We start from the raw sequence: 230,686 nt of genomic DNA on the forward strand, positions 1-230,686 counted from the left end.
AGAAGCCATCGACTTGCCAAAATCAAATGTATTGAAATACTTCCTGGAAGACGGGTCTTGGTTCTGTCTCCGTCCTTCTGGAACTGAGCCGAAGGTTAAATTTTATTTCGCCGTAAAAGGGTCATCTTTGGAAGACAGTGAAAAGCGACTTGCCGTCCTTTCTGAAGATGTAATGAAGACGGTGGATGAAATTGTTGAGTCAACAGCAAAATAATTCAAGTATGAGCTGGGTCATTGTAAATGATCCGGCTTTTTCTTTTTCTCATCCAAAAGTCTGAAAGAAAATCATCCTACAAGTGAAGCAATGAAATACAAAAAACTGGTATAATCTTAAATACAAGATCAATGCCGGAGTGAGAAACGTGAGCAAAACGAGGATGGAAAAATTAAAAACGCTGAAAACGATTGCGGAAACCTTAAATCAAGGGCACGATATCAAAGCAACACTGGATGAGGTTTTAAAAGAGTTGCTGAGTCTGACAAACCTTCAATCCGGATGGATTTTTCTGATCGAAGAAGATGGGTCTTATACGTTAGCGGCCGACGCTTATCTGCCCCCGGCTTTAAGCCGCAAGGAAAAAGTGCTGATGTGCGAAGGGGAGTGTTACTGCCTGACGAAATTCAATAACGGAGGGCTTAGAAAAGCTGCAAATATCATGAACTGCAAACGCATCGAATCAGCAGAAAACCTGCATTGTTTTGACACAGAAGGGATTACGCATCATGCAACTGTGCCTTTAGAAGACGGGGACAGAAGATTCGGATTGTTAAATGTAGCGGCGGCCGGAAAAACCATGTTTGATGAGGAAGAGCTGCATTTACTCGAGTCTGTCGCCTTTCAGATCGGAACGGCAATCCAGCGTATGAGGCTTTCTGAATATCAACAAAAAAATGCTCTTTTAATGGAGCGTAACCGCCTCGCTCAGGAGCTTCACGATTCAGTCAATCAAATGCTGTTTTCCGTCAGTTTAACTGCCAAAGCTGCGAAGACACTAACAAAAGATGAAAATTTACAGCAGATGATTGATTTCATCCAAAACCTATCACAGGACGCGCTCGCAGAAATGAAAGCGTTAATTTGGCAGCTTCGCCCCGGAGGATTGGAAAAAGGGCTGGCTGAAGCCATTAAAAGCTATGGTGCGCTCATTGGATTGAAGATCATTTTTACACAAAAAGGCTGTCCTGTTCTGACTGATGAGCAGGAGCATATGCTATGGCGTGTCGTACAGGAAGCTTTAAATAACTGCAAAAAGCATGCCGGAACGGATACGGCGTATGTTAGTCTGACTGCTTCTTTGTGCCATGCGGAGCTGGATATCATCGATCATGGGGCAGGATTTCGCTATGAAGCGCATGCCGGTCTGCCTTCACTTGGCATAAAAGGTATGAAAGAGCGAGCGGAAAAAGCCGGAGCTAAGTTTTGGATTGAGTCAGCGCTTGGAACTGGAACAAAGCTGTCCATCAGGCTTCCGCTAAAAAGCCGAAAAGGAGGGGCGGTATGAAAATTGTCATTGCTGATGATCATCATGTTGTCAGAAAGGGTCTGCGTTTTTTCTTTGCCACCCAGGATGATATTGAAGTCGTCGGAGAAGCTGCAACTGGATTAGAAGCCCTCCGTGTCATCGAAGAGACAAAGCCGGATCTTGTGCTAATGGATTTGTCTATGCCCGAGATGGACGGCATTCAAGCCATTAAAAAAGCAATACAGCAATTTCCGGATACGAATATCATTGTGCTGACGAGCTACTCTGATCAGGAGCACGTCATCCCCGCGCTTCAGGCAGGCGCGAAGGCGTATCAATTAAAGGATACGGAGCCCGAGGAATTGGTGAAAACACGACAAGTGCATGGTGGCGAATACAAGCTTTCTACAGCTATTATGCCCCATGTGCTGACACATATGAAAAATCAGCACGACCCGGAAAAAGAAAAATACTATCAATTAACTAGAAGGGAAAAAGACGTTCTGACTGAAATAGCGAACGGGAAAAGCAATAAAGAAATCGCAGCAGCCTTGTTTATTTCAGAAAAAACAGTAAAAACCCATGTATCGAATCTTTTAGCAAAACTTGAAGTGGCCGATCGCACGCAAGCAGCGCTTTTCGCAGTGAAATATAACCTGAATGGAGAGATCTCAAAATGAACATGTTAGTCATAAATGGCACGCCAAGAAAACATGGCAGAACAAGAATTGCAGCATCCTATATTGCAGCTCTGTATCACACGGATTTGATTGATCTAAGCGAGTTTGTATTGCCCGTTTTTAACGGTGAAGCGGAACAATCTGAACTGTTGAAAGTACAGGAGCTTAAGCAACGCGTTACGAAAGCGGATGCGATTGTATTATTATCGCCTGAATATCACAGCGGCATGAGCGGCGCTTTAAAAAATGCCTTGGATTTTCTAAGCAGCGAACAATTCAAATATAAGCCCGTTGCATTATTGGCAGTAGCGGGAGGCGGAAAAGGCGGCATCAATGCGCTGAACAATATGAGAACTGTGATGCGGGGTGTCTACGCCAATGTCATTCCGAAGCAGCTGGTGCTTGATCCGGTGCATATTGATGTTGAAAATGCTACAGTGGCTGAAAACATTAAGGAAAGCATAAAAGAGCTTGTCGAAGAACTCAGCATGTTCGCAAAAGCAGGAAATCCCGGCGTCTAAACGCCGGGATTTGTTTATGTGAGAAGGGCTATTTGATCTTCATAAGTCAGCTCTGTGGCATGATCAATATATCGGAGAAGGGAATACAGCATCTTTTCTAAAACGGCGTAATCCTGTTCAAAATGATACGCATGCAGAAAATGCTCAATTCGTTTTGATAACAAATCGTCCTCTGTACGCACCATTAAAATTAATAAATTATCCCATTGAGAACGATGGGTGTAATAAAGCGCTTTATCGTAATCGGCATAATCCATGAATCGCTTCTCCTTTCTTGGGTGAGAAGTTCATGATTAGTTTATGCCGCATCCTCTGTTATTGACGGGGCAAAACTTGCCGTCTGCGTCAGTAAAGGGGTAGCAATATGAGGGAGACATAAAATCAAAATGCCTGAATGAAGATATCGCTTTTGGTAAACCTATGAGGGAATATATTCTGGGTACAGGAGACTGAAAAAATGAAATCCCTGCCGTATACCATCGCACTTCTTTTTTGCGGATTGATTATCGTGTCAATGGCTGCAAAAGGTCATTCAACGGACACAGACGAGTCCGTTCAAAAGTGGGAACAGCTTGCCTGGAGCAAAATTCAGGATGAATATAAGGGCGCTTCATTTTCTGATTATGCTTATATGGGGCGTACAGAGGTGAATGATCAGCAGACTAAAGATGTCTTTCGGGTGACAGTCAGACAGAAAGATGACACTTTTTCTGTTCGGGCCGAAGTCTATTTTCATCCGGTGACAAATCATATGATCAGCATCAACGTCTTTAGGCTCTAATAAAAAACTGTACAGCCGTTAAGGCCGCACAGTTTCTGTTTTTAGAAATATCGTTTTGCACCGAGATAGCGCTGTTTCCAGTAAGAGTTGTTCATATTGGAAATGACAACTCCGGAATCGTTGGCATTTATGAATTCCCCGTTGCCTAGGTAAATTCCGACGTGGGAAGGGCCGGCTTTATATGTTGAAAAGAAAACGAAATCTCCGACAGCAGGCTGGCTAACTGATTTCATTGTGTTCCAATATCCCGCTGCCGTTAATCTAGATACGGATGTGACTTTGTTCAGTACATAGTAAATGAATCCGCTGCAGTCAAACCCGGACGGTGTCGTGCCTCCCCAGCGATACGGAACCCCAAGCTGCGCTTTAGCGGCCGAAATCATTGTGTTAATCTTCGCACTCGTTGAGCTGGTGGTGTTTGAAGAACCGGATGAAGACGATGATGAAGCTTTTCCGGAAATGACCAGCTTTTGGCCAACCTGCAAGACATCCGTTTTTAAATTGTTTTTCTCACGAATCTGCTGAGCTGTTACATTAAATTTTTGAGCAATCACCCATAAGGAATCACCGCTTTTCACCGTGTATGTAGTCGTCGTGCCGGAGCTTGCATTTGACGAAGAAGACGACGATGATGAAGAGCCTGAAGATGCTTTACCTGTCAGCTTCAATACTTGTCCAACGTAAAGCACATCTGATTTCAGATTGTTGATATTTCGGATTTGCTGTACAGTCAGGTTATAGTTGTTTGCGATTTTCCAAAGTGAATCACCGCTTTTAACGGTATATTTAGTTGTTGCTGAAGTTTGGTTCGATTTGGATGAATTGTCTTTAGAAGACGTATCAGAGCCGCTTGATTTTGTTTTCAACACCTGATTCACGTAAATGGTGTCTGATTTTAAGTTGTTCAAGACCTTCAATTCAGCGATGGACATATTGACTTTGTTTGCAATTTTCCAAAGTGAATCTCCAAGCTGCACCTTATATGTTCCCGTAGAAGATGAAGAACTTGAACTCTTATTAGAACTGCTTTTTGAACTGGAGCTTGAACTCTTATTAGAGTTGCTTTTTTTACTGGAACTAGAGCTTGAAGAAACAGTACCGGACACCTTTAATTTCTGCCCAGCACGAATTAAATCGCTGCTTAGTCCGTTTAATTTTTTCAGTTCCTGCACCGTCATTTTAAACTCATTTGCGATCAGCCAAAGTGAATCTCCGCTTTTCACTGTGTAAACAGAACTTCCGCTCTTCTTGGTTGTTGAGCTTGAAGTAGATGAAGAAGTGCTGGATTTGCTGCCTGGAATAGTAAGCGTCTGGCCGATCGACAGAACAGTAGTCGAAAGATGATTGGCGGATGTGAGGGCCGCCACACTTGTGTTATAGGTTTGGGCCAGTTTCCATAAAGAATCTCCGCTTTTGACCTTAATCGTTGCTGCTTCAGCTGGTGTCACTACTAAAGTTGTGCCGACAATCGCAGATGCTGTCAGCCCTGCTGCTAATTTCTTTTTCATCTTAGCTCTCCTTTTTCCCCCAATGATTTTGCATTTGCTGTTTCTTTTTTATATCGGCACATTTGTCTCATCGTTTTGCCTTTTTATAAAAATAGCCAAATTATCTTAACAATAAGGGGGAAAAAGGGCATAAAAAAAGAAGGAATCTTAATCTATTCCTTCATTTTTAAAAGCTTCATGATATCTTCTTTGTTTTTGACGAGGTCGCGCAGTGTGTATTTGTCTAAAACTGCGAGGTAGGCTAAAAGCGCTTCATTCAGCACATGTTTTAAGCCGCAAACCGGGGAAATAACACAGAGATTCTTGTTCGCATCAAAACATTCAACAATATTAAAATCGTCCTCCGTTTTTCTGACAACCTCACCGATGTTGATGTCTTCAGGGTCCATGCCTAATCGTATGCCGCCGCCCCGTCCGCGTATCGTTTCTACGTAGCCGAGCTGGCCGAGCCTGTATATGACTTTCATGAGATGATTTTTTGAAATAGAATACGTTTCGGCAATCTGTTTTATATTTGAAAGTTCTCCGGGACGCTCTGCAGCCAGAAAAATCAACACTCTTAATGAATAATCTGTATAATTGGTTAACTTCATAATAAGACCTCAGAATAAGACATTTTCTATATCTTATCATAATCGATTGAAAAATGAAAAAAAAGGAATTAAAAAACATGCACCCAGCTGGGTGCATGTTTTTTGCTTACATGTCATTCGGCGGATTTTGGTTTTTACGGTTTTTTTCGATTTCTGTGTTTTGCATTTTGCGTTCAAATGTAGACAGATAACGTGATGCAAAATCCTTACCGCCAAGGCCGAAGGATAAACCAAAAGCAAGTGCGAAGCCGCTAAGAACGATGATGAACGCGGAATTGACGATTGTCGCAGCGACACCCAGCTGATCCAGGGCCATAAAGAAAGCAAGTGCGATAATCGTATATTTAGCAATAGGCGCTAAAGACTTGAATTCCTGACCTTTTATCATGCTTGCGAGCACTTTTCTCACCAATTCTCCTGCGTAAAGGCCGAGTCCGAGAATGAATACTGCGACAAGGACATTCGGCAGATACGCGATGATGCCGGTGGCAATTTCTACGAGGAAGTGCAGCCGAACAATTTGAAGCGCCTCAGCTGTAAAGAGCAGAATGACAATGATTTGCGCAATCATACCGACAACTTGAGACAAGGACAGCTTTGCAGGCGTTCCGGCTTCCATGCCCATTTTCCCTAAGACAGAATCAAAGCCTGCGCGATGGAGCAGTCCGGACACCATGGATTTCACCCATTTTCCTGCCCAGATACCCGCTAATACAAGCACGATGGCAATCATGATGTTCGGAAGCATGTTTAAAATCGTATTCAGCATAGAGACAGCTGGTTTTGAAATGCCGGCGACATCCAGCTGATCAAGCGCTGAAATGACCACCGGAATCATAATGAGCACATAAGCGATTGTTCCGATGACTGCTGAAAGGCTTGTGTCTTTTAAGTAAATTGATAAACCCATACGTGCCGCGAATCTTTCGGTGCCGATGCTTGCAAGGAAATTCGTAATGATATCACGGACAAGGCGGGCAACAAGCCATCCGATTAATACGATAAGCGCCGCTGCAAATAATTTCGGCAGAAAAGCGAGCACGCTTTCCATCATATTTGTAAAAGGACCTGAAATGCCGCTGATTTTCAAAGAAGATAAGACCCCTGGCAGAAAAACAAGCAGCACGAGATAAAAGACAATTTGTGAAGCGGTATTGACAGCCTGGTGAATATCTTTTCCTTCAGACACCAAATTCCACTTGCGCAGTTTGTCACTCGTGTTCAGCTTCATCCCGATTTTTTTGACAAGGAAGCTCAAAACAGAAGCTGCAGCCCATCCTAACAGCAGAATGAGTCCGGCTTTCAGCACGCTTGGGATCGCAGCTGCAATCGCCGAAAGCATACTGACAAACGGCGATGCCACTGTTGTCAGGTGCAAAATGTTAAAGAATAAAATAAAGACGATGATCAGTGCGATAAAATAAACGACCTTGCTTATGACTTTTTCCGAGGAATAGCGTGAAGGCTTTTTCCCAGCAAAGAGCTTGTCGTCGATTTTTGTTTTGCTGAGTCCTTTGTATACCGCTTTTTCAATGATTTTAGCAATAGCCCAGCCGATTAATAAGACGAGTAAAGCAATGATTACGTTTGGCAGCTTACTGAGATAAGAAGAAAACACGTCTGCTACATTCAATTGGTATCGCTCCTTTTTCGTAGTATGGTGTGTGTTTACCCACTTATCCAATAAGCAAACAGATGAATGTGCCGGGGGAATTTTTTCTTGCCCGAGTGAGACTATCATCTTTTGTCTGGCGGGCTCATACATTATAGATAAGTCCAAGTAGGGGGGATTCGGTTGAACGCGGAGGAGAAGAAGGGATTACAGCGGGCAATTGAGGAAATTACCGAAATTGCAAAAGGATTCGGCCTTGATTTCTACCCGATGAGATATGAAATCTGCCCGGCTGAAATTATTTATACATTTGGCGCGTACGGGATGCCGACAAGATTCAGCCACTGGAGCTTCGGCAAGCAGTTTCACAAGATGAAGCTGCACTATGATCTAGGGTTAAGTAAGATCTATGAGCTGGTCATTAACTCAGATCCATGCTACGCTTTTTTGCTGGACAGCAACTCACTGATCCAAAATAAATTGATTGTCGCACACGTTCTTGCTCATTGCGATTTCTTCAAAAACAACTGCCGTTTCCAAAACACGAAGCGCGATATGGTGGAAAGCATGGCGGCAACAGCTGAACGGATAAAACACTATGAACAGGTTCACGGGATAAAAGAAGTCGAATCTTTTTTAGATGCAATCCTTTCGATTCAGGAGCATATCGATCCGTCGTTGGTCCGACCAAAGCTCCAATGGAGTGTGGATGATGAGGAAGAGGAGATTGAAGAGGCAGCCACGCCTTACGATGATCTATGGTCTTTAGATGAAAAGAAACCGAAAAAACAAGTGAAAAAATCGAAAAAACCGTTCCCGCCGCGGCCTGAAAAAGATATCCTGCTTTTTATCGAGGAGCATTCCCGGGAGCTGGAGCCATGGCAGCGTGATATATTAACGATGATGAGAGAGGAAATGCTTTATTTCTGGCCTCAGCTGGAAACCAAGATTATGAATGAGGGCTGGGCTTCCTATTGGCACCAGAGAATTATACGTGAGCTTGATTTAACCTCTGATGAAGCGATCGAGTTCGCCAAGCTGAATGCAGGTGTCGTTCAGCCGTCCAAAACAGGCATTAATCCTTATTATTTAGGGCTGAAAATATTTGAAGACATTGAAAAGAGGTACAACAACCCGACGGAGGAAATGAAGAAAATGGGCGTGCAGCCTGACTCCGGCCGGGAGAAAATGTTTGAGGTCAGGGAGATTGAATCCGATATCTCTTTCATCCGCAATTATTTAACCAAAGAATTAGTCATGCGCGAGGATCTTTATTTGTTTCAAAAACAGGGCCGAGATTATAAAATCATCGATAAACAGTGGAAGTCGGTGCGCGACCAGCTCGTAAGCATGCGGGTAAATGGCGGTTTTCCATATTTGACAGTAAACGACGGCGATTATATGAAAAATAACGAACTCTATATTAAGCATTGGTATGAGGGCATAGAGTTGGATTTGAAATATTTGGAGAAAGTGCTTCCTTATTTATTCCAGCTTTGGGGAAGAAGCGTGCACATTGAGTCTGTGCTTGAGGATAAGGAAGTCATGTTTTCGTACGACGGAAAAGGTGTTCACCGCAGATATTTATAAAAAAGAGGATGCAGCGTTCTGCATCCTTTTTATTTTCCAGTTTTTAAAATCTTAAATATGATGTTTGCCTGGTCCGTATTGTTAATCAATCCGCGGAATTTTTCTTTTCCGGGGCCGTACGCGTATACCGGTACTTCTTCGCCGGTATGATCGGTACTCGTCCATCCGCTGTTGGAGCGGGTATTAAAAATCTTGATGATGGCTTTGGAGGCCCCTTTGCTTTTGTCAGCCTGTGCAGCTGCTTCAACGCTTTTGATTTCTTCAGATGTGACTTTCAGATTGGCATAGCGGGCGAGCACATCTTTAACCGGCTTGCCTTCACTGATTTTTTTGGCCATGAATTCAGGTGTTTTCTTAGCGGAGAGAATCGGTTCTGCGTGCCAATTCTTTTCCCCGTTTGCGCCAATGGTAAAGCCGCCGGTTGTATGGTCAGCAGTTGCAATCACAAGTGTATGTTTGTCTTTTTTCGCAAATTCAATCGCGGCTTTATAGGCCTGTTCAAAATCTTTAACCTCGCTCATGGCTCCTACTGTATCATTGTCATGGGCCGCCCAGTCAATCTGGCTCCCTTCGACCATCAAGAAAAATCCTTTTTTATTTTGGTTCAGGCGATCAATTGCTGAAACCGTCATGTCTTTGAGAGACGGTGTTTTACTGTCACGGTCGAGCGCTTTAGCAAGCCCTCCATCTGCGAAAAGCCCGAGCACCTGCTGATCTTTATTTTTTTTCAATGCTTGTTTAGTTGTCACATAGCTGTAGCCGGCTTGTTTGAATTCCTTTGTCAAGTTTCTGTCCTTGCGGTTAAAATAAGATTTTCCGCCGCCGAGCAGCACGTCTATTTTATGTTTGCCTTTTATCTTGTCATCCATATAGCTGTTGGCGATTTGGTCCATGTTTTTCCGTGATTCATTGTGGGCGCCATATGCGGCTGGAGTGGCGTGGTTAATTTCAGACGTGGCGACAAGCCCTGTTGACTTGCCTTGCTGTTTGGCCTCTTCAAGTACAGATTTCACTTTTTTTCCGTTTTTATCGACGCCAATTGCATTGTTATATGTCTTAACGCCTGTCGCTAATGCTGTTCCGGCTGCTGCTGAATCTGTAATATTATAGTCAGGGTCATCCGGATGCGTCATCATCATGCCTGTCAGGTTCCGGTCAAATTCTGTTAACTTCGGGTTATTCGGTGTGTCACCGTTATTTTTCATGGAACGGTAGGCTCTTATGTAAGGCGTCCCCATGCCGTCGCCTATCATCACAATGACATTTCTGATCTCAGCTTTGTCTTGTTTTTTGGCGCTGGCCTTTTCTGTTTGCTGAAGCTCAGCTCCGGCAAAGATTCCAGCTGTAAGGACAGAAACAGCGGCGATTGGCAGAAGTTTTGATTTCATATTTTGAAACAAACTCATTTTTTTCATGCCTCCTTTAATGTATTCCGTTTATCATGTTAGGGAAACTTTGTTAAATGCGGCTGTTGATCATGTAAACAATAAGTAAAGCCTTGTAAGGAAATGAAAAAACGCTTTTCGTTATCTTGCCTTATTTGATGTAAAGCATTCATTTTTCAGAAAAATCTTTACCTCTCTGTCTTTGCATGATATGTTTGTTTAAATAAAAAAACTGCGGATAACCACAGCTCTCCTCGAATATACTTTATCACTCATTTTTCCGATATATGAGCCGACCCCGAAAGTTTTTCATTTATTTCCTTTATGTTGAAAAACATCCCATAAAACATGACAAAAGCACTCGTTTTTTGTCACCTTTGCAATGAAAATGAAATATTTAATACCCTTAAAAACTTTTTTTTAGAACGAATAATTAAGAAATTTGTCACATGAAGTCAAGACTATTTCTGATGGGAATCTATCCTTATAATAGAAATCAATAAGATTAATTTAAAAAAAGAGATACATATATATAGAGTTAACATTTGGGGAGGAAAATATGAAAAAGCAAATCATTACAGCTACGACAGCAGTTGTTTTAGGATCGACGTTATTTGCAGGAGCGGCATCTGCACAAAGCATTAAGGTGAAAAAAGGCGACACGTTATGGGATCTTTCAAGAAAATACGACACAACGATCAGTAAAATTAAATCAGAGAACCACCTTCGTTCAGACATTATTTATGTGGGACAAACTTTATCGATTAACGGCAAATCTACAAGTTCAAAAAGCAGCAGTTCTTCTTCCTCTTCTTCTACATACAAAGTAAAGAGCGGGGACAGCCTTTGGAAAATTTCAAAAAAATACGGCATGACAATCAATGAACTGAAGAAGCTGAATGGCTTAAAATCAGATTTGCTTCGTGTTGGACAAGTCCTGAAACTGAAAGGTTCAACTAGTTCAAGCAGCTCCAGCTCATCAAAAGTGTCATCGTCTTCAACTTCTACTTATAAAGTGAAGAGCGGAGACAGCCTTTCTAAAATTGCGAGCAAATACGGCACTACGGTTAGCAAATTAAAAAGCTTAAACGGCTTAAAATCAGATGTAATCTATGTCAACCAAGTATTGAAGGTGAAAGGAACAAGCACAAGCAGCTCAAAACCTGCTTCATCTTCATCGTCTTCAAGCAGCAAAACGTCATCTACATCACTTAATGTGAGCAAGCTGGTTTCTGATGCAAAAGCGTTAGTCGGAACGCCATATAAATGGGGCGGAACGACAACTTCAGGCTTTGACTGCAGCGGATTCATTTGGTACGTACTGAATAAACAAACAAGTGTGGGCAGAACAAGCACTGCAGGATACTGGAGTTCTATGAAGAGCATTGCCAGCCCGTCTGTTGGTGATTTCGTCTTCTTCACAACATATAAATCCGGCCCTTCTCACATGGGGATTTACATTGGAAACAACAGTTTCATTCATGCAGGATCTGACGGCGTACAAATCAGCAGCCTGAACAACAGCTACTGGAAGCCTCGTTACCTCGGTGCGAAAAGATTCTAATTTTTAGAGAAAACCCGTTCATTGGAACGGGTTTTTTTCATTAGACGGAGCACAGGCGTTTTGGTTGCTCCTAAAAATGAAAATGTGATAAAAAATCCAAGAACTTTTTTTCTTTCTTATTTTCATAAAGGGCAATCGCGTAAGCGCCGGCATAGGGCAGCTGTACAGACTGATAAGGAATTCTGATCATCTGTTTCTCTGCTAACTCACGCTTTACTGTAGATAAAGGCAGAAATGAAACTCCGAGTCCTTCCTTGATAAACCGTTTCGTTATATGTGTTTGAGTGACCTTCATTGTTCTCACAAATGGAAATGTCATTCTGACTTGACGGAGCAAGTCGTCCCAGTAATCAGGATGATTGTGGGTCAAAAGCAGGTATTGTTCGAGCACCTCTTTGGCATCAATTTCGTTGTCTTCTATGAAACGCTTATCGGGCGGGGCAACAAGGACGACAGGGTCTTTGTATAAGCAGTGGCAGCTTAAAGAAGAAGACTGTACCTTTAAACAGCTTAGTCCGATATCTGCTTCCCCGGCTTTAATCAGTGACGCGATTTCCGCTGATTCGAAAATCGTAACCGCCATTTCTGTTTCCGTATTCATTGCTGTGTACCGCTTCATGACAGAAGGAAGCACTGTATCTGCAATAAGCGGAGAAACCGCGAGCTGTAAGGTTTGAGAGTAGCCTTGTCTCACTCTGTGAAGCTCTGCCATGCTGTTTTCATAATCATCAAGAAGCCTGAGCGCATACGGCAAATACGCCCTGCCTTCATCAGTCAGCTGGATTTGCCTGCCTTTACGCTCGAACAGCTTGCAGCTGATTTCTTTTTCTAATTGCTTGATATGTACGGTCACAGTAGGCTGAGATAAGAAAAGCGTTTCCGCCGTTTTTCGGAAGTTCTCATATTTTGCAGCGGTCACAAAGGTGTGAAGCCATTTGAAATCCATTTCTATTCTCCCTCTGATTAATATTTTTAATTAATTCCCTTTAAAATATTGATTATTTTTTAAATATTATATTTACTATAATAACAGAAAAGGATAGGGGGAATACAAATGGTACATTACGGATTAAAGGGAATTACATGTGTAGAAACATCCATCAGCCATATTGATGGTGAAAAAGGGCGTCTGATTTACAGAGGACATCATGCAAAAGACATCGCACTGAATCACAGCTTTGAAGAAGCGGCTTATTTGATTTTATTTGGAAAACTGCCTTCAACTGAAGAATTGCAGGTATTTAAAGATAAGCTGGCTGCGGAACGGAATCTTCCGGAACATATTGAGCGCTTGATTCAATCACTGCCAAACAACATGGACGATATGTCGGTGCTGAGAACGGTTGTTTCAGCATTGGGGGAAAATACGTACACATTCCATCCGAAAACAGAGGAAGCAATCCGGCTGATTGCAATCACGCCTTCTATCATTGCATACAGAAAAAGATGGACGCGCGGTGAACAAGCAATTGCACCTTCTTCCCAGTACGGACATGTCGAAAACTACTATTATATGCTCACAGGTGAACAGCCTTCAGAGGCAAAAAAGAAAGCGCTTGAAACCTATATGATTCTGGCCACGGAGCACGGCATGAACGCATCGACTTTTTCGGCACGAGTCACGTTATCTACAGAGAGTGATTTAGTGTCAGCCGTCACGGCTGCTCTCGGTACGATGAAAGGTCCGCTGCACGGAGGTGCTCCTTCTGCGGTGACAAAAATGCTTGAAGACATTGGAGAAAAGGAACATGCTGAAGCATATCTGAAAGAAAAACTCGAAAAAGGAGAGCGCTTGATGGGATTCGGCCACAGGGTGTACAAAACAAAAGACCCGCGGGCAGAAGCTTTGAGACAGAAAGCAGAAGAGGTGGCCGGCAATGACCGTGATCTTGATCTTGCGCTGCATGTAGAAGCAGAAGCGATTCGTTTGCTAGAAATCTACAAACCGGGACGAAAGCTGTACACAAATGTTGAATTTTACGCAGCTGCAGTGATGAGGGCCATCGATTTTGACGATGAATTGTTTACTCCGACCTTTTCAGCAAGCCGAATGGTAGGGTGGTGCGCCCATGTACTGGAACAGGCAGAAAACAACATGATTTTCCGCCCGTCAGCGCAATATACCGGTGCCATTCCCGAGGAAGTTCTTTCATAACATATTTTGGCGTTTATTCATTTCTGTCGTGTGGTAACGTTCAGTATCAACCACATGTCTAGGAGTGATGAATGTGAACCCAATGGACAGACAAACAGAAGGACAAGAACCGCAGCATCAGGACAGACAGCCGGGCATTGAGTCAAAAATGAATCCGCTGCCGCTGTCAGAGGACGAGGATTATCGAGGAAGCGGAAAACTGAAAGGAAAAGTTGCGATCATTACTGGAGGCGACAGCGGAATAGGGAGAGCAGCAGCTATTGCCTTTGCTAAAGAGGGGGCTGATATCTCCATTCTATACTTAGACGAGCATTCGGACGCAGAGGAAACACGCAAACGGATCGAAAAGGAGAATGTCCGCTGCCTGCTTATCCCGGGAGATGTTGGGGACGAGAACCATTGTGAACAAGCTGTGCAGCAAACAGTGGACCATTTTGGTAAACTCGATATCTTAGTGAACAACGCCGCTGAACAGCATCCCCAGGACAGCATTCTCAATATTTCAACAGAACAGCTGGAAAAAACCTTTCGCACAAATATTTTTTCCATGTTTCATATGACGAAGAAAGCTTTGCCTCACCTGCAAGAGGGGTGTGCCATTATTAATACGACATCGATTACCGCTTATGAAGGGGATACGGCGTTAATTGATTATTCCAGCACAAAGGGTGCGATTGTTTCCTTTACGCGTTCCATGGCGAAGTCGCTTGCAGATAAAGGCATCAGAGTGAATGCGGTGGCGCCCGGTCCGATTTGGACACCGCTTATTCCGGCGACATTCCCTGAGGAAAAAGTGAAACAGCACGGCTTGGATACCCCAATGGGAAGACCGGGACAGCCGGTTGAGCATGCAGGCGCCTATGTTCTGCTGGCGTCTGACGAATCTTCCTATATGACAGGGCAGACCATTCATGTGAATGGCGGCCGTTTTATTTCAACGTAATCAACGAAAAACCAGCTCAAGAGCTGGTTTTTTGTGTGGTGAAAAATTTCAAAATAAAAAATTTGTCGATTTTTCTAACAATTTTGTTTTCATTTTTGCAATTTTATATATAATATTGAGTAGGAGAAAGGAATGATTCGCGACCAGTACAAATATAGTAGAAAAAAAAGAATAATGACCATTGTTACTCATGAATTCAGAAAATTCAAATAAAATATATAAAAATAGATGATCGGGAGTTGAAGGGGAATGAAAGGGAGCGTTTTTAGGAAGAAAAGCATTCAGGATTTAATCGCTGCGACGAGCGGGGAAAAGTCTTTAAAAAGAGAATTAGGGGCATTTGATTTAACGTTGCTTGGAATCGGCGCCATTATTGGCACAGGGATTTTTGTTCTGACGGGAACAGGCGCAGTCACGGCCGGTCCCGGGCTGACGATTTCATTTGTTGTGGCGGCGTTGGCTTGTTTATTCGCCGCCCTGTCTTACGCGGAATTTGCGTCAAGTGTGCCTGTTTCAGGTTCGGTGTATACATTCACTTATGCGACATTGGGAGAGCTTATGGCCTTTATTATCGGGTGGGATTTAATTTTAGAATACATGCTGGCGGTAAGTGCAGTGTCGGTCGGCTGGTCTGGTTATTTCCAATCGTTTTTATCAGGGCTTGGCATTCATCTTCCGGTTGCTTTAACAGCGGCACCGGGCGCAGTGAAAGGCACCTTTACCCTGTTTAATCTTCCTGCATTCGTCATTGTAATGGCGATCACATATTTGCTTTATTTAGGCATCAAAGAATCAAAAAGAGTCAACAATATCATGGTTATCTTGAAGATACTGGTTGTTCTGCTGTTTATCGCGGTGGCAGCCGTTTACGTGAAGCCGCACAACTGGCAGCCGTTTATGCCAATGGGCTTTGGCGGCGTGTTCAGTGCAGCGGCGCTCGTATTCTTTGCTTTTATCGGATTTGACGCTGTATCCTCTGCTGCGGAAGAAACGAAAAATCCCGCGAAGGATCTGCCTAAAGGCATTATTTTCTCTTTACTGGTCTGCACGATTTTATATGTCACCGTATCAGCCATCATGACTGGGGTTATCCCGTTTGCTCAATTTGCGGGTGTGGATCATCCGGTTTCTCTTGTTCTTCAAAGCGCAGGGCAAAATTGGGTGGCAGGCATCATTGATATTGGCGCCGTGTTGGGAATGACAACAGTTATGCTCGTGATGCTTTACGGGCAGACCCGCGTCATGTTTGCCATGTCGCGTGACGGACTTGTGCCGGGTTCACTTTCTAAAGTGCATCCAAAGCACAAAACACCTTATGTAGCCACTTGGTTTTTCGGAACGATGTCGGCGCTTCTCGGCTCACTTGTTCCGCTGGATGAACTTGCAAAGCTGGTGAACATCGGGACGTTGTCGGCATTTGTCCTGATTTCTGTGGCAGTTATCGTTTTGAGAAAGAAACAGCCTGATCTTCCGAGAGCTTTTAAATGCCCGGGAGTTCCCGTGATCCCAGGCCTGGCGATTCTGTTCTGCCTGTTCTTGATTTTAAATCTGGGATGGGTGACGATTGTCCGCTTCCTAGTGTGGCTGTTAATCGGCTTGGTAATCTATTTCCTGTATTCAAGAAAGCATTCAAAATTAAATCAATAACCTTTTGATAAAGAGAGCGGCCATACAGGCCGCCTCTTTTCTGTTCTTGGCAAATGAATCTATAGAAATGAAGACAAAAATAAGAGATAATATAGGCTGGAAAGGAAGTGACGTTTATTGTCTGAGCAAAAACCAGTCCAATGGGCTTCGAAAATTGGTTTCGTCATGGCAGCGGCCGGCTCGGCTATCGGCTTGGGCGCGATTTGGAAGTTCCCTTACGTAGCGGGGACCAATGGGGGAGGAGCCTTTTTTCTTATCTTCGTGTTATTTACCATCCTCTTAGGCTATCCGCTTTTGGTGGGGGAATTTATTTTTGGAAGACGGAACCAGACGAATGCCATTGATGCATATAAAAAAGAAGCGCCGCGATCAGCTTGGTTTCTTACGGGGTGGATCGGCGTAGCGGCGTGTTTCTTAGTGCTGTCGTTTTACAGTGTAATCGGGGGATGGATTTTGCTGTATATCGTGAAAACAGCGTCAGGATCACTGTCCGGGCTTTCTCAAGCACAGTATGGCGCTCTTTTTGCTTCTATTATCCAAAATCCGGTGCAGACGCTCGCGGCTCAGCTTGTCTTTATGGCACTGACTGTACTCGTTGTCGCAAGAGGGGTTCAAAAAGGGATTGAACGGGTAAGCGCGGTGATGATGCCGATTTTGTTTTTATTGTTTATTCTGCTCGTTCTTCGGTCTCTTACGCTTAATGGTGCAATGGAAGGCGTAAAGTTTCTGCTTGTGCCTCATTTCGGCGATCTGACTCCGGAATCCATATTATTCGCGCTGGGACAGGCCTTCTTTACGTTAACACTGGGGGTTTCGGTGATGGTGACCTACAGCTCCTATTTGCCGAAAACACAAAATATCCCTCGTTCGGCAGCCTCCATTGTCTTGATGAATATCATTGTGACACTCTTGGCAGGTTTGGCTATTTTTCCGGCGGTTTTCTCATTCGGTTTTCAGCCAAATGAAGGACCGACATTGCTGTTTACAGTGCTTCCGGCCGTTTTTGAACAGCTTCCGTTCGGCACATTGTTTTTTATCGGCTTTCTCGTTGCATTTTTATTTGCAGCCTTAACCTCAGCATTTTCGATGGTTGAAATTATCGTTGCCACAATCGGAAAAGGGGACGAAAAGAAGAGAAAAAAACTGTCATGGACGAGCGGGCTTTTGATCTTTTTGGTCGGAATCCCATGCTGCTTGTCTTATGGCGTTTTGAGTGATGTGCACCTATTTGGCAAAACGTTTTTTGATATTGCCGATTTTACCGTCAGCAATGTTTTGATGCCTTCAGGCGCTCTGTTAATTTCTCTATTTATCCCGCTGAAAATTTCGAAAAGCGAACTCTTGGCTGAAATGCGAAATGGATCAAATGCAGGTAAAGCATTCTTTTACACATGGTTTTATTTGCTTCGTTTTATCGTGCCGCTTGCCATTATTATCGTGTTCTTAAATTTAATCGGAATTTTATCATTTTAAAAAACAGGCTCCGTTTCCGGGGCCTGTTTTTTATTTAATAAGATGATATCAACGGTGCCCATGCCGTTTTCAGTTTTTGGATGCCGAGCCTGATGTCCTCTTCTGACAAACCGCCATAACCGATTAAGACAGAAGTAAAAGGCGTCTGTTCTATATATGAGGGAGACACGGGATAGAGGGTTACACCGTGGTCAGCGGCTGCTTGTATTGCTTCTTCCTCACTTGCTGGAAACAAAAGGCGCAGCAGAATGTGAAGCCCCGAGTTCTTACCGAGAATCTCAACGGTGTTTCCCAGTTCAGAGCGAATGGCTTCTAACAGGACAGCGTGTTTTTTTCGGTATAAGCTTCTCATTCTATTTATGTGTTTTTGCCACTCTCCGGTTTCGATGAAGTCTGCCAGTGCCAATTGCGAGTGGGCAGAAACGGTCTGCTTCATTAACTGAACATTGTTTTGGATCGGTTCCATGAGTTCAGGGGGCACAATCATGAAGCTGAGCCGCAAGGAAGGCAGAAGTGACTTTGAAAAAGTGCCCAGATATATGACTCTGCCATTCGGATCAAGACCCTGTAAAGACGGAATGGGATGGCCGCTGTAGCGAAATTCTCCATCGTAATCATCTTCTATAATGAATGAATTTGTTTCTGCCGCCCATGCCAGCAGCTCCTGTCTGCGGGTAATCGTCATAATGGTCCCAATCGGAAACTGATGCGAAGGAGTCGTATACATGAGATAAGGATTCTGACGGTAGAGCTCATCCGGCAGGACGCCTTCTGCATCAGAACAAATCGGAGTGACATCCATGTGATTTGCTTCAAACATCCTTCTTGAACGGTGAAAGCCCGGTTCTTCAAAGCCGATTTTTGTACCTGGCTTTAGCGAAAGGCAAAGATTTTGCAGAAGCACGGTGGTTCCTGCGCCGATGATAATCTGGCCGGGTTCACAATTTACTCCCCGAGACAGCCTGACGAATCGGGCAATCATGTGCCTGAGTTCGTATTCTCCTTGAGGGTCGCCAGAGGTGTGAAACGATCCGGAATAGCGATCAAGACTTTTTACTATGCTTTTTCTCCATGCGTTAAAGGGAAAGAGGGTCGGATCAACGCTGCCCTGATGGAAGTCAATAGCAGGTGCGTTTTTTTGATGTAATCCCGGCTGTACAGACTGCTGAAAATGGTCAGGAGCTGTCGGGAATCCTGGTTCTACTTCCGCCGCGAACCAGCCGATTTTCGGCTTGCTTTTGACATAGCCCTCAGCAGTTAATTGCTCATAAGCTCGTTCTATAGTTGCCGTGCTGACATCGAGCAAGCTGGAGAGCCTGCGTTTTGACGGAAGTCTTGTTCCCTTTGTGATTCGCGCATGTGAAATTTCTTGTTTAAAAAAGGTATAAAGCTGTTCATACAGCGGTGTTTTGCTCTTTTTATCAAGAAACGGCGTAATATCCATCTCATGTCTCCTTTGTAGCTGGCATGGTCATTTTTTCTGATATTGGCTATTTGGCAAATGCCATTTATTAGCTATGATCATTGTAACGAAAGGAAAGGGGATTGAGAAGATGATCCATATGAAACAATTAACCTCGAAAGAAGAATGGGCTGAGTCGTATCCGATTATGAGTGAATTGAGAACAGAACTGGATATAGAGACGTATTTACAAAGGCTTGAAGCCTGTGTGCAGAAAGAATCGTATATGCTGTTTGCCTTATATGAAAATACAGCAATCAGAGCGCTGTGCGGGGCTCTGCCGAGAGTTTCCATTCATAAAGGAGAGCACTTGTGGATTGCGGATCTTGTTACAACGGCACCTTGCCGATCAAAGGGATACGGCAAAATGCTTTTGGATTATGCCTCAGACTGGGCGAGAAAAGCCGGACTCGGTTTTGTCAGTCTTTCATCTGGCCTTCAGCGTAAAGACGCACATCGATTTTATACAGATAAAATGGGTTTTACTATAGAAAGTTATTTGTTCCGAAAACCGGTATAACGAAAAAAGACGCCTGAAAAGGCGTCTTTTTTAAAAGCCAAACTGTAAATTCGTATCTACAGATACAATGGTATACACACAAATAATCACAAAGAGATTAAGGATGACGCCGAGCAGGCCTGGACCTGTGCGCCCTCTCTTGATGAAGAGTTCAACAACGCCGAACGGAACGGCAGCCATGGCGAACGGAAGCATTTGATAGGAATAAAACGTGACGTTGCTGATAATGGCCAAATTCAGCAACAGCAGGGACAGAACCGCTGTCCCGACAGAGATCCAGCCGAATACATTGTGTTCTTTAAAAATTCTTACCAGTTCCATAATTCCACCTCGCCGACATTCGCTGATTTTACAGATTTATTTTTCAGCATGCGCTGGATTTCCTTGGTTGGCCCTGTAACGACCGAACCGTATACATTGACACCGTTTTTCTCTACATAATCTAATCGGTTATCTACATTCAGGTCTTTCCGTTTTGAAATGACCTGAGCCCATTTTTCGTGTTTGGACATGAATTTCAGGGCGTTGATAAACTGATCGCCATTCGACTTGCCTTTTGTATTAAGGGCGGCCAAGAACTTTGAATCCTTTCCAGGATAGCCAAGAGGTTCTGTGGAAGCTGTCTTATTTGTGTTTTTCTCTGTTTCGATTGCGTTCCACAAAAAGCTCACATCATAGCCTTTGAATTTGTTATACACGTCTTTTGTCGGATATGCACGGTCATATGAAAGGTAGACCTCTGATACCGTTCCTTCAGGCAATGTGCTTAACGTTTTTTCTGCTTTTGCGGTCGTTTGTTCAGACTTGTTTGAAGGATGTGTAAAGTAATGGCCGGTTTTATTCACTTCTAAGTCATAGTAGTTTACTGCCGGCGCTTTTACTTTGTTATAAAACATTTCAACCCGTTCATTCCCTACGGCAGCCGTCTTCGTGCCAATCTGCTTTTGCAGCGGGAATTCCGTATTCATTCCAAATAGCTTCACTTGGCTTTTCAGTCCGGAAGTATCAACAAGAACATTCGGCATGGTCAGGGCTACAGTGACTGCGGCAGTTTCCATAAACTCATTGCCGGTGCTGTGTTTTCCACCCATTCCGTAATAGAGGTAGCTTCCCAGCGTACAAAGCGGCAAAATCATCAATGTCGAAATGACGGCAAGCACAGAAATTCGCAAATAAGACTTGCGTTTGCCGTAGGCTAAAATCGCTTTTTGTTTTTCAGGACTGATGCTGAGATCCCAATCGTTATCGTCCTCTAGTTCGCTGTCAATCAGTTCCTGATATACTTCAAGCTTCTCGAGTTCTTCCTCAAATGCAGTCATTTCCTGGTCGCTCATTTCCCCATTTTTATATTGATCAAAACGCTTTTTAAATTCTTCATTCATCATTAACACCTCTATTATAAAGTGCTTTCAGCCGCTGTCTGGCACGAAATAAAACACTTTTAAAATTCGCCTCTGAAATATTCATAATATGGGATGCTTCTTTGTAGTTTAACTCTTTTAAATAATATAGCGTTAAGGCCTCCCGATAATTATCGGGGAGCTCGGACATATAACCAGTCAGCACTTCCTTTATCTCTACCTGATGGGCAGGACTTTGAACAGCATTTTGAAAGAGGCTTCCGATTAAGTCATCAGAAATGGTTACTTCTTTCTTATGCTTTCTGACGTAATCAATGAAGGCGTTTCGCGCCACTTGAAAAAGCCAGGGCTTTACTTTGCTGTGATCATAGGAGTGAATGTGTATGTATGCCCGCATAAAGGTTTCCTGCAGTAAGTCTTCAGCAAGATGCTTGTCTTTTGTCATGGAGAGCAGGAACCTGTAAACATCATTCATGTACATTTGGTAAATTTCATCGATCGTCACTGCCTTTTCTCCCCTCTATGTTATACACGCATAAGAAAGGTTTAAAGTTGCACATTACATGCAAACGGCTTTTTTATACCTAATCAAACACCATTACTATATAGTACCCAAAAATGGCCGCAAAAGATAGTGCGGAGAAAGGTTTAACATTTTTTCCAGAGGGGAAAAGATAGTGAAAAAGTGAAGGAGTGGCACAATGGAATATACCAGTATAGCAGATACAGGAATAGAAGCCTCCAGAATCGGCCTCGGCACATGGGCCATTGGCGGAACGATGTGGGGAGGCACTGACGAAAAAACATCGATTGAAACAATCCGCGCCGCTCTTGATCAGGGGATTACACTGATTGACACCGCACCGGCTTACGGCTTCGGGCAGTCCGAGGAAATTGTCGGAAAGGCAATCAAAGAGTACGGCAAAAGAGACCAGGTGATTCTCGCAACGAAAACGGCTCTGGACTGGAAGAACAACCAGCTGTTCCGCCATGCGAACAGAGCGAGAATTGTAGAGGAAGTTGAGAATTCTTTGAAGCGGCTTCAAACAGACTATATTGATCTTTATCAGGTGCATTGGCCCGATCCGCTTGTGCCAATTGAAGAAACGGCTGAAGTCATGAAGGAATTATATGATGCGGGAAAAATCCGGGCGATTGGCGTCAGCAATTTTTCAATTGAGCAAATGGATACATTTCGCGCCGTCGCACCTCTCCATACGATTCAGCCTCCATATAATCTGTTTGAAAGAGAGATGGAAGAGAGTGTCCTTCCTTATGCGAAAGATAACAAGATAACAACATTATTATACGGCAGTTTATGCAGAGGGCTGTTAACAGGCAAAATGACTGAAGAATATACATTTGAGGGCGATGATCTGCGTAATCACGATCCAAAATTCCAGAAGCCCCGCTTTAAAGAGTATCTTTCTGCTGTGAATCAATTGGATAAGCTGGCGAAGACACGTTATGGAAAATCAGTGATTCACTTGGCTGTCAGATGGATCTTAGATCAGCCGGGAGCGGATATCGCTCTTTGGGGAGCAAGAAAGCCTGGGCAGCTTGAGGCCCTATCTGAGATTACAGGCTGGACGCTGAACAGTGAAGATCAGAAAGATATCAATACTATATTGGAAAATACGATATCAGACCCTGTCGGACCGGAGTTTATGGCCCCGCCGACCAGAGAGGAAATATAACAAAAGCTGAGGGCGAATCCTCAGCTTTTTGGCGTTTAAACGAGAGAAATCTTAAAAATTAGTACCAGGTAATAAAAAATATTGTTATAATAGATGACAGAAAGAATCATTGATTACGACAAAGGAAGTGCGATATGTATAAGTTTTGTGCAAATGCTTTAAAAGTTATTCTTTCTCTTCGCGGAGGAGTGAAGGTGTATAACAAAGAAAACCTTCCGGCCGATTCAGGTTTTGTCATCGCGTGTACACATTCCGGCTGGGTTGATGTGATTACACTCGGAGTCGGGATTCTTCCTTATCAAATACACTACATGGCGAAAAAAGAGCTTTTTCAAAATAAATGGATCGGTTCGTTTCTGAAGAAAATTCATGCCTTTCCGGTAGATCGGGAAAATCCCGGGCCAAGCAGTATTAAAACGCCGATTAAGCTGCTGAAAGAAGGAGAGATCGTCGGTATCTTCCCAAGCGGAACAAGAACCTCTGAGGATGTGCCTTTGAAAAGAGGTGCGGTGACGATTGCGCAAATGGGGAAAGCGCCGCTTGTCCCCGCTGCATATCAGGGCCCTTCAAGCGGAAAAGAATTATTCAAAAAAGGAAAAATGAAGCTGATTATCGGTGAGCCTCTTCACCAGGCTGATTTTGCCCACCTGCCTTCAAAGGAAAGACTTGCAGCAATGACAGAGGCTTTGAATCAGCGGATTAAAGAACTAGAGAATAAACTTGATCAGCTATAAGGCGTTCTGAGAGATTGTCCTGAAACTGTGAAAATAAGAAAAGCACCCTATACAAGGTGCTTTTCTTATTATGCTTCCTGCTGGTTAGCTGTCTCCAGAAGTTCTTCTTCTTGAAGCTTTTTCACTTCAATATATGCGACGTGGTGGCCGTCAATTTCATTAATGATGAATTCGCAGCCCTCTTCGATGATGGAATCATCTTTTTCAACATCGTATTTTTGAGTAAGGAACCAGCCGCCGATTGTATCGACTTCTTCGTTCTCTAAATGGATGCCTAGCAGGTCGTTTACTTGGTCAATTAACACTTTTCCGTCAAGAATATAATGGCCTTCGCCGATTTTGCGGATTTCGCTAATTTCATCAATATCAAATTCGTCGCGGATTTCACCGACAATTTCCTCAATGATGTCCTCAACCGTCACAAGCCCGGCAGTACCGCCGTATTCATCAGACAAAATGGCCATGTGGACCCTCTCTTTTTGCATTTTGACAAGCAGGTCTTGGATCGGCGCAGATTCAATGACATGAATGATAGGGTTGACGAATTGAGAAATGGTGGAATCAACAGATACCTCACCGCTGATGCAGGCGGTCAGCACTTCTTTAATGTTAATAACCCCGATAATGTTATCTTTATCGCCCTCTTCCACAGGGTAGCGGGTATATTTTTCAATCTGAATGATGTCCATCATTTCAGAAATCTTGATATCATGCGGAAGGCTGACAATTTCGGTCCGCGGAATCATAATTTCTTTCGCGAGCCTGTCGTCAAATTCAAAGATTTTATTCACATATTTAAACTCTGATTGGTTGATTTCACCGCTTTTATAGCTTTCAGACAAAATGATTCGCAGCTCTTCTTCTGAGTGAGCCAGTTCGTTTTCTGAAACGGTCTCCAGGCCAAATGCTTTGGTCAATAACCGTGCGGAATTGTTCAAAAGCCAAATGAATGGGAACGCGATGCGGTAAAACCAAATCAGCGGTTTCGCAAACAGCATAGACACTGCTTCCGCCTTTTGGATAGCGACTGTTTTAGGTGCAAGTTCTCCGACAACAACGTGTAAGAACGTGATAATGGCATACGCAAAAATAAACGATATGACATGTGAAAGGGAACCTGGAACGTTCATTTGGACGAAAAGCGGGTGAAGCAGCCTTTCGATCGTTGATTCACCTAAAACCCCTAATCCGATGGAAGTCAATGTAATTCCGAGCTGACACGCAGATAAATATTCATCAAGATGCGTGGTCACTTTTTTTACGGCTATTGCTGCTTTATTTCCTTCCGCGATCAGCTGATCGATCCGTGAGCCTCTGATTCTGATAATGGCAAACTCAGATGCCACGAAAAATGCCGTCAGGGCGATTAAAACAGCAACTAAAATCAAATTCACTATGTCCAATTAGAACCTTCACTCTAGCAATGAGAATGAAGGTAACACCTCCTGTTAGATAAAATGGTTTTAACTTAACAGCAGCATAAATGATTGGAACACGGCGAGCTTTTCAGGCGGGAGTTTGCTTTTCAGCTTGTCACGATCCTCGGGCTTCAGCCGTTCAAACCGATGCAAGATTCCGGAGATGTTTTGATTCATATGATCAATTTCTAATGCCAGATTTCCAATTTCATCATCAAGTTTAGCTGAAGAGGGAAACTGGTTCTCCAGTCGATCTTTAATATCGGACAGGGCCAATCGCTGCTTCTTGCAATCTACAATAAATATAAGTCGTTTGAGTGCATTTTCGTCGTAGTAACGGTAATTTGAACAGGATCTGGCCGGCGTAAGCAGACCGAGATTCGTATAATAATCAACTGTCCGTTTCGTTACTCCGGCGAGTGCCGCTAGTTCACTGATGCGATAAGTCTCAGCCCCATCTATATCCCTCCCAACCATCACGTTATAGTTATGAGAATAGTTTAATATATGAACGGTGTCTTGCACAAGTTTATTGTTTTTTTTAGACCGGAATTGGAAGTTGTGGAATTCATCATCTGATTGAAGTAACATAGGAAGATAGAATTTTCAAATTTTTATATGCGGAAGGGACAGATGAAATTGGCTGGGTTATCCCGGGAAGTTGAAGAAAACTTAAATAAAGGATCATGGATTCGCAAGCTGTTTGATGAAGGTGCAAGGCTGAAGAAGGAGTTCGGGGAAGACCAGGTATTTGATTTTTCACTCGGCAACCCGATTGTTGAACCGCCTGAAGCTTTTAAGAGAGCGTTAATAGAGGAAGCTGAAAAAGGCAGCCACGGATACATACAAAACCAAGGGCTTCTTGCAGCGAGAGAAAAAGTCGCGCAATTTCTGGGCTCGCGTTTTGAAGCTGATTTCTCAGCGGAGCGCATCGTCATGACGGTGGGCGCGGGAGGCGCTTTGAATGTTGCGTTAAAAAGCATCGTAAACCCTGGGGAAGAGGTCATTATTCTTGCACCTTATTTTGCCGAATATAAGTTGTATATTGAGAACTACGGGGGAAAAGCCGTCAGCTGCCCGTTGACAAGCCGGTTTGAGATCGACATTGAAGCGGTAAGGCAATCGATCACTCCACAGACGAAAGGGCTGATTCTCAATACACCGCATAACCCCACAGGCACTGTTCTCAGCCAGAAAAATATAGACGATTTAGGCGCTTTATTAAAAGAAATAGAAGAGAAGAGCGGCCAGACGATTTATGTGCTGTTTGATGAACCGTACAGTCAATTAATCTATGATGAAGAGCTGGCAAATCCGTTTCAATCGTACCATCGTGTGATATTGGCCAGCTCATTCAGTAAAGATCTCGGCATAGCCGGAGAGCGGCTCGGGTATATCGGATTGGACAGCCGAATGCCGGATGCGGACCTTTTGATCAACGCTTTTGTGTATTGTAATCGAACGCTTGGATTTGTGAATGCCCCTGTCATGATGCAGCGGGCTGTGGCACGAATGGATGATTTAAGAGTAGACGCGAGCGCTTATAAAGAGCGCCGGGATTTAATGGTAGACATTTTAAAAGAAGCCGGTTTTGAATTTGAAATGCCAAAGGGAGGTTTCTTTGTTTTTCCGAAATCGCCGATTGAAGATGAAGTTGCATTTTGCGTGCATGCCGCCCAAAAATACAAATTATTAATTGTGCCGAGCAGCGGTTTTGGAATGAGCGGGCATTTCCGATTATCCTTCAGTGTGCCGATCGAGCAGATTAAAAACTCACGGGACATTTTCATTTCTTTATATAAAGATTTTGCTTAAGAAGGCAAAGAAAAGAAAACAGTTTTCAAGGCTGTTTTCTTTTTATATCCGCAAAATCCTTCCTCTTCCAATCCAGACAGGCGCAGAATTGACAAGCAGGCATGCAGTTAAGGCTTTCTTCATGATAAAAGTCTAAAAATTAAAAATCATTTTTGGAATGAGTTGTGTTACAATAAAATATACAATTTATAATCAAACTTTGACTTTTGGAGGTGGTATGATGGGGCCCTCTGCTTAGGCAACAATACACCGCGTACCTCAATGTTAAGGAAAAATGATTATATCAGGAGGTGACTCCTTATCCTTTGTTGAGAGGATAGGGTTAAATGGACGATATTGACAGTCTGATTTTAATTGGCGTGCTCATTGCTTTAACCGCGTTTTTCGTTGCAAGCGAGTTTGCGATTGTTAGAGTGAGGAGATCCAGAATAGATCAGCTTATCACAGAAGGAAACAAACGGGCGATACTCGCAAGGCGTGTCATTACAGATTTGGATGAATATTTATCCGCATCCCAGCTAGGCATTACATTGACATCAATCGGGCTTGGCGTACTGGGTGAGCCGGCCTTTGAACGGCTGCTGCATCCACTGTTTGAACCGCTCGGCTTGCCGGACTCGGTTTCACATGCAGTCTCTTTTGCAGTCGCGTACGGCTTGATCACGTTCCTGCACGTTGTTGTAGGTGAACTGGCCCCGAAAACGGTCGCGATTCAAAAGGCAGAACAGCTGACTTTACTGATAGCGGGCCCTTTGCGTTTATTCTATTTGCTCCTGTTTCCGTTTATTTGGATCCTCAATGGATCGGCGCGGCTTTTATGCGGGATGTTCGGTTTGAAGCCTGCGTCAGAACATGATGGTTCCCATTCTGAGGAAGAACTCAGGATGCTGTTATCTGAGAGTTTAAAAAACGGAGAGATTAATCCGTCTGAATATAAATATGTGAATAAGATTTTTGAATTTGATAATCGGATCGCCAAAGAAATTATGATACCGCGGAAGGAAATGGCTGCTGTGTCAACTGAGATGACGATGGCCGAGATGCTTGAAGTCATGCTGAAGGAAAAATACACGCGCTGGCCAGTCACAGATGGAGACAAAGACAGTGTGCTCGGTTTGGTCAATACGAAGCATTTGTTTTCTGATTTGCTGTTTATGACAGAAGAAGAACGAATGAAGATGACGATCCATCCGTATGTGAGGCCGGTCATCGAAGTGATTGAAACGATCCCGGTTCATGACTTGCTGATTAAAATGCAGCGCGAGCGCATTCATATGGCTATATTGTCGGATGAATACGGAGGAACCTCGGGACTTGTGACGACAGAGGATATTCTTGAGGAAATTGTCGGAGAGATCCGAGATGAATTTGATGAAGATGAACAGCCGCTGATCCAAAAGCTTGGCGACGGCCATTATGTGATGGATGGAAAGGTTCGGATCGATCAGGTGAACAGCCTTCTTGGCGCATCGATTCAAGAAGACGTCGATACGATCGGCGGGCTGATATTAAAAGAAAACATCGATATTGAGGCTGGTGAATCCATTCGCATCGGTTCATATACGATAAAGGTGCTGAAGATGGACGGCCGATTAATCAAGCAAATCGATATAAAAGAAGAAGCCGGCAACACAACCGGGATTACGGCGCACCACAAGCTGCCGCTGCCCGAGCCTGTGATGCTGAACAGTGCAACCTTGAGCGAGAAATAAGCTCAAGGTTTTTTTATATTGTGATTGTCCAGCCGCACCAAAATGCAAAAAGCGACCCGCAAAGTGTCAGGACGATGTACAAGATGCTTTCTTTTACACGTTTGGCCATAAGGAGTTGAATAGTTTCAACGCTGAATGTGGAAAAGGTCGTAAAGGCGCCAAAAAACCCCGTGCCAATGATAAGCGAGACCGAAGCATTTGCAACGTGAAGTCCTGTAAATATTCCGAGCCCGAGAGCTCCGAGAATATTGACTGTCAGTATGCCAATGGGCAGGCTGAGACCTTTGGTTTTGGCGGTTATGACATTGCCAAGCCAGAAGCGAAGCATTGCGCCAAGTCCGCCCCCTATGAAAATACCCGCTAGTGTCATTTTTCCTGCAGCCCCTTTCTTTGCTGAATGCCTGCTATGCGCCGTCCCACAAAAACACCAATCAGTGCAAATATGATCCCTGATATCAATGAGGCTGCCACATATAAAAGAGCCAATGAGGGTTGTCCTTGCAAAAGCATCACTGTTTCCTTAGAAAACGTGGACATTGTTGTGAAGCCTCCGCAAAAGCCGGTGCCTAAAAAAGCCGACAGCAGAGGCCGTTTTGCCCCGATCATAAAAAATCCGGTCAAAATGCCTAATAGAAGGCTGCCTGCCGCATTTTCCAGCCAGGTTGCCGCCGGGAACTGACCGGTGTGTATCCATAAGTTTAATCCGTATCGGAGGCAGGCGCCAAGCGCGCCTCCGATAAAAACCGCGCTATATATTTTCATGTTTGCCATCCTTTATGATGAAATCCGGGTAATCTGTAACGATGCCGTCCACGCCCATGGCTTGTAATTTTGCCGCTGTCTTTTGATTGTTGACAGTCCATGCAAATATGTTTAAGCCATTTTTATTGATGGAGCCGATCATCAGACGGTTAAGCCGTGTGTGTTTTATATTGACATAGTTTGCAAAAGAGCGGAAGGCCTTCATCTGATTTCTGGACAGCATGCCAAAGTTGGGCCTTGTAATGACCGCTGTCGGAATCGAAGGATAAAGCTCGCGGAACCTTTGGACGGAGCGGAACTGAAAGGATTGAACAATATTATTGATAGAAAAAGAAAATTGCCCTAATAGCTGTCCCACCTCTTCTTCAATTCCGACTTGAGACGGATGGCCTTTTAGTTCAATTAAAAGGCCGATTTTTTTGTGGTAGCGCTTGAGCACCGCTTCCAGGGTTGGAATACGCTCTCCTTGAAAAGCGGGACCGTACCAGCTTCCTGCATCGAGTTTTTGCAATTCCTCCAAGGTAAAATCCTTAACAAAGCCCGATCCGTTTGTTGTTCGGTCAACCCTGTCATCGTGTATCACAACAATCTGCCTGTCTTTTGTAAGCTGGACATCCAGTTCGATCATATCTGCATTCATTTTCACCGCAAGGTCAAATGCGGCAATCGTATTTTCCGGAGCGTAGCCGGATGCTCCGCGATGGGCAATGATGTACAAGCTAAGTCAGCTCCTCGTATGGGCATTTCTGTTATTGTATCAAATCCATATATGCACCGCGATACAAACTGGTGAATTTTTTCTGCCATATCGGAATGGTCCGGGCTGAGGAATGCGTATAACTAAAAAAAGACACTCAGCGTATCAGAACACATTTCGTCAGAAAATTAGGTCTTTCGACATGTTCACAACAAAATATGATCCTTTATAATAGCAAAAAAGGAGGCGAGATCATGGGAAAAGGGAGAATCAGAGTGGAGGAAAGAATTAAAGCCGAAACGGATGCTGAAATGCAAAAAGCAACTCTCCTTGATCAGACACAAACGAAAAAAGGTAAGTGACTGTCCCTATTGAATCTGGCTGATAGATGAATTGAGAAATGACCCCGGCGTTTCGCCGGGGTTTTGTGCTGCATAAGACATTTAAATGAACATCCTTACGAATATTTTAGTATAATAAACAATTGATTGGGATAGAGGGGAGACAGTCATGCCGGATTATCTGCAGCAGTATTTTACGCTTGATAACATCATACAAATCGGCATCAGCTTGGCGATTTTGCTGGTGTTTCTTATACTTAGAAAATTATTCACAAGATATTTTTTTAACCTGCTTTTTAATTTGACAAACCGGCCGAAAACAGAAATTTTTAAACAGGTGGTTCTGGCGTTTGATAAGCCGGCCAGATGGTTTTTTGTTGCCCTTGGGCTGTTTTTAGCGATCCGGTATTCACCGTTTTTAGATGAGCAAATGCCGGTCATCAGCAAAATATACCGCTCACTGATTGTGGCGCTCTTGTGTTGGGGTCTTTGTAATTTGACCGCAACATCGTCGTTTATCTTCCATAAGGTGAACCAGCGCTTCGAGCTTGACATGGATGACATTCTGGCCCCGTTTTTATCCAAATTGCTCCGTTTTGTGATCATTGCGCTCAGTGTCAGTGTGATCGCTCAGGAATTCAATTATGATGTCAACGGATTTGTAGCGGGCCTTGGTCTTGGCGGACTGGCTTTTGCGCTTGCCGCGAAGGATACCATCAGCAACTTCTTCGGCGGTATTATCATTATTACTGAAAAGCCGTTTACAATTGGTGACTGGGTGGAGACGTCGACAGTAACAGGATCAGTCGAGGATATTACCTTTAGGAGCACGAGATTCAGAACAGCACAGGGGGCGCTTGTAACGGTGCCGAACTCTACGCTGTCGATGGAAGCGATCACGAACTGGACAAGAATGACCAAACGCCAGATTACGTTTTCCATCCATGTGTCCTACGCTACGCCGATTGAGAACCTTGAACGCTCCATTCATTCTCTCAGAACAATGCTCTTAGAGCATGAGGGCGTTGATAATGAAATAATCATGGTCAACTTTGATACGTTTGCCGACAGCTACTACAATTTATTTTTTAACTTCTATACAAAAACGACGGTTTGGGCTGAAAACCTTAATATTAGAGAGGATATCAACTATAAAATTATTGAGATTTTAGGTGCAGAAGGCGTTCAGTTTGCATATCCCGGCCAAATGGTTGTTGTCAAGCAAAAGCACGAAAGCGACCAATTCCAGGTGAATCTAAATAAAGAGGAAAAGGAACGGGCTTAAAAGAGAGACTTCGTCTGACAGAGGCGGAGTCTTTTTCATGGTAAAATAAGAGAAAAAGGCGGTGTTGAGTTGGAAACATTCAAAAGTATTCTACATGAAGCACAGAGAATTGTTGTGCTGACCGGAGCGGGAATGAGCACAGAATCAGGGATCCCCGACTTTCGTTCAGCAGGGGGCATTTGGACGGAGGATGCCTCAAGAATGGAAGCGATGAGCCTTGATTATTTTTTAAGTTATCCGCGTCTGTTTTGGCCCAAATTCAAAGAATTGTTCCAGATGAAAATGAGCGGCAGCTTTGAACCGAATGAAGGCCATTTGCTTTTAGCTGAGCTGGAGAAGCAAGGGAAGCAGGTCGATATTTTCACGCAAAACATTGACGGTCTTCATAAAAAAGCGGGGAGCAGGCATGTGTACGAACTGCATGGTTCTATCCAGACAGCAGCTTGTCCGGCATGCGGCGCCCGATATGATCTTCCCCATTTGCTGGAGCGGGAGGTGCCGGAGTGCACGGCGGCCGGAAACAATGGGGACATTTGCGGAACGGTATTAAAAACCGATGTTGTTCTCTTTGGCGATGCCGTCATGCACTTTGACACCCTTTATGAAAAGCTGGATCAAGCAGATCTTTTATTGGTTATCGGCACGTCTCTCGAAGTGGCTCCGGCTAGATTTGTGCCTGAGGATGCAAGCCTGATTCCCGGCATGAAGAAAGTCATCATAAACCTTGAACCAACGTATTGCGACAGCTTGTTTGACATGGTCATCCATCAAAAAATCGGCGAGTTTGCCCGAAGTTTGGGCATGAAAAAGTGAGCCGCTTTATGCGCCTCACTTTTTTATTCATGAACAGGAACCATTGTGTCCTCTAACACTCCGAAGGAATAGCCTTTTTCTTTTAATTTATTGATTAGTACCGGCAGCGCATTTACAGTAGCAGGAAGATCATGCATGAGAATTACATTTGGGCGGCTTGAAGAGCTGTGTTCCATATTCTCAAGCTGCTGTAATACGGCGGTCACATACTGTGAATTCCGGTATTTCCAGTCCATGCTGTCGATCGTCCAATCCCAGTACACAAACCCATCTTTCTCCAGATTGCGAATTTGTGAGGCGGTTAGTGACGGCTTGCTTCCGTATGGCGTTCTGACAAGATCGGTTTTATATCCTGTAATGTCCTGCAGCGTGTCACGCGCCTCCTGCATTTCTTTTAGCGGAGATGTCGGTGTTTGATAGAACAATCTGTTATTGTGGGTAACGCCATGTAAACCGAGTGCGTGGCCTTCCTTTTCTGCTCTTTTCACAGCCTGCTTGAATTCGTTCATCCGCGGTGACAGCATAAAAAACGTCGCTTTTACATCAGCGCTTTTCAGTACGTCGAGCAAGCGGGTTGTAACGGCTGAAGGGCCGTCGTCGAAGGTTAAGTAAACCGTTTTATCTCCCATGTTCTGCTTTGTCTGCAGATGTTTTATCAGGAGATCGGGGGAGTCGTTTTTCAGCTTAAGGCTTTCCTTCTCATCTCGAAGCTGGCCGTTTGTTGTGACAGTGACTTCCTTTGCTTTCGTTGAACTGTTGGAATAACCCAAAATCACCATAAGCAAAAGCAGCACACATAAAACTGCTAAACTTGCAAATTTAAAAGCAAGCGAAACTGCAGAAGGAGAAGCCTCTCCTCTCGTTTGTCGCATAACAATCTCTCCATTGGCATAAAATCTCTACATAATGCTGTACAGCAGGCAGCTTATGAAGATGCCTTATGTTTACAACCTATGTATTACCAGTCAAGTATACAGGAATAAAACTGGAAAGCACATAGAAAATTTGTCGAAATGTCAGATTTTAAGGAAAAAATAAACTCCTTTCCGCTATAGATCTCTTGATCTTTCTGTTTTTCAGCTTGTCCAATATGGTAGAATTAGTGATAATGACAGCTTGAATGACATCAGGGACATCTCGAAAAGGGAGGGCTTTTATGAAGGTTTTAGTCAATGGCCGGCTGATTGGGCGCAGTGAAGCATCAATCGATTTGGAAGATCGCGGTTATCAGTTTGGTGACGGCATCTATGAAGTGATCAGGGTGTACAAAGGAGTATTGTTCGGCTTACGTGAGCATGCAGAGCGTTTTTTCAGAAGTGCTGCTGAAATCGGAATTTCACTGCCATTCAGTATAGAAGATCTCGAGTGGGACCTGCAAAAGCTTGTACAGGAAAATGCGGTCAGTGAGGGAGCGGTATACATTCAGACAACAAGAGGTGTGGCCCCGCGAAAACACCAGTATGAAGCCGGCCTCGAGCCGCAGACTACTGCCTATACGTTTACGGTGAAAAAACCGGAGCAAGAGCAGGCATACGGAGTGGCGGCCATTACAGATGAGGATCTTCGCTGGTTAAGATGTGATATCAAAAGTCTGAATTTACTGTATAATGTCATGACGAAGCAAAGGGCCTATGAAGCCGGAGCATTTGAAGCCATTTTACTTAGGGACGGCGTTGTTACGGAGGGTACATCCTCTAACGTTTATGCCGTTATCAACGGCACAGTGCGAACACATCCGGCTAATCGGCTCATTCTCAATGGAATTACACGGATGAATATTTTAGGACTGATTGAGAAGAATGGGATCAAACTGGATGAGACTCCTGTCAGTGAAGAAGAGTTGAAACAGGCGGAAGAGATCTTTATTTCGTCAACGACGGCAGAAATTATTCCGGTCGTGACGCTCGATGGACAATCGATCGGAAGCGGGAAACCCGGACCGGTGACCAAACAGCTTCAGGCTGCTTTTCAAGAAAGCATTCAACAGGCTGCTAGCATTTCATAAATGAACGAAGAAAAGAGCCCGCTTTTTACAGCGGGGCTCTTTTTATTTTTTAACAAATCCAATCAAAATGGAGATCATTGGCGATATATAGAGGAAGAACGTAAATGGGATGTAGTCTATGACTGGAACACCAAGTGCGCTCGCCATAAATGCGCCGCTGACGCCCCAAGGAATCAATGGGTTAATTAATGTTCCGCCGTCCTCTAATGATCTTGTCAGAAATTTTCGCTGGATGTTTCGTTTGTCATATAAAGATTTAAATGATTGTCCCGGTATTAATATCGATAAATACTGTTCGCCCGTTGCCAAGTTGACGCCGATGCTTGAGCAGACAGTTGCTGCAACAAGACGGCCTTTTGAGCGGATGCCTTTCATGACGCCTTCCAATAGTGCAGAAATCAATCCGATTTTCTCCATCAATCCGCCGAGTGCAAAAGCAATCATAATGAGAGAGACAGAGCCCATCATGGATTGCAGTCCGCCTCTGTTAATAATTTTAGCGGCTGCCTCATTGTCAGTTTCGAAAGTTGTGCCATTTTGTAAAGCTGTCATAAACGCCTGCAGGCTGCTGTAGGGTACAAAAATAGCAGTCAAAATTCCCGAGGAAATAATTCCGGCAGTCAGAACGGGGATTACTGATACCCGTTTCATTGCCAGCAAAACGACTAAGAGCGGAGAAAGAAGGGCCCACGGTGTCACGTTTGCAGCATCTTTTATTCCGGTTATGACCTGCTGAATATTATCGGTTGAAGCAGCGTCCGCTGACACTGATGAACCGAGAAAGTAAAACAGAACGACAGTGATGAGCAAAGCTGGAATGGTTGTGCCCATCATATGGCGAATGTGTTCAAAGATTGGTATTTCGCCTATTCCGGCTGCAAAGTTGGTTGTGTCCGACATCGGCGACATTTTATCCCCAAAACAAGCGCCGCATATGACTGCGCCTGCTGTCCATTCAAGCGGAACGCCAGCCGCGCTCGCCACGCCGATCAGCGCTACTCCGATTGTGCTTACAGTTGTCAGACTTGAGCCAACAAGTGTGCTGATGATCATACATGAAAACAAAGCAGTCAACAGAAGGTGGCTTGGTTCAATAAAGGATAGGGCATAAACTGTCATAGTCGGTATTGCGCCGCTGTACATCCAGGCGCCGATTAAGATGCCGATCAGCGCTAGAACAATAATCGGCTGTACGCCGTTTTTGATCCCGTCTACAATCCCTTTTTCAATGCTCTTCCAGGGAAATCCAAACCATAAAGCTGCTGCTGAAAGCATGACAACACTTAAAAACAGCGGGATATGAGGTTCTACATGAAGCAAGAATAAGCAAGAAATAATAATGCACAACATGAATATAAATAAACCGACGGCTAACGGAAACGTCAGCTTTTTTTGAGAATCCAAAATAACACCCCATATTTATCTTTAATGCTTTTGTGCTTTTGGGCACGAAAGCATTATAACAGAAAAAAACGAAAATCTATGTTTTTTCACAATTATGAATATAAAAGAAGTGAGCACAGGGCGTGCTCACTTTACAATCAGGACGGGTATATCCGATTTCGCTGAAAGCTTTTCACTTACACTTCCGAATATTAGCTTTTTCAGCCTGTTTTGGTCTCTGCTTCCGGTTACGATCATATCGGCAGAAATGCGGTTTGCATGCTCGATAATTGATTCAGCCGGATCGCCTTCTAATATATCGATATCTCCATCTGCCTGCTGTTCATTCAGCATCATTCTGGCTTCGGCGATGACTTCTTCCGTACGGTCTTCATAGATCATTGGCTCAGGTGATGTTACATCCGATATCAGCGGATCAGGAACACTTGTCATGCCTCCGCTGATATAGCTTGCCTCAGCTGCGGGTCTGGGCGGGTCGATGACGGTCTGATTGTCTTTCATATCATGTGAATGGGCGACGGTAATAGCGGCATTTACGGTTTTAGCAAGATCAATGGCTGTCAGAAGCGCTTTCTTACTATTTTCACTTCCGTCAAACGCAACAATGATACGGTCAGCATGGAACATCCTTCTCACCCTTTCAAAGCGTCTTACAACACTACTACCCGAATTTGAGCACAATTAACCTTTTCCTATTCAAGTAATGATTGACAATAAAAGGTTTTGTTTATATGATGATAAAAAGATGAAATCAGAATGGAAGGAGGGTTTGCTATGCCAAGGAATTTGCGTGTTTATCAAACAGTTTCATATTGGCGCGGCAAACCTTTTGTTCTGTTTTCGTGAACGGTTTTTTAGGTCGGACCGCGCGCTGAAAAGCGCTGTGCGTAACATATCGGTTAAAAAAGGCATGGAGCTGACGCTTCATGCCTTTTTTATATACAAAATCTAAGGAAAGACAGGTGTATGGGATGTGAAGACAAATACAGAGGCGAGGGCAGTTCGTGCCAAACTGGATGAAAAAAGCTGCAAGGAAAAAATAGAAGGCGGCTGATGAGGAGATGGGGATAGATGTTTTCAGTTTTGAAAAAGCTTGGCTGGTTTTTTAAGGCGTACTGGCTGCGCTATACGATTGCGATTGTCCTTTTATTAGCAGTCAATGTCATTGAAATGTTTCCGCCTAAGCTCTTGGGGAACGCCATAGATGATATGAAAGCAGGGGCATTTACTGCGGAAGGGCTGCTGTTTTATATCGGTATCTTTTTTGTGCTGACGGCGGCCGTGTATATCATGTCTTATTTTTGGATGCATCAGCTGTTTGGCGGAGCGAATCTGATGGAGAAAATTCTTCGTACGAAGCTGATGGGGCATTTGCTGACTATGTCGCCGCCGTTTTATGAAAAAAACCGAACAGGCGATTTAATGGCACGAGGGACAAATGATCTTCAGGCCGTCAGTTTAACCACAGGGTTTGGCATCTTGACGTTAGTTGATTCTACGATGTTTATGATGACGATCTTTTTGACAATGGGGTTTTTGATCAGCTGGAAGCTGACCTTTGCCGCCATTATCCCGCTTCCAGTCATGGCGATTGCAATCAGTCTATATGGAAGTAAAATTCATGAGCGGTTTACTGAGGCCCAAAACGCGTTCGGGGCGCTGAATGACAGAGTGCTGGAATCTGTTTCAGGCGTGCGGGTGATTCGCGCGTATGTTCAGGAAACAAACGATGTTCGCCGGTTTAATGAAATGACCGCTGATGTTTATCAGAAAAATATGAAAGTGGCTTTTATTGATTCACTGTTTGAGCCGACGGTAAAACTGCTTGTCGGCGCAAGCTATCTGATTGGGCTCGGCTACGGAGCGTTTCTTGTATTCCGGAACGAGCTGACGCTTGGAGAGTTAGTGTCCTTTAACGTTTATCTCGGCATGATGATTTGGCCGATGTTTGCAATCGGTGAACTCATTAATGTGATGCAGCGCGGCAATGCGTCATTAGATCGGGTAAATGAAACTCTTTCTTATGAAACGGATGTGACAGATCCAAAACAGCCCGCTGATCTTAAAGAGCCTGGAGATATCGTTTTCAGTCATGTCAGCTTTACATATCCAAGCTCAACAAGTGACAATCTTCAGGATATTTCATTTACGGTGCGAAAAGGGCAGACTGTCGGGATTGCAGGTAAAACCGGGAGCGGAAAAACGACAATTATTAAGCAGCTTTTGCGCCAGTATCCTCCAGGTGAAGGGAGCATTACATTTTCAGGTGTACCGATTCAGCAAATCCCTCTTGACCGTCTCCGCGGATGGATCGGATATGTGCCTCAGGATCATTTACTGTTTTCACGGACTGTAAAAGAAAATATTTTATACGGAAAACAGGATGCAACTGATAAAGAGGTTCAGCAAGCCATTGCCGAAGCACATTTTGAAAAAGATTTGCACATGCTTCCGTCCGGTCTGGAGACAATGGTCGGTGAAAAAGGCGTGGCACTGTCAGGCGGGCAGAAACAAAGAATTTCGATCGCGAGAGCACTCATGGCGAATCCGGAAATCTTGATTCTGGATGATTCACTTTCCGCTGTAGATGCCAAAACAGAGGCTGCAATTATCAAGAACATCAGAGAAAACCGCAAAGGAAAAACGACATTTATTTTGACACACCGATTATCCGCGGTAGAGCACGCTGACCTGATCCTTGTGATGGACGGCGGCGTCATTGCTGAGAGAGGCACGCATCAAGAACTGCTGGCCAATAATGGGTGGTACCGGGAACAATATGAAAGACAGCAGCTGTTCACTGCGGAAGAAGGGGGAGCAGGGGCATGAAAATAGGAAAAACGTTATGGAGATACGCACTTCTTTATCGAAAATTGCTGATCACAGCCGTCCTTTTGCTAACTGTTGCCGTCGGTGCAGAACTGACTGGGCCCTTTATTGGCAAAAAAATGATAGACGACCATATCCTCGGCATTGAGAAAACATGGTATGAAGCTGCGGAAAAAGATAAAAATGCCGTTCAGTTTCACGGCGTCTCATATGTCAGAGAGGACCGATTGCAGGAGCCTGTTTCAAAAGCAAAAGAAGCGCATATTTATCAAGTGGGAATGGCGTTCTATTTTGTTGATCAGGCTGTCAGCTTCGACGGGAATAGAACGGTTTCTGACGGGAAGCTGACGATCACAAACGGAGACAAGAGCCGGGCATATGCTGCCGAAAAGCTGACTAAGCAGGAACTTTTCCAGTTCTATCAGCCGGAAATAAAGGGAATGGTGTTACTGATCTGCCTGTATGGGGGCTTGCTTGTGTTTTCGGTATTCTTTCAATACGGACAGCATTATCTGCTGCAGATGAGCGCCAATCGGATTATTCAAAAGATGAGGCAGGACGTGTTTTCGCACATACAGAAAATGCCGATTCGCTATTTTGACAACCTTCCGGCCGGAAAAGTCGTTGCGCGGATTACCAATGATACGGAGGCTATTAGGGATTTATATGTCACAGTGCTTTCAACATTTGTGACAAGCGGAATCTATATGTTCGGGATATTCACGGCTTTGTTTCTGCTTGATGTGAAGCTTGCGTTTGTATGTCTGGCAATTGTGCCGATTATCTGGCTGTGGTCGGTCATATACCGGAGATATGCGTCATATTACAACCAAAAAATCCGCTCGATCAACAGTGACATTAACGCAAAAATGAATGAGTCAATTCAAGGCATGACCATTATTCAGGCTTTCCGCCATCAAAAGGAAACAATGAGAGAATTTGAGGAATTAAATGAATCACATTTTTATTTCCAAAACAGGATGCTGAATTTAAACTCCTTAATGTCCCATAATCTGGTCAATGTCATCCGCAATCTTGCGTTCGTCTGTCTGATCTGGCATTTTGGCGGTGCGAGCCTGAATGCGGCGGGGATTGTTTCTATCGGTGTGCTGTACGCGTTTGTCGATTATTTGAACCGGTTATTTCAGCCGATCACAGGCATCGTCAATCAGTTTTCAAAGCTGGAGCTTGCAAGGGTCTCCGCCGGGCGTGTTTTTGAACTGCTTGAAGAAAAGAATACGGAAGAAGCGGGTGAACCGGCGAAGGAGCGCGCGCTGGGGCGGGTTGAATTTCGTGATGTGTCATTTGCGTATCAAGAAGGTGAAGAGGTATTAAAGCATATTTCCTTTACTGCGCAAAAAGGCGAAACCGTAGCGCTCGTCGGCCATACCGGATCAGGAAAAAGCTCGATTTTGAATCTTCTGTTTCGTTTTTATGATGCGCAAAAAGGTGATGTCTTAATTGATGGAAAAAGCATTTACAACATGTCAAGACAGGAACTCAGATCCCATATGGGTATTGTGCTTCAGGACCCGTACTTATTCTCGGGCACAATCGGATCTAACGTAAGTCTGGATGACGAAAGAATGACTGAAGAAGAAATAAAAAATGCACTGCGGCAAGTCGGTGCTGAGCCTCTTCTTAAGAAGCTTCCGAAGGGCATTAATGAGCCCGTGATTGAAAAAGGCAGCACGCTATCCTCTGGAGAGCGGCAGTTAATTTCTTTCGCTAGAGCTTTGGCGTTTGATCCCGCGATCTTGATTTTAGATGAGGCAACGGCGCATATTGATACAGAGACAGAGGCCGTGATCCAGAAGGCGCTTGATGTCGTCAAACAAGGACGCACCACCTTCGTCATCGCTCACCGGCTTTCAACAATCAGAAATGCTGATCAGATTTTGGTTCTTGATAAAGGAGAAATTGTTGAGAGAGGGAACCACGAGGAACTGATGGCATTAGAAGGCCAATATTATCAAATGTATGAACTGCAAAAGGGACAGAAACATTCCATTGCATAACGCTCAAAAACCCAAAACAATCGTGTTTTGGGTTTTTGGTTTATGTAGTCAATAAGCCAGTCCGACACGGTTTCCGACATACTCACCTGTAACGAGCTCACGATATAAAAAGTCCGCAGTATCGCCGACCGAAATGCTTGTGCCGCCCTCAGGCAAAACGTTACGCTCCGTACGATAAACGCCGGTTGCTGTTCCGTCCGGGAGGTAAGTGGGGCAGATGATTGTCCAGTCTAATGATGATTCTTTAAGCATTTCGTATACTTTTGCATGCTCCTTGGCTGCGCGGGTCTGCTTTCGTTTCGATTCATTTGTTTCAAACCGGTATTTTCCCGGTTCATATCGGGAATCTAGGATCCCTGCGGTGCCGATCGTAATAAGCCGTTTGATATGCTGTTCCTCCATAACGGAGAGAATGTGTGCCATAGCAGTTGACAAGGTATCATCACCATCTGTGCCTAGACAGCTGATCACGATTTCAGCATTCTCCATTATTTTTTTCACATCTTCTAAGCGGCGGGCGTTCCCCATGACAGTTCTGTCTTTTGAAAGGGGAAGATCAGCATGTTGAGATCTGATCAGAGCGAAAATATCAAATCTTTCATCTGCTGCAGCTTGTGTTAAAAAGGCTTGTCCGACGCGGCCGCTGGCTCCTAATAAAGCGATTTTCATTAAAAAACCTCCTCGCCTTTCATTATAAAAGGATGTTCTCAGTTTGAACAGCGCGGGAAAGAATACCTGTACAAATAAACAGAACGATGGGAAACATATTCATGAATCATGGATACACTTACGAATTGAACCAGCTCCCAATTCACAATGGTGATGAATGACACCCCGATTCCCTCCCTTTTTTTCTAGGATATGTGGAGCAGGAAAAAAGGGTGACAAAATAAAGAGAGCGCGGAAACCGCGCCCTCTATAGCCATATATTGAATTGTTATTGAACTCTGCCGCCCATTTGCTGCTGAGCGAAAGATACTAAACGTTTTGTGATTTCTCCTCCGACAGAACCGTTAGCGCGAGAAGTTGTGTCCGCTCCAAGGTTAACGCCGAATTCAGAAGCGATTTCAAGTTTCATTTGATCGATAGCCTGAGCTGCGCCAGGAACTAGTAAGTCATTTGAAGAGTTTTGGTTAGCCATGTGTAAAATCTCCTTTTTATTTAGTATGGTTGGGTTAACTGGAGTTGCACCAATCTGTGAACCCTTCTCGGGTGTCACTGCCGCCTCGGCGTAACCCAATGCTTTGCCGGCTTGTTACTACGTATTATGTTAAAATGGCCGGAAAATCATGCGGAGAATTGTGTGGTAAATCTTGAGAAATAAAAAAAGCTTAGCCGTTTAGGCTAAGCTAGTCATAAATATGAAAAAGCATCAGTTCATGTATCTCGTTTGTAAGAGCAGGCTCGTCAGCGCGGGCGGGAAACAAGTCTCCCCATTCAATCTCACCGCTCTTATGATAGATGCCTTCATAATGGGTCCCTTTATAATAAAATGAAATTTTCCATCCGGGCAGCTTTTCTTTTGGGAACAAAGGTTTCCAGCTGAAATGAGAAATCATTACGGCCACGCTCCTTACATTTGGTATCAATTGACCTAAATAAAAACGGCTTATGTTCATTGTATCATTGTTTCAGAACATCATTGAAGAGGCCTAAATATGCAGTTTGTCCCAGCTTTGGATAAAGATAAGCCCGCTTTATTAAAAAAGCGGACAGGTTACGAAGGCCACAATGCTTCCGGAGATGTGATTGCCTTCTCAGATAAATATGACGCGTATTCAAAACTTCTTCGTTTTGTAAGAGAATCAACATGATGCAAATTTGGATGAGAAAAAATGCTTCGGCCCGGGCGCGAATTCGCTTCAAACATCCATACTTTACCGTTCTGATCAATGCCAAAATCGAAACCAATCTCCCCGATAAATCCCTCGATATGATCATGAAGGACATGGCTTGCAGTCAGTGCCGCTGCAGAAAGCTTTTTAATGACCTCAACTCTTTCAGCGGGATCATCGTATACTTCCGCAAGTGTCTTTACAGTGCCGCCGTTAGAAAGATGTGTTGTAATGCTGTTCTTTCCGGAAATTTTTACGGCGATTGCTGTCACTGTCCATTTTCCTTTTCTGTTTTTATTGGTATGGACACGGAAATCCGCTGGTTTGCCTTGAAATTCGATGAGATCAACACCTTGCTGAATGAGAAAGTCGGACGGGTTGTGATGTTTTTGAAATTCTGCAAGGAATGAGGCGGCATCGGAATAATCAATTGATGTAAAAGTTTTGGCGTCATTCGTATGCTTTACCGTCAGGCCGCCATCTGTTCTTGTCAGCTGATAAATGCCGGTGCCGAGTGCTCCATTTGCCGGTTTGATATAGACTTTTTTGTATGCGCCACAGAGCTCATCTATCAGCTCCACAGACGGTGTCAGCTCGGATCTAGGCAAAAAGGGTGCCGTTCTTGGATCTTTTTCGAGCAATTGATGAACGTTCCATTTATTGAAAAACGTTTTATTAAACCATGGGATCTGATATTCATCGATCAGCCTCTTTTTTGTATGTTGCAAGAGAAGTGAATCTTCAATTTTTCGGTTCGGCAAACGGTCATAAACGACGTTCGGCAATGGAACGATTTTTTTCTCCCAGCCGTTTTCCCTGTAAAGGAGGCCTTCAATCGTGCCTTCCTCCCAATTGATTTGGTGCGCGCCAAAAACGAAGCAGTAGCCCCCGGCTTGCTCGTGTAACGTGACAAGTTTAGAAAAAAAGAGGGAACGATCCTTAAATGGGCGTTCAAGAGATACAGTAAACCCTGCCGTAAAGATGCCGACTAACGGCCCGATATGCACTGTATGATCATGAATCAGTATATCTGCCCTGCTTCGGTGGGGAAGCAAAAGCTCATGAAACAGATTTTCAGAGAGAAGCACGGTTTGTTCCAGATGCCGTCTGTAAGCAACGTGGCATCTGACAACCTTCGTTCCGAATGCGGCATGCAAAAGTCCGTCTTGCTTCAGCGAAGAGGGCAGAAACAGGGTGTTTTCACTGGTTTTGTCTATGCCGATCAAAAACCGTTTAGGATTCACGCGGAAGAACTCCTTTCTGGCTTTGCTCAGAAAACAGATATTGGCAGCGTTTTAGGGGACAAGTGTACAGCTGTTCTTTTTGCTCGGGAGAGACACGCAGGATTGACTTCCTGCCTGGTTTGGAATTGATATCTAAAATCCAAATTCTCCCGTCCTTTGCAAGACATATATCAAGACCGAGTTCAAACAACGGCCCATAGCGCTCGTCAAGATAATACGGAACCGATTGGGTAATTGAAAACACATCATCTAGTAAAACCACTTGCTGTTTTTTCGGTATATCTTCAAACCAGGAGTCAAATGTCAGCGCATCAGATCCGCCTGACAAATTGGCCAGCAGCCCGTGTTTGTATCCGCGTCTTACTGCCTTTCCGACTGTATTCCATTCACCTGCTTCGTTTTTTTCCATAAACAGACGAATATCACAAGGGTATTGTTCCTTATCTTGAATGTTTAAGTAAGGCTGAAGCAAATATTGATGCTGAAGCACTTTTTTGCACCATGTTTTAAAAGAAGTCTGGTTGGAAAACGTTTTTGTCTGCTTATCCTTTCCGATGTGATAAGTAGCAGTGATGTTTTTCTTGCCCAGCTTCAAAAGAATCACGCCTCTGCCTCCCGCGCCGAATGCCGGTTTAAGGATGCAGGCTTTTTCTTTGGATAAAAAGGAGTGAATTTGTTCGTAGCGGCTCACCTTTATCGTTTCGGGAATATAGGGATTGATTACAGAGTGCTGCTGCAAATCGTGAAGGACGGTCCACTTATCGGGAAGACCCCGCCCGATAAATTCCGTTTTCGGATATTTTTTGAGCCACTCAACGATTGGTTTTGCTTTTTGGGAATGTGAATCCTTGCCGTAAAAACAGCGATCATAAATATAATCTGGAATCGCCATTTCAGTTTCGTTCCATGTGCTGCTGGCCGAATGATAGACCGATGCTTTGACACGCAAAGTGTCAGGTGAAATATCAAATGGTGTAAACCGGATGAAACGTATGCCGAATTCGGGTGCTCTTTTGGCCAGTTCTGCGGAATAATCCGCTTCATGCTGGCGGGATAAGGACATAAAACCGAGTGTTATCATGGTGAGACTCCCCCTTTTATTCAAAAGCTGCCGGCGGGTGTCCGCAGCTTTACACTAAATACATGTAAGACGAACGCAGCTGACGGTATTCTACTTTACAGAATACGATTCTCCACCTTGCCCTATTCCAAAAGAACAAGCTGATTTTCTAAGAACAGGAATTTGTCTCCTCGTTTGCTAAGTGATTGCATGAGCCTCTATAATACGTATAGGTACATAATCTATATGAAAAAAGCTGAAGCACAGATGGAGGAAGATGAATAGGAATGGGTATTGCAGGAACCTTTATTTTTATGATCGTGATCGGCGCTGCCATTGGAGCGGTGACCAATCATTTAGCAATTCAAATGCTGTTTAGGCCGTATAAAGCGTACTATTTGTTTGGGAAACGAGTTCCTTTTACGCCCGGGCTGATTCCAAGACGGCGAGATGAACTTGCAAAACAAATGGGACTGATGGTAGTCAATCATCTCTTAACCCCTGAAGGCATTAAAAAGCGGCTCGTCTCTGATGCAGCCAAAACGCAGGCTCTTCGAGTGGGGGAACAGCTGATTCAAAAGCTGTCACTTTCTGAAGTGACAGTAAAAGAAGCGCTTGAAAAAGCCGGGATGAAGCGCCCCGAAAAAGCTGCTGATGCATGGATCAGCAGCTGGACCGATGATAAGCTGCATGAGCTTTTCCGCCAATACGGGGACCAATCGTTAAAAGAGCTGGTGCCTATAGAGGTGCAGGAAAAGCTTGAGGAAAAAATTCCGATGATTTCAGGATATATATTGTCACGGAGTGTCCGTTATTTTGAAAGTGATGAAGGAAAAATCCGTCTTGGCAATATGATTGATGACTTTTTAAAAGAGCGCGGCATGCTTGGAAGCATGGTGCAATTGTTTCTTGGCAATTCAAGCCTTGCGGATCGCGTGCTGCCGGAGCTGCTGAAATTCTTGCGCAATGAGGAAACAAATAAATTGCTTTCTGATCTCTTAAAAAACGAATGGGGCAAGCTGAGGGAGTATACGTTTAATGAAGCAGATGAAAAATGGAATGCAAAGGCGCTCATTTTCAGTTTGAAACGAAGAGTGCTGCAAGCATTTTCGACTGCCCCTTTCTTCAACAATACGATTGGCACGCTTACCGTCCGCTATGAATCTGAGCTGACCCAGCAAATGCTGCCGGCACTATTAGACAAATTGCTTGAAGGTATTTCGTCCAACCTTGAAAGTGTCTTAAAACGGTTGCGTCTTGAGGAAATCGTCAAGGAGCAGGTGGATCAGTTCCCGGTGGAGCGTCTTGAAGAAATGGTGCTGTCCATTTCAAAAAAAGAATTTAAAATGATTACCTATTTGGGGGGCCTTCTCGGCGGAATTATAGGCGCGATTCAAGCATTGTTTGTCATCCTTTTTTAAGAAGAAATGGTTTTTGATTAATGAAAGGAGCTCCATAGTCTGTTATAGTGGAGTGGTATGTCAAACGGCAATGATGAAAGGAGCTATTTACAATGGCTGTTAATTTTTATGATGTAGCGTATGATCTGGAAAATGCATTACGCGGGAGCGAAGAATTCACCCGTTTAAAAAACCTTTACGACGAAGTTAACGCAGATGAATCAGCGAAGCGCATGTTCGAAAACTTCCGTGATGTACAGCTTAGACTCCAGCAAAAACAAATGGCAGGAGAAGAGATTACACAAGAAGAAGTGACGCAGGCTCAAAAAACAGTTGCGCTTGTACAGCAGCACGAAAAAATTTCTCAGCTGATGGAAGCGGAGCAGCGCATGAGCATGCTGATTGGTGAATTGAACAAAATCATTATGAAGCCTTTAGAAGAGCTTTACGGCAGTGTTGAAGGCTAATAAGCAAAATCCCTTCTTGGATAAGAAGGGATTTTTTATTCACTCAGCAAACTTGGAAATCCAATGAATCTTTTACCTCTCCATTGATGATGACTGATAATGTATGAATTCCTTTGTAATGCTTTCTGGTGGTTAAATCCTTAAAGGATTGGATTCTTGTGTATGACTTCGTTTCGTTTTTTCGTATATTTGTTTCTGTTATTTTAAATACTTTCTGATGACGCTGGCCTCTTGCTTTTACAAAATCAATTGCGTACTCAATTCTTACTTTTTGATCCCTGTCTGAATGAATATAGAAAGAAAATTCAAGGCTTTCGCCAATAACTATACGTTTGGGCTGGCATGTTAAATCATGTAGTTGTATCGAATCAGCATTTTCATAACCAAAAAGCGCTAAGGCCTGTTTATCACCCTTTTTTAATAAGGTCCGATAGGCGTGTTTGATAATCCAGTCTGTATGGGGATGTGTTCCGTACCATTGATCTGCGACTTTTCTCAGTAAATGAGGATGCGTTTTTGATATATCATTAAGGTTGTTGGCCACGCTTTTTCTTACATATAAAGACTCGTCCTGCATCAGCTTCTCAAGGATCGGCAATACGGGGGAAGGGTCCGATTTCAAAGCCGGTATCGATTTTCCCCATGGCAGGCGGGGCCTGCTGCCTTCGCTCGCAAGTCTTCTCACGTGTTCATTTTTATGCTCAGACCATGCAAGCAATTGTGCAATCATCTTTTCTTGATCTAACAGCAAAAAAGGCCTTACAGCAAATTCTGAGGTCGAATATTGCGTAAAGGATTCCAATGCCTTTATTGATTCTTCCCAATGCGCTAACCCGTACTGTTCCACATAATCTGGAAATAAAATTCCGCTGAGTCCTTTAAAATGAGGGGCTGTATCCCGTAAAATTGTGAGCGCTTCAACGTATTGTTTTGGCAAAGTTTCGTATAAAGAAACTGTCACGCGGCGCATCCGCTCTTTTAAAGTGAGTTCAGGCCAGTCCTCCAGCCGTAATGTATCCAAGAATCTGTTTTTGTTAAAATCAGGATAGGATGACCTTACATGATGGATCAACTGAGATATCAGTTCTTCATTATATATTTCTTTTAAATCAGCCATATAAACACCGCTTTTTCGTTTATTATTTATATTGTATGGGAATGTACGTTCTGGATCAAGTGTATAGTCCTAAAAATTAACAACTGATCCTACCACGGATATACAAAAGTTGGTTACTTTTTTTAGTTAAAAAAACCCTTGTCATCGGAAAGGAAAACTGAGATAATAACATTGAAAGCGCCTACACTTACCTATTTCAAATGGATACGGTCGCATATCATGCCGTTATATAGAGGGGATAAGCAACAGAGAGTAAGTGTTCGGAGCGCATCATTGGTCAAACAAGGGGTTCCTGATACATGATTTTTCGTAAATCGAAATAACGATATTAGGGAGAATGGCTGCTTCGATCGTATCCTATCAACAAGCCATACATAAAGTCTGCTGAGCCAGGCTTTTTTTGCTTTAAGAAAAGGTTGTTCTAAACACAGAGACAGGGTCATATCCTATACACAAGTACAGTCATCAAGGAGGGGGACATCTCTGTGTCAAAACAATTGCTTGCCTTAAATATAGATGGAGCGCTGCTTCGGTCGAACGGGAAGATTCATCAGGCAACGAAAGACGCGATTGAATATGTAAAGAAAAAAGGGATTTACGTCACACTTGTGACCAACCGTCATTTTCGCTCAGCACAGAAAATAGCGAAATCGCTAAAGCTTGATGCCAAGCTGATCACCCATAGCGGGGCATATATCGCTGAGAAAATTGACGCCCCGTTTTTTGAAAAAAGAATTTCTGATGATCATACCTTTAACATTGTTCAAGTGCTGGAGAGCTATCAATGCAATATTCGGCTTCTTCACGAAAAGTATTCCATCGGAAACAAGAAAAAGGTGAATTCGAATTTATTAGGGAAAGCACTCATTCATCCGTCTGACCCGATCTTTTATCCAGTCCAGTTCGTTGAATCATTAAGCGATCTCCTCATGGATGAGCCGGTGAGTGCACCCGTCATCGAGGTGTACACGGAGCACGACATTCAGCATGACATTACAGAAACGATTACAAAAGCCTTCCCTGCGGTGGACGTGATTCGCGTAAACGATGAGAAACTGAATATCGTCCCGAAGGGTGTCTCGAAGGAAGCGGGTTTGGCCCTCGTCGCTTCAGAGCTGGGCCTGAGTATGGATGATGTCGTGGCCATTGGGCATCAGTATGACGATCTGCCGATGATCGAACTTGCCGGTCTTGGGGTAGCGATGGGGAATGCCGTTCCGGAAATTAAGAGAAAGGCAGATTGGGTTACAAGGTCCAATGACGAGCAAGGTGTCGCTTATATGATGAAGGAATATTTCCGAATGCAGCAGCGAAAAGGATTTCTTGATAAGTTCCACATGAAACGTGTGTAAAAAAGCCGCTCGCGCCCTGACAGGTGCGGCGGCTTTTTTGCCGGATTGATTTTAGCAGTTTATTTCTGTACACTAAAGAAAGTTTTGAATCTGATAAATTAGGTGATGAAGTTGCAAATTAAAATAGAAGGCATACATGATGACCGCCTGCATCGGCCTCTGCAAAATATTGCAAATTTGTTTTATGAAGAGTGCGAGCTTGCGTATGGCGGAGAGGAGCCCGCAGATTTTGTCATTTCTTTAGCGTTGTCACAAACGGATGAGCATGTGACGGTTTCTGGAGAAGTGAAGGGTACTGGCATAAAGGAACAGCATACAAAATTCTTTTCTCCAGACATGACTGAAAAAGAAGCTTTTAAGCAAGTGAAAAACACAATTTCTTATGTGTATCTCAATCTTCTTCAGGCGCATACGGGCATTACGCAGAAGTGGGGAATCCTCACAGGAATCCGGCCCACAAAGCTGCTTCATAAAAAACTGCAAAGCGGAATGTCCAAGGAGCAAGCGCATGCTGAGTTGAAAAAAGACTATTTAATTCATGATGAAAAAATCATGCTAATGCAGGAAATTGTTGACCGTCAGCTGGCGGCAGTGCCGGATTTGTACCGAGTAAAGGATGAAGTCAGCATTTATATCGGCATTCCGTTCTGCCCGACAAAATGCGCGTATTGCACATTCCCTGCGTACGCTATCCAAGGACAGGCGGGCAGAGTCGGCTCATTCCTATGGGGACTGCATTACGAAATGCAGAAAATCGGTGAATGGCTGAAGGAGCATGATGTTAAGGTTACAACCATTTACTTTGGCGGCGGGACGCCGACAAGCATTACAGCGGAGGAGATGGATCTGCTGTATGAAGAAATGGTCCGCTCCTTCCCGGATGTGAAAAACATTCGTGAGATTACGGTGGAGGCCGGTCGTCCTGACACGATTACAGAAGAAAAACTCGCCGTTTTAAACAAATATGACATTGATCGGATCAGCATCAATCCGCAATCCTACGAAAACGAAACGCTAAAGGCGATCGGGCGGCACCATACGGTTGAAGAGACCATTGAGAAATATCATCTGTCACGCCAGCACGGCATGAATAATATTAACATGGACTTGATTATTGGTTTGCCTGGGGAAGGCGTGAAGGAGTTCAGGCACAGTCTTTCAGAAACAGAAAAACTGATGCCGGAATCCCTTACCGTTCATACTCTTTCATTTAAACGGGCGTCAGAAATGACGAGAAACAAGCATAAGTACAAAGTTGCCGGCAGGGAAGAGGTTTCTCAAATGATGGAAGACGCGGTAGCCTGGACGAAAGAGCATGGGTACGTGCCTTATTATTTATACCGCCAGAAAAACATTCTTGGAAACCTTGAAAACGTCGGATACTCTTTGCCGGGACAAGAAAGCATCTACAACATTATGATTATGGAAGAGGTGCAGACGATTATTGGCATCGGCTGCGGCGCTGCTAGTAAATTTATTGATCGGGATACAGGGAAAATTACGCATTTTGCGAATCCGAAAGATCCGAAATCGTACAATGAGCGCTTCGAGCACTACACGGACGAAAAAATCAAATATTTAGAGCAGATTTTTGAAAAAACGACAAAGCAGCACTGATTACAGTGCTGCTTTTTTTATCCCTGTTTTTTTGCGGGCTGAACCTCAGGCTTCCATTTAAATACCTTGTTCAGCAAGCGGTAAATTCGTTTTGATTCCTTTGTGACAAGCGGTCCCAAAATCGCCAGAATGAGGACATATAATGCGGCAAACGGCTTTAATGTGGCCGACAGTCCGCCGGCTATCCCGAGATTCGCAACGATAATCGAAAATTCTCCCCGCGATACGATCGTCAGCCCGATATTCGATGAAGCCTTATGAGAAAGCCCTGCGCGTCGTCCTGCCACCATTCCGGCGATAAAATTTCCCAGAATGGTCAAAATCACTGCACCCAACGCAAGCCAAACCGCTTCACCAAGCGAAAACGGATCGATGCTGAGGCCGAAGCTGAAAAAGAACATCGCACCGAAGAAGTCGCGAAACGGAACAACGAGGTGTTCAATCCTATCGGAATGCTCTGTTTCTGAAAAGACCAAACCGAGCAGCAGCGCGCCGATTGCTTCTGCTACATGAATCGTCTCTGAAAAACCGGCGATAAAAAAGAGTGCTGCGAAAATGACGATAATAAACACTTCGTTTGAGCGAATGTCCAACAGTTTGTTCAACAGCGGCGGGAGTTTTCTTGCTGCGATAAAAAACAGCAGCATATAACCGAAGGCGATCAAAATGGACAAGAGTGCACTCCCTACGGATGTCGCATCACCTAGTATAAGGCCGGAAACAACGGACAGATATACGGCAAGGAAAATATCTTCAAACATGATGATGCCGAGAATCAATTCGGTTTCCGGGTTGGCGGTTCTTTTTAAATCAACGAGCACTTTTGCGACAATCGCACTTGACGAGATTGTGATGACGCCTGCGAGGATGAGGACTTCCAGAAAGGAAAATCCGGTGATAAACCCGTAAAGCAGTCCGAGGCTGAAGTTAATCAAAATATAAATCGTCCCGCCGACCGCGATTGATTTTCCTGATTTGATTAACTTCCCGACAGAGAATTCGAGTCCGAGATAGAAGAGGAGGAACAGTACGCCCATTCGCCCGAAAAACTCGATGATTTCACTGCTTTGAATAAATGTTAGATCAATAATCCCCATTTTCGGCGCGTGCGGTCCAACAAGCATTCCCAGCACAATCAGAAACGGAATAATCGAAAATTTAATTTTATTGGCGATCACACTGGCGATTGCCACAAGCACAAGTGCAGTTCCGACTTCAAATACAAGATGGTCCATCGGGGCTCACACGCCCTCTCCAGAAAGAAAATCGTGAATCAGTTTCTTCAGATGCTTTCTCTCACCTGAGAGGACAAGGGTGTCATTTTCTTCAATAATCGAATCCGCTCCGGGATTTAGGAGCTTTTCCTGGTTGTGTTTGATAATCGCAATAACAGTGACATCGTAATTCTGGCGAACATCAAGCTCACCGAGTGTGCGTCCGATCGATTTGGCGCCTTTTTCGACCTTAAACCATTCAATAATAAGATCGCTGAAGGCCATTTCGATGGACTCCAGAGCTTGCGGTTTATAGACCATGCCCCCGAGAATAGCTGCAATTTGCCTTGCTTCAGAATCATCCAATGAAATATTTGAAAGAAGCTCATCCGGGTCCCGGTCATTAAACCGGTAAATTTCCCTTCTTCCGTCATCATGAATGATAATCGTCATTTTTTCGTGGCTTCTTGTTTCGATTTCAAACTTTTTGCCGATGCCCGGCAGATCGTTTTCTTTAATATTCAATGAAAATCCCTCCGAATGTAGTGTTGGCAGTATGGGGTGAGTTACAAATAAAACTTGAGCAAATTATATTCGGAGGTAATTAGACTGGTATTTGACAGGGACGGCCAAAGCCTTTTCCAGCCTGTTTATCAGCGGTTCGTCAAGTGGTTTGACAGAGAGCTGCCTGACAGACTGCGCCAGCGGGCTGTACTCTTTGATCAGCTCAGCCGGGTGCATGCTGCCCGGCGATGGCGTTTTTGCCGATTGTGTTTCCTGCGGATATGAAGACATAGGCACATAGCTGTCAGTGCTTGCTTCAAACTGGGAAGGCAGAACCACGTCCGAAGGGGGAAAGTACACCATAAATAAACTTAACAGAAAACTGATCAGCAATTTATCCATGTTCCTTTCCTCCCTTCTCATCAAGATATCCCTTCTTTTTCACTATATAAAACTTTATGTTTCCATTCAAACAATATGCATTTTTCAGTATCTATTGACCTTGAAAAATAAAAAGGTTTATTTGGGGATGGCGGGGAATGTATAGGAGAAAGAAAAAAGTAAGCGCATACATGGAGGTGCTTTTAATGGAGTTTGTTCAATATGCATGTAATGGGGCCGTTGCAGAGATTATCCTGAATCGGCCTGATGCCCATCACGCCCTGAATGAACAGATGCTGTCTGAATTGAAGGAGGCAGTCGAAATGGCGGCTGCAAGCGAGGCGCTCATCGTTCTCCTGAGAGGAAGCGGGAAAGGCTTTTCGGCCGGCGGTGATATCAGGATGATGACGTCAGAGCATGACCCTGACCAATTTAAACGGCTGATGGATACGATTGAGGCTGTCACCCTGAATTTATATCAGATGAAGAAAGTGACAATTGCAGCCATTCATGGTGCTGCTGCGGGACTGGGCCTGAGTTTGGCGCTTTGTGCGGACATTGTGCTCGCTGAAAAAAACGCCGTTCTCGCGATGAATTTTATCGGCATTGGGCTTGTTCCGGACGGCGGAGGACATTATTTGCTGAAGAAAAGAATCGGTGAAGCAAAAGCGAAAAAACTGATTTGGAGCGGAAAAAAACTATCTGCCTCGGAAGCTGCCGATATGGGGCTTCTTGATGGGACATTTGCCGGAGACCCTGCCGAAGGCGCAAGACCCATTATCGAAACCCTGTTGGCCTCCCCTCTTTTGGCGATGATCGAAACGAAAGGTATTTTTCAAAGCCTCCAAATTGAAGAACTGAAAAAAGTGCTATCCCTTGAGCGCAGCGCCCAAGAGAGAATGAGAAGGACCAAGGATCACCAAGAAGGAATCCGTGCCTTTTTAGAAAAACGGGAGCCGAAGTTTCAAGCGTAACAGATCAGCCGGAAAGCTGATCATCTGTGAAACAAAATCAGCTTTCCGGCTGCATTGACTAAACGATGAGTATGACTATGAAGCTCTTTTTCTTTTAAGAGGGCTTCACCATGCGTTTTTGCCGCTTCTTCATGTTCTGCCTCGAATTGCTCGTTTACCAGCGTGTTCCCCGAAGGATCAAATACGGTAAGGAAATAATCAGCCATCAGGTTTCTCCTCCATTTTAAGGTTTATCAGTCTTTCTTCATTTATATTCTAAAAAGGAAATCAAAATCCTTTATTATGCTTTATCCAAAATTAGTATATAATGGGTCAGGGAAGGAGGAGATTCAGTGCTTACAATTGATCACGTAACGAAGACATTTGGAGATTATAAAGCCGTTGACGGATTGGACTTAGATATTCCGGAACAGCAAATGTTCGGTCTATTAGGCGCAAACGGAGCGGGAAAAACAACAACGTTTCGCATGATCCTAGGATTATTAAGCATTACGGAGGGCTCAATCAGCTGGAAGGGCCGTCCTGTGAATTATCATATCAGCAACAAAATCGGTTATTTGCCGGAAGAGCGGGGCCTTTATCCGAAAATGAAGGTAAGGGATCAGCTCGTCTATCTTGCCAGATTAAAAGGGATGGAGAAGCGAGAGGCTGTAAAAGAGCTCGGGACATGGCTTGAACGCTTCAATATTACAGATTACGAGAATAAGAAGGTGGAAGAGCTTTCGAAGGGGAATCAGCAGAAAATCCAATTCATTTCGGCAGTTTTGCATAAGCCGGAGCTCCTGATTCTTGATGAACCATTCAGCGGCTTGGACCCTGTCAATGTTGAGCTGCTAAAAGAGGCCGTGATCTCGCTGAAAAACAGCGGTGTTTCTATTTTATTTTCAAGCCATCGGATGGAACATGTGGAGGAGCTTTGTGAGAACCTTTGCATATTGCAGAAAGGAAAACCGGTTGTACAAGGCAAGCTGAAGGAGATCAAGCGTTCTTTCGGTAAAAAGAATGTTACCATTCACTCCGATGACGATCTGCGCTTTTTGCAGTCCCATGAAGGCATTCTTCAATGGAAGGAAACGGCAGACGGCGTCAAGCTGCAGATTGCCAATGAAGACATTTCTCAAGAGATTTTTGCGATGCTCCAAGGAAAAGGGTTTATCAGAAAGTTTGAGCTTGAAGAGCCGTCACTGCATGATATTTTTATAGAAAAGGTGGGGGCCGTCTATGAATAAATTTTGGATCATGCTTTCTCATACATACAAAAATAAGATTATGGCAAAATCCTTTATTATTTCGACTGTCATCACGGTGCTGCTTGTTTTAGTTGTAACGAATCTGGAGTCGATCATTTCTTTGTTTCAAGGTGACGATGCGAAAGAAAAAATCGCCGTTGTTGATGAAACAAACGAATTATATCCGGTTTTTTCTAAGCAGCTGAAAGCGGTGGATACAGACGGCGATCTTGATGTGAAGCTGTCGAAGCAATCGGAGGATGAGGTCACAAAGCAAGTCAAAGATGAATCACTCGATGGCATGCTCATCATCAAACGAGATGAAAAAGGGACCATTTCAGGAACATATAAAGCGTTAACGATTTCTGATGAAAGCACGTATCAAACACTGCAGCAGGCGCTGACGCAAACCAAAACAGCTGTCGGAACAGCGGAGCTCGGCGTGTCGCAGGAAACGATTAGCAGCCTTTATGCGCCTGTTACTGTGGGGCAGAAGGCGCTGAAAGAAGGGGCAAAGTCTGAGGAAGAGCTTGGCCAGACGGTAGGGCTTGTTTACATTATGCTGTTCGTCATTTATTTCTCGGTGATTATGTATGCCAGCATGATAGCGATGGAGGTCGCAACCGAAAAATCTTCGCGAGTTATGGAAATCCTGATCTCAAGTATGCCGCCGATCCAGCAAATGTTTGCAAAGCTGCTTGGTATCGGGCTTGTCGGGATCACACAGCTTGCTATTATTATAGGAGCCGGCTCTCTGTCGCTTAAGCTGAACCAAAAGAGCGAAACGGCTTCATCTGTCGGCGGATTCCTTAATTTGACCGACGTATCTGCAACCACTGTCATCTATGCTGTCATTTTCTTTTTGCTCGGATACTTTTTGTACGCGACACTTGCCGCGTTTCTCGGCAGTGTCGTCAGCAGAATAGAGGACGTGCAGCAAACGATCACGCCGATGACGCTTTTGGTTGTCGCCGGTTTTATGATCGCGATGTTCGGTTTGAATGCGCCTGACGCAGGATTTATTACGGTAACTTCGTTTATTCCGTTCTTTACGCCAATGATTATGTTCCTGCGCGTCGGCATGCTTGATATTCCGTTCTGGCAGGCGGCTGTCGGAATCGGAATCACACTGCTCACCATTGTCATACTGGCCGTTATCGGCGCCAGAATTTATAAAGGCGGTGTATTAATTTACGGCAATTCAAGCGCGTTCAAAGCGATCAAACAAGCGCTACGTTTAGCGAAAAACTGATTGGAAAACAGCCTGGGGATTCTCAGGCTGTTTCTTTATTGACAGAACGTGCATTCGCAAGAATTCGGTGCTAAAATAAGGGTACTTCATCCTGGAAAGGAGCAGAATGTTGACTGATCTAACCTTTATTCATGCGGCAGATCTTCATCTTGACAGCCCGTTTTACGGGATATCGCATCTGCCGGAGCCGATTTTTGCCCGGATTAAAGAAAGCACGTTTGCAAGCGTGAGACATATGATAGACGCCGCAGTGAGAGAGCACGTTGATTTCATTTTGCTTGCGGGAGATCTGTTTGATGAAGCCAATCGAAGCTTAAAGGCTCAGCTCTTTTTGAAAAAACAGTTTGAAAGACTCAGAGAGTGCGGAATTTCGGTATACGTCATCTTTGGGAATCACGATCATCTTGGCGGGGAGTGGACGCCGATTGAATGGCCTGAGAATGTCCATATTTTTTCGTCCGCTGTTCCAGAAGAAAAATCGTTTTTTAAAGAAGGCAGGCGCATAGCAAGCATTTACGGCTTCAGCTATCAAGCCAGAGCATTGATGGAAAACCAAGCCGCCCGCTATCGGAGATCAACTGACGCACCGTTTCATATCGGCATGCTCCACGGCACGCTGTCAGGATCTGAAGGACACGATCCGTATTGCCCGTTTACACATGACGACCTCGTGAAAAGCGGGATGGATTATTGGGCGCTTGGCCATATACATAAACGCCAGGTTCTATCTGCCGAGCATCCGGCAGTCATTTACCCGGGAAACACGCAAGCACGCCATATAAAGGAGACGGGAGATAAAGGCTATTATCTCGTTCATGTGACAAACGGAGATATATCTTATGAATTTCAGAGAGCGCATGATGTCCTGTGGGAAAAAGCGGCGGTTGATGTGACGGAGGCAAAGAATATGACAGCCCTCTTCCAAATGGTGGAGGACACGTTTTCGAAGCTGCGGAAAAAGGGGAGCCCTGTTTGTGTAAGGCTTGTTTTACAAGGGACGGCGCCGGAATGGCTGCTGGAGGCGCCAAAAGGCACCTTGGATGAGTTTCTTGAAGCTCTTCAGGAACAAGAAGCGGAAGAGGAACGTTTCGTTTGGCCTCTTAGATTGGACGATGAGACAGAAAACGAAGCAAACCTAACAAACCTTGATCCTTTTTTTGGCGGTTTATTTGAAGACATTGATCGCAGCGATCTGTCAGACGTGCTGGAAGGGCTTGAGCGGCATCCAGTGTATAGAAGGCACGCGGACCGGTTTAGCCAAGAGGAGGTAAAGGAAATAAAAGAGCAGGCACAGATAATATTGAAAAGACAGCTTAAGGTGCTTGATACATGAGGCGGTGACAGCTTTGCGAATTATATCTTTACATATCTACCAATACGGAAAATTTTCCAATCGGACCTTTGACTTTTCCGCCTCTCCTGTCCAAGTCATCTACGGATTAAATGAGGCAGGAAAAACGACGATGATGTCATTCATTGAAAGCATGCTGTTCGGTTTTCCGAAAACGAAAAAGTATGAACCGAAAACAGGCGGTGTCTACGGCGGTGTTCTTGAAGCTGAACATCCTGAGTATGGGGTGCTGAAGATCGAACGGACGAAAGGGACTGCCGAAAAACTAAGCGTGTACACAGAAAAGGGCGAAGTAAAGCAGGGAGATGTTTTAAAGCAGCTGTTCCAGGGCACAGACAGGTCGTTGTACAAAGCCATATATTCGTTCGACGTATTCGGGCTGCAGGAAATTCACGCCTTTAATCGGGACAAGATAGGGGAATTTTTGCTCTTTTCCAGCTTGTTTGGTGCTGAAGCCGTATCAAAGCTTGATTCAAGGCTGACGAAGGAAAGCGAAAGGCTCTATAAACCAAATGGGCGAAACCCTCAATTGAATCAGGAGCTGGAAACGCTTAAGCAGCTGGCAGTTAAGCTAAAACAGGCTGAAGCAGAGGAAGCGGGCTATCATCAGCTTCTCGAGGAAAAACGAACGCTTGAAGCCCGCCTTGCAGCCGCGGAAACCGAATTGAAAGAGACGGCGGGACATATCCGAATGATTGAGGGAGCGATTGAGCGAAAGCCGCTGCTAAATGAAAAAGCGACACTCGAACAGGTGATTGCAGAATTTCCGGAACACGCAGGACAATTTCCTGCTGACGGACTGCATCAGCTGGAAAAATATGAATCCCATCTTCACCCGAAATCAGCACAGCTTGAGGCGCTTCGGGTGAAGATGGCGGAGTTGGACAAACAGAGGCAAAAGCTTATCCCCGATAAAGAACTATTGGCGAAAGAAACGCTGATACAAGAGCTTTCGGCAGCGTTTCATATGTACCAATCCTGGGGAGAACAGCTGGCAGCCATTCAGGCACAGCTGCGCCAGACGTCTGCGCAGACAGCGGCAGGGCTGGAACAGCTCAATAAAACGGATGAAAATGAGCTCCTGAATATGAACACCTCATATGATTATGAATGGCAGCTTCAGCAAGCGGTGCAGCAATATGTACAGGCAAGAGACAGAAAACGGCAGCTTGACGAGACGTTTGAACTTGCCCGGCAAGAGCTGGAAGACGCGGAAAAGGCCGTTCGTGCCGCTTCGTCCGCGATTCTTGAAAACAGCCAAAGAAAAGATAAAGAAGCAGCTCTTAGAGCATATGATGAAACACAGGGGCAGCACCAAGAGCAAGCGAAGCTCAGAGAACAGCTAACGTTTTTTGAAAGACAGCAGGCTAAACAGAAAAAGACTGTCATTGCAGCTGGTATGTTGTTCATCGTTCTCTTTTCTCTGCTGCAGCAATGGATTCCCGCCATAAGTTTCGGCGCTGCACTTATTGTGTATTGGCTTGTTTCAGGAAAGTCGTCTTCTCGAAACAGCCGAGAGACAAGACAGCCCATGACGGATATTTCACCAGCAGAAGCTGAAATGCTTAGAGAAGCGTTATGGGAGGATGACCGCAATAAGCAGCACCTTCTCACACAGCGTGCAGCGCTCCAGCAAAAAGAGGCGGCGTATGAAAGGGTCATCCAGCAGTTTGAACAGTGGGAAGCCGAAATGGCGCCGTCCTTTACACAGGTTGAGCGTTTTATGAATGAGCTCGGATTTAAGGAAGATCCATCATTTTTGCTTGATGCATACAGCTTAATGAAGGATGTTAAAAAAGAAGTGAAGAAAAAGCATGAGCTGACCATAGAAGCAGGCAGGCTGAAAAAGCACCGGAGAACATTCGAAGAACGCGTCAGTATGCTTCTTCCCGTGAATCAGAGTCAGGATATCTCCATTTCGGACGCCCTTCACACATTGCGGAAAAACATTGAACGTGAAAAAGAAATTGAGAAGCAAAAAAAGGAAATTGAAACAGATATTCATTATACAAAGGAACAGATGCTTGAACTTGAGCAAGAAATACAGTATTTCCACGCACAGATTGAACAGTTATTTGCCGCGGCTGCTGCAAAAGACAGAGATGCGTTTTTTGCCATAGCCGCCATCAGCAGGCAATTGAAGGATACGGAGAACAAGCTTCATCACGTAAACGCACAGCTTCAAGGCGGGTACCCGGAGGAACTTGAACTGGCGGATTCCAATACGCTTTCTGAATTGAAAGATAAGCAATTTGTTGAGAATGAAAGAAAAGAGCGGCTGACTGAGGAGATCGAGCAGCTCCGCAGCCAAATCGCACTGCTCTCAGTCAAACAGGAACAATTAGAGGCTTCGGGAATGGTCTCAGACCTCAAGCTTCAAACCGAAATGCAAAAAGAACGTGTGAAAGAAACGGCTAAAAAATGGGCCTCCATACAAATGGTCAAACAGGTGATCAGAAACAAATTGGAGCGGCATAAAAAAATCGAGCTTCCGCGCCTTCTGGAGACGGCAGGAGAATTTTTCCGTCCTCTGACTGACGGAAACTACCAAACCATTTATTTTTCCGAAACGGATGATTCGATCATGGTTATGCATCGCGATGGCACTGTCTATCATGCGGAAGAGCTGTCACAAGGGACGTGTGAACAGCTGTATACAGCGATCCGCTTTGCTTTGGCCGTTACGCGCCAGGGTGAGTCAAAGCTTCCGTTCCAGCTTGACGACAGTTTTGTTCATTTTGATCAGGAAAGGCTGAAACGTGTATTACATGTTCTGTATGATTTATCTGAAGGCGGTAGGCAGATTTTGTATTTTACATGCCATGAGCACGTAAAAGATGCATTTCATAGCAGCCAAATCATCCATTTGGTGTCATAAAAGAGGTTCTATAGCTGAAAATCGGTATGTGATATACTGGTATTATGTAAGATACGGAGGGAGCTTTAATAGAATGGCTAAAGGGATTATGCTACATGAGGTTGGCGAACAGGTGGACCAGTATCTATTGATTAAATCCTCGACGAAAGGGATTGCAAGCAATGGAAAACCGTTTCTGACGCTGATGCTGCAAGACCAGTCAGGCGATATTGAAGCGAAGCTGTGGGATGCCAAGCAAAGTGATGAAGTGACCTATGCGCCGCAGACGATTGTCAAGGTCGTCGGCGATGTTCACCATTATCGCGGACGCACCCAGCTGAAGCTAAGAAATATCAGACCGGTAAGCGAGCAAGAAAACGTCAATATTGATGATTTTTTAGAAACCGCGCCGATTCCGAAAAATGAAATGATGGATACCATCACTCAATATATATTTGAAATGAAAAATCCGAATATCCAGCGAATCACAAGGTTTTTGGTTAAAAAACACGAAGCTGAGTTTATGGATTATCCGGCGGCTACGAAAAACCACCATGAGTTTGTCTCAGGTTTGGCGTATCATGTTGTCTCTATGCTGAACCTGGCGAAAGCAATAGCAGATTTATATCCTTCTCTTGATCGTGATCTGCTTTACGCCGGTGTTATCCTGCATGATCTTGGAAAAGTGAAGGAGCTGTCCGGCCCTGTTTCCACTTCATATACGGTTGAAGGCAATTTGCTCGGCCATATTTCCATCATGGTGACAGAGCTTTCAAAAGCGGCTGAGGAGCTTCAAATCGATTCTGAAGAGGTGTTAATTCTTCAGCATTTGATTTTGAGTCACCACGGCAAAGCAGAATGGGGCAGCCCGAAACCGCCTATGGTGAAAGAAGCGGAAATTCTTCACTATATAGACAATCTGGATGCAAAAATGAATATGATGGACAGAGCGCTTGAGCGCGTGAAGCCGGGCGAGTATACTGAACGTGTATTTGCACTGGAAAACCGTTCCTTTTATAAACCGACATTTCATAAATAACTTAAAAAGGACTGATGCTGACATATTCAGCTCAGTCCTTTTTGATGCGTCTTTCCCGCACATAACTCGTCTCATTCCCGCATATGGTTAAGAATAAAGAATCTATGCAAAGGGGGAGGAGCCCGTGTTATTTTTTCCGTGGTGGGTGTATCTTTGTATTGTAGGCATCATTTTCAGCGCATATAAACTTGTGGCGGCAGCCAAAGAGGAAGAAAAAGTAGACCAGGCTTTTATTGAAAAAGAAGGACAGATTTATATGGAGAGGATGGAAAAGGAGCGAGAACGCCGCAGTTCTCAGCAGCATGAAGAAGAAAATCAAAACCATTCCATCGCATAAAAAAAGCTGTGCGGCTCAATGAGCCGCACAGCTTTTTTTATTATTTAGAATTGCTTGAAGATGAAGAAGTGCTGTTGCTTGTTGAAGATGTATTAAATGTGTCTTTCAGATCTTTATCTTTTACTTCGATGTCAGCCTTCTTCATGACTTTTTGAACAGCTTCCTGAACAGCTGCGTTGTCATTTAATTTTTGTTCAAGCACTTCAGATTTCAGTTCTTTTTTCATATCATCATATTTGCCGCGTTCTTCTGTCTTTTTAATGATATGGTAGCCGTATTGCGTTTTGACAGGATCACTGACTTCACCTGTTTTTAATTTGAATGCAGCTTTGCTGAATGTTTCGTCCATTTGGCCTTCTTTTGCGAACCAGCCAAGATCCCCGCCTTTTGAAGCAGAGCTGTCTGTTGAGTATTCTTTCGCAAGGTCTTCAAACTTCTCGCCTTTTTTCAGCTTTTTCTCTACTTCTTCAGCTGTCTTTTTATCAGCAACAAGGATGTGGCTTGCACGGATTTTGCCTTTTAAGCCTTCCCAGTACTCTTTGATATCGGCGTCTGTTACTTTGATGTTATCTTTAGCCGCTTTTTGTGTCAGCAATTCATATTTTACTTGTTCTTTCAGGTAATCTTTGCCATATTGCTTTTCGAGGGCAGTATATTGATCGCCAAGCTGCGTTTTGTATTCTTTCAGCTTGTTGTCAATTTCTTTATCCGAAACTTTATACTTCTTGTCCAATACTTTTTCTTGCACTAGCTGTGTCAGTACGCTTGCGCCAGCTGTTTTCTTCATGTTTGTGTAAAGCTCGCCTTTTGTGACATCGCCTGCGTCTGTTTTTGCGATAACTTCTTTGTCGCCGCTGCTGCAAGCACTGAGAGCGAGGATGCTTGTAGCAGTGATAGCTGCTATTGCGATTTTCTTCATTGTTTTCAAACACTCCTAATCATTCCAAATTAAATTACCTATGCGTATCATAACATATTGTGGCTTTCTGTAAAAAGATTTTAAATAAAGGGCATTCGTCTAGTCAAACTTTTGCTGATGACATACTTATATATTGATCAAGAAAAGGAGGTATGTAACATGAGCGGAGGATACTCTAACGGATTCGCGTTGCTCGTAGTACTGTTCATTTTGCTTATCATCGTAGGTGCAGCTTACATCTACTAAGCAGCCCGAGGATCGCTTGCAACATAAGCGATCCTTTATTTTCACTAGCGCCTAATCGTTTCAAACATGAATTGCATAACATGTAATTGGTAAATAAAGCTTATTACAGGAGGTGCTATTTAAGATGGGTGAAGTATTTGCAGGCGGATTCGCTTTATTGGTTGTGTTATTTATTTTATTGATTATCATCGGCGCTTCTTGGCTGTACTAATCAACATAAAAAAGCATAGCTGCTTAATCAGCAGCTATGCTTTCTTTCGTATTTACACTGTAAAGGAGATCTCCACAAACGAAGAGATCAGTAAAATTAATATAGATACATTAATAAATCGGAATACCTTATCTTGCCGCTCTTCAGGAATCTCTCTGACAAGGCATAATGTATTGGTGAGCCTGTTTATGAAATATAAAATAAACACGGCAGCCACGATAAAATAGAATAAAATGATGGGAGATTCCCCCTCTCTCTGAACTGTCCCATATTACATTACCAAATATTTATTAAAAAAGATAGAATGCAAATTGAAAAATCGCCACCAGCACCAGGGTTTGACTACTTTTCAACAAGAATATCCAAGCCGTCAGCTTCCTGATCAATAAAAGCGGTTTTCGGTGCTTTTATCAGCTTGAGAGCCAGCAGGAAATCAGGCAGACAGTAGCCGGCGTGAATGCCCGAGATCATGCAAAAATAATGAGCGTGATTCGGAAATGCCAGTGCTGCGTAAAACAATACCGGTGTAATCAGCAAGAACGGGCTGACGAGTGAAATCAGCATTGTTGTTTTTGGTATACGTTTCCATGTGCGCATGCGCAATATGTAAAACTTTTTTTCTATTTTTCTTTTTTTGCAGATGATTGGCAGGACATGGATGACTTTATGTACAAATAAAATAACGACGAGCAAACCGCCGAATAAAGATACATATTCATCGCTTAAGCTTGTGCCAGGCCGCAGCAGCTCAAAAGCTAAAAAGGTAGATATAAAAACCAAAATCATAAAACATACAGCAGTTAATATTATGCGAACGGCGCCATAATCCTTCATGAGATTTATGGTCTTCCAGCAATTCATCAAAGTCATCCTTCCATACATCTTGAATAGAATCTCAAAATAATTTACTCCTCCCAAGAGAAAAAATCAATGCTTTTTTAAGAAAAAATATCATCCGGCAGGTATTTTTTTGAAACAAGCAAACAAACTGCGAAATATGGGGTTAGAACTTTCTTCTCAGTGAATTATCAGCTAAAATAAGATTAAAGATAGAAAGAAGTGGTGTGGATGGATTCGATGGATCATCGCATTGAGCGATTAGAATATTACATACAATTATTAGTGAAAACAGTAGATATGGACAGGTACCCCTTCTATGCGCTTCTCATTGATAAAGGGCTGAGCAAGGAAGAAGGGGAAGCGGTTATGAGGATATGCGACGAATTGTCGGAAGAGCTGGCAACACAAAAAGCGCAAGGATTTGTAACCTTTGATAAGCTCCTTGCGCTTTTTGCCGGACAGCTGAATGAAAAATTAGATGTTCATGAAACAATTTTTGCCCTGTATGAGCAGGGGCTTTATCAAGAGCTGATGGAAGTCTTTATCGACATCATGAAGCATTTTGATTAACTGTTTACAGGTTCGAGCTCTTCAGCCGGTTCATCCGCCGCACTGTCCTTTGCTTTTTTCTTCAATTTTCCGTTTACGCTTTCAAAGTCATTGTCAATATTGGTGAGTGACGTTTCGAAAATTTCCATAAAATCATCGCCGTAGATATGGCGTATCATACACATCATTTCTGCCACTTCAGGAAATTTTCCGAATAAATGATATAAAGGCTGTGACCCTTTAAAAACAGCGTTGCGTGTCGGATCAAATTCCTCAAGCAAGCTCCAGAATACCTCGGTACCTTCCTCAGTCAATTGGACATATGTGTTCCGTTTATCATTCAGCCGTTTGGAGAACCTTAAATATCCCCGTTCTTCCAGCTTTTTTGAAAAGTTGAATGCGGTTGATACGTGCATGACCCCGAATTTCGCGATTTCAGAAATGGAAGCTCCATTCAATTGATACGCAATCCATAAAATATGATGCTCATTAATATTCAGGTCATACGGTTTGAGCCATTGCTGCCAATCCTTCTCGATCGATTTCCAAAGAGCCTTGCTAAGCTGAGCCATTTTCTGGGTGAAAACCAGAGCTTCTTTCACATCATAGGGCGGTTCCACTCGATTCATTACGTCACCTGCTTCTCTTTTTCTTTTTCTCTATTATGCCAATAAAATAAAGATTAATAAAGATGAAAATGTAAGAATTTTTTAATAAATTCACAAACCATTGCGACGAAAGGGTTTTTCGGCCAAAAAAAATACGGGTCCAATTTTGGCCCGCATTTTTTTCTTTTGAATAGGATATTAGTTTTGTAAGGTTTTCTCCAGCTGTCTGATTTTCTCTTCGATATCGGCAATTTCTTTTTGCAGATCCTGCTGGTGAGGCTTGATCTCTTCCTGCCATTTTTTAATTGATGTTTGGAGCTCGCCGCCCACGTCTTTAATAACATCCGTGCTTTCTTTTGCCGCTTTGATCAGCTGGTCTTTTAATGCAAGCCCGTCTGACTTTAAGCGTTTGATTGTTTCTTCAAAAGAATCATAATTGGTTTTCATTTTTTCACGCAGCTGCTTTCCTGAGGAAGGTGCAGTAAGAAGAACCGCTGCTCCTCCGATGATGCCGCCTACGAATAGTCCTGTTAATAGAGAACGTCCGCTCGCCATTACAATCACCCCGTCTTTTTCTTCAAAATAGGATTCATTCAGCATTTTTCATTTTTGTTGAAAGCCTGAACTTCTATACATAGCTTGCTTTATTTTAGCATATTTTTTAAGTGAAAAGGAGGGAGAAGGTTGTCTGTCTTTTTGATTGTATTATCCTGCATCACCCTTGCCTTCGCTTCAGGCGCTGTTTACTATATCAAACTTCTCAGCCAGGCTGCTTCTTATCCGCCCAAGAGGGTTATCCGGCAGAAAGCGCTTGTTTGTTCAACCGGAACCGCCTTTACACTATGTCTTATCTTTTTCACAAAACTCCTCGCTTAAAACATGCTGACATGCTGCGGGCGCTCTGTTCAAAAAAACCTCTCCCGGAAGCGGAAGAGGTTTTGTGTGACAATTATTTAGCAGCTTCCATAAAGCTTGAACGCCTTAAAATGGTTTGCACAATCGGATAAATAATGATCATTGAGATTGTATTCAGCACAGCGGCCGGCAGAACAACAGCCGCGAACAATGCGGCGAAACCGCCCGGTAAACCGACGATCAATAAAGCTGACGATAGAAACACAATTCCTGATAAGATGGTCCCGATCACTGTCAGCACAGCGGCTGCACCTGTTTTCCGGCTCTTTCTGAACAAGAGAAACAGGGAGAAGAACAGAAACGCTGATACGGGTTTATCAATGATGTTAGGGATCTGTCCGGCTGGAAACGCGGTTGTAAGCGCGGAAATGATTCCGGTCACGATCCCGATGACGAGTACATTTTGCACCCGCGGGAACAGCAGAATGCCCATGAACATCATGATCAGCATCATATCTGGTTTCATGCCGCCTAAAAAGGGCGGAATAATGGAATGAAGCGCTGCGCCGATTGCGGCAAACAGAGCCATAATGACTAACTCTTTTGTTTTCATAACTATGCTCTCCTCTGCTAAGCTTTTTGCCCTCCAATAATATGCTCATCATTTATTGCGAAGGCTTTACAGAATGTGTTATGCAAACAGTATACCAAACGGACGGTTTGCATAGCCAGACTTTTTACTCATTTTCCTGCTGGAATTTCTTCATGAACGCAGCTAATTTTTCACAGTCTTCGAGAGAGACCGCGTTATAAATAGAAGCGCGGCAGCCTCCCACCGAACGGTGTCCGCCAAGGCCGATCATCTTCGCATCTTTTGCTTTCTGAACGAATGTTTTCGTTAATTCGTCATCCCGAAGCGTGAATGTGACATTCATGCGTGAGCGGCTGTCTTTTCTGGCATGTCCTTTATAGAAGCCGTTGCTTTCATCAATACAGCTGTAGAGAACCTGCGCTTTTTGTTCATTGCGCTGTTCAACAGCTTCCACACCGCCGTTTTCCTTGAGCCATTCCAGAACGAGGCTCAGCATATAAATCGCAAATGTCGGCGGAGTGTTGTAGAGTGAATCCGCTTTGACATGCGTGGAATATTTCAAGATTTTTGGGACGTTCGCATTTTCATTTTGCAGCCAGCTTTTTTTCATGATGACTACAGTCACGCCGGAAGGGCCGAGGTTCTTTTGGGCGCCTCCGTAGATCACATCAAATTTGGACACATCGATTTTTCTGCTTAAAATATCGCTGGACATGTCGGCTACGAGCGGAATTGGAGAATTCGGAAACTCCTGCCACTGAGTGCCGAAAATTGTATTGTTGGATGTGATATGTAAATATGCGCCGTCTTTTACATCCGTAAGGTCAACCTCTGGAATATAACTGTAATTGTCTGTTTCACTTGTAGCGGTGATAGACGTGTTCCCGAACAGTTTCGTTTCTGCCAGTGCTTTTTCAGACCAAGCGCCGGTCATCACAAAATGTGCGGTTTTTTCAGGTGTTAAAAAGTTCATCGGAAGCATTGAGAATTGAAGGCTTGCCCCGCCTTGAAGAAACAAGATATCGTAATCTTCCGGAATGCCCATCAGTTCGATTAAGAGGCTTTTCGCTTTTTGGTGCACCGCTTCATACTCTTTGCTGCGGTGGGAAAGCTCCATAACAGACATGCCGGATTCGTTAAAATCAATAAATTCTTTCTGTGCTTTTTGCAGAACTTCCAGTGGCAGCGCTGCAGGACCTGCGTTAAAATTCGTTGTACGTTCCATTATGATCTCTCCCTGTTTTCCACGTTAATGTATAAAATAATACAATTATCCTATCACAAAAATTCAGTTTTTTGATAAAAAATTAGAATTATCAAAAGAAATTGACGGATGTTTGCGAAATGTTCACAAAATAAAATAACCTCATCTTATGATGAGGCCAGGCGTTTTGCGATAGAGGAAGAGATGTTCTGCAGATCCTCCGGTTTATAATCATCAGCATGCGTTTTCCAAACCGCTCCGAATCCATCTCCTTTTCCGTAGCGAGGGATAATATGCATATGGTAGTGGAACACAGATTGTCCAGCTTTTTCGCCGTTATTGTTCAGCGTATTTAAGCCGATCGGTTCAAATTCATCCCGGATAGCGCGGGCGATTTTTGGAACAGCATGGAAATATTGTTTTGCTAATTCATCTGTAAATTCATATACATTCTCAATATGTGTTTTCGGAATGACAAGCGTATGGCCTTTTGTCACTTGGCTGATATCAAGAAAGGCAAGTACATGTTCATCTTCATACACCTTCGCTGATGGAATGTCGCCGGCAATAATTTTACAAAAGATACAATTCTCTGCACAATGCATGAGGGTTCCTCCTTATGAAATTGTTTAGTATGTATACATTCATCGTACCACAGAAATGCAGAAAATAGAAAACAGGATGAACGGCGAGCGTTCACCCTGAATGCAGAGGAAGAGCTTATATGAAGAAAATGTGTTATGCCTTTGGTAAGCACCTCATTTGTCAATAAAATGAAGACTTGTTTAATGCCTAACGATTCCTGCGATAAACACCTCATTTGACAATTTGCTTCATACATGAAGAATTCATCAATTCAGTGAAGAGAAATGGTTTGAGCATTGGACATGTTTATTTTCTATCCAACTGTTTCTAAGACGTCTTTGACAAACACCTCATTTTTCAGTTGATATGCTTTTCCTCTACAACTTTTATGATGTCCAGAACCCTGTCTCTTTATGACAGCAAATTCATCATTTGTTAAAAGGGAATTGTTTCAAATCAGGCCTTGTTTTTGGTACTATGAAGAAAAACACTATAAGGGGAGAAACTATGTCTCTGCTATCGGTAAAAGACTTGACCGGCGGATATACAAGGAATCCGGTTTTAAAAAACGTATCATTCACCCTTGAACCGAATCAAATTGTCGGCTTAATCGGGCTGAATGGTGCTGGTAAAAGTACAACAATCAGACACATCATCGGGCTGATGGACCCGCATAAAGGTTCAATCGAATTAAACGGTAAAACGTTTGCTGAGGATCCGGAAGGCTACCGTTCACAATTTACCTATATACCTGAAACACCTGTTTTATACGAAGAATTGACGCTGATGGAGCATCTTGAACTAACAGCCATGGCATATGGACTGTCAAAAGAAACGATGGAGAAAAGGCTGCCTCCGCTACTAAAGGAATTCCGAATGGAAAAGAGGCTGAAGTGGTTCCCGGCCCATTTTTCTAAAGGAATGAAGCAGAAGGTTATGATTATGTGCGCATTTTTGGCAGAGCCTGCGCTCTACATTATTGATGAGCCTTTTCTAGGGCTTGATCCGCTTGCCATTAACGCGCTGCTTGAACGGATGAATGAAGCGAAAAAAGGCGGGGCGAGCGTGCTGATGTCAACACACATTTTGGCAACGGCAGAACGCTATTGCGATTCGTTTATTATTTTACATAACGGCGAGGTGCGGGCGCGCGGCACGCTGTCAGAGCTCAGAGAGCAGTTTGGAATGAAGGACGCGGCGCTGGACGATTTGTATCTTGAGCTTACAAAGGAAGACGCTGGCCATGAATAATATGCTTGATATTTGGCAGTCGCGGCTGCAGGAGCATATCAAAGAAACAAGAACATACATGAAATATATGCTCAACGATCACCTCGTCATTGTTTTGATTTTTTTTCTAGCGGGCGCTGCAAGCTGGTACAGCAAATGGATACGGGACATTCCCGCTCACTTTCCGTCCTTTTGGGTGATGGCCGTGCTGTTTTCGCTCGTATTGACAAGCTCTTATGTGCGAACGCTTTTGAAGGAGGCTGACCTTGTTTTCTTATTGCCTCTTGAAGCAAAAATGGAGCCTTACTTGAAGCAGGCGTTTGTCTACAGCTATGTGTCTCAGCTGTTTCCGCTGATTGCGCTGAGCATCGTTGCGATGCCGCTTTATTTCGCAGTCACTCCGGGAGCTTCGCTCGTATCGTATGCCGCGGTCTTTGTCCAACTGTTGCTGCTGAAAGCGTGGAATCAGGTAATGGAATGGCGAACGACTTTCCAAAACGACCGCAGCATGAAACGGATGGACGTCATCATTCGCTTTGCGGCGAATACACTCGTTCTTTATTTTGTTTTCCAATCTGTTTATATGTATGCGCTTCTCGTCTATGTCATTATGGCTGTTCTTTATCTGTATATGTCTTCCGCAGCAAAACGGAAAACATTTAAATGGGAGAGCCATATTGAGTCCGAATTGAGACGAAAGCAGCGTTTCTATCGGATTGCCAACCTGTTTACTGATGTGCCGCATTTGCGAAAGCAAGCCAAACGCAGAGCTTATCTCGACTTTTTGCTGCGGCTTGTGCCGTTTGAACAGCGCAAAACATTTGCCTATATGTTCACCCGCGCCTTTTTGCGTTCGAGCGATTATTTGGGCATTCTTGTCAGATTAACGATCGTTTTCGCGCTGATCATTATGTATGTCTCAGCCAGCCCGCTGATTGCCGCGGTTTTGACTGTGTTTGCCATTTTCATTACGGGCATTCAGCTTCTGCCGCTCTTCGGTCACTTTGACCATCTGGCGCTTCAAGAGCTGTACCCTGTGCAAAAAGAAACAAAGCTGAAAAGCTATTTCTCTCTATTAAAAACTGCACTTAGTATTCAAGCGCTGCTGATGTCTGTTGCATCTGCCTATGCAGCCGGCTTGACCGGTTTTCTGTACGCGCTGATCGGTTCTGCCGTTCTGATTTTTGTTGTTTTGCCTGCTTATATGACGACCAGGCTGAAAAAGCACGGAAAGCTGTGAACTGAAAAGAGGTAATCAAATGACAGATAATCAGCTGCTGATGCAGGAAGCTTTGGAATGGAAAATGCATTTTTTGCGAAAGGATTCCATGTTTGAACGCTTTTCGAAGCGTGTCCAGACGAAGGTGAATGAACGGATTCCTGAAAAAATCCATACGGTCGTCACCGAGAGTGTGAAAAAAATGGTAGAAGCGACAATGGCCGGCTCTAATATCATCACCTATAAAAAGGATACAAGTGCACTGTCGCTCAGTGAAAAAAACGAATTGGCGAAAAAAACGATTGTTTCTTATCAAAAAGTGGCAGCTGCTGAGGGAGTCGGCACCGGAGCGGGCGGCATTTTTTTAAGCATTGCTGATTTTCCGCTGCTGCTTTCAATTAAGATGAAGTGTTTATTTACCTTGTCTTCCATTTACGGCTTTGATGTCAAGGATGCACAAGAAAGGATATTTTTGCTGCTCGTGTTTCAGCTTGCGTTTTCGAGTGATGATGGCCGTAAGTCGCTTTTTTCTGTCATCGAAAATTGGGAGACGGAGAAAAAGAGCATCGACTGGAGAGTGTTCCAGCAGGAATATCGCGATTATATCGACGTCGTGAAGCTTTTTCAGCTTTTGCCGGGCGTAGGAGCGGCAGTCGGCGGAATTGCCAATTATAAGCTGCTTGCTCAGCTTGGAGAAACGGCAAGACATGTTTTTCATCTGAGGATATTAAAGGAAACAGCCGGAGAATAAACACTCCGGCTGTTTTTTTATAGCTGATGATAGGTGATCGCAGCGCCGGCAAGGACCTTGGCCGCTGTCAGCATGGCTTTTTCGTTGATATCAAATTTCGGATGGTGGTGGGAATAGACTCGCTCTGGCTGTTCGGGAGCGGCGCCTGTAAAGAAAAAAGTGCCCTTCACGTTTTGTAAGTAATAAGCAAAATCCTCGCCGCCCATTTGTGGTTCACCGTCAATGACCTGCTGAACGCCCTCGGTATTCTTTGCGGTGCTCACCAAGTGGTTCGTTTCTGCAGGATGGTTCACAACCGCTGGATAACCCTGTTCATAGGTGTACTCATAGGACGCGCCGTGCATGCTGCATATTCCTTTTACAACCGCTTCAATTTCTTTCTCCAGAATGTCCCGGACATTTTCATCAAAAGAACGCGCTGTGCCGATGAGTACTGCTTGGTCTGCGATGACATTAAACGGATTGTCGGCGATGAAGGAGCCTGTCGAAATGACGGCGGATTGAATCGGATTGACTTTGCGGCTGACAATGTGCTGCAAAGAGGAAACGATTTGCGAACCGATTAGGACGGCGTCTTTAGTATCATGCGGATGAGCGCCGTGGCCGCCCTTTCCGAAGACTTTAATCGTAAATCGGTCTGCCGCCGCCATTACGGCGCCGGGGCGGCAGAGAATAGTTCCGAGCGGCTCAGTTGCCCAAAGATGAGTGCCGAATATCACATCCGTGTTTTCGAGACATCCGTCATCAATCATTGGCTTTGCGCCTCCAGGATAATATTCTTCTGCATGCTGGTGGATCATCACAAATGTTCCCTTCAGTTCATGTCTGTTTTGGTGAAGGACCTTGGCCACTGCGAGAAGAGCTGCGGTGTGGCCGTCGTGGCCGCATGCATGCATGACACCAGGCACTTTGGAGGCGTAAGGGACATCTTTTTCATCTTGAATGGGGAGAGCGTCAAAGTCGGCCCTCAAAGCGACTGTAGGGCCGGGTTCGCTTCCTTCTATATTTGCTAAAACCCCTCTACCGCCAACGTTTGTGCGGATTGGGACTCCTAACGATTCATAATAGGAAGCAATAAATGCGGCGGTTTTTTCTTCTTGAAATGAGAGCTCAGGATACATATGAAAATGGCGCCTGATCTCAACCATTTCTTCAAAACAGCCGTCGAGCTGTTTGTTTATCTCTTTCTGCAGTGTGGATATGGACAAAGCCGCTTCCCCCTTTTCTATGCTTTTCCATGATTGTATAGAAAAAGTCTGAATATTTCAACTCATGCTGTTTTAAAGCATCATCACAGCTGCGAGGGTTGTCACCAAAAGGCCAATCGCGACGGGAATGAAGTTTTTTCTGGCAAGCTCAAAAGGATCAACTTTGCAAATGGCCGCGGCGGGAATCAAAGCCCATGGGACCAGTGTTCCTCCGCCCACCCAGATGGCAGAGATTTGTCCGAGCGCGGTCAGAATAGCGGGATCGGCATGGAGAGCGGACGAAAAGAGCTTTGCGATGGAGCCGGCGAGAGAAATGCCAGAAAATCCTGAGCCGTCAAGGCCTGTTATGGCTCCAGCGGCAGTTAATGCAGTGGCGGCAAGCTCCTTTGACATAGGCATCATATGGGATAAAGCAATGCCAAGATCGTTGACAATGCCGTGGGAACCTTTAGGGAGTGAAGTGCCCAGTATGCTTTCATAGCCTGAGTCGCCAAGATAAAAGAAAGCGGCAATCGGGATGACGGGGCCGAAAACCTTAAAACCGAACTTAAATCCGTCAATAAAATAGCCGGTGATTTTTTCAAGCCCTTTATGCTTATACACGAAAAAATGAACGGTAAAGAGGATACAAATTGCAGACCCGCCAATTAACGCGGTTGCATCATTTCCTTGTAGGTTAAACAAGAGCATGCAGGCGATATCTGCAAGAAAGGCAAGCGGAATCAAAAAAGCCAGTATGGACCGCAGGCGTTTTGGCAAGTACAGCGAGTTGTCTTGTTCGCCGGAAAGAACGGGGGAAAAAGAAGTGGGATGCTCCTGTTTTTTGCGTTCGCGCTGAATCATGATAAAGGCAGCAGTTGTTGTTGTCACACCCATAATCAGCACAAGCGGAATACTGGCCGAGACGACATCACCGACTGGAATGCCTGCTGCATCCGCAGTCAGCTTTGGCGCCGCCTGAATGACAAAGTCTCCTGACAGGGCAAAACCGTGTCCGAATAAGTTCATGGCCATGGCCGCGGCAAGAGGCGTCAAACCGGCACGTGCGGCTGCGGGGAGCAGGACGGCGCCGATCAAAGCGACACCCGGAGAAGGCCAGAAGAATAGAGAAATGGCGAACATCAGGCCTCCAATCAGCCAATAGGCAGTCACAGGCCCTCTCACAAGGCTTGCAAAGGGAGAAATCATCGCTTCATTTATCCCTGTTTTTGTTAACAAATCACTCATTGAAACGATAAAGCAAATGATGAAAATCGTGGGCAGCAGTTCGCCGGCCGCATAGATAAAGCTGTGGAATAAACTGCTGACAGAAGCTGAAAGTGAATGGCTGGCCCATAGCGATATGATAAAAATGCCGAATAGAGAAATAAATGTCGTGTCTTTTCTCAGCAGCATAAATAGGATAATTGCACCGATAAAAAACACATACAGAACATGGACAGGCAAAATCCCGACTTCCATCATCGATCACTCCTTCCGCTTACAGATTATTCATAGGCGGGCGGAAGGTGCCGGGACAGAGGGGAGGGTTATGATGGAAGATGAACATTGATCTGTTTCAGCTGCTCAATCAGATGATGCCTTAATCCTCTATTCGCTTTTTGCAGATGTTTTGGGAAGCATTCAGGAGAAAAAATGACGCACCCTTCAGCAAGCCAGTTTTTTCTATAGGCGATGATGCTTTCCGATGGCTCTATATGAGTTATCCTCGTGCTGCATCTCGTACTCATCAAATCCGAACTGAAAACCGCAGCACGGGCAGATTTCATGAGAATGATTGCCTTCATGATCATATGGCGGTTCAGCCAATCCCTTAAACCCGCAGACTGGGCAAGTATGCTTCATTTTGCTTTCCTCCCAATAAAATAAGCTGCCGGACATGCCGGCAGCTATTCGACAGCGAAATATGTGGTGACATAGGAAGGCCGGGAGAAGATCGACGTTGTGTCAATTCCGGCAGATGTATCGCGTTTTTTGTGGGCTTCTTTGTAAGAACCGGACTGCTGCCAGTCTTGAAAGGCGCTTTCCGTTTCCCACAAGGTCAGAATGACATAGGTGTCACTGTCAAGCGGACGGAGCACTCGAATTGCTTCAAAGCCAGGCTCGTTTTCGACTTTTCCCGCTCTGTTTTTAAATCTGTTTTCAAACAGCGGACGCCCTTCCTGAGTAACGGCAATATTGTTCAATACTGCAAAACCGGGATGTTTGATCTCTCCGACTTGGTCAATGACTTCATAAGCGTGTGGTGCCTGGAAAACGGTATCTCCGTTTGTTTCATGAATTAAAATGGCGTTTTCCTGCCCCTGCATCAAAAGGATATTTTCTGAGGGATGCTTCTGTACGATCGTTTTTAAAAAATCGGCTGTCCCATATGTAATATAAACCTTCATATCAGCCACCTCCTGCTTGCTAGTATATCAAAACAATGGTATAAGTTTCTATTGGCGAGTGCTTCGAACATAATTCCAAACAATTTTTCCCATACTACCTTTAGAAAGGCGAGGTGAGTTCATGTTTAAGATAAAGAAAAAGAAACTTTTTATACCTATCATTATTTTAGTGTTAACTGCTTTTCTCGCTTTAATAGGATATATTTCAATTATTTTTCTCGGCCATTATGTCATAGATGAAAAAAAGCTTATTCTTCATGCTTCTTCAAAAATTGTTGATCAAAACGGAGATGAGGTTGCAAGCCTGTATACAGAAAATCGCGAGCCGGTCTCGATCAATGAGATTCCTAAGCAGGTCAGAGAAGCGTTTATCGCTGTTGAGGATAAAAGGTTCTATGAGCATCACGGCATTGATGCAAAATCCGTCGGAAGGGCAGTGTACCGCGATATATTAGCAGGCGGAAAGGTGGAAGGCGGAAGCACGATCACCCAGCAGCTTGCCAAAAATATTTTTCTGACACATGACAAAACATTTCTAAGAAAAACAAAAGAAGTGATCATTGCGATTAATCTTGAACGGGATTACAGCAAGGACAAGCTGCTTGAAATGTATTTAAACCAGCTTTACTTCGGACACGGGGTTTACGGCATACAAGCGGCGTCCCACTATTATTTTAATAAAGAAGTAAAAGATTTGACTGTATCTGAAGGCGCTGTTTTGGCCGCTATTCCGAAGGCGCCTTCTACGTACTCTCCAATTTTGCACCCTGATAAAAATAAGGAGCGGCGTGATACAATTCTAGGTATGATGAATGACCAAGGCTATATCAGTGCGAAAGAGGCTGTCACCGCACAGGGCCGGACGCTTGGACTGCATGTGAAGAAACAGTCGGAAACACCTTGGTTTGACAGCTACATTGACCTTGTGATCAAAGAGGCGGAAGACAAGTATTCCATTTCCGGAGAGCAGCTTCTTCAAGGCGGATACACGATCAAGGTGCCGCTCGATTCGAAGCTGCAGAAGACGGCTTACCAGGTGATGAAAGAGGGAAGCTATTATCCCGGAACAGATCAGAATGCCGAGGGAAGCGCGGTCTTTATTAATAACAAGACAGGCGGTGTAGAAGCGGCCATCGGCGGAAGGGATTACACATCCAAAGGATATAACCGTGTCACAGCTGTCCGCCAGCCGGGTTCCACATTTAAGCCGCTTGCTGTATACGGACCGGCGATGCAGGAAAAGAAATTTAAGCCATATTCTCTATTGAAGGATGAGTTGCAGTCCTACGGAGATTATACGCCGAAAAACTACGACAGCCGGTATGAGGGCGAAGTCACTATGTCTGACGCCATTACGTACAGCAAAAACGCGCCGGCTGTCTGGACGCTGAATGAGATCGGCGTCGAAACAGGGAAATCTTATTTGAAAGCAAACGGCATTGATATCCCTGATGAAGGCCTTGCTCTTGCTCTAGGCGGCTTGGAAAAAGGCGTTTCACCGCTCCAGCTTGCCGGCGCGTTTCATACATTTGCCGCGAATGGAACGTATACTGAACCCTTCTTTATCTCGAGCATAATAGATGAAGACGGAGAAACAATAGCCGATCATAAAGAAGAAGGAAAGCGGGTATTCAGCAAGCAGACGTCTTGGAATATGACGAGAATGCTGCAGCAGGTAGTCAAAAAGGGAACGGCCACGTCCGGCACCTATCACGGCGACCTGGCGGGAAAAACAGGTTCAACATCTTATACAGGCGTCTCCGGCGCGACAAAGGACGCCTGGTTTGCAGGCTATACGCCGAAAATAACCGGGGCAGTCTGGATGGGCTATGACAAAACGGATCAAAACCATTATTTGAAAGCCGGGAGCTCATACCCGACGCGGCTGTTTAAGGATATTTTGACACAGGCAGGAGAAACCGGTCATGTGTTCACAAAGCCTAAAAACGTTAAAGAACTGGAAAGCCCGATTGAGCTGAAGCCGGTCAAAACACTCACAGCCGATTACACATTTAAAGCAGCGGGGCTCTTTACTATTGAATTAAAGTGGGACGCTCAAGAGGATGATCGGGCCGTATACAGAATTTATGTAAACAAGGACGGCGAGGAGACGCTTCTTGATTCGGTTGAAGGGAAGGGAAGCTATGAAATTCCTTATGCCAACTTATTTTCGGGCGCGTCTTATAAAATTGTGCCTTATAATACACAGACAAAAAGAGAAGGGGAAGGAACCGATTACGTTCAGCCAAAATTGTTTTCCTCTTAATGGAATTCGGCGATTTTTTGAACTTTGAGCTACATTTCTATACCATTTGCCTAAAACAAGGTATAGTGTAATAAGTCAAGAAATACGAACGTATGGTTGCCGTATGAAAGGTGGAAATCAGATGAGTAAACGAGAAACGTTTAACGAGACGTTTTTAAAAGCTGCGCGGGGAGAAAAAGCGGATCACACGCCTGTGTGGTATATGAGGCAAGCAGGGCGCTCACAGCCGGAATACCGCAAGCTGAAGGAAAAGTACGGATTGTTTGAGATCACACATCAGCCCGAACTTTGTGCGTATGTCACAAGACTGCCGGTTGAGCAATACGGAGTCGATGCTGCAATCCTTTATAAAGATATCATGACGCCGCTGCCGTCAATCGGTGTGGATGTTGAAATCAAAAACGGGATCGGTCCTGTGATTGATCAGCCAATCCGGTCTCTGGCGGACATTGAAAAACTCGGCCAGATTGATCCGGAACAGGACGTGCCGTACGTGCTTGAGACGATTAAACTGCTTGTCAATGAGCAGCTGAACGTCCCGCTCATCGGTTTCTCAGGTGCGCCTTTTACGCTTGCAAGCTATATGATCGAAGGCGGCCCGTCGAAAAACTACAATAAAACAAAAGCCTTCATGTACAGCATGCCAGATGCATGGAATCTGCTGATGTCCAAGCTTGCCGACATGATCATCGTGTACGTGAAAGCGCAGATTGAGGCAGGCGCAAAAGCGATTCAAATCTTTGATTCGTGGGTCGGCGCATTGAATCAGGCAGATTACAGAACATACATCAAACCCGTGATGAACCGGATCTTTTCAGAGCTCGCAAAGGAGAATGTGCCGCTGATCATGTTTGGCGTTGGCGCAAGCCATCTTGCAGGTGATTGGCATGACCTTCCTCTCGATGTTGTCGGGCTTGACTGGAGACTCGGCATTGATGAAGCCAGATCAAAAGGAATTACTAAAACAGTGCAGGGCAACCTGGACCCGTCCATTTTGCTTGCGCCATGGGAAGTCATTGAGCAGAAAACGAAGGAAATACTTGATCAGGGTATGGAGTCAGACGGCTTCATTTTCAATCTTGGCCATGGGGTATTTCCTGATGTCAGTCCCGAGGTTTTGAAAAAACTGACAGCATTTGTCCATGAATATTCACAAAACAAAAAAATGGGTCAATATTCCTAAGCATATCTTTTGGTATCTTAATGATATCCTGTCAAAATGTTTGTATCAGATCATTAAAGAGGGTGTAAACAGTGAGTAGAAAGAAAATGGGGCTTCTCGTGATGGCGTACGGCACGCCTTATAAGGAAGAAGATATTGAACGTTATTATACACATATCAGAAGAGGCAGAAAGCCTGAACCTGAAATGCTTCAAGATTTGAAAGACAGATACGAAGCGATTGGCGGCATTTCACCGCTTGCCCAAATCACAGAACAGCAGGCGCATAATCTGGAACAGCACTTGAATGAAATTCAGGATGAGATTACGTTTAAAGCGTATATCGGACTGAAGCATATCGAGCCGTTTATTGAAGACGCCGTAGCAGAGATGCATAAGGATGGCATTACAGAAGCAGTCAGCATCGTGCTGGCGCCGCATTTCTCCACGTTCAGCGTTCAGTCCTACAACAAACGCGCCAAAGAAGAGGCTGAAAAACTCGGCGGCTTAACGATTACGTCAGTTGAAAGCTGGTACGATGAACCGAAGTTCGTGACATATTGGGTTGACCGAGTGAAGGAAACATATGCGTCAATGCCTGAGGATGAAAGAGAAAACGCAATGCTCATCGTATCCGCACACAGCCTGCCGGAAAAAATCAAAGAATTTGGAGACCCGTACCCGGACCAGCTTCATGAATCGGCGAAATTAATTGCTGAAGGCGCAGGCGTTTCCGAATATGCTGTCGGCTGGCAAAGTGAAGGGAACACGCCTGATCCTTGGCTCGGACCCGATGTTCAGGATTTAACACGTGATTTATTCGAACAAAAAGGCTATCAAGCATTTGTATATGTTCCTGTTGGGTTTGTCGCGGATCACTTAGAAGTGCTTTATGATAATGATTATGAATGCAAAGTGGTTACTGACGATATCGGCGCAAGCTATTACCGGCCGGAAATGCCAAATGCCAAGCCTGAATTTATTGATGCTTTGGCAACAGTCGTATTAAAAAAATTAGGACGTTAAAGAAGGCGATGAACATGAGTGACGGCAAAAAACATGTAGTCATCATCGGCGGCGGCATTACCGGTTTAGCCGCCGCCTTCTATATGGAAAAAGAAATCAAAGAAAAGAATCTGCCGCTTGAGCTGACACTTGTTGAGGCAAGTCCGAGAGTCGGCGGGAAAATCCAGACTGTCAAGAAAGACGGCTATATCATCGAAAGAGGGCCAGACTCATTTCTGGAACGAAAGAAAAGCGCCCCGCAGCTTGTTAAAGACTTAGGTCTTGAGCATTTGCTTGTCAACAATGCGACCGGGCAATCCTATGTGCTTGTAAACCGCACCCTGCATCCAATGCCGAAGGGCGCTGTAATGGGGATACCGACAAAAATTGCGCCGTTTGTTTCTACGGGTCTGTTTTCCTTGTCCGGGAAGGCGAGAGCTGCTATGGATTTCATCCTGCCTGCAAGCAAAACAAAGGATGATCAGTCATTGGGAGAATTCTTCCGCAGACGTGTCGGAGATGAAGTGGTCGAGAACTTAATCGAGCCGCTACTATCAGGGATCTACGCAGGCGACATTGACAAGCTCAGCCTGATGTCGACATTTCCGCAATTTTATCAGACGGAACAAAAGCATAGAAGCCTGATTCTCGGCATGAAAAAAACAAGGCCTCAAGGCTCAGGCCAGCAGCTGACGGCAAAAAAACAAGGGCAGTTCCAAACTCTGTCAACCGGTTTGCAGACCCTTGTAGAAGAGATCGAAAAGCAGTTAAAGCTGACGAAGGTGTATAAAGGCACAAAAGTGACCAAACTTAGCCATAGCGGCTCTTGCTATTCGCTCGAACTGGATAACGGCGTCACACTTGATGCTGATTCAGTAATTGTGACTGCTCCGCATAAAGCGGCTGCGGGAATGCTTTCTGAGCTTCCTGCCATTTCTCATTTGAAAAATATGCACTCCACATCCGTGGCAAACGTCGCTTTAGGTTTCCCTGAAGGCTCCGTCCAAATGGAGCATGAGGGCACGGGTTTTGTCATTTCAAGAAACAGTGACTTTGCGATCACAGCCTGTACGTGGACGAATAAAAAATGGCCGCACGCAGCGCCGGAAGGCAAAACGCTGCTTCGGGCATATGTCGGAAAAGCCGGAGACGAATCCATTGTCGATCTATCAGATAATGACATTATCAACATTGTGTTAGAAGACTTAAAGAAAGTCATGAACATAAACGGCGAGGCGGAAATGACATGTGTAACCCGATGGCATGAAAGCATGCCGCAGTACCATGTCGGCCATAAGCAGCGTATCAAGGAGCTGCGTGAAGCACTTGCATCTGCGTATCCGGGTGTTTATATGACAGGCGCTTCTTTCGAAGGTGTCGGCATTCCCGACTGCATTGATCAAGGAAAAGCTGCCGTGTCTGACGCGCTTACCTATTTATTCAGCTAAAACCTCCGCTTTATCGCGGAGGTTTTTTTGATGTGCAATGGCAATATTGTGTAAAAAATGATTGAATTGAACAGCAGGTTATGATACATTTGCATATGTACTTAATGACTAAAATGTTCAAACGGTCAGTTTCGAGGTGAATACAATGTCAATAGATCGAAAAAAGCTCATTTTGGAGGCGGCTACAAAGTCTTTCACGCAGTTCGGGTATAAAGCGACGACAATGGATCTTGTCGCAAAACTTGCGAACGTGGGGAAGGGAACCATTTATACTTTTTTCAAAAACAAAGAAGAGCTGTTTGACGAGATTTTCACTACTTTATTAAAGGAAATGAAGCAAAAAGCGGATGAAGCGATGGAGCCGAGCCTTCCGTTCCATGAAAATGTGCACAGAGCGCTGTTTGCCATTCTGGAGTTCAGGAAAACACATCAGCTGACGATTAAAATTTTCCAAGAGAATGCCGAGATTGGTACAATGGCAGTTCAGGAAGTGATCCAGAAAATGGAGCGATCCATCCTGTCTTATATCAAAAGCAAGATTGAAGACGGGATCAAAAGCGGCGCAATCAAGCCGTGCGACCCTGAGCTGACAGCCTTTGTGATGCTGAAGCTTTATATCGCGCTCATTTTTGACTGGGAAAAACAACACCCCCCGCTTGATAAAGAGACAATTGCGGGACTGCTTGAATTGTATGTTGTCAAAGGATTGTCAGCGAACTAGATAATCCTTTCTCTTTGCAAGAAAATGACCATTTTTTATGATGAGTCAGTTTTAGAATGGAGGCATCAGGATGAACACAATACGAAGTCAGTGGAAAGACATCGTAACAAGTAAAAAATTATTGATTCCCATCATCGCCATTTTGTTTGTCCCGCTTATTTACAGCGGCGTATTCTTAAAGGCTTATTGGGACCCGTACGGCACAGTTGACCAGCTGCCTGTCGTTGTCGTCAACCAAGACAAGGGAGCAACGTATGAAGGAGAAAAACTTCAAATCGGTGATGATCTGGTCAAAGAATTAAAGGATAATAACAACTTTGATTGGCATTTTTCCAATGATCTCGACCAATCGTTAAAGGACTTATTGAATCAAAAATATTATTTAGTTGTCGAGATTCCTGAGGATTTTTCTAAGAATGCCAGCACTGTATTAGACAAAAATCCGAAAAAATTGGATCTGAAATACCATACAAATGCAGGTTCTAACTATGTAGGGGCAACGATCGGCGAAAAAGCGATTGATAAACTGAAAGCCTCTGTTTCAAAAGAAGTGACCGAGCAATATACGAAAGTTATTTTTGATAACTTTAAAGATATCGCAAAAGGTTTGAGCGACGCGAGCAGCGGCGCGAAAAAAATTGATGACGGCACAAAGGATGCGAAAAACGGAAGCGCCCAGCTGAAAGAAAATCTGGCGAAGCTGAAGGAAAGCACCGCTACCATCAGTGACAAAACAGCGCAGCTTGCAGATGGAGCGGCTCAGGTGACGAGCGGCATCCAATCACTTGACAGCTCGCTCGGTAAATTCCAGGACAGCAGCAACCAGATTTATGATAAATCTAGTCAGCTTGCAGCAGGATCAGGCGAGCTGACAAGCAAGATGAATGAACTTCTTGCCGGACTTCAAAATGTGCAGAAGGGTACGCCTAATCTTACTAACGGGTTGGATCAGCTCAACAGTAAAGTCCAAGAAGGTTCTGAGAAAGCGGCAAAAGCGGAAAAGATCATTAATGCGCTCGATTTAACGAAGCTTGAAACTGCTGTAAACAATCTGGAAAAGTCAGAAACTGCGATGAAGGAATTCAAAAAACAGCTGACTGACTTTGAAAACAGTTTGAAAAACCGTGATCAGGCATTTAAAAATGTCATCAATTCGAGTGACTTCTTAACAGCGGAGCAAAAAAGCCAGCTGATTAATTCTGTTGAGAAAAAGCTTCCGCAAGTTGATGCGCCTGATTTTGATCAAATATTAAGCCAGCTACCTACAGCTGATCAGCTGCCTGACATCGCAACGATAAAAAGCTCTCTTGAAGACGTGAAAGCGCAGGTGGCGCAGGTGAAAGCCATGCCGGAAGCTACATCTAAGCTTTATAACGGCGCAAAAACAATCCAAGATGCGATTGACAGATTAACTGAGGGAGCTGATAAGATATACAACGGTTCTCAGAAGCTGACAGATGGCCAAACTAAACTGACAGCGGGCATCGGTGAATATAATAAGCAGTTCGCAAAAGCAAAAGCGGGCTCAGAGCAATTGGTGACAGGAAGCAGCCAAGTATCCGGCGGATTGTTTAAGCTGTTAGACGGGTCTAAACAGGTCCAAAGCGGATCATCAAAACTTGCAGACGGATCTGCATCACTTGATACAGGTTTAGGCAAGCTATTGGACGGCACAGGAGAGCTGTCTAGTAAGCTGAAGGATGCGGCTGACCAAACAGGAGATATCGATGCTGATGATCAAACATACGGCATGTTTGCGGATCCGGTTAAAACCAAAGATGATGCCATTCATTCCGTTCCTAACTATGGAACAGGGCTGACACCTTATATCCTGTCAATGGGCTTGTATGTCGGCGGCATCATGCTGACGGTTGTCTTCCCGCTGAAGGAAGCGTCAGGACGTCCGAGAAACGGTTTTGAGTGGTTCTTCAGCAAATTCAATGTCATGATGCTTGTAGGAATCATTCAATCATTGATTGTGGCGACGGTTCTTCTATTGGGAATTGGTCTTGAGGTAGAGAGCACGTGGAGATTTTACGTGTTTACGATCATTACGAGTCTCGCTTTCCTGGCGATAATTCAATTTTTGGCTACAACGATGGGCAACCCGGGGCGATTTATCGCAGTCATTATTTTAGTGCTGCAGCTGGGAGCGAGCGGAGGAACCTTCCCGCTGGAATTGCTTCCGAATTTCTATCAGGTCATCCACGGCGCATTGCCGATGACCTACAGCATTAACGGATTCAGAGCAGTCATTTCAAACGGTGACTTTGGCTACATGTGGCAGATGGCCGGCGTCTTAATCGGCATTGCCCTCGTCATGATTGCACTAAGCATTACTTACTTTACAATGTTAAGCCGGAAGGAAGAAACATCAGAAGAACAGCCGGCTTCATAAAGAAAAAGAACTTGTTTCCTTGGAAACAAGTTCTTTTTTTGTTACATCCCCCATTTAATAAGCAATCCTGTATAGGTTAATCCGCCGCCAAACCCGAAAAGCAAAACGATTTGATCTTTTTTCAGCTTCCCGGCTTTCACTGCGAGATCGAGCGCCAAAACAATTGAAACCGAAGACGTGTTTCCGTAGTGCTCAACACTAGTGAGCGTTTTTTCAATCGGGAACGGTGTTTTTTCACAAATTGACTCGATCATGCGCAAGTTGGCGCTGTGAGGAACAAACCAATCGAGATCATCGGAGCTGAGTCCTGCTTTATGTAAAAGCCGTTCAAATTCGCCAGGGACGGTTCTTGCGGCCCATTTATATACCTCGCGTCCGTTTTGCACCATTTTTCCGGAACCGACAAGCTGCACACCGTTTATTTCATTTCGCAGTCCGGCACGATACAAAATATCGCCGCCGTTCCCGCTTGTTCCTTGTACAGACGCAAGAAATCCCGGCGTCTCTTCATCTCGTTCTACTAACAGCGCACCCGCGGCATCGCCGAACAGTACGCATGTCGTTCGATCGGTATAATCGGTTACCTTTGATAACGTCTCTCCGGCGATGACGAGAATTTTTTGATGAAGGCCAGATGTGATCAATCCATTTGCCAAATGGAGGCCGTATGTCAGCCCGGCGCATGTCGCATTAATATCCAGCGCGCCGGTGCTTTCCCAGCCGAAATATTCCTGTACGCGGCATGCCGTACTCGGAAAGGCGTAATCGGATGTGGTTGTGGCAACGAGGATCATATCGACATCATCAAGCGTTCCTTTATAACGGCTCTTGAGATTCTTCACCGCTTCTATGCATAAATCAGAGGTAAATTGATGTTCATCCGCAATCCGGCGTTCTCTCATTCCTGTGCGCTGAACGATCCATTCATCAGAGGTATCAACGATCTTTTCTAAATCTGCATTGGTTAAACGTCTGCTCGGCGCATAGGTGCCGATAGCTGTAATTTTTGCTTTTGACATATGAATCACTCCTTATGGTCAGATTATAACACTAGATATTAGTATCTGGTACTAAAAAGAAGGTTTTTTTACAAAAAAAGAGAAGTGTAGATAGGAATCTATGAAAAAGAAAAAGGAGGCTGAAAAATGGTCAGTCAAGAAGCAGTAGTCTTTTTGGCATTATCCGGGGCTATTGCGTTTCTGTTGCCAATCGGGCTGATTGTATGGTTTAAGCGAAAGTATGGTGCCTCGCTTAAAGTGTTTTTTATTGGCGCTCTCACGTTTTTTGTCTTCGCTCAGCTGCTGGAAGGCGGCGTTCATGTTTATGTACTGCAAGTGAATGAAATGACGAAAGAAGCGATGCAGCATCCATTATGGTATGGCATTTACGGCTGCTTGATGGCCGGCATTTTTGAGGAGTGCGGAAGGTATTTGATGATGCGATTTTTTATGAAGCGCCATCATACTTGGGCAGATGGTCTGGCTTTCGGGGCAGGCCATGGCGGGCTTGAAGCCATCCTGATTACAGGCTTGTCCTCTATCTCACTTATTGTATACGCATTTGCAATCAATAGCGGGACGTTTGAACAGCTTTTGGTCAATGGCGACGTCAAACAGGCGCTTTTGCCGATACAGGAGCAGCTGCTGCATACTCCTTCGTATGAATGGATGCTGGGCGGAATAGAAAGAATCAGTGCCATTGCCGTCCAGATTGGTCTGTCTCTGCTTGTTTTGTACGCGGTTAAAAACCGCCGGCCGCTGTTTTTGCTGTATTCTATTCTTTTACATGCACTGTTTAATGTCCCGGCGGTTTTATATCAAAGAGGAATCATAGAGCATGCTGCAGCTGTTGAAATCATTGTTGCTCTTATAGCGGCTTTATCAGTTTATTGGATTGTAAAAGCAAAAAGGGTGTTTCAATAAAAGGTCCAAGCAGCAGCAATGCCCGCTTGGAAAAATGTGAATGGAAATATTCATTAAGCATGGGTCATCAGAATATTTCTGATTCAGTCTTTAGCAATGACAGCAAGAATGTCTGTGTTTTTTACAAGAGAAACAATGGTGTTTCTTTTTCTTCTTCTCGCAAGGGTCATGGCATTCTTTCTTTTTCTTGCAATGGTCGTGGAAATCTTTATCGAACCACTCGTCAAAGAACCAAAAATCATCGAACCAATCGTGACAACGACATTTCTGTTCATGTGAATGACGACAGCACATAGAAATCCCTCCTCTTCCCATGCTCTCTACAGCATATGAGAGATTGATAGGAAAAGATTGGACGGGTCCCTCGGGAAAAGAGTATATTTTAAGTAGAAAATAAAAGGAGGAATGCCCTATGACGTCCGTACGTAAAACGATGGAGCTCATTAAAGAACTTGTATCGATCCCAAGCCCGACAGGAAATACATATGAGGTGATCAATTATATTGAAAGCCTTTTAAAAGAATGGAAGGTAGAAACGGTTCGGAACCACAAGGGCGGCTTAATTGCAACGCTTCCAGGACGCGACACATCCCGGCATCGCATGCTGACAGCGCACGTTGACACCCTCGGCGCTATGGTGAAGGAAATTAAAGCGGACGGCCGGCTGAAAATCGACTTAATCGGCGGGTTCCGCTACAACTCGATTGAGGGGGAGTATTGCCAAATTGAAACCGCCTCGGGAAAAATGTACACAGGCACAATCTTAATGCATCAAACGTCTGTGCACGTATACAAAGACGCGGGAAAGGCTGAGCGGAATCAAGAGAATATGGAGATCCGCCTAGATGAACCTGTTCACTGCCGGAAAGATACGGAGGAGCTTGGCATTGGCGTCGGAGACTTTGTGTCGTTTGATCCACGTGTCGAGATCACATCAAGCGGATTTATTAAATCGCGCCATTTGGATGACAAAGCAAGCGTCGCCTTATTGCTCCGCTTAATTCATGAAATTCAAACAGAAGACATTGAGCTGCCGTATACAACCCATTTTCTTATTTCCAATAATGAAGAAATCGGTTACGGCGGGAATTCGAATATTCCTCCTGAAACAGTTGAATATTTGGCGGTTGATATGGGCGCTATCGGTGACGGGCAGGCGACGGATGAATATTCAGTATCAATCTGTGTGAAGGATGCGAGCGGGCCGTATCATTATCAGCTCAGAAAGCATTTAGTTCAATTAGCCGAGAAGCATCATATTGACTATAAGCTTGATATATATCCGTACTACGGGTCTGATGCGTCAGCAGCGATCAAATCCGGGCATGATATTGTGCATGGCCTCATAGGGCCGGGAATTGACGCTTCCCATGCATTTGAACGCACCCATAAATCATCTCTTCGCCATACCGCTAAGCTTCTGTATTACTATGTACAGTCACCAATGGTATAAGGGGGAGGACCAATGAAGATTTATAAGCTGAAAAGCACATTCGGTTGGGAAGGTGATGACGGGTTGGGAGAACAGCTGATTCAGCAGATCCTTGCCGGAGAAAAAAGCGCCACGTGCGCGCCGAAATCATTGTATTCAAAAGATGAATTGAGGGACGTTTATCAAACAGCGGGTCAGCTTGTTACCGTTTATGATAAACATGACAATCCAAGATGCAATATAAAAGTAACAGATGTCTTTGAAACCACCTTTGGTGCGCCTGATATGAGGTTAGTCAAAGGAGAGGGCAATGGAGACCGAATTGAGGAGTTTCAAGAGGATCATCGGATGGCATGGGCGGAACTGATCAAAAGCGGTGAACTGGAGCTGAATGAGGATACTGTTTTGATTACAGAGTTGTTTGTGCTTGTTAAAGATTAAAAAAGCCTGCGGGGCAAGAACCCCGCAGGCTTTTCATTAACCAGAAATGGTTGCGTTTTGTTCTGTTTTCGATTGGGACATAACAGTTTCTGCTTTCGCAGGATTAAACATGCCTTCCCATTTAGACATCACAACGGCAGCAAGCGCGTTACCAGTCAGGTTGACAACTGTACGTGCCATATCCATGATGCGGTCTACGCCGGCAATAAAGGCAAGTCCTTCAGCCGGAACGCCGATGGTGCCAAGCGTTGCAAGCAAGACAACAAAAGAAGTACCAGGTACGGCAGCCATCCCTTTGGATGTCACCATTAAGACGAGCACAAGCGTAATTTGGTGCCAAATCGTCAAATCAATGCCATATACCTGTGCTAAAAAGAGTGCGGCAATAGATTGATAGAGAACGGAACCGTCTAAGTTAAACGTGTAACCGATCGGAATGACAAATGAAACAATGCCTTTTGGACATCCGATTTTCTCCATTTTTTCCATGATACGCGGAAGAACCGTTTCAGAGCTGGACGTACTGAACGCCAGTAAGATTTCGTCCTTCATGTAAGCAAGGAACTTGAAGATGCTGATGCCGGCAATTTTTGCGACAATCCCGAAAATAACAATTAAGAAGAAAGCAAGCGCGACATAAACCAATCCGACGAGCTTTCCGAGAGAGATAAGAGAACCGAGTCCGAATTTAGACACAGTCACTCCGATAAGAGCGAAAACGCCGAATGGCGCCACTTTCATCACAAGGTTTACAACGTGGAACATGGCATGGGATACACCTTCAAAAAAGGCTAATACAGGCTTGCCTCTTTCACCGATCGCGGAAATACCCAATGCAAATAGTACTGTAAAGCAGATGATGGCTAGAAGATCCCCTTCGACCAATGACTGGAAGAAGTTTGTCGGCACAATATGGAGGAACGTTTCCGCCACTGATTTATTACTTTGTTCTTTTTCAGTTTCAACATATTGACTGATGTCCGATTTTTGAGCTTCGTGTATATTAACTCCTGTACCCGGATGGAAGATGTTTGCAAGGGCTAGTCCGAGAATAATGGCAAAAGTCGTGATGATCTCGAAGTACAGAATCGTTCTGAAGCCTAATTTACCGACTTGCTTTCCATTTCCTGCACCGGCTACACCGATGATTAAGCTGGAGACAACAATAGGAATCACTATCATTTTGATTAAGCGTAAAAAGAGATCCCCGATTGGCTGCAGGTAAGTAGGCAATGCTGGGTTGCCATACCAAATGACGCCAACAATGACACCTAGAATAAGTCCAACGAATATTTGTGTGGCTAATCCAAACTTAATTCTTTTCATAGATTACCTCCCAAAAAACAAAGTATCAACATATATCATGAATAGACATATATTTAATCTCACTATTAGATCAAATTATAATAGATAAGAAATCAATTCGTCTATAGTAAATTATATTTCGAAAATAAAGAATATTCAATGACATTATGATAATCACCAGAATTATCTAAAAACAGGTGAGCTTTGACCTAACCTGACTATTATTTCAAAATTAAGAGATATGTGAAAAAATAAGAAAATCCCACGCGTAAGGCGCGGGATTTTCGCTCATTACAAATCGTTTACTTTTATACAGTCATTGCAGATATTACCATAACACTCATGCTGCTCTTCTATCTTTTTTCCGCATTCCGCACACTTTTTCGAAGGCAGGTTTCTAAAAAATTCTGTGATTTTCCCCAGCATAACCAATCCCTCTTTCCCCTTTGTAGTGATTTCATTGTAATATAACAGATTACAAAAATCAATAACTGTTTTGATACAATGTTTAAAACATGCTTTTTTCAAGAAAAATGGGTATATTGAAGGAGGACCAATTTTTTTGAAAAGATAGGAGGACATTATGAAAGTTACAGTTATCGGATGCTATGGCGGTTTTCCGGCCGCAAATGAAGCGACGTCAGGCTATTTGTTTCAGTCAGGTGATTACTCTCTGCTTGTTGATTGCGGCAGTGCCGTATTGTCTAAGCTGTTCGGATATGTGCCGGCGGAAAAGCTGGATGCGGTCGTTCTGTCTCATTATCACCATGACCATATCGCTGATATCGGACCGCTGCAATTTGCCAAGCAAGTCGGTTCGTTTCTCGGCAAAGGAGAGCATACGCTTCCGATTTACGGACATGATGCTGATATAGAACAGTTTCAAAAGCTTACATATAAAACACATACAAAAGGGATCGCCTATCAGCCGGATCAGCCGCTGACTGCCGGTCCGTTTACGATCACCTTTTTAAAAACGATTCACCCGGTGACGTGCTATGCCATGCGGATTACTGACGGCAGCCACACTGTCGTTTATACTGCTGATTCCAGCTATCAGGATTCATTTATACCGTTTTCGAAAGATGCTGATTTATTGATCTCAGAATGCAATTTTTATGCCGATCAAGACGGAACAAGTGCAGGCCATATGAACAGCCTGGAAGCTGGGCGCATTGCAAAAGAAGCCGGAGCGGGAGAACTGCTGCTGACACATTTGCCGCATTTTGGCGTGCATGACAACCTTCGCAAAGAAGCGAAAACCGTTTTTAACGGAGAAGTGAATATTGCGAAATCAGGTTTTGTGTGGGAAGGATAAAGGAGGAGCACCATGTTATTTATAGACAATCAAAATATCAATGATCCGCGGATCAATCTTGCTATCGAGGAGTACTGTGTAAAGCATTTAGACCCTGAACAGCAATATTTGCTCTTTTATGTGAATCAACCGTCTATTATCATTGGGAAAAACCAAAATACAATAGAAGAAATCAATACAAAATATGTTGAGGAAAACGGGATTATCGTCGTCCGCCGTTTATCAGGCGGGGGCGCTGTGTACCATGATCTGGGGAACTTGAACTTCAGCTTTATTACCAAGGATGACGGGGACAGCTTTCATAACTTTAAAAAATTCACTGAGCCAGTGATTCAGGCGTTACATCAGCTTGGGGTTGAAGCCGAATTAAGCGGCCGGAACGACATTGTAGTAGATGGCCGGAAAATATCCGGAAACGCTCAGTTTGCAACGAAAGGCCGTATTTTCAGCCACGGCACCCTCATGTTTGATTCAGCCATTGATCATGTTGTATCAGCATTAAAGGTGAAAAAGGATAAAATTGAATCAAAAGGCATCAAATCGATCAGAAGCCGAGTGGCAAACATCAGTGAGTTTCTCGATGATAAAATGACCACCGAAGAATTCCGCAGCCATTTGCTTCGCCATATTTTTAACACAAACGACGTTGGAAACGTGCCGGAGTATAAGCTGACGGAAAAAGATTGGGAGACCATTCATCAAATTTCGAAAGAGCGCTATCAGAATTGGGATTGGAACTACGGCCGCTCACCAAAATTTAACCTTAATCATTCGAAGCGTTATCCGGTTGGATCGATCGATTTGCACCTGGAAGTCAAGAAAGGCAAAATCGAGGACTGCAAAATCTTCGGAGATTTCTTCGGTGTCGGTGATGTATCTGAAATTGAAAACCTGCTGGTCGGAAAACAATACGAACGCAGCGTCATCGCTGATGTGCTCGAAGGTGTGAATCTCAAGCATTACTTTGGGAACATTACGAAAGAGGATTTCCTTGATCTGATTTACTAAGGCAAAACACATCGTTTGAAAGAGCGGTTGTGTTTTTGAAATAATGGAGGCAGGAGGGATTCACATGAAAGTGTTTTTAATCGGAGCGAACGGACAAATCGGGCAAAGACTCGTCTCTTTATTCCAAGATAATCCTGATCATTCCATCAGAGCGATGGTCAGAAAAGAAGAACAGAAAGCGTCTCTTGAAGCTGCCGGTGCAGAAGCTGTGCTTGCGAATCTGGAGGGCAGCCCGGAAGAAATCGCCGCTGCGGCAAAAGGTTGTGACGCGATCATTTTCACAGCCGGTTCCGGCGGCAGCACAGGCTATGATAAAACGCTGCTGGTGGATCTTGATGGAGCGGCAAAAGCCATTGAAGCTGCGGCCATTGCCGGAATCAAACGGTTTATTATGGTCAGCGCCCTGCAAGCCCATAACCGTGAAAATTGGAATGAGGCACTCAAGCCTTATTATGTGGCCAAGCATTATGCTGATAAAATTCTGGAAGCGAGCGGTTTAACCTATACGATTATCCGTCCGGGAGGCCTTCGCAATGAGCCTGGAACGGGAACTGTTTCAGCAGCGAAGGATCTGGAGCGGGGATTTATTTCCCGTGATGACGTTGCAAAAACGGTCATTGCCTCTTTAGATGAGAAGAATACGGAAAATCGGGCCTTTGATCTGACAGAAGGAGATACGCCGATTGCCGAAGCATTGAAGAAACTATGACAGTACTGACACTCAGGGCTTTTTGCTCTTGAGTGTTTTTTTCTGTTTCTCTATAATGGAGAAGAAAGCTTGGCTTCAATAATGAATGACTATTCATTCACTTAAGGGGTGGGAGAATGAATCTTGTTTCAAAATTGGAAGAAACAGCATCTGAGAAGCCCGACAGCATCGCATGCAGGTTTAAAGATCACATGATGACGTATCAAGAGCTGAATGAATATATTCAGCGATTTGCGGACGGCCTTCAGGAAGCCGGTATGGAGAAAGGGGACCATTTAGCTTTGCTGCTTGGCAATTCGCCTGATTTTATCATCGCGTTTTTTGGCGCTTTAAAAGCTGGGATCGTAGTTGTTCCCATCAATCCGTTGTACACGCCGACAGAAATTGGTTATATGCTGACAAATGGCGATGTAAAGGCAATCGTGGGCGTTAGCCAGCTTTTGCCGCTTTATGAGAGCATGCATGAATCGCTGCCAAAGGTTGAGCTCGTCATTTTATGCCAGACGGGGGAGGCCGAGCCGGAAGCTGCGGACCCAGAGGTCAGGATGAAAATGACAACGTTTGCAAAAATATTGCGGCCGACATCTGCCGCTAAACAAAACCAAGAACCTGTACCTGATGATACCGCGGTTATTTTATATACGTCAGGAACGACTGGAAAACCGAAAGGCGCGATGCTGACACATCAGAATTTGTACAGCAATGCCAACGATGTCGCAGGCTATTTGGGAATGGATGAGAGGGACAATGTGGTCTGCGCTCTTCCCATGTTTCACGTGTTTTGTTTAACCGTCTGTATGAATGCACCGCTGATGAGCGGCGCAACTGTATTGATTGAGCCTCAATTCAGTCCGGCATCTGTTTTTAAGCTTGTTAAGCAGCAGCAGGCGACCATTTTTGCCGGTGTGCCTACAATGTATAACTACTTGTTTCAGCATGAAAACGGAAAGAAAGATGATTTTTCTTCGATCCGGCTGTGCATTTCGGGAGGCGCGTCCATGCCAGTCGCGTTGCTGACGGCGTTTGAAGAAAAATTCGGTGTTACCATTTTGGAAGGCTACGGGCTCTCGGAAGCATCACCCGTCACGTGCTTTAACCCGTTTGACAGGGGCAGAAAGCCGGGCTCCATCGGGACAAGTATCTTACATGTCGAAAACAAGGTCGTAGATCCGCTCGGACGCGAGCTGCCCGCTCACCAGGTCGGCGAATTGATCGTGAAAGGCCCCAATGTGATGAAGGGCTATTATAAAATGCCGATGGAAACAGAGCATGCATTAAAAGACGGGTGGCTTTATACGGGGGACTTGGCAAGACGGGATGAGGACGGCTATTTTTACATTGTTGACCGGAAAAAAGACATGATCATTGTAGGAGGATACAATGTGTATCCGCGGGAGGTGGAGGAGGTGCTGTACAGCCATCCGGACGTCAAGGAGGCGGTTGTCATCGGCGTGCCGGACCCCCAAAGCGGGGAAGCGGTAAAGGGATATGTGGTGCCGAAACGCTCTGGGGTAACAGAGGAGGACATCATGCAGCACTGCGAAAAGCATCTGGCAAAATACAAGCGGCCTGCCGCCATTACGTTTCTTGACGATATTCCGAAAAATGCGACGGGGAAAATGCTCAGACGGGCACTGAGAGATATTTTGCCCCAATAAAATGAAAAAGCGAAGCGGTTAGCTTCGCTTTTTCATTTTCAATCCTTTGCTTCTTTTTTAATAATATTTAGCAGCGCCTTTGTATCATTTTTGCTTAATTTGTAGTATGTGCCATCCTTCAAAAAAACGGCTTGCTGGCTGCCGTCAATCCATAGTCTGAATGAGTCATACCGGTCTTTATGAAACTTGATTGTCCCTTCGTAATCAGGGGCTGATGTTTTTTCTGTCTTCACCTGTTTTCCCTGATTCATAATATCCAGCATATCTTTGACGTGCTGTCTTTTTTCAATCTCGATATCTTCCTGGCCGCTTGAAGACAGTGTGATCAAATCCGCGTCTACCGATTGATACACATCGCCTGATCGGCTGTAAAGATAAAAAAATGCGATAAACACAAGACCGATTACCACGATGGCTGCCACTATTTTTTTCATTTGCATCACTCCAAACATTGTTAGTTTTCCCAGCGATCGGGGTTTCCATGCTTAAAAGGGTGGAAAAGTGCGGAACACAGCTTGGTTCTAAGAATTTGAATTTATGATTACAATAGAAGTAACGGGTTGATGTGAGGAGTGAGGCGTTATGCGCAAGTGGATTGCGGCAGCAGGACTTGCTTACGTGCTGTACGGGCTGTTTTTTTATTGGTATTTTTTCCTGTCGGGTGATTCCGCAATACCGGAAGCCGTGAAAGGGACGCAGGCTGATCCGGCTTCTTTCATGAAGCCGTCTGAGTTGGCAGTGGCCGAGCAGTATTCGAATGTCAAGAATTTTTTATTTTTTATCGGGGTACCACTTGATTGGTTTCTGTTTTTTGTTCTGCTTGTCAGCGGTGTTTCAAAGAAAATCAAGAAATGGATCGAAGCGGCCGTGCCTTTTCGGTTTTTGCAGACCGTTGGTTTTGTGTTTGTGCTTTCGCTGATTACAACATTGGTGACGCTGCCTTTAGATTGGATAGGCTATCAAGTATCGCTTGACTATAACATTTCCACACAGACAACGGCCAGCTGGGCTAAGGATCAGGTTATCAGCTTTTGGATCAGCTTTCCAATCTTTACGCTTTGCGTTCTCGTTTTTTATTGGCTGATCAAAAGGCATGAAAAAAAATGGTGGTTATACGCCTGGCTGTTAACAGTGCCGTTTTCGCTGTTTCTGTTTTTTATTCAGCCGGTCATTATCGATCCTTTATACAATGATTTTTATCCGCTGAAAAACAAAGAGCTTGAAAGCAAAATTTTAGAGCTGGCAGATGAAGCCAATATTCCGGCTGACCATGTATATGAAGTGAACATGTCAGAAAAAACAAATGCGCTGAATGCCTATGTTACAGGAATTGGGGCCAATAAACGGATTGTATTGTGGGATACGACGCTGAACAAACTTGACGATTCAGAAATTCTGTTTATTATGGGCCACGAAATGGGCCATTATGTCATGAAGCACGTTTACATCGGTCTGGCTGGCTATTTGCTCGTGTCGCTCGCCGGATTTTATGTCATTGATAAGCTTTACAAGCGGACGGTTCGCCTAACCCGCAGCATGTTTCATTTAGAAGGGCGGCATGATCTTGCGGCACTTCCGCTGTTATTGCTTTTGTTTTCTGTTTTGAGCTTTGCGGTTACGCCTTTTTCTAATGCTGTCTCGCGTTATCAGGAGAATAAGGCTGACCAGTATGGGATCGAGTTGACAGAGAACAGAGAAGCCGCTGTTAAAACGTTTCAGGATTTGGCCGTGACGGGGCTGAGCCAGGTTGATCCTCCGGTGCTTGTGAAGATTTTCAGAGGCAGCCATCCGTCGATCATGGAACGGATTCAACATGCGGAGAAAGAAGAGAATGCGCCGGAACATCAGGATGCTGACAAATAAAAAGAAGCAGGTATGGAGGAACCTGCTTCTTTTTACTATTATTGTGCAGCTGCTTGTACGTTGATTAACCCTTTTCCATAGTAGAAAGAGTTTCCAAGATATGTTGCAGTGCTTTCTAAACGATCACGGACTTGCGCGTTTGTCCAAGTCGGGTGCTTAGAAAGAATTAACGCTGCTGCTCCGGCAACGTGAGGAGTCGCCATGGACGTTCCGTTATAAGCGCCGTAAGTGCCTCCAGGAAGTGTGCTTTGGATGGACACGCCAGGAGCCATCACATCAAGCTCAGAACCTGCGCTGGAGAATGAAGCTCTTTGGTTGCTGCTGTTTACCGCACCTACTGCAATAGTAGAAGGATATTTTGCAGGGTAGCCGACTGTGCTTGTGCTTCCGGATGAACCTTCGTTTCCGGCTGCGGCAGCAACGACGATACCGCTGGAAACGGCTTTGTCAACGACTGTTTTCAGCGCTGTAGAACCAGTAGGTCCGCCAAGGCTCATGTTGATAACATCCATATTGTTGGAAATGGCCCACTCAATGCCGTTAATAATCCAGCTATATTGGCCGCTTCCTGTTGAATCAAGCACTTTTACTGCATATAATGATGCGCTTGGCGCTACGCCCAGAACACCGATTGAGTTATTAAGAGCGGCAATCGTACCGGCTACATGCGTACCGTGAGAACTGCCGTCCTGGTATGGGTTTGTTTCAGAAGGTACGAAGCTTGCTCCGCCTCTGACGTTTAAGTCAGGATGAGAAGAGTCAATTCCGCTGTCGATAACAGCTACTTTTACGTTAGAGCCTGTGTAGCCTTGAGAGTGAAGAGCCGGCGCTTTAATTTGAGAAATGCCATAAGGAACAGATTGCGCATATTCATGTGCAATATGATCTTCTTCCACATATGCAACGCTCGGATCTTTTTTCAATTCTTTTACAGCTTTTTCATCCAATGTTGCTGCGGCCGCGTTAACATACTTAAATTGCTTTTGAACCTTTCCGCCTTTTTCAGAAATAACATCCTTTTTCTTGGCGGAACTCATGGCACTCATTGTCTGTTTAAATCCGACAATGTATTTCTTTTCTGTACTGCTTTTTCCGGCAGCCTGCGCAGACATGTTGCTGAACGCCATCGTAAAGATTAACGTTAACGCAAACAACAAGCTGATCCACAATTTTTTGCTTCTCACTCTTTACCCTCTCCTTTTAAAAAAATTCAGAGTAGACTTACTTAAAAGACTATTCTGTGAATTTATTGTAATAGATGGAATAATATTTTAGTAGACCCATTTTTTTGAGATGATTTTATCTCTATTTAGGTATATCATCTCTCGCTATTTCCGTAGAGACTCGAAATAACTATTTTCATACAGAAAAGAACGAAAATAGACATGAGTAAATGTTCATTATGCTGAAATGTCATGCTTTTTTAGGTTAAATGCTCCTGAGTCCCGGCAAATTCCTGTCGAAAAAATTCGTTCAAATGACCTGCGTGTGCTTCCGTGAGAACAATGGATATTATCGTGATATTTTTTCAAAGCATGATGATAAAAGTATTCTGAAAAATAAACTTTACAGAAAAGGGATAGAATGAAAAAATTATTGAGAGGGAGGAAGAAATAAGATGAACATTCGCCAAGCAAAGACATCAGATGCGGCCGCCATTGCGCCGCTGTTTAACCAATATCGGGAATTTTATAGACAGGCATCCGATTTGCAAGGGGCAGAGGCTTTTTTGAAAGCTCGTTTGGAAAATCACGAGTCTGTTATTTTGATAGCAGAAGAAAATGGAGAATTCATAGGCTTTACCCAGCTCTATCCAACGTTTTCTTCTGTGTCAATGAAAAGGATATACATATTAAATGACTTATTTGTCGTTCCTCATGCGCGTACAAAGGGAGCCGGCGGCCGGCTGCTTTCTGCCGCAAAGGATTATGCAGGGCAAAACGGGGCAAAATGTTTAACACTTCAGACTGAGCACCACAACCGGAAGGCAAGAAGCTTGTATGAGCAAAACGGCTATGAAGAGGATACCGGATTTGTCCATTATTGTCTCAATGTGCCGGCGAAGTGAAAATGGCGGCTTGATGATTTGGTTTTTTGAACGTTCTTCGGTTACGATATAAATGAAAAGGAGTGTGCCGAATGTCAACGTTATTTCAAGCCTTGCAGGCAGAAAAAAATGCCGATGATGTTTCAGTCCATGTGAAAACCATATCAACAGAGGATTTGCCGAAGGATGGTGTCCTGATTAAAGTTGCTTATTCCGGCATTAATTACAAAGATGGTCTGGCCGGAAAAGCAGGAGGCAATATCGTCAGAGAGTATCCGCTTATTTTAGGCATTGATGCTGCGGGTACGGTCGTCTCTTCCAATGATCCGCGTTTTGCGGAGGGGGATGAGGTGATCGCGACAAGCTATGAGCTCGGTGTCTCACGTGATGGCGGATTAAGTGAATACGCTTCGGTGCCTGGTGACTGGCTGGTGCCTTTGCCACAGAATCTTTCGTTAAAAGAAGCGATGGTGTACGGAACGGCGGGATTTACTGCGGCGTTATCAGTGCATCGGCTTGAACAGAACGGTCTGTCTCCGGAAAAAGGCAGCGTGCTAGTCACAGGAGCAACCGGCGGTGTCGGCGGAATTGCGGTATCGATGCTGAACAAGCGGGGTTATGATGTGGTGGCAAGTACCGGAAACCGGGAGGCGGCTGATTATTTGAAACAGCTTGGTGCAAGCGAAGTAATCAGCAGGGAAGATGTCTATGACGGAACGCTTAAGGCGCTGTCCAAGCAGCAATGGCAGGGAGCGGTTGATCCAGTCGGCGGAAAACAGCTTGCCTCGCTTTTAAGCAAAATTCAATACGGCGGATCTGTCGCAGTGAGCGGCTTAACCGGCGGAGGAGAAGTTCCGGCAACCGTGTATCCTTTTATTCTTCGCGGAGTAAGCCTGCTCGGAATCGATTCAGTATATTGTCCGATGGACGTCAGAGCCGCTGTTTGGGAGCGCATGTCTTCTGATCTCAAGCCTGATCAGCTGCTGACCATCGTGGACAGGGAAGTATCATTGGAAGAAACGCCGGGTGCGTTAAAAGATATTTTGCAAAATCGCATTCAAGGAAGAGTGATTGTGAAGCTTTAACAGGATCAGCTTGCAGAGAATGTTATTTTTCTGCAAGCTTTTTTGTGGACAGGATGATCAGCTGCTGAACTGCTGTGTCGCGAAACAAGATTTTCCTGTAAGCCGAACTTTCTCTTCTCATTTTAAAAATAATTGGTGATAATGATTCTCATTCCGTGTTATACTACTCTTGGACATCTTAACCATAGAAACTACCAACAGGAGAGACTGGAACATATGAAAAAAACACTGATTATTCTTACAGTTTTACTTCTTTCTGTCTTAACGGCTGCTTGCTCGTCTTCAAGCGGCAATCAAAACAGTAAAGAACATAAAGTGGCGGTAACACATGATTTAGGGAAGACAAATGTGCCTGAGCATCCGAAGCGGGTTGTTGTTCTTGAGCTAGGTTTTATTGATACACTGCTTGATCTCGGCATTACGCCTGTCGGGGTTGCCGATGACAACAAAGCGAAGCAGCTGATCAACAAGGATGTGCTGAAGAAAATTGACGGCTACACATCTGTCGGCACTCGCTCACAGCCAAGCATGGAAAAAATCGCTTCATTAAAACCCGATTTAATTATTGCTGACACGACCCGGCATAAGAAGGTGTACGATCAGCTGAAAAAAATAGCGCCGACGATTGCACTTAATAATTTAAATGCTGATTATCAGGATACAATTGACGCTTCGCTTACGATTGCAAAAGCAGTCGGCAAGGAGAAGGAAATGGAGAAAAAGCTGACGGCGCATGAAGAAAAGCTTAGCGAGACAAAGCAGAAAATCAGCGCGAACAGCCAGTCCGTGCTTTTGATCGGAAATACAAATGATACCATTATGGCCAGGGATGAAAACTTCTTTACATCGAGACTTTTAACACAGGTCGGCTACCGATATGCAATCAGTACGTCAGGCAATAGCGATTCAAGCAATGGCGGCGACTCTGTGAATATGAAAATGACACTGGAGCAGCTGCTGAAAACAGATCCGGATGTGATCATCCTGATGACAGGAAAAACAGATGACCTCGACGCCGACGGTAAACGCCCGATCGAAAAGAATGTCCTTTGGAAAAAACTGAAGGCAGTGAAAAACGGGCATGTATACCACGTGGATCGTGCGGTGTGGTCTCTGCGCCGCAGTGTAGACGGGGCGAATGCCATTTTGGACGAGCTTCAAAAAGAGATGCCGGCTGCTAAGAAATAAAAGAAAAGACAGGCAAACGCCTGTCTTTTTCTTATTTGATAAAGCCGGATAAGTGGCTGTTGATATTATAGTCTTTTATCCGCCATTTTTCTTCTGCAAATTCAATGTTGCTGAGGCAGGCGTTGACGAGACGGGTGCTTTGAAGCTCCGGGTCACCGCCGGATATTTCTGTCAGCAGGGCGTGAATTGCCGCACCGTGCGCCACGATCAGCACCTTCTTGTTTGGATACGCCTGATTCACTTTTGCCAAACCGCCCATCAGCCTGTCAGTGAGTTCTTCTAAGGTTTCCATATTCGGATAGATGTTATCTGGATAGCGCTTTGTCCGTTCCTCCAGCGGCATGCCCTCCGCGTCGCCGTAATCGCGTTCCTTAAAATCATCCATCTCGACTATCGGAAGATGCAGATATTCATTAATAATTTCCGCGGTTCTTTTCGCTCTTTTCAGCGGGCTCGTCACAATAATATCCCAAGAAAAGTCCTTTACATATTCTCCGGTTTCTCTTGCTTGGCGTTCACCTGTTGCGTTTAGCGGGATATCGGTTTTGCCTTGGCATTTTTGCTGCAGGTTCCAATCGGTTTCTCCATGTCTTACTAAACAAACGGCTGTCATAAAATCCCCTTCCTGACTTTATTCATATCGCTATTATACTAAATCGAAAGCGTGTGTCCTATGAAAAAGCCTATGCAAGAACTTCAAATAATAAAGCCAGTCCGATTCCGCCGCCGCTTCCGATGGCTGCAACAGCATATTGACAGTCTGGCCGTCTTTTCGCTTCATAAAACAATCTGGTTACCAGAGCTGCACCTGATGCACCGTACGGATGGCCAAGAGCTAAGGCGCCGCCGCGCACATTGATTTTTGAAAAGGGAATGCCGAGTTCTTGCGAGCAGACACAAATTTTGACGGCAAAGGCTTCATTGATTTCAAATAAATCGATATCATCAGGTGTTACATCGTGTGTATGTAAGAGCTGACGAATCGCGACAACCGGTGCCGCGGGCGGAAAGTTGGGGTGAATGCCGCTGACAGCGCTGCCGATAAACCGAAGCACAGGCTTAAGTCCCAGGGCTGCTGCTTTTTCTTCTTCCATTACCAAAAGAGCGGCTGCTCCGTCTGCTATGCCACTGCTGTTGGCTGCTGTGACTGTTCCGGAGCTGGTGTCGAAAACCGGCTTTGCACGGGGAATAATCGCTTCTATTGGCCGCGTTTTCAAAAATGCTTCGTCCGTCTCCAATTCCCCGAGAGCAACAACTTCTTCACGGTAAAATCCTTCATCATGCGCGTTCCTGCTGCGTTGATGGCTGAGAAGCGCGTACTCATCCTGCATGCTTCTGCTGATGGAATAGCGTGCAGCCGTATATTCTGCCGCAATGCCCATGTCTGGATCGCCGATCGCATCTGGAGAAAAGCGAGCCCGTTCTGAAAAAGGGGATTGGCTGCTGCTTTCTGAGCCGCCCGCGATATACATCGTGCCGGCTCCCGCTTGAATAAGGCTGCAGGCATAGCGCACAGCTTCAAGGCCGGAGCCGCACTGTCTGTCAATTGTCATTCCGGGAACCGATAAAGGCAGTCCGGCTTGAAGGGCTGACAGTCTGGCCAGGTTGCCGCCTCTGCCAGTAGCGTTTCCGAGAATGACCTCGTCAACTTGATCCTCTAGCTTTCGGCTGAGACAGCGGATGATGGGAGCCGCCAAATCCTCCGGCAGGAAGGGCTTCAGCAGTCCGTTTTGATTTCCAAAGATCGTTCGTTTTGCATCAACAATAACCGCATTCATTTATACTGTACACTCTCTTCCAGCCATTTTTTCACTCTGGAACGGGCAATTTTTCCGCTGCTCGTTTCCGGCAAGCTGTCTGCAAACACCCATTTTTTCGGAATTTTATAGGAGGCTAATTTCTGTTTACACCAGGCTTTCAGTGTTCTGGCATTAGCGTTTCCAAGAATGACAGCTACAGCGATTTCTCCCCAATACTCGTCGGGAATGCCAACGACAGCCGCGCTTTCAACCTCTGGGCAGGCGAGAAGCACACGTTCAATTTCTTCTGGGAAAATATTTAATCCTCCGTACACGATCATCCCGTTTTCTCTTCCTGATATGTATAGAAAGCCCTCTTCATCAACGTAGCCCATATCATCTACTGTCATCCATTCATCTGGTGTGCTGCCGTTCACATAGCCGGAAAACCTCATCGGGCTTTTGACAAATATTTTTCCGATTTCTCCTGGCTGGCAGCGTTCTCCTCCAGCGTTGCGGATTTCGATCCGGACATTATGAAAAGGGCGGCCCGCTGAATGCGGCTTCCGTTTGCTGTCTTCCGGTGAAGAAAACGTCACAAAACTAAGCTCTGATGTGCCGTAAAAATCGTACAGCTTGAGATGAGGCCATGCAGCGGCAAGCTTCTTCTTGGATTCTGCCGGCCAGTCTGCGCCGGATGAAATGATTTTGACGGGACTGTCGGGAAAACCCTCAATCCTTGCGAGGGCGTCTGTCATCGTCGGTACGGTATAGAGAACACTGATGGATTCACGGCACAGCCATTCCTTCGCTTTGGCAGGAGAAAACTTTTTCAGCAAACAAACGGTTCCTCCGAGAAACAAAGTGCTGACAGCCCCATATAGGAAGTGAGAGGACATTAACGCTCCGGGAATCAGAACCTTATCATCTGATGAAATCGAAAAATCTGTTTCTGTACAGGTAAAGCTCTCCATCCATGAGCGGTGAGATCGCGTAAAGGCCTTCGGTTTTCCTGTCGAGCCCGACGTAAATCCCATATAAAAAGGGTGCTCCGGATCAATGGTAGGCAAGGGATCAGCGGCTGCCTCAGAAATATCTGCCATACAGTTATCCAGCAATACAACAGGTGTCTGGCTATCTGTCAGTTTGTTTTTGAAAAAGGCTAAAGTAACCACAAGATCCGCATTGCTTATGGACAGCCGCTCCTTACATTCAGCCGGGCTCCAGCGTGTGTCGATGGGAATGGCCGTACATCCAGCCGCTGCGGCTCCGGCAAACAGCTGTAAAAACGCGAGACTATTTGGGAGCAGGATCGCCACACGATTCGGCATGCTCGGCTGTGACCGCAGCCAATTTGCGGTTTGAGAGACAAGCCGATCCCAATCATGGTACGTGATTTGCTCCGATTCAGTCTGGATCGCTACACGGCCGGGCGATGTTTCGGCAGTAGATGAATAGGTATGAGTAATTGTCATGTATTGTCATCCTCCTTTTGTAAACATCGTATCAGAAAGAGACAAGGCTTGAGTGATTTTTATCGCTAGAAATGCAGATACAGCCGCTTTTATCAAATCACCAGGCACATATGCAAGGCTCATGAAGGCGGCCTGTGACAAATCAATATGCATGATAAAAGCTTGTACCGGTATACCAAGCAGATAAATAAAGATGATGCCGAATACGATATGAGTGAAAAAGAGACGCAATACTGTCACCTTCCGCAGCCTGTTAGCGGCTAAACTGATCAGCCATGAAGCGAGGGGATAAGCAATCAAAAAGCCTGCGCTCGGTCCGAAAAACACACCAAAACCGCCTCGTCCGCCGGGCAACAGCGGCGCTCCGAAGGCGACGAGCAGCAAAAAGACAAGCTGGCTTAAGAAAGCAGACTTTGGCCTGAGAATGCTGCCTGCCAACATGACACCAAGCGTTTGCAATGTAATCGGAACGGGTGTAAAGGATAAGAAGAGAGGGGGCATAAAGCCGAGCACTGCCATCAGCGCGGTGAAAATCGCAATATGCATCATGTCGATTAATTTCAGCATGTGAAATCCTCCAAAAAGTAATCAAATATGGTTATACAATAAATGCAGGTAATTATTATGTCAACTGATTTTTAATTTAAGTTTACATAATGAACGCAAAAAAACCGGCCGTATGGCAGACCGGTTTTTGATGGTTATTCTTCTGTCAGGATGACAAGCGAATCAACGGAAGCGGCCACATGGGAAACGGCGCGGCTGACTTCCTGAAGCCCTCCAAGAAAGGCTTGCAGATCGACGTCGATTTTGCCTGATTGCTCTTTGCTGATTTTCATGCTGTGGACGATTTCATCGAATAAGCGGTTAATTTGCGTCATTTTTTCTTTACTTTCGCTGACTAGCTCATTCACGTCTTTGATATGCTTGGATACAATGTTGATTTGTGTATTCGTATTGTTCACAAGCTCAGAAACAGTAGAGACGGTTTTTTTCGTATCCTCAGAAAGCTTCCGCACTTCATTTGCCACGACAGCAAAGCCTTTGCCGTGTTCTCCGGCGCGGGCGGATTCAATAGATGCATTGAGCGAGAGAAGGTTTGTTTGTTCAGCTATGCCTGTGACGATGCCGAAGATTTTTTCAATTTGCTGCGCGATTTCATCCAGCTTGACCATTTCTTTTTCGATTTGGACAAGGCTTGTGTCAATTTTGTTCATCTGTTTTTGCTGGACTTCTAGCTCTTTTTTTCCGCCGATCGACTTTTCTTCAACAGTGCTGGATGTTACAGTGCCGGCTTTGGATGCTTGAGAAATGCCTTCAGATTTGTCCACAAGCTCTTGAACTGATCTGCTTGTTTCTGAAAACAGATTGGCAATCGATCCAGAGGTTTCTTGAATTTTCTGATGAAGAAGGTTTTTCTTTTCTTCTTGTTCATCACGGGTCTGGTTGTACTCGCTTTGAAACGCTTCAAGGACAAGCTGCTGTTCTAAGTTCAAGATTTTTGTTGTTGCTTTAATGGCTTTTAGCAGTTCTTGCTGATTTGTAATGGACGCTTCATAAATGTCAATCATTGACAAAAGGAGCTCTTGAAACGCACCCATATACCATTTTGGCAAAAGGCCGATTCTTAAATGGATGGAGGCGATTCGGTTACGCTTTTCAATAAATTCATCATCGATAACGCCTGCAAACATTTCCTGAATATGCCGTTTTAACGTTTGTTTTAAGCGGTCAACTGAGCTGTGATCATTAATGATATCCATCAATGAGCTTTCATGGTCAAGGTTTTTATAAAACGCATCGACGATATTTACGATATTTTCTTGAATGAGTGGCTGAAGCTGCTCTAACACATAAAGCTCAGCATCTCCCAACCTGACCATTTTGAGCTGTTTTTTGACATCTGCATGTTTGTTTGTGAGCTGAATGCGGTTTTTTTGTTGTCCGTTTGAATCTGAAAAGTAAGCTGTTTCTTGTTTTCTGTCTTTTTTAAATAACAATACAATGATCCCCCTTGGGAAAAATATAATTTTTACTTTTTGGCTTTTTAAGCCTTTTTCTTTTTTATCGGCCAAGGGAAACATGAATGAAGCTGCAGATGAAAAATATTTGAAAAAACGTTCATTAAAATGAACGGTTTAATCGAGATCTATTTGTTTTAATGGTTTAATGGCCGGACCCTCTACAACTTCGCCAGATGGCTTAAAGCGTGATCCGTGGCACGGACAATCCCACGTATGCTCACTGTCGTTCCACTCGACCTCGCAGCCTAAATGGGTACAAGTCGTATCAACGAGATGGAGGCAGCCTGTCTCATCACGAAATGCTCCCGCTCGCCTGCCGTTTATGGTGACGGCTTTCCCTTCTCCTGGCGAAATGTCTTCAAATTGGACATCAGGCTTTTCAAGCTTTCCTTTTATCAAATGCTTGGCGACATCTGCATTGTAGGAAATCACTTTCTGCAACCCGGGATTCAGATGGAAACGGGACGGCGTGAAAATGCTTTCGTATGGGTTTTCTTTTTTCTCCACAAGGTCTGACAATAAAGTGGCTGCGACTGCTGAGGACGTCATGCCCCATTTTTTGAACCCGGTCGCTACTAGAATATTGTCCTCATTTTCCGACATCGGCCCGATAAACGGGATTTTGTCGATCGTCACTAGATCTTGGGTGGACCAATAATATGGAATGCTTTCGATGCCGATGGTGCTTTCGGCCAGTTGTCTCAGTGTTTCATAATGTGTAGACATGGCTTTTCCCTGGCCTGTTTTATGGCTTACTCCGCTGAAGAGAATCAGCTTTTCACCGTTTACAACCGTATAGCGGAGCGCCACTGACGGCTGATCGATACTCAAATACATGCCCTCGGGATACTCGATCTTCGGCTTGATGGCAAGGACATAAGATCTGTCGGAGTACATTCTCGCAGCATATAATCCGCCTCCGTCATAAAAAGGGAAGTGGGAACAGCATATGATAAAGCGGCTCTTAATGGCGTGCCGGCTTTTTGTTACCACTTCGGGCCTTTCGCCTTTTTTGATATCAAGCGCAACGGTCTCTTCATAAATTCGGCCGCCTTTTTGAACAATTTGCTCCAGAAGCGCTTTTAAGTATTGAAGCGGATGAAATTGAGCTTGATTCTTCATGACAAGCGCCAGCTTAGAACCTAAGGGAATTGGAAGATCCTTGATAAGGTCTCTTTCAATTCCGAGCTTTGTGTATGCCTCATGCTCGGTGTGGATTTTTTGAACAGCGTTTTCATTTGCCGTATAAAGATATGCGTCTTGCTCGATCCATTCACAATCAATTTGATGTTCATCCACAATGCCTTTTATGTAATCAATTGCGTTTTGGTTTGCTTCATAATAAAGCCTCGCATGGTTTAATCCGAAATGGCGGATAAATTCGTCGTATATCATGTCATGCTGTGCGGTAACTTTAGCAGTTGTATGCGCAGTGGTTCCGTTAAGAACCTGATTTGCTTCAATCAAAACGACACGGAAGCCTCTCTTCGTAAGTTCATATGCCGTTGTGATTCCCGTAATCCCGCCTCCGATAATGGTGACGTCACATTCAGTGTCCTCTTGAAGCGCAGGAAAAGAAGGCAGGTCAGTTGATGTTTTCCAGTATGTTTCAGGTGCTTCCTTTGCAAAATGTTGATTAGCCAAGCCGTTATACCTCCAATCAGATTTATTCTTAATTTTTCCATATTCTATCTTTTCATACATAGGAAGCAGGCATTGTTCATAACATAATAAGGTTGAAAAGGAGTGATTTCATTGGCGAATCAAAAAAAGAAAACATTACCGCCTCAGCACCAGAACCAGCAGCCTGGTTTTGAATATCTGATGGACCCGCGTCCGGTTTTTGATAAGCCGAAGAAAGCGAAAAAATTAGAGGGCAAAACCGCTATTATTACTGGAGGAGACAGCGGGATTGGACGCGCTGTCTCGGTGTTATTCGCAAAAGAAGGGGCTAATGTGGTCATTGTGTATTTGAATGAACATCAGGACGCCGAGGAAACAAAGCAGTATGTAGAAAAGGAAGGGGTAAAATGCCTGCTGATTGCAGGAGATGTCGGGGATGAAGCGTTTTGCAATGATGTGGTCGGGCAGGCAAGCCAAGTGTTTCCATCCATTGATATATTGGTTAACAATGCAGCTGAGCAGCATGTCCAGCCCAGCATTGAAAAAATCACCAGCCACCAGCTGATCAGAACCTTCCAAACAAACATTTTTTCCATGTTTTACTTAACAAAGGCAGTGCTGCCTCATTTAAAAAAAGGGAGCTCTATTATTAATACCGCTTCAATTACCGCCTATAAAGGCAATAAAACGCTGATCGATTATTCAGCGACAAAAGGCGCGATCGTTACGTTTACAAGGTCCCTTTCCCAGTCGCTTGTTCAGCAGGGCATACGGGTCAATGCAGTGGCACCGGGTCCCATTTGGACACCGCTTATCCCGGCCAGCTTTGCCGCAAAAGACGTGGAAGTGTTTGGTTCAGACGTGCCGATGGAACGCCCGGGGCAGCCGGTCGAAGTGGCGCCAAGCTATCTATACCTTGCCAGCGACGATTCCACATACGTCACAGGGCAGACGATTCACGTCAATGGCGGAACAATTGTGAACGGATAATAAAAAGCCAATCCTTGAAGGATTGGCTTATTCGCTCTGCTTGAGCGCTGCATATTCTTTAGAGAGCGTAAGAAACGCATCTTTATCTTTTTCGTCCAAGGCTTTGTTAATTTGGTCCGTCAGCATGGCAAGCCGACGGTTATACAAGGATTCATCGAGCACCATTTGAATGTAAATATCCGTCATTGTGACATCGAATTCTTTTGTTTTTTGCGTGTTGCGGGACTTCATGAGCTCAGTGTACGATTTTTTCTCTTTCATAAAGAATCCCCCCAATGCCTTTTTTATAGTATATGGATAACGGTCGAAAAAATCAATAAATTTTTATAATTTTTAGACAACTAATACTTGGCAATCTATCGACATATCCTGCAAAATGCCGTAAACCGGCAAGTCTTATGAAAGTAAAATCGGTTTATTACTAGTCATTTAGTACCATTAAATATCATTAAAAGATGATTTTATCTTAAATGTTAAAAAAACCTGTCGTTTTACAAAAACAGATGATAGATTATTAGTATAAATTTTGCAGAAAAAGGATGGAGGCCATAATATGAGTCAGAAAACAGACGCACCTTTAGAATCGTATGAAGTGAACGGCGCAACAATTGCCGTGCTGCCAGAAGAAATAGACGGCAAAATCTGTTCCAAAATTATTGAAAAAGATTGCGTGTTTTATGTAAACATGAAGCCGCTGCAAATTGTCGACAGAAGCTGCCGATTTTTTGGATCAAGCTATGCGGGAAGAAAAGCAGGAACTTATGAAGTGACAAAAATTTCACACAAGCCGCCGATCATGGTGGACCCTTCGAACCAAATCTTTTTATTCCCTACACTTTCTTCGACAAGACCCCAATGCGGCTGGATTTCCCATGTGCATGTAAAAGAATTCAAAGCGACTGAATTCGACGATACGGAAGTGACGTTTTCCAATGGGAAAACGATGGAGCTGCCGATCTCTTATAATTCGTTCGAGAACCAGGTATACCGAACAGCGTGGCTCAGAACCAAATTCCAAGACAGAATCGACCACCGCGTGCCGAAAAGACAGGAATTTATGCTGTACCCGAAAGAAGAGCGGACGAAGATGATTTATGATTTTATTTTGCGTGAGCTCGGGGAACGGTATTAGAAAAATAGGAAGGAGCTGACCGAACAGGGCAGCTCCTTTCATAAAGCTATGCCGTCGGAATTCCTCCGGTGATGCCATATACCTGAGATGTCACATAGCTTGAATTCTCTGAAGCTAGAAATACATAAACATCGGCCAATTCCACTGGCTGCCCAGCGCGATTTAATGGAGCTGGCGGCGTGCCTTGTCCGAATTTCGGGATGTTTTCCGTCGGCTGTCCGCCGGAAATTTGCAGCGGTGTCCAAATTGGTCCGGGCGCAACTGAATTTACTCTGATGCCTTTGGAAGCAAGCTGTTTTCCCAGTCCGACGGTAAAGCCGATAATGGCGTTTTTCGTTGCTGCGTAATCTAACAGCATCGGGCTTGGATTATAGCCTTCAACTGAGGTAGTTGTGATAATTGAAGCTCCCTCCGGCAAATACGGAAGCGCCGCTTTTACAACCCAGTAAAGGGAAAAGACGTTCACTTCAAATGTTTTATAGATTTGTTCAGTAGGCAGATCTTCGATGTTTTCGACCGCTTGCTGTTTGCCTGCAACGAGCGCTAGCACATCAAGTCCGCCGAGTTCGTGATGCGACTGTTTGACTAGATCTTGGCAAAAGGATTCGTCGCTCAAGTCTCCGGGGATCAGCACTGCTTTTCGGCCTTCTGCTTCAATCAGCTCTTTTACCTCTTCAGCATCTGGCTGTTCCTCGGGCAAGTAGTTAATAGCCACATCGGCACCTTCTCTGGCGTAAGCAATTGCGGCAGCGCGGCCGATACCGGAATCGCCGCCCGTGACAAGCGCTTTTCGACCCGTTAGTTTACCTGATCCTTTGTAGCTTTTTTCTCCGCAATCAGGGACAGGCTTCATGTTCTTTTGCAGGCCTGGCGGTTCTTGATATTGTTCGGGAAATTCATCATGAAAAAATGCTTTTATAGGATTCGTAAGATTTGAATCAGACATCAGCAACGCTCCTTTTCTGTTTGGTGTACATTCGTATGTGTACCCCTGAGCATAAGCAGAAAAACATGTTTTGGCAGTTTGAATAGTGAAGGAAAAAGAAAACAAGAAAAAACAAAGCCTTCTTCCATATTTATCTTGTCAAATAAGACTATATGAATTATGATAAATTCGAGCTATAAATCAACTAAATATTGGGTGTTGGGAGAGTGAATCGTCATGAAAAAAGCGGCGGCGGTTTTGCTGTCACTCGGTCTCGTTTTCGGTTTTTCATACGGAGCTGGCCATGTGGCGGAAGCCAAAACAAAGGTGAAGGTCTATAAGAACTGCAAGGAGCTAAACAAAGTATACAAAGGCGGAGTGGCCCGCACATCGAAGGTGAAAAACAAAGGCGGAAAAACGAAGTACAAGCCTTACGTTTCTAAGGCACTTTACGATGCCAATAAAAACAAAGACCGCGATAAAGATCTTATCGCCTGTGAACGGTAAATAAGAAAAAGCAATCTGGTGTCCAGATTGCTTTTTTTATGCTTAGGCCGCCTGATCGGCCGCAGCGCTTTTCGCCTTCCTTGTCATAAGGCTGACTGCCATCATGACCGTGATATTCAAAAGCAGGGCGACGATGCCGACATTCAAGTCTTTTGCGGCTTGCGGCAGAGCCGGAAATAAAGTGCCGATCGTCGTTTCCGTCATTGTAATATAAGTAACTGCTCCGACACCTGCAATAATGCCGGCGAAAGCTCCTTGCTTTGTCACCATATTATGCTTGAGCAGGCTGAACAAAAGGGCGGGGAATAGCTGTGTGACAAGGCTGTAGCCCATCAAAAGCAGCGTAACGATGGTATTCCCGCCTTTGAAGGTAAAATACACCGAAATCAGCGCAATCACCGGCACTAAAAACTTAGCAAGCGCCGATACTTGCTGTTCTGTCGTGCGGGGCGCGATTACCTTGTACACATTTTTTGCAAACAGTGTGGAGGCGGACATTAAGATCATAGACCCTGGCACAAGTGCTGTCAGCAGTCCGGCAGCACCGATAATTCCGACAAACCAAGGGTCAAATGCTTGCAGAGACAGTCTCAAAAGCGACAAATCCCCGTCTGCGCCATTCAGATCTGGAACTTGCAGGATAGCCGCAAAGCCGACGAAAAGGACGAAGAGCAGGACCAGCTGGTACAAAGGCATGATGATGGCGTTTTTACGAAACACTTTTGGGTTTTCGGCTGAATACGAAGCGGAAAACGTGTGAGGCCACATGTAAAAACCAAGCGCTGTCAAGAGTACGGTTGAACTGAACCAGGCCACACTTTGTCCCGATTCGGGGAGCGTAAGAAAGCCAGGCTTTGCCGTTTCAATCTGCTGAAACATGTCTTGAAATCCGCCGTAGTAATGAATTGGCAAATACACACCTAAAAACAGAACGACAACCAGAATCATGATGTCCTTCACAACCGATATCCAGGCAGACCCGTGAATGCCTGAAACCATAACATAAACCGTGATGGAAACAGCGCCGATCCAGATGGCAGCGGTCGGGGTGATTTTGCCGTACGAGGTTTCCGATACAATCAGCCCGAGGCCTTTCAGCTGCAGTACAAGATAGGGAATGAGTGCGGCGATGCCGACCAGTGAAACGAGAATGCCAAGCAGCGGACTGTTGTATTTTTTTGTGAAAAAATCAGACTGCGACATCAGTTTATGCTGTTTCGCGTACGTCCAAACTGCTGGAAGAAGCCAGTAAGAAAGGATGTAGGCCAGACATCCGTAGGCGATGATATAAAAGGCTGGACCGCCTTTTCCGTAGGCCCAGCCGCTGCCGCCGAGAAACGTAAAAGTAGTATAAATTTCGCCTGCCATCAAAAGGAAGACGAAAACAGTTCCGAAGCCGCGCCCTCCGACCGTCCACTGCTCCAGGTTCATGTCTTTTCCTTTTTGGGCGCGTATACCGAGAAAAATACTCAAGAGCAGGACACCGAAGATGATGATGAGAGCTGCATTCATTCTGCTTCCTCCTTTTTATTTTCCTTGTCGAGGACATACACAATCGCCATCAGCGCAGAGGTCAAAAGAGCCCACATCACAATATAGGCAAGAATAAACGGCATGCCGAACACATAGGGGGTCACCTTATTTGCAAAAGGGATGCCGAGTAAGATTCCGATAAAGGGTAAAGCGGCAAGAACGTGAATCAGTTTCATAGAATCCTCCTTCTATTTAGGATTGAGGTGTACAAGCCTAAGCGTACTGAAAATGATGTCGCAGATATCGCAGCACATGTCATTTTTTGGAGTGAAAGGCTGTGGTTCGAATTATAAATAAATTTATTTTGTTTGTATAGTGTGAATTGTCTGAAATTAATGCTCTGAATCGCCCGAAGAGGGAACGGGCAGTATGATTCAAAAGGCTCAGAGTCTGTCTGGGGCAAATAGATAGTATGTTAATAATTCGCTGACCTGCTCACGGATTCGCGGATTAAAATAGCGATGGTTTTCTTCATAACCGTCGATGACAAATGTATAGAGTGTAAAGGCCTCATCGCGTTCCGTCTCGCGGATTGCAATTTTTCTTTTCCTCAGTTCTTTTCTGACCTCCATCAAATCCTTTTGTGCTATTTTTAATGATTCGCTGATAAGCTGTTTATAAGGATGCTTCAATTTTAATGTGCTTTCTTCAATTCCGGCGAGATCACGGTTAAAAATCGTAATGGCCATGGGCAAAAAGAGAGCCCGTTCAATTAAATCGTATATTTCCTCCTGCAGATTTGGCATATTGACTCCTTCTTTCTAAGGGAACGTTTGTTCTATTTGTATTCTATATCGGCTGGTGAAATGTTTCAAGACAGAAAAAATCACCAAAACTTTTTAGTTTTCTGCTGATAATGTGTAGAATAAGGATAGACAAACCCGGTAAGGAGTATAAATGTTGGAGCATTTTTTATCCTATTTGACACAAGAACATTTAACTGAATTATTTCAAAGCTATAGGGCTTTCGGTCCGCTCATTGCTGTGCTGCTGCCTTTAATTGAAGCATTTCTCCCGTTTTTGCCGCTGATCGTGTTTGTGGTGGCGAATACGAACTCGTTTGGCTTGTGGGAAGGATTCATCCTATCCTGGGCGGGATCAACTGCTGGTTCCATTCTCGTCTTTTTGATTGTCCGTCAATACGGACAGAGAAAATTGCTTGGATTTATCCGCAGTCATCCGTCTGTCAGAAAGCTGATGTTATGGGTGGAAAGACACGGCTTCGGTCCCATGTTTCTTCTGCTTTGTTTTCCATTTACACCGTCAGCCGCGGTGAATGTTGTTGCCGGTTTGTCAAGGATCGGAACGCGGCCGTTTATTTTGGCGGCAGCCTCGGGGAAGCTTGTCATGATTTTTATGATCAGCTTCATCGGATATGATCTGCACGCGCTGATTACACAGCCGATTCGAACGGTCATCGCCGTATTGGTGATCACTGTCTTATGGTATGTCGGCAAAAAGGTGGAGCGGTATCTGCATGTAAGAGCCAGTCAGCGTGAGCATGATGGAGGGAGACAGTAACATGAAAAAACGGTTTTGGTTTCTTGCCGGTGTAGTGTCCGTTGTTCTCGCCATTCAGGTTAAAAATGCTGTCTTTATTGATTACAAGGTAGAAGGCGTCAGTATGAACCCGACCTTCCAGGAAGGAAACGAATTGTTGGTCAATAAATTTTCGCATCGATTTAAAACCATCCATCGTTTTGACATCGTCCTTTTTAAAGGCCCTGATCATAAAGTGCTGATTAAACGGGTAATCGGCTTGCCCGGTGAAACGATCAAATATAAAGATGATCAGCTGTATGTGAACGGAAAGCAGGTTGCTGAGCCATTTTTGAAGCATTTGAAATCTGTTTCTGCCGGCAGCCATGTAACGGGTGATTTTTCTTTGAAAGATGTGACGGGAACAAGCAAGGTGCCGAAAGGAAAATATTTTGTCGTTGGAGATAATCGCATATACAGCTTCGACAGCCGGCATTTTGGTCCGATAAGAGAAAAAAATATTGTCGGTGTGATTTCTGATGCCGAATAAAAAGACGCTAATTGAAGAGGCGTCTTTTTGTATGCCGTTTGGAAAAATGTGTTGAAGAAAAATTTGTAAGGAGCTATAATCAAAATTGTTACCTGTGTAACAAAATTTATATATTTTTTTGACTGGAGGGCCGTTTTTATTGGTTTTTGTTCGTTTTTCATGAAACAAAAGGAGTGGTGAATGATGATGAAATATGAAGCAGTGATTATAGGAGGAGGGCCGGTTGGATTTATGCTGGCTTCTGAGCTTGCAATAGCCGGAGTGGGAACATGTGTGATTGAACGGCTTGAAAAACCTGTTCCGCATTCCAAGGCGTTGACGCTGCACCCCCGAACGCTGGAGCTTCTTGAGATGAGAGGGATTTTAGAGCGGTTCGTATCCAAGGGAAGCAAGATACCTACCGGACATTTTTCAATGCTGGATACCCGTCTGGATTTTTCAGGCTTGGATACGAGCTGTCCTTACACGCTTTTGCTCCCGCAGTCCAAAACAGAAAAGCTTCTTGAAGATCATGCACGAAGCCTGGGAACAGAGGTGTTTCGGGGTGCCGAGGCGCTGGCGGTTACGCAAAACGGGGAAGCGGTCCAAACAATTTTTAAGGATCGGGACGGCAGTGTACGGACGATCACAAGCAAGTTTGCCGTTGGGGCAGATGGCGCCGGGAGTACCGTCCGGAAACAGGCGAAAATTGAGTTTCCGGGAACAGACAGCACTGTCACCGCTGCGCTTGGGGATGTGGTGCTCCTTTCTCCGCCGCCGTCAGGTGTGCTGTCCCTTTGCACAAAAGAGGGCGGTGTTATGATTGTTCCGTTATCTCCAGACCGATACCGTGTCGTTGTGATCAGCCCTTATCGCACACAAACGCCGAAAGATGTGCCTGTGACTGAGGAAGAGCTGAAAGCTGACCTCCTGCGAATTTGCGGAACTGACTTCGGTTTAACCGACCCTTCGTGGATGTCGCGGTTTGGGAACGCCGCGCGCCAAGCGAAACGGTATCGGGACGGCAGAATCTTTCTTGCGGGTGATGCCGCGCATATTCATTTTCCGGCGGGCGGGCAAGGACTGAATGTCGGCCTTCAGGATGCAATGAACCTCGGGTGGAAACTGGCGGCGGCCATCAAAGGCTCTGCGCCTTCTTGGCTTTTGGACAGCTACCATGATGAGCGGCATCCGGCAGCGGAAGGGCTCCTCAGAAACACGGAGGCACAGACAAAGCTGATCGATTTCACTCAAGCAGGCCTCCATTTGCGAAGCATGATGTCGGAGCTGCTGGCCTTCCCTGATGTGAATCGATATGTAGCGGGGCAAATTTCTGCGCTCGATGTCAGATATGAAGCTGATCGTACCATGCCGCCGAATCGTTTGAACGGGGCAAGGCTCCCTGACATGAAGCTGATTCTTTCCGACGGCAATTCGGAACGGCTGTACAGCTTTCTCCAAAACGGGACATTCGTTTTGCTGTCATTGAGGCAGGAAGCTGATGATCATATCGAAGTAAAAGGCTTACGTACGGTAACCGCCTCGCTTGCAGAACCGAATGAAAAGTTGCGGAATGTGCATACCATATTGATTCGTCCCGATGGACATGTAGCCTGGGCGGTGGATGCATCAGCGCCCGATTGTTCCGAGGTGATTCAAAAAGGGATCAGCCGCTGGTTTTCCGTCACCAGCCGAGTATAATTCAATTCGATTGTTTCATCTGTAACAAAACGGTATGATAGAAGAAACAATCGAATGAAAAAGGATGGAAAACCCGATGAACACAGATCATACGAAACGCAATCTTTTTGAATTGTATGCGGAGCTCATTCATCAGCAGGAGAAATGGGAGGGGCTTATTAAAGCCTTTTTATCTGACGAATTGAGGAAGCTGGATGTAGAGCACGGGAGTAAATCTCAATTGACGATGACAGAAATTCATGTTCTATCCTGTGTCGGGGACAATGAACCAATTAATGTCACGTCGATAGCAGAAAAAATGAATACGACAAAAGCGACTGTATCACGCATCAGCACAAAATTGCTCGGCGCAGGCTTCCTTCACAGAACACAGCTCAGCGATAATAAAAAGGAGGTCTACTTCCGATTGACGCCTGCTGGAAAAAAGCTGCACAGTTTGCACAAATATTATCATCAGAAGGCTGAACAGCGTTTTCTGTCATTTTTTGACCGCTATACCGAGGAAGAGATTCTTTTTGCGGAACGGCTGTTTCGGGATCTGGTGACAAAATGGTATCCGTCGTCAGAAGAAATTGAAGGGGGGCTTCCTAGCATTTTTAAATAAAAAACACGCACTGCGGTGCGTGTTTTTCGCTTTGTTTCTATCTTTTTCAAGGCTGTAACGTAAATCAGATTTCCTCTTGAAGAATGAAATTCAAGATGTTCAGGAATTTGCACTGCTTATACGATATGTCTATTAGTATCTTTATTTTATACGTTTTCTACTGTGTTTTTGATGCTTTGTTTTCAAGTGAAATAGGGTCTTCTGTTTTAGTTCTCCTAATCTTTACAGAAATACCTACTAGAATGACCGCCATAGTTGTAAATATTCCCATGGTTAATAAGATCGTATCCTGGTTTAAACTCCATCCAATTAAGAAAGAGATGATCGCTCCTCCGAAACTTGCCGAGGCAATAAATAAACTTGTAACTTCGTCAACGTACTTCTGAATAATGATTGATGCTAGTGTTAAAGCAATGGGAAATATCCCCGCTATACTTAGGCCAATCAAAAATGTACCACTCAATTGAAGTATTGGGTTACTTATATAAGAGAAGGCAATCAACAAAACAATTAAACAACTACAGCTAAAAAGAAGGTATTTGGAAAAATCAAGCCTTCTACTTACGAAACCAATCAATATTCTTCCTATGATGATCCCTACCCAGAAAAAGGAGACACTTATAAGACTAATTTGTTCATTGTCTTGGTTTATCATGATTGAAGGTAAAAAGTTGGCAAAATTTGTTTCAATTCCAGCATATAGGAAAGCGAAAAATACAAAAAAGCCTAATTGCTTTGATTTTTTTCTATCTCCTATAAAGTATTGAAATGCTCCTCCATCTGGAAAGGTCACTTGTTGGTTAGCATTCTTAGCGTACTCTCGGTTCTTAGACAAGAAAATTAACCACCCTACGAATAGGACGAATAAAAAGGTGAATATACAGTAATATGGTAAAAACCAGTTATTGATATCTATGAAGGAATTAATTAATAATGGGAAAGATAAAGCGCCTAATCCAAAGAGAACTTCCAGCTTACTCATTTTTTCTGCATTACTTTCGAAATTAGCAATAACAAATGAACCAACTGTCGTTTCTAATGTGCCTGCTCCATATCCTAAGAGAAAAGCCATTACAATAATATAATACCAATCCTTGGTTAGAAAAAAGATACTTAACGCTACAAGCATTATTGTCAAAGCTAAAGTAAGTGTCCTAAAATGACTGTATTTCTTAATCATTAAAGGTGCGATTAATACTCCGCTTAGAAATCCGGTAAACTGGAAGAAGATTATGACCGAAATATCATCTGTTGTCTTGTTAAAAGCCTCTAATAAAAATGGTGTCAAACTCCCTGTTGATATATGGATAATACCTACTGTAAAAAAGAAAGCATATCCAAATAAATATGTCCCTCTTAACATTCATTACACCCCTATATGAAAAAGCAGGAAAGTAAATTCCTGCTTTTTTAGTAACTTCTCTCTTTGAAATACTAGTTGACTGCTGAAACAGACATGGGTTGAGAGTTGCTGTCTTTCTCAAAGAACATTTCTAATACTTCCTGAGATCTAAAACCATCACTAAAAGAAGGGATCTCAACCCAATCATTCTGAGTTGATGCAATCCAATTGATTAACTCGCTTCTAAAAGAATCAGCCCATCCATAAAACTCGTTTGGCGGATCGTTTAATAGGCTTTGCGGTACTGGGCAGTCTACCACGTTCAAGCCATCTATGAGCTTGTAAACGTGAGGATTACCTGTGTGGTATTTAAACTCTTTTTTGTGTCCAACTACCTCAATGCTAAAACCACAGTCTTCAGGTACAGAACACTTTGATGTGATGATATTTACAAATACCTTGTTCTTCAGCTGGCCATAAATTTCTGCATAGTCATCTACAAGTACCTGTTTATCCTCTTTTGTTTTTACATTTGTGTTCATCTTTGCCCTTACTGATTCTGTGATGAAATCACTCTCGAACAAATACCATACCATGTCAATAAGGTGAATACCCAGATCCCCCAATGATCCACTCGTCTTCTTACTATTAGCGTCATCTCTCCAAGTAAACTTCTTACGTCTAAGTGCACTATTTTTCTTGAAGTGTACTTTTATGGACAGTATGTTACCTAGTTCATTATTGATAATTAAGCTTTTTAAGATATTTACGTAAGATAAATATCTATAATTAAATCCCATACTGGCTCTTACGCTCAACCTTTCAGCAGTATCTTTCATTATGCTTGCTTCTTCAAGAGAAATAGCCATAGGCTTTTCACATAATACATGCTTATGTTTTCCTAATGCTTGCAAAGCATGTTCTTTATGGCAAAAGTTTGGTGATGCTACAATTAAACCTTCTGAGGCATCAATTAGTTCATCTACGTTTTCAAATGACTTCCCGCCGAAAGTTTTCACAAAGCTTTCCGCATTTTGTTGATTTATGTCATATACCCCTACTAACTCTGCATTTTTTATTGTAGATAAAGCAGTTGCATGCGCTCTTGCAATACCACCTGCACCTATGATGCCTATCTTCTTCATTTTTATTTCCTCCTCATGATCCAATTAATTTTTTTAAGGTATTAGTAATTCCTTTTGAGTACTCACTATCAGTTATAAGGTTGTGCAAGTTTTTGGCTTCCTGTGTTGCATTTTTTAGCAGATATCCATTCCCTACTGTCTGTAACATACGAACATCATTTCCACTATCCCCAAATGCGATAGCTCTTTCGGTATTTAGGTTGTATTTCTCTAACATAAACGTTACAATTTCATTCTTTCCTGTCCCTATGGGGATAAAATCTACATCATAGCTGTCTTCTGGATCGCCTGCTAAGGGATTACACCGATTTATATTTACTGAAACGCCGTATTCTTCGCAGATTTTTTCAATAGCTAATAGGTTTTTCTTGTCGTTTATTTCATCTTGTTCCTGATAGTAGAAGTTATGCTTATACCGTGACTTTCCTAATTGGGTTTGAGGATTCAAAAGAATGTTATGATTTTCATGCAGCTGTTTCACAAGTTTTTCAACCTTTTCTTTACTAAACCCTTCATTTATGCGACTGTTCCACTTGTTATCTTGCTGACCGAAGTTATGCTCTGAAAAGTACGTAATTTCAGTTCCAAGATCACTAGCTATAAAATGCGGAAAATATCTAAATTTTCCTCGTCCCATTTTATCGAGAATAGATTCTATACTGCTCCCAGTAACCCATCCGATTATTAGCTCCCCATCTTTACTTTTTTGTTCTAGATAGTCTTCGAGTTCATAGATGTCTTGTTGCTTTTGTTCGTCGATTGTATGCGGAAAATACGTTTCATCAAAATCACAAAAAACAATATATTGAGGATGTTCAACCGTGGATAACGTTTTATACTCCGATTTCTTGCTTAATAACATGAAACAGTCCCTCCATTACTCTGTCTTGTTCTTCTAAAGTAAATGACGGATATAAAGGCAAATGCAGTACCTGACTATGAGCCTTTTCCGTATGAACCAATTGGAGTCCTGCATACTTGTCCTGTACTAAAGGAGTTTTTTGCATATGAGAAAGTATTGGATAATATACATCTGTTTGAACACCAAAATCTTCATTTAATTTAGTCATGATATCTGCCCTATCTTCTGTTCTTACCTTAATAGGAAACAGATGCCATACATGATCTTCACTTAATTCTGGTAATTCAATATAGCCTTTATTCTGCAACTCTGCTAATTGGGTAATGTATCTATCCGCCAAGAACAATCTTTTGAAGTTGTTTAATGAAAGGTACTTCATTCTCTCTAAACCAATTGCTGCCTGTAAATTGTCCATTTTTGAATTAAATCCAAAATTGATGACTTTCTTATTTTTTACATTTACTTCAAAACCGTGATAACTAAATTGAATGCATTTTTTAGCGAGTTCTTCATTATCAGTTGCTATTGCCCCAGCCTTGCCACATACACCAAAATTCTTATAGGGATTAAAACTTAATGTAGTGATGTCTGCATACTTTCCTAAGTCTGTCAGTCCAATTCCTTGGCAGGCATCTTCAATTACTTTTAATTTATAACGATTTGCGATTTGACGGATATGCTGCATGTCTGAATGTTTTCCGTATAAATGCACAGGTAGAATAAACTTTGTATAAGGAGTTATTGCTTCTTCAATTTTGTCAGGATCGATGCAGAATGTTTGTGGGTTAATATCTACATAGATAGGAACGCCTCCCGAAGCTAACACAGCATTTTCAGTAGCTGAAAAGCTATTAGCCGGCATGATAACTTCATCCCCTGGGTTTAACCCTAAAGCCAATAAACCTATCATAATAGCATCGGTTCCACTGCTGGTTGCAATTACATACCTTTTATGTAAATATGTAGATAAAACTTTTTCGAATTGCTCTAAATAGGGACCACTCGTAAATTTTCCAGTTGGCAAAACTTCAGTTAATGTATTTAAGATATCTTCCACTTCATCATTGGTTATTAATCTGTCTACAGGCAAAAAAGGGACTTTACTGATTTCACGATTTTTTTGATAGTTGAAAAGGTCATGTTCAATATCTATCTTTTCTTTTAATACTTGTTTCCACCGCTCGTTTACAATACTGTCTTCAATAACAAGTTCTTTTCCTTGTACGTCACCTTTTAAGTGTTTTAATAGTGACATGTTTTCTTTGCTTTTACCTGAAATCTTAACCTGTTTTTGCATGAACAGTACCTCCAATGATTTTATAATCTAAAAATTTATTACAAATTTATCCTAGTTTCTGAAATCGGTAACATGTCAACAACTTTTTTAAGGAAGGGAAAATATGCCTACAATTGATGAAATAGCAAAATTATGCAATGTGTCTAAAACCACAGTGTCAAGAGTATTGAATAATCATCCTTATGTGTCGAAAGAAAAAAGAGATATGATCTTAAAGGCTATTAACGAACTTGACTACACTCCCAATTATTTAGCTCGGAATTTTAGGAGAAATAAGACACAAACGATAGCTTTATCGGTTCCGAGTATCGACCATCCATTTTTTGCTCAATTAATAAAAGGGGTCTCTCATGAAGCACTGTTTAAGAATTACAAGGTAATTGTATTTCAGACCTTTTATGACAAACAGACGGAGCTAGAATTACTAGAGTTATTGAAGCATAAAGAAGTGGATGGCATTATTCTTGGGACTTTAGAAAATGAATGGGATCAGATATCCCCTTTCTTAAAGTATGGTCCTATCTTATTATGTAATGAATATCATCACTCAGCGGACATCACGATAATTGGGTATGATGAATTTGAAGCCGCATACATGGGGGTAGTACATTTAATTGAAAGAGGGCATAAAAAAATTGGGTTTTGTTTTGATACTCCATATAGCGAAGCTCAATGTCAGAGGAAAGAGGGTTATTTGAAAGCTTTACAAGATTACAATTTACATCATAGAAGCGAATGGATATTCGGCGAAATGTTTAATATCGAGGATGGCTTTCGTGTTTTTCATAAGATAAAGGATCTAAAGGACAGACCCTCAGCAATATTTACAGGAAATGATCAAGTCGCCGCAGGGATTATTAAACAGGCGATGAAAAATGGCTTTAAAGTTCCAGAAGACTTAGCTGTAATTGGTTTTGACAACCAATTGATTTGCCAAGTCGTTACTCCGACCATAACAACAATTGATATCCCCGTAATAGAATTAGGCCAACAGGCTGTGTTGAAAATCATCGAGTCCATTTCGGGTAATGCCTCTTTAAACAGAAGAATTATTAAACTGCCAACAAAGCTTATTATAAGAGAATCAACGTAACGATAGATTTCCCTTTAACATTTTATATCTTTATATAAGAAAAAGAGGTTATTCATTTTAACCTCTTTTTCAATCGTAAGTCGTCAATTATTTCTTTCATTTCACCCTCTGGCAGCACTCACTTCAAATCTGATCCATTAACAACGAAATATCCGCTTATATTTCCTCATCTCGATGGTTTGCGAATTAAAAGTTCTTGAACCCTTTTTTCAACTAGGCACTACTGCCGCTGATTGAGCTCTTTTTGTCTTTTTTTTCACCATGAAGATGGTGAAGCAGGCGATAAAACGGCGGCAGCAGGGCAATAACCAGAATGACGCGAATGACCTGAACCGCAACGACAAAGGTGGAATCAGCATGTAAGGTAACTGACGTCGTCGCCATCTCTGCAATCCCGCCGGGCGCAAATGCCAGAACAGAAGTGATGAGCGAAATTCCTGTCAGCTCGGAAACGATCACGGCGCTCAAAAACATTGCTGCGATTAAACCGACGGACGAGACAAACCCGACGATGATAATACGGGTGACGCCGGCAAACATGCTTTTGTACATCTTAGAGCCGATCGTTGCCCCGAGAAATACTTGTGATACATGGTTAGCTTGTGACAACCACCATGCCGTCATGTCGTGCCCTGTCACCGCAGCTCCGCCAACATGTACAATTGCTACACCGAGCATGCTGCCGAGCAGCCATGGAGCTGGAAATTTTAAAAATTTCGCAGCTTTGCAAGCTCCCCAGGCAGCGAGAATAAGAATGACGGTCCACAAAACGGGAGCGAGCCTAAAATCTGTCGTTGCAGAAGAAATCGTCTCTGCTGCGGCACTTGCGGTACGATCTTGTTTTGTATAGATCAGAATGACTAAAAACGGAATGGAAAGCACCACGAGCAGCACACGCATCATTTGAACGAGGCTGACTATAGCGGTATTGGCGCCTACTTCCTGTGCGATGCTCGGCATGGCGGAAAGTCCGCCGGGAGCGGTGCCGACAAAGCTAGTCATCATATCCGTTTTGCTGAAACGCCAAAGCACATATCCTGACAGCATGGCCAGCAGGATAGACAATATCAGCATAACGCCGACTGAAAACCAATGGTCTTTGAGAACAGAGAGAACGGATAAATTCAGCTTTTGGCCCAATTCGATGCCGAGGATCATCTGCCCGAGGGCGAGCCATCGTCGGTTAATTCCTTTTTGGTCTGGTGCCATCATCAGCCATGCCGGCCGTATCATGGCGAGGCAGCAGGCGACAATCAGTGTTCCGATCATCCATCCAATTGATATTCCGGTTAATGAAAGAATAAACCCCCCGGCTGCACTGATTGCGATAAACCATAGATCTTTGAGGAGATTTTCGTCTTTCTTCAATGTAAAACCCTTCTTCCTTTTTCACGTAACACTCCAATTGTTCACGTAGTGAATGTATTTATTACTATAGTATATTTTTGTTGATAAAGAAATTATGAATTATTTTCTATAAGCGATTCACTTTTCTTATGACCTTGTGTTCGAGCTTTTCTATTGTGTAAGTCAGAGATAAACCCGCTGTCAGCAGACACACGGCAAGAGCGTAAAAAATCACTTCTCCGCCAAATGATGTCAGGATCAGCCCGCCTGCCAGCGGTCCGATTGAGCGGGATATATCCCAATGCAGACCATAGACAGCATAAAACCGGCCCAGCAAATGAGGCGGCGCCAATTTCGATATGAAGGTCTGGATGTGGGTTAGCCCGATGCTTTCACCAACCGTCATCACCGCTGCCGTCACTAAAAGCATTGTCAGAGAGGTTGAGCATGCAAAGCCGGCTGCCGCAAGGGAGTAGCAAATATAAGTAATGAAGAGGATCGTTTTCATTGAAAGCTTTTCGGTCCCTTTGACAAGAGGTACTTGGAGAACACAGCTGAATAAAGCTTTTGCTGCTGAATAGATGGTCAGCATGGACAGATAATCAGAAAACATGTTTTTGCTGAACAGCCTGTATGTTGTTTCTGTTTGTGCATATAACATGCTGATGGGGAGAGAAAGCAGCAAAAGAAGCAGGACAGGCCTGTATATTGTAAAGCTCGCGGACATTTTCGGGGTAACAGCTGGGTGTAGCGGCTTTGTCTCAGGCAGTTTCAGTGCAGCGATCAGAAAGTAGATAAACAATGCTGCAGCATCTAATGCGAATATCCACACGGGGTTATGATTGTACAGCAGCATCCCCACTAGCGGTCCTGCCGTCAGACCCGTCGAATAGATCGCATTGATGACCGCAAACACTTCCGAACGTCTGCTTTCCGGCGTGCTTTCAGCGATTTGGGCGCGGGAAGCGGGAATGTACAACGATCTTCCGATGCCATTCATGACATAGAGAATAGCGAAAACATACGCATGCTCAGCAAATACAAACCCTGTCATTGCCGCTGATTGAAGAAGCAATGCGGTCAAAATCGCTGTGCGCCGCCCAAGCCGATCCGTCACCCGTCCTGCAGCGAGCGTCAGGAAAATATCAGCAAATGGCTGAAGGCTGATGATCAGCATTGGCATCATGATACTGCCGTTTAATTGTTCATGCAGATACAGCACCATAAAAGGTCCCATCATTGCACCTGTCAGGCTTGTCAGCAATTCGCCGAAAAAGCGGAGCCGAACGGGAGCGGTATATCTCGATTTTATAGAGTGAAAACTGGTCAACATGTGATCGCCGCCTTTCGCTGTTTGATATAGTAGTAGTGTATAGAAGGGGCGGCGGCCCAAAAAGTGAAGAAAAGAAGAGATAAAAGTTCCCCTTTTGTCGGGAGGTGCGGGGATTGAAGCTGATAGAGCACTACGTGGCGCTTGTAAAAACAGGCTGCGCCGAGTATGGGCAAATGAACGAAATGACGCTCACTGAGATTGCCGACTGTTTATTTTGTACAGAAAGAAATGCAAAGCTCATTTTACATAAGCTGGAGAACAGCAATTGGATTATCCGGGAAAGCGGGGCGGGGCGCGGCCGCAAATCTAAAATCGCGTTTCTTCGGAGGCCTGAGGAACTGCTTCTTCAAACTGCAAAGGAATATACCATGTCAGGAAAGCTTAAAAAGGCAAAGGAGCTGCTTCAGCAGTATCAGTCCGCGTTTCCAGGGCTTCAAAACGAATATAACATGTGGCTATCAGAGGTATTCGGATTTGTGACGGAGACAGGCGAGAATGGGGCGAAGGATGTCCTGCGGCTGTTCATCACGCCTGAATCTGTCAGCAGTTTGGATCCATGCCAAATATTTTTGCGGTCTGAGGGCCATTTCGTCAAACAGATATTTGATACACTCTTCACGTTTGATTCGGATATGCAGGAGCCGAAGCCTCATTTGGTTCATGGATGGGAAGAGGTCGGAAAAAAACAATGGAGATTTTTTCTTCGAAAAGGTGTGTTATTTCATAATGGACAGCCGCTGACATCGCGGGACGTTGCGTTTACATTTCAGCGCTTTTTGGAACTGGCTGACAACCCGTATAAATGGCTTCTGCACGGAGTGAAACAAGTCTTAGAAAAGGGCCCTTATTGTGTGGAGCTCATACTCGATAAGCCGAATGCGCTTTTGCCGTATGCTCTTTGTGATGAACGGCTGTCCATACTGCCGGCAGAACAGGGCGGCGGGAAAAATGGAACAGGGCCTTTTCAGATGAATCAGCAACATAGCGGGATGCTTGTGCTTGAAGCCAATGAGCGCTACTTCAAGGGACGCCCCTATTTGGATCGCGTTGAGTTTGTGTTTTCTGAGCAAGCCGGAGAGATGAACGGTTTTACCATTCAAGAAAAACAAACATGTCCTGAGCAGCAAACTGTCTTTGATGAGCGGCATGTTCAGTATTTGTCGCTTAATCTGAAAAAGAAGGGGCCTCTTCAGCACCGAAGCTTTAGAAAAGCGCTCCGGCTGCTGATTTCCTCTGAACGGCTCGTTCGTGAAGCGGGAGGGCACCGAAGAATTCCGGTTACGTCCTTTTTGCATCCGAGTCCTTTTGAGTGGGAGGGCGTTTCGCCATCTGAATTGTTGAAAAAAAGCGGATACGAGGGCGAAACAATCGTGCTTTATACCTTTTCGGAAACGGATCATCGTGAGGACGCCGAATGGATTCAAAATATTTGCGCCCAGCACGGTATCAGGCTTACACTTCAATTCTGTGATGCTGCTGATCTGCGACGGCCGGAAATCGTGCAGATGGCGGATATCATTCATGACAGTGCGACGTTTTATCAAGACAGCGAGTTTGGTTTTCTGCATTTGCTGCTGTCGGAGAACAGTTTCTTGTATCAGCATCTATCTGAAAAGCTGACACAGATTTGCTCAGGAATGACAGAGCGGATGTTTTCCATGCCTGACCGCTGTTCGAGAATCAACATCCTGCGTGACATTGACCGGCAGATGATACAGGAGCTGAACGCGATCCCGCTGTATCAAAATGTGCTCCAGGTGACATCAAGTAAAAATGTAAAAGGCCTGGTGCTTGATGAAGAGGGATGGATTGATTTGTACTCCGTATGGCTGTCCAAATAAAAAGAGGGTTCTTTTTTGAACCCTCTTTTTTACGCTGCCATGCTGCGGCATTGTTCAGCACAGGTGAAGCAGGCTTTCGCACATGCTTGGCAATGATCATGATCGTGCTTTCCGCATTCAGTGCCGCATGCTTCACAAATATCGGCGCAAAGTGCACAAATTTCTTTCATAAACGGGCTGTCCGTTTGCATGGCTTTGACCGCCAGCGCGCAAATATCCGCGCATTCCCTGTCAAGCCGGATGCATCCGCTGAGATGATGCTGCACGCTTTCTTCCAAGCATTTAGTGAAACAATGATTGCAAGCCTTCATGCAATCGATGCAAGCCTCAATACAAGCCTCAGAATATTGCTCCATGGTTGATTCCCCCTGTATGACAGTATATGGTTTTATGTTTCACGGCTGCATTTGAAAAAAACAGGGGAGTGTGTTTTTAGCTAAGGGGATATGTACATATACCCTGAATGGGTATATCTAACGTTCCATCAGATAGTATAGGAACCAGACAGCGTGATTTTGTTCATCACGTGCTGCGCGCGTAAAGACGCCTTTCGCTTTTAAGTTTGACGTTTCCTCGGCCGCACGCAAGTAAAAGTCGACGGTTTCTTGTTCATCTTTAAAAGCGGCGTCCAGTCCTCTTGTGAAATTGTCCGGGCATTCTTCCGTTTGTTTCGGCATGATGTGTTTGCCGGTAATTGAACCATACAGTGTGGAAAATTCACGGAGGTGGCGAATCTCGTCACGCCTGATTTCTTCAATCTGTTTTCTGACCTCATCGCTGTGGGCGAGTTCGGCAAGCTTGCGGTAGCATTGAATAGCACTGAATTCTCCGTTGATGGCCTTCTGCAAATTCCGAATCAAAACAGGATCTTCCCGGTATGGCACCGGATAGGGATAGTAGCTGTAATGCAAGGGGATTCAACTCCATTCTTAGGAATTGGGCTTCTGTAAAAGTATATGTTGGGCAGGGAGAGATGTGCGGAGATAATCAGCTTTTTATATGTGAAAAGGCCGTTTTTACCAATAGATCAGATTGGTCATTTTCGTCAACATTCGATAAAATATAGAGAGATAAAAAGAGAGGGGTCTTCTAATTTGGGAGCAGAGTTTTTAGTAGGCAGGTCCGGGAGTGGAAAAACGAAGCTGATCATCAACAGCATTCAGGATGAATTGCGCCGGGCTCCATTCGGGAAGCCGATCATTTTTCTAGTCCCGGATCAAATGACGTTTTTAATGGAATACGAGCTTGCTAAAACGCCAGATATGGGCGGGATGATACGCGCTCAAGTGTTCAGTTTTTCACGATTGGCCTGGCGCGTCCTCCAGCATACGGGAGGAATGAGCAGGCCGTTTCTGACGAGCACCGGCGTACAAATGCTCCTGCGGAAGCTCATTGAGGAGCATAAACAGGAGTTCAAAGTCTATCAAAAAGCGAGTGACAAAAGCGGGTTTACCGCACAGGTTGAGCGGATGCTGACAGAGTTTAAGCGCTATTGTCTGGAACCGGAGGATATCCGCCGGATGGCGGAAAGCGGAACGGCTTCCGAGTATCGCGGAGAACGTGTTTTATCTGAAAAGCTCCATGACTTATCAATTCTGTATCAGCAAATGGAAAAAAGCCTCGCAGATCAATATCTTCACTCTGAGGATTATTTGACATTGCTGGCAGAGCATATCCCGCTTGCGGAAGATATAAAAGGCGCCCATATCTATGTGGATGGCTTTTATCAGTTTACCCCGCAGGAATTCAGGGTGTTGGAGCAGCTTATGGTTCATGCGGAGCATATCACGTTTTCGCTCACAGCGGACAAGCCGTCATATGAGCGGGAGCCGCATGAACTGGAATTGTTCAGAATGACGGGGAAAACCTATTACCGCCTGCATCAGAAGGCGAAGGAACTGAATTTGGACATTACGTATAAAGAGCTGAGCGGGACTGAGCGGCATACAAAGACGCCGGAATTGGCGCATCTAGAGGCACAGTATGAAGCGCGTCCGGCCATTCCATACGCAGAAAAACAAGAAGCCCTTACTGTGATGCAGGCCGCAAACAGACGAGCTGAGCTGGAAGGCATTGCTCGGGAAATTCACGCCCTAGTCAGAGAGAAGGGATATCGCTATAAGGATGTAGCAATTCTTGCGCGCCAGCCGGAAGACTACAAGGATATGGTGAAGGAAGTTTTCGCAGATTACGAGATTCCTTATTTCATTGACGGAAAAGCATCTATGCTGAACCATCCGTTAATTGAATTTATCCGGTCGAGCCTTGATGTTCTGAAAGGGAATTGGCGTTATGAAGCGGTGTTTCGCTGCGTGAAAACCGAACTGCTATTCCCGCTCAATGAACCGAAGGCCAAAGTGAGAGAACAGGTCGATCAGCTCGAAAATTACTGTATCGCCTATGGTATTAAAGGCGACCGCTGGACAAAGGGCGATCGGTTCCAATACAGGCGTTTTGTGTCATTGGATGATGATTTTGCGCAGACTGATCAGGAAATCGAAATGGAAAACATGTTGAATGACACCCGCGATTGGATTGTTCCGCCGCTTTTTCAGCTTCAAAAACGCATGAAAAAAGCGAAGACGGTTCAAGAGAAGGCGGAGGCGCTCTATCGTTATTTAGAAGAGACGGATGTGCCGCTGAAGCTGGATCAGGAAAGGCAGCGTGCTGAGGATGACGGCAGAATCATTGAAGCGCAGCAGCATCAGCAGGCGTGGGACGCAGTCATTCAGCTGCTTGAGGAGTTTGTTGAAATGATGGGAGATGATGAGATTTCTCTTGATTTGTTTCAGCAAATGATAGAAGCCGGCGCGGAGTCGCTTACATTTTCTCTAATTCCGCCTGCGCTTGACCAGGTGTTTGTCGGCAATATGGATTTGTCCAGAATGTATGGCACCTCCTGCACCTTTGTGCTCGGGGCAAACGACGGCGTTCTGCCGGCACGCCCTGATGAAAACGGGGTCCTGTCGGATGATGACCGGGAATGGCTGAAAACGATTGGGGTTGAGCTATCCTCAGGCGGACGAGAGCGTTTGCTTGATGAGCACTTCCTCATCTACATGGCGTTTTCAAGTCCGTCTGACCGGCTTTACGTATCGTATCCGATTGCTGATGCGGAAGGAAAAACGCTTTTGCCGTCGATGATCGTTAAGCGGCTGGAAGAACTGTTTCCGCATCATAAGGAGCGCCTGTTAACAAATGAACCTGAACAGGTCAGCGATGAGGAACAGCTGATGTATGTTGTGAATAAAAGCGTGGCACAGTCCTTTACCGCGAGCCAGCTCAGGTTATGGACTCGGGAATACGACATCAGCGACGTCTGGTGGAGCACGTACAATGTGCTGATGAGTGAGCAGGACAGGCTGCAATCGAAAAAGCTGTTCTCAAGCCTGTTTTTCCGGAATGAAGTGAAGCAGCTTGAACGCAGCGTGTCGAGACAGCTCTATGGTGAACGTATTCAGGGCAGTGTATCGAGAATGGAAACCTTTAACGCATGCCCGTTTTCCCATTTTGCGTCACACGGGCTGCATTTGAAGGAACGGCAATTCTTCAAGCTTGAAGCACCGGATATCGGCCAGCTGTTTCATTCCAGCTTAAAGCTGATTTCGGACAGGCTGCGTGAGCAAAAGCTGGATTGGCGCGATTTAACGAAGGAGCAGTGCGAGCTGTTTTCCTATGATGCGGTAGAGCGGCTGGCACCGAAACTGCAAAAGGAAATTCTGCTCAGCTCAAACCGGCATTATTATGTGAAGGAAAAACTGCAAAAAATTGTGACACGTGTGTCCGGCATTTTAAGCGAGCATGCGAAAGCGAGCGGATTCGTACCGATCGGGCTTGAACTGGGCTTTGGAGGAAAAGGGCCGCTTCCGCCGCTGACCTTTCAACTGAAAAACGGCTGTACGATGGAACTCGTCGGGCGAATTGACCGTGTTGATAAGGCTGAAAGCTCAAAAGGCCTGCTCCTCAGGATTGTCGATTATAAATCAAGCGACAAAGGCCTTGACTTAGCGGAAGTATATTACGGATTGGCACTGCAAATGCTGACGTACCTTGATTTATCGATTACACATTCAGCTGACTGGCTCGGGATGAGGGCGACGCCTGCCGGAGTGCTGTATTTCCATATTCATGACCCGATGATTCAATCTAATCTCCCGCTTGGGCTTGACGAGATTGAACAGGAGATCTTTAAGAAATTTAAAATGAAGGGCTTGCTCCTCGGTGATCAGGAAGTGGTTCGCCTCATGGATACAACCCTTCAAGAGGGACGTTCAAATATCATAAACGCCGGCTTGAAAAAAGACGGCTCTCTCAGATCAGACTCAGCAGCAGTCGGTGAAAAGGAATTTGATCTTTTGACAAAGCATGTGCGCCGCACCTTCCAAGAAGCGGGCGAACAAATCACCGACGGGCGCGTATCCATTGAGCCGTACAAAATGAAGAACAAGACGCCGTGCACATACTGTGCGTTCAAATCAGTATGCCAATTTGATGAATCACTGGAAGAAAACGAGTATCGCCCATTAAAGGCTGAAAAGGACAAGACAATACTTGAGTGGATAAAAAAGGAGGCGGATGGCAATGAACATTCCTAAACCGGCAGACAGCACATGGACAGATGACCAATGGAATGCCATTGTTTCAACCGGCCAGGATATTCTTGTGGCAGCGGCTGCGGGCTCTGGTAAAACCGCTGTGCTCGTTGAACGAATGATTCGGAAAATCACCGCGGAGGAAAACCCAATAGATGTAGACCGTCTTCTCGTTGTGACATTTACAAACGCCTCAGCGGCAGAGATGAAGCACCGAATCGCAGAAGCCTTGGAAAAAGAGCTTGTACAGCGCCCCGGCTCGCTGCATATTAGACGCCAGCTGTCTCTTTTAAACCGGGCCAGCATTTCGACGCTCCATTCCTTTTGCCTGCAAGTGCTGAAGAAATATTACTACTTGATCGATCTTGATCCGGGCTTTCGGATAGCTGATCAGACGGAAGGCGAGCTGATCGGGGATGAAGTGCTTGACGAGCTGTTTGAAGACGAATACGCAAAGGGCGAAAAGGCGTTTTTTGAGCTTGTTGACCGCTATACGACAGACCGGCATGATCTGGATCTGCAATTTCTCGTTAAACAGGTGTACGAGTATTCCCGATCCCATCCCAACCCGGAGGCGTGGCTGGAAAGCTTTGTTCATTTGTATGATGTATCAGAAAAGAGCGCCATCGAGGAGCTGCCGTTTTATCAATATGTCAAAGAAGATATTGCAATGGTGCTTAACGGGGCGAAGGAAAAGCTCTTGCGCGCGCTTGAGCTGACGAAAGCGCCGGGCGGCCCGGCGCCGCGTGCTGACAATTTTCTTGATGATCTTGCTCAGATTGATGAACTGATTCAGCATCAGGACGATTTCAGTGAACTATATAAGCGGGTGCCCGCCGTCTCTTTTAAGCGTGCCAAAGCAGTAAAAGGGGATGAGTTCGATCCAGCGCTCCTTGATGAGGCGACAGATTTGAGGAACGGCGCAAAAAAACTGCTTGAAAAGCTCAAAACCGACTACTTCACGCGAAGTCCTGAACAGCACTTGAAAAGCCTAGCCGAGATGAAGCCTGTCATTGAAACGCTCGTACAGCTTGTCATCAGCTATGGAAAACGATTCGAAGCTGCGAAACAGGAAAAATCAATCATCGATTTTTCGGATTTGGAGCATTACTGTTTAGCGATTTTGACAGCTGAGAATGACAAAGGTGAACGTGAGCCGAGCGAGGCTGCAAGGTTTTATCAGGAACAGTTTCATGAGGTGCTCGTTGACGAATATCAGGATACCAACCTCGTGCAGGAATCGATTCTGCAGCTCGTCACAAGCGGTCCGGAGGAGACTGGTAACCTGTTTATGGTAGGAGATGTCAAACAGTCGATTTATCGATTCAGGCTTGCGGAGCCGCTTCTTTTCCTCTCTAAATACAAACGGTTTACAGAGAGCGGAGAAGGCACGGGGCGGAAAATCGATTTAAATAAAAATTTCCGAAGCCGGGCTGATATTTTAGACAGCACAAACTTTTTATTTAAACAGCTGATGGGCGGCAAAATCGGTGAGGTCGATTATGACGAGCAGGCTGAGCTGAAGCTTGGTGCAGCGTATCCGGACAATGACGAGACGGAAACAGAGCTGCTGCTGATCGACAACGCAGAAGATACGGATGCAAGCGAGGAAGCAGAAGAGCTTGAAACGGTGCAGTTTGAGGCAAAAGCCATCGCTAAGGAAATTCGTAAGCTGATTTCATCGCCGTTTAAGGTGTATGACGGAAAAAAGAAAACACATCGCAATATTCAATACCGAGATATCGTGATTTTGCTCCGTTCGATGCCGTGGGCTCCGCAAATCATGGAGGAGCTGAGAGCACAGGGCATACCGGTTTACGCCAATTTAACGTCAGGCTATTTTGAAGCGGTCGAAGTCGCCGTCGCGCTTTCTGTGCTGAAGGTGATTGATAATCCGTATCAGGATATACCGCTTGCCTCTGTGCTGCGCTCACCGATTGTCGGAGCAGATGAAAACGAGCTGTCTTTGATCCGGCTTGAAAATAAAAAAGCGCCGTACTATGAGGCGATGAAAGACTACCTGGCTGCTGGTGACCGGAGCGATGAGCTTTATCAAAAGTTAAATACGTTTTACGGACATCTGCAAAAATGGCGCGCGTTTTCGAAAAACCACTCAGTATCTGAGCTGATTTGGGAAGTGTACCGCGACACCAAATATATGGATTATGTCGGCGGCATGCCGGGCGGAAAACAGCGCCAGGCCAATTTGCGTGTTCTTTATGACAGGGCGCGTCAATATGAATCAACGGCATTTCGCGGCTTGTTCCGTTTCCTGCGGTTTATCGAACGCATGCAGGAGCGGGGCGATGATCTTGGTACGGCGAGAGCGCTCAGCGAGCAGGAGGATGTTGTCCGCTTAATGACGATCCACAGCAGCAAAGGGCTCGAATTTCCAGTCGTGTTTGTAGCAGGTCTCGGCCGGAATTTCAACATGATGGATTTGAACAAATCGTACCTGCTGGATAAGGAGCTCGGATTTGGCACGAAGTATATTCATCCGCAATTACGCATCAGCTATCCGACACTTCCGCTCATTGCGATGAAGAAAAAAATGCGCAGGGAGCTGCTGTCAGAGGAATTGCGTGTGCTCTATGTTGCATTAACGAGAGCGAAGGAAAAGCTGTTTCTGATTGGCTCATGTAAGGATCATCAGAAACAGCTTGCAAAATGGCAGGCATCCGCGTCCCAAACTGATTGGCTTCTGCCGGAATTTGACCGCTATCAGGCGAGAACGTATCTAGATTTCATTGGGCCGGCTCTTGCCAGGCACAGAGACTTGGGGGATTTGGCTGGTGTGCCAGCACACGCTGACATCTCAGGTCACCCGGCTCGTTTTGCCGTTCAAATGATCCATTCCTATGATTTGCTTGATGATGATCTGGAAGAAAGAATGGAAGAAAAAAGCGAGCGCCTAGAAGCGATCCGCCGAGGTGAACCAGTTCCCGGCTCGTTTGCGTTTGATGAAAAAGCCCGCGAGCAGCTGAGCTGGACCTACCCGCATCAAGAAGTGACGCAAATTCGGACAAAGCAATCAGTTTCTGAGATCAAGAGAAAAAGAGAGTACGAGGATGAATACAGCGGCAGGGCCCCTGTAAAACCGGCTGATGGAAGCATTCTGTACAGACGTCCCGCTTTTATGATGAAAAAAGGCCTGACAGCGGCAGAGAAAGGGACTGCCATGCATACGGTTATGCAGCATATCCCGCTGTCACATGTGCCGTCGATAGAAGAAGCTGAGCAGACGGTTCACAGGCTTTATGAAAAAGAGCTTCTCACTGAAGAACAAAAAGACGCTATTGATATAGAAGAAATCGTGCAATTTTTCCATACAGAAATCGGCGGACAGCTGATCGGTGCTAAGTGGAAGGACCGGGAAATACCATTCAGCTTAGCGCTTCCGGCCAAGGAGATCTATCCTGATGCACACGAGGCAGATGAGCCGCTTTTAGTGCAGGGTATTATTGACTGTCTCTATGAAACTGAGGACGGATTATATCTATTGGATTATAAGTCGGACCGGATTGAGGGCAAATTCCAGCATGGATTTGAAGGAGCGGCCCCGATCTTGAAGAAACGATATGAAACGCAAATTCAGCTGTACACGAAGGCAGTGGAGCAAATTGCAAAAACAAAGGTAAAGGGATGTGCGCTTTATTTCTTTGACGGAGGGCACATTCTGACATTATAGCGAGATCCATAAGCTCCGGAATTTCAGGCGGAGCGGGTCTCGTTTTCTATATAAAAGAGAGGTGAAAGCATTTGCGGATTTTACATACGGCTGACTGGCATCTTGGAAAAACGCTTGAAGGAAGAAGCAGGCTGAGTGAACAGGCCGATGTGCTGGATGAACTGAATACGATTGTAAAGGATGAGCAGATCGATGCCATTGTAATGGCGGGGGATGCATTTGACACCGTAAACCCGCCAGCTTTAGCCGAGCAGCTGTTTTATGAAAGCCTGTCTGCGCTTAGCGACAGAGGAAAGCGCCCCATCGTCGTCATTGCCGGAAATCACGATAATCCTGACCGTTTGTCCGCCGCTTCACCGCTGACACATGAAAACGGCATTCATTTAATCGGTTATCCGACAACAGAGCCGATTCATATTGAAGTGCCTTCAGCAGGAGAGCTTTTGGCGGTTGGAGCGCTGGCGTACCCATCTGAAGCGCGGTTAAATGAAGTGCTATCCGATACGTTTGATGAAAAGCTGCTCCGTGATCACTATGATGTGAAAATCAGGCAGGCGTTTGAGCATATGACAAGCCGGTTCCGGACCGATGCAGTGAAGATTGCCGCCAGCCATATTTATGTGGCAGGCGGAAACCAAACCGATTCAGAGCGGCCGATTGAAGTCGGCGGTGCATACACGGTGGCTGCTGAAAGCCTGCCGGCAGATGCCGCTTACGTTGCGCTCGGCCATTTGCATCGCCCGCAAACGATCAAGCGGGCGCGGACGCTTGCGCGTTATTCAGGATCTCCGCTCGCCTACAGCTTTTCTGAAGCGGGCTACGCTAAATCAGTGACGATTGTGGACGCAAAGCCTGGGGAAGAGGCCACTTGGCAAGAGGTGTTATTATCAAGCGGCAAGCCACTTGTGAAGTGGAAAGCGGCAAATGGATTAAGTGAGGTGTACAGCTGGCTGGATGAAGGCAGAGATCAGAATGCTTGGATTGACTTGGAAATCCGTGTCGCGGACCAGCTGTCACTTGAAGAGATTCACAGGCTGCGGAAGGCGCACCCGGGCTTTATCCATATCAGGCCGGTTTTTGAAGAACAGAACAAAGACCGGGAACGGATCGAGGTTAAACATGTCTCAATCGAGGACCGCTTTAAGAAATTTTATGAAAAACAAACTGGCGGTGCGGTGCCGGATGAAGAAATGGTGAAGCTGTTTTTAGAGCTTGCATCAGGCGTTGAAGAGGAGGATGCGAAATGAAGCCGATCGCCTTAAGCATTAAGGGGCTCCACAGCTTTAGAGAGGAGCAGACGATAGATTTTGAAGGCCTTTCCGGTGCCGGTGTTTTCGGCATTTTCGGCCCGACAGGAAGCGGTAAATCCTCTATACTCGACGCAATGACGCTTGCTTTATACGGAAAGGTGGAACGGGCGGCGAATAATACGCACGGAATCTTAAATCACGCCGAAGATACGCTGTCTGTGTCCTTTACCTTTGCGCTTCAGACGAATCACCAAATCTCATACAAAGTCGAGCGTGTGTTTAAGAGAACGGATGAAATGAAGGTAAAAACGGCACTTTGCCGCTTCATCGAAATCAAGGACGAGCATACGGTGCTGGCTGATAAAGCCAGCGAAGTGAATAAAAGAGTGGAGGAGCTCTTAGGGCTGACGATCGACGATTTTACGAGAGCGGTGGTGCTGCCCCAAGGGAAATTTGCTGAATTTCTGTCTTTAAAAGGGGCAGAGCGCAGGCATATGCTTCAGCGTTTATTTAATTTGGAGCAATATGGAGACAGGCTTGTGAAAAAGCTGAGACGGCAGGCGCAGGAAGCCAATGCGAGAAAAAATGAAATGCTTGCTGAACAGTCCGGTCTCGGTGAGGCGAGCTCAGAGGCAGTGGAGCAGGCTGAAAAGGTTCTCGAACAAGCTGAAGCCCGGCTGGAAGCGATGAGGAAGAACCGTGATCAGGCGAAGGAGCGGTTTACAGAGCATCAGGAGATATGGAATGTCCAAAAGGAAAAATCCACTTATGAAGAAGAGGAAAAACGTCTCGCAGAAGAACAGCCGCATATAGACAGCATGCAAAAACGCCTGCTGGAAGCAGAAACAGCAGCAGCCCTTAAGCCCTATGCGGACCGGTACGCAGAAGCGATCCAGCATGAGGAGCAAGCTGAAAAGGAACAAACGCTAGCCCAAAAGGATTTAGCAGACCGGACAGCTTTCTTTCAGCAAAAACATGAAGAGTATGAAGCGTGGCGCCAGCATAAAAGCGAGAAAGAGCCTGAGCTTTTAGCCAAACAGGAACAGCTTTCACGCTTGCAGGAAATCGAAATCAAACTGAGTGAGGCCAAGCAAGAGGAAGAGCGCAAAAAGGCTGACCTCCGGCAGAAAGAAGAGGCTCTTCAATCTGTCATGAATGAATTAGAGACCGTAACAGACCGCCTGACACGAGGGCAAAACAGACAGACAGAATTGAAGCAGCAGCTCAAATCCCTGCAGGTGACATCCGATGAGCGAAAAAGCTGCCAGCAGGCCGCAGAGATGGCATTGCGCATCAGACAAACCGAGGAACAAATCAAAAAAGAGAAAAAACGAAGTGAAGAATTGAACCTCGTGCTGCAGAAGATGAATGAAGAGAAGAATACACTCGTTCAAAAGACGGAAGCGGAAGAAAACAACATCATTCAGGCATATGAGGCAGTTCAAACTGTGTACCATTTGGTGTGCGAAACGGAACGCTCATTAACACGTATGACGGAAGAGGCTAGAAAGAGTCAACACACGCTTCACTTACAGCGTGAAAAAGCAAGGGTGGCACTGCTGACAAAAGAGTTAGCCCAAAAGCTGACTGCCGGAAAGCCTTGCCCGGTATGCGGTTCAACCGATCATGATCCATCTGCCTCGGTACATGAAACGTATGAAGCCGACAGCCATCTTGAAGAGGACATCAAACGGACAGATGTGTTATTGACGGAAGCTGCAGCTCTCAGCCAGGAGATTCTTTCAGCCAAAATTATGCTTGAAGAACAGTCCGCGCGCTTTATTGAACAGTGTCCGTTTTTGCAGACAATTCAAGCACAGAACCTTGAAGCGGCAGCTTCCTTCGAACATCAGCCGGTGTATGAAGCATTTGAAACTGCCAAATTTGAATGGAAACGAATCAAGCAGGACATTCTTTCTGTTAAGACACGAATGGCACAAATGATTGGCGCCTATCAGGAGTCTTTAAAAAAGGCCGAGCAGCTTAATGAAAAAATCGGTTTTGAAAAAAGAGAAGCCGACCGTATTGAAAGCATCATCAGTGAGCTTCAATCCTCAATGGACAGCAGTCTGAACATGTTTAAAGAAGCATTTCAGAATCAATCTGTGGACGAAGCAGAAAAATGGCAGCAAGCCATTGAAGAAAAGGACCGGGCTGCAGAAGAATGTGAAAAACGAATTGAGAAGAGTATCGCGTTTCTTGCTGAGCATGAAGCACAAAAGGAAAAACTGCGGGAATCGGGACACCGGCTTGAGCGGGAAAAGCTGGAGCTTCATTATGCGGCTGAACGCATCAAGAGCGTGATAGCTGATTATGAGCACGAACTCGGAGATTATGCAAAAGGAGATTCGATTCAAATCAAACTCCGCTCTGTCCAGCAGGATCTAAAGCTGTTAAAGGAAAAAGAACAATCTTTATATGAAGAACTGCAAAGCGCCCAAATGAAGCTCAACCAAGCGAAAAGCCGCGCTTCTGCAAGCGAGCTCACTCTTCAAGAGGCGAAGGGCAGATTGGAAAAAGCAAAAGCTGCTTGGCTTGAGCATACAAAAAACACCTCCATTACCCGGACTGAGGAGGTTGAACAAAGTCTCATCCCAGCTGATGAACTTGAAAAGATGAAAACCGGCATAGACCAGTTTATGGATAAACTGAAGCAAAATGCTGCAAACTTAAAACGAGTAGCAGAGATACTTGCCGGCAGAGCATTATCAGAGAGCGAATGGAACGAAACCGTTGCAGCATTACAAGAAGCTGAGGACGCATTTGGCGCTGCTATAGAGGAAAAAGGCGCGGCCGCAAAAGCACTGGCTGTCATTCGCGACCATCATAAACGGTTTAATGAAATTGAAGCTGAACTGAAAAAATGGCAGATGCATATCGACAGGCTGGACAAGCTGCAAGCTGTGTTTAAAGGCAATACCTTCGTCGAATTTTTAGCTGAGGAGCAGCTTGAAAGCGTTGCGAGGGACGCCTCAGCAAGACTCAGTATGCTGACAAGACAGCGCTATGCCATCGAAGTAGATTCTGAGGGCGGCTTCGTGATGCGGGATGACGCGAATGGAGGCGTACGACGCCCGGTTTCCAGTTTGTCTGGAGGAGAGACCTTCCTCACCTCGCTTTCACTTGCTCTTGCGCTGTCTGCGCAGATTCAGCTTCGGGGGGAATACCCGCTGCAGTTCTTTTTCTTAGATGAAGGCTTCGGCACACTGGATCAAGATCTGCTTGATACGGTTGTAACGGCCTTGGAAAAACTTCAGTCAGACAACCTGGCTGTCGGTGTCATCAGCCATGTGCAGGAACTGCGTGCACGGCTTCCGAAAAAGCTGATCGTCCATCCGGCTGAACCGAGCGGCCGCGGTACGCGGGTATCACTTGAGTTGATGTAAGGGAGGAGCGGATATGGCAAAGCAGATTGCCGGAATATGTGAGCTGTGCGGCCGGAGCGATGTCCAGCTGACAGAGCATCATCTTACACCGAAAGAGGAAGGCGGAACGTTTTTGCCGACAGCGATGCTCTGTATTCCTTGTCATAAACAGATTCATGCCTTATATACCAATCAAGAGCTCGCTGTACGTTTAAATGGAATGGCTGAACTCAGAAGCGATCCAGAGCTTGCCCGGTTTGTCAAATGGATCAGAAAACAGCCGCCTGAGAAGCTGATCAAAACTAAGAAATCAAATGAACGAAAAAAGAAAAAATGACTAAAAAGCAGCCCTCTCTTTGCAGAGCGGCTGCTTTTATCCGTTTCCAACCATATCCTGATCGTTGACATCGGGGTCTATATAATTTGTCGCGTTGACTGCATTATTTAATAGAAGGAAATCTCCCGTGTTTCCTGCTCCCGAACCGAGCGCAGATTTTGAAGAGCTTTTCGGAGAAAGGTAAAAGGAATCACCAAAGTTTACGACTCCGCCCGATATGGAATTGATAGCTATAGGCCCGACAATTGCTGGCATAAACGACACCCTTTATCGAAGTCTCTGTTTATTATATGTTCTTGGCGGGCGATTGTGAGCGCGGAGACTGAATCTGTCTGATATGTTTGAGTCTCGCATCACCGCGAATAAGCGAAGCTGATCCGGCATGTAAAACAGAAGAGGCTGAGACCCCTTGAATTTTGATGCTGCGAACATAAATAGCCGGCACCTCGTGGCAAAACGCGCTTTGTACACCTGTTTCGGGGAGCGGCTTCACGGCCTGCTGCTGAAAGATCTGATACTCCTTTTTGTTAAATGAGCCTTCATTATGGTAAAACGTGGACAGAGAACGCTGCACAGCAAATACTTTTACACTCATATCGATTTCATTTGTGTCGCCAACTTGAAACACACTTGCGATCCCGAGAGAATTAAACTTAACTAGTCTGATGCGCGATATGCGTTTAAGCATTATTCTGGCGCAAGCGGAGCAAACGGCCCAATAATAAGAGATTCAGGCGGTGTATCAAAAATAGAAGACAGGTAGATGGATTCAGTGTCTCCGATGTGGAAAACGGAGGAACTGGACACACCGTTCATCCGAATATCCCCGACTTCCAAGCTGCGGTTGATGACTGTAAAGATCATGCTTGCTCATCTCCTTTCATTTCTGATGGAATATGCTCCAGAAAGTGTTCTACAGCGCGGATGACATCACGCTTCACATGCTCAGCGATATGTTCTGCATATTGTGCAGGCGGTGTATTTTCTTCTTTTTTGATATGGGACATATAATAGTGAATCCTGCTGTCCATTTGTTTTCTGATGTCTTCAATAACATGATGTCTGTTTGTATCGTCAAGTCTGCTGTCATATTGATTTTCAAGCTGTTCCAAAATATCTGGGATTTCCTCGGTTAAGTACATGTCGACATTCTGGCGGATCTGCTGCATGAGCTGAGCGCTCTCTTCCTGCTGCATCATCCCGATTTGCGGTGTCGACTGGCTGACGTCAAAGTTTTGGACGCTGTTCGGGTCAGTCGGATTTAAACCGATATTCAAAGTCCCGTCGAGCCTTTCGATTTTCAGCTGATCAAATTTATACTCCACACGCTCAATGGTAGTGGCCGGCCGCTGTTTCATCGTATTCATTTCAGTTTGAATCTCTTTCAGCTGACGTTCGAGCTGCTGAATGTGAATCGCCTGCTGCTGAACGAAGGAATTCAAGTTTTGCAGGTAAGAGGAAACAGATTGATCATACATGTTCTTCACCTCTTTCATATGATTAACGGCCAGGAGGCTGGAGCGGGACCAATGAACCTGTGTCGGGCTCCTGCAGCTGGAGCGGTTGCCCTGAGCCAGAAACTTCTGGTGCCGGCTCTACATAGCTTCCTGTATTATACAAATTTGACAGTGACTTGATTGATCCGGCGCTCCCGATTTGCAGAATGGAGGAGTTGCTGATTGATTCCAGCCGGAGATAGTTGATTTGAATGGTTTGATTAATATAGAAGTTCATGAGCCTCACTCCTTTTACGCATTGGCCACGATCGGCTGATCAACCGCATCATTGTCATACACATTCGTCGCGTTTTGATAATTCATCACCTTGAGGCTGTCGCCGGTATTAAAGCTGCCAGCACCGGCAAACGTTCTGACCTGAGCCTGAGGAGAAATCGTAATGCAGTCCCCGATGTGAACGACTCCGCTCGTACCAATCGCATTAATTTTAAACGCTCCGACAATGGCCGGCATACGAGCACATCCTTTGTTGAAAAATTAAAAAAAGACAGGTAAAGTGAAATGACAATTCCGATTTCAATTGGGCTATTCACGATAGCTTATGACAAACGCACATATGTGTGAGAGAAATTTTAAGGGGACATATCGGCTCTTTGTGAAAGCGTTTTATTTTTTCGGGCCGTTATGTTTAAACATGGCAAAAGAGGATGTTGGGTATAAATTGAGCGGAAATGCGGCGAAGGATGCCGCTATCCGCCTATGGTGATTTTTGTTTATTTCTTTGGTGTTTTTGCGTGTAGAATGCTTTTTGGAGTATGTCGTGCTGCGGTATTCGATTTTTGGGCGGGCACATTCTCGCCCTGAGGTATATCTCAGAAGTGCTGAGCAAAAATCGGAGTTAAATGTGGTGTATTCTAATTGTTATAGAAAATGATTTACATACGGGAGTTTTCAAGATATCTCCCAAAAATCATTTCTTCTTTAATCCGGGTATTCAGCAGGATATCCAGCTCTTGGCTGCATTGAATCGTTTCTTTTGAATTCATGCCGTATTTTTGTGCGGTTTCAATTAGTGTGATCCTCATTTCTTCAATTTTACTGTTCATTACGCTATCTCCAATTCTAGATTTTATTTTGATATAAATACAGGATATCGTTAGTATAACCTATTTTGGCTCAAAAGGTTGCCTTTCGTCAATTTGACTAAAAAAGCGACAATTTTTGCTGCGGCCTTTTTTAATGGAGAAAGGACTAAAGTCTTGCTAAGTGTGCTTGCAAAAAGTCCTGCCGTTCCTCAATTTCTCTAAGTATGTTGGTCTGCTCCTTTTCGATTTGAAAGGGGCTTTTTTTGATAAAAGGATCATCAGCAGCACTTTGACAAATGTCAAGGTGCCATTCGTTGATGAGAGGAGATAATCGTTCAATAGTAAACGACCGCTTCAGCACGTTTTTCATTAAGGTGTGATATTGCGACCTGAAGGCGGGAATGGATAGAAGCCTTGACGAAAGCGTCTTTCCTTTTGTCAGAAGCGGGTCTTCTTCATACCATTCTTGTACGGCAAGCGATCTTGTCTCCATCGGGGAAACGTAAAGCCGACCGGATTCGTTTAAACAAAATGTGTAGTAAAAGCCTTGATTGGTGCAGGTGTTGCCGATCAGCCACAAAAAAAACAGCTTGACATCCAGATACAATTTAATCCTTTCAGCCAATTCGTCATCTCCGGCTGTGCGGATCAGTATGAAAAATTCATGTAAGAATGCCGAGGAATCATTGTTAAAAAGGGACAATGGAACCCTTGGATCGGCCGTCTTCACTCCGTAACTCCTTTTACCGGCTGGCTGATGGTTCTTGATGTTCAAATAAATGCCTTCAGGCTGGCCATTGATGGTCAGAAAGCTGTACGAGGCAACGGGAGCAGGTACGCCGATCTGGTCAAAAAAACAATAGGCGAGTCTGCGCCGCATCAGGGACGGATCATCCTGTTCTGCATTCAAAAAAAGTGTCCTTTCACCAAGCAGAGACTTTTCCCAGCTGATTTCATAGGATGCCTTTTCCGCTCTGTCACGCTGTGTGAGAAGAATGGGAGAAACAGATCGATCTGTTACGAAAAGCCCCTTGGCTGTACCTTTCCTTTTCAGCTGCTCCCGATGAAAAAATAAATGCACGCGCTCCATATTCTTTCCTCCTTCTCAAAACGACATTTGTATGATATGTAGAGCAAGCCCGTCCTGAAACGAAATGAAAACGGAATTGAGAAAAAGGGATTTCAGCATTCGACAGAGAATACATGAAGGAGCATTCTGATTTAAAAGATGATGGAGGAATAACATGAAATTTGCGACAGGGGAACTTTACAACCGAATGTTTGTCGGCCTGATCATTGACGATGAGAAAATTATGGATTTGCAGAAGGCTGAAAAAAAACTGTTTGAACTTGAGACGATTCCGGGATCGCTGATTGAATGTATCGCAGAAGGGGATAAATTCGTTGCGCATGCAAGGCAGCTGGCCGAGTGGGCAAAGAAACCGAATGATGAGCTGGGATCATTTATGTATTCATTATCTGAGGTGAAGCTCCATGCACCCATTCCGAAGCCATCAAAAAATATCATCTGCATCGGCAAAAACTACCGGGATCACGCGATTGAAATGGGGAGCGAGGCTGATATTCCGGAGCATCCGATGGTATTTACAAAATCGCCGGTAACGGTTACGGGGCATGGTGATATCGTAAAGAGCCATGAAGAGGTTACCTCTCAGCTTGATTATGAGGGAGAACTTGCTGTCGTGATCGGAAAAAGCGGGACTCGCATTTCAAAAGAAGATGCATATGACCATGTTTTCGGATATACGATTGTGAATGATATCACGGCGCGTGATCTGCAAAAAAGGCATAAGCAGTTTTTTATCGGAAAAAGCTTGGATACGACATGTCCGATGGGGCCCGTGCTTGTACATAAATCATCTATTCAGGAGCCAGAGCGCCTCAAGGTTGAAACAAGAGTCAACGGCGAGCTGCGCCAATCCGGTTCGGCAAGCGATATGATCTTTTCCATTCCGGAATTAATTGAAACCCTCTCAAAGGGGATGACGCTTGAAGCGGGCGACATTATTGCCACCGGTACGCCGTCTGGTGTCGGCAAGGGGTTTACGCCTCCAAAATTCTTGCGGTCAGGTGACAAAATTGATATTACAATTGATCCGATCGGAACGCTGTCAAACCAAATTGGCTGAATAAAACTGGAGGGCGGACCCGGACCCGCCCGTTTTTTCTGATAATCATCTTTGTGACAGAGGACAAGTTCATGGTACTATAAGTGGGGTAATTTATCTGATAGGGGGAACATATATGACACACCTACATATTACGACATGGGTGGTAGCGCTGATTCTGCTTTTCGTCAGCTACTCGCTGTATTCGTCAGGAAGTGCAAAGGGCGCAAAAATCACTCATATGATTCTGCGGTTATTCTATATCCTTATTATTTTGACAGGAGCTGAGCTGTTTGTCCGTTTCGCCAACTGGAACGGAGAATACGCCGGCAAAATGATTCTGGGCATTATCACCATCGGCCTGATGGAAATGCTCCTCATCCGCAAGAAAAAAGAAAAATCAACAGGAGGCCTGTGGGTCGGCTTCGTCATTGTCCTTTTGCTGACAGTGCTGCTCGGTCTGCATTTGCCAATTGGTTTTCAATTGTTTTAATAGAAAAACCTATGAACCCGGCTCTTTGATAGAGCTGGTTTTTTTTATATTTATCCCCTCATATTCCAAATCATTTAAAATAACCTTAAAATTCCCTGTAAGCGGTATCTCGTCCTATGAAATTATGATACCTTCAAGGAGATTCATTATTTTGCAGGAGGGATAACATGAAACGCAGAAAATTCAGCTCGGTTGTGGCGGCAGTGCTTATTTTTGCACTGATTTTCAGCCTTTTTTCTCCGGGAACCAAAGCTGCAGCGGCCGGCGCGATCGATCAGGCGGCTGCTCTGGAAAACGGCAAAGAGCAGACAGGCGCCATGAAGGAGCCGGAACAGGTGAAATGGTACAAAGTGACCCCGGGAGCAACGGATATTCAGAAAAACTCACATATGGCACTGACCGTAAAGAGTGATTCAGTACTGAATGTATCTGTATATCCAAGTAAGGAAAAAGCGCTTAAAGATGAGACGTTTGAGATGTACCGTTCTTTCACAGCGGAGGATGGAAAAAGCGAAGTCATTTTTCCATACGCGTGGAGCGGCCCTTACTATGTAAAAGTTGAATACCTCGGAGAAGAAGAACCAGAGGACGGCGGAACGGCAGAAGCAGCTGCAGAAGCCAAGTATACGATTGGGTATAAAGGCACCAAAAAACAGCCGTCAGATTTAGAAGAGGAAGAAGCTTGTCCGGTTGAAATGAGTGTCGATCAGAAGAAATCAGGAAAAGGCATCCTGGATAAGTTGAGATCGATTCGTGATGAGCAGCTGAGCCAAACAGCAGAAGGCAAAGAACTGACAAGCCTTTATTACAAAGCAGCACCGTTTATCGTTGCAAAGCTCGCACTCAATAAAACAGCAAGAAATGAAATCTATCAGGATCTTGTGACATTAAAGCCGTTATTTGACGATGTGTCAGAAAACGGAGCATCATCTTCGTATAAGGTCACTGAAAAGGATCAAAAAGCGATCAACCGGCTATATGATAAAGCTTTACAATCAGTCCCGTCATTCCTTAAAGAGGAGATAAAGAAACAAGCGGACCGACTAAATATGAAGCAGCTGCAAGGCAAAACAGCAGGAGCCATTTTAACAGAAAACAATATTGCAGCAAAAAGTGAAGTTCAGACAACAAAGGTTATTTTCAAGGTGAAGGACAATAAAAGCCTCTCATCCGTACATAATGAAATGAAGGGCTTTTCTGCAAGCGCGCAATCGAAAAAAGACATATCTAATGTGAAAAAGGCAAAGAAACTGTTTGACAATCTGTATTCATTTGAACTTCCGAAAGACGAGAAACAGAACGGCGCATATACGGCAAGCGCCAAAAGGGTCAAAAGCGCTGCTGCGACACTATCCAAGATGTCCAATGTAGAGTTTGCGGAACCCGTACAGGAATACAAAAGCTTGGCAAACGATATTCAGTACCCTTATCAATGGCCGCTTAAAAACAACGGTGAAAACGGCGGTGTCAAAAATGCGGATGTGAAATATGAGCCTGCCAACACATTGCTGTCCAAACGCAAGCTTAACGATACACTCATTGCAGTAGTAGACACAGGCGTAGACAGCACGCTTGCCGATTTAAAAGGAAAAGTAAGAACAGATCTCGGACACAATTTTGTCGGACGAAATAACAATGCAATGGATGATCAGGGGCATGGGACGCATGTCGCAGGCATTATTGCAGCCCAAAGCGATAACGGCTATTCAATGACTGGATTGAATGCCAAAGCAAAAATCATCCCTGTAAAAGTGCTTGATTCCGCAGGTTCCGGAGATACTGAACAAATTGCTCTCGGCATCAAATATGCTGCTGACAAAGGAGCAAAGGTGATTAATTTAAGTTTAGGCGGAGGCTACAGCCGCGTGCTTGAATTTGCTTTGAAGTACGCAGCTGACAAAAATGTCTTGATTGCCGCAGCCAGCGGGAATGATGGAGAAAATGCCTTATCTTATCCTGCATCTTCTAAATATGTGATGTCAGTCGGCGCAACGAATCGCATGGATATGACCGCTGATTTCTCTAACTATGGAAAAGGTCTGGACATCTCTGCTCCAGGGTCTGATATCCCGAGCTTAGTGCCGAACGGAAATGTCACGTACATGAGCGGAACGTCTATGGCGACGCCATATGCTGCCGCCGCTGCGGGACTGCTGTTTGCTCAAAATCCTAAGCTAAAAAGAACAGAAGTTGAGGATATGTTGAAAAAGACGGCAGATGATATTTCCTTTGAAAGTGTCGATGGCGGAGAAGAAGAGTTGTATGACGATTATGGCGATCCGATTGAAATTCCGAAGACACCTGGTGTAGACTGGCATTCAGGCTACGGGCGGCTGAATGTCATGAAGGCTGTCAGCGCAGCTGATTTACAGCTTAAGGTCAACAAGCTGGAAAGCACTCAAACAGCTGTCAGAGGAAGCGCGAAGGAAGGCACCCTTATCGAGGTGATGAACGGCAAAAAGAAACTCGGCAGCGCCAAAGCCGGAAAAGACAATGCGTTCAAGGTGAATATCGCGACTCAAAAACAGGATCAAGTACTGTATCTGAAAGCAACAAAAGGCGATGCGAAAACATCGTATAAAGTTGTTGTCGTCAAAGGAAAACCTTCCGGCACACCGAAAGTAAACGCGGTGAAAACGAAGGATACGGCAGTAAAAGGGAAGGCAAACAGCAAAGCGATGATCAGAGTGAAAAACAAATCAAAGAAAGTCATTGCTTCTGCCAAAGCTGACGCAAAAGGAACGTTTTCGGTGAAAATCAAAAAACAAAAAGCCGGAACGGTGCTGTACGTCACGGCTGTGGATACAGATAAAAAAGAAAGCAAGGAAGCAAAAGTTGTTGTTGAAAAGTAACCAAAAAGCGGTGCTCGATGCACCGCTTTTTTATTTGCGCCCCCGTTGGACTGCTGTGTACATAATGGATCGCTTTCCGTTTGAAGCCGTCCATTCAAAACGGTCTCCTGTCCCTTCGCTGCTGTAGTTGTAGTGATGCTGCATCGCGCATTGTGCGGTGTCATTTGAAAAGTGATAAAAGGACACACCCTGCCCCGCCGAAGTATTCGAAAAGACTCCTTTATTATAAGAAAAGACGCAATCGAATACCGATAAGCCGAAGCTGTGCAAGTGCTGCAGAAATGCGAGAAAGGTTTCGTCGTCAAGCGAATCCAAAAGCGCCATGAGCGGCCGCTTGACTGATTTCTCATAGCGGATGCGTTCTCCGCCGGAAAGGGAGATGTTTTCTGCACCGCATGCCAAAACCAACTTGTCCTGAAAGCCGGCTTGCTCCCACTTTCCTTTATGATGGATCCAGATTGGGCTGTGTTGGAGACTGTCCGCCAGCAGTATATCGCCTTCACCGTTTTCGATTAAGCAGATGCCGTCTTCAATGAGGATGGTGCCGTATTCCCACTTTCGTTCCTCTGTATATAACAATTGTTTCCGTTTCATCCATGCTGTCTCCTTTTTCTTCATTCCTCTCTTTTCTTTCCAATTCAAGCCTGTCCCATACAACTCTTTTATGGACAAATCAACTATCTGCCTATAGATGCATAAACTTACTAAGGTGCTGAAAGAAACGAAATTGTTACGAAAGAAACGGGATTGGAGCTGATGTCACATGTGTGGAATTACGGGTTGGGTCGATTTTAAAAAGCAGCTCGTCCAGGAAAAACAAACGATGGACAGAATGACAGACACTCTTTCCAAACGAGGGCCTGATGATTCAAACGTTTGGGGGGAGCACCATGTTTTATTCGGACATAAAAGACTTGCGGTTGTTGATATTGAAGGCGGACGCCAGCCGATGGCGTGTACCTATAAAGGCGATACGTACACCATTATTTACAATGGCGAGCTTTATAACACGGAAGATTTGCGCAAAGAATTGCGGGCGCGGGGCCATCAATTCGAGCGTACGTCAGATACCGAGGTGCTTCTGCACAGCTACATCGAGTGGCAGGAAGACTGTGTCGACCATCTCAATGGCATATTCGCTTTCGCTGTGTGGGATGAAAAGCGTAATCTGTTGTTTGCCGCGAGAGACCGTCTCGGTGTAAAGCCGTTTTTTTACACGAAGGAAGGCTCTTCATTTCTCTTCGGGTCGGAAATCAAAGCAATCCTCGCGCACCCTGATATAAAAGCGCGAGTGGACAGAACGGGACTTTCTGAAATTTTCGGTCTTGGACCGTCCAGAACCCCGGGCACTGGCATATTTAAAGGCATAAAAGAAATCCGCCCGGCTCACGCGCTGACATTTTCCAAAGACGGACTTAATATTTGGCGTTATTGGAATGTTGAAAGCGAAAAACATACGGACAGTTTTGATGACACGGTTGCCAATGTCAGATCGTTATTTCAGGACGCGGTGACGCGGCAGCTTGTGTCGGATGTGCCTGTTTGCACATTCCTATCAGGCGGTCTGGACTCAAGCGCGATTACAGCGATTGCGGCGGGCCATTTTGAAAAGGAAGGAAAAGCACCGCTTCATACTTATTCGATTGATTACGAAGAGAACGATAAATATTTTCAAGCAAGCGCTTTTCAGCCGAATGATGACGGACCATGGATTGAAAAAATGACAGAGGCTTTCGGCACAACGCACCACAAATGCGTCATCAGCCAAAAAGACCTCGTTGATCATTTGGAGGAAGCTGTACTGGTCAAAGACTTGCCGGGAATGGCAGATGTCGACTCATCCCTGCTGTGGTTTTGCCGGGAAATCAAAAAGGACTTTGTCGTCAGCCTATCGGGAGAATGCGCGGATGAGATTTTCGGCGGGTACCCGTGGTTCCATACGGCAGATGTTGAGTCTGGCTTTCCATGGATGAGATCAACGGAGGAGCGGATCAAGCTGCTTTCTGACTCATGGCAGAAAAAATTGAATCTGAAAGAATACGTAAATGCCAAATATGAAGAAACCTTGGCAGAAACGCCATTATTAGACGGAGAAACGGGTGTGGATAAAGCAAGAAGACAGCTGTTCTATTTAAATATGCTTTGGTTTATGACGAACCTTTTGGATCGGAAGGATCGCATGAGCATGGGGGCGAGCCTGGAAGTGCGGGTGCCGTTCGCCGATCACCGGCTTGTGGAATATGTTTGGAATATTCCGTGGGAAATGAAAATGCATGATAATCGGGAAAAAGGCATTTTGCGCAAAGCGCTTGAGGGCATTTTGCCTGATGACATTTTGTATCGCAAAAAAAGCCCATATCCGAAAACACATCATCCGGAATATACAAAAGGCGTCAGCGAGTGGCTGAAAACGATCAGAAGCCAAAAGGACTCCGTGCTCCATACCTTACTGGACAGAAAACAATTAGATCAGCTTTTAGAAACGGAAGGCTCCTCCTTCAAGGTCCCGTGGTTCGGGCAGCTCATGAAGGGGCCTCAGCTGATCGCCCATCTTGCTCAAATTCATACATGGTTTGAAGCGTATCGCATTGATATTGACGAGAGGTAGGTTCAATACAAATGTGATTAAAAGCCAGAGATGTATAGATTTAAATAAGAAGGATAGATGAGCAGGGAAATATATGCTCTATCTATCCTTTTTTGTACAACAGCACTATCGAATTGCCCCCGCATTCCTTCAATAAGAATGAATAGGTTTTAATGTTCTGCCGATAAAACTAGCTGATACCGGGCTTAACTTTAATTCCCTAGCCCATACAGAAAGTTGACCAATATGGTGAATTTCGTGAGCGATGATATGGTGTAATATTTCATCTCGCGTATATAAAACACCTGTCTCCCAAGGAACGCTTACAAGTTCATCTTTTATTTGATCTGAATGTGTTTGTAAAACATCAATTATTTCAGTTCGGAATGTATTTGAGAGAGATTTCACTTTATTGAGTGTTTGATAATCAGCGAACTGAACAGCGATATCTTCTTTTCCTTGGATAGCACGAATCCAACTATATTCCACATCAATAATATGAAAAAGGGTATATAAAATATTCTCTACTCCGCCAAGACGATTTTTAAGTAATTCTTCAGTGGTTAGTTGATGACACCAAGTAAACCATTGATCTCTAACCTGCCAGTTATATTCAAAAAATTTCATCACTAAACTCACTCCAATACTATCATGTATCATAACAATTAGCCCTTTTTTCCGTGATTCCTCTATTAATGAAGTGATGATTGAGAAATGTTTACATTCTACCTGTTGTATGGCATTAAAAATAATAATGCATATCTCGTCGATGATGCTGTGCGTCTTGTTACTTTTACAAAGTAAGAATCGGCATTTTCTTCATATACAATTAGGAAAAAACATACTAGACTTGAAGAAGCAGTGATACATAGGAGTGAGAAAATGAAAGAGATAAAAGAAGCTTACCAGCAATGCGGACAGATTGTTGGCGAATACGCGCCAGCCTGTTTCAAAGCATTATCATATCTCCCGCTAAAGCAAAGACAAGCCTCTTGGGCAGTATTGTCGTTTTGCCACACGGCGGCCAGTGCAGACGAAAAGGTATTGCCCGCATTTGAAGCTAAAGCTGATCATGTTTACCAAAGGACAAATAACGGTAAACAACATCTATGGAAGGCTTTTGATCATGCGTATCGGACCTTTACATTGGAAAGCGAACCTTTTCGGGAGTTTATTGCCGCACAAAAAGAAGACGCCAAGCCGTATGATGACCTTGATGAACTGCTCATGTACGCATATCGGACGGGCGGTGCTGCCGGATTGATGCTGCTGCCGATACTGACACGCCGAAAACAAGATCAGCTCAAACAAGCAGCCGTCTCTCTCGGCTTGGCCATACAGCTGGTTCGCTTCTTAAGTGATCTTGGCACAGATCAGCAAAAAAACCGCATTCCCCGTCAGGTAATGCAGCAATTCGGCTATACAGAGGCTGATCTCCAAAAAGGCACCGTAAATAAAGCGTTCACAATGACGTGGGAGTATATCGCTTTTGAAGCAGAAGCCTACCTTGAAGAGTGTCAGGATGCCTTGCCGCTATTTCCGCAGTATTCTCAAAAAACGGTGAAAGCCGCTCTTCATTTGCACCGGGCTGTTTTAGAAAAAATCCGGGCGAAGCAGCACGATGTATTTCAATATCACTTCGCTCTCACAGAGACCGAAGTGAAGCAGATTCTGTCTGATATCTAAAAAACACCCGGCCTTGATTGAGCCGGGTGTTACGCCATACCTTTTTGAATCCAGATACGTGAGCGCCATCTTCTGTACATTAAGATTCCCCGGACCCATTCATCCGCGATAAAAGAAATCCAAATGCCGGCAAGACCGAAACCGAGGTGGATGCCGAAAAGATAAGCAAGCGGGAGGCCAATGCCCCACATTGAAATCATTGCCATGTAAACCGGGAATTTCGCATCCCCCGCGGCCCGCAGAGAGTTAATGATAATGACATTAAACGAGCGGCCTGGTTCAAGGATAATGGTCATGGCAATCAATAGGCTTGCAGTTGCTATAATGTCAGGGCTTTGTGTGAAGAGTCCGATCAGGTCTTTTGAAAAGATCGTCATCAAAACAGAGGTAGCCGCAGCAATTCCGAGTGCCCAATATAAGCTCTTCATGCAGCGCTCATAAGCGGCATCAAATTGTTTGCCGCCGATATAACGGCCGATTAAGATTTGTGTACCCTGGCTGATCGCAGTGCCGAACAGCAAAATAAACATCGTAATATTTTGCGTATACACTTTTGTTGTCAACGCCTGCGCGCCCATGATGGCGATAAAATACGTGACTATCATTTGCGACAGGTTGTATGAAAGCTGCTCTCCCGCAGAAGGAATGCCGATTTTCAGCAGCTTGCGCAAATGCTCTTTATGCATATGAAAGACTTTTTTCAGCGACATCTTCAGCTGGATGCGTTTGTTGACAATCACAATCATCGCGATTAATCCGATGACGCGGGCGATAGATGTGGACATGGCCACACCGGCAACACCGAGAACAGGAAAGCCGAACAAACCGAAAATCACAACAAAGTTTCCGGCAATGTTTAAAATGTTCATGCCGATAGTGACAAACATTGTATCTTTTGTGTAGCCGTAGCTTTTTAAGATCGCGCTGAATGTCATGATTAAAGCCTGAATAAAGGACAGACCTCCGACAACTTGTAAAAAGACTTTCGCATCAGGCATCAGTGCGTCTGATAATCCCATCATATGAAGCAGAGGGACAGCCGCGAAAAAGACGACGGCGCTGATGGCCAGGCTGATGAAGAAGTTGGCGCCGATTGACACATAAGCGACTTCCATGGCTTCTTTCTTTTGCCGTGAGCCTAGAAATTGTGAAATGATAACGGTCGTTCCTGTTGCGATAAAGCTGAACATCACGATAATTAAATTTAAAATCTGGTTGCTGACGCCGACTGCTGCCACGCTGTTATCCGAGTATTGGCTGAGCATCAGTGTATCGGCATTACCCATAAACATATATAATGAGACCTCAATAAAGATCGGCCAAGTAAGCGAAAATAATGAGAACGTTTTGTCAGCGGGTTTTTTCAAAGCAGTTGATTTGAAGACAGCTTGTTTCATCGTGTCTAACCCCTTTCGTAAATAAAATCAACGTTTTAAAGTGTACCTCCATTTCCTTATAATAAAAAGGGATAGAAACGATACTTCTTGTAAAAATCCGACTTAAAAAGGAGGATGATTCAAATGCCTCGCATCCTGTTTACAGTCCCGCCTTTTCCGGTATTTATCGCAGCTGGGGAAGGGGTTTTTAAAAAAGGAGAAACCCATGTGAAACGTGTATTCTCCGTGTTTGATCTGATATATGTCAAACAGGGAACGTTATATATAACGGAAAATGAAACATCGTTTTCTGTTGAAGGCGGCGAGTACATCTTGCTTTCTCCCGGTCTTGAACACTACGGGACGAAGGGCAGTGATGAAGCAACCTCCTACTATTGGCTTCACTTCGATGAACATCGATATGAATTTACGGCAAAGGGAGGCAGCAACTGGTCTGAGCTTCAGCAGGAAAAAGGGAGCTTCGAAGAGCCGGCCCGCTACGGATTGGCCTTGCCGAGAAAAGGCAAGGTGCAGCGCCCGCAGTTTATGGCGCAGCAGTTTGAAAAGCTGATCGATTACTCCGCGGAAAACTCTGATTTGCCGCTCAGAAAGCAAATTTTATTTGAGGAGCTGATGCTGCATCTTCAAAAAGAAGCGTTCCAAATACCGTCTGCGAAAGAGCGGGTAGCCTGGGAGGCGGCCCGGTATTTACAGGAGCACTATAAGGAAAAGACGACAATCAAGGATCTGTCGCTCGCCCTTCACTATCATCAGGATTATGTGAGCCGCTGCATGCAGCAGGTGCTCGGCGTAACTCCGGCACAATACACGAACCGGGTGAGAATGACGGAAGCGAAGCGTCTTTTATCCTCTACAAATGATAAAATGGGCGTTATTGCGGAAACGGTCGGAATGGAAGATCCGACATACTTTTCAAAACTCTTTAAGCAGATAGAAGGCATTTCACCAATTGAATACCGGAAAATTGTCAGCCGGAAAGTTCAATAACCAGACGAGGGATGAACATGAAAACAACAATTTACGATGTGGCAAAGGCGGCGGGTGTTTCGATCACAACTGTGTCCCGTGTGATAAACAATACGGGGAGAATCAGCGATAAAACACGGCAGAAGGTCATGAATGTCATGAATGAAATGGCATACACGCCCAATGTCCACGCCGCGGCGTTAACGGGAAAACGAACGAATATGATCGCTCTCGTGGCGCCTGATATTTCAAATCCGTTTTACGGCGAACTGGCCAAAAGCATTGAGGAAAGAGCGGATGAGCTCGGTTTTCAAATGTTGATTTGCAGCACCGATTACGATCCGAAAAAAGAAACAAAGTATTTTTCTGTGCTGAAACAGAAAAAGGTGGATGGCATTATTTTTGCAACAGGGATTGAAAGCCATGACAGTATGTCTGCTTTGGAGGAAATCGCCAGTGAACAAATTCCGATTGCCATGATTTCTCAGGATAAGCCGCTTCTTCCGATGGATATTGTTGTGATAGACGACGTTCGTGGCGGATATGAGGCTGCCAAGCATCTTCTGTCACTCGGCCACACGAACATCGCCTGCATTATCGGAGACGGGTCAACGACAGGCGAAAAAAATAGAATCAAAGGCTTCCGTCAGGCGATGGAGGAAGCGGGCGTGCCCATTGATGAATCACTTATCATCCAGACGCGGTTTTCCTTGGAAAGCGGCAAGGAAGAAGCGGGAAAATTGCTCGACAGAAATGCTCCGACTGCTATTTTTGCCTTCAACGACGTATTGGCTTGTGCCGCCATACAAGCTGCGAGAATAAGAGGCATAAAAGTGCCGGATGATCTTTCTATCATTGGTTTTGATAATACGATACTCGCAGAAATGGCGGCTCCGCCCCTGACAACCGTAGCCCAGCCGATAAAAGAGATGGGGCGGAGCGTCATCGAACTGCTGGCAGAAGCAATAGAGGGAAAACGAAAGGCGAAACAAAAAATAGTGCTCCCGCCTGAGCTTGTAGTCAGACATTCTACATCACCGCTCAACACATGAGCCCGCTAATGAGCGGGTTTTTTCATTATGACAGTTGAAGCCAAAAAAACATATTGCGTGTAAACCAAAGGCGGTGTAAAATATAACCATCTTTTGAGAAAGCGCTTGCGCAAAATGGCAGAGCGGATAGAACCGCTGTTTTTTTAGCTGTTAAGAGAAAACGCTTTCTCAAAGCGAGCCCGAAATGAGATAAAGGAGAGGATGGGACGTGGAACATCAAGTAAGATGTGCAGTATTGGGATTAGGAAGGCTCGGTTATTATCATGCGAAAAATCTCGTCACCAGTGTGCCGGGGGCAAAGCTGGTTTGTGTCGGTGATCCGTTAAAAGGGAGAGCGGAGCAGGTTGCCAGAGAACTCGGTATCGAAAAATGGTCAGAGGACCCGTATGAAGTGTTAGAAGATCCCGGCATTGATGCTGTCATTATCGTAACGCCGACAAGCACACATGGTGATATGATCATCAAAGCAGCCGAGAACGGCAAACAGATCTTTGTTGAAAAACCGCTGACATTAAGCCTTGAGGAATCAAAAGCAGCTTCTGAAAAAGTTAAGGAGACAGGTGTCATCTGCCAAGTCGGCTTTATGAGACGGTTCGATCCCGCATACGCAGATGCCAAACGGCGGATCGACGCTGGAGAAATCGGCAAACCTATCTATTATAAAGGCTTTACGCGCGACCAAGGCGCGCCTCCCGCAGAATTTATCAAACACAGCGGTGGAATTTTTATCGACTGTTCCATCCATGACTATGATATTGCCCGTTATTTGCTAGGGGCGGAAATCACTTCTGTTTCAGGACACGGCAGGATTCTGAACAATCCGTTTATGGAGCAGTATGGCGATGTGGATCAGGCGCTGACGTATATTGAATTTGACTCGGGCGCAGCGGGGGACGTCGAGGCAAGCAGAACCTCTCCATACGGACATGACATCCGGGCGGAGGTGATCGGGACAGAGGGCAGTATTTTCATAGGGACATTGAGACATCAACATGTGACCATCCTATCGGCTAAAGGGAGCAGTTTTGATATCATTCCAGACTTTCAAACTCGTTTTCATGAAGCCTACTGCTTGGAGCTTCAGCATTTCGCCGAGTGTGTCCGGAATGGAAAAACACCGATTGTGACTGATATTGATGCGACGATCAATTTAGAAGTGGGTATCGCCGCAACCAATTCCTTTCGAAACGGCATGCCGGTACAGCTAGATGTGAAGCGCGCTTATACAGGTATGTAAAAGCTAAGTATGTTGCATTTGAGGCTTTCCGCAAAAAAAGCAAGGGCATTTTAGCCCTTGCTTTCTCTTTTCTCATATAAATAGTACATATAATCAGTAGGTACGCCTGAATGGTCCAGCTGTCTCAGCATGGCGGTTACGTTCCCTCTGTGGTAAGTGCCGTGATTGACGACATGCAGGATGGTGTCTGCATAGGTTGATTCCAGTGTACCTAGTTTCGGATGCTGCATTGTGAAGGTCTGTTCTAAGTCCGTCTGGCGGCTGAAGAAATCATGATACTGTGACTCCAGCTCGGCAGCGTGCTGTTTAATCGCTGCCATATTACCTTGCGCGGACTGTAATTTGCCTGCGCTGTCTATAATCTCTTGGTAGGCCACTCCCGAAAGAACATTCAGCCAAATGTAGTCAGCCCTGCACATATGAAGCAGCACGTCGCTGACAGAAGGAAATACGCTCTTTACTTCTTGATAGGCAGTTTCCTCCGGCAGGTTTTCGATATGGGTAAATATTTTCTTGTTTGCCCAAGAATGATAGTCATAAAACTGTTTTGCATCAGTCATCAGCATGCCCCCTTTTCTAAGAAATTCGTTTTTTTCATCTGTTTCTCCTTCAATTGCAAAAGAGTGACACCCCAAAATATCCTGCCGCTGCCCACATTACCGCTGCAGAGCATTTGTTTACGATCAGCATAAGCCTGCCGCTCGTATCTATCGTCTGAAACAACCGGCCCGCTATTGCAAGGCTGATGAACCAAATCCAAGACACAGCGATGCAGGCGGCCATAAAGAGCCATTTCTCAAGCCCCGAATATTGAAGAGAGCTCGTGCCGATGACGCCGATCGTGTCCAGAATGGCATGCGGGTTTAAAAGAGAAACAGCGGCCGCAAACGCAGCTTGCTTTTTTGGTGTGAACGTATGTTTCTCATTTTGGCTTGTGTTCGGACGGATGTTCCAAGTCACCCAGCCCATATAAAGCAAAAATAAAAATCCGCCGGCCATCATGACTGTCTCAAACACAGGCAGCTCCTGCACAATGACAGACACGCCCGCAACGGCTAATACAATTAACAAGGTATCGCAGACTGAAGCACTGATGACAGCTGGGAGAGCCCGCCAAATATGCTTTTGCAACGCGCCTTGCTGAAAAATAAACACATTCTGCACTCCCAGCGGCAAAATTAAGCCAAACGCGAGCACAATTCCGTGAATGATTGCATTCATGCTGAAAAAGCTCCTTTCACATTTTTTTTCAATCATAAGAGAGATTGTCACTAAAGTCTCCAGCCATTTGGTTGGGTTAGGAACCAGCCAAATGTATAATGTGTAAAAAAGGGGGGCATGACCTTGTCGCAATGGCAGCCAAGCCGAAAGTCGGATGTTCCGCTGCATCGGCAGATCGAACAATATATGAAAGACAAGATTCTTCACGGAGAGTGGGCTGTAGGGACGAAAATCCCCTCACAGAGAACGCTGGCCGACATGTTTCAAGTCAACCGCAGCACAGTCACAGCAGCCATAGATGAACTCACGTCTCAAGGCTTGTTAGAGGGAAGAAAAGGCGGCGGTACGAAGGTTGTAAACAGTACTTGGAGCGTGCTGACGGCTGAGCCTCCGCTTGATTGGAGCGATTACGTCCGTTCGGGCATTCATCGCGCCAATTCTTCCATCATTCAAGCTATTAATCAGAACGAACCAAGAGCGGATATCATCAGATTAGGAACTGGAGAACTTTCACCGGATCTTGTGCCTGCTGACACAATTGGACGGATGTTTCAGCAAATCAATCCGGGCGTCCTGTCTTTAGGATATGAGCAGCCGAAAGGAAACCGTCAGCTGCGGGAGGCAGTGGCCGACCATTTAAAAGGAAAGAAGATCCATGTGTCACCGTCTGCAATTTTAATTGTGTCCGGTGCACTTCAGGCACTTCAGCTCATCTCAATTGGACTTTTAAAACGAGATTCTGTCATTTTGACGGAGAAGCCGTCCTACCTTCAATCCTTGCATGTATTTCAATCAGCTGGGATGCGGCTTCGCGGCTTGCCGATGGATGATGAAGGGGTCAAAGCGGGGCTTGTTTCTTCTAATCGAAAACAATATGGAGGACAGCTGCTTTACACGATTCCGTCGTTTCATAATCCGACAGGCACAGTCATGTCAGAGCAGCGAAGGAAAGAGATCATCAGCCTGTCAAAAAAAGAGCAGATGCCCATCATTGAGGATGATGCGTACGGTGATTTATGGTTTGAAGAAAAACCGCCGCAGCCGTTGAAAGCAATGGATCATGAGGGCAATATTCTGTATCTGGGCGCGTTTTCAAAAACGGTTAGCCCCGGTCTGCGAATCGGCTGGCTTGCCGGTCCGGAGCCGGTTATTGAAAGGCTGGCGGACATTAAAATGCAGACAGACTACGGATCAAGCGGCCTGTCCCAGTGGGCGGCTGCCGAGTGGCTGTCACAGGGATATTATGAAGAGCATCTGACTTGGGTACGCAGGAAGCTTAAAGAAAGGAGAGACGCCGCCGTTCATTTTCTCGAGCGGTATGCCGGGGACATTGCCACGTGGCGGATTCCCGCAGGCGGCTTTTATATTTGGGTGACATTTCACAAAAACCTGCCTGTCAGCCGTTTCTTTTATGAATTGCTGAAACGGCAGGTGCTTGTGAATCCCGGCTATATTTATGACGGTGAAGACCGAAACAGCATCAGGCTGTCATATTCCTATGCATCTCTTGGAGATTTGGAAACTGGCATTAAAGCGGCAGCTGAAACAGCACGCCGCCTGATGATGTCCTAGGCTTTGGTTATACGATGACAGCTCCCAGTGCCCTGGCGAAGGCAATCGCGTGCTCAGGTGCGATTTTGCAGCCTTTCAATTTGTCGAGGGAGACATGAAGCTGTTCAAAACGGCACGTGCTGATGTCCATGTTTTGAAGGGACGTGCCGGTAAAGCTGGCGCCTTCCAATTCGCATCCGTCAAAGTGTGTCTGCTGGAGCACCGTATCGCTGCATTCACTTTGCATAAGAGCACAGTGATCAAATCGAACTTGTTTCATATTTGAGTACGAAAATGAGCTGAAATGTCCGTGGCATTCCTCGAATGAAACATTCCGCAGCGTTGCTTCCGCCACATTCATTCCAACCATTTTTGACTGCTTAACTGAAGTTCTGTGAATGACAGCCCCGCTGAAATCGGCGTTTGATAAATCGCATTTTTCAAAGATCACATCGGTCAGTTCAATATGCCGAAAAGACACATCGATAAAGACGACATTTCTGAATACCGTTTTTTCAACACATAGTCTTTCGATATCTTCGCCGCAGATGGTGCAATCTTCAAACAAATGCATGCTGATTACATCATCCTGTGTCACGGCATCATGAAAATCTGCGGTTTGCAGGTTTTCCGGTATGTTCGGTTTTTGAATTGCGATTTTATTCATGTGATGACATCCTTTGCTGCCCGAAAAACAGAGGCTTCCGGGTTCAATTTAATAGATCGTTAAGGAAATTGATACATATAGTAAATCGTGAAGAGCCTTTTCTTGGTACAGCAGCCCGCTTGTTTTGTAAGCATAAATGGAAAGCTTCCTATACGTCAAGGCGTTTACAGGCCGAAAAAGCCAAAGGGAACAGGAGGAATGCGGAATGGGGCATTACATCAAAACCGAGGAGCATGTGACACTGTTTGTAGAGGATATCGGACATGGAAGGCCGATCATCTTTTTGCACGGGTGGCCGTTGAATCATAAGATGTTTGAATATCAAATGAATGAGCTTCCGAAAAGGGGATTTCGTTTTATCGGCGTTGATTTGCGGGGATATGGGCAATCTGACCGCCCTTGGGAAGGCTACGATTATGACACGATGGCCGATGATGTGAAAGCAGTCATTTATACGCTGCAGCTTGAGAATGCGATTCTTGCCGGTTTTTCAATGGGCGGCGCAATTGCAATCCGTTATATGGCAAGGCATGAAGGAGCCGATGTTGATAAGCTGATTTTACTGTCTGCGGCGGCCCCCGCGTTTACAAAACGCCCGGGTTATCCGTACGGGATGAGGAAGCAGGATATTGACGATATGATTGAATTGTTCAAAGCTGATCGGCCCAAAACACTGGCTGATTTAGGGAAACAGTTTTTTGAGAAAAAAGTGTCTCCAGAGCTTAGGCAGTGGTTTCTCAATCTGATGCTGGAGGCTTCCTCCTACGGGACGATCCACTCGGGCATCGCATTAAGAGACGAAGATCTCAGAAAGGAACTTGCTGCAATCAAGGTGCCGACGCTGATCCTGCACGGGAGAAAGGATAGAATTGCGCCGTTTGATTTTGCGAAAGAATTGAAGCGCGGCATCAAACAGTCGGAATTGGTTCCGTTTGCAAACAGCGGGCACGGAGCATTTTATGAGGAAAAAGAGAAGATCAACAGTTTGATTGCGCAGTTCTCCAACTCATAAGAAAAAACCCGACATTGATCGGGTTTTTTATATAATTCCTCTGTTTTGCAGTGCGTTAATGATGAGATCAGCTCCATCGGAAATAGAGGTCTGGTCAGACTCAATGATGAAATCGGGTGAAAGCGGCGCTTCATACGGAGAATCGATCCCGGTGAAATGTTTGATCTCTCCGTTTCGCGCTTTTTTATAAAGCCCTTTTGGATCGCGCTGTTCACAAACATGCAGCGGGCACTTCACATAAATTTCGAAGAACTCACCTTTAGGAAAGAGCGCTCTAACCATGTCCCGATCCTCTCTGAATGGAGAAATAAAAGCCGTTAAAATCATTTGCCCGCTGTCGACAAACAGCTTCGCCACTTCTCCGATCCGGCGGATGTTTTCAATCCTGTCACCAGTCTGAAATCCAAGATCTTTGTTTAAGCCGTGGCGGATATTATCACCGTCAAGCACGTAGCTCTGAATGCCCTTGCGGTAAAGCTTTTCATCGACAGCATTGGCCAGCACCGATTTTCCGGAGCCGGACAAACCTGTAAACCAAAGGACGCAGCTTTTGTGTCCGTTTAAGGACTGTCTGTCAGACTTTGAGATGGCAGCGGGATGCCAAATGATGTTCGGATTGTGTGTCATTGCAATTCCCCGCTGTTTTGCTTGATGGCAACAGGCTGTTGGTGAAGTCCCTTGATCAGCACGGCTGCGACCTCAGGCCGGCTGAATTCTTTAGGCGGCTTTTTGCCTTGGCGGAGAAGCTCTCTCACTTTTGTGCCTGATAAGTGGATGTGGTCTCTCGGGCTGTGCGGACATGTTTTGGAGGTGCCCATGTTTCCGCATTTTCGGCAATAAAAGCTGTGCTCAAAAAACAGCGGCTTGATGCCCAGCTCTTCCTCTGTGAATGATTGAAAAATATTTTGGGCGTCGTATGTTCCATAGTAGCTGCCGACACCCGCGTGATCACGGCCTACAATAAAATGGGTACAGCCGTAATTTTTTCGGACGAGCGCATGGAAAATCGCTTCCCGCGGACCTGCATAACGCATGGCGGCAGGGAAAACCGATAACATGACACGATCCTTTGGATAATAGTGATTAAGCAAAGCCTGGTAGCTCTCCATTCTGATATCGCTGGGGATATCGTCTGACTTTGTTTCTCCGACAAGTGGGTGAAGCAGCAGACCGTCGACCGTTTCTAACGCTGTTTTTTGAATGTATTCATGCGCTCTGTGAACAGGGTTCCTGGTTTGAAAGCCGACAATCGTCTTCCAGCCGAGTTTTTGAAAGGCCGCTCTTGTTTCAGCGGGCGTTGCATAAAACTGTTCGAAAGATTTGTCAGGCAGGCTGCTGACCGTGATAGGCCCTCCGATATAGTAATCCGGGCGCGCCAGCAATTTTTTTACGCCTGGGTGGGCAGGATCGTTTGTTTTAAAAACAGACAGTGCTTCTTGTGTTTTATCAGGCTGGTATATATCGGTGACTGTGATCATGCCGTAGGTAACACCGTCTTTCACAAGCTTGACGTGATCTCCGGCAGACAGCTGTCTTGCTGTTTTTTCTCCGACAGGCAGCGTAATCGGCAGGCTCCACGGCAAGCCGTTTGCCAGCCTCATCTCTTTCACAACGGAATGATAATCTTTTTCTCCCAAAAAACCTGTTAACGGGCTGTAGCCGCCGATCGCAATAAGCTCCAGATCACTCAGTGCAAGCTGATCCAGCTCTGCTTGGCACGCGCACCCTTCAAAATGGCATGCGGGATCACAGCGGTTGATTAATACCCCTCCGTGGGGTTCGTTTCCATTCAACGTGTTCAACCTCCATTTATACGTTTCCTTGTTTTCTTTTCTGCACTTAATGAAAGTTTGACATCAGCGCCTTAACATCATTTCGATTCTCACATCAAGAACCTGCCATCCGCTATTCTTGATGCAGGCCGCATTCTGTTTTCTCCCGTCCGGCCCATCTTCCAGCCCTCTCATCGTTCGGGTCCGGGGAAGGCAGTGTACACATTTCACAGCCTATGCTCGGATAATGTTGATCGTGCAGTTTGTTATAAGGCAAATTGTGCAGGCGGATGTACGTCCAAACGTCATCCCATGTCCAGTGGATAAGCGGGCAAATTTTGATGAGCTCAAACTTCTGGTCCAGGTTTACGTATTGAATATGCTTTCTCGTTGGTGACTGATCCCGGCGCAGTCCTGAAATCCAAGCTGTCATGCCGGACAGGTGCTTTTTGAGCGGTTCGATTTTCCGCAATTGGCAGCAGAGGTTCGGGTTATGCTTCCACAGCTCTCCGCCGTACTTCGTCCCCTGTTCTGTTAAGCTCAGCTCGGGTTCGAGCATCTGGATTGCAAATCCCGGATATCGTTCTTTGACGGTCTCGATCAGCTCATATGTTTCCTGAAAATGAAGCCCGGTATCCAAAAAGATGATGTGTGCGTTTTTGTTGATTTTTGATATTAAGTCGAGAAGCACCATTCCTTCTGCGCCAAAGCTGCAGGCGTACACAATCTTTTCTCCGTACGTTCGGTAAGCCCATTTCAACACATCGAGCTCATCGATCAATTGATCCGTTATCTGTTTGGACAGCATGTCGTTCCAAGTGTCATATGTGATGGTTTCGTTCAATGTTTTCCCCCCGTTTGCATCTGCTTTTTTTATCTATTGATCGAGTTATAGGCAGACTATTCATTTTTTGCATAAAGGTTCAGGTTTTAGGTGCCGCGCCCGCCTAAAATGAGGTGCGGAACCATTAAGAGCCCGGCTGAATATGCTTTTTAGCAAAATGGTTTTATGCCCAAGGAGAGGTAGTATGCCGATTGCCATTTATCAGGGGCATCATCATTCGCTTGCCCCGGCGGACATTAACATCGTCATTGATGTCATCAGAGCCTTTACGGTCGCCCATTATGCGTTTATCGGCGGGGCGAAAGAGATTTTGTTGGTCCGGACAGCTGATGAAGCCTTTGCGCTGAAAGACACCTATCCGGATTATGTTTTGACGGGAGAGGAAAAGGGGGTCGGTATCAGCGGATTTGATTTAGATAATTCTCCAAAACGTATGGCTGGGCAGAATATGACGGATAAAAGCCTGATCCAGAAAACAACAAACGGCGTCACAGCAGCATTGGGGGCGCTGAACGCAAAGCATCTGTTCGTAACTGGATTTTCCAATGCCAAAACAACGGCACAGCATGTGAAAAAGCTCGTCGCAAACGATTGTGTCATAAACATAGTGGCTTCCCATCCATCCGGTGATGACGATATGGCATGTGCGGAGTATATCAAAGGCATCATTGAAGGGACAAATGTGGTAACGGCTGCGGAGGCGATTGAAAGAATAAAAGGCTCTTCTGTTGCGGAGAAGTTTTTTGACTGCCGCCAGCCATTGTTTGATTCGGAAGACATCGTTTACTGTACAAAAGAACTGACGGGCGATTTCGTGATGAAAGTGAAACAAGATGGAGAAGTTCCAACGATAGAGAGGGTCATAATATGAATGATTTTTCACTAGAATTGCCAGTGAGAACAAACAAGCCGAGAGAAACCGGGCAGTCCATTTTAATTGATAACGGCTATCCCTTGCAATTTTTCAAAGATGCGATAGCCGGAGCGTCCGACTATATTGATTTTGTGAAATTCGGCTGGGGCACATCATTACTTACGAAAGATCTTGAAGAAAAAATCAGCACACTGAAAGAACATGACATTACATTTTTCTTTGGCGGCACACTGTTTGAAAAGTACGTAAGCCAGAAAAAAGTGAATGAATTTCATCGGTACTGCACCTATTTCGGCTGTGAATATATTGAGATTTCAAACGGTACGCTCCCGATGACAAATAAAGAGAAAGCGGCTTACATTGCCGATTTTTCTGATGAATTTCTTGTGCTCAGTGAGGTGGGCAGCAAGGATGCGGAATTAGCAAGCCGGCAAAGCTCTGAGGAATGGCTTGAATATATCGTTGAGGATATGGAAGCGGGCGCGGAAAAAGTGATTACAGAAGCCAGAGAAAGCGGAACGGGAGGGATCTGTTCCAGCAGCGGCGATGTCAGGTTTCAAATTGTTGACGACATCATTTCCTCGGATATTGATATCAACAGGCTGATTTTTGAAGCGCCTAACAAAACGCTTCAGCAAGGGTTTATTCAAAAAATCGGGCCGAATGTGAATCTTGCCAATATTCCATTTCATGATGCCATCGCGTTGGAAACGCTGCGTTTAGGGCTAAGATCCGATACCTTTTTTCTGTAAAATAGCGGCTGCGGGGCTCTCGTCGTGAAGAGAGCCTCTGCCTATTATTTTTTATGGCGGTACATAGGCGTGAGATAGGGAAGTGAGGTCAGGCGGATGTTGTAGATGAAGTCGATGACTCTTGTCGATATCACCTGGCATATGAGGGCTTGAATGACGATGCCCCAGTCAATAATAGACGCGGTGACCATAAAAATGATGCAATTCATGATGAGCAGGATCGTTCCAGGATTCCCGCCGCGGTAGATAGAAATCATCAGAGCAAGGGCTCCGAATCCTCCGTTCGAAATTTTATATTTGTATAAAAGTCCGATTCCGAGTCCCAATAACACTGCGCCGCTTGCCAGATCAAGCCACAGGTTAGATGTGATATCAGGAAAAACTGCATCAAAGATCAATACCGAGACAGAGGTGACGGTGATAGAAGCGAGGGTGCCGGTGAATGTTCTCATCTCCAGCCATTTTAAAGCGGTAAAAAGCATTGATACATTCACAGCCCACACTGAAAATCCGTGGGGGATTTGAAACAGATAATGCAATAGCACCGCAATACCTGCTGCACCGCCTGTCGGAATATCATGCGGAAATAAAAACAAGGACATGCCGAGTCCTTGTAGTACGCCGCCTACGACAATCATAAACGTAAGTTTTGCTTTCATCAGCAGTTCAGCCATTAAGTCATTTGCTCCTTTATGAAAAGACTTGTCCGCTGTTTTCATTTTATGAGGCTGTCCATTATTTATGTCTCAAAATAAAGAAATGGCCCAGCTTAATAGGCTGAGCCATCCCACTTGTAGCGATTGACGATCTCCATATTGATCTCTGTGCCAATGCCTTTTCCTTTCGGGATGTGGACCATTCCTTTTGAAGGCTGCAGGCTGACGAGATCTGTAAAAGGATTCTCCATGACGTCCCACTCGATCGGTTCAATGTGATCGTTCTTCATTTTAGACCATGGGGGCAGACAGGCTTGTGCAAATAAAGCATAGAGCCGTGAGAGCGATCCGTCATATGCATGGGCGGATGCTCTGACGCCGAAATAACGCGCGAGCTGGAGGCAGTCCCGAAACTCATCAATTCCGTTGACATGCATGACATCGGGCTGAATGATATCCAAACAGCGCTGTGAAAGGAGAGGCACATATTGCGCCGGGCCTTTCATGTTTTCTCCGCCGGCAACAGGAACAGACAAACGGCTTCGAAGCATAGCGTAATCCTGCGGCTGATCAAAGGGCAAAGGCTCCTCAAGCCAGCCAATGTTCGTCCATTCGGAGAAATAGCGCTCCCATTTAAAAGCCGCAGCGGCATCGTAGCTTTGGTTTGCGTCCAGAATCATCGTAATGGAGCTGCCTGCTGTATGCTGCAGCGCATTGATGTGCCGGACATCCTCCTTGAATGAAGTCCCGCCAATTTTGACTTTGATTTGCTCAAAACCTTTTTTCAACTGGGCTTCAACATTGGAGACTGAGCGGCTGATCCATTGCGGGGAGTCTGAGTACGATTGAAAAGACGCGTACACAGGAATCTCCTCTCTGTATCGCCCGCCCCATAATTCGCAAACCGAACAATCCGCAGCTTTGGCTGCAATCTCTGTCAGCGCCATGCTTACAGCGGAGGCCGCCCGCTGGTGCCATTTTTGAATCGTGCGCACTAATGACAGGCGGCTGCCAGCCTGTTTTCCTAATAGAAATGGGATGATCCGCTTCGTAAAACCGACATGGAGAGCAGGGAGCCAATCAACGCATTCTCCCCAGCCGTCTATCCCGCTTTCGGTGATAATCCTGATGAGATAACAAGTCCGATATCGTTTAAACCCATTGGCATCTCCGTATGGCTTTTCTAATCGATGAAATAGCGGAAAGGTTTCAATCCGTACAATTTTCACACTGGGTGCTACCTTTCCTCAGCGGGCTGGAGCCGATTGCCAGCCATTTTAGGGTCTTCTTTTTCTTTTGTTTCTTCATTGTTTTGCTTCACATGGATGAGCATCATCACAAGAATCCCGACAACGAGAGTCAATCCCGCGATGCTTAAAAACATGCCGGGTCTGGACCATTGCATCAGGCGGCCGAAAATCGGAGGACCGATCGCTACCCCTAAGAAACGTACAGAGCCGTACAGCGAGGTGACAAATCCCCGTCTTTCTTTGCCGACAGCCCCGGTAATGAAACTGTTCACACAAGGAAGGACAAGACCTGAGCCTATACTGCTCAGTACAAGAACACTGATAAAAAGGACAAGATTTTCAATGAATGACAGTGCCGCGTAGGATACGGTCATGAACGCCAATCCAAGTACGATCAGCTTTTTCATTAACGATTGCTTTTGCCCGATTTTGCTTCCTGTTGTATAGGACGTCACACACATAACCAAAAGCGGGATCGCTAAAATTAAGCCTTTTTTCACGCCGTCGGTGTCGTATGTTTTTTCAAGAACATCTGAGAGATAAAACAGGATGCCGAATAAAGTAAACAAACAGGTCGCACCGGCTAAATAAGCGGTAAACAGCCATCTGCCTTCATGTTTAAAGACACTTAACAGCCCTTTTGCATATTGTCCGATTGGTGGCGGTTCTTTTTCCTTTTTCTTTTCTTTAATAAAAATCCAAGTCAGTACGATCGAAATGATACAAAACACAGGAAAGGCAAAAAACGCGCCATACCAGACAAGCAGGGCGATCAGCGAGCCAATGATCGGCGATAGCACTTTCCCCATGCCGTTTGAAGCTTCAACAAGGCCGAGCACCTTGCTCTCCTGGGCGCCTTTAAACAGATCTCCCGTCAGTGCCATGGCAATTGGGCCGGTTCCGGCTGCCCCGATTCCCTGTAACGCTCGTCCTGCCATGACCCAAGGATAGGCATTGTCAAAAAAACCTGCCGCAAACCCGGCTAACAAACCGCCGGCACCATACAAAATTAAGCAGGGAATAATGATGACTTTCCTTGAGAATCGGTCTGCGAGATAACCGACAATCGGAATCGCAAATGCTGCAATCAAGGAAAATACTGTGATCACGAGACTGACTTGAAATTGTGATAAATGAAGTTCAGATTTCATTTTTGGCAAAATCGGAATAAGCATCGAGTTTCCTAGGGTTAATATTAAAGGGATTGAACCGATTGCCACAATCGTCATTCCGTTATTTTGTTTTGATGATTCCATCTCAGAGCACACTCCTTTTCTTCTGCTTAGAATGTCCCTGATGGCTTCGTTTATTCAGCGATCAGACAGCAAAAAACCGAACAGAAGATACCTGTTCGGGAAAAAAGAGGGTTAACCGAGAGCCTGTGAAATCAAAGCATATAAGTGTCCATTTTGAATAGGCGCTTTTTTCTGATAGAACAAAATCGGAGGTTCATCATCTTTATGAAATCCCATTTCTATCAGGCTGTCATGCAGAGACGTGTGTTCACTCGGTATATCGATTCGCATCGGCCCTTGTTTGCCGGCCGCCAGCCTTGTAATTATCTGTGCTGCAACATCTGATGATGGAGCGATGATAGGGCCGAATTTCAAATTGGCCGGTGTCTGTACAGAAAGTCCGTAGCCAATGAGCTGTCCGTCCTGATTTCTGGCGATGATACATTCGCATGAAGCAGAAATAAGCTGCTGCAAAAGGTTTGATCGATCTCCGCCAAAGGCAGCCAGATCCGCCGCGGTTAAGTCGTGAAAGTCTTGTTCTCTAAAGGATGTCAGTTCAGCATCAAGCTTTTTTGTATAAGGTTGAAAACTGTGACAGCTGTACTTTCGCACTGAACCTGCCGTATGAAAACCTGCTTTTTCATAAAGCGGCAAACCTTCTTTTGTGGCGCAAAGCCTGATGGCGGTGTTTTCATCCGTTTGGGTAATACAGGCGTTTACCATACGCCGGCCAAGACCGAGCCGTTGATATTCCTTGTCAACGATAACAAGGCCGATAGAAGTAAGACGGCCAAACAAAAACAAGCCGATGCAGGAAATAATATCACCGCTGACATTTTGATAACCGAAAAAGCGTCCCTGCTGAACAAGCAGTTTCAGCTCTTGTTCGCCATAATCCGGCCACCCGGCTTGCCCGCAAAGCCGCAATAAGCCGGAAACGTGTTCTTCATGAAGCTTAATCAGTTCATCTACTACGTCCATAAGATCACCTGCTTGTTCTAAGTGTTTTGTACATGACAATATGATTGCCAATGCCGGGAATGTCAAATGGTTCGCCAAGTTCCTTCCAGCCAAGCTTGGCATAGTAGCCCTTGACATGGTGTCTTGCGTTGCACCATACCGCCTGAACGCCGCTCTCCGCCAGTTTGTGCTCCGCGTGTTTGATCAGCGTGCTTCCAGCTTTTTGATCGCGATATCCCTCGAGCGTTGCCATGCCTCTCAGCCGATACGCAGAGGCTTCCGTTAATAAAGGCTGACTTTGCGGGGAAAAAGAAGCGATGCTGATCAGCGTTCCATCATAAAACACGCCGAGATGAAAGGAGCCTTCTGCGTGATCCTCTTTATATTTGCATTGTTCGATGGATTGATGGGGACGCAGAATGCGATGCCGGATTTCATATGTATCTTCCGCGGAAATGGTTTTGACTTCGAGCATAATGTTCCTCCTCATGATTGTTTTTCTATATCGTAACACGAATCTCGTTGAAAAAGACTGCCCGATTCGATCAGGCAGTCTTTTGGAAATTAATGCAAAAAGATATTTTGGCGCTGCTCATCTTTTTGCTGAATATATGATGTGAGCTCAGCGGTTAAGTCAGATCTGAGGAAAGGCGTTATCAAGTAGATGCCGTTAAACAGCTCGCATGCCGTATCCAGCAGGGAGCGTGCAATTGCAAGGCCTTCCGCCTTTTGCTTTTCTTTATCTTCACCGGCATGGGCCATTTTTTCGCGAATCGTATCAGACAGCTTAATGCCGGGAATTTCATTATGGATGAATTCGGCATTCCGGCTGCTTGTCAGCGGCATGATGCCGATATAGATCGGCGTCTTCAGATGTTTTGTTTCGTTATGGATATCGACAAGCTGCTGCTCGGAATAGACAGGCTGAGAAACAAAATAATCTGCGCCGCAATCTATTTTTTTCTCAAGCCGTTTTACCGCTTTATCCAGATGGCGGACGTTAGGATTAAATGCGGCGGCAACTGAGAAATTCGTTTTCTTGCCGAGCGGTTTTCCAGACAGAGACAGACCTTCATTGAATTGTTTGATCAGCCTGATTAAATCAAAAGATGTTAAATCATATACAGACGTCGCCCCAGGAAAATCCCCGATTTTAGAAGGGTCACCTGTAATAGCAAGCACGTCATTCAGCCCTAACGTATCAAGGCCCATTAAATGTGACTGTAAGCCGATAATGTTACGGTCACGGCACGTAATATGGACAAGGGAACGCATATCGAGCTGCTGCTTGACAAGGGCGCCGCAGGCAACATTGCTGATCCGCGGGGTCGCCAAAGAATTGTCGGCGAGTGTCAGGGCATCGATTCCCGCTTCTTTTAATTCAGCAGCAGCGGACAGAAATTTGTCAAAGCTTAGTTTTTTCGGCGGGTCCAGCTCTACGATAATAGAGCGTTTTTTCGCTGCGATCTCATCCAGGCCGGGCTCGGTTCGCTCGTGATGAACAGAAATGAATTCTTTCGCCCGGGTTTTGACTTCTTTTTCCGTAATCGGAGCCAGCCCGCCAACCGCTTCCGCCATCGCCCTGATGTGATTCGGCGTTGTGCCGCAGCAGCCGCCGATAATCCGCGCACCTTGCTTACGGAATTCTGACGCGCTGTTTTGAAAATACGTGTCGTCTGTTTCATAGACGAGCCGTCCCTCTTCAAGCGAAGGAAGACTGCTGTTCGGATAAACGGATAAGAATACGTCATCAAAAATCGGCACTTCGCTTAGCGCTTCAATCATGTGATAAGGGCCGAGGCGGCAGTTAATGCCGACAATATCAGCTCCGAGATCCGCAATCGAGCGCAATGCGTCAGAAAGCGGCGTTCCGTCCTGCAATACGCCTTGCTCGTGCATGGAGACATTGAGCATAATCGGAAGATCAGTCTCTTTGCGCGCGATTTTCAGCACTTCACGGGCTTCTTCCAAATCATAATATGTTTCTAACAGCAAGCCATCCGGCTCTTCATGCAGCAGCAGATACAGCTGCTCGCGGAAGCTGCGCTTAATTTCGTCAAGACTGTATGCGTTTTTATTAAATGTGCGTATGCCGCCCATCGTTCCAAGCACGTATGCATCGCCTGCTGAAGCCCGCGCGATCTTTACGGCCTCCTGATTCATTTTTTTGATGTCATCCTCAAGCCCGTGTCTGGATAATTTAATATAGTTGGCTCCGTACGTATTCGTTTGAATAATGTTGGCTCCCGCTTCAACGTACGCTTTATGTATGCGCTGAATTTCCTCCGGCTTTGAAATATTGAGCTCCTCAAAACACCTGTCAATGCCATAGGAGTAGAGGAGCGTCCCCATGGCGCCGTCACCGATTAACACCTGTCTTTGCAAATCTTCTAAAAGTCCCATTGTCTGCCTCCTTTATTCACATCAGCAAGGAAAAAAGAGAAATAAAAAAAGTCCTCTTAAGAAGAAGACTTTGTCAGTGATTTTGTCTCTTCTTATCTTCCAAGCTGTTCGAGCTTGCTGGATTTAGCACCTTGGTCATGGCTGATCGCCATTACACCGGTTGCTGAAGCTTCGTCGGGCCAGTCCCTCTGCTTCTCTTGATAAGAACGGATATGAAATTTTCGTGTCAGGAAGTGCCAAAAGATATCTGGCGTTTTTCCCTTTCTCCAAATTTACCGAAAATAAAGACAATAATCAATAGGAATCAGAAAATTTATCTGAAATTTATAAATTGAACGTCAATTGGCAGATCTGCTCCCCGTACAGCTGAGATAATCTGCTGCAGGTCATCTTTGTTTTTTCCGGTGACACGCACTTGATCATCCTGCACCTGAGACTTTACTTTCAGTCCGGAGTTTTTGATGATCGTATTGATTTTTTTTGCGTTGTCCTTGTCAATGCCTTGAACAAGCTTTGCACGCTGGCGCACCGTTCCGCCTGACGCGTTTTCAACCTTGCCGTAATCAATGTTTTTTGTCGGTACGTTTCGTTTAATCAATTTGCTGACCAGCACATCTTTCAGCTGGCTTAATTTGAATTCGTCATCGGAAACGAGGACCAGCTCCTCTTTATCTAAAGAAATGTCGCTTTTGCTGCCTTTAAAGTCATATCGGGTACTGATTTCCTTCAGTGCGATTTGGATTGCGTTTTGCACTTCAGGCAATTCCACCTTGGATACAATATCAAATGAACTTTCTTTTGCCATATGAAAACCTCCATAACATTTAACTTATGTGTTGATTATAGTAGAATAAAGAGAAACTTCCAACAGAACAAAGAATCAATTTGTGATGATTGGAAAAAATGTTAACAAAATCCGCAGAGAATAAGCGGAACAGGAAGGACGATAGCATGAGACCAGGGCAGCAATTAACCTTGAGTATAGATCACCAAACCGACTTCGGTTACTTTTTAACCGATGGGGAAGATACGATTCTCTTACATAACAGTGAAATGACTGAGGATATCGAGGACAGAGACGAAGTAGAAGTCTTTATATACGTAGACCAGCAGGAAAGGCTTGCGGCCACGATGAAAATTCCGATCATCAGCGCGGATGAATATGGCTGGGTTGAAGTGGTGGATAAAGTGGAAGATATGGGCGTTTTCGTTGATGTCGGTTTATCGAAGGACGCACTAGTCGCAACTGAGCATTTGCCGCCGTACGAAGATGTCTGGCCGCAAAAAGGGGACAAACTTTACTGTATGCTGAAGGTGACGAACCGGGGGCGCATGTTTGCGAAACCAGCGCCGGAAGATATCATCAGCGAACTGTTTACCGACGCTTCAGAAGATCTGATGAATAAAGAGCTGACAGGTACGGTGTACAGGCTGATCGCATCGGGTTCATTCGTGATCACGGATGACGGTATCCGCTGTTTTATTCACCCGTCAGAAAGAAAAGAGGAGCCAAGACTGGGTTCAAGAGTCACAGGCCGGGTGATTCAAGTGAAAGAAGACGGTTCAGTCAACTTGTCGCTGCTTCCGAGAAAACAGGATGCAATGTCAGTTGATGCTGAGTGCATTCTAACGTATATGAGAATGAGAAACGGTGCCATGCCGTACAGTGACAAAAGCCAGCCTGACGATATCAGAGAACGTTTTAATATGAGCAAAGCCGCCTTTAAACGCGCGCTGGGCCATTTGATGAAAAACGGAAAAGTGTATCAGGAAAATGGATGGACATACGAGAAAAAATAGCATGAAAACGGCTCGCCTGCAGCAGACTGCGGAGCGAGCCGTTTTTTTATGTCTAGTTTAATTCATCAACCAGCGTTCTGATTGCCATTTCGCGATCCACATTGTCTGAAATCGCAATCGGCGTAATATCAATGGCGAGAATGATCAGAATCAGGGCACCTGCTGCAGCAACATAAGAAACATAATAGAAATAGTTAGCGGTATCAACAGTGTTGACAAGCTCGGCCTGAACTCTGGATGTATCATCCTTAGAAGCGGCGATTTCCTTTGCAGCTTCTACTTTTTCTTCAACGATTTGACCTGCTTTTTTCAGCAGTTCATCCACTTTCAATGCATCTTTGCTGTAAACAGCTTTCTTCAGGTTATCAAAAAAGTCAGCATCCTCTTTTTTAATATCAGCGACAACCTGATTGGCAAAAGCCTTTGCCTGTTTTGTGTTGAGTTTGTCTGTCATCGCTTTATTAAAGACCTCTGGAAGCTGTTTGCCAACTTCCCCTTGGGCAAACACAAAGCCTTTAAAAATTTCCTCACCTGAATACTCAAGCTGCTTTGCCTGTGCCACACTTTCTTGCTGCTTCACCAAAAACACAGTCGTCACCAATACAACCGACAAAAATACTAGAAACGCCTTCTTCAAACTGAAACCTCTCCCTTCTTGTGTTTTTTATTCCACAACAGTCTGCGAATATATGTAAATTGAATCGTGGAATCGATAGGAGTGAGATACAATATCAAAATGCCGGCCATGATAATCGAAAAACTGATGAGGCCCAGCATGACTGCAAAAATCTCATGCATAAAAACAGCGATGATCAAAATCAATCTCCAATGCTTCTTCGGCGCAAACAGTGCCGCGAAGATGACAATTTGAACCAGCAGCGTCCCCCATGTCGGAATCACCACGAACGGACTTGTTACAATTGGCTTCGTTAACGCCTGAAAAAAGCCGTTGAAGCCAATGGTTTTTTCCTGGGCGAAATAATAGACGGCCGTTCCGTCCACCCATTCCTGCTGAGATAGCTTAGCGACGGTAGAGTGAAAATAAAGCACCGCCACTTGGATTCTGATCACAAAATAAGAAATAAAAGCTGTTATTTTTCCAAGTGTTCTTTTGCCCTCTATAGGTCTCGTACTCCAATGCCATTTTCTCGGATCGGTCAGCGTGATGGGAAGCAATAAAAAGGTCATGACTGCTGCTGCCTGCTCGCCTCCGTCGATGACGATCAGCGATGACTGCAGGCTGTAACTGACATACCAATGCAGAACCCCGGTGATTCTGGGGCGCCAGCCAATGACAACAAGCACCAGAATGGCAATGCAGACCCATCTGAAAAGATTTAACATCATATAGTTATTTTCGCCGAGACAAAAGAGACTGAGATTCATTTTACAAGCTGGATAGCTGCTGATCCCGCTGGCTGGCTTCATAATGAGGCTCGGGTGATTGATGAGCAGCGTCAGCAGGCTGGATAGCGCAATGATGCTTCGCGCGAGGCCATATACATTTGTCCACGGGTTTCTTTCGTCCCATCTGGTGATGGTCTGTTTTATGTTTTCGAGCATGAGATCACAACCTTGACTATGCTTTTTACCTGATAAGACGAAGGGGTATATTTAGAATAGCTCCAAGGAACAATATCCTCTTTCGTCAAATAGTAGCTGCCACAAAGCAGCGGGCGGGGAGCGGGTGTTTTTAATTGCACGGTTTTGGCTTTGCTTTTGCATGCGCCGAGGTCCTTTTCTTTACATGCTGTCCACTGTTCCTTGCCGACTTGGCTGTAGATCACGCCCATTTCAACGCCTTGTGACCGCCCATACCGATACAGGCCGAATAGGTTGTCAGCCCTCATATTGGGCCATCTGACCTTGGCGCTGGCATTTTCAGCCTCATATAAGCCGATTGCAGTATCACGCGGATTTTTGCTAAAAAAGCCCCAGCCCTGAGGGAGGATGCTGGACATGAGAAATTTGGAGTCCTTTGTCAGCGGAATCGGGGTTGTCCCTAAGCTGCCAATAATAGAAAACAGAAATAGCGAACCCCAAAGGATTGAAAAAATGACAAAAAATGATATCGATTTCTGCATTCGACTGCTCCTTTTAACCTGAAGAATCGTTTTTACACTTTTCATAATATAAAAACATTTATGTAATAAAAAGGTTAAAAAGTATGAGAAATTCCATTTTTGTTAAAAGGAAAAACAGGACATTTTACACTGCTATATGTGATTGATATATAGTGTTTTTTTCGATATATTTAAACCATGAAAACGAATCAAGTTAATGACCGCTGGATTGTTCAATTTCGAAAAGGGATTTTCGAGCTGGCCATCCTATCCCTTCTGCGTTCTAAACCGATGTACGGTTATGAGCTGACGTCATCCTTAAAAACCACCTCGGCGCTGGCTATTTCAGAGGGAGCGATTTATCCGATTTTGAAACGTATGACCGAGAAGGGATGGATCGAATTTTTTTGGGAAGATTCACTGGACGGCCCGAAAAGAAAGTATTACAAAATGACGCAAAAAGGAGAAGAAATGTTAAAAGAACGGCTGGAGAAATACCTGGAAACCCATCAAGCCTTACTGTCTTTATCGGGGGATTTGCTATGAATGGACAGCTTATCATTGACCGATACATGGAGGAACTAAATGCAGAGCTGGCGAATATGCCTGATGTAGAGAGAGAAAACGCTATCGACGAATTAAAGGGGCATATCACCGCTTTCGTTCAAGACAGAATCAAAGCCGGCCTTAGTGAAGAGGAACTGCAGGAAGCTGTTGAATCTGAATTTTCTCATCCGAAGGAGCTTGCCGAATTGATGATGGGTGATGGGGGAGAGACGAAAAGGAGGAGGTCTTTATTGGGCAAAAGCTGGATTTCGGTCCTTCTCATTGTCACGATTATCGCCCTGCCGCTGCTGCCGTCCGACTTCAGACATCTGCCGCTGGCTGTTTATTTAATGGTGCTCGCCGGATATGTATGGAAGCGGAAAAAATTGGTGATGTTTGCAGGTGTCAGAAAAAACAAAATGCGCTCTCAAAAGGAGATTGTCAAGATTTCGCGAGTCGGTGCGGTTTATCTGCTGTTTTTAGCAGTGGTGCTCCTTTTGAGCCCGTTCCTCAATGCGCTTGTCGTCCTGCTGCTGATTGCAGTAAGCTGCGCCGCTTTTTTTCTTTTTCTTAACATCAAGTAATCTTGTAGGAGGCTGTAAGATGGAAATCAGCATCAATTATCTATTAATTGTCATCGCGCTTTTATTCTTTGTGGTTGCCTATTTTGTCGGAATCAAAAAACAAACCTGGATGTTGGCTGGGTTTAACGAGGCGCGTATACGGGATAAAGATCGGCTGGCCAGAATAGCAGGCTACTTTTTCTTGAATTCCGGTTTGTTCATTTTGCTGAATAGTTTTATCTCATTTCAAGGTCAGGAGCAGCTCATACCTCCGCTTATACTGGCATATGGAGCAGGGGTTATTATTTATGTCAATAAAAAATTAGTAGAGTAGAAAAAGAAGGGCAGAGCGAAATATCTCTGCCCTTCTTTTTTGGGAAAATAAGAACGAAGCACCACATACAAGTTTTTGTATTTTTGATAGGATGAAGAAAAATGGTAGATTCCAAAATAGGAAGGATGTGGTGTTTTGCGCAACTTGACCAAGACATCTCTATTACTGGCCGGCTTATGCACAGCGGCCCAAATGGTTTTTGTAACACATGCCTCAGCTGAAGAAAGCATCGAATACGACCATACGTATCAAACCCCTTCATACATCATCGAAAAGTCACCGCAGAAGCCGGTACAAAACACAACCCAGAAAGAATCGCTATTTTCCTATCTTGACAAGCATCAAACGCAGTTTAAGCTCAAAGGGAATGCGAACAGCCATTTTCGCGTTTCGAAAACCATAAAGGATCCAAAGACAAAACAAACGTTTTTTAAATTAACGGAGGTTTACAAAGGAATTCCGATTTACGGCTTTGAACAAGCGGTCGCGATGAAGGAAAACAAACAAGTGAAAAGTTTCTTTGGAAAGGTGCATCCGCAAATCAAGGACGTCTCCGTCACACCGTCTATTTCTGAGAAAAAAGCAATACATACAGCAAGGCGTGAGCTCGAGGCTTCCATTGGAAAAATCGAATATCTTGATGGGGAACCAAAAGGCGAATTATATATCTATCCACACGACGGTGAATATGATCTCGCCTACCTTGTGAGACTCTCGACATCTGAACCTGAGCCTGGCTATTGGCATTATTTCATCGATGCCAAAAACGGAAAGGTCATCGAGTCCTTTAATGCCATTCATGAAGCGGCAGGTACAGGAATCGGCGTGTCAGGTGATGAAAAAAGCTTTGACGTCACAGAACAAAATGGGCGCTTTTATTTGGCTGACGAAACAAGGGGAAAAGGGATCAATACATTTGACGCGAAGAACCTGAACGAAACCTTGTTTACGCTTTTGTCTCAACTGATCGGGTATACGGGCAAAGAAATAGTCAGCGGCACGTCCGTATTTAATGAACCTGCGGCTGTAGACGCACACGCAAATGCGCAAGCCGTTTACGATTATTACAGCAAGACATTTGGCCGTGATTCTTTTGATCAAAACGGAGCAAGGATTACGTCTACCGTGCATGTCGGCAAACAATGGAACAATGCTGCGTGGAACGGTGTCCAGATGGTATACGGGGATGGAGACGGTTCGAAATTTAAGCCGCTGTCTGGATCGCTCGACATTGTCGCGCATGAAATCACACACGCAGTCACACAGTATTCCGCCGGTCTTTTATATCAAGGAGAACCCGGTGCATTAAATGAGTCCATTTCTGACATTATGGGCGCGATGGCTGACCGTGATGATTGGGAGATCGGCGAAGATGTCTATACTCCTGGTATTGCAGGAGATTCATTGCGGTCATTGGAGGACCCATCTAAGCAGGGAAATCCAGATCATTACTCGAACCGCTACACAGGAACAGAGGATTATGGCGGAGTCCATATCAATTCGTCCATTCACAATAAAGCAGCTTATCTTCTTGCAGAAGGAGGCGTGCACCACGGTGTACAGGTTGAAGGGATTGGGCGTGAAGCAAGTGAACAAATTTACTATCGGGCTTTAACATATTATGTAACGGCATCTACAGATTTCAGCATGATGAAGCAAGCGGCGATTGAAGCTGCCAATGATTTATACGGTGAAGGCTCGAAGCAATCAGCTTCAGTCGAAAAGGCGTATGAGGCTGTCGGCATTCTATGAGCAAACAAAAACAGTCAGGACACAGAGTCTGACTGTTTTTGTTTGCTCATTTTCTTAAAAAGAATATCGCCAATGTACCTGGACCGGCATGCGAGCCGATGGCTGAACTGATTGGATGCATAATGATTTCTTTCGGCTTGAACGCTTCCTCAATCAGGTGTTTCATATCCGTGGCTTTTTCTTTGTTCGCGGCGTAGCTAATCCCGACGGTTTGATTGCTCCAATCATCCCCGCGCTCTTTCATAAGCTCGATGATCCGTTTGAAAAGTTTCTTCTGTCCGCGAATTTTTTCCAGAGGCACAAGCTTGCCGTCCTCCATCTGAAGCAGCGGTTTAATATTCAACAGGCCGCCGACAAAAGCGGACGTTTTGGATATCCGGCCGCCCCTCGCGAGATATGTTAAATCATCAACGGTAAAAATGTGTTCAAGCTGGCTGCAAAAGTTCTTTACAGACGTTTCAATTTCTTGTATTGTATTCCCGTTGATACAGAGATCGGCAGCATGCCGGACAGCCAGACCGTATCCTAATGAAGCGCATTTGGAATCAATGACCCGCAAATCGAAATCGGGGAATTCCTCCTTCACTTCATTGGCGATCATTACAGCTGTCTGATACGTGCCGGAGAGACCTGAGGAAAAGGCAATGTAAAGAGCGGGATCACCTGTTTCGGCATATTGCAAAAACACATTTTTAATCGTTTGCGGTGAGGCTTGGGACGTCTTAGGCGTTTCTCCATTTTGCATCGCTTCAAATATTTGATCCGCATGAATTGTGACTGCATCTTCGAATTCTTTATCGCCGAGAGAAACCCTGAGCGGAATAAAGCCAATGCCTTTTTCTTCAAAATAAGAACGAGGCAAATCAGTGGCGCTGTCAGCGATGAGATGAACTGTCATATTGCTTCCCTTCTTTCCGTTATCGCTCGTTATCATGAGAGTTAAGCCAACTATATCATATTAATTTGCCAAAATCGTGTTCAAATATTTGTTTTAAGGGAAAACATAATAAAGAAGAAAGAGCGGAGGAACATGCCATGGTACTAGATCAAACAAAAAAATTACTCATCGTCATCATCGGCGCTTTACTCAATGCTGCCGGGCTGAACTTATTTTTGATACCTGCAGATGTATATGCCAGCGGATTTACAGGTGTTGCCCAGCTTTTATCAAGCGTCGTTGATCAATATGCCCCCTTTTACATATCGACGGGAACGCTCTTGTTCCTCTTAAACATTCCGGTCGGTATTTTAGGATGGCTGAAGGTCGGCAAATCGTTTACAGTGTACAGCATTTTAAGTGTCGCACTCACTACTCTGTTTATGGGGATCCTGCCGGAAACAAGCCTGTCACATGACATTTTGCTGAACGCGGTGTTCGGCGGCGTCATTTCCGCAGTCGGTATCGGCTTAACATTAAAATACGGAGCTTCGACAGGCGGGCTTGATATCGTCGCCATGGTACTTGCAAAGTGGAAGGATAAACCCGTCGGCACGTATTTCTTCATTCTGAACGGGATTATCATCTTGACGGCAGGATTATTGCAAGGTTGGGAGAAAGCATTATATACCCTGGTTACACTATATGTGACAACGAGGGTGATCGACGCCATTCACACTCGCCACATGAAGCTTACGGCAATGATTGTGACGAAAAAAGCGGACGAAATCAAGGAAGCCATTTACGGAAAAATGGTGCGCGGCATCACAACTGTTCCGGCAAAAGGAGCATTTACGAACGAACAGAAAGAAATGATGATTATCGTCATCACGAGGTATGAACTGTACGATTTAGAAAAGATCGTCAAAGAAGTTGATCCAAAAGCATTTACGAACATCGTTCAAACGACAGGGATTTTTGGTTTCTTTAGAAAAGACTGACGAAAGCAGGTGGAAGTCGTGAAACGGCTGCTTGTGATGCTCCTCCCCGTGCTGCTTTTGATAGGCTGCGGGAAAGATGAGCAGACAGAACCCGATAAGGAGGTATCAGGCGGAATGGAGAATCAAGAGGTTGTTTTATCTATTGACGCAATTCAGGAGCCTGAACAAATCAAGTTTAACATGTCGCTGAAGAACCAAAGCGAACGTGCTATTGAGTTTCAATTCAGCACAGGGCAAAAATTTGAACTTGTCGTGTATGATTCTGAGCACAAAGAAAGATACCGTTATTCGAAAGAAAAAATGTTTACGCAGGCTTTTCAAAACCTGACGCTTGAATCTGGAGAAACATATGATTTCTCTGATGTGTGGAAGGAAGTCCCTGAGCCCGGAACCTATGAGGTAAAGGTGACATTTAAGGGCAGGGCGGAAAATCTCAAGCAGGTTCAGGCTGTTCAGCAGTTTGAAGTCAAATAAGAGGCTATGGCGAGTCGCCATAGCCTTTTTTTATTGCAGTTTGTCCAGCTGATTTTGAAATTGATGCAACTGTTGACGTTCCGCATCTGTCGAATTGGCATACGCAGAAGATACAGCATTTTTGGCTCTCAGAATCGCTTGCTCCTGATCGCCTTCCTCAAAGCCGTTTGTCACCATGACCGCCTGTTGAACAAATGATTTTGCCTGCTGAAACAGTTCATTTCTCATTTAATATTCATACTGCCTTTCAGCCGAGTCTCGTGCCGCGGCATGCTGGTGAGCTTCTTCTAAAGTAGACCGATATGGAAATCTTGCGGCGTGTAGCCCGATGGAGTCTTTACCCTGCTGAATAAACCTTCTGGATTTGCTTCGTTTACCCATTTTGAGACTGCCCCCTTCCATACTTTGACGAGATGAGTCGTCTTCAATAGTATGGTGGGGTAAAGTAAGGTTTATGAGTGGGAAAAATTAATACGGACCTTCTTTAAAGTGAGAAATATTCTTTCAAAAACCTTGCCACGCCGTCCTCTTCATTTGTGGCCGTAGTTCGGTTGGCAATCTGCTTGACCGCGTCAATTCCATTTCCCATTGCAACGCCGCAGCCTGCAAATTCAAGCATTTCCAAATCGTTATCCTCATCTCCAAAAGCAATGATCCGCTCCCTCGGCACGCCGTAATAATCGCTGATTTTCTGCAGGCCGACCGCTTTATTCATGCCGCTTTTGATAATTTCAATGACATGCCAAGGAGCGGCCCATCTTCTATGGTCGATCACCTCGGCATGCACATCCGATAAATATGAGCGTATTGCCGGCACATCCTCTTCCTTTGCATGTATGAGTACGGACGTCACATCTTCACCGAGATTTTCCCGCAAGTCTCCGACCGTTACATTTGTTGTGTTCATGTTAAAGGCATCTATCAGGTGCTCATCATGGTAATGAAAGTATACGTCGTCAATCACTTCAGCAAGCACGTTATGTACGTTGTAGCTCTCGCTGATATCCACGAGCTGTTTGACAACATCAAGCGGCAGTGACGTATGATACCGTCCCCAGCTGTCGTCTTGCGGATGATGGACAAATGCTCCGTTAAAATTGACAATTGGCGTTGTCAGCTCCATCTGCTGGTAGTACATGGAACTTGAACGATACGGACGGCCTGTTGAGATGCAGACATAATGCCCGTCATCTTTTAGGCGCTGTATCGTATGAAGGGTGTTTTCAGATATGGTTTTATCATCCTTTAATAATGTTCCATCTAAATCTAATGCGATTAAATAGGGTTTTGTCTCCATGAAAAGCTCCTTTAACCTTAGATTTTGCTTGTTTTGCCTTACTTACAGTGTAGCTTTTTACCATCTTTATTGTCTACATGTTACACTTATGATTATGGTTATCCTAAGGAGGGGCACATTGTGATACAAATTGAGAATCAAACCGTTTCCGGTATTCCGTTTTTACATATTGTAAAGGAAGAGAACAGGCACCGCGCTGTTCCTCTCGTGATCTTTATACATGGTTTTACAAGCGCGAAGGAACACAACCTTCATATTGCTTATCTGCTTGCGGAGAAGGGTTTTAGAGCCGTTCTGCCGGAGGCTTTGCACCATGGGGAACGGGGAGAAGAAATGGCTGTTGAAGAGCTGGCGGGGCATTTTTGGGATATCGTCCTCAACGAGATTGAAGAGATCGGCGTACTTAAAAACCATTTTGAAAAAGAGGGCCTGATAGACGGCGGCCGCATCGGTCTCGCAGGCACGTCAATGGGCGGCATCACAACGCTTGGCGCTTTGACTGCATATGATTGGATAAAAGCCGGCGTCAGCCTGATGGGAAGCCCGAATTACGTGGAGCTGTTTCAGCAGCAGATTGACCATATTCAATCTCAGGGCATTGAAATCGATGTGCCGGAAGAGAAGGTACAGCAGCTGATGAAACGTCTCGAGTTGCGGGATCTCAGCCTTCAGCCGGAGAAACTGCAACAGCGCCCGCTTTTATTTTGGCACGGCGCAAAAGATAAAGTTGTGCCTTACGCGCCGACCCGGAAATTTTATGACACGATTAAATCCCATTACAGCGAGCAGCCGGAACGCCTGCAATTTATCGGAGATGAAAACGCTGACCATAAAGTCCCGCGGGCAGCTGTGTTAAAAACGATTGAATGGTTTGAAACGTACTTATAAAGCACTAAGTTATTAACAAGAGCTGAATTTACGTTATACTGTAGAAAAAAGGAGTGAGGGAACGTGGAAGAAGCATTAAAAGAAAACATCATGGGCGCCCTGGAACAGGTTGTCGATCCTGAGCTTGGCGTTGATATCGTGAACCTCGGCTTGGTATATGACGTTGATATGGATGAAGATGGCTTGACGCACATCACCATGACGCTAACATCAATGGGATGCCCTTTAGCGCCGATTATCGTGGATGAGGTGAAAAAAGCATTAGCGGACCTTCCTGAAGTGAAAGACACAGAGGTTCACATTGTATGGAATCCGCCTTGGACTAGGGATAAAATGTCCAGATACGCAAAAATTGCGCTTGGCATTCAATAAAACAAAAAAGGACAGCCTGACATGTGAGGCTGTCCTTTTTTACAGCTGAAAGGAGTGAAAGGAAATGATGTACCTGCTGGCAGTTTTATGCCCGCCGCTTGCTGTTTTGTTTTCGGGAAAACCGTTTCAGGCCTTGCTGAATCTCATATTGACCTGTATCTTTTGGCTGCCGGGCGCGATTCACGCCTGCTTTATCGTCGCCGACCGCCGTGCCGAAAAACGGGCAAGAAGATAATTTGGAAAAATGAGGACGCAGTCATGGTATAATGGTCATAAAAACAGCAGGGAGAGCACTATGAAAAAGAAATTGCTTGCATTCGCGCTTTGTACTGGCGCGTATGCGGCCCTGTTTGCGTACTCTGTGAACTCAGAGCAAAAAACAGCCACAAGCGAGATGACGGATGTCAGCCGCCTGATGCCTGTAAAAATAAAGCAGACAGTGAAAGGGCAGGAAGAGGAAATGCTCATTGACACAGTCAAAGAGGCAAATCGAAAAAACATAAAAATTTCAATCGCCGGGGCCCAGCACTCCATGGGCGGCCATACATATTATGAGGACGGCATCGTTCTCGACATGACGGGCTACAACAAAATCCTGTCACTCGATCAAGAGAAGAAAACCATCAGGGTGCAAAGCGGTGCAACGTGGAATGATATCCAGAAATACGTGAATCCATACGGACTCGCGGTAAAAGTCATGCAGTCACAAAACATTTTTACAATCGGCGGATCTCTCAGCGCAAATGCACACGGACGTGATATTCGCTACGGCTCGCTAATTGATACAGTCAAATCATTCCGGCTTTTAAAAGCTGACGGGATGATTATCACTGTCACTCCAAAAGATGATTTGTTTACGGCGGTCATCGGAGGGTACGGCCTTTTTGGCGTGATTCTTGATGTAACGCTTGAGCTGACAGATGATGAGCTGTATGTCATGAAGACAGAAAAAATGAATTACAGCACATACTCAGACTATTTTTCAAAGCATGTAAAAGGAAATCCAGATGTCCGAATGCATCTGGCGCGAATTTCAACAGCGAAAAAAGGATTTCTGAAAGACATGTATGTCACGAATTACGTATTGGCTAATCATCAGGATCAGCTGTCCTCATACAGCGAACTTAAAGAAGACGAGTATACGGGAGCCACAAAGTTTGCACTCGGCTTGTCAAGACGGTATGAATGGGGGAGGAATTGGCTGTGGGACACACAGCAATCCTATTTCCTGAGCCAGAACGGCACAGAGATTTCACGCAATAACGTCATGCGGTCCGAATCAAAGTTTCTTGAGTATGAAAACAATGACAACACAGATGTTTTGCAAGAATACTTTGTGCCCGTGAAGGAGTATGGGTCCTATATTGATGACCTGAGACAAACGCTGTCGGACGAAGATCTGAACCTGCTGAACATTACGATCCGCTACGTGCAGAAAAATGAAAAGGCCGACCTTTCCTATGCGAAGGACGATATGTTTTCGCTCGTACTATTAATAAACGAGGGCTTTTCAAAAGAAGACCAGGCAGATACCGCCCGAATCATCAGGCGCATGACAGACGTTGCCATCAAGCACGGCGGCAGCTATTATCTGCCTTATATGACCTACCAGACAAAAGCGCAAATGAGACAGGCATATCCGAAAAGTGAAGCGTTTTTTCAGAAAAAACGAACCTATGACCCGGATGAGCGCTTTATGAATTACTTTTATCAGAGGTATAAATAATGGGGAAAAACAAATTAAAATGGCTGACATTATCACAAAGCAGCGTGTTTTTCGCAAGCAGCTTAATCTTTCCGTTTTATATTCTGTTTGTGAAAAATATCGGCTCAAGCTACACACAGTTCGGTTTTTCCTACGGATTGTTCGGGTTGAGCGGAGCGCTTATTTACCCGCTCCTCGGACGGCTGTCTGAAAGGTTTGACAGCCGTTATTTTCTGCTTCTGAACTCGTGGGGGATGGCTGTTCTGCTTTTATATGTCCCGCATATCGGAAGCGTCGTTCAAGTGTATATCGTCCAAGTGCTGTTAGGGCTCTTTGGAGCGATGCAAAAGCATGGAGAAAAAGTGCTGATCGCTAATTTTACAGACAGTGGAGAGCGTGGAAAGAAGATCGGGAATTACCATTTTTGGACAGCTGTCTTTTCAGCAGCAGCCATTATGCTCGGGGGCTTTCTCGCTGACTTTTTCACAGTGCAAATGATTTTTTATGCAAGCTCTATTCTATATTTTTTGAGTGGATTGATGATGATGAAAACAGGCTGACGCGGTCAGCCTGTTTTTTTATGCGGCTGAAATGCGGCACCGCATCAACGTTTTTGTGCTGGAGTCGTGCTGATTTTTTTTGAGCGGAATTCCCATTGAACAGAAAATTTATAAATGAATAAAAATATTAAATATACGATTGAATTAATTTTTATTCATGTTATAATGTTAAATAATTTCACAAAGACCAAGAGGGTGAACTTGTTTTGAAAATAGGAATTGTAGGTGCTACAGGATATGGAGGCACCGAACTTGTCAGGATTCTTTCGCATCATCCTCATGCAGAGGAATGCATACTTTATTCATCCAGCGGAGAAGGGAATGTCTATAGCGAGGGTTATCCTCATCTTACCGGCTTAGCGGATCAGCAGCTGAAGCCGATTGATATGAATACGATCAAACACGAAATAGATATCATGTTTCTCGCTGCGCCGCCCGGAGTATCAAGTGAATTGACTCCAAAGCTGGCAGACGCGGGAATTACGGTTATTGATCTGTCAGGTGATCTGAGGATAAAAGAACCGGCTGAATATGAAAAATGGTATAAACGGACAGCGGCACCGAAGGCGGTGATTCAAGAGGCGGTATACGGTCTGGCAGAACTGAATCAACTGCAAATTCAACAGGCGAAACTCATTGCCAATCCAGGCTGTTTTCCAACAGCTGTTTTGCTTGGCCTCGCGCCATTGGCTCAAAAGAAACTGCTCGATGAATCTTTCGTTATCGTTGACGCGAAGACCGGTGTTTCCGGAGCGGGAAGAAAAGCATCCATGGGAACTCATTTTTCTGAGCTGAACGACAATTTTAAAATTTATAAAGTCAATGAACATCAGCACACGCCGGAAATTGAGCAGGCGCTGAATGAATGGCAGCCAGGTCTCGGGCCCATTACATTTTCGGCTCACTTGGTTCCGATGACAAGGGGCATCATGGCGACGATGTATACCAGATTAACCTGTGACCTAACCGCAGATGACCTGCATGATTTATATTCGGAATTTTACCAAGATTCATATTTTGTGAGAGTGAGGCCAAAAGGTCAGTACCCGCAAACGAAAGAAGTGTACGGCAGCAATTTCTGTGATATCGCCGTGACCCTCGATGAGAGAACGAACAGAGTCACGATCGTCTCGGTAATCGATAATTTAATGAAGGGTGCCGCCGGTCAGGCAGTGCAAAACTTTAATTTGATGAATGGCTGGAATGAAGAAACTGGACTCACCATCACGCCAATTTATCCATAGAACGGGAGAGAATCGAACCATGATTCAGTTAAGTGAAGATCAAATTGTAAAAGTAACAGGTGATGTATCCTCGCCAAAAGGGTTTCAGGCAAAGGGTGTGCATTGCGGACTGCGCTACTCGAAAAAAGACCTCGGCGTCATTATCAGCGAGACACCGGCCGTGAGTGCAGCAGTTTATACCCAAAGCCACTTTCAGGCTGCTCCGATCAAAGTGACACAAGACAGCTTAAAGCACGGACCGACACTGAAAGCCGTCATCGTCAACAGCGCCATTGCCAACGCCTGCACGGGAGAACAGGGCTTAAAGGACGCATACACAATGCGGGAGAGCTTTGCTTCACAGCTTGGCATTGAGCCGGAGCTTGTCGCTGTTTCATCAACGGGTGTCATCGGCGAGCATTTAGACATGGAAAAAATCCACGCGGGGATCGAACTGCTGAAAGAAACACCTGCGGGATCAGGCGATTTTGAGGAAGCGATTTTAACAACTGATACGGTGATCAAGCAGACGTGCTATGAACTGGCAATCGGCGGCAAAACAGTCACGATCGGCGGAGCGGCCAAAGGCTCTGGGATGATACACCCGAACATGGCCACGATGCTGGGATTTGTGACAACTGACGCGGCAATCGAAGAAAAAGCGCTGCAAAAGGCGCTTCGGGAAATCACTGACGTTTCATTTAACCAAATCACAGTTGACGGAGAAACATCCACGAACGACATGGTATTAGTTATGGCGAATGGCTGCGCCGAAAACGAGTGCCTGACAGAAGACCATCCAGACTGGCCGGTCTTTAAAAAAGCGCTCTTGCTCACTTGTGAGGATCTAGCTAAAGAGATTGCCAGAGACGGAGAAGGCGCGACAAAACTAATTGAAGCCCAAGTACAGGGAGCGAAAAACAATCTTGATGCAAACGTCATTGCCAAAAAGATTGTCGGCTCAAATCTTGTAAAAACGGCAGTATACGGAACAGATGCCAACTGGGGGCGGATCATCGGAGCCATCGGACACTCCGCAGCACAGGTGACGGCAGAAGAAGTAGAGGTTTATCTTGGCGGCCAATGCCTGTTTAAGAATAACGAACCTCAGCCATTCTCTGAATCTATCGCCAAGGAATACCTTGAAGGAGATGAAATCACCATTGTCATCAAGATGGCTGAAGGGGACGGAAACGGGAGAGCGTGGGGCTGTGACCTGACCTATGACTATATCAAAATTAACGCGAGCTATCGCACGTAATAAAGGGGAGCGAAATGAAGAAAACAATCGTTTTTAAATGCGGGGGAAGCGTCATCCGTGAGCTGTCGGAGGAATTTTATCAAAATCTGAAAGAGCTGAGGGCGTCAGGCTGGAAGCTGGCAATCGTACATGGCGGGGGACCGGAAATCACAAATATGCTGAAACGGTTAAATATCAAGACAGAGTTTTCGGGCGGACAGAGGAAAACAACGAAGCCGGTGCTGGAAGTGGCGGAAATGGTTTTATCCGGTTCTGTCAATAAATTTTTCGTTGCTGAGCTTGCCAAACACGGACTGCGAGCCGCGGGCATTTCTGGTAAGGATGGCGGTCTTTTGGAGGCTGATTATCTAGATCCGGAAACATACGGAGAAGTGGGAGAAATCAAAAAAGTCGATGCGTCCATGGTGAACGCGCTGATGGAAAATGGCATCATCCCCGTTATTGCGCCGCTGTCTATGACAAGCGACTGCAAAACGCTGAATGTAAATGCTGATCTGGCTGCTTCAGCAGTCGCCGGAGCGCTTGAAGCCGATAAGCTGATGTTCGTCACGGATGTCGATGGAATCATGAAGGAAAAGCAGCGTCTGGACGTCCTGACCCCTAAGGAGATTCAGATGCTGATCAAGCAGGAAGTGATCACAGGAGGGATGATCCCGAAGGTCAATTCAGCCTTGTCAGCTTTATCAGATCAGGTGTCTGAAGTCATGATCGTAAACGGTAAAGGATCATTCTTCGCAGAACAAACCTTTCAAGGGACAAAAATTGTCAAAGCAAAGGAGGCTGTTTCATGAGCAGCTTGTTTCAAACCTACGGCCGTTGGGATATTGACATCAAAAAAGCAAAGGGAACGTACGTTGAGGATCAAAACGGCAAAACGTACCTTGATTTCATTCAGGGGATTGCGGTATCAAATCTAGGACACTGCCATGAAGCGGTGACAGAGGCAGTCAAAAAACAGCTTGACAGCGTATGGCACGTATCCAACCTGTTTCAAAACAGTCTCCAAGAGCAAGCGGCGCAGAAGCTGGCAGCGCATAGTGCGGGAGATCTTGTCTTTTTCTGCAACAGCGGCGCGGAGGCGAATGAAGGTGCGATAAAGCTTGCCAGAAAAGCAACTGGAAAAACAAAAATCATCACTTTTCTTCAGTCGTTCCATGGCCGCACGTATGCAGGGATGGCTGCGACCGGACAGGATAAAATCAAAACAGGCTTCGGCCCGATGCTTGGAGGCTTTCACTACCTGCCATACAATGATCCTTCTGCTTTTAAAGCTCTTGGGGAGGAAGGCGATATTGCCGCGGTGATGCTTGAAACAGTGCAGGGAGAAGGAGGAGTCAATCCGGCGAGTGCTGAATTTTTATCAGCCGTACAGTCGTTTTGCAAGGAAAAGCAAGCCCTTCTCATTATTGATGAAATCCAGACCGGCATCGGACGGACGGGAAAAGGCTTCGCATATGAGCACTTCGGACTCTCACCGGATATCATCACAGTCGCCAAAGGATTGGGAAACGGCTTTCCGGTCGGCGCTGTCATCGGAAAGAAACAGCTTGGAGAAGCGTTTACCCCTGGTTCTCACGGAACGACTTTCGGAGGAAACATGCTGGCGATGGCTGCTGTGAATGCCACATTGCAAATTGTATTCCAGCCTGACTTTTTGCAAGAGGCTGCTGACAAAGGGGCGTTTTTAAAAGAACAGCTTGAGGCAGAGCTAAAGAGCCCTTTTGTTAAACAAATCCGAGGTAAAGGATTAATGCTTGGAATTGAGTGTGATGGCCCGGTTGCTGACATTATTGCTGAATTGCAGACATTAGGCTTGCTTGTATTGCCGGCCGGCCCGAACGTGATTCGGCTGCTGCCGCCGCTCACCGTGACTAAGGATGAAATAGCAGAAGCCGTCAGCAAGCTGAAACAGGCAATCGCTCATCATTCCGCTGTAAACCAGTGATTTTTTTTCGATATAAAGGCATAAAAATTCATTTTTATAATTAATTATTCATCAAGAGGTGGGCTGTTAGATGGAAGGTTATTTAGTGTTAGAAGATGGGACATCGTTCAGCGGCGAGCTGGACGGTCATGAAAACTGCACGGGAGAAGCTGTTTTTTTCACAGGAATGACAGGCTACCAGGAAGTGCTGACAGATCCATCATATAAGGGACAGATTATTGTATTTACCTACCCGCTGATTGGCAACTACGGCATAAATGAAAAGGATTTTGAAAGCAAGAAACCGCAAGTAAAAGCCGCGGTTGTCTATGAGGCGTGTGATCACTTTTCTCATTATGAAGCGGTATACAGCCTCAAGGAGTATCTACAGAAATGGAATATTCCGCTGTTAACCCATGTTGATACGAGGGCTGTCGTGAAGAAAATCCGGGCAAACGGGACGATGGGTGCGACAGTCACAGCCTCTAAAGAAGGAGCTGAGATTGCCCTTCAACCAGAGAATGTGGCAGAGCAGGCTTCCGCCCAGGAAATCAGCACATTCGGCGACGGGAATAAACATATCGCTCTCATTGATTTTGGCTATAAAAAGTCAATCGCATCATCACTTGTCAAACGAGGCTGCAAGGTTACCGTGGTGCCATACCAGCAAATGGAGGCCGTATACAACATCAAACCCGATGGAATTGTGCTATCGAACGGACCTGGAGATCCGAAAGCCATTCAGCCATATTTAGGAAAGATCAAAAGCATCATCAGCCGCTTTCCGACTCTAGGCATTTGTCTCGGACATCAGCTGATCGCGCTCGCGTTTGGAGGGAATACTTTTAAGCTGCCATTCGGGCACAGGGGAGCTAATCATCCGGTCATCGACCGTAAGACGAAACGGGTCTTTATGACAAGCCAAAACCACAGCTATGTGGTTGATGAACAGTCGATTAATGAAGAAGAGCTCACCATCAGGTTTCATCATGTCAATGATACGTCAGTTGAAGGGCTTGCCCATAAAAAACTGCCTGTCATGAGTGTTCAATTCCACCCGGAAGCCCATCCCGGACCTGCGGAAAGCGAATGGATTTTTGATGATTATCTAAAGAATGTGATACCAGCAAGGAGAGAAATCGCGCATGCCTAAAGACACCAGTATTTCAAGCATATTAGTAATTGGCTCAGGCCCGATCATCATCGGGCAGGCGGCAGAATTTGATTATTCAGGCACTCAAGGGTGCATCGCGCTGAAGGAGGAGGGCTACCGGGTAATTCTCGTCAACAGCAATCCGGCGACAATTATGACTGATGAAGCCTTCGCTGATGAAATTTATTTTGAGCCTCTGACAGCAGAAAGCCTGACAGCCATCATTAAGAAAGAACGGCCTGATGGGCTTCTTGCCAATTTAGGCGGTCAGACCGCGTTGAATTTAGCGGTGGAGCTTGAAGAAACGGGTGTTTTAAAAGAGCACGGCGTCAAACTCCTCGGCACATCCGTTGAAACGATACAAAAAGGAGAGGACCGGGAAAAATTCCGTTCGTTAATGAATGAATTAAAACAGCCTGTGCCGGAGAGTGAAATTGTTGATAACGAGGCCGATGCCCTCCATTTTGCGGAATCCATCGGTTTTCCTGTTATTATCAGACCAGCTTACACATTAGGCGGAAAGGGCGGAGGAATCGCCCCTGATAAAGAAGCCTTTACAGCTATGATTAAGCAGGCGCTATTAGCAAGCCCGATCAATCAATGCCTTGTCGAAAAAAGCATTGCCGGCTTTAAAGAAATTGAATATGAAGTCATGCGTGACAGCAATAACACATGCATTACCGTCTGCAATATGGAAAATATCGATCCGGTCGGCGTGCATACAGGTGACTCTATCGTTGTGGCGCCGTCACAAACATTGACAGACGAAGACTATCAAATGCTGCGGACAGCAAGTCTGACGATCATCTCAGCACTTGATGTTGTAGGCGGCTGCAACATTCAATTCGCGCTTGATCCATTCAGCAAGCAATATTACGTCATTGAAGTGAATCCGCGTGTAAGCCGGTCATCGGCTCTCGCATCTAAAGCGACCGGTTATCCGATTGCGAAGATGGCCGCGAAACTGGCAGTCGGATACACTCTTGACGAGCTGAAAAATCCGCTCACAGGCTCGACTTACGCAAGCTTTGAACCGGCACTGGATTATGTGATCGTCAAATTTCCGCGCTGGCCGTTTGATAAATTCAAAAACGCAGACCGCAAGCTTGGCACAAAAATGAAAGCCACCGGTGAAGTGATGGCGATTGAACGGAATTTAGAAGCGGCGATACAAAAGGCAGCCGCGTCGCTTGAATTAAAAAATATCGGGACACACCTTCCAGAGCTCAGCGGGTTGTCAATTGATACGCTATGGGATTTGGCAATCACTCCGGATGACCGCAGATTTTTCGTTGTCATGGAGCTGTTGAGCCGCAGCGTCTCGATTGATGACATCCATGAAAAAACAAAAATTGATCCGTTTTTCCTTCATACCTTTGACAACATCATCAAATTGGAAAACCGCCTGATGGAAGCAGGGAGCGATCTCTCTTTTGAATTATTGAAGAAAGCAAAGGAAAAGGGATTCTCAGACGCAACGATTGCCTCGCTGATCAGCAAAACAGAAGAAGAGGTGCGCGCGCTTCGCAAGGAGATGGGCATTACGCCTTCCTTTAAAATCGTAGATACATGCGCGGCAGAGTTTGATGCGAAAACAAACTATTTTTACTCCACATATTTCGGAGAGACCGATGGAGACATCAGCCGCAAAGAGAAAAAACGCGCGCTCATTATCGGATCAGGCCCGATTCGGATCGGCCAAGGCGTTGAATTTGATTACAGTGCTGTTCACGGTGTGCTGACACTGCAAGAGCTTGGGTTCGAAACCATCATGATTAACAATAACCCGGAAACTGTCAGCACCGATTATGAAATTGCGGACCGCCTGTATTTTGAACCGATGACAACGGAGCATATTGTAAACGTGGCGGAGCAGGAAAATATTGATTTTGCAATTGTGCAATTTGGCGGTCAAACTGCAATCAATGCTGCTGAAGCGCTCGAAAAAGCCGGCATTACTCTTCTTGGCACATCATTTCAAACGCTCGACGTGTTAGAGGATCGGGATCAATTTTATCAGCTTCTTGACGAGCTGGGATTGAAGCACGCAAAAGGAGAAATTGCTTATACAAAAGAAGAAGCCGCTTCAAAAGCGAGTGAGATCGGCTATCCGGTGTTAATCCGCCCATCTTACGTTATCGGCGGAATGGGCATGATCATTGTTGACTCGCAAGCCCAGCTTTCTCAGCTGCTGAATGATGAGGACAGCATGCCATACCCGATTTTAATTGATCAGTATGTGTCTGGAAAGGAAGTCGAAATTGATTTGATTTCCGACGGCGAGGAAGTCTTTATCCCGACATATACCGAGCATATTGAACGGGCAGGTGTCCATTCAGGGGACAGTTTTGCCATTCTTCCCGGACCGTCCATCACGAGCGGGCTGCAGCAGGGCATGAAAGATGCGGCACAAAAAATTGCCCGAAAACTTTCATTTAAAGGCATCATGAACATTCAATTTGTGATCGACAATGGAAACATACTCGTTCTTGAAGTGAATCCGAGAGCGAGCCGCACGGTTCCTGTCGTCAGCAAAGTAATGGGCGTTCCGATGATTCCGCTCGCCACACGTCTGCTGGCGGGAGCGTCCTTAAAAGATCTAAATCCGGCAGTTCAAAATCATCATGGAGTTGCCGTGAAGTTCCCTGTTTTTTCTTCTCATGCGATCCAGGATGTGGATGTCAAGCTTGGACCGGAAATGAAATCAACGGGAGAAGGCATGTGTGTCGCATATGATTCTAACAGCGCCTTGAAAAAAATCTATACAAGAGTCTGGAGTCAAAAAGGAAGCATTTATTTGCAAAACGTTCCGGAAGATGTGAAGGAGTTAGCAGAAAACGCAGGTTTTACAATACATGAAGGAACATTTGCCTCATGGATGGAACAGGAAGGAAACTCGCTCCACATTAATCTGAGCGGTTCTGAAGAAGCACGCAAAGAACGTTTGGAAGCCATGACGCACGGCATCCCCGTCTTTACAGAAGAAGAAACTGTGCGGGCGTTTTTACAAAGCGGTTCAGGCCATCCGCAGCCTGTATCTCTCAAAGACCTCTATAAAAAGGAAGTGGCATCATGCACACAGTGACGCAAACCAGTTTATACGGAAAAGATTTATTAACGTTAAAGGACCTTAGTGAAGAAGATATAAACGCCTTGCTCGCAGAAGCCGGTGAGCTGAAACAAAACAAAATTCAGCCTATATTCCATGGCAAAACCTTGGCGATGATTTTTGAAAAATCATCAACGCGGACCCGTGTTTCATTTGAAGCGGGCATGGCGCAGCTGGGCGGGAGCGCCCTCTTTCTAAGCCAGAAAGATCTGCAGCTGGGGCGCGGTGAGACTGTCGCTGATACGGCAAAAGTGCTGTCAGGCTATGTGGATGCCATCATGATCCGGACCTTTGAACATGAAAAGGTGGAGGAACTTGCCAAAGAAGCTGACATTCCGGTGATCAATGGACTTACCGATAAATACCACCCATGCCAGGCGCTGGCGGATCTCTTGACGATTAAGGAGATAAAAGGGAAGCTTAAAGGCGTAAAAGTCGCGTACATCGGTGACGGAAATAACGTGGCGCACTCCTTGATGATCGGCTGCGCGAAAATGGGCTGTGATATCTCGATCGCTTCACCAAAGGGATATGAAGTGTTAGATGAAGCAGCTGAAGCGGCAAAGACATATGCACTTCAATCCGGCTCTTCTGTCACGCTGACAGATGATCCGATTGAAGCTGTAAAAGACGCGGACGTGATTTATTCTGATGTGTTTACAAGCATGGGGCAGGAAGCGGAAGAGCAAGAACGTCTTGCTGTCTTTGCGCCTTATCAGGTGAATGCGGCGCTGGTCAGCCATGCCAAGCCTGACTATACATTTTTACATTGTCTCCCTGCGCATCGCGAGGAAGAAGTGACTGCGGAGATTATTGACGGGCCGAACTCTGCAGTGTTCCAGCAGGCGGAAAACCGTCTTCATGTGCAAAAAGCACTGCTGAAGGCCATTTTATATAAAGGGGAATCATCAAAAAACTGCTGAGCCAAACTCAGCAGTTTTTTTGATGGCAACATATTCACAGCCGCTTAGGCGCATACTACAGCAAAAAGGAAAAGGAGGAAAAACAGTGGGACAGCAGCACCAATTCCGGCCCGGACAGAAAGCGCCTAATAACGGTGTCTACGTAGAAATCGGCGAGACAGGGAGCATGGTTAAAAACCCTCAAAAGGTCCATCTGTCAGCAGGGGAAATGTTCCCCGAAACATCAAACCACAACCGGCTGTGGACCTACAAAAGAAAGCCGTGACCACTAAAAAACCCAAAACAATAAATGTTTTGGGTTTTTGGCTTTTTAATGCTGGCTTGCATTTTTGTTCATAGGCATGATTTCTGCTAAAACCATGATTAAGACATACAGTACAACAGCAATGACAGATGATGTTTTGAAATTATACGTAACGCTGTTCATGCTTGCAACCAAGTAGCATGCCATATGTGATAAAAGGAACGTCCAAATAAAGGCAATAATATATCGCACGTTTCCACCTCGTCCTTCTCATTCTATTCTAAAAGTTATCATACCATACAAAAAGCGAAGGGGGAATCCAATTTTAGCAGAAAGTGAGGTGACAAAAGAGTCTGATTCGTCACACTTTAATGGTAAAATATAAAACGTCAATCAGTATAATAGCCAAAAATGTAAAAGGCTAGGACTTTACCTTATTCGTTTCTTTTCTATTTACATAAGATAGCGTGAGATGAAGTGTGAAAGGAGGCGGGCAAGCGATGGGAATAACGGAAAGATACTTTCAACTGGGAACGGAGCATAATGTCATTCATCTGCCCTATCGCCCGAACGGCTTCGGCATCTTTATCTTGGGGGACAGAACCCACTTTGTCGGACATGATTCAAGCTTTTGGCAGCAGCATTATGGCAGAAATCAGCTTCTGAGCATGTTGATGAATGAAGGATACACTCTTTTTAACAGCAATCTGTTCGGAAGGCATTGGGGGGCGGAAAAAGCAGTCACCTATGCCAAACAGCTGATACATTCTGTGCTGAAGCAGGAAATCCTCAATCCGAAGATTCATATTTTAGCAGAAGGCATGGGTGCTCTCGTGGCCGATGAACTGCTTCGTTTTTCCCCGGATCATATCCGCTCAGCCGCAATGTTGAATCCTTGTCTCGATCTTCAGGCACATTATGAATCGGAAAAAGAAAATAAATTTTTCTATAAGCAATTTTTGAAAGAAGTATCGAAAAGCTACGGAATTTCTGAAAAAGAAGCGGAAGCGATTCGTTATAAAACAATTCAAAGCTACCCGAGCGGCGTACCGGTTCATATATGGCAGCGTATGACCGGAGCTCCATATCCCTACAGCGTACATGCGGAAGTTTTCAAGGAAAAACAGCAAAAGCAAGGCTCACCGGTCGACATGACATTTCATTTATTTGAGCATCCAAGCAGAATTTATGCATCAATTTGCAAATTCTTTCATAGTCATGAAAAAGAATTATAGAGAATATAATGACAACAGCCTTCTCTTTTGCGGAGGCTGTTTTGTTTTGGGAAATGAAAAACCGGAAGGGCGGCAGATGCAATGGAATCAACGCTGATTGTAGGTGCGGACGAATTTTTCGGCCTTTCATTATGTGAGCGAATGATGGATGAAGGCATACATGTTGACGTTGTTCTGGCGGAAACAGAAGATAAAATGAGACAAATGTACTTAGAAGAAAGACTCATGTGGCTTGGGAGAAATGAACTCTTTCGCCAGCTTGAACACATTGGAGACCAAAATTATGATACAATTTGTATCCAGTTCGGAAGTTTTTTGCCTTTAGACCAATATGATTCTCCTTATATTTTAGTATATGAAGAAGACCGAAAAGAATGGGATAAACGTGAAAAAACAGGCTCGGAAAAAACCGTGATCCTGCCGAAAATGTACGGGCCATGGAAAGAAGAAACAGAGGAAGACGGCTATTACACAAACGACGTGGCTGACGAGTTGCTGAGATTCCTGTTAGAACCAAGCCGTCATAGCAAAGATCAGCTTTTTGAATTGCAAGTCACAGAGAAAACCTCAAAAGAAGAAGCAAAAACAAAAATTATCGAGTGGAAAAGACAATTTTCATCAATTTTCGACAAATATTAAGAAAAACCTTCCATGTTTCGAGTTTTCTAGATACAATAAACGTATAAAAATAATACATGTTATAGCTTGTCAAAAGGAGTTGAACATGACTTGATCACAAGGCTTGTCATGATCTTTTCTGTCCTCCTTTTATTGAGTGGATGTGGACAAACTCCGTTCAAAGGAAAAATTGAGAAGGTCGGCATGCTCTTTCCTGATACGATTAATGACCTCGTATGGGGCACAAAAGGGTATAAAGGATTACTGAATATACAATCCAAATACAATGTGGACGTCTATTATAAAGAAGGCGTTAAAACAGAAGAAGATATCATAAATGCGATTGAGGATTTTCATAAGAGGGGCGTCAATCTGCTCTACGGCCATGGGAGTGAATATGCTGAGGTGTTTAACTTGGTCGGCGAAGATTATCCAGATATGGAATTCGTCATTTCCAATGCGAAAGCGAAAGCTGATAATGTAACAAGTGTCCATTTTAGCGGGGAAGCAATGGGCTTTTTTGGAGGAATGACTGCTGCCCATATGTCGAAAACGAATCAGGTCGGTGTAATTGCTTCCTTTACGTGGCAGCCTGAGGTTGACGGTTTTATCAAAGGGGCCAAGTATGAAAATCCGGATATAGAGGTAAATACGAAATATACGGATCATTGGGATGATGATACAACAGCAGTAAAGCTTTATCAGAAAATGAAGAACGAAGGCGCGGATGTTGTGTATCCCGCCGGAGACGGGTATAATGTTCCTGTTATTCAGCAAATCAAAAAAGACGGTCTTTATGCCATAGGCTACGTCACAGATCAATCGGATCTGGGCGAGAATACCGTATTAACCAGCACGGTGCAAAATGTGGACAAGGCCTATGAAATCATTGCTGAACAATTTAATAAAGGCACCCTTGAGGGCGGCGATCATTACTACGACCTGAACACGGGAGTCGTTGAGATGGGAACATTCAGCCCGCTCGTCGATCAAGACTTTCAGCAAAGAATCGCCAAGCTGATCAAAACATACAACAAAACAGGCGAGCTGCCAAAAAACGAGTAATGGAGTGACGTCACATGCAGCACGAAAAATCACTTGAATTCTTGCAAATTGCCATGAAATATCTCCCTGAAGCGAAAGAACAGCTTGAGAAATCAGGCATTGAGCTCTCAATGGAGGCCATCCAGCCGTTTATGAATCTATTTACAACGGTAATGGCGGAAGCTTATGAGCTTGGCAAGTCTGACGCTAAATCTGAAACAGAATAAGAAGAAGCCACTTTTTTGAAAGTGGCTTTTCACATGATTTTCTTTTTAATAGCGGAGAGCATGGGCGCAAGCTCCTTTAAAGCGGGCTTGATTTGATCAAGAGAGTTCATAATTGAACCGATTTGGTCCATAATATGCATGTAATTAATCGTCTCTTCGTCGTTTGTCTGAGAAACCTGAGAAACTTCCTCTTGCTGTTCCTCCTCCTTCTCTTCTGTTGGTTTTGCTGCATCGCCGAACATCATTCTTGAAAACACATCCAACTGCATACGCCTCCTTTCCATATACCATACTCTATGAGTAAGATGAACTGATAGTTTAGACGAATATATTGCCATGTGAAAAAAAATAGGATAGAATTAGTACCTGATACTAATAATTGATCACAACCTGATTGATCTTCTAAATTTAAGATATAAAGGAGTCTTCCCTAATGAAAGCTGGAATACTTGGTGTTGGACGTTACATTCCTGAGAAGGTTTTAACAAATCATGATCTTGAAAAAATGGTTGAAACTTCTGACGAGTGGATTCGTACAAGAACAGGAATAGAAGAAAGAAGAATCGCAGCAGATGATGTGTTTTCATCACATATGGCTGTTGCAGCAGCGAAAAATGCGCTGGAACAAGCTGAAGTGGCTGCTGAGGATCTGGATATGATCTTGGTTGCAACTGTTACACCTGATCAGTCATTCCCTACGGTCTCTTGTATGATTCAAGAACAACTCGGCGCGAAGAAAGCGTGTGCTATGGATATCAGCGCGGCTTGTGCGGGCTTCATGTACGGGGTTGTAACCGGTAAACAATTTATTGAATCCGGAACCTACAAGCATGTTCTAGTTGTTGGTGTAGAGAAGCTCTCAAGCATTACCGACTGGGAAGACCGCAATACAGCCGTTCTGTTTGGAGACGGAGCAGGCGCTGCGGTAGTCGGGCCAGTCAGTGATGACAGAGGAATCCTTTCATTTGAACTAGGAGCCGACGGCACAGGCGGTCAGCACTTGTATCTGAATGAAAAACGACATACAATCATGAATGGACGAGAAGTTTTCAAATTTGCAGTCCGCCAAATGGGAGAATCATGCGTAAATGTCATTGAAAAAGCCGGACTTTCAAAAGAGGATGTCGACTTTTTGATTCCGCATCAGGCGAACATCCGTATCATGGAAGCTGCTCGCGAGCGTTTAGAGCTTCCTGTCGAAAAGATGTCTAAAACTGTTCATAAATATGGAAATACTTCTGCCGCATCCATTCCGATCTCTCTTGTAGAAGAATTGGAAGCCGGTAAAATCAAAGACGGCGATGTGGTCGTTATGGTAGGGTTCGGCGGAGGACTAACATGGGGCGCCATTGCAATCCGCTGGGGCCGATAAAAAAAGGTGAGGTGCACACAAGATGACTAAAAAAAGAGTAGTTGTTACAGGACTTGGAGCATTATCTCCACTTGGCAACGACGTCGATACAAGTTGGAATAACGCAATCAACGGTGTGTCCGGAATCGGTCCGATCACTCGTGTTGACGCTGAAGAATATCCGGCAAAAGTTGCCGCTGAATTAAAAGATTTTAATGTTGAAGATTATATGGATAAAAAAGAAGCCAGAAAAATGGACCGCTTTACACAATATGCGGTTGTGGCTGCGAAAATGGCGGTTGAAGATGCAGATCTTAACATTACCGATGAGATCGCGCCGAGAGTCGGTGTTTGGGTAGGCTCCGGTATCGGAGGACTTGAAACACTAGAGTCTCAATTTGAAATCTTCTTAACAAAAGGCCCAAGACGGGTAAGCCCGTTTTTCGTGCCAATGATGATTCCTGACATGGCGACAGGCCAGATTTCTATTGCATTAGGAGCAAAAGGGGTGAACTCTTGTACGGTTACAGCATGTGCTACAGGAACGAACTCCATCGGTGACGCGTTTAAGGTTATTCAGCGCGGTGATGCAGACGTGATGGTCACAGGCGGAACAGAAGCGCCGCTGACAAGAATGTCATTCGCCGGCTTTAGTGCCAACAAAGCGCTGTCTACTAATCCAGATCCGAAAACAGCGAGCCGCCCGTTTGATAAAAACCGTGATGGCTTTGTCATGGGGGAAGGTGCAGGGATTATCGTTCTTGAAGAACTTGAGCATGCCCTGGCCCGCGGCGCTAAAATTTACGGAGAAATTGTCGGCTACGGCTCAACCGGAGACGCTTATCATATCACAGCGCCGGCCCAAGACGGTGAAGGCGGAGCGAGAGCGATGCAAGAAGCCATTAAAGATGCAGGCATTGCACCTGAAGAAATTGATTACATCAATGCTCACGGGACAAGCACGTATTACAACGACAAATACGAAACAATGGCGATTAAGACCGTTTTTGGCGAGCATGCGCATAAACTTGCGGTAAGCTCTACAAAATCGATGACAGGCCACCTCTTAGGAGCAGCCGGCGGTATTGAAGCCATTTTCTCTATCCTGGCCATTAAAGAAGGCGTGATTCCGCCGACAATCAATATTCAAACACCTGACGAAGAATGTGATTTGGATTATGTGCCTGATGAAGCCCGCAGACAGGAACTTAATTATGTTCTCAGCAACTCATTAGGATTCGGCGGACACAACGCAACATTAATCTTTAAAAAATATCAATCATAATCAAGCCAAACCGGCTGCCCTTAAAGGGTAGCCGGTTTTTTTTGTGTGCATAGGATTAAAAGAGGAGGCGATCACATGAGTGTAGAACAAACATATAGCTGGCTCAGGAAGGCCGGTTCAATAGATGATTTGGCGCATTACATTATCCCGCTTTTTTCAGGTGCGGAGAAAAAGAACTGGAAGGGCATTCTGGGGCATCTTCAGCATCATGGGATGTTTAAAAACATAAAAGAGGGTATTCAGACGGTTTCCAAGCTGAAGGAAAAAGGTTTTTACGGACATATCCAAAAGGAAGAACAGTACCTCAAAAACAAATGGCAAGGTCCTGATGTACCAATTGTTACGCTGCCGGTTGATGAACGAAACAGGAGAATCCGTTTAGAATTCGGATCAAAATCAGGACTCGCCTTTCAAGACAAAATGTTCCTTTTTCTTTCGTCAGATTTAGATTTTGGGTCGGTATCTGCCCTTATGACGCATGAGTATCATCACGTTTGCCGGTTAGGTCATCTGACAAAAGAGGAAAAGGATGTCACATTACTTGATACAATCATCATGGAAGGGCTGGCGGAATATGCTGTTTATGAGAGGTTCGGCCGAAGTCAAACGGCTGAATGGACGACTTGGTATACACCGGAACAGCTTCAGGCTTTATATGAAAAAAAGATTGCGCCCCATCGGGATATCAAACGGGATAATCGATTATTTCCCCAGCTGTTATTCGGCAAAGGATATCAGCCAAAAATGCTTGGATACGCAGTTGGATTCAATATTGTAAAAAAATATTTAACCGCCAGCAAGGCAAGCACCGCAGACGGGCTGTCCATTCCTGCTGAGACCTTTTTGGATGCAATGCTTTAAAAGGATAAAATAATGGAATTTCATTAATAATATTACATTTATCCTAAAAAATTCTTGATTTTGCAAAATGATTGTAATAATATACAACTATAAAATTTTTCGATAATTCAATATTATTTATTATTTCTGAATAAAGGGATTGCTTTCTCTTGAAAACGTTTGACAACAAGAGGGGGGAAAGGGGAGCTAGCATGAGCACACTTTTAGAAGTGAATAATTTAAAGACTTATTTTTTCAGGAAAAAGGAGCCGATCCCTGCGGTTGACGGAGTCGATTTTCACATCAGCAAAGGCGAAACCGTCGCGCTTGTAGGTGAATCGGGCTCCGGAAAAAGCATTACTTCTTTATCAATTATGGGCCTCGTCCAAAGCTCAGGCGGAAAAATCATGGACGGCTCTATTAAACTCGAAGACAAAGACCTCACCTCATTCACTGAAAACGATTATTGCAAAATCCGCGGTAACGAAGTATCCATGATCTTTCAGGAACCAATGACCTCCCTTAATCCGGTGTTAACAATCGGAGAACAAATTACCGAAGTGCTGATTTACCATAAAAACATGAAGAAAAAAGAAGCCCGTCAACGAGCTGTTGAACTCTTGCAGATGGTCGGTTTCTCCCGGGCGGAGCAAATTATGAAGGAGTACCCGCATCGGCTGTCCGGCGGTATGAGACAGAGGGTGATGATTGCCATCGCACTGAGCTGTAATCCTAAACTGCTCATTGCTGATGAACCAACGACAGCGCTGGACGTGACAATACAAGCCCAGGTGCTGGAGCTCATGAAAGATCTCTGTCAGAAGTTCAATACATCGATTCTTCTCATCACACACGACTTAGGTGTCGTGTCTGAAGCTGCCGATAGAGTGATTGTCATGTACTGCGGACAAGTCGTAGAAAACGCCACTGTTGATGACTTATTTTTAGAACCGCTTCATCCGTATACAGAAGGCCTGCTTACGTCAATTCCTGTTATAGATGGAGAGATTGATAAATTAAATGCGATTAAAGGCAGTGTGCCTACACCGGATAATCTGCCGCCGGGGTGCCGTTTTGCCCCAAGGTGCCCGAAAGCTATGGATAAGTGCTGGACAAATCAGCCTTCGCTTTTGACACACAAAAGCGGAAGAACGGTGAGATGCTTTTTATATGAGGAAGAGGGTGCCGAACAATCATGACAGCAGCTAATCAAGAAACAATCTTAGAGCTTCGTGACGTAAAAAAATACTTTCCGATCCGGTCAGGCCTTTTTCAAAGAAAAGTCGGTGATGTAAAAGCGGTGGATGGTGTTTCATTTTCGTTAAAAAAAGGAGAAACACTCGGAATCGTTGGAGAGTCGGGCTGCGGAAAATCGACTGCCGGCAGAACGATGATCAGACTGTACAAACCGACAGAGGGCCAAATTCTTTTTAAAGGGCAGGATATTTCCAATCTGTCAGAGGAGAAGCTGCGGAAGAGTGTCCGCAAAAATATTCAAATGGTTTTCCAAGATCCATTTGCTTCGTTAAACCCGAGAAAGACCCTGCGTTCCATCATAAAGGAGCCGTTTAATACGCACAACATGTATACCATGCGTGAACGAAACGAAAAAGTTGAAGAGCTGCTTGCAAGAGTAGGGCTTCACCCGTCGTTTGCCGGCCGTTATCCCCATGAGTTTTCAGGCGGCCAGCGTCAGCGGATCGGCATTGCCAGAGCACTCACTTTGAATCCAGAGCTGATCATTGCAGATGAGCCGGTTTCCGCACTTGATGTATCCATTCAGGCCCAAGTGATTAACTTGATGGAGGAATTACAGGAAGAATTTAATCTTACGTATCTATTTATCTCTCATGATCTGAGTGTCGTCCGCCATATCAGCGACAGAGTCGGAGTAATGTATCTTGGCAAAATGATGGAACTGACCGGCAAGCATGAGCTTTATGACAACCCGCTTCACCCATATACCCAAGCGCTTTTATCCTCCGTTCCGGTTACAAGAAAAAGAGGTTCTGTCAAACGTGAACGCATTGTCCTGAAGGGAGAACTGCCTAGTCCGGCCAACCCGCCAAAAGGCTGCGTATTCCACACAAGATGTCCTGTTGCAAAACCGATATGCAAGGAACAAATACCAGAATTTAAAGAAGCTGCTCCCAGCCACTTTGTGGCTTGTCACCTTTATAGCTAATGTTGCCCGCACAGCTTTGAGAGGGGGTATGCACACTACATAAACAACAGCCTAGAAGAACGAACATTTCAAGAGGGGGAATATCTAATGAAAAGACGGAAAACCGCACTGATGATGCTAAGTGTATTGATGGTTCTGGCCATCTTTTTATCAGCCTGCTCGGGATCAAAATCAAGCAACAGCAGCGCGAAAAAATCAGCAGGCAAACCGCAGCAAGGCGGGGATTTGGTTGTTGGTTCAATCGGAGAACCCACACTTTTTAACTCTCTGTATTCTACCGATGACGCAAGTACGGATATTGAAAATATGCTGTACAGCTTTTTAACGAAAACGGATGAAAAACTAAATGTGAAATTGTCACTCGCTGAAAGCATTAAAGAATTAGACGGCGGCCTTGCATATGATGTGAAAATTAAAAAAGGCGTTAAGTTTCATGACGGAAAAGAACTGACTGCAGACGACGTCGTATTTACGTACAGTGTCCCTTTAAGCAAAGATTACAAGGGAGAACGCGGTTCAACATATGAAATGCTGAAATCCGTAGAAAAAAAAGGCGATTACGAAGTCTTGTTTAAGCTGAAATATAAAGACGGTAATTTCTACAACAATGCGTTAGACAGCACAGCTATTCTGCCGAAACATATTCTCGGTAATGTTCCGATTGCTGATTTAGAAGAAAATGAGTTTAACAGAAAGAAACCAATCGGTTCAGGACCATTTAAGTTTAAGGAATGGAAGCAGGGCCAATATATTAAGCTCGAAGCGAATGATGATTACTTTGAAGGAAGACCGTATTTAGATACTGTGACGTATAAAGTCATTCCTGACGCAAATGCTGCCGTTGCTCAGCTGCAGGCAGGCGATATTAATTTCTTTAATGTGCCCGCCACTGACTACAAAACGGCTGAAAAATTCAACAACCTAAAAATCGTTACTGATTTGGCATTAAGTTATGTGTACATCGGGTGGAATGAAAAAAATGAATTATTCAAGGATAAAAAGGTTCGTCAAGCGCTAACAACCGCTCTTGACCGCGAGTCAATCGTCAGCCAAGTATTAGATGGAGACGGCGAGGTAGCTTACATTCCGGAAAGCCCTTTATCTTGGAACTATCCTAAAGATATAGATGTTCCGAAATTTGAGTACAACGAGAAAAAAGCGAAACAGATGCTTGCAGAAGCCGGCTGGAAAGATACGAACGGTGACGGCATTCTGGATAAAGACGGAAAGAAATTCTCGTTTACCCTTAAAACGAACCAAGGAAACAAAGTCCGTGAAGACATCGCTGTCGTCGTTCAGGAACAGCTGAAAAAAATCGGCATTGAAGTGAAAACCCAGATCGTTGAATGGAGCGCTCTCGTTGAACAAATGAATCCTCCGAATTGGGATTTTGATGCAATGGTCATGGGATGGAGTTTATCCACATTCCCGGATCAATATGATATTTTCCATTCAAGCCAGATTAAAAAGGGTTTGAACTACGTTTGGTATAAAAATGCCGAAGCGGATAAACTCATGAAAGATGCAAAATCAATCAGTGACAGAAAGCAGTATTCAAAAGAATATGAGCAAATCTATCAAAAAATTGCGGAAGATCAGCCGTATACGTTCTTGTATTATCCTAACAACCATATGGCAATGCCGGAAAATCTTGAAGGATACAAATATCATCCGAAACGTGATTTGTATAATATTGAAAAATGGTGGCTTGCAAAATAAATTTCCCTTAAAGGGGAGGGAGAGCGTTTTCTCCCTCTTCTGTTTTTAATAAGGAAAGTAAAGGGGGACAAGTATATGGCTGCATATATTATCAGAAGAACCTTAATGTCTATCCCGATTTTATTGGGAATTACGATTTTATCATTTGTTATCATGAAAGCCGCGCCCGGAGATCCGATGACATTAATGATGGACCCGAAAATCAGCCAGGCTGACAGAGAGCAGTTTATTGAAAAATACGGTCTGAATGATCCTCAGTACGTTCAATATTTAAAGTGGCTAGGCAACATGGTGCAGGGTGATTTCGGAACGTCTATTGTCAGAAAAGGAACGCCTGTTTCAGAATTGATTATGGCAAGACTACCCAATACGCTCCTGCTGATGCTGGTTTCAACGATTTTGGCTCTTATGATTTCTATTCCGTTCGGTGTCCTGTCGGCAAAGCGGCCGTATTCAAAAATCGACTATGGCATTACATTTACCTCGTTTATAGGCCTGGCTATTCCAAACTTTTGGTTTGGATTAATTTTGATTATGGTGTTATCGGTAAATCTCGGCTGGTTTCCAACTGGGGGTGTCGAGACACTGAATACCGAATTCAATATATTTGACCGGATTCATCATTTAATTCTGCCTGCATTCGTTCTAGCTACAGCTGACATGGCCGGACTGACGAGATACACGAGATCCAATATGCTTGATGTATTAAATCAAGATTATATTCGCACAGCGAGAGCAAAAGGATTTAAAGAGAACAGAGTGCTATTTAAACATGGATTGAGGAATGCATTATTACCCGTCATTACAATTTTCGGTTTGATGATTCCTTCATTTATCGGCGGATCTGTCGTTGTCGAACAAATTTTCACTTGGCCGGGATTAGGAAAGCTGTTTGTCGATTCAGCATTCCAGCGCGATTATCCGGTTATCATGGCAATGACTGTGATCTCGGCGGTTCTTGTCGTTGTCGGAAACCTCATTGCAGACATCCTTTACGCGATTGTTGATCCGCGGATCGAATATTAAAAGGAGGGAAACAGAGATGTCAGAGCTGCAAACAACTCCCTCGCCGGAGATCAGGCTGAAAGAAAATATTTCGAAAAAGCCAGAAACAATGACAAAGATTTTCTGGGAAAAATTCTCGAAAAACAAACTGGCCATTTTAGGTGCCGTTATTCTTTTTATCATTATTATGTCTGCTGTTTTCGCCCCTTTAATTGCACCTTATCCCCAAGAGCAGCAAAGCCTGCTTGATAAATATAAGGCGCCGGGCCTTGAACATCTGATGGGAACGGATAAATTTGGACGTGATATTTTCAGCCGGATCCTATATGGAGCGCGTGTCTCTTTATTGGTTGGATTTGCGTCCGTAGTCGGTTCGATTTTGATCGGAACGGTTTTAGGAGCATTAGCCGGATATTTCAGAGGAATAGTGGATGCTGTCATTATGCGTGTAGTTGACATTGTGTTATCCATTCCTGATATTTTCTTGTTGATCACGCTGGTCACCATCTTCAAGCCGGGTGTGGACAAATTGATTTTAATTTTCTGTCTCACAGGATGGACCACAACAGCACGATTAGTAAGGGGAGAATTCTTGTCGCTCCGTTCAAGGGAATATGTTCTTGCTGCTAAAACAATTGGAACAAAAACGCACAAAATTATTTTTTCTCATATCCTGCCCAATGCGTTAGGGCCGATTATCGTGTCAGCTACGCTGAAAGTTGGGTCTGTTATTCTAGCTGAATCGGCGCTAAGCTACTTGGGCTTTGGAATCCAGCCGCCAATCGCTAGCTGGGGGAACATGCTTCAAGACGCACAGAATTTCACAGTAATGATTCAAGCATGGTGGTACCCGTTATTTCCCGGGCTATTTATTTTAATGACCGTTTTATGCTTCAACTTTGTCGGTGATGGCCTGCGGGATGCGCTTGACCCGAAAAATATTAAATAAAAATGAATATCATATCTGTTATAAAATATCACCAAATCAGAAAAAAGCAGGTCTCCTTTAGTCAGAAAATATACAAAGAGATCTGCTTTTTATGATTCTTACATAAACCCAGTGATTCCAGATTTCCTCAATCTCTTTGGAATAATTTCTCTATCCCTTGCCTATACTGTGGACAACAGTTTTTATAAAAGTGAGGGGTTAGAGATGTTATTTCTTCATGATGTGTGGGTCAATTGGTTTGAAGGGGAAGAAAATGGCTACAATGTATGCCACTTTCACGAATGGCGCAAGGAAGATACGGTTGAGCTTTTGGATCAGGTGCCGCTGTTAAGGGTGCCGTCAGTACTGTTTCATTACATAGAAAACGATTTGTCAGAGCTTCCGAAAGGTTTGCTTGAAGACGTACATCAGAAATCGTACATTCGAAAAAATCATGAGCGGACAAAGCTTGAGTATTGTTTTGTCGTAACAGACGGAATCGGCATTTTAGCTGTTGACACGATCGGCTACACGATCCCTGTCAGAAAAAGCCGTCTAATCCCAAGACAGGAGCAGCTCGTTTATGAAATGGTAAAAGATGTAGAGCCTGAAACATATGAATTTGAGCCAAAGAAGCTGGAATCCTCCAAGGAATATCACATCTTATCATTAGCACCAGAACATGTCAGAGGACTGACAAGAAAAGAACGGCAAATTAAGCAGCTGATGTTTATGGCGCTTGACCAATTAAAAGGGCTGAAAAACCGAGCGGAAATTGGCTACTGGTACACAGAGTGGAATCCGCATATGTATGAACAAATCAAAAGGATGAGCTTTGAAGAGATTTGGGACATGCTGTATAACGAAACAATTGAAGGCTGGTCGGACAAACACCTAGCTTTTTGCGAAAACCTAATAAAAGGACAGCCTTTTTTCGAAAAGCTTTGGGAAATGGAAAACGAATCAAAGGTCAACTGAAAAAAACCGCTCTTTGCAAAGAGCGGTTTTTTGATTAGCGTCTTTTTCTTCCAAGACCCATGGCATTCTCCATTTTTTTCAGCATTTTGTTTGCTGTCCGATTCGCTCGTTCCGCGCCTTCATCAAGAATCCGGTCTAATTCTTCAGATTCTATCAGCTCGTAATAGCGGTCCTGGATCGGTTTTAATGCGTTCACTACGACTTCTGCCAAATCACCTTTAAACTCGCCGTAGCCTTTTCCTTCGTACTTTGCTTCAAGCTCTTCAATTGTCGTATTGCCGAGGATTGAATAAATTGTAAGAAGGTTGGAAACGCCCGGTTTGTTTTCCTTATCAAATTTGACAATGCCTTCAGAATCCGTTACTGCGCTTTTGATTTTCTTTTCAAGCTGCTTCGGCTCATCCAGCAATGTAATATAAGCTTTCTGATTCGGATCAGATTTGCTCATTTTCTTCAGCGGATCATTCAGAGACATGATACGTGCACCGACTTTTGGAATTTTCACTTCCGGAATCGTAAAGATGTCGTTGTATTTTTTGTTGAAGCGTTCTGCAAGATTCCGCGTCAGCTCAAGGTGCTGCTTTTGATCCTCGCCGACAGGTACAAGATCCGTTCCGTACAGCAGAATATCAGCGGCCATCAGCGGCGGATATGTTAACAGGCCGGAGACGACAGCTTCATTGCCTTTGGATTTGTCCTTAAATTGAGTCATCCGCTCAAGCTCGCCGATATAGGCGACACACTGCATCATCCATCCGGCCTGCGCATGTGCGGGGACCTCTGACTGAATAAACAATGTTGCTTTTTCTGGATCAAGTCCGACAGCTAAGTAAAGCGCCGCGAGATTGCGGATATTCTTTCTAAGCTCAAGCCGGTCTTGAGGAACAGTTATCGCATGCTGATCGACGATGCAAAAATAGCTGTTATAATCATGCTGCAGTTCGACAAACTGCTTCATTGCACCGATATAGTTGCCGAGCGTCACTGAGCCGCTTGGCTGAATGCCTGAAAAAATCGTTTGTTTCATGAAAACATCAACCTCATTTCTTAAAACATAATAAAAAAGGCTCATTCTTCCCCTGTAAAAAAGGGACGAATGAACCGTGGTACCACCCTGATTATTCCATTAAAATGGAATCACTCTGACGTTTGTAACGGAGACTGCTCCGGCTGAGCCTACTTTTTTCCAGTTCGGTCAGCTGCTCCAAAGTCCATTCCACATTGCCCGTTATCTGCTCCCAGCACCGCAGACTCTCTTCAAACAGGTGAAACGTGTACTACTCTTTTTCATAGCAAGCTTTTCTTTTGATTGCTTCATTATAAATCAATTATAACCAATTGTCATCATGAAAAAACATTCTTTTTTCCAGTAAAATTGTAATAATATAAATAACACGAGTGCTGTAAAATCCTTAAATGATAACTGCTATCAGCGTAAAAACAGGCAGATATTATATGTAAAAAGCAATATGGGCAGAAAACACATGAAAAAGTTTTTAATCAATTTATGCTTTAAATGGTAGAAGGATATTATGTTCATGGAAGAAAAACTAACGAAGTTTAAATATTTTAAATTGATAAAATAATATTGCAATAAATTATTTGTTTCATTATAATGAACTTGTTCACTCTATTGTTACAGCTTTTTTACAAAAATAATCAGAAAAGACGGAACAGAATAAAAGTTGTGGAAACTCAGGTTCATTTGTCTGATATTTCTGAGGATTTAGCCGTAAGGAGCTGAAAATTATTATTAGGGGGTTTGCGAATATGAAAAAACGTTGGTCGATTGTCACGTTGATGCTCATTTTCACTCTCGTGCTGAGCGCGTGCGGCTTTGGCGGCAGCGGATCAAACGGTGAAGGGAAAAAGGACAGTAAAGGAAAGACGACACTTAACATTAATATTAAAACTGAGCCGTTCTCCTTACATCCGGGATTGGCAAATGATTCAGTATCAGGCGGTGTTATCCGTCAGACTTTTGAAGGATTGACACGTATCAATGCAGATGGTGAGCCTGAAGAAGGCATGGCTTCTAAAATTGAAACGAGCAAGGACGGAAAGACATATACATTTACCATTCGTGATGGTGTGAAATGGTCTAATGGAGACCCTGTAACTGCACAAGATTTTGAATATGCTTGGAAATGGGCGCTTGACCCTAATAATGAATCACAATACGCTTACCAGCTCTACTACATAAAAGGTGCTGAAGCGGCGAATACCGGAAAAGGCAGCCTAGACGATGTGGCAGTAAAAGCTGTGAATGACAAAACGCTGAAGGTTGAATTAAATAACCCGACTCCATATTTCACTGAATTAACTGCGTTCTATACGTATATGCCGATCAATAAGAAAATTGCAGAGAAAAATAAAAAGTGGAATACAAATGCCGGAGATGATTATGTATCAAACGGGCCGTTCAAAATGACGGCATGGAAACACAGCGGCTCTATTACTCTCGAAAAAAATGACCAGTATTGGGATAAAGACAAAGTCAAACTGAAGAAAATCGATATGGTTATGATCAACAATAACAATACGGAACTAAAAAAATTCCAAGCTGGCGAACTTGATTGGGCCGGTATGCCGCTCGGACAGCTTCCGACAGAATCCCTGCCGACCCTGAAAAAAGACGGTTCTTTACATGTTGAGCCGATTGCAGGAGTGTATTGGTACAAATTCAACACTGAAGCTAAGCCATTAGACAACGTCAATATCCGTAAAGCTTTAACATATTCGCTTGACCGTCAGTCGATTGTTAAAAACGTTACGCAAGGAGAGCAAATCCCGGCAATGGCTGCAGTGCCGCCTACAATGAAGGGATTTGAGGATAACAAAGAAGGATACTTCAAAGACAATGATGTCAAAACAGCAAAAGAATACCTTGAAAAAGGCCTAAAAGAAATGGGCTTAAGCAAGGCATCTGATTTGCCAAAAATCAAATTGTCTTACAACACTGATGACGCACACGCGAAAATCGCTCAAGCAGTACAAGAAATGTGGAAGAAAAATTTAGGCGTTGATGTTGAGCTTGATAACTCAGAGTGGAATGTCTATATTGATAAGCTCCACAGCCAAGATTATCAAATCGGCCGTATGGGCTGGCTCGGCGACTTCAATGATCCTATCAACTTCCTTGAATTGTTCCGCGACAAAAACGGAGGAAATAACGATACAGGCTGGGAAAATCCAGAATTCAAAAAGCTTCTGAATCAGTCACAAACTGAAACAGATAAAACAAAACGTGCAGAGCTGCTGAAAAAAGCAGAAGGTATTTTCATTGATGAAATGCCGGTTGCCCCAATCTATTTCTATACTGATACTTGGGTACAGGATGAAAACCTAAAAGGTGTTATCATGCCAGGTACTGGTGAGGTTTATTTCAGAAACGCATATTTTAAATAAGGCTACGTCTGAAAATAAAAGACCTCAAGGTATATGGGGAGAAAAGCCCCATATACCTTTCTTACTGATGGAGTATAAAAATGTAAAAACCATGGAGGTGTTCCCCCTTGCTAAAATATATCGGAAGACGCTTAGTCTATATGATTATCACACTATTTGTGATTGTAACTGTGACATTCTTCTTAATGCAAGCAGCACCGGGCGGGCCATTTTCAGGTGAGAAAAAGCTTCCGCCTGAAATTGAAGCAAATTTAAATGCGCATTATGGCTTGGACAAGCCGCTGTTTGTACAATATGTCAGTTATTTGAAATCAGTTGCAATGTGGGATTTCGGACCGTCATTTAAATATAAAGGTCAGAGTGTTAACGACCTGATCAGTTCAGGTTTCCCCGTTTCATTTACTCTTGGAGCAGAAGCTATTCTCCTCGCTTTAGCGTTAGGTGTATTGTTTGGGGTCATTGCAGCCCTTTACCATAATAAGTGGCAGGATTATACCGTCGCGATTTTAACGATATTTGGTATTTCGGTTCCGAGCTTTATCATGGCGGCTGTTCTGCAATATGTGTTCTCCATGAAGCTTGGGCTGTTTCCGGTCGCGGGGTGGGATTCCTGGGCATACACCTTTTTGCCTTCCATCGCACTTGCTTCCATGCCGATGGCGTTTATTGCCAGACTTTCCCGTTCAAGCATGATCGAAGTGTTAAACAGTGATTATATCCGCACAGCGAAAGCGAAAGGGCTTTCCCGCCCAGCGGTTACAGTGCGGCACGCCATTCGAAACGCACTTTTGCCGGTTGTTACATATATGGGCCCGATGGCCGCACAGGTCTTAACGGGGAGCTTCATTATTGAAACCATTTTTGGGATTCCGGGGCTTGGTGCACACTTCGTCAACAGTATTACAAACCGTGATTATACGGTCATTATGGGTGTAACGGTGTTCTTCAGTGTCATCTTGCTATTGTGTGTATTAATCGTAGATGTGTTATACGGCATTATTGATCCAAGAATCAAGCTTTCCAAAGCAAAGAAAGGAGCCTAGGCCATGCAGAACATTCCAAAAAACATGTTTGAACCAGCCGCAGCGAATGCCGGCGATGCAGAAAAAATAAGTAAAAAGAGCCTTTCCCTCTGGAAAGATGCGATGCTTCGCTTCCGCAGCAATAAGCTTGCAATGGTCGGGCTTATCATTATCGTACTTATTATCCTTATGGCAATTTTTGCGCCGATGTTCTCAAGGTATGATTATTCAACTACTAATCTCTTAAATGCGGATAAGCCGCCTTCAAAAGATCACTGGTTCGGAACAGATGATCTTGGACGGGACATTTTCGTCCGTACATGGGTAGGGGCGCGAATCTCAATCTTTATCGGTGTTGCAGCTGCTGTTCTCGATTTGCTGATCGGCGTCATTTGGGGGAGCATTTCAGGCTTCCGCGGAGGAAGAACAGATGAAATCATGATGCGTATCGCTGATATCCTTTGGGCAGTTCCTTCATTATTAATGGTTATCTTACTGATGGTTGTTCTTCCGAAAGGTCTATTTACGATTATTATTGCCATGACGATTACAGGCTGGATTAATATGGCCAGAATCGTGCGCGGACAAGTGCTGCAGCTGAAGAATCAGGAGTATGTGCTTGCTTCACAGACACTGGGTGCAAAAACATCCCGTCTTCTATTTAAACATATCGTGCCAAACGCAATGGGTTCTATTTTGGTCACGATGACACTGACAGTTCCTACTGCGATTTTTACAGAAGCCTTTTTAAGCTATTTGGGACTTGGTGTTCCGGCTCCGCTGGCAAGCTGGGGAACGATGGCTTCTGACGGATTGCCTGCATTGACCTATTATCCGTGGCGTTTATTCTTCCCTGCCGGATTTATCTGCATTACAATGTTTGGTTTTAACGTTGTCGGCGACGGATTAAGAGACGCATTGGATCCTAAGTTACGTAAATAAGGGAGTGATACGGGTGACACGCCTATTAGAAGTAAAAGATTTAGCAATTTCATTTAAAACATATGGCGGAGAGGTCCAGGCGATCCGCGGAGTGAATTTCCATCTGGATAAAGGGGAGACGCTGGCCATTGTTGGAGAATCAGGTTCCGGAAAAAGTGTAACCTCTCAAGCGATTATGAAGCTGATTCCAATGCCTCCGGGTTATTTCAAACGCGGTGAGATCCTGTTTGAAGGAAAGGATCTGGTGCCGCTGTCCGAAAAAGAAATGCAAAATGTCCGGGGAAAAGAGATCGGCATGATATTCCAAGATCCGATGACCTCTTTAAATCCAACGATGAAGGTCGGTAAACAAATTACGGAAGTGCTTTTTAAACACGAAAAGATCTCGAAGGAAGCGGCTAAAAAACGCGCGGTTGAACTGCTGGAATTAGTCGGTATCCCAATGCCGGAAAAGCGGGTGAACCAATTTCCGCATGAATTTTCAGGCGGGATGAGACAGAGGGTTGTCATTGCCATGGCGCTTGCAGCGAATCCGAAACTTCTGATCGCCGATGAGCCGACAACTGCTCTTGATGTAACGATTCAAGCGCAAATTTTGGAATTAATGAAGGATTTGCAAAAGAAAATTGACACGTCCATCATCTTTATCACACACGATCTTGGTGTTGTGGCTAACGTTGCTGACCGGGTCGCTGTCATGTACGCGGGACAGATTGTAGAAACTGGTACGGTAGACGAAATCTTCTACGACCCGAGACATCCGTACACTTGGGGGCTTCTTGCATCCATGCCGACACTGGAAAGTTCAGGAGAGGAAGAGCTGACTGCAATTCCGGGCACGCCGCCTGATTTGACAAACCCGCCAAAAGGAGATGCTTTTGCCCTGCGGAGCTCTTACGCGATGAAAATCGATTTTGAACAGGAGCCGCCAATGTTTAAGGTATCCGATACTCATTATGTAAAATCGTGGCTGCTTCATCCTGACGCGCCAAAGGTAGAGCCGCCTGAAGCGGTAAAAGCGAAAATGCGTAAACTGGCAAACACGTTTGAAAAACCTGTCTTAGTGAGAGAAGGTGAATGAATTGACTGAAAAACTATTAGAAATCAAACATTTAAAACAGCACTTTGTCACGCCGAGGGGAACGGTTAAGGCTGTAGATGATTTATCATTTGATATCTATAAAGGTGAAACATTAGGGCTGGTTGGTGAATCTGGCTGCGGTAAATCGACAACAGGCCGAAGCATTATCAGGCTGTACGAAGCAACCGATGGTGAGGTGCTGTTCAACGGCGAAAATGTGCACGGGAGAAAATCGCGGAAAAAGCTGCTGGAATTCAACCGCAAAATGCAGATGATTTTCCAAGACCCCTATGCATCCCTGAATCCGAGAATGACAGTTGCTGATATTATTGCTGAAGGCCTTGATATTCATAAGCTGGCAAAAACGAAAAAAGAGCGGATGCAGCGAGTTCATGAACTATTGGAAACAGTGGGATTGAACAAGGAACACGCGAACCGCTATCCTCATGAATTTTCCGGCGGCCAGCGCCAAAGAATCGGGATTGCCAGAGCGCTTGCTGTTGATCCGGAATTCATTATCGCGGATGAGCCGATTTCCGCTTTGGATGTATCCATTCAAGCGCAGGTCGTGAATTTAATGAAAGAACTGCAAAAAGAAAAAGGGCTCACATACCTGTTTATTGCCCACGATTTATCGATGGTCAAATACATCAGTGACCGCATTGGCGTCATGTATTTCGGGAAACTGGTTGAGCTTGCGCCGGCAGATGAGCTTTATGAAAATCCGCTTCACCCATATACAAAATCATTGCTTTCTGCGATTCCGCTTCCTGATCCGGACTATGAGAGAAATCGCGTTCGCCAGAAATATGATCCGTCTGTCCATCAATTAAAGGATGGGGAAACGATGGAATTCCGTGAAGTCAAACCGGGACATTTTGTGATGTGCACGGAAGCCGAATTTAAAGCTTTTTCATGATTCATCAATCCTTCAAGAGATTTCTCTTGAAGGATTTTTTTGCGTCTTCATAGAAAGTGAGAATGATAACATTTACAATTAGAGGAAAAAGCGGAGGCGAAATACGATTCAATTTCTGCATAACAAAAATGTTTTTGCGCTATTGCTGTCTCAATCTTTTCAATCTTTAGCAGGAGTCCTCGTCACAATCGTTTTAATGGTCCGGATCTATCAAATGACTGACTCCGTTTTTTTGGCGGGCCTTATTTTATCGTTCATGTCGTTTGCGAGTATAGCAGCAAGCTTTTGCGTCTCTCCGGTGCTTCGCATTCTCGGTTTTAAAAAGGTGCTTGCGGGAGCGAATCTGCTGAGAGCGGTCTTTATTATACTGATGGCATACAGCGTCACTCATCACGGACAGGCATTCTTTTGGATTACGCTGCTGTTTGTGTTTTGTTTTTCCTTCGCGGGCGCTTTTTTTCAGCCGGCAAGATTTGCGCTGCTGCCGATTATTGTTCCAAAGAAGCAATATGTAAAAGCGAATGGTGTGATCTCCCTCTCGAATCAATTGTTCTTAACAGCAGGCTGGGGCCTTGGAGGCCTTCTGACGTACGCCGTCCCTTTTGAACTCGTTGTCGGCGCTGCCATTTGCCTGTTTGTTCTATCGGGAGCTTCCATCAGTGTGCTGCATGTAAATGAAGAAGAGGCTGCAGGAACTGCTGAAACAGCATCTGTCAGAAGTATATGGAAGGATTTAATGATCATCCCTATTGTAAGAGACATTACTGTAATGGACATGTTAGAAGCTTTGGCGGGTTCCGTATGGTCATCTGCTATTCTCCTCGCATTTACTGCGGCTGTTTTGCATGAAACAGAGGTGTGGTGGGGGATGTTTAACGCTTCCTATTTTATAGGCGCAATTGTCGGCAGTGTGATTGCTATTCGTTTTTCTTCTTTTTTTGAGCGGAATATGGGCTATGCCATTATGTTCAGCTCGCTTGTAATGTCGGCGCTGACCCTTTTGTTTTCATTTTCTCCAGTCCCATTTTTATGCGCTCTGGCTTGTGCTGCAATGGGGCCTTTTTATCAGGTGCGTGATATTTGCCAGGAAACCATGCTGCAGGAAGTTATTCCCGAGCAGAAACGAATCGGAATCATGGCTGCAAAAAATGCGATTTTGACTCCTTGGTCAGGCGTCACCTACTCCATTATGGGGCTAGTGGCTGATGCTGCTGGTGCGAAAATAGCTTTTATCGCGGCTGCTGCATTATATATCATGACATTTCTGATTGCACTGGCGCAGCCCCGTCTGGTTCATTACAGGCGAGAAAATCGAGTTCAATGAGAAACACTTCAAAATGAACGGAGCAGCTGGCTCCGTTTTGCTGAAAAAAAAATGAAACCATGGCGGAAGTTCGCACGTCTTTATAGATGTAAGGCTGTTTAAACAAGAAGAAATGGGGTATATCTAAAAGTATGAAGACAACGAACTCATAAGGAGCAAATCAATGAACTGGTATGAAAAGCTTAGCGAGTACTTTCCAATTGAAGAAATGAAATCAAAAGCGCATATGGAAGCTCTTCTGAAAGAGCGAAGCGATATTTATCATAAAGATGAAGGCAAACATCATATTTTAATGTTTGCGGAATTCGATTCTTTTATCTTCGTTGATTATCTGTATGTGTCTAAGGATGCAAGAGGGCAGGGGCTTGGCGGCAAATTGATCGCGAAGCTGAAAAAGAAAAATAAGCCCATATTGCTCGAGGTGGAACCTGTGGATGAAGATGATACTGATACAGAAAAACGCCTGAGGTTTTATCAAAGAGAGCATTTCAAGCATGCTCAGTCAATTGGGTACCGGCGCCGGTCATTGGCTACGAATGAAGTAAACAAGATGGAGATTCTGTACTGGTCACCAAAAACAGAATCAGAAGAAGAAATTCTTGAAGCCATGAAACAGACATATGAAAACATTCATACTTATAAAGATGAGAAATGGTACGGAGAATCGTACGAAAAAACGGATGAGGTCTTGGAAATCATCGATGAAGAAAAACAAAAAAATATTTTCGATCAGTTAAGCTAATTGAGAATAAGAACATATCATGAACATTAAAAATTTGCTGGATTGACACATTTTTTTCTTAGGATACTGTTCACACTTACTTTTTTATAGTATAATACCTGTAAAGATTCCTTTTTTAGAGTAATTTCAATTTAAGAATAAAATAGATGTTCATCCTACTAATTAGAGGAGTGAAGATGAATGGTTACACTATACACATCACCAAGCTGTACTTCATGCAGAAAGGCGAGAGCGTGGCTCGAGGAGCACGAGATTCCATTTGTAGAAAGAAACATTTTCTCTGAACCTTTATCAATTGATGAAATAAAACAAATTCTTCGAATGACTGAGGACGGAACAGATGAAATCATCTCAACCCGTTCAAAAGTATTCCAAAAACTGAATGTGAACGTTGAATCTATGCCGCTGCAAGATTTGTACCGCTTGATCAACGAGCATCCAGGTTTGCTTCGCCGTCCGATCATCATTGACGAAAAACGTTTGCAGGTCGGATATAACGAAGACGAAATCAGACGTTTCCTGCCAAGAAAAGTTCGCTCTTTCCAATTAAGAGAAGCACAGCGTTTGGCAAACTAATAGATCGTATCATCAAAAGAAGGCTGAGTCATCAGCCTTCTTTTATTTTTCAACCTGCTGGTAATAAATGCTCGCAAGGATGACAAACGCAACCGTCAAAATGGGGAGGAGCGTTTCGACTGTGCCGTGCTGCGCCATAAAAAGCGACAGCTTTTTGTCTCTGACAATCATTTCTCCGCCAGTATAAGCAAGCAGCCCGCTTCCCGCGTAAATCAGAAGCGGTATTTTCTCTAGTGCAATATGGATGAGTTTGCTGCCCCAAATAATAACCGGAACCGATACACACAATCCTATAACAACGAGAGAAAACTCACCGTGTGAAGCTCCCGCAACTGCGATGACGTTGTCCAGCGACATAAAGAGATCTGCAAGCACAATCGTTCGTATCGCTCTCCACAGGGAGGTGCTGCTTTTAATGTGTTTCGTGTCTTTTTTTTCAATCAGCAGCTGATATCCTAAATACAGCAGGAAAATTCCGCCGGCGCACTGCAAGAACGGAATGTTCAAAAGATATACTGCTGCACTTGTTAATCCGATTCTCATGGCAACGGCAATAAATGTTCCGAGAATAATGGCTTGCTGTCTTTGCTTGTCCGGCAAATGTCTGCTGGCCATGGCAATAACAACCGCGTTATCTCCGCCGAGGATCAGGTCAATCCCAACAATGACGAGCAGAGAAATCAGATAGTCATGCTCCATGAAGCGGCACCTCGCTTTCAGTCCTTCGCTTGTACTACTACTATATGAGACAGGTCATATTTTATGATATCAGCCGCCTGATCTGCCGTTTTTTAGGCAAAGGTGCATTTTTATTTCTTTTGTGACTGTTTTATCATAAAATAGAAATACAAAGGAATTCACACTGGCCTTGGTTAAGGTTAAGATGTGGACGGAATGGGTAAAGTGTAGTAAAGTACAATTAATCGGGAGCTTAGATGTCCCTTCAACATCTTATATAGAAGGGAAGGTTGGCAAATGGAAATTGAAAGAATTAACGAGCATACAGTAAAATTTTATATGTCTTACGGAGATATTGAAGATCGCGGTTTTGACAGAGAAGAAATTTGGTATAACCGTGAGCGCAGTGAAGAACTTTTCTGGGAAGTCATGGATGAAGTTCATGAAGAAGAGGAATTCGCTGTGGAAGGCCCACTTTGGATTCAAGTTCAGGCACTGGACAAAGGATTAGAAATCATCGTCACAAAAGCCCAGCTTTCCAAAGACGGACAAAAGCTCGAACTGCCGATTCCTGAGGATAAAAAGCAAGAACCAGCATCTGAGGATCTTGACGCCTTGCTGGATGATTTCCAGAAAGAAGAGCAAGCCGTCAATCAGGAAGAGAAGGAGCAAAAGCTTCAATTTGTCTTGCGATTTGGCGATTTTGAGGATGTTATTTCTCTATCTAAATTGAACGTTAACGGAAGCAAAACGACTTTATATTCGTTTGAGAACCGATATTATTTATATGTAGATTTTTGCAATATGACTGATGAAGAGGTTGAAAATCAGCTAAGCATCCTGCTGGAGTACGCAACTGAATCCTCAATCAGCATACACCGTCTTGAAGAGTACGGCAAGCTGATTATTTCAGAGCATGCTCTAGAAACGATAAAAAAACACTTTGCATCATAGCAAACCGATTTCCTTCCGGAAATCGGTTTTTTTTATGCACGAAAATGCCATTTTAGAGATGTGAAAAATCAAAAACATATAGACAAGCAGAAAATACAGCGAACAGGAGTTGATCATCTTTTCCAGAAAGTATACTTCATCTGGAAAGGAGAGATGACAATTGTTTAGTGCTGTGACTGAAGACGGCCAAATGTTTCACCTTCTAGGCGCTCAGCAAAACCAGAAATTAAAGCGGAGACGGTTCTTCTGTCCGGTATGCGGGGGAGAGCTAGCTGTGAAGCTCGGACTTCAAAAAGCGCCGCATTTTGCCCATAAACAGAACAAGTCCTGCGCCATAGACATCGAGCCGGAAAGCGCCTACCACTTAGAAGGAAAAAGACAGCTGTATGTATGGCTGAAAACGCAACGGGCTTCACCAATATTGGAGCCGTATATAAGGACAATCAACCAAAGACCGGACGTCATGGCAAGAATCAAGGAGCATATGCTTGCTGTTGAATATCAATGCGCCACTATCGCTCCAGATGTCTTTCAAAAGCGGACAGAGGGCTTCAAACAAGAAGGAATCATCCCGCAGTGGATTATGGGATACAGCCGCTTAAAACGGACTGCTTCGTCCTTTTATCAGCTTTCAACTTTTCATTGGCAGTTTATCAATGCAAGTCCATACAGAGAACTGATATGTTATTGTCCTGAAAGGCGTTCTTTTCTCCGGCTCAGCCACATCATTCCATTCTACACAAACCATTCTTATTCCTCAGTCCAAACGATCCCTATCCATCGGGCAGGTGCAGGCGATCTTTTTTTCACTGAACCGAAACCCTCAATTCAATATTCAGGCTGGACGAAAGCGATTCACCGTTTTCGCCATAAACCCCATCGGTTTAACTCAAAGGAAACAAATCGCCTTAGGCTGCTGTTTTATGAGAAACGACAGACGCCTTTTTCTTTTCTGCCGACTGAAGTGTTTGTTCCTGTTAGAAAAGGGGCAGTTTTTAAGAGTCCGGTTTTTGTGTGGCAGGGGTTTCTTTATTTGTTTATGACGGATCTTGGAGGTAAACGTGCGCCAATTCGTTTTTCAGCCGTTTTGCAGCAGTGCAAACTGCACATTCATAATAAGAACATTGCACTCAGGTCCGAATGCAGCGAAGAGTGTCTTTCAGAAGCGGTTAAACAGTATATTGATTTTTTGTGCAAGAAGGGATTTTTAAGGGAGACTCAGAAAGAAGTATATGTGCTGAATCAGCCTGCAGGAGGCATACACTCCATGCAGGATCTCATAGAAAGAGACCGCAGCTGTTTTATAGAATGAGTTTGTCTTATTTGGCTCACCCTAAGACAAAGGTGGTGGGCAGGCTGTGAAAGGCACAAAAGGAAAGGTTTTTCGTGTTTTTACTGCTTTTTTGGCATTCGTTCTCTTCATTACTGCATATGATTTGACAAAAGGCAGTGAAAAACCGGAAGATATTCACAACACAAGTTTATTGAGAAACAGCTGTTTTTTCAATTGGCTTGAATCAAAGAAGACGAGGGGGATCACCATGGCTGAGGAAAAAAAAGCAAACCAACTGCCTGACAGAAGTGAGGTAAAGGCAGAAGACACATGGAGACTTGAGGATATTTTTCCTAGTGATGAGGCCTGGAATAAAGAATTTCAAGCTGTAAAAGAATTAATTCCGAATTTATCTAAGTATAAAGGAAAGCTGGCAGATTCAGCTGATCATTTATACGAGGCTCTTACGTATCAAGATAAAGTGATGGAGCGGCTAGGTAGGCTGTACACATATGCGCATATGCGCTCTGACCAGGATACTGGGAACTCCTTTTACCAGGGGCTGAATGACAAGGCGGGAAACCTGTATACACAGGCCGCAAGCGCGACAGCTTATTTGGTTCCGGAGATTTTATCCATAGAAGAAGACAAACTGCAGCAGTTCATTCTTGAAAAAGAAGAATTGAAGCTGTACTCTCATGCGATTGAGGAGATTACAAAGGAACGTCCGCATGTGCTGAGCGAGAAGGAAGAGGCGCTGCTTGCTGAAGCCTCCGAGGTACTGGGGTCATCTTCAAATACATTCAGCGTGTTAAATAACGCAGATATAACGTTTCCATCCATTAAAGACGAAGATGGGAATGAAAAACAGATCACTCACGGCAACTTTATTAATTTCTTGGAAAGTGAAAACCGTGAAGTCCGCAAAAATGCGTTTGACGCAGTGTATAAAACGTACGGACAATATAAAAACACAATGGCCACGACGCTAAGCGGCACTGTGAAAAAGGACAACTTCTACGCGAGAGTGAAAAAGTACAAGTCCGCGCGTGAGGCTGCGCTTTCTAACAACAGTATTCCTGAGGAAGTATACGATAACCTTGTTAAGACGATTAATAAGCATTTGCCGCTCCTGCACCGCTATATTGCGCTAAGAAAGAAAGTGCTTGAGCTTGATGAAGTGCATATCTATGACCTGTATACACCGCTTGTGAAAGATGCTGGGATGAAGGTGACATACGAGGAAGCCAAAGATTACATGCTGAAAGGCCTCGCACCTTTAGGGGAAGAATATGCCTCTATCCTAAAAGAAGGACTGGAAAACCGCTGGGTGGACGTTTACGAAAATAAAGGCAAACGCAATGGGGCTTATTCATCAGGAGCTTACGGCACGAATCCGTATATTTTGATGAACTGGCATAATAACGTCAATAATCTCTTTACGCTCGTGCACGAGTTTGGACATTCCGTACACAGCTACTATACGAGAAAGCACCAGCCTTATCCATACGGCAATTACAGCATCTTTGTCGCGGAAGTTGCCTCTACGACAAATGAAGCGCTCCTTGGCGAATATTTGCTGAACAATTTAGAGGATGAAAAACAGCGCTTATATATTCTCAACCATATGCTTGAGGGCTTCAGGGGAACGGTCTTCAGACAAACGATGTTCGCTGAATTTGAACATCTGATTCATACAAAGGCGCAAGAAGGCGAGCCGCTTACACCTGAGCTTCTGACAAATGTCTATTACGACCTGAATAAAAAGTATTTTGGAGACGGCATGGTGATTGATAAGGAAATCGGCCTTGAATGGTCGCGTATTCCGCACTTCTATTACAATTACTATGTGTATCAGTATGCGACAGGTTACAGCGCTGCCCAAGCATTAAGCAGCCAGATTTTGAAGGAAGGAAAGCCGGCGGTTGACCGTTATATTGACTTCCTGAAAGCGGGAAGCTCACAATACCCGATTGATGTCCTGAAAAAAGCGGGTGTTGATATGACGTCTCCAGAGCCAATCGAAGCCGCGTGCAAAATGTTTGAAGAAAAACTTGATGAAATGGAAGAGCTGCTGATGAAAGTCAAGCAGTCTTAAAAAAGTAAGCCTGTGCGGAAATGACGCACAGGCTTTTTTAAAACCCTTTAAAGGTTTTCCGGTGATTCAAGCGGTAGAGGGTAAACAAAATAGACAGAAACAGCAGAGGAGAGGTAATATAAAGCGGCAGCATATGCATCATGCCTAAGATATTCAAGCAGAAAAAAACAGCAATGCACACAATTGAGATCAAAGTAGACATCATGGCGGTCCTCCTCGTCCTTTTTCCTTATAAGGATATGAGTGAATGCACTTCGTTATGTTTTGTGACAAAAATATGAACATTAAGCATAGAGGTTGTCAAAAGTCGACATCTTTTGTTATCATAAGGATGTGAAATTGATCACAAACAAACATTACCCCTTTGTTTGACCGTGAAAAATTTCTCCCATCCCCTTTGTTGTCGTTAAGACATATGAAACCGCGCTTATCCCGGCGCGGTTTCTTTAGTGCTAAAAATGGAACGTACGTTTGGTTATGGCATAAAAAAACAGCCTCAAGCATATGCACGCCTGCGGCTATTTTTCACATGATTGATATTCATCAGAATAAGTGCTGAGAGACTTCCAAAACATTCCGTGTTTGGCTTCCACTTTGGCAACCTTTTTAGCAAACGCCAGTTTTTTCATTTCTTTTTCTACCTCTTCAAGGCTCAGGTCATATACAAGAGCAATTTCCTTCGAGGCAACGAAGCGGAAATATTCAATAAAACATTCTAAAGGCGGTGTTTCCGACGGCTTCGGCTCGTCGCCAAGCATCTCAAATAAAATTTCTTCATATACATCATATGAGTAGCTGCCAGGAACTTTAAGCCCTTCATCCTCATGCTGCGTATTAAAAAACGTCAGTGTCGGATTAACAGAAACATCCATCTCGGCAGCAATTTTCATGTCACATTGAAGCGCCTTGACCGCGCTTTGAGAATGCAGATCTTTTTTGAATTCTTCAAGATCGAGACTTGTATTTTCAGCAATCTCCAAAAGCACGTTTTCATCCGTAATATTTTTCTTTGAAACAAATAGGCTCTCCTGCATATTTCTGAGAAATTGCATGCCGGCTTTTCGTCCTTGCAGTTCGGCTGCTTTAAAAGCGAGAGCAGCCATATAAGGCGATGAAAGCGGCTGATCCTGTTCGAACCAGACATTGCCGTCACATGACATGCCAGAGCGGCTCGCGATCTTTTCCCATGCTTCTGCGAGAAGATGCTTTTTTCGCTTTTTATTTAAAGCGGTAAGGCTTGCGGAAGCGATAATGCGTAAGGTGAAAAAACGTCCGTATCTGATTTTCAGCTTTTTGATGACGGGCTCTAAGGACCAGCATTCAGGACATAAAGGGTCTACAAACATATAAATTTCAAGCGGTTTTTTTGGATGACCGTGGCAATGGGCGAAGTATAGCTCATGCTGATAGTTTGTCAAGATGATCGATCCTCCGCTTCCGTTTGATTCACCATATGCCTTGCTGTCAACTCCAGCCGGCCAAACAAAAACTCACGAATTTCGCCCTCCAGCCCTACATGGTCCATTGCGTCCTTCATACAGCTGAGCCACGCATCAGCTCTCTCGTTTGTAATTGGAAAGGGAAGATGCCTTGCTCTGAGCATAGGATGGCCGTGTTCCTCAGTATAAAGAGGAGGCCCGCCTAAATACTGAGTTAAGAATTGCTTCTGTTTCCTGGCGGTTTCTGTCAAATCGCTTGGAAAAATCGGCTTCAGCAAAGGATGAGACGCGACACGCTCATAAAAAGTATCAACAAGTTGCGATAGAAGTTCCTCTCCAATCGCTTCATAAGGTGCGTTAAACGATTGTCCCATGTTGACTACTCCTTTAAATATGGCTAATAGGAATCATAAATCCTATTGCAAAAAGTAATTTTCTGTATTTCATTGTTTCATCTAGATTTATTTTAGCAACAAGGCATCATTTCTACAAACAAACTGCCTTTTATGCGTTTGATGACTCATTTCGGCTGACAGCCGGGGTTTGTATTTCATATCATATCACATAAAAATCAGGAATGCGTAAGATTTCACTTCGCAAAAAAACCAGAGGGAAAGAGCACCTCTGGTTACGCGTAATAAACTGAAGTTATTTTTTTTACATAGTTTTGCGTTTCTTGGAAAGGAGGAATGCCTCCGTATCGGTCAACATTCCCCGGTCCGGCGTTGTAAGCCGCTAATGCCATAGACACATTGCCGTCGTATTTATCCAGCATTTGTTTTAAATATTTCGTTCCGCCCTCCACATTTTGCTGCGGATCAAGCGGATTGGAAACGCCAAGTGAGCTTGCTGTTGACGGCATCAGCTGCATGAGGCCCATCGCACCTGCTCCGCTGACCGCTTTTGCATTAAAGCCTGATTCCTGTTTGATGACGGCGCGGATCAGTTTTTCATCAACGCCATATTTATCAGCGGCTTTTTTAATCGCACTGTCAATAGAGAAGTCTCCCGAACGGATCTGATTTGCTTCATGTTTGTTTGAAGCTGAATCTGCAACAGCTGTTTCAGTGCTTTCTGCCGCTTTTGTGACTGAACCTGAATTGCTGCTCGTATATGAGTTAAGCCCATACGCTGAAAGCAGTGACGGCGCTGTTGTATTCGCGCTGTTCAGCATGCTGAGCGGGCTTGGCGATGAAGAAGGTGCTGATTGCTGAGATGTCAGACCGTTTGTATATTGGCTGAGCAAAGAACTGAAACTTGAAAGCGGGCTTTCCGTATTCTGAGTGTCCGAGCTGCTGCGTGCATTAGATATGGACTGTAATGCCTGAAGCTGAAGTAATGCTGCCCAATTCGTTACATTCACGATGTCATTCCACCTTATATAGACTTTCGTTTTTCTTCATAAAAACGCAGAATTTTATTTTTGGTTTCGCGCTGAGGAATGCTGAATTGCTGAAGCAGCTTTTCGAAGGCTTGTCTGCCCTCATGCCAATCCGCCGCCTCAAATTCAATTTCATAGTCCTCTTTATTTAAATATCGGCTGTGGTCTAAAACTATTAAGCCTTTTTCTGTTTCTTTTTCCGCACGGTTTGTTGCTAAAGATCCAAAGTATTGTATGGCATCCGTATCGATCTGAAGCTTGTGCAGCTGGTCCTTCACAGGGCCCTCGGGAACTGAAAATCCAGCGAGATCTGATACCTCTGAAAGCTGCTGGTGCGTTTCCAGAAGCCCCACATCAGCCGGCTCCTTTAATGTAAGGACATACTTTCCGTTTTTTCTGCGGATACGAAGCGCAGCATGTTTTTGTTTCAGCGCGAAGCTGTCTGTATCAAAATAATGATTCTTTTGATCTGTAAAATCTTTTTCTGTCAGCTGGAGTGCCGATGCTATGTTTTTGAATTCTTGTTTGGTCAGCATGTTTTTAAATTCGATTTCAATCTCTTGGCTCATGATGCTCTTCCTTTCCGCCCTGTAAATCTTATTTTTACTATTATCTCTTTAGATGTTAGGTTTATCAATATCGAGCTCGATATGATAAAATGAATCTGTACTTTGTTTAAAAAAGGAGAGCATTATGCAAAACAGAATCGAAATTTTGAATGCAACATTATCGGATGATCAGCTTCGCCTTGCCTGTCAGACAGAAGGAAACGAAGCGGAACGCAAGCCGTCAGGTCAAATGCTTGTTGATTCTGACCACTTTGCTTTTGTATACATACTTGAATTAGCTGATTCTTTTGAATATGTCATTATAAAGGAACATGTATGGCCGGAACTGAAGCAGGCCCATGCACAAAAAATACCGGTTGTTTTAGAGGCAGGAGACCAAACAATTGAACTGGCAGGCCTGCATGAGGAGCTGGAATATCTTTTAGAAAATATAAAAGATAATGCAAACTATGGAGAAGAAATGGAAGAAAAAGTGAAACGCGTGTTTTTATAGAAACTGGTTCGGAATTGGGGGATGTATGATGGATGACAAACAATGGGAGCGTTTTTTAGTGCCGTACCGCCAGGCTGTCGAAGAGTTGAAAGTGAAGCTCAAGGGGATCCGCACACTATATGAATACGAGGACGACCATTCACCGATCGAATTTGTGACCGGACGCGTCAAGCCTGTGGCGAGCATACTTGAAAAAGCGAGACGGAAAAGCATACCGCTGCATGAAATTGAAACCATGCAGGACATTGCTGGCCTTAGAATCATGTGCCAATTTGTCGATGACATCCAAATCGTAAAAGAGATGCTTTTTGCCAGAAAAGATTTCACCGTTGTGGATCAGAGGGATTATATTGCGGAACATAAAGAGAGCGGATACCGATCATACCATCTTGTTGTGCTGTACCCTTTGCAGACGGTATCCGGAGAAAAGCATGTTCTCGTAGAAATACAGATCCGTACACTGGCGATGAATTTTTGGGCGACCATTGAACATTCATTGAATTATAAATACAGCGGAAACATTCCTGAAAAAGTAAAACTAAGGCTTCAGCGCGCTTCTGAAGCGGCTTCCCGGCTTGATGAAGAGATGTCGGAGATCAGGGGTGAAGTACAGGAAGCTCAAGCTGCCTTTTCAAGAAAGAAAAAAGGAAGCGAGCAACAATAGGTAAAGGGGAAGAAGAGCATGAAATTTGCCGTATCATCAAAAGGAGATCAAGTTTCTGATACGCTGAAAAGCAAAATACAGGCGTATTTATTGGATTTTGATATGGAACTGGATGAAAATGAACCGGAAATCGTTATTTCAGTCGGAGGCGACGGAACGCTTTTGTATGCTTTTCACAGATACAGCGACCGTTTGGACAAAACAGCATTTGTCGGCGTTCACACAGGTCATCTGGGTTTTTATGCCGACTGGGTTCCTCATGAAATTGAAAAACTTGTTCTTGCCATCGCGAAAACGCCGTATCATACAGTCGAATATCCGCTTCTCGAAGTCATTGTGACCTATCACGAAAACGAGCGGGAAGAAAGATACTTAGCTTTGAATGAATGTACGATTAAAAGCATCGAAGGAAGCCTTGTTGCTGATGTGGAAATCAAAGGGCAGCTCTTTGAAACCTTCCGGGGCGACGGCCTCTGCCTGTCAACTCCATCAGGCAGCACAGCCTACAATAAGGCGCTGGGCGGAGCGATTATCCATCCGTCTATCAGGGCGATCCAGCTTGCGGAAATGGCTTCAATTAATAACCGCGTGTTCCGTACGGTCGGGTCACCTCTGCTTCTCCCATCCCATCATGATTGCATGATTAAGCCGAGAAACGAAGTTGACTTTCAAGTGACGATTGACCATTTAACCCTTCTCCATAAGGATGTAAAGTCGATCCGCTGCCAAGTTGCATCCGAAAAAGTGCGGTTTGCGAGATTCCGTCCGTTTCCATTTTGGAAAAGAGTCCAGGATTCGTTTATTGGAAAAGGTGAATAGAAAGAGGACATATCGTGGAGCATTTTTTTATCAGAAAGAACATTACTTCCGCTGAGGACGGGATGACTGTAAAAGAATATGCCGGTGAACTGGGAATTTCGAAACGTCTGCTGACCGATATTAAGTTTGGCGGGGGAGACCTGCAGATTAACGGTGAGCATGTGACGGTCAAATACGTTTTGAAAGAGGGAGATCTTCTTATCGTGAAGTTTCCTGAGGAGCAGGTGAGCGAGACGCTGTTGGCAGAGCCTGTTCCGCTCGATATCCTTTATGAGGATGAACATGTGCTTGTGATAAACAAGCAGCCGTATGTGTCATCAATCCCTTCGAGAGAGCACCCCTCCGGCAGCATTGCCAATGGAATTATTGATCATTATCAAACAACCGGAGTGAGGGCGACAGTTCATCTTGTCACCCGGTTAGACCGGGATACATCAGGTATCATGCTTGTTGCCAAGCATCGATTTGCCCACTCCATTTTATCGTCTGCGCAAAAAAACGGCCTTGTGAAACGCCGGTATGCGGCAGT

The 230,686-nt window shown here is 44.7% G+C and carries 239 protein-coding genes, 1 pseudogene, 1 riboswitch and 1 other annotated feature (2 of these 242 running past the window's edge); of the genes and pseudogenes, 134 read left to right on the forward strand and 106 right to left on the reverse strand.

Going from position 1 to position 230,686, the window contains the following annotated elements:
• The 4 genes from pgcA to yhdA form a co-directional block, all read left to right on the forward strand.
• Positions 1–214, forward strand: the 3' end of a protein-coding gene (gene pgcA / locus NST22_RS05100; protein ID WP_003244986.1) for a phosphoglucomutase. Its footprint begins 1,532 nt before the window's first position; only the last 214 of its 1,746 coding nucleotides appear in the window; its start codon lies beyond the left edge, outside the window; its stop codon occupies positions 212–214.
• Positions 215–362: 148 nt separating this feature from the next.
• On the forward strand, positions 363–1,502 hold the full coding sequence (gene yhcY, locus NST22_RS05105) for a two-component system sensor histidine kinase YhcY (protein ID WP_003245750.1): 1,140 nt from the start codon (positions 363–365) through the stop codon (positions 1,500–1,502).
• Complete coding sequence (gene yhcZ / locus NST22_RS05110; RefSeq protein ID WP_003245647.1) at positions 1,499–2,143, forward strand: two-component system response regulator YhcZ; 645 nt, start codon at positions 1,499–1,501, stop codon at positions 2,141–2,143. Before yhcY ends, yhcZ begins: the two co-directional genes overlap by 4 nt.
• Positions 2,140–2,664, forward strand: a complete 525-nt coding sequence (gene yhdA / locus NST22_RS05115; protein WP_003244703.1) for an FMN-dependent NADPH-azoreductase — start codon at positions 2,140–2,142, stop codon at positions 2,662–2,664. The genes yhcZ and yhdA overlap by 4 nt, the downstream gene beginning before the upstream one ends.
• A gap of 14 nt (positions 2,665–2,678) precedes the next feature.
• Here yhdA and NST22_RS05120 read toward each other — a convergent pair whose 3' ends face one another.
• Positions 2,679–2,921 carry a YhdB family protein gene (locus NST22_RS05120; RefSeq protein ID WP_003233373.1) on the reverse strand — a complete coding sequence of 81 codons (243 nt, stop codon included), beginning with the start codon at positions 2,919–2,921 and terminating at the stop codon, positions 2,679–2,681.
• Positions 2,922–3,121: 200 nt separating this feature from the next.
• On the opposite strand from NST22_RS05120, the gene NST22_RS05125 reads away from it, so the two are divergent.
• Positions 3,122–3,445, forward strand: a complete 324-nt coding sequence (locus tag NST22_RS05125; protein ID WP_003233371.1) for a YqzG/YhdC family protein — start codon at positions 3,122–3,124, stop codon at positions 3,443–3,445.
• Positions 3,446–3,486: 41 nt separating this feature from the next.
• Here NST22_RS05125 and lytF read toward each other — a convergent pair whose 3' ends face one another.
• From lytF to NST22_RS05140, 3 genes are all read right to left on the reverse strand, one after another.
• A complete protein-coding gene (gene lytF, locus NST22_RS05130; RefSeq protein ID WP_003244874.1) occupies positions 3,487–4,953 on the reverse strand; it encodes a peptidoglycan endopeptidase LytF in 1,467 nt (488 codons plus the stop codon).
• A gap of 152 nt (positions 4,954–5,105) precedes the next feature.
• Positions 5,106–5,546, reverse strand: coding sequence for a nitric oxide-sensing transcriptional repressor NsrR (gene nsrR / locus NST22_RS05135; RefSeq protein ID WP_003245378.1), 441 nt, complete (start codon positions 5,544–5,546; stop codon positions 5,106–5,108).
• A 106-nt stretch (positions 5,547–5,652) separates the two neighbouring features.
• Positions 5,653–7,311 carry a mechanosensitive ion channel gene (locus NST22_RS05140; protein ID WP_010886457.1) on the reverse strand — a complete coding sequence of 553 codons (1,659 nt, stop codon included), beginning with the start codon at positions 7,309–7,311 and terminating at the stop codon, positions 5,653–5,655.
• Positions 7,312–7,341: 30 nt separating this feature from the next.
• Between NST22_RS05140 and spoVR the strand changes: the two genes are divergently transcribed.
• Positions 7,342–8,748, forward strand: coding sequence for a stage V sporulation protein SpoVR (spoVR, locus tag NST22_RS05145; RefSeq protein WP_003233364.1), 1,407 nt, complete (start codon positions 7,342–7,344; stop codon positions 8,746–8,748).
• Between the two features lie 29 nt (positions 8,749–8,777).
• Here spoVR and phoA read toward each other — a convergent pair whose 3' ends face one another.
• Positions 8,778–10,163, reverse strand: a complete 1,386-nt coding sequence (phoA, locus tag NST22_RS05150) for an alkaline phosphatase PhoA (RefSeq protein WP_010886458.1) — start codon at positions 10,161–10,163, stop codon at positions 8,778–8,780.
• A 529-nt stretch (positions 10,164–10,692) separates the two neighbouring features.
• Between phoA and lytE the strand changes: the two genes are divergently transcribed.
• Complete coding sequence (gene lytE / locus NST22_RS05155) at positions 10,693–11,697, forward strand: peptidoglycan endopeptidase LytE (protein WP_003244816.1); 1,005 nt, start codon at positions 10,693–10,695, stop codon at positions 11,695–11,697.
• A 70-nt stretch (positions 11,698–11,767) separates the two neighbouring features.
• Here lytE and citR read toward each other — a convergent pair whose 3' ends face one another.
• Positions 11,768–12,643, reverse strand: coding sequence for a transcriptional regulator CitR (gene citR / locus NST22_RS05160; RefSeq protein WP_003233357.1), 876 nt, complete (start codon positions 12,641–12,643; stop codon positions 11,768–11,770).
• 108 nt (positions 12,644–12,751) lie between these two features.
• Here citR and citA point away from each other — a divergent pair, with 108 nt between their 5' ends.
• The 4 genes from citA to NST22_RS05180 all read left to right on the forward strand — a co-directional run bounded on the left by citA (position 12,752) and on the right by NST22_RS05180 (position 17,915).
• Positions 12,752–13,852 (forward strand): citrate synthase CitA, encoded by a 1,101-nt coding sequence (citA, locus tag NST22_RS05165; protein ID WP_003244745.1) that lies wholly within the window; start codon positions 12,752–12,754, stop codon positions 13,850–13,852.
• 73 nt (positions 13,853–13,925) lie between these two features.
• Complete coding sequence (locus tag NST22_RS05170) at positions 13,926–14,795, forward strand: SDR family oxidoreductase (protein ID WP_003244867.1); 870 nt, start codon at positions 13,926–13,928, stop codon at positions 14,793–14,795.
• A gap of 249 nt (positions 14,796–15,044) precedes the next feature.
• Positions 15,045–16,442 carry a branched-chain amino acid transporter BcaP gene (bcaP, locus tag NST22_RS05175; RefSeq protein ID WP_003245791.1) on the forward strand — a complete coding sequence of 466 codons (1,398 nt, stop codon included), beginning with the start codon at positions 15,045–15,047 and terminating at the stop codon, positions 16,440–16,442.
• Between the two features lie 117 nt (positions 16,443–16,559).
• Positions 16,560–17,915: a sodium-dependent transporter gene (locus NST22_RS05180; RefSeq protein ID WP_003245615.1), complete on the forward strand. Its 1,356-nt coding sequence runs from the start codon at positions 16,560–16,562 to the stop codon at positions 17,913–17,915.
• Between the two features lie 34 nt (positions 17,916–17,949).
• On the opposite strand, the gene NST22_RS05185 is transcribed toward NST22_RS05180, so the two are convergent.
• Entirely contained in the window at positions 17,950–19,359 is a 1,410-nt protein-coding gene (locus NST22_RS05185; protein ID WP_003245209.1) for a PLP-dependent aminotransferase family protein, read from the reverse strand.
• 109 nt (positions 19,360–19,468) lie between these two features.
• Between NST22_RS05185 and NST22_RS05190 the strand changes: the two genes are divergently transcribed.
• The gene (locus tag NST22_RS05190; protein ID WP_009966899.1) at positions 19,469–19,897 is read left to right on the forward strand and encodes a GNAT family N-acetyltransferase; all 429 of its coding nucleotides are present in this window, start codon (positions 19,469–19,471) and stop codon (positions 19,895–19,897) included.
• A gap of 30 nt (positions 19,898–19,927) precedes the next feature.
• On the opposite strand, the gene NST22_RS05195 is transcribed toward NST22_RS05190, so the two are convergent.
• The 3 genes from NST22_RS05195 to sigM are packed head-to-tail and all read right to left on the reverse strand — an operon-like array spanning position 19,928 to position 21,763.
• The gene (locus NST22_RS05195; protein WP_003233341.1) at positions 19,928–20,218 is read right to left on the reverse strand and encodes an anti-sigma-M factor; all 291 of its coding nucleotides are present in this window, start codon (positions 20,216–20,218) and stop codon (positions 19,928–19,930) included.
• Positions 20,206–21,282, reverse strand: a complete 1,077-nt coding sequence (locus NST22_RS05200) for an anti-sigma factor (RefSeq protein ID WP_010886459.1) — start codon at positions 21,280–21,282, stop codon at positions 20,206–20,208. The genes NST22_RS05195 and NST22_RS05200 overlap by 13 nt, the downstream gene beginning before the upstream one ends.
• Positions 21,272–21,763: an RNA polymerase sigma factor SigM gene (gene sigM / locus NST22_RS05205; RefSeq protein ID WP_003224177.1), complete on the reverse strand. Its 492-nt coding sequence runs from the start codon at positions 21,761–21,763 to the stop codon at positions 21,272–21,274. Before sigM ends, NST22_RS05200 begins: the two co-directional genes overlap by 11 nt.
• A gap of 196 nt (positions 21,764–21,959) precedes the next feature.
• On the opposite strand from sigM, the gene akrN reads away from it, so the two are divergent.
• Entirely contained in the window at positions 21,960–22,955 is a 996-nt protein-coding gene (akrN, locus tag NST22_RS05210; RefSeq protein ID WP_003245422.1) for an aldo/keto reductase AkrN, read from the forward strand.
• A gap of 134 nt (positions 22,956–23,089) precedes the next feature.
• Complete coding sequence (locus tag NST22_RS05215) at positions 23,090–23,689, forward strand: 1-acylglycerol-3-phosphate O-acyltransferase (RefSeq protein WP_003233335.1); 600 nt, start codon at positions 23,090–23,092, stop codon at positions 23,687–23,689.
• A 68-nt stretch (positions 23,690–23,757) separates the two neighbouring features.
• On the opposite strand, the gene NST22_RS05220 is transcribed toward NST22_RS05215, so the two are convergent.
• Together NST22_RS05220 and cueR are read right to left on the reverse strand one after the other, a co-directional pair.
• On the reverse strand, positions 23,758–25,092 hold the full coding sequence (locus NST22_RS05220; protein ID WP_009966903.1) for a hemolysin family protein: 1,335 nt from the start codon (positions 25,090–25,092) through the stop codon (positions 23,758–23,760).
• A gap of 60 nt (positions 25,093–25,152) precedes the next feature.
• Complete coding sequence (gene cueR / locus NST22_RS05225) at positions 25,153–25,584, reverse strand: Cu(I)-responsive transcriptional regulator (protein WP_010886460.1); 432 nt, start codon at positions 25,582–25,584, stop codon at positions 25,153–25,155.
• 156 nt (positions 25,585–25,740) lie between these two features.
• On the opposite strand from cueR, the gene NST22_RS05230 reads away from it, so the two are divergent.
• Positions 25,741–26,922, forward strand: a complete 1,182-nt coding sequence (locus tag NST22_RS05230; RefSeq protein ID WP_003245683.1) for a pyridoxal phosphate-dependent aminotransferase — start codon at positions 25,741–25,743, stop codon at positions 26,920–26,922.
• A gap of 326 nt (positions 26,923–27,248) precedes the next feature.
• Complete coding sequence (locus NST22_RS05235; RefSeq protein ID WP_003245822.1) at positions 27,249–28,634, forward strand: hemolysin family protein; 1,386 nt, start codon at positions 27,249–27,251, stop codon at positions 28,632–28,634.
• A gap of 13 nt (positions 28,635–28,647) precedes the next feature.
• On the opposite strand, the gene crcB is transcribed toward NST22_RS05235, so the two are convergent.
• Genes crcB through NST22_RS05250 form a run of 3 tightly spaced genes read right to left on the reverse strand, consistent with a single transcriptional unit; the run spans position 28,648 to position 30,114 of the window.
• Positions 28,648–29,004 (reverse strand): fluoride efflux transporter CrcB, encoded by a 357-nt coding sequence (gene crcB / locus NST22_RS05240; RefSeq protein ID WP_003245812.1) that lies wholly within the window; start codon positions 29,002–29,004, stop codon positions 28,648–28,650.
• On the reverse strand, positions 29,001–29,396 hold the full coding sequence (locus tag NST22_RS05245) for a CrcB family protein (protein WP_003245042.1): 396 nt from the start codon (positions 29,394–29,396) through the stop codon (positions 29,001–29,003). The genes crcB and NST22_RS05245 overlap by 4 nt, the downstream gene beginning before the upstream one ends.
• The gene (locus NST22_RS05250; protein ID WP_003244958.1) at positions 29,383–30,114 is read right to left on the reverse strand and encodes a glycerophosphodiester phosphodiesterase family protein; all 732 of its coding nucleotides are present in this window, start codon (positions 30,112–30,114) and stop codon (positions 29,383–29,385) included. The genes NST22_RS05245 and NST22_RS05250 overlap by 14 nt, the downstream gene beginning before the upstream one ends.
• A gap of 233 nt (positions 30,115–30,347) precedes the next feature.
• Between NST22_RS05250 and NST22_RS05255 the strand changes: the two genes are divergently transcribed.
• The 3 genes from NST22_RS05255 to srtN all read left to right on the forward strand — a co-directional run bounded on the left by NST22_RS05255 (position 30,348) and on the right by srtN (position 32,532).
• A complete protein-coding gene (locus tag NST22_RS05255; protein WP_009966908.1) occupies positions 30,348–30,455 on the forward strand; it encodes a YhdX family protein in 108 nt (35 codons plus the stop codon).
• A 148-nt stretch (positions 30,456–30,603) separates the two neighbouring features.
• Entirely contained in the window at positions 30,604–31,719 is a 1,116-nt protein-coding gene (mscY, locus tag NST22_RS05260; protein WP_003245529.1) for a small-conductance mechanosensitive channel protein MscY, read from the forward strand.
• Between the two features lie 69 nt (positions 31,720–31,788).
• The gene (gene srtN / locus NST22_RS05265) at positions 31,789–32,532 is read left to right on the forward strand and encodes a sirtuin NAD-dependent deacetylase (protein WP_003233309.1); all 744 of its coding nucleotides are present in this window, start codon (positions 31,789–31,791) and stop codon (positions 32,530–32,532) included.
• 23 nt (positions 32,533–32,555) lie between these two features.
• On the opposite strand, the gene NST22_RS05270 is transcribed toward srtN, so the two are convergent.
• On the reverse strand, positions 32,556–33,404 hold the full coding sequence (locus NST22_RS05270) for a polysaccharide deacetylase family protein (RefSeq protein WP_003245705.1): 849 nt from the start codon (positions 33,402–33,404) through the stop codon (positions 32,556–32,558).
• 284 nt (positions 33,405–33,688) lie between these two features.
• Between NST22_RS05270 and dat the strand changes: the two genes are divergently transcribed.
• On the forward strand, positions 33,689–34,537 hold the full coding sequence (dat, locus tag NST22_RS05275) for a D-amino-acid transaminase (RefSeq protein WP_003233305.1): 849 nt from the start codon (positions 33,689–33,691) through the stop codon (positions 34,535–34,537).
• A 42-nt stretch (positions 34,538–34,579) separates the two neighbouring features.
• On the opposite strand, the gene nhaC is transcribed toward dat, so the two are convergent.
• Together nhaC and NST22_RS05285 are read right to left on the reverse strand one after the other, a co-directional pair.
• A complete protein-coding gene (nhaC, locus tag NST22_RS05280; protein ID WP_003233301.1) occupies positions 34,580–35,941 on the reverse strand; it encodes a Na+/H+ antiporter NhaC in 1,362 nt (453 codons plus the stop codon).
• Positions 35,942–36,067: 126 nt separating this feature from the next.
• On the reverse strand, positions 36,068–36,568 hold the full coding sequence (locus NST22_RS05285; RefSeq protein WP_003233299.1) for a universal stress protein: 501 nt from the start codon (positions 36,566–36,568) through the stop codon (positions 36,068–36,070).
• A 163-nt stretch (positions 36,569–36,731) separates the two neighbouring features.
• Here NST22_RS05285 and NST22_RS05290 point away from each other — a divergent pair, with 163 nt between their 5' ends.
• The 3 genes from NST22_RS05290 to bmrD all read left to right on the forward strand — a co-directional run bounded on the left by NST22_RS05290 (position 36,732) and on the right by bmrD (position 40,788).
• Positions 36,732–36,893 carry a hypothetical protein gene (locus NST22_RS05290; RefSeq protein WP_010886461.1) on the forward strand — a complete coding sequence of 54 codons (162 nt, stop codon included), beginning with the start codon at positions 36,732–36,734 and terminating at the stop codon, positions 36,891–36,893.
• Positions 36,894–37,012: 119 nt separating this feature from the next.
• Positions 37,013–38,770 carry a multidrug ABC transporter ATP-binding protein BmrC gene (gene bmrC, locus NST22_RS05295; RefSeq protein WP_003245157.1) on the forward strand — a complete coding sequence of 586 codons (1,758 nt, stop codon included), beginning with the start codon at positions 37,013–37,015 and terminating at the stop codon, positions 38,768–38,770.
• Positions 38,767–40,788 carry a multidrug resistance ABC transporter ATP-binding protein/permease BmrD gene (gene bmrD / locus NST22_RS05300; protein WP_003233292.1) on the forward strand — a complete coding sequence of 674 codons (2,022 nt, stop codon included), beginning with the start codon at positions 38,767–38,769 and terminating at the stop codon, positions 40,786–40,788. Before bmrC ends, bmrD begins: the two co-directional genes overlap by 4 nt.
• A gap of 48 nt (positions 40,789–40,836) precedes the next feature.
• Here bmrD and NST22_RS05305 read toward each other — a convergent pair whose 3' ends face one another.
• From NST22_RS05305 to spaC, 6 genes are all read right to left on the reverse strand, one after another.
• Positions 40,837–41,457 carry an SDR family oxidoreductase gene (locus NST22_RS05305; protein ID WP_003245013.1) on the reverse strand — a complete coding sequence of 207 codons (621 nt, stop codon included), beginning with the start codon at positions 41,455–41,457 and terminating at the stop codon, positions 40,837–40,839.
• A 38-nt stretch (positions 41,458–41,495) separates the two neighbouring features.
• Complete coding sequence (locus NST22_RS05310; protein ID WP_003245136.1) at positions 41,496–41,621, reverse strand: hypothetical protein; 126 nt, start codon at positions 41,619–41,621, stop codon at positions 41,496–41,498.
• A gap of 104 nt (positions 41,622–41,725) precedes the next feature.
• Complete coding sequence (gene sspB / locus NST22_RS05315; protein WP_003233287.1) at positions 41,726–41,929, reverse strand: beta type acid-soluble spore protein SspB; 204 nt, start codon at positions 41,927–41,929, stop codon at positions 41,726–41,728.
• 208 nt (positions 41,930–42,137) lie between these two features.
• The gene (locus NST22_RS05320) at positions 42,138–42,356 is read right to left on the reverse strand and encodes a YheE family protein (RefSeq protein WP_010886462.1); all 219 of its coding nucleotides are present in this window, start codon (positions 42,354–42,356) and stop codon (positions 42,138–42,140) included.
• 149 nt (positions 42,357–42,505) lie between these two features.
• Complete coding sequence (gene yheD / locus NST22_RS05325; protein ID WP_003245015.1) at positions 42,506–43,867, reverse strand: spore coat associated protein YheD; 1,362 nt, start codon at positions 43,865–43,867, stop codon at positions 42,506–42,508.
• Positions 43,857–44,948: a spore coat associated protein SpaC gene (gene spaC, locus NST22_RS05330; protein ID WP_003245845.1), complete on the reverse strand. Its 1,092-nt coding sequence runs from the start codon at positions 44,946–44,948 to the stop codon at positions 43,857–43,859. The genes yheD and spaC overlap by 11 nt, the downstream gene beginning before the upstream one ends.
• Positions 44,949–45,214: 266 nt before the next feature.
• Between spaC and NST22_RS05335 the strand changes: the two genes are divergently transcribed.
• Positions 45,215–46,348 carry a DUF445 domain-containing protein gene (locus NST22_RS05335; protein ID WP_003245756.1) on the forward strand — a complete coding sequence of 378 codons (1,134 nt, stop codon included), beginning with the start codon at positions 45,215–45,217 and terminating at the stop codon, positions 46,346–46,348.
• Positions 46,349–46,440: 92 nt separating this feature from the next.
• Positions 46,441–46,794 (forward strand): YlbF family regulator, encoded by a 354-nt coding sequence (locus NST22_RS05340; RefSeq protein WP_003224239.1) that lies wholly within the window; start codon positions 46,441–46,443, stop codon positions 46,792–46,794.
• A gap of 43 nt (positions 46,795–46,837) precedes the next feature.
• On the opposite strand, the gene NST22_RS05345 is transcribed toward NST22_RS05340, so the two are convergent.
• Positions 46,838–47,911 carry a DNA alkylation repair protein gene (locus NST22_RS05345; RefSeq protein ID WP_003245738.1) on the reverse strand — a complete coding sequence of 358 codons (1,074 nt, stop codon included), beginning with the start codon at positions 47,909–47,911 and terminating at the stop codon, positions 46,838–46,840.
• Positions 47,912–48,396: 485 nt separating this feature from the next.
• On the opposite strand from NST22_RS05345, the gene NST22_RS05350 reads away from it, so the two are divergent.
• Positions 48,397–49,263, forward strand: a complete 867-nt coding sequence (locus NST22_RS05350) for a Cof-type HAD-IIB family hydrolase (protein ID WP_003233277.1) — start codon at positions 48,397–48,399, stop codon at positions 49,261–49,263.
• A gap of 111 nt (positions 49,264–49,374) precedes the next feature.
• On the forward strand, positions 49,375–50,880 hold the full coding sequence (locus NST22_RS05355) for a coproporphyrinogen III oxidase (protein ID WP_003245132.1): 1,506 nt from the start codon (positions 49,375–49,377) through the stop codon (positions 50,878–50,880).
• A 17-nt stretch (positions 50,881–50,897) separates the two neighbouring features.
• Here the strand turns inward: NST22_RS05355 and khtU are convergent, their stop codons facing one another.
• The 3 genes from khtU to khtS form a co-directional block, all read right to left on the reverse strand.
• Complete coding sequence (gene khtU, locus NST22_RS05360; RefSeq protein WP_003233272.1) at positions 50,898–52,115, reverse strand: K(+)/H(+) antiporter subunit KhtU; 1,218 nt, start codon at positions 52,113–52,115, stop codon at positions 50,898–50,900.
• 6 nt (positions 52,116–52,121) lie between these two features.
• Positions 52,122–52,619, reverse strand: coding sequence for a K(+)/H(+) antiporter subunit KhtT (gene khtT, locus NST22_RS05365; protein WP_003233269.1), 498 nt, complete (start codon positions 52,617–52,619; stop codon positions 52,122–52,124).
• Positions 52,620–52,682: 63 nt separating this feature from the next.
• The gene (gene khtS, locus NST22_RS05370) at positions 52,683–53,021 is read right to left on the reverse strand and encodes a K(+)/H(+) antiporter modulator KhtS (RefSeq protein WP_010886463.1); all 339 of its coding nucleotides are present in this window, start codon (positions 53,019–53,021) and stop codon (positions 52,683–52,685) included.
• Positions 53,022–53,185: 164 nt separating this feature from the next.
• Here khtS and NST22_RS05375 point away from each other — a divergent pair, with 164 nt between their 5' ends.
• Positions 53,186–53,953, forward strand: a complete 768-nt coding sequence (locus NST22_RS05375) for an enoyl-CoA hydratase (protein WP_003245167.1) — start codon at positions 53,186–53,188, stop codon at positions 53,951–53,953.
• Between the two features lie 20 nt (positions 53,954–53,973).
• Here the strand turns inward: NST22_RS05375 and NST22_RS05380 are convergent, their stop codons facing one another.
• A complete protein-coding gene (locus NST22_RS05380; RefSeq protein ID WP_003233264.1) occupies positions 53,974–54,159 on the reverse strand; it encodes a YhzD family protein in 186 nt (61 codons plus the stop codon).
• A gap of 126 nt (positions 54,160–54,285) precedes the next feature.
• On the opposite strand from NST22_RS05380, the gene NST22_RS05385 reads away from it, so the two are divergent.
• From NST22_RS05385 to yhaL, 6 genes are all read left to right on the forward strand, one after another.
• Positions 54,286–55,182 (forward strand): ABC transporter ATP-binding protein, encoded by an 897-nt coding sequence (locus tag NST22_RS05385; protein ID WP_003233262.1) that lies wholly within the window; start codon positions 54,286–54,288, stop codon positions 55,180–55,182.
• Positions 55,175–56,434, forward strand: coding sequence for an ABC transporter permease (locus NST22_RS05390; RefSeq protein WP_003244912.1), 1,260 nt, complete (start codon positions 55,175–55,177; stop codon positions 56,432–56,434). The genes NST22_RS05385 and NST22_RS05390 overlap by 8 nt, the downstream gene beginning before the upstream one ends.
• Before the next feature lie 106 nt (positions 56,435–56,540).
• Complete coding sequence (locus tag NST22_RS05395) at positions 56,541–57,767, forward strand: exonuclease SbcCD subunit D (RefSeq protein ID WP_003233258.1); 1,227 nt, start codon at positions 56,541–56,543, stop codon at positions 57,765–57,767.
• A 4-nt stretch (positions 57,768–57,771) separates the two neighbouring features.
• Positions 57,772–60,663, forward strand: a complete 2,892-nt coding sequence (gene sbcE, locus NST22_RS05400; RefSeq protein ID WP_003233256.1) for a DNA repair/recombination ATPase SbcE — start codon at positions 57,772–57,774, stop codon at positions 60,661–60,663.
• Between the two features lie 73 nt (positions 60,664–60,736).
• Positions 60,737–61,681 (forward strand): 3'-5' exoribonuclease YhaM, encoded by a 945-nt coding sequence (gene yhaM, locus NST22_RS05405; protein WP_003245698.1) that lies wholly within the window; start codon positions 60,737–60,739, stop codon positions 61,679–61,681.
• Between the two features lie 124 nt (positions 61,682–61,805).
• Entirely contained in the window at positions 61,806–62,018 is a 213-nt protein-coding gene (gene yhaL / locus NST22_RS05410) for a sporulation protein YhaL (RefSeq protein WP_003233252.1), read from the forward strand.
• 40 nt (positions 62,019–62,058) lie between these two features.
• Here the strand turns inward: yhaL and prsA are convergent, their stop codons facing one another.
• A complete protein-coding gene (prsA, locus tag NST22_RS05415; RefSeq protein ID WP_003245079.1) occupies positions 62,059–62,937 on the reverse strand; it encodes a peptidylprolyl isomerase PrsA in 879 nt (292 codons plus the stop codon).
• A 159-nt stretch (positions 62,938–63,096) separates the two neighbouring features.
• Here prsA and yhzE1 point away from each other — a divergent pair, with 159 nt between their 5' ends.
• Positions 63,097–63,183: a sporulation protein YhzE1 gene (gene yhzE1, locus NST22_RS05420; protein WP_003327753.1), complete on the forward strand. Its 87-nt coding sequence runs from the start codon at positions 63,097–63,099 to the stop codon at positions 63,181–63,183.
• 124 nt (positions 63,184–63,307) lie between these two features.
• The gene (gene yhzE2, locus NST22_RS05425; RefSeq protein ID WP_003155248.1) at positions 63,308–63,394 is read left to right on the forward strand and encodes a sporulation protein YhzE2; all 87 of its coding nucleotides are present in this window, start codon (positions 63,308–63,310) and stop codon (positions 63,392–63,394) included.
• Between the two features lie 52 nt (positions 63,395–63,446).
• Here the strand turns inward: yhzE2 and NST22_RS05430 are convergent, their stop codons facing one another.
• Complete coding sequence (locus NST22_RS05430) at positions 63,447–63,629, reverse strand: hypothetical protein (protein ID WP_024571667.1); 183 nt, start codon at positions 63,627–63,629, stop codon at positions 63,447–63,449.
• Between the two features lie 107 nt (positions 63,630–63,736).
• Positions 63,737–64,255 carry a DUF3267 domain-containing protein gene (locus tag NST22_RS05435; protein ID WP_003245590.1) on the reverse strand — a complete coding sequence of 173 codons (519 nt, stop codon included), beginning with the start codon at positions 64,253–64,255 and terminating at the stop codon, positions 63,737–63,739.
• Positions 64,256–64,462: 207 nt separating this feature from the next.
• On the opposite strand from NST22_RS05435, the gene NST22_RS05440 reads away from it, so the two are divergent.
• Entirely contained in the window at positions 64,463–64,804 is a 342-nt protein-coding gene (locus NST22_RS05440; RefSeq protein ID WP_009966921.1) for a YhaI family protein, read from the forward strand.
• Here NST22_RS05440 and NST22_RS05445 read toward each other — a convergent pair.
• Together NST22_RS05445 and NST22_RS05450 are read right to left on the reverse strand one after the other, a co-directional pair.
• The gene (locus tag NST22_RS05445) at positions 64,801–65,412 is read right to left on the reverse strand and encodes an HTH-type transcriptional regulator Hpr (protein ID WP_003239501.1); all 612 of its coding nucleotides are present in this window, start codon (positions 65,410–65,412) and stop codon (positions 64,801–64,803) included. The genes NST22_RS05440 and NST22_RS05445 overlap by 4 nt on opposite strands.
• Positions 65,413–65,589: 177 nt before the next feature.
• A complete protein-coding gene (locus NST22_RS05450; RefSeq protein WP_003245875.1) occupies positions 65,590–65,946 on the reverse strand; it encodes a YtxH domain-containing protein in 357 nt (118 codons plus the stop codon).
• A gap of 129 nt (positions 65,947–66,075) precedes the next feature.
• On the opposite strand from NST22_RS05450, the gene NST22_RS05455 reads away from it, so the two are divergent.
• Entirely contained in the window at positions 66,076–66,267 is a 192-nt protein-coding gene (locus NST22_RS05455; protein WP_003233238.1) for a hypothetical protein, read from the forward strand.
• Positions 66,268–66,340: 73 nt separating this feature from the next.
• Here NST22_RS05455 and trpP read toward each other — a convergent pair whose 3' ends face one another.
• From trpP to NST22_RS05470, 3 genes are all read right to left on the reverse strand, one after another.
• Positions 66,341–66,859, reverse strand: coding sequence for a tryptophan transporter TrpP (gene trpP, locus NST22_RS05460; RefSeq protein ID WP_003233236.1), 519 nt, complete (start codon positions 66,857–66,859; stop codon positions 66,341–66,343).
• Positions 66,860–66,983: 124 nt separating this feature from the next.
• Positions 66,984–68,063 (reverse strand): 3-phosphoserine/phosphohydroxythreonine transaminase, encoded by a 1,080-nt coding sequence (gene serC / locus NST22_RS05465; protein ID WP_003233234.1) that lies wholly within the window; start codon positions 68,061–68,063, stop codon positions 66,984–66,986.
• Positions 68,064–68,209: 146 nt separating this feature from the next.
• Positions 68,210–68,647 (reverse strand): HIT family protein, encoded by a 438-nt coding sequence (locus tag NST22_RS05470; protein WP_003233231.1) that lies wholly within the window; start codon positions 68,645–68,647, stop codon positions 68,210–68,212.
• A gap of 487 nt (positions 68,648–69,134) precedes the next feature.
• Between NST22_RS05470 and ecsA the strand changes: the two genes are divergently transcribed.
• Genes ecsA through NST22_RS05485 form a run of 3 tightly spaced genes read left to right on the forward strand, consistent with a single transcriptional unit; the run spans position 69,135 to position 71,827 of the window.
• The gene (gene ecsA, locus NST22_RS05475) at positions 69,135–69,878 is read left to right on the forward strand and encodes an ABC transporter ATP-binding protein EcsA (RefSeq protein ID WP_003233230.1); all 744 of its coding nucleotides are present in this window, start codon (positions 69,135–69,137) and stop codon (positions 69,876–69,878) included.
• Positions 69,871–71,097: an ABC transporter permease EcsB gene (ecsB, locus tag NST22_RS05480; RefSeq protein ID WP_003245169.1), complete on the forward strand. Its 1,227-nt coding sequence runs from the start codon at positions 69,871–69,873 to the stop codon at positions 71,095–71,097. The genes ecsA and ecsB overlap by 8 nt, the downstream gene beginning before the upstream one ends.
• Before the next feature lie 19 nt (positions 71,098–71,116).
• Positions 71,117–71,827, forward strand: a complete 711-nt coding sequence (locus NST22_RS05485) for an EcsC family protein (protein ID WP_003233225.1) — start codon at positions 71,117–71,119, stop codon at positions 71,825–71,827.
• A gap of 17 nt (positions 71,828–71,844) precedes the next feature.
• Here NST22_RS05485 and sndC read toward each other — a convergent pair whose 3' ends face one another.
• The 4 genes and pseudogenes from sndC to hmoB all read right to left on the reverse strand — a co-directional run bounded on the left by sndC (position 71,845) and on the right by hmoB (position 75,425).
• Complete coding sequence (sndC, locus tag NST22_RS05490; protein ID WP_003245681.1) at positions 71,845–73,035, reverse strand: N-acetyl amino acid acetylase SndC; 1,191 nt, start codon at positions 73,033–73,035, stop codon at positions 71,845–71,847.
• Between the two features lie 72 nt (positions 73,036–73,107).
• The gene (locus NST22_RS05495) at positions 73,108–74,499 is read right to left on the reverse strand and encodes a hypothetical protein (RefSeq protein ID WP_003233218.1); all 1,392 of its coding nucleotides are present in this window, start codon (positions 74,497–74,499) and stop codon (positions 73,108–73,110) included.
• 65 nt (positions 74,500–74,564) lie between these two features.
• Positions 74,565–74,880: pseudogene (locus tag NST22_RS05500) on the reverse strand (hypothetical protein).
• 44 nt (positions 74,881–74,924) lie between these two features.
• The gene (hmoB, locus tag NST22_RS05505; protein ID WP_003244748.1) at positions 74,925–75,425 is read right to left on the reverse strand and encodes a heme-degrading oxygenase HmoB; all 501 of its coding nucleotides are present in this window, start codon (positions 75,423–75,425) and stop codon (positions 74,925–74,927) included.
• A 121-nt stretch (positions 75,426–75,546) separates the two neighbouring features.
• On the opposite strand from hmoB, the gene NST22_RS05510 reads away from it, so the two are divergent.
• From NST22_RS05510 to NST22_RS05535, 6 genes are all read left to right on the forward strand, one after another.
• Positions 75,547–77,691, forward strand: a complete 2,145-nt coding sequence (locus NST22_RS05510; RefSeq protein ID WP_003233213.1) for a transglycosylase domain-containing protein — start codon at positions 75,547–75,549, stop codon at positions 77,689–77,691.
• 121 nt (positions 77,692–77,812) lie between these two features.
• Complete coding sequence (hemE, locus tag NST22_RS05515) at positions 77,813–78,874, forward strand: uroporphyrinogen decarboxylase (RefSeq protein WP_009966929.1); 1,062 nt, start codon at positions 77,813–77,815, stop codon at positions 78,872–78,874.
• A gap of 71 nt (positions 78,875–78,945) precedes the next feature.
• Positions 78,946–79,878 carry a ferrochelatase gene (hemH, locus tag NST22_RS05520; RefSeq protein WP_003244736.1) on the forward strand — a complete coding sequence of 311 codons (933 nt, stop codon included), beginning with the start codon at positions 78,946–78,948 and terminating at the stop codon, positions 79,876–79,878.
• Between the two features lie 14 nt (positions 79,879–79,892).
• On the forward strand, positions 79,893–81,305 hold the full coding sequence (gene hemY, locus NST22_RS05525; RefSeq protein ID WP_339232960.1) for a protoporphyrinogen oxidase: 1,413 nt from the start codon (positions 79,893–79,895) through the stop codon (positions 81,303–81,305).
• A 145-nt stretch (positions 81,306–81,450) separates the two neighbouring features.
• Positions 81,451–82,026, forward strand: a complete 576-nt coding sequence (locus tag NST22_RS05530) for a TetR/AcrR family transcriptional regulator (protein ID WP_003233204.1) — start codon at positions 81,451–81,453, stop codon at positions 82,024–82,026.
• Between the two features lie 70 nt (positions 82,027–82,096).
• Positions 82,097–84,424, forward strand: coding sequence for a YhgE/Pip domain-containing protein (locus NST22_RS05535; protein WP_003245424.1), 2,328 nt, complete (start codon positions 82,097–82,099; stop codon positions 84,422–84,424).
• A gap of 41 nt (positions 84,425–84,465) precedes the next feature.
• On the opposite strand, the gene fabHB is transcribed toward NST22_RS05535, so the two are convergent.
• Positions 84,466–85,443: a beta-ketoacyl-ACP synthase III FabHB gene (fabHB, locus tag NST22_RS05540; RefSeq protein ID WP_003233200.1), complete on the reverse strand. Its 978-nt coding sequence runs from the start codon at positions 85,441–85,443 to the stop codon at positions 84,466–84,468.
• 126 nt (positions 85,444–85,569) lie between these two features.
• Here fabHB and NST22_RS05545 point away from each other — a divergent pair, with 126 nt between their 5' ends.
• The 4 genes from NST22_RS05545 to NST22_RS05560 all read left to right on the forward strand — a co-directional run bounded on the left by NST22_RS05545 (position 85,570) and on the right by NST22_RS05560 (position 88,219).
• A complete protein-coding gene (locus NST22_RS05545) occupies positions 85,570–86,346 on the forward strand; it encodes a YhfC family intramembrane metalloprotease (protein WP_003233198.1) in 777 nt (258 codons plus the stop codon).
• Positions 86,347–86,460: 114 nt separating this feature from the next.
• Positions 86,461–86,625 carry a hypothetical protein gene (locus NST22_RS05550; protein WP_170295641.1) on the forward strand — a complete coding sequence of 55 codons (165 nt, stop codon included), beginning with the start codon at positions 86,461–86,463 and terminating at the stop codon, positions 86,623–86,625.
• 133 nt (positions 86,626–86,758) lie between these two features.
• Complete coding sequence (locus tag NST22_RS05555) at positions 86,759–87,799, forward strand: M42 family metallopeptidase (RefSeq protein WP_009966936.1); 1,041 nt, start codon at positions 86,759–86,761, stop codon at positions 87,797–87,799.
• Between the two features lie 12 nt (positions 87,800–87,811).
• On the forward strand, positions 87,812–88,219 hold the full coding sequence (locus tag NST22_RS05560; protein ID WP_003244837.1) for an ASCH domain-containing protein: 408 nt from the start codon (positions 87,812–87,814) through the stop codon (positions 88,217–88,219).
• Between the two features lie 36 nt (positions 88,220–88,255).
• Here the strand turns inward: NST22_RS05560 and gltT are convergent, their stop codons facing one another.
• A complete protein-coding gene (gltT, locus tag NST22_RS05565; RefSeq protein WP_003245579.1) occupies positions 88,256–89,545 on the reverse strand; it encodes a glutamate/proton symporter GltT in 1,290 nt (429 codons plus the stop codon).
• A 270-nt stretch (positions 89,546–89,815) separates the two neighbouring features.
• Positions 89,816–89,950, reverse strand: coding sequence for a protein YhfH (gene yhfH, locus NST22_RS05570; protein WP_003244802.1), 135 nt, complete (start codon positions 89,948–89,950; stop codon positions 89,816–89,818).
• Positions 89,951–90,107: 157 nt separating this feature from the next.
• On the opposite strand from yhfH, the gene NST22_RS05575 reads away from it, so the two are divergent.
• The 4 genes from NST22_RS05575 to lcfB all read left to right on the forward strand — a co-directional run bounded on the left by NST22_RS05575 (position 90,108) and on the right by lcfB (position 94,217).
• On the forward strand, positions 90,108–90,842 hold the full coding sequence (locus NST22_RS05575; RefSeq protein WP_003233185.1) for an MBL fold metallo-hydrolase: 735 nt from the start codon (positions 90,108–90,110) through the stop codon (positions 90,840–90,842).
• A 12-nt stretch (positions 90,843–90,854) separates the two neighbouring features.
• A complete protein-coding gene (gene lplJ, locus NST22_RS05580) occupies positions 90,855–91,850 on the forward strand; it encodes a lipoate--protein ligase LplJ (RefSeq protein ID WP_003244914.1) in 996 nt (331 codons plus the stop codon).
• Between the two features lie 64 nt (positions 91,851–91,914).
• Positions 91,915–92,559 (forward strand): SDR family oxidoreductase, encoded by a 645-nt coding sequence (locus NST22_RS05585; RefSeq protein ID WP_003245344.1) that lies wholly within the window; start codon positions 91,915–91,917, stop codon positions 92,557–92,559.
• 116 nt (positions 92,560–92,675) lie between these two features.
• Positions 92,676–94,217 carry a long-chain-fatty-acid--CoA ligase LcfB gene (gene lcfB / locus NST22_RS05590; RefSeq protein ID WP_003244686.1) on the forward strand — a complete coding sequence of 514 codons (1,542 nt, stop codon included), beginning with the start codon at positions 92,676–92,678 and terminating at the stop codon, positions 94,215–94,217.
• Between the two features lie 38 nt (positions 94,218–94,255).
• Here lcfB and NST22_RS05595 read toward each other — a convergent pair whose 3' ends face one another.
• Positions 94,256–94,651: a hypothetical protein gene (locus NST22_RS05595; protein WP_003245187.1), complete on the reverse strand. Its 396-nt coding sequence runs from the start codon at positions 94,649–94,651 to the stop codon at positions 94,256–94,258.
• Between the two features lie 148 nt (positions 94,652–94,799).
• Between NST22_RS05595 and NST22_RS05600 the strand changes: the two genes are divergently transcribed.
• Complete coding sequence (locus NST22_RS05600; RefSeq protein ID WP_003233175.1) at positions 94,800–96,080, forward strand: M48 family metallopeptidase; 1,281 nt, start codon at positions 94,800–94,802, stop codon at positions 96,078–96,080.
• 38 nt (positions 96,081–96,118) lie between these two features.
• Here NST22_RS05600 and aprE read toward each other — a convergent pair whose 3' ends face one another.
• Entirely contained in the window at positions 96,119–97,264 is a 1,146-nt protein-coding gene (gene aprE / locus NST22_RS05605) for a subtilisin AprE (RefSeq protein ID WP_003233171.1), read from the reverse strand.
• A gap of 434 nt (positions 97,265–97,698) precedes the next feature.
• Between aprE and NST22_RS05610 the strand changes: the two genes are divergently transcribed.
• From NST22_RS05610 to NST22_RS05620, 3 genes are all read left to right on the forward strand, one after another.
• Positions 97,699–98,148: a GNAT family N-acetyltransferase gene (locus tag NST22_RS05610; RefSeq protein ID WP_003233166.1), complete on the forward strand. Its 450-nt coding sequence runs from the start codon at positions 97,699–97,701 to the stop codon at positions 98,146–98,148.
• Between the two features lie 71 nt (positions 98,149–98,219).
• A complete protein-coding gene (locus NST22_RS05615; RefSeq protein ID WP_003233163.1) occupies positions 98,220–99,212 on the forward strand; it encodes an acryloyl-CoA reductase in 993 nt (330 codons plus the stop codon).
• Between the two features lie 216 nt (positions 99,213–99,428).
• Positions 99,429–100,400 (forward strand): ABC transporter substrate-binding protein, encoded by a 972-nt coding sequence (locus tag NST22_RS05620; protein ID WP_003233159.1) that lies wholly within the window; start codon positions 99,429–99,431, stop codon positions 100,398–100,400.
• Between the two features lie 31 nt (positions 100,401–100,431).
• On the opposite strand, the gene phoE is transcribed toward NST22_RS05620, so the two are convergent.
• From phoE to NST22_RS05650, 6 genes are all read right to left on the reverse strand, one after another.
• The gene (phoE, locus tag NST22_RS05625) at positions 100,432–101,013 is read right to left on the reverse strand and encodes a phosphatase PhoE (protein ID WP_003233157.1); all 582 of its coding nucleotides are present in this window, start codon (positions 101,011–101,013) and stop codon (positions 100,432–100,434) included.
• A 70-nt stretch (positions 101,014–101,083) separates the two neighbouring features.
• Positions 101,084–102,178: an acetyl-CoA C-acyltransferase gene (locus tag NST22_RS05630; protein WP_003233154.1), complete on the reverse strand. Its 1,095-nt coding sequence runs from the start codon at positions 102,176–102,178 to the stop codon at positions 101,084–101,086.
• Positions 102,175–103,614: an acyl-CoA synthetase gene (locus NST22_RS05635; protein WP_003244910.1), complete on the reverse strand. Its 1,440-nt coding sequence runs from the start codon at positions 103,612–103,614 to the stop codon at positions 102,175–102,177. The genes NST22_RS05630 and NST22_RS05635 overlap by 4 nt, the downstream gene beginning before the upstream one ends.
• Before the next feature lie 6 nt (positions 103,615–103,620).
• Positions 103,621–104,181 (reverse strand): biotin transporter BioY, encoded by a 561-nt coding sequence (locus tag NST22_RS05640; protein WP_003233151.1) that lies wholly within the window; start codon positions 104,179–104,181, stop codon positions 103,621–103,623.
• A 134-nt stretch (positions 104,182–104,315) separates the two neighbouring features.
• Entirely contained in the window at positions 104,316–105,614 is a 1,299-nt protein-coding gene (hemAT, locus tag NST22_RS05645) for a heme-based aerotactic transducer HemAT (protein WP_003245216.1), read from the reverse strand.
• Between the two features lie 138 nt (positions 105,615–105,752).
• The gene (locus tag NST22_RS05650; RefSeq protein WP_003245031.1) at positions 105,753–107,282 is read right to left on the reverse strand and encodes an FAD-dependent oxidoreductase; all 1,530 of its coding nucleotides are present in this window, start codon (positions 107,280–107,282) and stop codon (positions 105,753–105,755) included.
• 111 nt (positions 107,283–107,393) lie between these two features.
• On the opposite strand from NST22_RS05650, the gene NST22_RS05655 reads away from it, so the two are divergent.
• A complete protein-coding gene (locus NST22_RS05655) occupies positions 107,394–108,251 on the forward strand; it encodes an SDR family oxidoreductase (protein ID WP_003245662.1) in 858 nt (285 codons plus the stop codon).
• A gap of 27 nt (positions 108,252–108,278) precedes the next feature.
• Here NST22_RS05655 and NST22_RS05660 read toward each other — a convergent pair whose 3' ends face one another.
• On the reverse strand, positions 108,279–108,512 hold the full coding sequence (locus NST22_RS05660) for an IDEAL domain-containing protein (protein ID WP_003233142.1): 234 nt from the start codon (positions 108,510–108,512) through the stop codon (positions 108,279–108,281).
• Positions 108,513–108,804: 292 nt separating this feature from the next.
• Between NST22_RS05660 and comK the strand changes: the two genes are divergently transcribed.
• The gene (comK, locus tag NST22_RS05665; protein ID WP_003245329.1) at positions 108,805–109,383 is read left to right on the forward strand and encodes a competence transcription factor ComK; all 579 of its coding nucleotides are present in this window, start codon (positions 108,805–108,807) and stop codon (positions 109,381–109,383) included.
• A gap of 46 nt (positions 109,384–109,429) precedes the next feature.
• Here comK and NST22_RS05670 read toward each other — a convergent pair whose 3' ends face one another.
• Entirely contained in the window at positions 109,430–110,329 is a 900-nt protein-coding gene (locus NST22_RS05670) for an SDR family oxidoreductase (protein WP_003245421.1), read from the reverse strand.
• Between the two features lie 216 nt (positions 110,330–110,545).
• Here NST22_RS05670 and NST22_RS05675 point away from each other — a divergent pair, with 216 nt between their 5' ends.
• Positions 110,546–110,815 carry an excalibur calcium-binding domain-containing protein gene (locus NST22_RS05675; RefSeq protein WP_003233136.1) on the forward strand — a complete coding sequence of 90 codons (270 nt, stop codon included), beginning with the start codon at positions 110,546–110,548 and terminating at the stop codon, positions 110,813–110,815.
• Between the two features lie 42 nt (positions 110,816–110,857).
• Here NST22_RS05675 and NST22_RS05680 read toward each other — a convergent pair whose 3' ends face one another.
• The 3 genes from NST22_RS05680 to NST22_RS05690 all read right to left on the reverse strand — a co-directional run bounded on the left by NST22_RS05680 (position 110,858) and on the right by NST22_RS05690 (position 113,094).
• Positions 110,858–112,327, reverse strand: coding sequence for a sodium:solute symporter (locus NST22_RS05680; protein WP_003233134.1), 1,470 nt, complete (start codon positions 112,325–112,327; stop codon positions 110,858–110,860).
• A complete protein-coding gene (locus NST22_RS05685; RefSeq protein WP_003224377.1) occupies positions 112,324–112,524 on the reverse strand; it encodes a DUF3311 domain-containing protein in 201 nt (66 codons plus the stop codon). The genes NST22_RS05680 and NST22_RS05685 overlap by 4 nt, the downstream gene beginning before the upstream one ends.
• A gap of 207 nt (positions 112,525–112,731) precedes the next feature.
• Positions 112,732–113,094 carry a hypothetical protein gene (locus NST22_RS05690; protein WP_003233132.1) on the reverse strand — a complete coding sequence of 121 codons (363 nt, stop codon included), beginning with the start codon at positions 113,092–113,094 and terminating at the stop codon, positions 112,732–112,734.
• Positions 113,095–113,245: 151 nt separating this feature from the next.
• Here NST22_RS05690 and NST22_RS05695 point away from each other — a divergent pair, with 151 nt between their 5' ends.
• The 4 genes from NST22_RS05695 to NST22_RS05710 all read left to right on the forward strand — a co-directional run bounded on the left by NST22_RS05695 (position 113,246) and on the right by NST22_RS05710 (position 116,661).
• Positions 113,246–113,869, forward strand: a complete 624-nt coding sequence (locus NST22_RS05695; protein WP_010886465.1) for a VTT domain-containing protein — start codon at positions 113,246–113,248, stop codon at positions 113,867–113,869.
• A 1-nt stretch (position 113,870) separates the two neighbouring features.
• Positions 113,871–114,377, forward strand: coding sequence for a signal peptidase I (lepB, locus tag NST22_RS05700; protein ID WP_003233128.1), 507 nt, complete (start codon positions 113,871–113,873; stop codon positions 114,375–114,377).
• A 180-nt stretch (positions 114,378–114,557) separates the two neighbouring features.
• Complete coding sequence (locus NST22_RS05705; protein WP_003245274.1) at positions 114,558–116,057, forward strand: monooxygenase; 1,500 nt, start codon at positions 114,558–114,560, stop codon at positions 116,055–116,057.
• Between the two features lie 76 nt (positions 116,058–116,133).
• On the forward strand, positions 116,134–116,661 hold the full coding sequence (locus NST22_RS05710; protein WP_003245853.1) for a MarR family transcriptional regulator: 528 nt from the start codon (positions 116,134–116,136) through the stop codon (positions 116,659–116,661).
• A gap of 157 nt (positions 116,662–116,818) precedes the next feature.
• Here the strand turns inward: NST22_RS05710 and glcP are convergent, their stop codons facing one another.
• The 4 genes from glcP to ntdA all read right to left on the reverse strand — a co-directional run bounded on the left by glcP (position 116,819) and on the right by ntdA (position 121,307).
• Positions 116,819–118,024 (reverse strand): glucose/mannose transporter GlcP, encoded by a 1,206-nt coding sequence (gene glcP / locus NST22_RS05715; protein WP_003245772.1) that lies wholly within the window; start codon positions 118,022–118,024, stop codon positions 116,819–116,821.
• 71 nt (positions 118,025–118,095) lie between these two features.
• A complete protein-coding gene (gene ntdC / locus NST22_RS05720; protein ID WP_003244701.1) occupies positions 118,096–119,148 on the reverse strand; it encodes a glucose-6-phosphate 3-dehydrogenase NdtC in 1,053 nt (350 codons plus the stop codon).
• 13 nt (positions 119,149–119,161) lie between these two features.
• Positions 119,162–120,010 carry a kanosamine-6-phosphate phosphatase gene (gene ntdB, locus NST22_RS05725; protein WP_003244845.1) on the reverse strand — a complete coding sequence of 283 codons (849 nt, stop codon included), beginning with the start codon at positions 120,008–120,010 and terminating at the stop codon, positions 119,162–119,164.
• Complete coding sequence (gene ntdA, locus NST22_RS05730) at positions 119,982–121,307, reverse strand: 3-dehydro-glucose-6-phosphate--glutamate transaminase (RefSeq protein ID WP_003245503.1); 1,326 nt, start codon at positions 121,305–121,307, stop codon at positions 119,982–119,984. The genes ntdB and ntdA overlap by 29 nt, the downstream gene beginning before the upstream one ends.
• Before the next feature lie 103 nt (positions 121,308–121,410).
• Between ntdA and ntdR the strand changes: the two genes are divergently transcribed.
• A complete protein-coding gene (ntdR, locus tag NST22_RS05735; RefSeq protein WP_003245736.1) occupies positions 121,411–122,400 on the forward strand; it encodes an NTD biosynthesis operon transcriptional regulator NtdR in 990 nt (329 codons plus the stop codon).
• 213 nt (positions 122,401–122,613) lie between these two features.
• Here ntdR and NST22_RS05740 read toward each other — a convergent pair whose 3' ends face one another.
• Together NST22_RS05740 and NST22_RS05745 are read right to left on the reverse strand one after the other, a co-directional pair.
• The gene (locus NST22_RS05740; RefSeq protein ID WP_003245459.1) at positions 122,614–123,768 is read right to left on the reverse strand and encodes an AbrB family transcriptional regulator; all 1,155 of its coding nucleotides are present in this window, start codon (positions 123,766–123,768) and stop codon (positions 122,614–122,616) included.
• A gap of 106 nt (positions 123,769–123,874) precedes the next feature.
• Positions 123,875–125,080 (reverse strand): MFS transporter, encoded by a 1,206-nt coding sequence (locus NST22_RS05745; protein ID WP_003245498.1) that lies wholly within the window; start codon positions 125,078–125,080, stop codon positions 123,875–123,877.
• A 113-nt stretch (positions 125,081–125,193) separates the two neighbouring features.
• On the opposite strand from NST22_RS05745, the gene NST22_RS05750 reads away from it, so the two are divergent.
• Positions 125,194–126,921 carry an SgrR family transcriptional regulator gene (locus NST22_RS05750; protein ID WP_003245281.1) on the forward strand — a complete coding sequence of 576 codons (1,728 nt, stop codon included), beginning with the start codon at positions 125,194–125,196 and terminating at the stop codon, positions 126,919–126,921.
• Positions 126,922–126,950: 29 nt separating this feature from the next.
• Here the strand turns inward: NST22_RS05750 and NST22_RS05755 are convergent, their stop codons facing one another.
• Positions 126,951–127,277 carry a four-helix bundle copper-binding protein gene (locus tag NST22_RS05755; protein WP_009966950.1) on the reverse strand — a complete coding sequence of 109 codons (327 nt, stop codon included), beginning with the start codon at positions 127,275–127,277 and terminating at the stop codon, positions 126,951–126,953.
• A 117-nt stretch (positions 127,278–127,394) separates the two neighbouring features.
• On the reverse strand, positions 127,395–127,832 hold the full coding sequence (locus NST22_RS05760) for a ferritin family protein (RefSeq protein WP_003245806.1): 438 nt from the start codon (positions 127,830–127,832) through the stop codon (positions 127,395–127,397).
• A 183-nt stretch (positions 127,833–128,015) separates the two neighbouring features.
• Here NST22_RS05760 and addB point away from each other — a divergent pair, with 183 nt between their 5' ends.
• From addB to hlpB, 5 genes are all read left to right on the forward strand, one after another.
• A complete protein-coding gene (gene addB / locus NST22_RS05765) occupies positions 128,016–131,516 on the forward strand; it encodes a helicase-exonuclease AddAB subunit AddB (RefSeq protein WP_003244988.1) in 3,501 nt (1,166 codons plus the stop codon).
• On the forward strand, positions 131,503–135,201 hold the full coding sequence (gene addA / locus NST22_RS05770) for a helicase-exonuclease AddAB subunit AddA (protein WP_003233100.1): 3,699 nt from the start codon (positions 131,503–131,505) through the stop codon (positions 135,199–135,201). The genes addB and addA overlap by 14 nt, the downstream gene beginning before the upstream one ends.
• Positions 135,202–135,272: 71 nt before the next feature.
• Positions 135,273–136,448 carry an exonuclease subunit SbcD gene (sbcD, locus tag NST22_RS05775; RefSeq protein ID WP_003233099.1) on the forward strand — a complete coding sequence of 392 codons (1,176 nt, stop codon included), beginning with the start codon at positions 135,273–135,275 and terminating at the stop codon, positions 136,446–136,448.
• On the forward strand, positions 136,445–139,837 hold the full coding sequence (gene sbcC / locus NST22_RS05780) for an exonuclease subunit SbcC (RefSeq protein ID WP_003245201.1): 3,393 nt from the start codon (positions 136,445–136,447) through the stop codon (positions 139,835–139,837). The genes sbcD and sbcC overlap by 4 nt, the downstream gene beginning before the upstream one ends.
• A gap of 13 nt (positions 139,838–139,850) precedes the next feature.
• Entirely contained in the window at positions 139,851–140,153 is a 303-nt protein-coding gene (gene hlpB / locus NST22_RS05785) for an HNH nuclease-like protein HlpB (RefSeq protein ID WP_003245113.1), read from the forward strand.
• Between the two features lie 36 nt (positions 140,154–140,189).
• Here the strand turns inward: hlpB and NST22_RS05790 are convergent, their stop codons facing one another.
• From NST22_RS05790 to NST22_RS05825, 8 genes are all read right to left on the reverse strand, one after another.
• A complete protein-coding gene (locus NST22_RS05790) occupies positions 140,190–140,408 on the reverse strand; it encodes a spore germination protein (protein ID WP_003233096.1) in 219 nt (72 codons plus the stop codon).
• A 31-nt stretch (positions 140,409–140,439) separates the two neighbouring features.
• Positions 140,440–140,841 carry a spore germination protein GerPE gene (locus tag NST22_RS05795; protein WP_010886467.1) on the reverse strand — a complete coding sequence of 134 codons (402 nt, stop codon included), beginning with the start codon at positions 140,839–140,841 and terminating at the stop codon, positions 140,440–140,442.
• Positions 140,841–141,017: a spore germination protein GerPD gene (gene gerPD / locus NST22_RS05800; protein ID WP_003233093.1), complete on the reverse strand. Its 177-nt coding sequence runs from the start codon at positions 141,015–141,017 to the stop codon at positions 140,841–140,843. Before gerPD ends, NST22_RS05795 begins: the two co-directional genes overlap by 1 nt.
• Entirely contained in the window at positions 141,014–141,631 is a 618-nt protein-coding gene (locus NST22_RS05805; RefSeq protein WP_003245548.1) for a spore germination protein GerPC, read from the reverse strand. The genes gerPD and NST22_RS05805 overlap by 4 nt, the downstream gene beginning before the upstream one ends.
• A gap of 22 nt (positions 141,632–141,653) precedes the next feature.
• Complete coding sequence (gerPB, locus tag NST22_RS05810) at positions 141,654–141,887, reverse strand: spore germination protein GerPB (RefSeq protein ID WP_003233090.1); 234 nt, start codon at positions 141,885–141,887, stop codon at positions 141,654–141,656.
• 14 nt (positions 141,888–141,901) lie between these two features.
• Positions 141,902–142,123, reverse strand: a complete 222-nt coding sequence (locus tag NST22_RS05815; RefSeq protein ID WP_003233088.1) for a spore germination protein — start codon at positions 142,121–142,123, stop codon at positions 141,902–141,904.
• A 422-nt stretch (positions 142,124–142,545) separates the two neighbouring features.
• Complete coding sequence (yisI, locus tag NST22_RS05820) at positions 142,546–142,716, reverse strand: aspartyl-phosphate phosphatase YisI (RefSeq protein WP_003233086.1); 171 nt, start codon at positions 142,714–142,716, stop codon at positions 142,546–142,548.
• A 145-nt stretch (positions 142,717–142,861) separates the two neighbouring features.
• Positions 142,862–143,785, reverse strand: coding sequence for a CotH kinase family protein (locus NST22_RS05825; protein ID WP_003245291.1), 924 nt, complete (start codon positions 143,783–143,785; stop codon positions 142,862–142,864).
• A gap of 154 nt (positions 143,786–143,939) precedes the next feature.
• Here NST22_RS05825 and NST22_RS05830 point away from each other — a divergent pair, with 154 nt between their 5' ends.
• The 3 genes from NST22_RS05830 (at position 143,940) to wprA (ending at position 148,169) form a co-directional block, all read left to right on the forward strand.
• Positions 143,940–144,845, forward strand: a complete 906-nt coding sequence (locus NST22_RS05830) for a fumarylacetoacetate hydrolase family protein (protein WP_003245441.1) — start codon at positions 143,940–143,942, stop codon at positions 144,843–144,845.
• A gap of 115 nt (positions 144,846–144,960) precedes the next feature.
• Positions 144,961–145,317 carry a YisL family protein gene (locus tag NST22_RS05835; RefSeq protein WP_003244937.1) on the forward strand — a complete coding sequence of 119 codons (357 nt, stop codon included), beginning with the start codon at positions 144,961–144,963 and terminating at the stop codon, positions 145,315–145,317.
• 167 nt (positions 145,318–145,484) lie between these two features.
• Complete coding sequence (gene wprA / locus NST22_RS05840; RefSeq protein ID WP_003244653.1) at positions 145,485–148,169, forward strand: cell wall-associated protease WprA; 2,685 nt, start codon at positions 145,485–145,487, stop codon at positions 148,167–148,169.
• Between the two features lie 30 nt (positions 148,170–148,199).
• Here wprA and NST22_RS05845 read toward each other — a convergent pair whose 3' ends face one another.
• Positions 148,200–148,787, reverse strand: coding sequence for a DUF2777 domain-containing protein (locus NST22_RS05845; RefSeq protein ID WP_010886469.1), 588 nt, complete (start codon positions 148,785–148,787; stop codon positions 148,200–148,202).
• Positions 148,788–148,932: 145 nt separating this feature from the next.
• Between NST22_RS05845 and asnB the strand changes: the two genes are divergently transcribed.
• The gene (asnB, locus tag NST22_RS05850; protein WP_003233080.1) at positions 148,933–150,777 is read left to right on the forward strand and encodes an asparagine synthase (glutamine-hydrolyzing); all 1,845 of its coding nucleotides are present in this window, start codon (positions 148,933–148,935) and stop codon (positions 150,775–150,777) included.
• Between the two features lie 129 nt (positions 150,778–150,906).
• Here asnB and NST22_RS05855 read toward each other — a convergent pair whose 3' ends face one another.
• Positions 150,907–151,386: a DinB family protein gene (locus NST22_RS05855; RefSeq protein ID WP_010886470.1), complete on the reverse strand. Its 480-nt coding sequence runs from the start codon at positions 151,384–151,386 to the stop codon at positions 150,907–150,909.
• A 231-nt stretch (positions 151,387–151,617) separates the two neighbouring features.
• On the opposite strand from NST22_RS05855, the gene farP reads away from it, so the two are divergent.
• Positions 151,618–152,442 carry a farnesyl diphosphate phosphatase gene (gene farP, locus NST22_RS05860; protein WP_010886471.1) on the forward strand — a complete coding sequence of 275 codons (825 nt, stop codon included), beginning with the start codon at positions 151,618–151,620 and terminating at the stop codon, positions 152,440–152,442.
• 29 nt (positions 152,443–152,471) lie between these two features.
• Here the strand turns inward: farP and NST22_RS05865 are convergent, their stop codons facing one another.
• A complete protein-coding gene (locus NST22_RS05865) occupies positions 152,472–153,839 on the reverse strand; it encodes an MATE family efflux transporter (RefSeq protein WP_003233074.1) in 1,368 nt (455 codons plus the stop codon).
• A gap of 123 nt (positions 153,840–153,962) precedes the next feature.
• Between NST22_RS05865 and NST22_RS05870 the strand changes: the two genes are divergently transcribed.
• The 3 genes from NST22_RS05870 (at position 153,963) to iolX (ending at position 157,094) form a co-directional block, all read left to right on the forward strand.
• Complete coding sequence (locus NST22_RS05870) at positions 153,963–154,826, forward strand: AraC family transcriptional regulator (protein ID WP_003245539.1); 864 nt, start codon at positions 153,963–153,965, stop codon at positions 154,824–154,826.
• 17 nt (positions 154,827–154,843) lie between these two features.
• Positions 154,844–155,857 (forward strand): transcriptional regulator DegA, encoded by a 1,014-nt coding sequence (gene degA / locus NST22_RS05875; RefSeq protein WP_003245813.1) that lies wholly within the window; start codon positions 154,844–154,846, stop codon positions 155,855–155,857.
• A gap of 208 nt (positions 155,858–156,065) precedes the next feature.
• Positions 156,066–157,094 carry a scyllo-inositol 2-dehydrogenase gene (gene iolX, locus NST22_RS05880; protein ID WP_003244942.1) on the forward strand — a complete coding sequence of 343 codons (1,029 nt, stop codon included), beginning with the start codon at positions 156,066–156,068 and terminating at the stop codon, positions 157,092–157,094.
• A gap of 50 nt (positions 157,095–157,144) precedes the next feature.
• Here the strand turns inward: iolX and NST22_RS05885 are convergent, their stop codons facing one another.
• Entirely contained in the window at positions 157,145–157,654 is a 510-nt protein-coding gene (locus tag NST22_RS05885) for a DinB family protein (RefSeq protein WP_003245457.1), read from the reverse strand.
• 49 nt (positions 157,655–157,703) lie between these two features.
• Positions 157,704–158,366 (reverse strand): LysE/ArgO family amino acid transporter, encoded by a 663-nt coding sequence (locus tag NST22_RS05890; RefSeq protein WP_009966965.1) that lies wholly within the window; start codon positions 158,364–158,366, stop codon positions 157,704–157,706.
• A gap of 66 nt (positions 158,367–158,432) precedes the next feature.
• Between NST22_RS05890 and NST22_RS05895 the strand changes: the two genes are divergently transcribed.
• A complete protein-coding gene (locus NST22_RS05895) occupies positions 158,433–159,887 on the forward strand; it encodes a PLP-dependent aminotransferase family protein (protein ID WP_010886472.1) in 1,455 nt (484 codons plus the stop codon).
• Between the two features lie 7 nt (positions 159,888–159,894).
• Here the strand turns inward: NST22_RS05895 and NST22_RS05900 are convergent, their stop codons facing one another.
• Entirely contained in the window at positions 159,895–160,533 is a 639-nt protein-coding gene (locus tag NST22_RS05900) for a pentapeptide repeat-containing protein (protein WP_003233060.1), read from the reverse strand.
• 205 nt (positions 160,534–160,738) lie between these two features.
• Here NST22_RS05900 and NST22_RS05905 point away from each other — a divergent pair, with 205 nt between their 5' ends.
• Positions 160,739–161,545, forward strand: coding sequence for an alpha/beta hydrolase (locus tag NST22_RS05905; RefSeq protein ID WP_003245141.1), 807 nt, complete (start codon positions 160,739–160,741; stop codon positions 161,543–161,545).
• A gap of 27 nt (positions 161,546–161,572) precedes the next feature.
• Here the strand turns inward: NST22_RS05905 and cysC are convergent, their stop codons facing one another.
• From cysC to NST22_RS05920, 3 genes are all read right to left on the reverse strand, one after another.
• Positions 161,573–162,172, reverse strand: coding sequence for an adenylyl-sulfate kinase (cysC, locus tag NST22_RS05910; RefSeq protein WP_003245829.1), 600 nt, complete (start codon positions 162,170–162,172; stop codon positions 161,573–161,575).
• Positions 162,169–163,338, reverse strand: coding sequence for a sulfate adenylyltransferase (gene sat, locus NST22_RS05915; RefSeq protein WP_003233054.1), 1,170 nt, complete (start codon positions 163,336–163,338; stop codon positions 162,169–162,171). The genes cysC and sat overlap by 4 nt, the downstream gene beginning before the upstream one ends.
• A 112-nt stretch (positions 163,339–163,450) precedes the next feature.
• Positions 163,451–164,161 (reverse strand): phosphoadenylyl-sulfate reductase, encoded by a 711-nt coding sequence (locus NST22_RS05920; protein ID WP_003244757.1) that lies wholly within the window; start codon positions 164,159–164,161, stop codon positions 163,451–163,453.
• 184 nt (positions 164,162–164,345) lie between these two features.
• Between NST22_RS05920 and NST22_RS05925 the strand changes: the two genes are divergently transcribed.
• On the forward strand, positions 164,346–165,032 hold the full coding sequence (locus tag NST22_RS05925; protein WP_003233050.1) for a 2-phosphosulfolactate phosphatase: 687 nt from the start codon (positions 164,346–164,348) through the stop codon (positions 165,030–165,032).
• Complete coding sequence (locus tag NST22_RS05930) at positions 165,029–165,787, forward strand: phosphosulfolactate synthase (RefSeq protein ID WP_003233048.1); 759 nt, start codon at positions 165,029–165,031, stop codon at positions 165,785–165,787. Before NST22_RS05925 ends, NST22_RS05930 begins: the two co-directional genes overlap by 4 nt.
• A gap of 44 nt (positions 165,788–165,831) precedes the next feature.
• On the opposite strand, the gene NST22_RS05935 is transcribed toward NST22_RS05930, so the two are convergent.
• The 7 genes from NST22_RS05935 to NST22_RS05965 form a co-directional block, all read right to left on the reverse strand.
• The gene (locus NST22_RS05935; protein WP_009966972.1) at positions 165,832–166,461 is read right to left on the reverse strand and encodes a YitT family protein; all 630 of its coding nucleotides are present in this window, start codon (positions 166,459–166,461) and stop codon (positions 165,832–165,834) included.
• A 95-nt stretch (positions 166,462–166,556) separates the two neighbouring features.
• On the reverse strand, positions 166,557–167,672 hold the full coding sequence (locus NST22_RS05940) for a mandelate racemase/muconate lactonizing enzyme family protein (protein ID WP_003245056.1): 1,116 nt from the start codon (positions 167,670–167,672) through the stop codon (positions 166,557–166,559).
• 8 nt (positions 167,673–167,680) lie between these two features.
• The gene (locus NST22_RS05945) at positions 167,681–168,949 is read right to left on the reverse strand and encodes an MFS transporter (RefSeq protein WP_003245414.1); all 1,269 of its coding nucleotides are present in this window, start codon (positions 168,947–168,949) and stop codon (positions 167,681–167,683) included.
• Between the two features lie 111 nt (positions 168,950–169,060).
• On the reverse strand, positions 169,061–169,909 hold the full coding sequence (locus NST22_RS05950) for a GNAT family N-acetyltransferase (RefSeq protein WP_003244917.1): 849 nt from the start codon (positions 169,907–169,909) through the stop codon (positions 169,061–169,063).
• A gap of 4 nt (positions 169,910–169,913) precedes the next feature.
• The gene (locus NST22_RS05955; RefSeq protein ID WP_003244738.1) at positions 169,914–170,363 is read right to left on the reverse strand and encodes a GNAT family N-acetyltransferase; all 450 of its coding nucleotides are present in this window, start codon (positions 170,361–170,363) and stop codon (positions 169,914–169,916) included.
• Between the two features lie 89 nt (positions 170,364–170,452).
• Entirely contained in the window at positions 170,453–172,291 is a 1,839-nt protein-coding gene (locus tag NST22_RS05960; RefSeq protein ID WP_003245847.1) for a bifunctional homocysteine S-methyltransferase/methylenetetrahydrofolate reductase, read from the reverse strand.
• A gap of 89 nt (positions 172,292–172,380) precedes the next feature.
• Positions 172,381–172,498, reverse strand: a riboswitch (SAM riboswitch).
• A gap of 106 nt (positions 172,499–172,604) precedes the next feature.
• On the reverse strand, positions 172,605–173,096 hold the full coding sequence (locus tag NST22_RS05965) for a YajQ family cyclic di-GMP-binding protein (RefSeq protein ID WP_003233034.1): 492 nt from the start codon (positions 173,094–173,096) through the stop codon (positions 172,605–172,607).
• Between the two features lie 98 nt (positions 173,097–173,194).
• Here NST22_RS05965 and NST22_RS05970 point away from each other — a divergent pair, with 98 nt between their 5' ends.
• Positions 173,195–174,091 carry a S1 RNA-binding domain-containing protein gene (locus NST22_RS05970; RefSeq protein WP_010886474.1) on the forward strand — a complete coding sequence of 299 codons (897 nt, stop codon included), beginning with the start codon at positions 173,195–173,197 and terminating at the stop codon, positions 174,089–174,091.
• A gap of 52 nt (positions 174,092–174,143) precedes the next feature.
• Here NST22_RS05970 and NST22_RS05975 read toward each other — a convergent pair whose 3' ends face one another.
• From NST22_RS05975 to NST22_RS05985, 3 genes are read right to left on the reverse strand one after another with little or no spacing between them, the layout of a single operon-like run.
• Positions 174,144–174,728, reverse strand: coding sequence for a sporulation delaying protein family toxin (locus NST22_RS05975; protein WP_003244950.1), 585 nt, complete (start codon positions 174,726–174,728; stop codon positions 174,144–174,146).
• The gene (locus tag NST22_RS05980) at positions 174,725–175,654 is read right to left on the reverse strand and encodes a sporulation-delaying protein SdpB family protein (protein WP_003233028.1); all 930 of its coding nucleotides are present in this window, start codon (positions 175,652–175,654) and stop codon (positions 174,725–174,727) included. Before NST22_RS05980 ends, NST22_RS05975 begins: the two co-directional genes overlap by 4 nt.
• Positions 175,639–176,175, reverse strand: a complete 537-nt coding sequence (locus NST22_RS05985) for an SdpA family antimicrobial peptide system protein (protein WP_003245405.1) — start codon at positions 176,173–176,175, stop codon at positions 175,639–175,641. Before NST22_RS05985 ends, NST22_RS05980 begins: the two co-directional genes overlap by 16 nt.
• Before the next feature lie 177 nt (positions 176,176–176,352).
• Here NST22_RS05985 and NST22_RS05990 point away from each other — a divergent pair, with 177 nt between their 5' ends.
• From NST22_RS05990 to nprB, 4 genes are all read left to right on the forward strand, one after another.
• Complete coding sequence (locus tag NST22_RS05990) at positions 176,353–176,700, forward strand: PadR family transcriptional regulator (protein ID WP_003245674.1); 348 nt, start codon at positions 176,353–176,355, stop codon at positions 176,698–176,700.
• Positions 176,697–177,284, forward strand: coding sequence for a hypothetical protein (locus tag NST22_RS05995; RefSeq protein ID WP_003244996.1), 588 nt, complete (start codon positions 176,697–176,699; stop codon positions 177,282–177,284). Before NST22_RS05990 ends, NST22_RS05995 begins: the two co-directional genes overlap by 4 nt.
• A 19-nt stretch (positions 177,285–177,303) precedes the next feature.
• Positions 177,304–177,597, forward strand: a complete 294-nt coding sequence (locus NST22_RS06000; protein ID WP_003233021.1) for a DUF3784 domain-containing protein — start codon at positions 177,304–177,306, stop codon at positions 177,595–177,597.
• Between the two features lie 135 nt (positions 177,598–177,732).
• A complete protein-coding gene (gene nprB / locus NST22_RS06005) occupies positions 177,733–179,349 on the forward strand; it encodes a neutral protease NprB (protein WP_009966979.1) in 1,617 nt (538 codons plus the stop codon).
• Positions 179,350–179,395: 46 nt separating this feature from the next.
• Here nprB and NST22_RS06010 read toward each other — a convergent pair whose 3' ends face one another.
• Entirely contained in the window at positions 179,396–180,247 is an 852-nt protein-coding gene (locus NST22_RS06010; protein ID WP_003245785.1) for a DegV family protein, read from the reverse strand.
• Between the two features lie 137 nt (positions 180,248–180,384).
• Between NST22_RS06010 and NST22_RS06015 the strand changes: the two genes are divergently transcribed.
• Together NST22_RS06015 and NST22_RS06020 are read left to right on the forward strand one after the other, a co-directional pair.
• Complete coding sequence (locus tag NST22_RS06015; RefSeq protein ID WP_003245017.1) at positions 180,385–181,227, forward strand: YitT family protein; 843 nt, start codon at positions 180,385–180,387, stop codon at positions 181,225–181,227.
• 18 nt (positions 181,228–181,245) lie between these two features.
• Positions 181,246–181,701: a BsuPI-related putative proteinase inhibitor gene (locus tag NST22_RS06020; protein ID WP_003244660.1), complete on the forward strand. Its 456-nt coding sequence runs from the start codon at positions 181,246–181,248 to the stop codon at positions 181,699–181,701.
• 30 nt (positions 181,702–181,731) lie between these two features.
• On the opposite strand, the gene NST22_RS06025 is transcribed toward NST22_RS06020, so the two are convergent.
• The 3 genes from NST22_RS06025 to yitU form a co-directional block, all read right to left on the reverse strand.
• Positions 181,732–181,929: a DUF3813 domain-containing protein gene (locus NST22_RS06025; RefSeq protein ID WP_003245613.1), complete on the reverse strand. Its 198-nt coding sequence runs from the start codon at positions 181,927–181,929 to the stop codon at positions 181,732–181,734.
• The gene (locus NST22_RS06030) at positions 181,930–182,082 is read right to left on the reverse strand and encodes a hypothetical protein (RefSeq protein ID WP_003245103.1); all 153 of its coding nucleotides are present in this window, start codon (positions 182,080–182,082) and stop codon (positions 181,930–181,932) included.
• 103 nt (positions 182,083–182,185) lie between these two features.
• The gene (gene yitU, locus NST22_RS06035) at positions 182,186–182,998 is read right to left on the reverse strand and encodes a 5-amino-6-(5-phospho-D-ribitylamino)uracil phosphatase YitU (RefSeq protein WP_003233007.1); all 813 of its coding nucleotides are present in this window, start codon (positions 182,996–182,998) and stop codon (positions 182,186–182,188) included.
• A gap of 120 nt (positions 182,999–183,118) precedes the next feature.
• Here yitU and NST22_RS06040 point away from each other — a divergent pair, with 120 nt between their 5' ends.
• The 13 genes from NST22_RS06040 to NST22_RS06100 all read left to right on the forward strand — a co-directional run bounded on the left by NST22_RS06040 (position 183,119) and on the right by NST22_RS06100 (position 196,381).
• Positions 183,119–183,886 carry a prolyl oligopeptidase family serine peptidase gene (locus NST22_RS06040; RefSeq protein ID WP_003233006.1) on the forward strand — a complete coding sequence of 256 codons (768 nt, stop codon included), beginning with the start codon at positions 183,119–183,121 and terminating at the stop codon, positions 183,884–183,886.
• A 63-nt stretch (positions 183,887–183,949) separates the two neighbouring features.
• Entirely contained in the window at positions 183,950–184,258 is a 309-nt protein-coding gene (locus NST22_RS06045) for a metal-sulfur cluster assembly factor (RefSeq protein WP_003232998.1), read from the forward strand.
• Positions 184,259–184,322: 64 nt separating this feature from the next.
• Positions 184,323–184,493 (forward strand): YqaE/Pmp3 family membrane protein, encoded by a 171-nt coding sequence (locus tag NST22_RS06050; RefSeq protein WP_003232996.1) that lies wholly within the window; start codon positions 184,323–184,325, stop codon positions 184,491–184,493.
• A 60-nt stretch (positions 184,494–184,553) separates the two neighbouring features.
• Positions 184,554–185,984, forward strand: coding sequence for an FAD-binding oxidoreductase (locus tag NST22_RS06055; RefSeq protein WP_003232994.1), 1,431 nt, complete (start codon positions 184,554–184,556; stop codon positions 185,982–185,984).
• The gene (locus NST22_RS06060; protein ID WP_003232993.1) at positions 185,984–186,523 is read left to right on the forward strand and encodes an MFS transporter; all 540 of its coding nucleotides are present in this window, start codon (positions 185,984–185,986) and stop codon (positions 186,521–186,523) included. The genes NST22_RS06055 and NST22_RS06060 overlap by 1 nt, the downstream gene beginning before the upstream one ends.
• Positions 186,524–186,729: 206 nt before the next feature.
• Entirely contained in the window at positions 186,730–187,767 is a 1,038-nt protein-coding gene (gene argC / locus NST22_RS06065) for an N-acetyl-gamma-glutamyl-phosphate reductase (RefSeq protein ID WP_003245768.1), read from the forward strand.
• Between the two features lie 19 nt (positions 187,768–187,786).
• Complete coding sequence (argJ, locus tag NST22_RS06070; RefSeq protein WP_003232989.1) at positions 187,787–189,007, forward strand: bifunctional ornithine acetyltransferase/N-acetylglutamate synthase; 1,221 nt, start codon at positions 187,787–187,789, stop codon at positions 189,005–189,007.
• A gap of 14 nt (positions 189,008–189,021) precedes the next feature.
• Entirely contained in the window at positions 189,022–189,798 is a 777-nt protein-coding gene (argB, locus tag NST22_RS06075; protein ID WP_003232987.1) for an acetylglutamate kinase, read from the forward strand.
• Positions 189,795–190,952: an acetylornithine transaminase gene (locus tag NST22_RS06080; protein ID WP_003232985.1), complete on the forward strand. Its 1,158-nt coding sequence runs from the start codon at positions 189,795–189,797 to the stop codon at positions 190,950–190,952. The genes argB and NST22_RS06080 overlap by 4 nt, the downstream gene beginning before the upstream one ends.
• Before the next feature lie 70 nt (positions 190,953–191,022).
• Positions 191,023–192,084 (forward strand): carbamoyl phosphate synthase small subunit, encoded by a 1,062-nt coding sequence (locus NST22_RS06085; RefSeq protein ID WP_003232984.1) that lies wholly within the window; start codon positions 191,023–191,025, stop codon positions 192,082–192,084.
• Positions 192,077–195,169 carry a carbamoyl phosphate synthase large subunit gene (locus NST22_RS06090; RefSeq protein ID WP_003232982.1) on the forward strand — a complete coding sequence of 1,031 codons (3,093 nt, stop codon included), beginning with the start codon at positions 192,077–192,079 and terminating at the stop codon, positions 195,167–195,169. The genes NST22_RS06085 and NST22_RS06090 overlap by 8 nt, the downstream gene beginning before the upstream one ends.
• Positions 195,157–196,116, forward strand: coding sequence for an ornithine carbamoyltransferase (gene argF / locus NST22_RS06095; protein WP_003232980.1), 960 nt, complete (start codon positions 195,157–195,159; stop codon positions 196,114–196,116). Before NST22_RS06090 ends, argF begins: the two co-directional genes overlap by 13 nt.
• Positions 196,117–196,201: 85 nt before the next feature.
• On the forward strand, positions 196,202–196,381 hold the full coding sequence (locus tag NST22_RS06100; protein ID WP_003245356.1) for a YjzC family protein: 180 nt from the start codon (positions 196,202–196,204) through the stop codon (positions 196,379–196,381).
• 45 nt (positions 196,382–196,426) lie between these two features.
• Here NST22_RS06100 and NST22_RS06105 read toward each other — a convergent pair whose 3' ends face one another.
• A complete protein-coding gene (locus NST22_RS06105; RefSeq protein WP_003245236.1) occupies positions 196,427–196,612 on the reverse strand; it encodes a DUF2929 domain-containing protein in 186 nt (61 codons plus the stop codon).
• Positions 196,613–196,860: 248 nt separating this feature from the next.
• On the opposite strand from NST22_RS06105, the gene NST22_RS06110 reads away from it, so the two are divergent.
• The 4 genes from NST22_RS06110 to comZ all read left to right on the forward strand — a co-directional run bounded on the left by NST22_RS06110 (position 196,861) and on the right by comZ (position 199,484).
• On the forward strand, positions 196,861–197,595 hold the full coding sequence (locus NST22_RS06110) for a hypothetical protein (RefSeq protein ID WP_003245223.1): 735 nt from the start codon (positions 196,861–196,863) through the stop codon (positions 197,593–197,595).
• An 81-nt stretch (positions 197,596–197,676) separates the two neighbouring features.
• A complete protein-coding gene (locus tag NST22_RS06115; RefSeq protein ID WP_003232974.1) occupies positions 197,677–198,234 on the forward strand; it encodes a hypothetical protein in 558 nt (185 codons plus the stop codon).
• A 90-nt stretch (positions 198,235–198,324) separates the two neighbouring features.
• Positions 198,325–199,278 carry a transcriptional regulator Med gene (med, locus tag NST22_RS06120; RefSeq protein ID WP_003245494.1) on the forward strand — a complete coding sequence of 318 codons (954 nt, stop codon included), beginning with the start codon at positions 198,325–198,327 and terminating at the stop codon, positions 199,276–199,278.
• Positions 199,279–199,292: 14 nt separating this feature from the next.
• Positions 199,293–199,484, forward strand: coding sequence for a ComG operon transcriptional repressor ComZ (gene comZ, locus NST22_RS06125; RefSeq protein ID WP_003224559.1), 192 nt, complete (start codon positions 199,293–199,295; stop codon positions 199,482–199,484).
• A gap of 29 nt (positions 199,485–199,513) precedes the next feature.
• Here the strand turns inward: comZ and yjzB are convergent, their stop codons facing one another.
• Positions 199,514–199,753: a spore coat protein YjzB gene (yjzB, locus tag NST22_RS06130; RefSeq protein WP_003232972.1), complete on the reverse strand. Its 240-nt coding sequence runs from the start codon at positions 199,751–199,753 to the stop codon at positions 199,514–199,516.
• Positions 199,754–199,917: 164 nt separating this feature from the next.
• On the opposite strand from yjzB, the gene fabH reads away from it, so the two are divergent.
• From fabH to NST22_RS06175, 9 genes are all read left to right on the forward strand, one after another.
• Positions 199,918–200,856, forward strand: coding sequence for a beta-ketoacyl-ACP synthase III (fabH, locus tag NST22_RS06135; protein WP_003232971.1), 939 nt, complete (start codon positions 199,918–199,920; stop codon positions 200,854–200,856).
• Between the two features lie 22 nt (positions 200,857–200,878).
• Positions 200,879–202,120 carry a beta-ketoacyl-ACP synthase II gene (gene fabF, locus NST22_RS06140; RefSeq protein WP_003244890.1) on the forward strand — a complete coding sequence of 414 codons (1,242 nt, stop codon included), beginning with the start codon at positions 200,879–200,881 and terminating at the stop codon, positions 202,118–202,120.
• 75 nt (positions 202,121–202,195) lie between these two features.
• Positions 202,196–202,981, forward strand: coding sequence for a DUF2268 domain-containing protein (locus NST22_RS06145; RefSeq protein ID WP_003232967.1), 786 nt, complete (start codon positions 202,196–202,198; stop codon positions 202,979–202,981).
• Positions 202,982–203,172: 191 nt separating this feature from the next.
• Positions 203,173–204,159 (forward strand): oligopeptide ABC transporter ATP-binding protein AppD, encoded by a 987-nt coding sequence (gene appD / locus NST22_RS06150; protein WP_003232965.1) that lies wholly within the window; start codon positions 203,173–203,175, stop codon positions 204,157–204,159.
• The gene (gene appF, locus NST22_RS06155; RefSeq protein WP_003232964.1) at positions 204,156–205,145 is read left to right on the forward strand and encodes an oligopeptide ABC transporter ATP-binding protein AppF; all 990 of its coding nucleotides are present in this window, start codon (positions 204,156–204,158) and stop codon (positions 205,143–205,145) included. The genes appD and appF overlap by 4 nt, the downstream gene beginning before the upstream one ends.
• Positions 205,146–205,232: 87 nt before the next feature.
• On the forward strand, positions 205,233–206,864 hold the full coding sequence (locus tag NST22_RS06160) for a peptide-binding protein (RefSeq protein WP_003245082.1): 1,632 nt from the start codon (positions 205,233–205,235) through the stop codon (positions 206,862–206,864).
• 75 nt (positions 206,865–206,939) lie between these two features.
• Positions 206,940–207,890, forward strand: coding sequence for an oligopeptide ABC transporter permease AppB (appB, locus tag NST22_RS06165; protein WP_003245828.1), 951 nt, complete (start codon positions 206,940–206,942; stop codon positions 207,888–207,890).
• Positions 207,891–207,906: 16 nt separating this feature from the next.
• Entirely contained in the window at positions 207,907–208,818 is a 912-nt protein-coding gene (gene appC / locus NST22_RS06170) for an oligopeptide ABC transporter permease AppC (protein ID WP_003232961.1), read from the forward strand.
• 204 nt (positions 208,819–209,022) lie between these two features.
• Positions 209,023–209,775 carry a YjbA family protein gene (locus tag NST22_RS06175; RefSeq protein ID WP_003239298.1) on the forward strand — a complete coding sequence of 251 codons (753 nt, stop codon included), beginning with the start codon at positions 209,023–209,025 and terminating at the stop codon, positions 209,773–209,775.
• A 34-nt stretch (positions 209,776–209,809) separates the two neighbouring features.
• Here the strand turns inward: NST22_RS06175 and trpS are convergent, their stop codons facing one another.
• Positions 209,810–210,802, reverse strand: a complete 993-nt coding sequence (gene trpS / locus NST22_RS06180) for a tryptophan--tRNA ligase (protein ID WP_003245134.1) — start codon at positions 210,800–210,802, stop codon at positions 209,810–209,812.
• A 58-nt stretch (positions 210,803–210,860) separates the two neighbouring features.
• Positions 210,861–211,075: a binding site (T-box leader), on the reverse strand.
• A gap of 470 nt (positions 211,076–211,545) precedes the next feature.
• On the opposite strand from trpS, the gene oppA reads away from it, so the two are divergent.
• The 8 genes from oppA to spx all read left to right on the forward strand — a co-directional run bounded on the left by oppA (position 211,546) and on the right by spx (position 219,789).
• On the forward strand, positions 211,546–213,183 hold the full coding sequence (gene oppA / locus NST22_RS06185) for an oligopeptide ABC transporter substrate-binding protein OppA (RefSeq protein WP_003232957.1): 1,638 nt from the start codon (positions 211,546–211,548) through the stop codon (positions 213,181–213,183).
• Positions 213,184–213,290: 107 nt separating this feature from the next.
• The gene (gene oppB / locus NST22_RS06190; protein WP_003245554.1) at positions 213,291–214,226 is read left to right on the forward strand and encodes an oligopeptide ABC transporter permease OppB; all 936 of its coding nucleotides are present in this window, start codon (positions 213,291–213,293) and stop codon (positions 214,224–214,226) included.
• A 3-nt stretch (positions 214,227–214,229) separates the two neighbouring features.
• Positions 214,230–215,147, forward strand: coding sequence for an oligopeptide ABC transporter permease OppC (oppC, locus tag NST22_RS06195; RefSeq protein ID WP_003232954.1), 918 nt, complete (start codon positions 214,230–214,232; stop codon positions 215,145–215,147).
• 4 nt (positions 215,148–215,151) lie between these two features.
• Positions 215,152–216,228: an oligopeptide ABC transporter ATP-binding protein OppD gene (gene oppD, locus NST22_RS06200; RefSeq protein ID WP_014906294.1), complete on the forward strand. Its 1,077-nt coding sequence runs from the start codon at positions 215,152–215,154 to the stop codon at positions 216,226–216,228.
• Position 216,229: 1 nt separating this feature from the next.
• Positions 216,230–217,147 carry an oligopeptide ABC transporter ATP-binding protein OppF gene (gene oppF / locus NST22_RS06205; protein ID WP_003245567.1) on the forward strand — a complete coding sequence of 306 codons (918 nt, stop codon included), beginning with the start codon at positions 216,230–216,232 and terminating at the stop codon, positions 217,145–217,147.
• A 106-nt stretch (positions 217,148–217,253) separates the two neighbouring features.
• Positions 217,254–218,471, forward strand: a complete 1,218-nt coding sequence (locus NST22_RS06210; RefSeq protein ID WP_010886478.1) for an MFS transporter — start codon at positions 217,254–217,256, stop codon at positions 218,469–218,471.
• 163 nt (positions 218,472–218,634) lie between these two features.
• On the forward strand, positions 218,635–219,213 hold the full coding sequence (locus NST22_RS06215) for a GNAT family N-acetyltransferase (protein ID WP_003244921.1): 579 nt from the start codon (positions 218,635–218,637) through the stop codon (positions 219,211–219,213).
• A 180-nt stretch (positions 219,214–219,393) separates the two neighbouring features.
• Positions 219,394–219,789: a transcriptional regulator Spx gene (spx, locus tag NST22_RS06220; RefSeq protein WP_003245483.1), complete on the forward strand. Its 396-nt coding sequence runs from the start codon at positions 219,394–219,396 to the stop codon at positions 219,787–219,789.
• Positions 219,790–219,831: 42 nt separating this feature from the next.
• Here spx and NST22_RS06225 read toward each other — a convergent pair whose 3' ends face one another.
• Positions 219,832–220,488: a TerC family protein gene (locus NST22_RS06225; RefSeq protein WP_003232944.1), complete on the reverse strand. Its 657-nt coding sequence runs from the start codon at positions 220,486–220,488 to the stop codon at positions 219,832–219,834.
• Between the two features lie 169 nt (positions 220,489–220,657).
• Between NST22_RS06225 and NST22_RS06230 the strand changes: the two genes are divergently transcribed.
• Together NST22_RS06230 and mecA are read left to right on the forward strand one after the other, a co-directional pair.
• The gene (locus tag NST22_RS06230; protein WP_119122854.1) at positions 220,658–220,798 is read left to right on the forward strand and encodes a hypothetical protein; all 141 of its coding nucleotides are present in this window, start codon (positions 220,658–220,660) and stop codon (positions 220,796–220,798) included.
• Positions 220,765–221,421 carry an adaptor protein MecA gene (gene mecA, locus NST22_RS06235; RefSeq protein ID WP_003245194.1) on the forward strand — a complete coding sequence of 219 codons (657 nt, stop codon included), beginning with the start codon at positions 220,765–220,767 and terminating at the stop codon, positions 221,419–221,421. The genes NST22_RS06230 and mecA overlap by 34 nt, the downstream gene beginning before the upstream one ends.
• Here mecA and NST22_RS06240 read toward each other — a convergent pair.
• A complete protein-coding gene (locus tag NST22_RS06240) occupies positions 221,416–221,538 on the reverse strand; it encodes a hypothetical protein (protein WP_003245684.1) in 123 nt (40 codons plus the stop codon). The genes mecA and NST22_RS06240 overlap by 6 nt on opposite strands.
• A gap of 43 nt (positions 221,539–221,581) precedes the next feature.
• Between NST22_RS06240 and coiA the strand changes: the two genes are divergently transcribed.
• Together coiA and pepF are read left to right on the forward strand one after the other, a co-directional pair.
• Positions 221,582–222,733, forward strand: coding sequence for a competence protein CoiA (gene coiA / locus NST22_RS06245; RefSeq protein WP_003245839.1), 1,152 nt, complete (start codon positions 221,582–221,584; stop codon positions 222,731–222,733).
• A gap of 229 nt (positions 222,734–222,962) precedes the next feature.
• Positions 222,963–224,792: an oligoendopeptidase F gene (gene pepF, locus NST22_RS06250; RefSeq protein WP_003245178.1), complete on the forward strand. Its 1,830-nt coding sequence runs from the start codon at positions 222,963–222,965 to the stop codon at positions 224,790–224,792.
• A gap of 37 nt (positions 224,793–224,829) precedes the next feature.
• Here pepF and NST22_RS06255 read toward each other — a convergent pair whose 3' ends face one another.
• From NST22_RS06255 to NST22_RS06275, 5 genes are all read right to left on the reverse strand, one after another.
• Complete coding sequence (locus NST22_RS06255) at positions 224,830–224,997, reverse strand: hypothetical protein (RefSeq protein WP_003244944.1); 168 nt, start codon at positions 224,995–224,997, stop codon at positions 224,830–224,832.
• Positions 224,998–225,310: 313 nt separating this feature from the next.
• A complete protein-coding gene (gene spxH, locus NST22_RS06260; protein WP_003245184.1) occupies positions 225,311–226,210 on the reverse strand; it encodes a protease adaptor protein SpxH in 900 nt (299 codons plus the stop codon).
• Positions 226,207–226,605, reverse strand: a complete 399-nt coding sequence (locus NST22_RS06265; RefSeq protein ID WP_003232928.1) for a group 2 truncated hemoglobin YjbI — start codon at positions 226,603–226,605, stop codon at positions 226,207–226,209. The genes spxH and NST22_RS06265 overlap by 4 nt, the downstream gene beginning before the upstream one ends.
• Positions 226,606–226,859: 254 nt before the next feature.
• On the reverse strand, positions 226,860–227,594 hold the full coding sequence (gene cwlQ, locus NST22_RS06270; protein ID WP_003245645.1) for a bifunctional muramidase/murein lytic transglycosylase: 735 nt from the start codon (positions 227,592–227,594) through the stop codon (positions 226,860–226,862).
• A 14-nt stretch (positions 227,595–227,608) separates the two neighbouring features.
• Complete coding sequence (locus NST22_RS06275) at positions 227,609–228,181, reverse strand: CYTH domain-containing protein (protein WP_003232924.1); 573 nt, start codon at positions 228,179–228,181, stop codon at positions 227,609–227,611.
• Between the two features lie 124 nt (positions 228,182–228,305).
• On the opposite strand from NST22_RS06275, the gene NST22_RS06280 reads away from it, so the two are divergent.
• The 4 genes in view from NST22_RS06280 to NST22_RS06295 are tightly spaced (at most 28 nt apart) and all read left to right on the forward strand, a layout consistent with a single transcriptional unit that may run on beyond the window.
• On the forward strand, positions 228,306–228,674 hold the full coding sequence (locus tag NST22_RS06280; RefSeq protein ID WP_003232922.1) for a hypothetical protein: 369 nt from the start codon (positions 228,306–228,308) through the stop codon (positions 228,672–228,674).
• A 28-nt stretch (positions 228,675–228,702) separates the two neighbouring features.
• On the forward strand, positions 228,703–229,338 hold the full coding sequence (gene yjbM / locus NST22_RS06285) for a GTP diphosphokinase (RefSeq protein ID WP_003245294.1): 636 nt from the start codon (positions 228,703–228,705) through the stop codon (positions 229,336–229,338).
• An 18-nt stretch (positions 229,339–229,356) separates the two neighbouring features.
• Positions 229,357–230,157, forward strand: coding sequence for an NAD kinase (locus NST22_RS06290; RefSeq protein WP_003232918.1), 801 nt, complete (start codon positions 229,357–229,359; stop codon positions 230,155–230,157).
• 14 nt (positions 230,158–230,171) lie between these two features.
• Positions 230,172–230,686, forward strand: partial view of an RluA family pseudouridine synthase gene (locus NST22_RS06295; RefSeq protein ID WP_003244860.1) — the 5' portion only. It continues 385 nt past the right edge of the window; only the first 515 of its 900 coding nucleotides appear in the window; its start codon is at positions 230,172–230,174; its stop codon lies off the right edge, out of view.

The organism is Bacillus sp. PS237 (assembly GCF_037963345.1).
In the GTDB taxonomy this organism is placed as follows: domain Bacteria; phylum Bacillota; class Bacilli; order Bacillales; family Bacillaceae; genus Bacillus; species Bacillus subtilis.

Coding starts and splice junctions, on each gene's coding strand:
- appD (WP_003232965.1), top strand. CDS start 203,173: ATGAGCACACTTTTAGAAGTGAATAATTTAAAGACTTATTTTTTCAGG.
- NST22_RS05185 (WP_003245209.1), bottom strand. CDS start 19,359: ATGGATATTACGCCGTTTCTTGATAAAAAGAGCAAAACACCGCTGTAT.
- NST22_RS05230 (WP_003245683.1), top strand. CDS start 25,741: ATGAAATTGGCTGGGTTATCCCGGGAAGTTGAAGAAAACTTAAATAAA.
- NST22_RS05685 (WP_003224377.1), bottom strand. CDS start 112,524: ATGAAACTGATTCACGTTCTTGCCGCTTTACCCTTTATCGGAATCTTA.
- hmoB (WP_003244748.1), bottom strand. CDS start 75,425: ATGAAGGTTTATATTACATATGGGACAGCCGATTTTTTAAAAACGATC.
- NST22_RS05195 (WP_003233341.1), bottom strand. CDS start 20,218: ATGGAACTGGTAAGAATTTTTAAAGAACACAATGTATTCGGCTGGATC.
- oppA (WP_003232957.1), top strand. CDS start 211,546: ATGAAAAAACGTTGGTCGATTGTCACGTTGATGCTCATTTTCACTCTC.
- NST22_RS05695 (WP_010886465.1), top strand. CDS start 113,246: ATGTTGGAGCATTTTTTATCCTATTTGACACAAGAACATTTAACTGAA.
- NST22_RS05495 (WP_003233218.1), bottom strand. CDS start 74,499: ATGATGGAAGTCGGGATTTTGCCTGTCCATGTTCTGTATGTGTTTTTT.
- NST22_RS05235 (WP_003245822.1), top strand. CDS start 27,249: ATGGACGATATTGACAGTCTGATTTTAATTGGCGTGCTCATTGCTTTA.
- NST22_RS05710 (WP_003245853.1), top strand. CDS start 116,134: ATGAACACAGATCATACGAAACGCAATCTTTTTGAATTGTATGCGGAG.
- fabH (WP_003232971.1), top strand. CDS start 199,918: ATGAAAGCTGGAATACTTGGTGTTGGACGTTACATTCCTGAGAAGGTT.
- NST22_RS05535 (WP_003245424.1), top strand. CDS start 82,097: ATGAACACAATACGAAGTCAGTGGAAAGACATCGTAACAAGTAAAAAA.
- sbcC (WP_003245201.1), top strand. CDS start 136,445: ATGAAGCCGATCGCCTTAAGCATTAAGGGGCTCCACAGCTTTAGAGAG.
- lytE (WP_003244816.1), top strand. CDS start 10,693: ATGAAAAAGCAAATCATTACAGCTACGACAGCAGTTGTTTTAGGATCG.
- NST22_RS05925 (WP_003233050.1), top strand. CDS start 164,346: ATGCCGATTGCCATTTATCAGGGGCATCATCATTCGCTTGCCCCGGCG.
- NST22_RS05635 (WP_003244910.1), bottom strand. CDS start 103,614: ATGACAATTACTCATACCTATTCATCTACTGCCGAAACATCGCCCGGC.
- gerPD (WP_003233093.1), bottom strand. CDS start 141,017: ATGATCTTTACAGTCATCAACCGCAGCTTGGAAGTCGGGGATATTCGG.
- NST22_RS06215 (WP_003244921.1), top strand. CDS start 218,635: ATGAACTGGTATGAAAAGCTTAGCGAGTACTTTCCAATTGAAGAAATG.
- NST22_RS05830 (WP_003245441.1), top strand. CDS start 143,940: ATGAAATTTGCGACAGGGGAACTTTACAACCGAATGTTTGTCGGCCTG.
- NST22_RS05835 (WP_003244937.1), top strand. CDS start 144,961: ATGACACACCTACATATTACGACATGGGTGGTAGCGCTGATTCTGCTT.
- NST22_RS06030 (WP_003245103.1), bottom strand. CDS start 182,082: ATGGGTAAACGAAGCAAATCCAGAAGGTTTATTCAGCAGGGTAAAGAC.
- yhaM (WP_003245698.1), top strand. CDS start 60,737: ATGGCTAAAGGGATTATGCTACATGAGGTTGGCGAACAGGTGGACCAG.
- NST22_RS05470 (WP_003233231.1), bottom strand. CDS start 68,647: ATGCATTGTGCAGAGAATTGTATCTTTTGTAAAATTATTGCCGGCGAC.
- comK (WP_003245329.1), top strand. CDS start 108,805: ATGAGTCAGAAAACAGACGCACCTTTAGAATCGTATGAAGTGAACGGC.
- NST22_RS05970 (WP_010886474.1), top strand. CDS start 173,195: ATGTTAACAAAATCCGCAGAGAATAAGCGGAACAGGAAGGACGATAGC.
- yhzE2 (WP_003155248.1), top strand. CDS start 63,308: ATGGGTGAAGTATTTGCAGGCGGATTCGCTTTATTGGTTGTGTTATTT.
- serC (WP_003233234.1), bottom strand. CDS start 68,063: ATGGAACGTACAACGAATTTTAACGCAGGTCCTGCAGCGCTGCCACTG.
- nsrR (WP_003245378.1), bottom strand. CDS start 5,546: ATGAAGTTAACCAATTATACAGATTATTCATTAAGAGTGTTGATTTTT.
- appF (WP_003232964.1), top strand. CDS start 204,156: ATGACAGCAGCTAATCAAGAAACAATCTTAGAGCTTCGTGACGTAAAA.
- NST22_RS05955 (WP_003244738.1), bottom strand. CDS start 170,363: ATGCTCGAAGTCAAAACCATTTCCGCGGAAGATACATATGAAATCCGG.
- NST22_RS05125 (WP_003233371.1), top strand. CDS start 3,122: ATGAAATCCCTGCCGTATACCATCGCACTTCTTTTTTGCGGATTGATT.
- lytF (WP_003244874.1), bottom strand. CDS start 4,953: ATGAAAAAGAAATTAGCAGCAGGGCTGACAGCATCTGCGATTGTCGGC.
- NST22_RS05620 (WP_003233159.1), top strand. CDS start 99,429: ATGAAAAAAACACTGATTATTCTTACAGTTTTACTTCTTTCTGTCTTA.
- NST22_RS05870 (WP_003245539.1), top strand. CDS start 153,963: ATGCCTCGCATCCTGTTTACAGTCCCGCCTTTTCCGGTATTTATCGCA.
- NST22_RS06085 (WP_003232984.1), top strand. CDS start 191,023: ATGGAAGGTTATTTAGTGTTAGAAGATGGGACATCGTTCAGCGGCGAG.
- NST22_RS05585 (WP_003245344.1), top strand. CDS start 91,915: ATGAAAGTGTTTTTAATCGGAGCGAACGGACAAATCGGGCAAAGACTC.
- NST22_RS05615 (WP_003233163.1), top strand. CDS start 98,220: ATGTCAACGTTATTTCAAGCCTTGCAGGCAGAAAAAAATGCCGATGAT.
- NST22_RS05215 (WP_003233335.1), top strand. CDS start 23,090: ATGTATAAGTTTTGTGCAAATGCTTTAAAAGTTATTCTTTCTCTTCGC.
- trpS (WP_003245134.1), bottom strand. CDS start 210,802: ATGAAACAAACGATTTTTTCAGGCATTCAGCCAAGCGGCTCAGTGACG.
- NST22_RS05600 (WP_003233175.1), top strand. CDS start 94,800: ATGCGCAAGTGGATTGCGGCAGCAGGACTTGCTTACGTGCTGTACGGG.
- yhdA (WP_003244703.1), top strand. CDS start 2,140: ATGAACATGTTAGTCATAAATGGCACGCCAAGAAAACATGGCAGAACA.
- NST22_RS05545 (WP_003233198.1), top strand. CDS start 85,570: ATGGTCAGTCAAGAAGCAGTAGTCTTTTTGGCATTATCCGGGGCTATT.
- NST22_RS05995 (WP_003244996.1), top strand. CDS start 176,697: ATGAATGGACAGCTTATCATTGACCGATACATGGAGGAACTAAATGCA.
- yitU (WP_003233007.1), bottom strand. CDS start 182,998: ATGGAGACAAAACCCTATTTAATCGCATTAGATTTAGATGGAACATTA.
- glcP (WP_003245772.1), bottom strand. CDS start 118,024: ATGTTAAGAGGGACATATTTATTTGGATATGCTTTCTTTTTTACAGTA.
- ntdR (WP_003245736.1), top strand. CDS start 121,411: ATGCCTACAATTGATGAAATAGCAAAATTATGCAATGTGTCTAAAACC.
- bmrC (WP_003245157.1), top strand. CDS start 37,013: ATGTTTTCAGTTTTGAAAAAGCTTGGCTGGTTTTTTAAGGCGTACTGG.
- NST22_RS05825 (WP_003245291.1), bottom strand. CDS start 143,785: ATGGAGCGCGTGCATTTATTTTTTCATCGGGAGCAGCTGAAAAGGAAA.
- NST22_RS05595 (WP_003245187.1), bottom strand. CDS start 94,651: ATGAAAAAAATAGTGGCAGCCATCGTGGTAATCGGTCTTGTGTTTATC.
- NST22_RS05985 (WP_003245405.1), bottom strand. CDS start 176,175: ATGCAGAAATCGATATCATTTTTTGTCATTTTTTCAATCCTTTGGGGT.
- NST22_RS05340 (WP_003224239.1), top strand. CDS start 46,441: ATGGCTGTTAATTTTTATGATGTAGCGTATGATCTGGAAAATGCATTA.
- NST22_RS05485 (WP_003233225.1), top strand. CDS start 71,117: ATGACAGATAATCAGCTGCTGATGCAGGAAGCTTTGGAATGGAAAATG.
- NST22_RS06265 (WP_003232928.1), bottom strand. CDS start 226,605: ATGGGACAATCGTTTAACGCACCTTATGAAGCGATTGGAGAGGAACTT.
- oppC (WP_003232954.1), top strand. CDS start 214,230: ATGCAGAACATTCCAAAAAACATGTTTGAACCAGCCGCAGCGAATGCC.
- yjbM (WP_003245294.1), top strand. CDS start 228,703: ATGGATGACAAACAATGGGAGCGTTTTTTAGTGCCGTACCGCCAGGCT.
- citR (WP_003233357.1), bottom strand. CDS start 12,643: ATGGATTTCAAATGGCTTCACACCTTTGTGACCGCTGCAAAATATGAG.
- lcfB (WP_003244686.1), top strand. CDS start 92,676: ATGAATCTTGTTTCAAAATTGGAAGAAACAGCATCTGAGAAGCCCGAC.
- NST22_RS06025 (WP_003245613.1), bottom strand. CDS start 181,929: ATGAGAAATGAACTGTTTCAGCAGGCAAAATCATTTGTTCAACAGGCG.
- gerPB (WP_003233090.1), bottom strand. CDS start 141,887: ATGAACTTCTATATTAATCAAACCATTCAAATCAACTATCTCCGGCTG.
- asnB (WP_003233080.1), top strand. CDS start 148,933: ATGTGTGGAATTACGGGTTGGGTCGATTTTAAAAAGCAGCTCGTCCAG.
- NST22_RS05660 (WP_003233142.1), bottom strand. CDS start 108,512: ATGAAAGAGAAAAAATCGTACACTGAGCTCATGAAGTCCCGCAACACG.
- NST22_RS06050 (WP_003232996.1), top strand. CDS start 184,323: ATGATGTACCTGCTGGCAGTTTTATGCCCGCCGCTTGCTGTTTTGTTT.
- NST22_RS05690 (WP_003233132.1), bottom strand. CDS start 113,094: ATGCCAAATCTGCAGGAGGAAATATACGATTTAATTGAACGGGCTCTC.
- lepB (WP_003233128.1), top strand. CDS start 113,871: ATGAAAAAACGGTTTTGGTTTCTTGCCGGTGTAGTGTCCGTTGTTCTC.
- argF (WP_003232980.1), top strand. CDS start 195,157: ATGCACACAGTGACGCAAACCAGTTTATACGGAAAAGATTTATTAACG.
- pepF (WP_003245178.1), top strand. CDS start 222,963: ATGGCTGAGGAAAAAAAAGCAAACCAACTGCCTGACAGAAGTGAGGTA.
- NST22_RS05335 (WP_003245756.1), top strand. CDS start 45,215: ATGGGTATTGCAGGAACCTTTATTTTTATGATCGTGATCGGCGCTGCC.
- NST22_RS05705 (WP_003245274.1), top strand. CDS start 114,558: ATGATGATGAAATATGAAGCAGTGATTATAGGAGGAGGGCCGGTTGGA.
- NST22_RS05805 (WP_003245548.1), bottom strand. CDS start 141,631: ATGTATGATCAATCTGTTTCCTCTTACCTGCAAAACTTGAATTCCTTC.
- NST22_RS05935 (WP_009966972.1), bottom strand. CDS start 166,461: ATGGCTGAACTGCTGATGAAAGCAAAACTTACGTTTATGATTGTCGTA.
- NST22_RS05795 (WP_010886467.1), bottom strand. CDS start 140,841: ATGCTTAAACGCATATCGCGCATCAGACTAGTTAAGTTTAATTCTCTC.
- NST22_RS05190 (WP_009966899.1), top strand. CDS start 19,469: ATGATCCATATGAAACAATTAACCTCGAAAGAAGAATGGGCTGAGTCG.
- sspB (WP_003233287.1), bottom strand. CDS start 41,929: ATGGCTAACCAAAACTCTTCAAATGACTTACTAGTTCCTGGCGCAGCT.
- NST22_RS05790 (WP_003233096.1), bottom strand. CDS start 140,408: ATGCCAGCAATTGTCGGGCCTATAGCTATCAATTCCATATCGGGCGGA.
- akrN (WP_003245422.1), top strand. CDS start 21,960: ATGGAATATACCAGTATAGCAGATACAGGAATAGAAGCCTCCAGAATC.
- NST22_RS05445 (WP_003239501.1), bottom strand. CDS start 65,412: ATGAATCGAGTGGAACCGCCCTATGATGTGAAAGAAGCTCTGGTTTTC.
- bcaP (WP_003245791.1), top strand. CDS start 15,045: ATGAAAGGGAGCGTTTTTAGGAAGAAAAGCATTCAGGATTTAATCGCT.
- NST22_RS05575 (WP_003233185.1), top strand. CDS start 90,108: ATGAAAGTTACAGTTATCGGATGCTATGGCGGTTTTCCGGCCGCAAAT.
- ntdA (WP_003245503.1), bottom strand. CDS start 121,307: ATGCAAAAACAGGTTAAGATTTCAGGTAAAAGCAAAGAAAACATGTCA.
- citA (WP_003244745.1), top strand. CDS start 12,752: ATGGTACATTACGGATTAAAGGGAATTACATGTGTAGAAACATCCATC.
- argB (WP_003232987.1), top strand. CDS start 189,022: ATGAAGAAAACAATCGTTTTTAAATGCGGGGGAAGCGTCATCCGTGAG.
- NST22_RS05305 (WP_003245013.1), bottom strand. CDS start 41,457: ATGAAAATCGCTTTATTAGGAGCCAGCGGCCGCGTCGGACAAGCCTTT.
- cueR (WP_010886460.1), bottom strand. CDS start 25,584: ATGGTTGGGAGGGATATAGATGGGGCTGAGACTTATCGCATCAGTGAA.
- NST22_RS05345 (WP_003245738.1), bottom strand. CDS start 47,911: ATGGCTGATTTAAAAGAAATATATAATGAAGAACTGATATCTCAGTTG.
- NST22_RS05680 (WP_003233134.1), bottom strand. CDS start 112,327: ATGAATGCAGCTCTCATCATCATCTTCGGTGTCCTGCTCTTGAGTATT.
- spx (WP_003245483.1), top strand. CDS start 219,394: ATGGTTACACTATACACATCACCAAGCTGTACTTCATGCAGAAAGGCG.
- NST22_RS06145 (WP_003232967.1), top strand. CDS start 202,196: ATGAGTGTAGAACAAACATATAGCTGGCTCAGGAAGGCCGGTTCAATA.
- ecsA (WP_003233230.1), top strand. CDS start 69,135: ATGTCTCTGCTATCGGTAAAAGACTTGACCGGCGGATATACAAGGAAT.
- NST22_RS06015 (WP_003245017.1), top strand. CDS start 180,385: ATGGTACTAGATCAAACAAAAAAATTACTCATCGTCATCATCGGCGCT.
- NST22_RS06160 (WP_003245082.1), top strand. CDS start 205,233: ATGAAAAGACGGAAAACCGCACTGATGATGCTAAGTGTATTGATGGTT.
- NST22_RS06255 (WP_003244944.1), bottom strand. CDS start 224,997: ATGATGTCTACTTTGATCTCAATTGTGTGCATTGCTGTTTTTTTCTGC.
- phoE (WP_003233157.1), bottom strand. CDS start 101,013: ATGACAGCCGTTTGTTTAGTAAGACATGGAGAAACCGATTGGAACCTG.
- yisI (WP_003233086.1), bottom strand. CDS start 142,716: ATGAACAGTAAAATTGAAGAAATGAGGATCACACTAATTGAAACCGCA.
- yjzB (WP_003232972.1), bottom strand. CDS start 199,753: ATGCAGTTGGATGTGTTTTCAAGAATGATGTTCGGCGATGCAGCAAAA.
- NST22_RS06115 (WP_003232974.1), top strand. CDS start 197,677: ATGGAATCAACGCTGATTGTAGGTGCGGACGAATTTTTCGGCCTTTCA.
- NST22_RS06225 (WP_003232944.1), bottom strand. CDS start 220,488: ATGGAGCATGACTATCTGATTTCTCTGCTCGTCATTGTTGGGATTGAC.
- fabF (WP_003244890.1), top strand. CDS start 200,879: ATGACTAAAAAAAGAGTAGTTGTTACAGGACTTGGAGCATTATCTCCA.
- NST22_RS05895 (WP_010886472.1), top strand. CDS start 158,433: ATGACCTTGTCGCAATGGCAGCCAAGCCGAAAGTCGGATGTTCCGCTG.
- appB (WP_003245828.1), top strand. CDS start 206,940: ATGGCTGCATATATTATCAGAAGAACCTTAATGTCTATCCCGATTTTA.
- NST22_RS05845 (WP_010886469.1), bottom strand. CDS start 148,787: ATGAAGAAAAAGGAGACAGCATGGATGAAACGGAAACAATTGTTATAT.
- hlpB (WP_003245113.1), top strand. CDS start 139,851: ATGGCAAAGCAGATTGCCGGAATATGTGAGCTGTGCGGCCGGAGCGAT.
- NST22_RS05755 (WP_009966950.1), bottom strand. CDS start 127,277: ATGGAGCAATATTCTGAGGCTTGTATTGAGGCTTGCATCGATTGCATG.
- NST22_RS05375 (WP_003245167.1), top strand. CDS start 53,186: ATGGAGTTTGTTCAATATGCATGTAATGGGGCCGTTGCAGAGATTATC.
- ntdB (WP_003244845.1), bottom strand. CDS start 120,010: ATGTTATTAAGCAAGAAATCGGAGTATAAAACGTTATCCACGGTTGAA.
- NST22_RS05900 (WP_003233060.1), bottom strand. CDS start 160,533: ATGAATAAAATCGCAATTCAAAAACCGAACATACCGGAAAACCTGCAA.
- fabHB (WP_003233200.1), bottom strand. CDS start 85,443: ATGTCAAAAGCAAAAATTACAGCTATCGGCACCTATGCGCCGAGCAGA.
- NST22_RS05245 (WP_003245042.1), bottom strand. CDS start 29,396: ATGAAAATATATAGCGCGGTTTTTATCGGAGGCGCGCTTGGCGCCTGC.
- NST22_RS05285 (WP_003233299.1), bottom strand. CDS start 36,568: ATGTTCCATGCTGACCGTATCATTGTTGCGTTTGACGGAAGTGAAAAT.
- NST22_RS06275 (WP_003232924.1), bottom strand. CDS start 228,181: ATGAGCCAAGAGATTGAAATCGAATTTAAAAACATGCTGACCAAACAA.
- comZ (WP_003224559.1), top strand. CDS start 199,293: ATGCAGCACGAAAAATCACTTGAATTCTTGCAAATTGCCATGAAATAT.
- ntdC (WP_003244701.1), bottom strand. CDS start 119,148: ATGAAGAAGATAGGCATCATAGGTGCAGGTGGTATTGCAAGAGCGCAT.
- argJ (WP_003232989.1), top strand. CDS start 187,787: ATGATTCAGTTAAGTGAAGATCAAATTGTAAAAGTAACAGGTGATGTA.
- NST22_RS05555 (WP_009966936.1), top strand. CDS start 86,759: ATGACGTCCGTACGTAAAACGATGGAGCTCATTAAAGAACTTGTATCG.
- gltT (WP_003245579.1), bottom strand. CDS start 89,545: ATGAAAAGAATTAAGTTTGGATTAGCCACACAAATATTCGTTGGACTT.
- spaC (WP_003245845.1), bottom strand. CDS start 44,948: ATGATAACACTCGGTTTTATGTCCTTATCCCGCCAGCATGAAGCGGAT.
- NST22_RS06080 (WP_003232985.1), top strand. CDS start 189,795: ATGAGCAGCTTGTTTCAAACCTACGGCCGTTGGGATATTGACATCAAA.
- NST22_RS05670 (WP_003245421.1), bottom strand. CDS start 110,329: ATGTCTGATTCAAATCTTACGAATCCTATAAAAGCATTTTTTCATGAT.
- NST22_RS05640 (WP_003233151.1), bottom strand. CDS start 104,181: ATGCTGAAATTAATCGACATGATGCATATTGCGATTTTCACCGCGCTG.
- hemE (WP_009966929.1), top strand. CDS start 77,813: ATGAGTAAACGAGAAACGTTTAACGAGACGTTTTTAAAAGCTGCGCGG.
- NST22_RS05815 (WP_003233088.1), bottom strand. CDS start 142,123: ATGCCGGCCATTGTCGGAGCGTTTAAAATTAATGCGATTGGTACGAGC.
- NST22_RS05885 (WP_003245457.1), bottom strand. CDS start 157,654: ATGACTGATGCAAAACAGTTTTATGACTATCATTCTTGGGCAAACAAG.
- NST22_RS06010 (WP_003245785.1), bottom strand. CDS start 180,247: ATGACAGTTCATCTCATCGCTGACAGCGCCACTGATTTGCCTCGTTCT.
- yhfH (WP_003244802.1), bottom strand. CDS start 89,950: ATGCTGGGGAAAATCACAGAATTTTTTAGAAACCTGCCTTCGAAAAAG.
- NST22_RS06290 (WP_003232918.1), top strand. CDS start 229,357: ATGAAATTTGCCGTATCATCAAAAGGAGATCAAGTTTCTGATACGCTG.
- mecA (WP_003245194.1), top strand. CDS start 220,765: ATGGAAATTGAAAGAATTAACGAGCATACAGTAAAATTTTATATGTCT.
- NST22_RS05630 (WP_003233154.1), bottom strand. CDS start 102,178: ATGAATGCGGTTATTGTTGATGCAAAACGAACGATCTTTGGAAATCAA.
- NST22_RS05965 (WP_003233034.1), bottom strand. CDS start 173,096: ATGGCAAAAGAAAGTTCATTTGATATTGTATCCAAGGTGGAATTGCCT.
- prsA (WP_003245079.1), bottom strand. CDS start 62,937: ATGAAGAAAATCGCAATAGCAGCTATCACTGCTACAAGCATCCTCGCT.
- NST22_RS06175 (WP_003239298.1), top strand. CDS start 209,023: ATGTTATTTCTTCATGATGTGTGGGTCAATTGGTTTGAAGGGGAAGAA.
- NST22_RS05510 (WP_003233213.1), top strand. CDS start 75,547: ATGTTTAAGATAAAGAAAAAGAAACTTTTTATACCTATCATTATTTTA.
- NST22_RS05945 (WP_003245414.1), bottom strand. CDS start 168,949: ATGGAATCATCAAAACAAAATAACGGAATGACGATTGTGGCAATCGGT.
- ecsB (WP_003245169.1), top strand. CDS start 69,871: ATGAATAATATGCTTGATATTTGGCAGTCGCGGCTGCAGGAGCATATC.
- yhzE1 (WP_003327753.1), top strand. CDS start 63,097: ATGAGCGGAGGATACTCTAACGGATTCGCGTTGCTCGTAGTACTGTTC.
- bmrD (WP_003233292.1), top strand. CDS start 38,767: ATGAAAATAGGAAAAACGTTATGGAGATACGCACTTCTTTATCGAAAA.
- NST22_RS05270 (WP_003245705.1), bottom strand. CDS start 33,404: ATGCGACAAACGAGAGGAGAGGCTTCTCCTTCTGCAGTTTCGCTTGCT.
- NST22_RS05745 (WP_003245498.1), bottom strand. CDS start 125,080: ATGTTGACCAGTTTTCACTCTATAAAATCGAGATATACCGCTCCCGTT.
- khtS (WP_010886463.1), bottom strand. CDS start 53,021: ATGAGAAGGGAGGAAAGGAACATGGATAAATTGCTGATCAGTTTTCTG.
- appC (WP_003232961.1), top strand. CDS start 207,907: ATGTCAGAGCTGCAAACAACTCCCTCGCCGGAGATCAGGCTGAAAGAA.
- NST22_RS05395 (WP_003233258.1), top strand. CDS start 56,541: ATGTTGACTGATCTAACCTTTATTCATGCGGCAGATCTTCATCTTGAC.
- NST22_RS05390 (WP_003244912.1), top strand. CDS start 55,175: ATGAATAAATTTTGGATCATGCTTTCTCATACATACAAAAATAAGATT.
- NST22_RS05675 (WP_003233136.1), top strand. CDS start 110,546: ATGAAAAAAGCGGCGGCGGTTTTGCTGTCACTCGGTCTCGTTTTCGGT.
- NST22_RS05980 (WP_003233028.1), bottom strand. CDS start 175,654: ATGCTCGAAAACATAAAACAGACCATCACCAGATGGGACGAAAGAAAC.
- wprA (WP_003244653.1), top strand. CDS start 145,485: ATGAAACGCAGAAAATTCAGCTCGGTTGTGGCGGCAGTGCTTATTTTT.
- NST22_RS05905 (WP_003245141.1), top strand. CDS start 160,739: ATGGGGCATTACATCAAAACCGAGGAGCATGTGACACTGTTTGTAGAG.
- NST22_RS05450 (WP_003245875.1), bottom strand. CDS start 65,946: ATGGCGAGCGGACGTTCTCTATTAACAGGACTATTCGTAGGCGGCATC.
- NST22_RS05990 (WP_003245674.1), top strand. CDS start 176,353: ATGAAAACGAATCAAGTTAATGACCGCTGGATTGTTCAATTTCGAAAA.
- crcB (WP_003245812.1), bottom strand. CDS start 29,004: ATGACACTAGCGGGTATTTTCATAGGGGGCGGACTTGGCGCAATGCTT.
- NST22_RS05865 (WP_003233074.1), bottom strand. CDS start 153,839: ATGAAACAAGCTGTCTTCAAATCAACTGCTTTGAAAAAACCCGCTGAC.
- NST22_RS05530 (WP_003233204.1), top strand. CDS start 81,451: ATGTCAATAGATCGAAAAAAGCTCATTTTGGAGGCGGCTACAAAGTCT.
- NST22_RS06060 (WP_003232993.1), top strand. CDS start 185,984: ATGGGGAAAAACAAATTAAAATGGCTGACATTATCACAAAGCAGCGTG.
- NST22_RS06055 (WP_003232994.1), top strand. CDS start 184,554: ATGAAAAAGAAATTGCTTGCATTCGCGCTTTGTACTGGCGCGTATGCG.
- yhcZ (WP_003245647.1), top strand. CDS start 1,499: ATGAAAATTGTCATTGCTGATGATCATCATGTTGTCAGAAAGGGTCTG.
- NST22_RS05440 (WP_009966921.1), top strand. CDS start 64,463: ATGGATTCGATGGATCATCGCATTGAGCGATTAGAATATTACATACAA.
- degA (WP_003245813.1), top strand. CDS start 154,844: ATGAAAACAACAATTTACGATGTGGCAAAGGCGGCGGGTGTTTCGATC.
- NST22_RS05610 (WP_003233166.1), top strand. CDS start 97,699: ATGAACATTCGCCAAGCAAAGACATCAGATGCGGCCGCCATTGCGCCG.
- NST22_RS05960 (WP_003245847.1), bottom strand. CDS start 172,291: ATGGGACTTTTAGAAGATTTGCAAAGACAGGTGTTAATCGGTGACGGC.
- addA (WP_003233100.1), top strand. CDS start 131,503: ATGAACATTCCTAAACCGGCAGACAGCACATGGACAGATGACCAATGG.
- NST22_RS06000 (WP_003233021.1), top strand. CDS start 177,304: ATGGAAATCAGCATCAATTATCTATTAATTGTCATCGCGCTTTTATTC.
- NST22_RS05435 (WP_003245590.1), bottom strand. CDS start 64,255: ATGAATTGCTGGAAGACCATAAATCTCATGAAGGATTATGGCGCCGTT.
- NST22_RS06280 (WP_003232922.1), top strand. CDS start 228,306: ATGCAAAACAGAATCGAAATTTTGAATGCAACATTATCGGATGATCAG.
- NST22_RS05950 (WP_003244917.1), bottom strand. CDS start 169,909: ATGGACGTAGTAGATGAACTGATTAAGCTTCATGAAGAACACGTTTCC.
- NST22_RS06110 (WP_003245223.1), top strand. CDS start 196,861: ATGGGAATAACGGAAAGATACTTTCAACTGGGAACGGAGCATAATGTC.
- cysC (WP_003245829.1), bottom strand. CDS start 162,172: ATGACACACAATCCGAACATCATTTGGCATCCCGCTGCCATCTCAAAG.
- NST22_RS05140 (WP_010886457.1), bottom strand. CDS start 7,311: ATGTATGAGCCCGCCAGACAAAAGATGATAGTCTCACTCGGGCAAGAA.
- trpP (WP_003233236.1), bottom strand. CDS start 66,859: ATGAAAACAAAAGAGTTAGTCATTATGGCTCTGTTTGCCGCAATCGGC.
- NST22_RS06240 (WP_003245684.1), bottom strand. CDS start 221,538: ATGATCAACTCCTGTTCGCTGTATTTTCTGCTTGTCTATATGTTTTTG.
- khtU (WP_003233272.1), bottom strand. CDS start 52,115: ATGGACCATCTTGTATTTGAAGTCGGAACTGCACTTGTGCTTGTGGCA.
- NST22_RS05255 (WP_009966908.1), top strand. CDS start 30,348: ATGGGAAAAGGGAGAATCAGAGTGGAGGAAAGAATTAAAGCCGAAACG.
- hemY (WP_339232960.1), top strand. CDS start 79,893: ATGAGTGACGGCAAAAAACATGTAGTCATCATCGGCGGCGGCATTACC.
- NST22_RS06090 (WP_003232982.1), top strand. CDS start 192,077: ATGCCTAAAGACACCAGTATTTCAAGCATATTAGTAATTGGCTCAGGC.
- NST22_RS05380 (WP_003233264.1), bottom strand. CDS start 54,159: ATGGCTGATTATTTCCTTACCGTATTTGATCCTTCGGGGAACACGCTG.
- mscY (WP_003245529.1), top strand. CDS start 30,604: ATGCCGGATTATCTGCAGCAGTATTTTACGCTTGATAACATCATACAA.
- NST22_RS05120 (WP_003233373.1), bottom strand. CDS start 2,921: ATGGATTATGCCGATTACGATAAAGCGCTTTATTACACCCATCGTTCT.
- NST22_RS05560 (WP_003244837.1), top strand. CDS start 87,812: ATGAAGATTTATAAGCTGAAAAGCACATTCGGTTGGGAAGGTGATGAC.
- dat (WP_003233305.1), top strand. CDS start 33,689: ATGAAGGTTTTAGTCAATGGCCGGCTGATTGGGCGCAGTGAAGCATCA.
- NST22_RS05930 (WP_003233048.1), top strand. CDS start 165,029: ATGAATGATTTTTCACTAGAATTGCCAGTGAGAACAAACAAGCCGAGA.
- phoA (WP_010886458.1), bottom strand. CDS start 10,163: ATGAAAAAAATGAGTTTGTTTCAAAATATGAAATCAAAACTTCTGCCA.
- lplJ (WP_003244914.1), top strand. CDS start 90,855: ATGTTATTTATAGACAATCAAAATATCAATGATCCGCGGATCAATCTT.
- NST22_RS05200 (WP_010886459.1), bottom strand. CDS start 21,282: ATGATGAATGAAGAATTTAAAAAGCGTTTTGATCAATATAAAAATGGG.